This is a genomic window from Paenibacillus oryzisoli (assembly GCF_050467285.1).
GTDB lineage: Bacteria > Bacillota > Bacilli > Paenibacillales > NBRC-103111 > Paenibacillus_E > Paenibacillus_E oryzisoli_A.
The window spans coordinates 1-230686 of sequence record NZ_JBCMUN010000011.1 but is presented as its reverse complement, the minus strand read 5'-3'; the positions used below and the strand labels follow the sequence as shown (position 1 = coordinate 230686).

The window sequence follows — 230686 nt, the reverse complement described above, 5'->3', positions numbered from 1 at the left end:
CTGAAAATGTGGAACTGTATGCGAAGTGGCTCGCAGATTCGGTAGACGACTCGAGCGATGGAGGAGATTCTGATACGGAAACAGGCATCCCATCAGCAGATGAAAATACAGAGAAGTCGTTAGAAACTTACGCGGGACTGCGTGTGACCGTGGATGGTCAAGATCAGGACCTGATTCATGATGTTTCCATCTCACAGAATCAGGCTGAGATGACCGTGTACATGGATACCGATAAATGGCAGGAGCAGCTCGAAGAGAAGGACGAACGACCAGAAGTTGTCATTTCTGTTACGCAACAGGTTGACAAAGTGTCCTTGGTTCTGAACGGGAATGCTGCAGCAGATCTGGTGAACAAGCAGGGGATGCTTATTGTGCAAACGGTAAACGGCAATTATAAGCTCCCCATGGGAGAGATCATGCTTGATACATGGACGAAATCATTCGGAGAGCAGGCATCTCCAGCCGATATGGTCTTTCACCTCGATATTGCGAAAAGTAGATCTGCCCAGACCGGGAACGAGAACGTGACGGTAGTTGGCTCGCCTGTAGACTTTACGGTAGCAATTTCATATCACGGCAAGGAGATACAAATAAAGGCGTTCAACGCCTATGTGGAGAGAGAGCTTCCGCTTCCGGAAGGCGTGAGTTCAAGCGCGGTGACCACCGCTGTGAGAATTGAAGCAGACGGGACGATGGAACACGTTCCTACTCGTTTTACGACTCGGCAGGGCAAGTCAGTTGCCGTTGTGAGCAGTCGAACCAACAGTATGTATGCGCTCATTGCGAATTCGATCGGATTCGAGGATGTCGCGTCCCATTGGGCGAAGGACGTCGTGAACGATTTGGGGGCGCGAATGGTCGTGAGCGGTATGGATCAATATGATTTTCATCCAGATGCTTCTATCACCCGTTCAGAATTTACTGCGATTCTCGTTCGAGCCCTAGGGTTGGCGAATTCGATGAGCACAATTCCGGCGTTCACGGATGTGGAAGAGGATGCGTGGTACAGCGAGTCCATCGCAGCAGCTCTTTCGTTTGGGCTGATTGAAGGGGATGCCGACGGCACCTTCCACCCAAATCGTACCATCACACGTGAAGAAGCAATTGCAATGATCTACAGGGCGATGAAGCTTGCCGGACTGGATACGAACTTTAGCAGCTCCGACATACAAGCGACATTGTCTCCGTTTGTCGACGGCACCTCCGTTCATGCCTGGGCCGAACAAGCGGTTGTCGCCACCGTAACCAGTGGGCTCATCCAAGGCTCCCATGCGAAACTGATGCTGGGGCGGGAGATGACGAGGGCGGAGACAGCGGCTATCGTGTACAGGATGTTGGTTAAGGCGAACCTCATTGACACGATTCAACCTTGATTATTTCGTGGTTTACAATCTAAAAGGCTGACGACTCCTCATGCTTTGGCAAAGGAATCGTCAGCCTTTTATGCAGCTGCCCCTTGTCCGCCCTTCGTATTGGCCTGAGCACACTCCCTTTCAAGTGTCATTTACCCTGCCCGATAATCATTAGCTCAGAAATGGGCAATGTGAGCAAATGATTATTTCGGAACCCTCCCACCGACTGATAAGCTGAGGATGTTCTAAATTATGGAAGTTGTTGATGGGAGCTTTCATGAAGCGAGGGGGGATCACACGCAAATTCATAAGGAATTGTAAGCGAATTCATATGTGCAGCACCCAATCACACGCGGGAGGGATTCAATTGAACAAGAGTGTTACCAAGGTAACGAATTACGTTCTGTTATTTGCGCTTGTGCTGTCTTTAATCGCAAGCGGATTCGCCAGCAAGGCCGTACAGGCAGCCGGTCTTACGATCTCTGGCAGTGGCGGCTGGAATGAGACAGCTTACGTACAATGGTCGCCTGTCAGCAACGCGGAAGGCTATAACGTCTATGTAAAACCTGCGAGCGCATCGGATTCCCAGTATCAACAACTGGATACTGAGTTGATCCGCAAGTATCCATCCTATTGGAGAGCCGATGCGGTAGGGCTTGCAGCGGGCAATTACGTCATGAAAGTGGAAGCGAAGCTGTCCGGCGGCTCCACGGAAAGCGCCGTTTCATCTACGCTTTCTGTGGCAGCGCATGACAGATCCGGTTTTGCTTTTTCCAGCAGCTCGCAATATGGGTCAGGTTCAGGGGCTTATAACGACAATGGTACGCTAAAAAGCGGCGCTCAAGTGATTTATGTAACGTCGGAGACGGCGCAAACCGTTGCCCTTGATGTGAAAGTCAATAGTTCTGGCGGGAAACAAACGGGCGTTGGTCTAGCGGCCATTATGGCCCTTCGCCAAAAAGGCTATGACACCACACCGCTTGCCATCCGATTCATTGGCAAAGTAACCGATGACGATATGAGCGGACAACTGAACAGCAGCGGATATCTGCAAGTCAAAGGGAAGACCAACTACTCAGAAATGAACATCACATTGGAGGGAATTGGAAACGACGCTTATGCGTACGGATGGGGGATTTTGCTCCGATATACAGGAAATGTTGAAGTTAGAAACTTAGGCGTCATGTTATTCCCTGACGACGGGATTTCGCTGGATACAGGCAATGCGAATGTTTGGGTGCATAATAACGATATTTTCTATGGAACCGCAGGAGGAGATGCTGACCAGGCTAAAGGCGACGGCTCGACGGATATGAAAAAAGGTTCTACGTATCTGACCATTTCCTATAACCACTACTGGGATTCCGGAAAAGCGGCGCTGGTCGGTTTTGATGAGTCGGCGGAGTTTTTTGCGACGTTCCACCATAACTGGTTCGATCATTCCGACTCTCGTCACCCGCGTATCCGAACAGGGTCTATCCATATCTATAACAACTTCTTTGATGGCATCTCCAAATATGCCGTGGGCGTGACAACGGGAAGCTCGGCCTTTGTAGAGTCCAACTATTTTAGACACACCAAAAAGCCGATGATGAGTTCCTTGCAAGGTTCCGACGCTTTACAGGCTGAAGGGACGTTCTCCGGTGAAGACGGAGGCCTGATTAAGGCTTACAACAATACAGTTGTAGATGCGGAAAGCTTGATTTATGCAAATTCCAATGCGGGGACGGCTCCGGCCAATGCAACATCGTTTGATGCTTACTTGGCTTCGTCCAGAAGTGAAACGGTGCCAAGCTCCTATAAAGCATTAGTGGGCGGAACCTCTTATAACAACTTTGATACCCTCAAAGATACGGGCGTAAATGCCGCTAACATTGACAGCGTAAGCAGCGTTGAACAAGTTGTTACGGCAGAAGCCGGACGCCTGGGCGGGGGAGACTTTACTTGGGCATTTAATGATGCCGTGGATGATACATCGTACAGTCTGAATGCACCGTTGATGACGGCCATTCACAATTACACAACACAGCTTGTATCGGTGGGCGGCAATTCCACGCCATCCACGCCGACGCCAACACCTACACCACCAACATCGACACCTACGCCAACACCACCGACATCGACGCCTACGCCAACACCACCAACGTCGACACCCACACCGACACCTGGATCGACAATCGTCCATAACTTTACGACAGATGGCAAAACAAGCAGCTTCTTCAATATTCAAGGCAACCTTTCCACATCTAAAGGAACCGTGGTCTATAACGATTTAACGCTGACGCAATGTTTAAAAATGGAGAGTGCAACCAGCATCGCCTTCACCACCACAACGGCTAAGACATTAACTCTGGTGCTTAACACGGCAAACGGGACAAAAGTAAAAGTAGACGGCACGAGTTATGCGATGACAAACGGCATTATTACGGTATCGCTTGCACCTGGGGCACATACGATTACGAAAGATGATGTGACGAATCTGTATTACATGAAGCTGGAATAGCAAGTAAAAAGAAGCAAAGACCGGGCTCAAGCTGAATGCTTGCTCTCGGTCTTTTGCGTATCAAAGGCTCCCATGCCCTGCCACGGATCGAAAAGCCCGGAGGCCGATCAGCCCAACGCCCAGCGCCAGCAATGTAAGCCCGGACGCGAAGAGATACAGGTTCACGATGCCGAATCTTTCGGCAATGCCGGCCATGACCAGCAGCGAAATGCAGAATACAAGATGCAGCAAGGAAGCTTGGGCGGCTAACACATTCGGCAGCATCTCTTGCGCTACGCTTCGCTGAATCAAGGTACGTCGGTTGACGATGGACATCTCGGCGAACGGCCCCATCAACAGCACAAGAACAAGCGCGATATACGGGCTGGTCGTGAGCGCGTAAAAGGCCGTTAACACGCCGTATCCCGCCATACCCACCAGCATGGCGGCAAGGTAGCGGGTACCAATGACTCGAACAAGCGCGAGTACCAACAAGCCGCCGCCGACCGTTCCCGCAAAATACGCCGCATTAATGAATCCCCACCACTCTTCGCCTTGCCCGAGCGCAACTTGCACGAAAGCGAGTGTAAAAGCGCCGACCCATACCGATCCGCCCAGCATATCGATGATGTCCATAAACGTAAGCAGCCGTAGGCGCGGCATCCGCCAGACCAGTTTCCAACCTTCGGTCAGCGTGTGCCACTTGGAGGAGGGGGCAGATTCGCTTGTGGCAGCAGCGTTGCCTTCGGGCTGCACTCTTGTATGATGAGCCTTCACGGGCTCCTTAACGCCCAGCGTAAACGCGGCAGCCAGTCCGTAGACGACAGCTGTCACCAGCAGCGTATGACTTGCGCCTAACAGAGCAACGATCACGCCGCTGAGCCCCCAGCCGGCGAATTGCACGACCTGGTCGCTGACGCTGATCAGCCCGTTGGCCTTGAGCAGGCCCTGCTCCTGCGTGACAAGCCGCGGAACAAGCGCGTTGCGGGCAGGAACAGTCCACCCGTCGAGGAAGGACATCGCAAAAACAAGCAAAAACACAAGCAGAAATGAAGCTTCGTTACCATGAAGCTGGAGATAAACAGCCAACACCACGAATAACAGAAACTGGCCCGTCTGCGATAAGAGCAGCAGAGTAGGCAGTTTAAAGCGGTTAATGAGGATCGGCGCAATCAGGCCGCTCATCATCTGGGCGGCGCTACGCATGAGCGGCATGAACGCCGCGGAAACTAACGAATCGGTCTGGTTCAGCACTAGCACGGTAAGCGCCATAATGTATAGCACGTCTGCAGCGTTCGCCGCAGTCTGGGTCGTCCATAGGAAATAGAATGGCCGAGTTAAGAATGAGGATTTCATCATGGGAAGTCCGGACTCCGTTTCTTGGTGCATGACGCAAAGGATGTGCAACAAGAATAAGGATACCGCTCCCTGCAAAAATAGGCAAACCTCCACACCGTGGTTTACAATAGAAGAACTAACCCAAGGAGCAAGGAGGGACAGTCGCCTGATGAGCTTGTATAACTTTATCGCGGCGGATCAGCCGCTGACGGAAATCAATCTGACCGGAGCCGTTTGGAAAAAGGTTAAGGAGATCAAACGGATGGACACTCCGCCGACGGGGCCGGTTTCATGGGATGAGCTCGACGACGAGCTGGAGGTCATGGTCGTTGCGAGCCATGAGATGATGAACGCGCTTCAGATCGCGGTATGCAAACATCCGCCGTACGGGCTGGAACATTATATTAGCAAGCCGTATATTTACTGGCTCGGCGGACATACGGATGAGAAGTGGAAGACGCAGTTGTTGGGTTATATGGAGGAACACTGTTTGAATATAACTGGAGAGATCGAGCTCTGGTCGATCTGGTTTCACGAGGGCGTGCAGCCGATTGCTACAAAAACGCAGCGTTTGGCGGAATTGGACGCCCAGGATCTTGATTGGCTGTTGCACATGAACCGCTGTCTAACGCTTCGACCGGAGCGGCAGCTATGATAAAAGATTGGAGAGGAGAGAAGCGCGTATGTTGTTCTATGTAATTTCTCTGCTTGTCGTGCTCGTCGATCAACTGACCAAAATCATCGTTCGCCTCCACGTGGAGATGGACGAAACGCTGACCTTTTGGGGGCAGCCAATTACGCATATTGAGAACAGCGGCATGGCGGGCAGCTCGTTTCAGGGGTATGCCCGGCTATTTGGCGTCGTAGCGGTTATTTTTATCGCAGTCGTGCTCATCTACCGCAAGCATGGCAATCTGCGCGGCAGGATGAACGACATCTCTCTCGCTTTCTTGGTTGGCGGCGCAGCGGGGAACGGGATTGACCGGCTGCTGTTCGGGCAGGTGACGGACTTCCTGGTATCGCGCAATGGCAAAGGCGTGCTCAATATGGCCGACCATGCAATTGAGGCAGGCGTACTGCTTTTTCTGCTCGGCGCCCTCGTCCAGTATGTCAAAGACCGATTCTACCGCCGATGCTCCGCCTAATGTGAAAAAGGAGATACACAGCCTATGCTTATCCCTATGCGTACGGAACAGCAAATGATGTCCTTGATTCTGGACACCGCAGAGCAAGACGAGACCATTCGCGCCGTCATTCTGAACGGTTCCAGGGCAAACCCGAACGTGCCGAAGGATACGTTCCAAGACTTCGATATCGTCTACGCGGTAGCGAATCTCGCACCTTACCGCCGCAATCCCGCGTGGATCGATCGCTTCGGCGAACGCCTCATCCTGCAAATGCCGGATGAGACGCACATCGACCCGGCGGCAAGCCCGCCGGAGGAGCAGGAGCGCATCGTGTACCTGATGCAGTTCAAGGACGGCAACCGCATCGATCTCACGCTGATGCCGACGGCGAATGCGGCTTATTTTCAAAAGCTCGACAGCCTCAGCATCGTGCTGCTCGATAAGGATGGACGCCTAGGCGAGGTGCCGCCATCGAGCGACAGCGACTACCACATCCGCCGGCCATCCGAGAAAGTGTTCCGCGATAACTGCAACGAATTCTGGTGGATCTGCCTGAATATCGGCAAGGGTCTGCGACGCGAAGAGCTGTCATACGTCATGTTTTTGCTGGAGAGCATTAACCGCAAGGTGCTCATCCGGATGCTGGAGTGGCGGATCGGTGCGGAAGCGGGCTTCGTCTGCAGTGCGGGGAAGAGCGGCAAGTACTTGCAGCGCTTCCTGACCCCGGCAGACTGGACGCAGTTCCAGGCGACGTACGCGAACGCCGATTACGCGCAGATGTGGCAGGCACTTTTTCAGATGTGCGACCTATTTGGTCGTGCGGCGAAGGAAGTCGCGGAGAGGCTGGGTTTTACCTACCATCAACAAGAAGAGGTGAACGTCATGGCGTATCTGCATGAGGTTTGCGGGAGCAATAAACGAATTGTGTTCTGAAAACGAAATAACAATTCATGAGATTCAAAATCTAGAGTGGTTCACGTAAGAACACTTAACTGACTCCTAAATGTAACAGGAGTCAGTTTTTTTATATCAATAATTTTATGACTATCGAATTTGTGATACGGTTCACTTTGGTTCATGGTTAAAAGAAGACGCGGGGCATTTTACTTACAATTGTACTATGATATTATTAAACGGTCTTCACCGTAATTTGAACTTCAAGAATGGAGTGACTGTTCACAATGATCATCAAATTCATTCGTTTGCGTTAATGAGAGGTACAGATCATTAAGCCCAGCCTTTTTTTTGCATCAATTGGCTAGGTTTATTTGTCTGTGCCTTTTTCATTCTCCAATAACGAATGAATGAGGTGTCTTTGTGTTAAAAAAGGATAAAAAGACAATTGCAGCAGAGATCATGGATTCACACTCCAGTATTTTTAGATGTCCTATATGCGCCAGTCCTATGAATGTGTTTAATCTACAGAGCTTATTGTGTGAGAACAAGCATTGTTTTGATATTTCCAAGGTTGGATATGTGAATTTGCTCTCGCATCCTGTCACAACGAAATATGACAAACGACTCTTTGATTCACGTAAAATTATTAATCAAAGCGGCTTTTTTAAACCAGTGAGTGTGTATATTTCCCAGCAAATCTCTGAGACACTTGAAGAAAGTAATGAAGTAAAGGTTCTGGATGCGGGTTGTGGGGAAGGATCTCTTTTATCATGCATACGACAAATACTAAAACACGAAACCAAAAAAGATGTGCTCGGAGTGGGTCTTGATATTTCTAAGGAAGGTATCACCACCGCTTCGAAAAGTAATTGCAATTCAATTTGGTGCGTAGCCGATCTGGCAAGATGTCCATTAGCCGATAACCAATTCCATTCTATTATTAACATTCTAGCGCCTTCCAATTATTCTGAATTTCAAAGATTGCTTGCTAGTGACGGAAAGGTAATAAAGGTTGTCCCCGAACAAGGTTATCTTAAAGAATTACGCTCACTTTATGATAAAAGAACAGGACAACAAACCAATTCCAGCTGCGGTGCACGTGATGCATTTGGCAGGTATTTCAAAGTCCAAGAATCCCAACGCTTACAATATACAGTGACTTTGGATCATTCCCTCATTCAACACTTGGTCAACATGACCCCATTATCTTGGGGGGCAAAAGCAAAACATATACAAAAAGTTCTCGGTATGACTGCAATGGAAATTACGATCGATCTTACTATTTTAATTGGTAAAAAGCATTAAACCATATTTCTTTCTTCCATTCCATGTTAGATATAGGTAACGGACTAGGGAGCAACACAAGCAGACAAAGAAGCCCAAGCGACCTACGCTTGAGCTTCTTTTTAGCCTATCAGCAAGTATCCCCTCTAAAGGGCTCTATGCCATCAGAACAGGCTCCTACGACTTCCCATAATAAGCGGCTAGCGCGTGGAACGCTTGCTTCGGCTCCCAAGGGAGGCCGGGATAGGCGCGCCCGGTGCCCTCCGGCAGCGAGGCGACGACACTGTAGCTAGCGGTGTCGAGGTTGTAGGCGGATTCCTCCGCGTACGGGTACAGCGGCATGACGAAGGTGAACCAGAAGGCGCCGGCGACTTTTTCTTCGTTAAAAATGTCCAACAGCTCCGTCATGTACGTCACCTGCTCCTCTTCGTCGCGGACGATACCGCTCTTCAGCTGATGCGGCTCGCTCGATTGATCGATGACGGCCCAGCCGTATCCGCCTTTGTCCGAGGCGCCTTGGTAGGTGCAGCAGCCGAATTCCGTCACGATGACGGGCTTGCTCGCTCCGGCGACGATTTTGCGCAATTTGTCGCGGAAGAAGCGGCGGTTGATTTTATCCCGGTAGTAATCCAAACCGACAAAGTCAAACGGCGTCCAATCGACGTTCTCCCAAGTTCCCGAGGCGTAGGTAAGCGGGCCGTGAAAATACGTCCGAATCTCGGCCGCCGCCGCCTTCAGGAACGCGTTCAGCCGCTTGTGAAACGAGCCGTGTTTAATCGTGCTCATGATGAGCCGCCAAGGCTTGAACATCGTCTGGAGGCGGTCGAGAGCCGTTTCACCGGCAATCAGCCCTTTCATGAATAAAGTCAGCTCGCAGCCGACAATAAACACGATGTTCCCGTGATCGGCGCGCAGCTTTTCGGCGGCTTGGGCGCACTCGCGCAGGTAGGCGAGGTTCTCTGCCCCTGTCGCCTCGATGTTGGAAGGGGACAGCCACACTTCAAGGCCGGCCTCCAAAGCCAAAAGCGCCGCCGCGGTCAGCCGCTCTACAGACTGCCCGGATATGCGGATCGCGGTGCAGTGCAAATCGTGCCGAATCACGGCCATTTCCCGTTCTACGACGGCAAGATCCCAAGGTTCGCGGGAGGAAGGCTGGTGGGGCCCGCGGGTGAATGCGCCGACGTCGTAATTGATGCCTTTTCGCTGCATGGGGGGCACCTCCTTTTCCTCATCATACCTCTTTTTGGTTCCGAGTAAAAATGTGCCGAGCTCGCTTCCATAGGTAAGTGATCGGGAATCGGGTATAATAGAGGAAAAGTTAGGAAGCAGCTTCAAAAAAGGAGTTGGTCTACGATGAACACGTCCAAATACGATAAATATTTTTCGCCCGACGGCTTCTGGGCCAAGCTGGCGAAAGTCGCCAAAACCGCCGGCAGCAAAGTCATCTATACCGGGCTGCTGCTCTTCTACGCGCTGGACAGCCCCAAAACGCCGCTGCGCGCGAAAGTGCAAATCTACGGGGCGCTCGGATATTTGATCTTCCCGCTGGATGCGATTCCCGACCTGCTGCCACTTGTCGGCTATGTCGACGACCTTGGCGCGCTCGGTCTCGCCCTTGCCGCCGTCGCCAAAAACATCGACGACGATGTCCGCCGCAAAGCGAAAAACAAGCTGCGCGATTTGCTCGGCGAGGAAGCGGCCAGCTCTAAGGGCATTATCGACATTGACGGACAAGTCGTGACGGAGCAGGCAAAACCGGACGAGCCTGCGGCCGAAGGGCCGGGCAAGCGTTAAAGCGCTGTGAAATGAAAAGCCCTTTCTCTTGCCGCCTCCTTACGGGGAGCGGCAGGGGAAAGGGCTTTGTTGTTGGTATGAGCGGGAGCGTTGGAACGGGTTCCCGTGGGTATGCGATGTGCTCGGAATAAGAATAAGCACCTGCGGAAGTCTTATTTCGCCGCCGAGCGCCGGATTTCGGGAAATAAGCAATTGAAACGTGCTTATTTCTAGGAAATTGGCCTAACGGAGGGGGATTTGGGCTGAATAAGCACCTGCGGAAGTCTTATTTCCCCCTCCGGCGCCGGATTTTGCGAAATAAGCACTCGAAAGTTGCTTATTTGCCTGGCATCGGGGCGTGCTGCTGGCAGCGCTGTAATGGGAGGCACTTTTACTGAAGTTCCAGACGCTATCCGGAGGCAGAAAGCTAGTGCAAAGCCCCAATCCGCGACTGCTTACTCGCAGTAGGTCAGCCAGCCGAATTTATCCGGGCGCGTGCCTTCCTGAATGCCGGTAATCTCCTGGTACAAGCGCTCGACGAGCTCGCCGGTCTGCCCGCCATTGATTTCCATACGGTTGCCGTTCCAGAGCAGGCTGCCAATCGGGGACACGACTGCAGCTGTGCCCGTGCCGTACGCTTCCTCCAACGTGCCATCGGCGTGCGCCTGCACGATTTCGTCGATGGACACTTTGCGCTCGGTAACAGGGATGCCCCAATCGCGCAAAAGATGAATGATACTCGAACGCGTGATGCCGTCGAGGATCGAGCCGCTGAGGCTTGGCGTGACGACTTCGCCGCCAATCTTGAAGAAGACATTCATCGAGCCGACCTCTTCGAGATACTTTTTCTCGATGGCGTCGAGCCACAGCACCTGCGCACAGTCATGCTCCTTGGCGAGCGTCTGCGCTTTGAGGCTGCCGGCGTAGTTGCCGGCGACTTTGGCGTTGCCGGTGCCGCCGAGCACAGCGCGGGCGTAGTAGCTTTCGACCAGAATGTTCACCGGGTGCAAACCTTCTTCATAATAAGCGTCGACCGGCGACATAATGACGATGAACGAGTACTGCGCTGACGGACGAACGCCCAGCATCGCCTCGGTGGCGATGACGAACGGACGGATGTAGAGGGAGGAGCCTTTTTTGGCTGGTACCCAGTCCTTATCCAGGCTGACGAGGGTACGAATCGCTTCCACGACGAACGCTTCGTCGATGGTCGGGATGCTCAGGCGCTCGCTGGAGCGCTGGAGTCTTTTGGCATTTTGATCCGGACGGAATAACGCAATTTCCCCGGACACCGTGCGGAAAGCTTTCATGCCCTCGAACACGGCTTGCCCGTAGTGGAAAATCATCGCCGCAGGATCGTGCGAGATCGGACCGTAAGGAACAATGCGCGGATCGTGCCAACCGCGGCCTTCCGTATAGTCCATGATAAACATATGGTCGGTAAAATGGCGGCCAAAGCCGAGATTTTGCGTCAGATCGGGCATCGTTTTGCGCTGGGTTGTTTGTTCAATGGAGATGCTGCCGTACATGGGATAACCACCTTTTCGTCGTAATTTTCCGAAATTGATTTATCCTTAACTATAGAAAAAACGCATTCATTGATCAATTCCAATTTATCAATTATTATCATAGATAATAACTATGATCGGAGGGGGCGGCTTGGATTATCGGTTGTTAGTGTATTTTTTGGCGGTGTGCGATGAGCTGCACTTCACCAAAGCCGCGGAAAAGCTCGGCATCTCCCAGCCGACGCTCAGTCAGCAGATCCGCCTGTTGGAGGATCGGGTGGGCTCGCCACTTTTTCAGCGCATCGGCAAAAAGGTCTACCTCACCGAAGCAGGCGTGGTGCTGCAGAAGCACAGCCGGAATGTTTTTCATGAGCTGGAACAGGCACAGACGGCGATGAACGAGCTTCAAGGGATGCAGCGGGGGCGCCTGCGGATCGGATGCTCCGGCAATCATTTGCTGACGTCGACGATTATGTCGTTCCATGCGCAGTATCCGAATATCGAGCTGTCGGTGACGGAGCTGGCGACGGAAGAGACGAAGGAGCGGCTGCTGAACAACCGGCTCGATGTGGGTGTCGTGTTTTTGCCGGAGGAAGATGAGCAGCTTCATTGCATTCCGCTGTATACGGAGCGGTTGGTGCTGGCGGTGTCGGACAAGCATCCTTTTGCGGCACAAGGCGTGAAGGCGATCCGTCTCGAGGAGCTGGTCAAGCTGCCGATCGCCATGCTGCCCGCGAAGTTCTATGTGCGGCATATGATCGAAGATTGCTGTAAGCGCGCCGGACTGACATGCACGCCGATCGTCGAGATGTCGACGCTGGAATCGCTGCTGCAAATGGCGAGGCAGAACGTCTGCGGCGCGATTGTTCCGCAGTCGTATGTGACCCGGACGGACGTGAACAGCGGGGCTGAGCAGTGCTGGACGCTGGCAATTACGGAGCCTGTGCCGCAGAAGGACGTCGGCATCGTGTACCGGCGGGATTTATTTATCAGCCGCACGATGGATGCGTTTGTGCGACAGGTGACGCAGGATTTTCAGGATGCGATGAAGCGGTATGGCGAGAGTACGAATGAGAGGTAGCAAAATGAAGTATGTGTATGTATTTGCCTGCCACGAGGATGAGCAGGCGTTATGTGAAATGGAGCTGCGCGCCTTGCTGGGCGCAGACGCGGTGATCGGCGCGCGCTACGCGATCAGCGCGCGCAAGATCGAGCCGAGCCGCAGCCCGTTCCTGAAGCTGCGGCTGGCGGTGGAGCTGGAGGCCGGCAGCTTGGCGGAGCTGGCCGCTATGGTATCGTCGCACCCCGTGACGGGGGCGACGTTCAAGGTTATGTTCGCGCCGACGGGCGAGCCGGTCCTGTATGACCGGCAGCGCGAGATTGAGCGCGAGCTGGGGCGTCATCTCCGCGGGCAGGCGGAGATGCGGCGCCCGGCGCAGTGGTTCGCCGTGACCGCGCTGGACGGGCGCTGGCTGTTCGGCGACTGCGCCCACGGCGAAGCCGTCTGGCTTCAGCATCAGCAGAAGCCGCAGAACTACTCCACCGCCCTCCCTACGCGCATCGCGCGGGCGGTGGTGAATCTTGCCGTGCCCGACGCGGCGGGCACGCTGGTGGACCCGTGCTGCGGCATCGGCACGGTGCTGATTGAGGCGCTGTCGATGGGCATCGACAGCGTCGGGTTTGACCTTAACCCGCTGGCCGTGCGCGGCGCGCGGGTTAATTTGCGCCACTTCGGCTTGCCGGAAGTGGTGGGGGTGGCCGACATGCGGGCGCTTGCGCCGCATGGGGGTTCCGACGCGGGGGCGGAGCCCGCGTCTGTCTCGCCAGCGCCCTACGACGCGCTCGTCCTCGACATGCCGTACAACCTCTGCTCCAAGCTGCCGGAGGCTGAGGCTTTGGAGATGCTGGAGGCGGCACGGCGTCTGGCCCGCCGGGCGGTGATCCTGACGACGGAGGAGATCGATCCGCTTTTAGCGAAAGCCGGGCTTCGCATCGTGGATCGCTGCCTCGCGCATAAGGGCAGGTTCTCCCGCCAGGTCATCGTCTGCGAGCGGGCATAGATCGGTATAGGTGCAGGTGCAGGTGGAGGGGCTGCCGCCGGCACGGGTATTAAGTTCAACATGGTCAAGTTAGCCTAGGAAAGCTCAATTAACAGCCGCAGCTTGGGCAGTTTTCCCTAAAATAGCTAGATCTAAGAGGGTCCAGCCCCTTCTAACTTGCAAAAATTGGTCACTTTCGCTCAGCTAAGAGGGTCTGGCCACTCTTAACTATATCAAATGACCTTCTTAAGTGTGGCTTAATTAGGTCCCCTTGGCATACTAGCGTTCCCTCTAACCTCTAGCCTATCAGCAAAAGCCACCTGCCCCGCAGTCAGCCTATCGATACAAGCCCCAGCCTTACTCGCTATCAGCCCATCAGCATGAGACCCAGCGGACTATCTTCCGCGACAATATCCTGCAGCGCATAGGCGGAAATCGGAAAGTACAGGAACCCGTACACATAAGCCGCGATCTCGTACAGTTGAAAATAAATGACGATCGATTTATCGGCAATGTAGTAATCCTGGTCGGGGCGGATGGTTTTAAAGTCCACCAACAGCGGAATGTCCCTCCGTTTGATTTCCTCGGCGATAATCGCGCTGATGCGGCCGATATAGTCGCTGCCGGGCTTGAACTGCTCGGCGAGGGTGTAGCTTTTGCCTGTTTCCGTATTGAAGGTCAGCGAATTCTGCAGCGTCATTCCGTGCGCCCCGCCGGAGAATGCGTAATTGATCAGCGACAGGCTCAGCACAGAGCGTTGATTGGTCTTGAGCTCGTAATAGGCCGTGACGTCCGTCATCGGGTTTTGGCCGTAGCCTTGGTCGTGAAGCTGCTTGTTCACAGCATTCACAATCGCTTTGTTCATCGCTTCCTGCGCCGTGAGCGGCGTGTGGTGAATGACAGCGGGGTACAGCAGATTGAGCTTGTTGCGGAGCACTTTATAGGTCTGAATACTGACCGGTCGATCTAATTCTTTCATTTATCATCATCCCTGCGTTTTTGTTACAGGGTATTCGCGGCGTGGGCGATTGGTTACTTGCCTAGCGCAGAGTGAGTGAGGCCCCCTATACGTAGCGACCGAGAGAGAGTAACTTTAAATCTGTAAAAGCCTGCAGAGATGCAGGTTTTTTTCGTGCTTTAGGCACGATGCGGGAGGATTCCTGCGAATGTGCAGTTTTTTCGTTCGATGGCCTCCGAATTCAGCCGATTTGCCCAAAATTCCTGCCGAATCGCAGGCTTTGTCTGAAACTCGGGAGGATTGCGGGGAAATTCCTGCCTATTTGCAGGCTTCGGGCCACAACTGGCACGTGAATCATAGCTCAAGGCCTTGCTGCGGGTTGGCAGGAGCTTTGGGTTTTTGCCGATTTCCATGTTTTGGACAAAGAAGTCAAAAAAATGCGCAATCAGGTTAATTTCTTTCATTATTTTGAACGTTCTTTTGCGATATTGTGAAGAGGCATCCGTCAAGCGGAAAAAGGAATGGAGGTAGAGGTGTTGCAAGTTTTAGAAAGCGCTTTAAAAAATGAGGTAACAGATTCCAGAAAGGTGGGATAACGTGAACATTGTGCATCAGCTTAAACGTAAGGTATCGTTTTGCCTGGCTCTGCTCATGGTCGTGCCTTTATCTTCGTTTCCCGGATCCGTTGTGGCTTGGGCGGATGAGGCAGGTTCGTTAACCGGGAATACGGCCGTCCAAACGGCACAGTCAGATCCACCGCAGTCCACGGAAGACGCGGAAGATGTAAGCGTAAATTCGAATGTATATAAGGAAGAGGGAGCATTAGCCCAGCCGCACGCGCTCAACGTGATGTCGTTGCAGGCTGTTCCCTCGGATGTCATACCTACCGTCGTGAGCACGTATATTGCTGCGGACAAAACGCAAATCAGCAGCTACGGCGAGCAGGTTCAGCTCAAGGTCATGGCCAAGATGAGCAGCGGGCCGGATAAGGAACTCAAGACAGCGGCAGCCGCGAATTCCGCGGATCCACAACTGTACAGTGTGCATTACAGTTCGTCGACCCCTGGCGTTACGATTCAGGACAATACCGGTATTCTGACCTATGACGGCTCGAACGGGTCTGTTCCCGTCGATGTAACCGCAGAAGTGAAATATTTGGATGTTGTGTACTTCGAGGGTTTTGAGGACGGCAGCCTGGGCAGCTTCGCGATTGAACCCGGCGCGACGTATGCGACAACCGGCTCGGTGACGGCCAAGACAGGCGCAGGTGTGCCTGCGCACAGCGGCAGCTACAGCGCGCTCCGGAACAATGCCAATACGGGCAATACCGTTCGAGCCGATATGGGAGTGCCCATCAACGGTACGGTGACGGTATGGTTGTATAACGGACAGCCTGCCGGCAATTCAAGGAACAATATCTATGTCGGTACCAAAACAAACGGCACCGGCGGCATTGATGTCTCCAACGGGTTGCTGCTCGGCGAGCATTGGGATGGCAGCACGGGTTCCGGCACCTCTTTGGTATCCCGAATATTCTCCAGTTCGTTCAGCGCTACGTCTGTCAGTCGCGGTGCATCCCCGGCTTGGCACGAGCTCAAGTGGGATGTCGTCTCTGGCACGGATGCCAAAATGTATATTGACGGCGTGCAAGTAGCTTCGACGACGAAAGAAACGAAATACCAATACGTCGCCTTCGCCGGCAACTGGCTTGCCAGCAACAATGTGACGTATTATGACGATGTCAAGGCCACCAAAGCGGGCGCGAGCACATCGACGACGTTGCCGATTCCCGTTCAGGCGGATGACGTTCAGAGTCTGACCATCTCCGGGCAAGGCGGAGCAACGGCGATTACGGCCGACGCCGGAACCCTGCAAATGCAGGTGGCGGTCACGCCGGTCAGTGCGTCTTCAGCTGTGACGTGGAAGGTCGAGAACACCGATGGCTCGCCGACGAACCTAGCCTCCATATCCGGCACTGGCGAATTGAAAGCGCTTCGAAATGGTATGGTGAAGGTGACGGCTACCTCCATCTCCAATCCGGATAAGTCGAACAGCACGGTGGTCTCCATTTCAGGACAAACGGTGAAGGTAACAGGTATTGCGATTCGAACCGCATCCGGTGCGGTGAATTTCAGTACGCTCGATCCTATCCCGCTCCAGGCGACCATAGACCCGAGTGACGCAGGTCAGCCCGCGGTGAACTGGTCGATTATCCAGAGCGGTGACGTTGCCAATATTTCGGCTGCGGGCGTGGTGATACCTTCCCGGAGAGGGACGGTGCAAATCGTCGCTCAGGCAACCGACGGTACGCAGGTGCAGAGCAACACGTTGACGCTCACTTTTGACATTCGTAACACGGTCTATGTCAGCAGTACCGAAGGCAGTGATACGAACGACGGTCTCACGCCTGCAACGGCATGGAAGACCCTGGATAAAGTAAACGCGACGACATTCGGACCGGGGGATCAAATTCTGTTCAAAGCCGGCGACGTCTGGAACGGTCAGCTCCGCCTGAACGGCAGCGGCTCCGAGGGATCGCCGATTATCGTCGATCGGTACGGAAGCGATGATCCGGAGTTGTATCCGATTTTTAACGGGAACGGTACGCTTACCGATCAAGTGATGCCGCTCGGCTCGATTGCCGGTCAGCATTATGCGGCAACGGTAGAGGTGCGTAACCAAAGCTACTGGGAAATCAATCATCTGGAAGTGACGAACTACAATGCCACTGTGAAAAACATGCGGGCAGGGATTATCGCGCTCAATGAAAAAGGCACAACGGTGGCGGAATGGACGAACAATCAGCTGCGGCACATTTACATTAAGGATTGCTATGTCCATGATGTGAATTCGGATCCCGCTGCGAACAAATTCACAGGCGGCATCCTCGTGCTAGGCAACTATTCCGATGTGCTGGTGGAAGGGAACAAAGTGGTGAACGTCGCGATCGAGGGGGTTCGGAACGCCGGCATGGCGCCTTCCGGAGCGCCGAATGGCGGTGCGCCTACAGTCATGGACGACATTCGCTTCCGCAACAACTACGTGCAGGATGTGCAAGGCGACGGTCTTGTGATCAGCAACGTGGCGGATGACGGCAACCCGAATACGTACAACGGCATCGTCGAATACAATACGATCGTCCGTTTCGCCAACACCAATGTCGGCTCGCTCAACTATGCGGGCAACTGGGTGTACGGCAGTAACGATACGCTTTTTCAGTACAATGAAACGTTTGGCGGGGTGTACGGGTATAACGACGGGGAAGCGTGGGACGTCGACTTGTACTGCAAAAACATCGTCTACCAATACAACTACAGCCATGAAAATCGGGGCGGCTTCACGCTCGTCATGCCGGGATCGAAATACTCGTTCTACCGGTATAACCTCAGTTTGAACGACGGGAACGGCGATGCGCTGTTCGACTACTTCCCGGATAACAATACGGCTGGCGTGCCATGGGTGTACAACAATACGTTCTACATCGGCAAAGACATTACGACGAATGTGTTTGACATGAATGCGACCTCGTACATGAAGTTTGCCAACAATATCATTGTTGCTTTGGGAAAAGTCAACAACTTTGCAAGCGGCGGCAACGTCACCCAAGGTTATATTAAAAATAATATCATCTACCCGCAAATGAATATCGGCAGCTCCGGCGGTTCCTTGGAAGTCGCGAACAACCGGTTCGTGAATCCGCTGCTGGCGAGACCTGGAGAGATTCCATCCAGCATCATTTCGGCAAAAGATAACTTCGACGCTTCCAAACTGGACGCCTATAAGCTGCAGGCGAACTCGCCTGCGATCGGGGCTGGTTGGAATGTGGATATACCGGCTGGCTACACGGATGCGACGCATGACCTGTTCGGCAATCCGCTGGGCAGCACGCGTGACATCGGCGTTCATCAGTTTACCAATGATGCGCCGACGAGCGTTCTGAACGAAGTGATGCCGGAATCGATTACGCTGAATCAGCGCAATGTGTCGCTGCTGCTGAATGAAGGTGTGTTCCTGTCAGCGACAGTGGAGCCGGCAACGGCCTGGAACAAAGTCGTCAGCTGGGAAAGCGATAACCCTACAGTCGCCCAAGTCGATGCGAATGGCGCTGTGAAAGCTTTGTCGCTCGGTACAGCGACGATTACAGCCAAGAGTACGGCGAATCCGCTTTTGACCGCAACTGCTCGAATTACAGTCAAGCAGCCGATCACGCCGACTGGCGACATGAAGGTGCAAGCGGATTATCCATACCTGGATGCGTCGAGTCAGGACGTCAGACTCCAGGTCGCGAATGTGCTGAGCGATGGCTCTTCCAGAGAGCTGACGACGACCATCACGGATGCGAATCAGCCGAGACTGATCAGCGTCAATTACAGCACGGACAATCCGAACGTATCCATTGACGCTGATGGCGTGCTGCATGTAACTGGGGATCTGGGCAATACGTCCGAGATTCAAGTGACAGCGAACGTTACCTACGAGGATGTTGTGTATTCTGAAGGTTTTGAGAGCGGTACGACGGGCGATCTTACGCTGGAATCGGGGACGGACTACGTCGTTTCGATTCAGCCGTCCACCGAGCAGGCCCATGGTGGCGTGTACAGCGCCAAGCGGATCAATAGCGTGAAGGGCAGCATGAGCAAAATCTTCCCAACCGCCCTGAACGGCATCGCGTCCATGTGGATTTACGATGATGGCACCACGCGTTCCAACCGCGCTGTAGGCAGTGCGGGGCCGGTCTTGACAGATACAAGCAAGGCGCTGGGATTGGGGCTGTTCTATGACGGAACGTACGGTTCGCCGACGTATTTTGCGACGCGTTTGCAGACGGGGGCGACGGGGTGGACCGTTTCTACAGTACCTCGCAGCATCGGCTGGCATGAACTGAAGTGGGATTACACCGATCCATCCATGGTCAAAATGTACGCGGACGGCCAACTGGCTGCCACAGCGAATGTCTCCGGCCTCAAAGCCGTTTCGCTTGTGAACTGGTGGAACAGCTCGTCTGGGAACTTCTACTATGACGATGTTCGGGTAGCCGTGCCAAAGACGAGCGCAGCGATCCCGCTGACAGTCAAAGTGAACCCGACCCAAATCGATGGTATCGGCATTTGGGGCGCGGGCGGAGCAAATACAATCTCCGTTGACAAAGGCACCTTGCAAATGGAAGGCGGCTTGCTGCCTTACGATATTGCAGGTCAGGACTACCGTGTGAACTGGCGCGTAGAGGACGAAACCGGCAGTGCGACGATCTCGGACACAGGCCTCCTGACGGCGGTGAGAGACGGTCGCGTGAAGGTCATCGTCCAGTCCGTTGCTTATCCCGAGCAAACCGCGGAGATGTATGTCGCGATCACCAATCAGTACGTGCCGGTAACGGGCGTTAATGTTCGCGGCACGAATGATAAAACGAGCATCGATACCGCAGGCGGCTCGCTGCAATTGCTGGCCACGGTGTCCCCATCGAATGCAACGAACAAGAATGTAAGATGGGTGATTTTAAATACGGACGGCAGTTCCACGAACGTAGCCAGAGTGTCGGATACCGGCCTGCTCACAGCCGTCAAAAATGGCACCGCAAGGGTACACGCCATTACCGAAGACGGCAGCCTCGACGGCGCGTTGGATATTTCGGTTACGAACCAGCCTCAGGTTGTGGAGAGCATCGCGATTCAATCGCCTGATCAAGCGACTGCCTTGTACACTGGCAAAACGATAACCTTGACCGCGGTCGTCCAGCCGGACAATGCGGCGAATCCAGCCGTTGTGTGGTCGGTTGTCAACGCTGGCGGCGCAGCTGCCTCCATCACACCTGGTGGCGTGCTGACGACAGGCTCGACAGCAGGAGAAATCACCGTTGCGGCAACCGCGCAAGATGCCTTGGGCACGATCGGTCGTAAAATGTTCACGATCAGCCTCGCCCCTGACCGCGTGCTGCAAGCGAAGATCAGCGAAGCTGACACGGTATTAAACGCAGCGGTCATCGGCACTGCGCCGGGGCAATATCCGCAAAGCGCTGCGGACAGTCTGACCCAGGCGATTGCTGCGGCACAGCTGGTGCTGGACAACACAGCATCCACCGAGCAGCAGCTTGCAGATGCAGCTGGGGTTTTAACGGCGGCGATTACGGTCTTCCGGGGCGCTGTCATCGTTTCTACTCCAAGCGATGGCGACGATCCTGACAGATCAGGTTCGGTAACGGAACCGTCGACGACGCCGACAACGCCGAACAAGAATGAGATCTACGCGGTTACTGAAGATGGCAAAGTGTTCCCGCAGGAGAAAAATACCGACGCAGGCACGGTAACCTTCCGGGCTGACGACCGCGATCAGCTTGCGCTCACGTTCCAACTGAGCGAACTGCAGCCGGAGAGCACACAGCAGGCGGATAAAGTACTCATTGCCATGAAGGACTTTATCTATGAGCTGAAGCCGGATGTAGTCGAGAAGGTAACCGGTCTCGATGCGTTCCTGAAAGCGAGCGGGACGGAGCGAGACGAACTGAAGATGACGGTCAAGATCGGGCGAGCCAAGCTTACCGATAGTGAGAAGCAAGCGATGAGCAGAACGGTCAATGGCGATCCGGCAGCTGCCCTTGTCTCGGGCGTGTACGAGGTTCATCTCCTGCTAACGGCGCCTAACGGACAGTCGATGGATGTGCATGCTTTTGATAATCAAAGAACACTGTATATTGAGGTCGATCCTTCCTTCAAAAACAAGCCGACAGCCGCTATTTCTATCAGCGAAGCTGCGAGCGGCGAGCAGGAGGCGGGCGTTCGGACAGCCAAATACGTCGAGATGGACGGAAAAGCTTACATGCAAATCCGGACGGCCAGTCACAGCAAATATGCGCTGGTTCAGAACGAAGTGGCATTCCGCGATATGACGGACAGCCATTGGGCGAAGTCCATTGTCGAAGAGGCGGGAGCGCGCTTGCTTGTCAACGGCGTCCAAGAAGGCGTGTTCAGCCCGGATACGCAGATCAGTAGAGCTGAATTCATCACCCTGCTTGTGAATGGGCTTGGCTTGCCGAAAGCAGCTCCGTCAACAGCGCTGTACACGGATGTGCGGGCGAACGATTGGTTTGCCGACGAGGTGGATGCTGCGCACAAAGCCGGATTGCTCGATTGGACAGCGGGAAGCGTGCTGAACCCGAACGCACCGATCACTAGAGCGGAAATGGCGAGCACGGTGATGGCGGCTGCCCGATACATTGGGGGAGGTAAGCTGACGGCTACGTCACCAAGCATTTTGAATCGTTTCGGCGATGCCGATCAAGTTGCGGCAGCAGCCAAAGCTGCATTCGCCTGGAACGTCGAGCACGGCATTATGGATGGTACTGTGGATGGGGCAACAGGAGCGACGATTCTTGATCCGGACGCCACAGCTACGCGGGCACAGGCGGCAGCGATGCTGCTCAGAATGCTCAGAACCTTAAGCTTGATTTAAAAGAGGTTACCAACCAGCCTCCCTTCCAGTTATGGCATGCCATGACGGGTAAGGGGGCTTTTTATAGTAGAAGGGCCAACGCCCCGTAACATCAAAACGCCCCCGTTGCCGGGGGCGCACCTTACTTCATTTGGACGGCGTCGTAGACGGGGCCATTGATGTTGATGACGGCGTTGCTCAGCCGATCCGCGATCTGGCGCTGAAGATCCTCGTGGATATAGAGCTTGATGACATCGGAGCGCACGTCTTCAAAGCTTTTGTAACCGAGCGCTTGCTTAGCAGTCAGTTTAAAGCGGGCCTGCCCATTTTGGTAAGGGAAGGGGTCACTGAGTTCGTCCAGCTGCATCTTCGATGCCGTAGCGTACAAACCGCGCTTCAGATCATCCTCTTTGGAGATGGCCTGTAAGTCCAGCCGGATCTTCTCGGCGGAAATACCATTTTGAACAATGTCGCCTTCATAAATATACCCTTTATTGTAGTAGTTCTCTTTCTGTTTCTCGTAGTAGTCTTTGTACACCGTGTCGGAAAACCGATATTTCTTGCTGGAGGCGAGGCTGTTGATCAGATTCGTATAGTGGGTCGACTGCACATAATTGTAATATTGATAAGGACTGAATTGCGTCAAGCCGTATACTGTTTCTTTGTTGGCGATTTTATTGCGCCGCAGAGCATTCTCTTGCTCGAGGTCCTGCATGAATTCGTCGAAGCTGGCAGCACTCATTTCGCCGTTTTCTTTCATCAATTGCTGCTCGACTTTGAGCCTTTTCAGCTCGTCCACCGCTTTTTGCTTGGCATACACGATCGGGATTTCACCGTTAAAGGAGGTCGTCCAGAACTCGTTACTGTATTCTGCATGGTAGTTGGTTTGAAAATAGCTCGTGGTCAAAGCCTTCTGATTTTGTAAAAAGATGCCGAATTCCTCTTGAACCACCTTGCTCCCATTCACAGTGAAGGCTGTTTGCGGGTCCATTTCGTCGGCCTCATTGGGATGGTGGGTGCGCGAATAGGTGAGCGCTCCGGCAACAGCTACCAAAGCAACTGCAGCAGCGAGCATCCATTTGTGGGAACGTATCAATGCGAAGCACCTCGTCTTCCTAAAAAATAGCGCTTACATAACTACTATAAAGCGTTGTCCGCTTCGGGACATCCCAATTTTTTAACGTGTTGAGGCATTATTTTGACATCTATCGAAAACCACACAAAAAACCTGCAAAAAGCTCAGGCGGTTGGACCACCTTGCTGTTTTGCAGGCTTTTCCGTGCTGAAGCTTGATCAGGCTTCGAGCCAATTAATCTTGCGCAGAAGAGTCCTCTTGATCGTTGTCGTTTGCGACCGAGCTGTTAAGTGCGGAAGCAAGCTCCTGTACTTGTTGCTGAGCGGCTGCATTATCGGCATTTTCTTGTGCCGCATTGATGGCATGGTTGACCACATCGTCATTCGCGTTGTTAGCTGTCATATCGTTCACCTCCTCGAGATTTCAACTTCCAAAGTATGGCTCGAAACTGGGAGTTTTATGCAGAACGGTGCAGAATAATGTAGAATAACCCGCGGATCGCTTATAGGTTTTGGCTATAAGGTGTATCGCCTTTATGTATTTCCCCTTCGGCCTGCGGCGTAGGATAATAAAGGAAAAGGTGTGGAGGTGTCTGACATGGGCAAATCGTTTCCATCCATGCTGCCGGAGCATGAGGCGTTTATTGCGCGGCAGCATATGTTCTTTGTGGGCTCGGCCCCGTTATCGGGGGAGGGGCATGTCAATCTGTCACCTAAGGGGCACGACGTGCTGCGCATTTTGTCCCCGAATGGGGCCGCGTATCTGGATTTGACGGGGAGCGGCAACGAAACGAGCGCGCACCTGGAGGAAAACGGTCGCATCACGCTCATGTTCATGGCGGTTGAGGGACCGCCGATGATTCTCAGACTCTACGGCAAAGGACACGTGGTGTTGCCGGGAACCGAGGCGTGGGCGGAGCTGGCGCCGCGCTTCACGATGCTGCCAGGGGCACGGCAGATCGTCGTCATCGACGTCCACGAGGTGAAAACGTCGTGCGGCTTCAGCGTCCCTTTTTACAAGTACGAAGGGGAGCGGACGACGCTGCAGAAGTGGGCGGAGAAACAGGGCGAAGACGACCTGACGGCCTACCACCGGCAAAAAAATAGGATCAGCATGGACGGCCTCGTTACGACGATCGGCCAGAGGTTGGGGGCGGAGTAGGAGGACGACTGCCTGTCGTCGTATGAAAAATAGCCCATAGGTTTGTCTATGGGCTATCTGGGCTTTATAAATCGTCATACCCGCCGTTAGCCACGTTGCAGCGTCTCAATCGCTGGATGCCCTGGAAGATTCCTTTTACGACGCCGTATTTTTCAATGGCTTGAATCATGTAGGAGGAGCAGCTTGGTTCAAAGCGGCATTTGTTCCGAATGTTGATCGGAGCAAAACGCTGATAAACGTGGATGACCCAGATCGTCATGGCTTTTGCCCGCATCAGCATGTATAGGAAAATGCCAATAGACGGCAGTATGCAAGCCATCTTGAAGGCATAATTTGGAGCGATACGTGTCAAGCTAGCAAAGACGATAACCGCGAGGAATAGGCCGAGCAACAACAGAGCTACGATATGGTTCGCAGCCTGTCGCCAGTTGATTTCAGGAATAACGTGCACCCGCTTGTAATTGACACTTCGTGGATCATTTTCATCATAAGTTGAATGGAGAATGGCCAAGAAATCTTGCTCGTTTGGTAATGTGTAGAAGACCGGTTCTTTGGGTTTGGAATTTTCCATCGGTTGCCCGCGTGACTAAATGTCTTTGTAAAAAATCAACATATAATAGTGGGTTGTAACGGGCTGCTGCAAACAACCGGGCTTTTCCGTGACCGCGATGGACTCCATAGAATGATAGACCCATCCCGATTGGGTCTGGGCATTGATCATATCGGCGAACAATTTAACGGCTGACTGCGTATCTCCTTTATTGACGTGGACGTTTTTGGGACCCGGAATGGCCGTGTATTGTCTCATCGTGTATCATCCTTTTCCTTAGTTTTGTTCATTCCATTATTTTACTAGATTAGCAGACACACGTCGACTATATTCTACAAAAATGTATAGAAATCGAGGAAACCAAGCAATGAAATCATCACTGCCGATCGTAGTCCGCTCAACGGAAATTGACGTCAATGGTCATGTAAACAACGCGAAATATCTGGAATATTTTGAATGGGGGCGTGAAGAATGGTATGAACAGTGCGGGCTTGCCTATGAGGCTTTCGGAAGCATGGGGATTCAAACGGTTACGGTGAACATCAACGTGAATTACCGACGAGAGTGCAGGCAGAGTGAAGCTTTAATCGTCACCTGCGAACCTGAGAAAGTCGGTCGTTCCAGCTATGTGCTGAGGCAAGAAATCGTGGACGAGCACGGCGAAATACGGGCGGATGCACACGTGACAAGCGTAACCATGGATAGTTCAACTCGCAAAAGCCGCGAAGTGCCGAATGAGTTGCGGAAGTTTTTTTGAAACCAGCACACGCTCATAGGAGCCCAGCATTTGGGGATTCTATTGGCGTAGCGGTACAACGACTTTAGGAGGCGGATGTCATGACGCAGGAATACCGGATTGAACGAGATACGATGGGCGAGATAAGAGTCCCTGTGGATAAGTTATGGGGGGCACAGACGCAGCGGAGCTTTGAAAATTTTAAAATCGGAACGGAACGCATGCCCGCTAGGCTGATCAGCGCCTTCGCGCTGCTAAAGAAGGCGGCGGCCGAGGTCAATAGCGAGATCAACGGTCTGCCAGCAGCAAAAGCGCAAGCGATTTCGCAAGCGGCGGACGAAATCGTGCAGGGCCGCTGGGACGGCGAGTTCCCGCTCGTCGTGTGGCAGACGGGCAGCGGCACGCAGTCCAACATGAACGTGAACGAGGTGATCGCCCGCCGTGCGACCGACCTGCTGGGGGATGGCGGCGAGCGCATCCACCCGAACGACGACGTCAATCGTTCGCAGAGCTCGAACGATACGTTCCCGACGGCGATGCATGTCGCAGGCGTCATCGCCGTCGAAGAAGAGCTGCTGCCTGCGCTCGCGGAGCTGCAGGCGACGATGAAAGCCAAGATGGACGCCTACGCCTCCATCGTCAAAATCGGCCGCACCCACCTCCAGGATGCCACCCCGCTCACGCTGGGGCAGGAGGTCAGCGGGTGGCTGGCCATGCTGGAGCAGACGGAGCGCATGGTGCGCGTCTCCGTCGACACGATGCGCGAGCTGGCGATCGGCGGCACCGCCGTCGGCACCGGGCTGAACGCACATCCGGAGTTCGGCGCGCGCGTCGCCGCAGCGCTGTCCCGCGAGACGGGGACGGATTTCGTCTCCGCGGCGAACAAGTTTCATGCGCTGACCAGCCATGATCAGATCGTGTACGCCCACGGCGCGCTGAAAGCGCTCGCGGCGAATCTCATGAAAATCGCCAACGACGTCCGTTGGTTGGCGAGCGGTCCCCGCTGCGGGATCGGGGAAATCACGATCCCCGAGAACGAGCCGGGCAGCTCCATCATGCCCGGCAAGGTGAACCCGACGCAAAGCGAAGCGATGACGATGGTCGTGTGCCAGGTCATGGGCAACGATGCCGCCATCGGCTTTGCCGCGTCGCAGGGCAATTTCGAGCTGAACGTGTTCAAGCCCGTCATCATCCACAACTTCCTGCAGTCCGTGCGGCTGCTGGCGGACAGCATGCGCTCGTTTAATGACCACTGCCTCGCGGGCATGGAACCGAATCGCGCTGTGATTCAGCGCAATTTGGAGCAATCGCTCATGCTGGTCACCGCCCTCAACCCGTACATCGGGTATGAGAAGGCGGCCTCCATCGCGAAGCAAGCCCACAAAGAAGGGCTGACCCTGAAGGAGTCCGCCCTGCGCAGCGGCTATCTCACCGCAGAGCAGTTCGACAGCTACGTGCGGCCGGAGAACATGGTCTCGCCGAAGGCGGGCGAGTAGGGAAATACAGCGGCACCTCCCCAAATCTTCAAACCATCCGCCAAAGATTTGAAACTCTTTCACTCCTGAACCGATTTATACTGGTTGCAAGCCAAAAACCGCCAGGAGAGATGAAACTATGAATTTTCAAGAATTGCTGCAGCCCGTGCCTGTGGAGGCCAAGTTTGAGCTGGAAGGATGGCATGTCTGGTGCGGTTCAATGACACGTGATGCTGAGGGGAGATATTACTTGATCTACTCCCGATGGCCCGAAGCTGCCGGGTTTGAGGCGTGGGCCACCCATTCGGAGATGGCGTATGCGGTGGCGGACAGTCCGCTCGGACCTTTCCGTCATGTGGATGCGTTATGGGCGTGCCGGGAGGGAGAACCGCGCTGGGACCGGGACGTTGTGCATAATCCGGTAATTGTGCCTTATCGCGGCCGCTATTATCTGTACTACATGGGCACGCACGGCCCGGATTTCCCGCTGGACCGCCCTGTGGATGAAGAGACCTGGTGGGCGTACCGGAATAATCAGCGGATCGGTGTCGCGGTCGCCGACCATCCGTCAGGGCCATGGGAACGTCAGCCGACACCGCTTATCGACACGACGCCGGGCGCGTGGGACGGCCTGATGACGAGCAATCCGACGGTGTGCGAGATGCCGGACGGCCGTGTGCTCATGATGTACAAAGGCGTGGCCGAAGGCCCGCCGCCGAAAGGCGGCGCTGTCAACGCAGGCAGCGCGGTGGCGGATCACCCGCTCGGCCCGTTCCGCAAGGCGGCACAGCCGACGGTGACGAATCCGACGCACGATTGGGCGGTGGAGGACCCTTGCATCTGGTGGCAGGAAGATCGATTCTATGCGCTCATGAAAGACTTCCAAGGCTATTTCACGGGAGCGGGCCGGGGAAGTGTCGCGCTGTTTGCATCGCGTGACGGCTTCGACTGGCAGCCCGCGCCTCATGCACTGGCCTTCGAGCTTGCCATTCCGTGGGCGAACGGCTCGACGCAATCCGTACTGCGGCTGGAACGGCCGCAGGTGTGGCGGGATGCGGACGGCCAGCCTCGCGTACTGCTTTGCGCTGTGCTCGAACAGCACGGCAGCCGAGCGTATAATGTCCAAATTCCATTAGGGAGGCAGCGTGAATGAACGCGCTCCCCTATATGCTCCCTACATGGTTCTCTACGCGCTCCCCTATATGCTCCGCCGGTGATGCCGGCTGCCAGCCTGTGGTTCCCCCTGCTGTCTCAGCAGCGCCATCGACCACTTACGATCAGCCAATCGAGCCGACTCTCCCCGTGAGAGTCGGCTTTTTGCCGCCCTCTACAGATGTAGATGGGGAGAGGGGCGAGGCGGACAGGCTAATTCCTGCGAACAAGCAGGAATTTTCCGCAAAAATGGCGTGTTCAGCCAAATGCCTGCGATAAAGCAGTTTTTTTGAACCGATTCCGCTCAAAAAGAGGATTTACACTCGAAATACCTGCCAATCCGCAGGCATTCCACCAAATCAGAAAGGAAACGGGCAAGATTCCTGCTCATTTGCAGTTTTGGATGTCCTCCAATCCCCCTCGCTTCCGCATCTGGATGATCCTGTTCGTTCTTAGTTCACCCTATCCCGCTAACGGGCATCACGTTTCTTTGCACATTCGGGTACTTCAGCTGCTGCCGAAGATTTTAGACTTTCTGCCGAAGAATTTGGAGGGATGCCTCGCCCCGTCTCTCTATAATCGAAGTATAGAGATCAAGGAGGGAGGAGACAACAGGATGAGACGAAGCCTTCAACTGCTGCGAAGATACGGCGTGATGTACTTGCTTTTAATCCCTGGCTTGCTGTATTTCGCGGTATTCAAATATGTGCCGATGGTCTACATCGCAGCTGCCTTCAAAAACTACAACGTGCTGCAAGGCTTATGGGAAAGCCCCTGGGTGGGGATGCAAAATTTCGAGATGTTCTTCCACGGCGTCTATTTCAATCAGATCATCGGCAACACGATTCTGATTTCGCTTTACAAGCTGGTCTTCTCGTTCCCGGCTCCGATTATGCTGGCGCTCATGCTGAACGCGGTCACGTCGAACGGGTTCAAGCGAACGATTCAGACGCTCACGTATCTGCCGCACTTCCTGTCGTGGGTGATCATCTACGGCCTGTTGGTCGCCTTCATGGCTCCGGGCTCCGGACTGATTAACCAACTGCTGACCGCTTTCCATCTGGAACGGATTTCGCTCCTGACGGAGCCGGGGCTGATCCGCTCGCTGATCGTGACAACGGACATTTGGCAGTCGGTTGGCTGGGGTGCCATTATTTACCTCGCCGCTCTGACGGGCATTGACCCGAGCTTGTACGAAGCGGCAACGGTCGACGGCGCCTCGCGCACAAGGCAGCTCTGGCACGTCACGCTGCCGGGAATCCGCAACGTCATCGTGCTGATGCTGGTGCTCAGGCTCAGCTCGATTCTCGATGTCGGGTTCGATCAGATTTTCATGATGATCAACCCGCTGAACCAAGAGAAGGCTGACGTCATCGAAACGTGGGTGTACCGCGTGGGGATGCAAGAGGGGCGGATTGGCCTCGCAACAGCCGTCGGGTTGTTCAAGTCAATCATCGGGTTCATCCTCGTGCTCGGTGCGAATCGCATAGCCAAGAAGTTTGATGGACAAATTTGGTAAGAGGGGGTGACATCATGCATCAAACCGCCGGCGACAAAATCGCGCAAACGATCAACTACACGCTGCTTGCCCTGCTGGCCGCCTCCTGCGTCGTCCCGTTCCTTTACGTCATCAGCATCTCGCTGACCCCGATCTCCGAGGTGATCAAGCGCGACGGGCTGGTAATCATTCCGACGAACATCACGTGGACGGCTTACAAAGAAATTATGCAAGGCGGCCGCTTGCTGGACGCGTACCAGGTGACGCTGTTCCGCGTCATCGTCGGCACGCTGCTCAATCTGGCGTTTACGGTCCTCACGGCGCTGCCGCTTTCCCGCAAAGGGCTGCCCGGCCGCAGCGGCATCCTGCTTTTCATCGTCTTCACGATGCTGTTCAGCGGAGGCATCATTCCGAGCTACCTGCTCGTCAAGCAAGTCGGACTGTTGAACTCCAGCTGGTCGCTGGTCATTCCAGGATTGATCAACGCGTTCTATCTGATGATCGTCAAAAGCTTCTTCGAACAGCTGCCGGAAGCGATCGACGAGGCGGCGCGCATAGACGGTGCGGGGGAGTTTTCGATTTTATACAAAATCGTGCTCCCACTCTCGGTTCCGATTATCGCTACGATCGGTCTCTTCTACGCCGTGTGGCACTGGAACAGCTACTTTGATGCGCTGCTGTATATCAACGATGCTGCGAAGCAGCCCGTTCAGCTGTTCCTGAGGCAGATTCTGCTGGCCTCGGTCGCCATTAGCGGTGACGCTGCGGAAGCGGCGAACTCGGTCAACCCGATCTCGGTGCAAATGGCGTCCGTCGTCGTGACGACCCTGCCGATTCTGGTGGTGTACCCGTTCATCCAGAAGCATTTTACAAGAGGCGTTCTGTTAGGCTCCGTGAAGGGGTAATCCACTCGATATCTAAGAGGAAACTCTTGATATAGCATGTATAATAGAACATAGGGAGAGGGTTTCGATGAGACAAAAAAACGCTAGTATGGTCCTTGCTTTGACAGTACTTCTCGGCACGGTGGCGGCAGGCTGCAGCAAAGCGGACAACACCGCTTCCCCAAGCACAGCCGCATCAACGGCGGCAGCCGGTCAATCCCCGGCGGCAAGCGCGGCACAGGACGCGAAAAAGTATAAAATCAGCTTCTACAATACGATCGGGTACCGTTTGACGACGCCAATGCCTGCGAAAGATCAGGATCCGATTCGCCAAATGATTGAAAAAGACAACAATATCGATCTGGATATGGTGCTAGGCGGGGAAAGCTGGAAAGATAAGCTCAACCTGCTCATCTCCTCGAATCAAATTCCGGACGTCGTGTCGTTCCCGGACCGCGCTTCCGCGATCAAATATTACGACCAAGGCCTGGTGGCCGATCTGGATGATCTGCTGAAAGGCTTCCCGGATTTGCTGAAATCCTTCGATCCTTCCCGGCTCGAGCCGATGAAATATAAAGGCCATATGATCGGCATTCCGGCTTCGGAGGGGGTCGGCGGCGTCAACGGCTGGTGGATTAACAGTACGTGGCTGAAAAAGCTGAACCTGAGCGTGCCGACCAACCCGCAAGAGCTGCTCAATGTGATGAAGGCGTTTACGTTTAATGATCCGGACGGTAATGGGAAAAATGATACCTACGGCTTCGTCGGTATGCTGCCGAAGGACGGCTCGTTGGGATCCAACTCTGGCGGCAATGGCTTCCAGCAAATTTTCTGGATGTTCGGCGTCCAGCCCAACTTCGTCGACGTGAAAGACGGCAAGGTCGCGGTGTACAACACCGATCCGAAAATGAAGGAAGCGCTGCAGTTTATCAAAGATATGGTTGACGCGAAAGTGGTCGATCCGGACTGGGTGACCATTGATGACGGACTCAAACGCGACAACAAAATGTATCAAGGCAAAGTTGGCATTATGATCGAAGACTGGCGCCGCCTGGAGCCGGCGGATACGAAGAAGATGCAGGATACCGGCGGCAGCGTGCCGGATTGGAAGCAAATAGCGCCTCCTAAGGGGCCGTATGGCGACCAGATTTTAGATACGAAGCCGTTCCAGCAGTCGATCATCGGTCTTTCGAAGGAGGCGATGAAAGATCCGGGCAAAGCGAAGCGCGCTATGGAATTTATCCAATACTTGTATACGAACAAAGACGCTTACCCTTACCTCTCTTACGGTATTAAGGACAAAACGTTCACAGTGACCAACGGCCAGCCGAAACTGATCGACAAATCCACGTATAACGAAAAAGAAGTGGAATGGCGCTACAATTATGCATTCGTGCGTACCGCAAATGACGGGGTATATTTTGACTTCCAAAATCCTGACGTCACCAATGCGAACCAAAAAATCAACACCTCCTATCTGAAAGACAACAACGTTAACCCGCGTGTTTTCGATGATCCAAGCGACGTGATGGCGCAAGATCGCCTGAAATACGTAAATGAGATGATGCTGAAGTTCGTAACCGGCAAAGAGCCGCTCAGCAACTGGGATACGTATGTGAAAACGCTGCAGGACAAATTCAAGCTGAACGACGCGATCGCCAACTACACGAAACAACTGCAAAGCGACGGCGTGATGAAATAACCGGGTCCGGAAGAAGAGGGGGCAGTTCCTCTTTTTTCGAGCTTGCAGCCAAGGGACCGGGGAGGAGCTGAACCCATGCGCAATTGGATCAGGAAAAGTTTTACGCATATTTCATTTCGGCTGTTCATGGTCTGTTTTGTCTTCGTGCTCAGCTCCGAGGCGATCCTTAGCGCGCTTTCTTACCGGTATATTAAAAATGAAATTACGAGCAGTCAGCTGAATCAGGCCAAGCAGCTCCTCACGAAAGAAGAGGAATATATCGATCTGTACTTCCTGCTGGTGCAAAATACGCTCTCCCAGCTCTCGTCCTCCGCCGATTCCTGGCAAGGGGATCTGAACGCGGCCCAGGACAGTCTGGAGAAGGTCTATCGGGACAATTCCGTTATGCTGACGGATGTTTATATGATTCGCAAGGATTTGTCCATTCTGGGCGGCAATCCTGTCACCAAAGTGCTCAACGATACGCTGGCCGAGCGGGAACCGCTGTATAACCTCGCGTATAGCAATAAGTTGGGGACGGTGGGGGTAAGCGAGCCGTATGCGAGCTTTTTTTCCGGCTGGACGGTGACCTTTACGAAGCCTGTCCTGTTTGCGGGCGAGCCGATGGCGCTGGCGATCGATCTTAACCTGACCGCATTGCAGGAGCGGCTTCAGCACATGGGCGGGAGCAGCACGGATTTGTTGCTCAGCATTCTGGACGACAAGGGGCGCGTCATTCTGGAGCCGGTGGGCAGCAGGTTTTTTAACGTCGTTAATCATCGATTGCAATTCGACGAACGGGACGGTCTCGAGCTCGTCCAGAACAAAGACGATGTGTTCGCGGAGCGGATGAACGGCAATCCCGTGACCATTATGAAAAGCATCAATCCCCGCACCAAATGGATTGTGTTCGCTTTTTACAGCGGCAGCTCCTTGCAGGCGACGCTGAAGCGGATAGAGACGTATTTTATCGGCCTGCTGCTGCTGGGCTTTGTGCTGAGCGGCGTGACCGCGGGCTTCATCGCCCGGATGATCCGAACGCCGGTGTACTATTTGATTCGGAAAATCAGCCAGGTGAAGTACGGCGATTTGAACGTCAACATCCGCAGCACACGCCGGGACGAGTTCGGGGAGCTCGCGGAGACGTTCGACGATATGCTCGGACGTATCCGCACGCTCATTGAGCACGTGAACCAAGGGGAGCGGAAGAAAAAAGAGCTGGAAATCCAAGTCCTCCAGTCACAAATTAATCCGCATTTTCTGTACAACACGCTGGGCTCGATCTCCAATGTGGTCGCATTCGGGCGCTATCAGCAGGTCGATCCGATTATCGAGGCGCTCATCGCGATTCTGGAGTATGGCATCACGGACTTCTCGGACCGGGTGTCGCTGGAGCAGGAGCTGCGCAATGTGAGGGACTACATTTACATCCAAAGTGTCCGCTACGACTGTACATTTGAACTCCTGGAGGACATTTCGCCCGAATTGCTGCAGCAGCCCGTTCTGCGGATGGCGTTACAGCCGATTGTTGAAAATGCGATCTTCCACGGCTACGCGGGCGGCAGGAAGTCAGGCCCGATTCGGCTGTCAGCCGAAAGGCAGGAGGATATGCTCATCGTGGAGGTCGTGGACGAGGGAAGCGGCATGGCGCCGGAACAGGTGGAACGGCTGCTGGCGGCAGCGCCGGGAGACGTGCGGGCCGACCGGCGCAAGCGGATCGGATTGTACAATATTCATCAGCGGATCCGGCTGAATTATGGCGAACCGTATGGACTGAGTGTCTGGAGCGAGCCGGGAAAAGGGACACGGGTGACGCTAACCTTTCCTTATGATGCTTTGGATGCAGGGATCGCGATGGGGAGGAGTGAGGCATGATGAAGGAAGTTACCTGTCTGATCGTAGATGACGAGCCGCCGATGGTGCAGCGGCTGGAAAGCTATTTTCACCGGTGGGCGGAGCGCAAGCTGCCTTTTCGGCTGGTGGGTCGGGCGTATTCGGCCGACGAAGCGCTGGAGCTGGCGGATCAACTGCGGCCCGATCTGATCATTACGGACATTGTCATGCCCGGCAAAGACGGCATCGTGCTGATCCGCGAGGTGCGGGAGCGTCAGCCCCGCGTGGAGTTTCTGATCTTGAGCGCCTACTCGGATTTTGCTTATGCGAAGCAGGCGATTGCGATGGGCGTGTTCGAATATTTGGTCAAAGTGCCGCTGCGCGAAGAAGACGTGCTGGCTGCGCTGACAAAAGCGCGGGACAACATCCTCGCCCGCGAGCAGAAGGAGCAGCTCCTGCAATCGCTCAGCGGCTCGGCCAAAGAGAACTCGCATCGGCTGCGCAAGCAGCTGCTCGAGGAACTGCTGCGCGGGGAGGTATCTCCGTCCGCGATGGAGCGCCGCAGCGCGGATCTGGTGCGGAGCTTCGAGCCCCGGCACTACGGCTGCTTTGCTGTGCGTTTTGACGACTACGAGGCGTTCTGCCAGACCTACTCTCCGGCAGACCGCAACACGCTGAAGTACGCCATGCTGAACATCATGGAGGAAGTGCTGGGTGGCAGCGGCAGGGCATGCTACGCCTGTGAAATCCAGCCGAACGTGCTGGTGGGGCTGACCGTTTTTCGCAAAGGCAGCGAGGGGCAGACTGATCGGGACAACTATGAGCTTGGCGTTCGCATCCATGACGCCATCCAGACCTATCTGCGCCAATCTGTCTCGATTGGCGTCAGCCGGACGCACAGCGGCTGGGAGCAAGCCGCCGCCGCATATGGGGAAGCTGTCGCTGCGCTGTGCGACACCTTTTATGCGAGCTTTGGCATGGTAGTCACGCCAAACCGCAGGATTGCCTACGCCGAGCGCGACTGGCGCGAGCTGAAAGACAGCTTCGAGCAGCTGCTGGAGCGCGTCACCGCCGTCTCGGTTGGCGAGGAGCTGGCGCCGCTGCTGCAAGTGCTGCACAGCTGCCGGGTGCCGGCGGATAAGCTGCTCGGCTACATCGAGACGTGGTGCATTCGGCTGCGCGAGCGGCTGCTGCCTACCAGTCAGATGGCGGAGGCGGGGCCGGTCTCTTTTGCCGACTGTACACATCTGCATCAGCTTGTCGAGCGTCTGCGCACCGAGTGGGAGCGGCTCAGCCAGCGGGCGGAAAGCAGCGGGCTGCGCGCCGAAATGGTCAAGGCGATCCGCTTCGTGGACGATCACCTGACCGAATCGATTTCCCTTGCGCTTGTCGCCGAGCATATCCATTTGAACCCTTCCTATGTCAGCGAGCTGTTCAAAAAAGAACTGGGCATCAACTTCACCGACTACGTCTCGGGGCGCCGCATCGAGCGGGCGATTGAGCTGCTGCGCAAGCGCGAGTACTCCAATCTGGCGCTCGCGGAAGCGGTCGGCATTCAGAATGAGAAGTACTTCTGTACTCTGTTCAAAAAAATAACAGGCACCTCTCCGCAAAAATTTGTCGTCGCCGGTTGGAGGGGAAAACGCGAGGAAGGGTGAGCTTCGGGAGATGTTGGAGAGAGAGAAACGCAATAAGCTGGACGCTGCGGTGTTCGAACAGCCGCCTGCCGCGTATCGGAGCGCGCCGTTCTGGTCATGGAACGATAAACTGGAGCCGGAAGAGCTGCGCAGGCAAATTCGCGAAATGAAGCGGGCGGGCCTCGGCGGCTTCTTCATGCACGCCCGGCAGGGACTGAGCACGCCGTATATGGGCGAGGAATTTCTGCGCGCGGTGGAGGTTTCCGTCGAGGAAGCACAGGCGCAGGGGATGGAAGCGTGGTGCTACGACGAGAACGGCTGGCCGAGCGGTACGGCGGACGGCGTCGTGCCCGCGTTGGGGCCTGAGTATCAGCAGAAATGGCTGGAAGGCGTTCCGGTGGCGAAGGAAGGCCTAGATGAGGCGTTGCGGGAGCTGGGCGGGGATCCGGATTTTTTGTTTGGGCTTGTGCGTAGGGGGGCGAGGTGGGAGGTTTGGCGGGAGTCTGGGGTTGAAACCGAAACCGAAAATCCGAATGGGGACAGGGGGCAAGCACAGCGGCAAGCTCAAGCGGAAAACCAACGAAATGCCCGACACCTAGCAGAAGCTCCAGACCGGGGTCAAGGGGAGTCATGTACTGACCCTAATTCCCACGCGCAAGCAGCACAAGTTTGGGCCAAAGGCTACCCCGAAGCGGCGCCCGGCGTTGGGACGGTGTTCGCATTGGGCGACTCAGCAGGTGATGACGCTGCGCATGTGGACGAAGCACTGGCCGTCTACTGCCGGGTAAATCCTTATTATGTTGATATTTTATCGGCGGACGTCATGCAGGCGTTCCTGAACGCTTGTCACGAAGTGTATCGGGCGCGTTTGGGCGACCGTTTTGGACCGGACGGCATCCCGGGGATCTTCACGGACGAATTCAAGTTCTCCGGCCTTCCGTGGTCGGCGGATCTGGCAAAAGCTTATGCCGATGCGTATGGAGAGCCGATCGTGCAGGCTGTCGGCTGGCTGCTCGCCGAAGCCGTTCCGGCTGACGCGGATGCCGTCCTTGCGATGCACCAAGCGCGCTACCGTTACTGGCGCCTGGTCAGCGAACGCTTCCGCCGCTCGATGCGGAAGGTGGCTGACTGGTGCGATGAGCACGGCTGGCAGCTCACAGGCCATGTGATGGGCGAGGATAGCCTCCTCGACCAGATGCGGTACACAGCCGGCGTCATGCCGCTCTACGAGCGGATGCATATGCCCGGCATCGATCTGCTGGGCAGCAGCGCGCGCTCCGTCCTGCTGCCGAAGCAAGCTTCGTCGGTCGCGCGTCAGCTCGGCAAGCCGTTCGTGCTGACGGAGACGTTCGGCTGCTGCGGCTGGAACCTCAGCTTCCGCGAGATGAAGCGGATCGCGGAGTGGCAGTTCGTGCTCGGCGTCAATCGGATGAGCCAGCACTTGCAGGCGTACGCCATCCGTGGCGTACGGAAGCGGGACTACCCGCCTTCGCTGTACATTCAGCAGCCGTGGTGGGACGTCTACCGCACGTTTAACGATTACTTCGCGCGGCTGACGTATGTGCTCACACTGGGGCACGCGGTGCCGGGCGTTCTCGTGCTGCATCCGATGCGCACGGCATGGCTGCAGTACGGGCCGGGAGGCACGCAAGCGGTGGCGCGCCTGCAAGACAGCCTCGACGCCGTGGCGGAAGAGCTGCTGGCCTTGCAGCGCGACTTCGACTACGGCGACGAGGCGCTGCTCGCGCAGCACGGCGCCGTTACCGGCGGCGCGCTGCGGGTTGGCGAGATGACCTACGGCACGGTCATCCTCCCTGACGGCGCGCTGACGCTGGACGCGCCGACGCTGGAGCTGCTGCGGCAGTTCGCCGCAGCCGGCGGGCAGGTGCTGCTGCTGGGCGCAGCACCGCCGTATGTGGAAGGCGCGCCGAGCCCCGAGGCGGCCGCCTGGTTTGGCAGCGCAGCCGTCACGCGGGTGGCGGCTGCGGCGGATTTGCGCGCGCACGTCAGAGCGCGCGGCGACTGGCAGCCTGCGGGCGCCGAAGGCGCGCAGGCGGGGGATGCGGCGCAGGCGGAAGCCCTGCGCCGGCTGTATGTGCAGGAGCGCCGGGTGCCCGGCGCGACGCTGCTGTATGCGGTGCACACCGGCGAAGCCGGCACCGTGCGCCTGCGCATCCCGGCCGAGGATCGCCGCCTATGGCGGGAGCTCGACCTGGCGCAGGGGCACATCGGCGAAAGCGATGTGCGGCAAGCGTCCCCGCTGCTCGTGTTCGAGCCCGGCGATGCCAAATGCTTTGCGATTTGGGATGCGGGGGCAGATACGGAGGGCACCTCCGCTGCCGGCAAAGGTGCGCCTACATCAGCCGCTAGCGATCCGTCGGCCCAACGCGCAGCGCTTGTCTCCGTGCCTACTGGCGTCTCCACCGAGCCGCCGCCACAGTGCGCAGCGCCTATATCTGCCACTAGCGCACCATCAGCCCAGTGTTTAGCGCGTGTCCCCGTGCCTACTGGCGTCTCCACCGAGCCGTCGGAGCCGTTGTTGCATCCCATGGCGTCCATCCCTGCCTCCGCTGACCGACTCTCGCAGCCCGCCCCCCAAACAATCCCGCTCGACACCGAGCCGGATTGGCGTTACGAGCTATCGGCACCGAACGTGCTTACCTTGGACTACGCCGCCTATCGGATCGATTACGGTGAATGGACCGCGCCGACGTATGTCCTGAACATCCAAGAGCGCTGCATCGTGCTAGGCCGGCCAGTCCATGTGGAATTAGCCTACAGCTTCGAAACCGATGAAGCGCTGATAGCTCACACCGACCGCAGTACCTGGAAGCTGGCAGTGGAATTGCCGGCGGATTGGCAGCTTGCTGTGAACGGCAGCGTCCTCTCTGGCGATGCCGCCGATGGCTGGTTCGGCGGGGACAGGAGCTTCCCGACGTATCCCATCGGCGAAGCCGTGCAGACTGGCCGAAACGAAGTGCGGCTGTCGGGCATCTTTTTCGCCAACGAGGACGTGTACCGCTTCTTCGGCATCGCTGGGGCCAACTTGGCGCCGATCCGCAATAAATTGCTGTTCGATGTGGAAATCGAAAGCCTCTACATCCTTGGCCCGTTTGCCGTGCAGCCTGCCGCACTCGCTTGGGAGTCTGCGGAGCGCCATGCGCTCTGGACGGAGGGACCGTTCACGCTGACTCCGCTGCCGAAGCAGCTGCCGATGTGTGACATGACGCCGCATGGCTTCCCATTTTACAGCGGTACAGTCGCTCTGGAGCGGATCGTTCCGCTCGCCCCGGAGATGCTGGCCCGTTTGCAAGAAGGTACCGGCAGGCTGGTCCTTCAATGGGACCGCATGCTCACCCCGGCACTCCGCATCACCGTGAACAGGGGAGAAGCTCACACCGTGCTGTGGGGAGCGCCGGAGCTTGACCTCACGACAGCGGTTTGCGGATCGGAGACGCCTTCGGAATTATCGCTTTATATCGAACTGATAACAAGCGGTCGCAATACGTTTGGCCCTCATCATCATGTGAAGGGTGAAGTGACCTTCGTCGGACCGACCAGCTTCACCGACAAAGTCGGCTGGGTTGACGCCGGCGCCGACCACATTTGGACAGATCGCTATTGCGTGATCTCCTGCGGTTTGCTGGGACTGCGCCTAGCCATCTATTAATTTTCGGTCTCCTATGCGGGCCGCGAAGCTGGCGATCTTTATATCCATTCTGTTCCATAAATGTGGTATAGTGATAGCACGAAGACGGCAGCGTCGCCGCCCATCCGCTGGCGCGATCCAACGCGCCCTGAGGGTGAATATGAGAACGGGGTGAGAAAGGGTGGGGCTGAATCTTTGGGAAATCTACCCGCCAGAGCAGGAGAAGCTTCCTTATCAGGAGGAGCTTCAAAACATCGAGATCAACCTTCTGCTAGAAGGGATCTATCAGATTTGCGGTTTTGATTTTCGCCATTATGTTCGCTCCTCCTTGCAGAGGCGCATTCTCCACCGTTTGAAGCTGGAGAAACTGCCGAGCATTACGGCACTTTTGGAGAAAGTGCTTCACGAACCCGGCTTTATGGATGTTTTATTAAATGACATGTCGATTCGCGTGACGGAGATGTTCAGGGATCCTTGCTTTTTTGCAGCATTCCGGTATCAAGTTGTTCCGCATCTGAAGGCGCTTCCCGAAATTCGCATTTGGCATGCTGGCTGTGCGACGGGCGAAGAAGTTTACGCGATGGCGATCCTGATGAAGGAAGAGGGATTGCTGGAGCGGACGCGGATCTATGCCACCGATATGAACCGCAAAGCCATCGAAATTGCACAGCAAGGTGCCTATCCGCTCAAGCAAATGCAGGCGTATACTCGCAATTATTTGGAAGCGGGCGGCAAGCAAGCCTTTTCCGACTATTACACAGCGGACAGCCGGAACGCTTACTTTGGGGAGGGGCTCCGGGACAAGCTCATGTTCGCGCAGCACAATCTCGTGACGGACGGCTCTTTTAACGAGTTTCATGTCATCATTTGCCGCAACGTCCTGATCTATTTCGATCTTCATTTGCAAAAGCAAGTGCACCGCCTGTTCCACAGTAGCTTGACCCCGCAAGGCTTCCTTGGACTGGGGACAAAAGAAGTGATCCACGCCGCCTCGGCGGGCGTGAACTATCGAGAATTTGCGCCGCAGGAGCGGATTTACCGGAAGGTTTAGAACCTCTGTGACGCTGTGGCGCTGCTTTGCTCATCGGCTAACTGCTGCAGCATGACAAAATGTAGAAAATACATCAAATCCCCATGAAATCGGGGAAAACAACGAAATCCTGCAAAAACTACATCAAATTTGCACCGAATTCGACCAAATCGCTGGATTTGGCGGGTAATGGGCATTTTTTCATGTAGAAAATGCAGGCTTTCTTCGTATTTCTCCCCTAAAAGCTAGAATTACATGTAGGAAATGCAGGTTCTGGACTCTGGCCTCAGATCACGGCTCCGCGGTACACAGCTCCAGGGCCGCCAGGCTCCCCGCGTCCCGCGCCACAAAAATAAAAAAGAGGGATTTCTCCCTCTTTCTCCAAACGCTACATTATCGCCTGCTGCTTGTGTTCGTTAAGGTTGGGAGCATCTTTGATTCTTTGACCATCGCGGAATGGCAAATCGGACATACGGGACTTTCGTCGAATGAAAAATTATCTCTCATCCAGCAGGCGCACGTCTCTGTGCTGCAGGACCAGATGCTGGTTTCTTCTTCGGGTACCGGTTCCAATGATTTCTTTGAAAAGTACAATCGAACTCCTCCTTGTCATGACTAGACTTCAACCCAAGCAGTGGAGCAATATGTGGTGAAGGGACTACAGCTTGACTACATTTTCAGCTTGCGGTCCTCGGTTGCCTTGAACTACGTCGAATTGAACGCGTTGGCCCTCATCCAGCGACTTGAAGCCTTCGCCTGTAATCGCGCTGAAGTGAACAAAAACGTCATTGCCGTTCTCCACTTCGATAAAACCAAATCCTTTTTCTGCGTTAAACCATTTTACTGTACCTGTTTGCATGTTATCCAAAAACCTCCAAGCATAATTTACGCTGCGCCTGCCGAACGCCAGTCCGAAGACCGACAGCTTGTAAGCAAATTACGCAGCTTTGATAATATATCCAAAAACGCGGAAGCTTATTCCAATTTTTTTTTTGCGAAGAGGTTGGCGGCGGGGTGTCTCTTTCTATAGTGGGGCTTAATCGACGTTATGTCAAAAAAATTTATAGGTTCGTATAACTCTGATAATTCGGTTCGGGGGCTCTACCGGGAATTCACCAAGCAGGGTTATCGTGACGGTAGACGCGCGTGCGGGCGCGATGAGGCAGGTCGTGCTCATGCCGACGGTTCCGCCAACTGGCGAAGTGCCCATCTGCTCCAGCGCATATAGCCGCCTGCCAAGCCAACCAAAACAACCACCCACGACACTGACTCCGAAGGAGACAAGTGTCAGGGGTGGTTTTGATTTCTGCTGTTGCCCGCACTAGTTAGGCATACAGCAAAATCACCAACAGCTCAAACAACACCAGCGTCAAAATCTGAAACTGCGCCGGCGTGTAAATCGGTCTGCCATGGCCGTCATGCTGGCCGTGGTGATGACCATGCGAGCTGACTTGGAGGTACACGTGGTGGCCGTCCGCGTTGATCAGTACGCCTTCGTGCGTGTGCCCATCGATTGTGGTAACACGGATCGTGCGGCCCATATGCGGGTGGAGCGCATGCATAAGCTCTTCCCGTTTATGCTTGATCACCGATTGCCATTGCGGATCAGCCTGATACAGGACCTGAGGACCTTGGTGCCCGTGATGATGCGTAGGGTTATTGTACATGGGGGTTGTCGCTCCTTTGAGCGCGTCTGCGTCGCAACAGCTGCAGCGGGCAGCGGGCGGGCTTGCGCCTAGATATACTACTAGACTATTCAGCCGCGCCCAAAAAGGTGAATTCCCCAGTAGCAATCCCGCCCCCACAAATGCATTTAATCGCGCTTAATCGTCACGACATGCGTTGCATCGTCGAAGGAGATGTTGGCCTCCAACGCTTCTTCCACAATGAAACGAATCGGCACGTACGTGGAGCTGTTCGTTAAGGTAGCTGCGCTCTCAAGCTGCACTTCATGACCGTTCACCAGCGCTGTTGTGTTATCCAACGTAAGTACGATGGTTTTATCTGTTAATGGATCCGTGATCGTCACCTGACGCGTATCGCCATTCCAAGCGACGTCAGCGCCAAGCTGCTCGGAGACGAAACGTACAGGCACCATCGTATTCCAATTCGCATTAATGTAAGCCTGCGGCATATCCGCGGAAGCACCGCTGCCGTCTGTGGCCAGATGAATTTCCTTTTTCGTCACATTCAAATCGTTCTTCAGCAGCGCATACAGTACGGACTGCTTATCCAGATTGCCGAGCACCTTGTAAATGCTGGAAGAGCCAGTTCCGACTGTCAGTGCACCTTCCGCAGAGACCGGTACCGCGGTAATCGGCTTGTCGATGTTCCAAATTTCGCTGGACATTGTGATTTTTGCTGCCGAAGCGCCGATTTTGGAATCCGGCAGCGGCAGGTTGACGGCCAGACTTTGCTTGCGGATTTGCTTGTTCGCATCGAAGTAGATGTCGGCTTGGAGGCTTGCCGCAGGATTCAAGAGATCCCTCGACAGAGACGGCTCACCGGAGGCGTCTGCCGCAGTCAGGGAACCCGCCAGTTGCTCAAGCAGATCGTGAATCGGCGAGAATACGAGGCCGACGACCAACTGTTTATTTTTCAGCAAATTCAGGGTAAAATCGGCCGAACCGGCGTTAATCTGCTCATCAATGACCGGTTGAAGCGCATCGTACAGTTGGCTGATGACTTCTTTCAAGCCGTCTTCGTCAGCCAGCAGGTTTTGCAGCAAGCCTTGTAGTAAGGCAGAAGTTTCAGTGCCATTTAGCGCGATGTGCGCTTTTTGCAGGGCGAGCGATTCGCCATTCACGGTTTCCGCAGCCGGTGTCACGGTTACATTCGCAGGATTCGGCGAATTCGCGAGCAGCCAATCGACGATTGCGGGCTTAATTTCAGCCACAGCCCCGCCAAGCGGCGCTTGCAGTGCAGCCGGAATCAGCTGTAAGAAGGAGAGGTCGGAACCGCCCAGGACGTCGAGGACGACGGGCTTTTTCGCCCCTTCAATGGAAAGCGTCACTTTCAGACCGTCTGTGGACAGTTTAAAAGGCACGCTGCCTTTGCTGTACGTGAGCTTGCCTTCGGCAGAGAGATGCTGCGGATCCTGTTTAAGGACCGCCAGATCAATAGTGACGTTTTGCAAGGCGGTTAGCGCCGCTTTTTCCTCAGCCGTCAGCTTCGAGGTGTCGCCTGGGACAAGCTCCAACTTCAGGGAGGATTTGGATTGAGAGGATTTGACAGATGCGCTGGTATGTATCGCTTGTGCGAGATCGAGCCCTTGTACCGTTTGACAGCCGGTTAGCGCAAACATGAGGACGATCAGAACGGCGGACACCAGCCACGTCCATTTCTTAGTAAGCATGGAATGATCTACTCCTTTTATTTTTAATAGAATCGGGATAAGGCGTCGAATGATTATACGCGGGAAAAAGGAGAAGGATGCGCTGGCGGGAGGAAAATCTCTACGAAACCTTTTCCTGCCAAATGAGTATTAATTAGGGGGAGGTATTGCGGATGATCACATTTTTTCTGGTATGCTTCATTGCCGGCTTGCTCCTTACGGTCCTCATCACACTGTTCGGTGTGGATAGCTTGGATTTCGGAACAGATATGCATGCGGCGCATGGACATGGCGGGCATTGGGGTTTCAACCTGCCCACGCTGCTCGCGGGGATTACCGTGTTCGGCGGTGTTGGGTATTTGCTGGCGGCTTTCGGGCCGTGGAGTCTGATTCTTGTTATTGTGGTCGCGGCTGCAGCCGGGGTCGGCGTCGGATGGCTCTTCTTTCTGCTGTACGTCAAGGTGCTGTATAAACACGACGATACGATGCTGGAGAGCGAGTTCGATGTGAGCGGCCAACTGGGCGAGTTGACGGTACCGATTGCAGGCAGCGGGATGGGCGAGATGGTCTTCGTCCTTCACGGCACAAAGCGTTCGATCAGCGTTCGGTCGGAGCACGGCGAGTCGATCGCCAAAGGCGCCAAAGTCATGGTAATTCATATGAAGGACGGCGTCGCAACAGTGGCGCTGTGGCAGGAGTGATGGAGCTTTCCGAAAGACCGCCCACGCGCTTTTCGAATGTCTCCTGAGCCGGCCGCAGCCTGCTTCAAATTTTTTAATTAGGAGGGCAATTGCATCATGATACCTATACTTATTGTTGTCGCGGCGATTGTTGTTGTTGTTTTTATTTTACTGGCGAGCATTGTGAAGGCGTATAAAAAGGTACCCCCGAACGAAGCGATGATCGTGTACGGTCTCGGCGGCAAAAGGGTCGTGCAAGGCGGCGGCACTTTCGTCATTCCGGGCTTTCAAAGCTATAAAACGATCTCCATGATGCTCATGAGCTTCGATGTGAAGCCGGATCAGCCGATGTTCTCGCAGCAGGGGATCAGGCTAAAAATTGAAGCGGTCGCGCAGATCAAAATCCAAAGCGACCCCGTCGCCATTTCGACTGCGTCCGAGCAGTTCCTCGATCACTCCATGGTGGAGCGGGAAGCGATTATTTTGCACTCGGTCGAAGGTCACTTGCGTGGTCTCGTCGGCCAGCTGACGGTGGAATCGATCCTTAAGAATCCGGATGAGCTGAACAGCAAGATGCGGGAAACGTGCTCCGCAGACCTGGACAAAATGGGGCTGAGCCTCATCTCCTTCGTGCTCAAACGCGTCGCGGACGATCAGGGCTACATCGCCAACTTGGGCGTGCCGGAGGTGGAGCGCATCCGTAAGAGCGCCTCGATCGCCAAGGCCGAAGTCGAGCGTGACATTCAAATCCGCGCAGCGGATACGGAAAAAGAGGCGGCCATCCGCCGGGCGGAGGCGCATCAGCTCAAGATTGAGGCGGAGACCGCAGCCTCCGCGAAGGAAGCGCAGTACCGGAAGGAGCTCAGCCTGAAGGAAGCGGAATTTAAGCAGGAGACGACGAGCCGACAGGCGGAGGCGGACCTTGCGTATGAATTGAAGCAAAAGCAAATTCAGCAATCGCTCGTGACGGAGGAAGTCCGGATCCGTCAGATGGAAGCGGAGGCGAACAAGACGGTTCGCCAGATCGAAGTCGAGCTCAAGCAGAAGGAGCTTGAGGCGTCGGTCATTAAGCCTGCGGAAGCGGAGAAGCAGGCAGCGATTTTGCGCGCTGAGGTGAACAAGCAGCGGCAAATTCTTGAAGCGGAGGCCGAGGCGGAGTCCACGCGCAAACGCGGCGAAGCGACGGCGGAAGCCGAGTTCGCCAAAGGGAAGGCGAACGCTGAGGTCGTGCGCCTGGCGGGTCTTGCGGAAGCCGAGGCGCTGGAGAAAAAAGCCGAGGCCTACAAGCAGTACACGCAGGCCGCCGTCACGGTCGAGATCCTGCGGATTCTGCCGGAGCTGGCCGAGCGCGTTGCCGCTCCACTCAGCAACGTCGACAAGATCACGGTGATCTCGCAGGACGGCGCGACGTCCGGGGTCAACCGCATCACCGGCGACATCGCCAAAATGATCGCGCAGGTGCCCGAGATCACGCAAACGCTGACCGGCCAAAGCGTGACGGAGCTGGCGCGGGCGTTTTTAGGGAAAGATGCAGTCACTCCTGCCGCCAAACCGCAAGGGGAATAACACGAGGAACCATGCCACGGGCCGATGACGGCGGTGGCATGGTTCTTTTTTACAGGCGGAAACTGCCGGATTGCTATACAATAGAAGCAAAGCGTTTTTGCGGCATAACGGGGGGATGGCATGACGAGCAAGCAGGTTTACATGAAGTTTCTGCGAAATTTGATCCGTAACTATTTCTGGGGCTCCGGTCTTGCGGTGCTGATTGTCGGCGGCGTTATGATCTCAACGACGTTATCTATTTCGGGGGCGGAGCTGCTAAGGCTCTTTCTCATTCTGGCAAGTTCGCTTTGTATGATGGTGATCTCGGAAATCCTCGTGTTTCGCCGTCATGTGCAGCCCATTCGGGAACTGATCCGACAAGCTGAGCCGGACCTGGCTGCGATTCAGACGGCTTATGTGCAGACGCACCGTTTTCCAGCGCTGTCCGTACAGCGGATCATGGGACCGCACTTTCTGGGGTTATCGGTTCCTGCTGTTGTGCTCGCGTGCTTAGGGATCGGGCAGGGTTGGCTGACGCTGCCTTACTATTACGTTGGACTAGCCGGCATCGGAGCGGTGCTGGTTGCGGGCATGCATGCACTAATTGAGTTTTTTATGACGGCACGGGCAATCCGGCCGATGCTCATGCATATTCGGGTGCTTGGCCAGCGGCTTCATGGCGAAGACGTTTCCCTTGACGGACGGATCATCGTGTCGATTGGACGGAAGTTTCAGCTAAGCGCTTTTTTGATCGGGACAATGCCGCTCTTTCTGTTTAGCTTAGCGACGCAAATTCGGTTAGCCTCCAGCGATTCATCCGTGGACCTGACGGCGAGTTACTGGCGTTGGGCGGGGCTGATCCTGCTGCTGGGCATCGGCTTCTCCTCCTTGGGAGCGCGCATGCTGGCCCGGGACATTCGACAGCCGATCGAAGATCTGCACAGCAACATGCGCGAGGTGCATGAGGGTGATTTGCAGGTACGGGCCTCCGACTTGTATTCGGACGAGTTCTCGCGGTTGATCGCGGGCTTCAATCATATGGTGAAGGGCCTCGATGCCCGGGAAAAAATGAACAGGCAGCTCCTGCAAAGCTACTATGCTACGTTAGCGGCTGCGCTTGATGCCAGGGACACGTACACGGCGGGTCATTCTACGCGCGTTGCGCAGTACGCCCTGCTGATCGGGCGGGAAACCGGGCTCAGCGAGCCCGAACTCGACCTGTTGAACAAAACGGCACTGCTGCACGATATTGGCAAAATCGGCGTCCGTGATGCCGTCCTGCTCAAAGAGGGACGGCTCACGGACGAGGAGTTCGAGCAGATCAAGCTTCACCCGGTGCTGGGCGAAACGATCCTGAAGCAGATCGAGCCGGCCGAGGCCATGGCTCCGCTGCTGCCCGGCGTGCGCTCGCATCACGAGCGCTACGACGGTGCCGGCTATCCGGACGGCCTGCGCGGCCCGGATATTCCGGTGTTCGGCCGCATCATCGCGGTGGCCGACGCTTTTGACGCGATGACGTCCGACCGGCCGTATCGGAAGGGCATGCCGTTCGAGAAGGCATGGGCCATTCTCGAGGAGGGAAAGGGGAGCCAGTGGGATCCCCTATATGCCCAAAGCTTCATCGCCGCGCACAAGCGGTTGGCGGCAGCCGAGGCGGAAGCGGCGCTGGGCGGGAAGCAGGCCGCGGCCGGGGACGGCGAGCTATAGCGGTGCCGCAGTCGTAACTTGCTTCCCGCAGGAAGTAGTTGAGCGCCTGGAGATTTGCAAGGGAAGGAATCACAATCGCTGAACTGGAATTTCTCCTGTTTATTTAGCCGTATCGCGTGATATCAAGGAGCTGAACTGGAAAACCTCACGTTAAGTTCGCGGTTTTTAACTGTTAAGGGGGAATTATGCGTAAACGAGATGGAGGAATGCTCTTCTGTCAGAACTCCAGTTCAGCTGTCTACTTTCGCCGGCTTGCGCCAAATTAACGGGAGAAATTCCAGTTCATTTGGAAGATGTGCCTCTGAATAGGGGATCCGCCTTAACAGTATTAGCTTTGGAGCAATCACAGTCAGCTTTGATCATGTAGTATTTAAAATTGTAGGTTCCCTTGTGACGCTGCCAGGCGCTCTTTGCGTGATGGGCCGTTTCCTCCAACTCCCCCAAGAAATAGGTTATCTACAATAACCTATTTCCCCCGATTTCCTGCAGATTCCCAAGATAAGATAACGGTGTTATCTTATTCGCCATTTTTCATTGTGTTGCGCGTGCATTCGCAGCAAATAAGTTCGTTCACCTAACTTATCACCCTAAGAATCCCTCTAACCCCCCAAATAGGATATCGCCGTTATCTACTTTCTCGAAACATCTATTATCGTCTAACCAGTTTGGCTTCTCTGGCCTCACCAGCATCCTCGGCCCACACCAGTCTCCCTAGCCTCACCCCGTATTCCCCTTCCAATGATAAAATCCGTCAACAAATCGGATAAAATCCGATATGTACAAATCCTCAACCGACTCCTTATAATGAGATTGATAATTATTATCAATTAAAAAGGCCCGGCATTCGCATTTACATAAAGATGACTTGCTCATCGGCTGTGTGTGCCACGCTAAATAAGGAGAGGAAGAAACACAATGAGAGCCTTACAAGTCATGATTGTCTTCATGCTGACCCTCGCGCTGAGCGCGTGCGGTACTTCGTCGACGACAACCAACGGGAGCGCGAGCAGTCCGGCGGCTTCGACCGCAGTGGCGACGCCTGCAACGACCGGAACAGATACAGGGGAGAAAACCATCAAACACGCGATGGGCACAGTGACGCTTAAAAAGAAACCGGAGCGCGTTGTGGTGCTTTTTAACGGCATGACGGATATTACCACACACCTCGGCGTGAAGCCGGTGGGTTCAGTCGAGTCCTGGGAAGAGAAGCCGTGGTACAACTACCTGCGCGCCAAGATGGACGGCGTGAAGGATCTCGGGGAGGAAACGCAGCCGAACGTGGAAGCGATTATCGCACTTAAGCCGGATCTGATTATCGGCACGAAAGCTCGCCACGAGAAGCTGTACCCGCAGTTGAGCAGCATCGCGCCAACGATTATGACGGATGAAATTTTCGATTGGAAGTCGAACCTCAAGTATGCGGCTGATGCGCTTTATATGAAGGAAGCGGGCGACAAGATCCTTGCCGATTGGGACAAAAAGGTAGCCGAATTCAAGCAAAAGATCGGCGATAAGGCCGGCAAAACCGAAATCTCGATCGTCCGCTTCGAGCGTGACGGCAGTGCACGGTTCTATGCGACAGGCTTTGCCGGGACCATTTTCAAGGAGCTGGGCTTCGCGCGTCCGAAGGCGCAAATTCTGGAGCCGGGCAAAGCGGTGCTGAACCTGGCGACGAAGGAGATGATGTCACAGCTGGACGGCGACTATATTTTCGATATTACGAGACTCGACGCATCCGACAATTCTGTCGAGAAATCTCAGAACGACTGGACATCGCATGCGCTGTGGAAAAATCTAAAGGGCGTCAAGAACGGCAAGTATTTCAAAGTGGATACGATCACGTGGAATCTGGCTGGAGGCTCAATGGCGGCACAGGCGATGCTGGCGGATCTCTACAAATACTTCGACATCAAATAAGAGAAGTCGTAAAGGAATGAGCGATGCTCCCATCGTTCATTCCTTTATGAGCATAGGGAGAATTGATAATGAATGCTACAAGATCGAACCTTTGGCGAACCGGCTGGCTGCTTACGTTTGTGCTGGTTTTGCTGGGGTGCTTCGTCTCCAGTATTTTATTCGGTGCGACGCAGCAATACCATTGGTCGACGGCCTGGGCGTCGATGTTTCACTATGATGAAAGCATCAACGATCAGATTATTGTGCGCACGACCCGGGTGCCGAGAGCTTGCATTGCGGCTGCCGTCGGGGCGAGTCTGGCAATTGCCGGTGCGCTGATGCAGACGCTGACGCGCAATCCGCTCGCATCGCCAAGCGTCCTCGGGGTCAATGCCGGGGCGACGTTTTTTGTCGTCTTAGCGGCTGTGATGCTCTCCGTATCGTCGATGCAGGCCCTGACGTGGATCGCTTTTCTTGGCGCGGCCGTGGGGGCCGTCACGGTGTACGCGTTGGGCTCTCTCGGCAGAGACGGACTGACACCGCTCAAAATTGTACTTGCCGGCTCCGCCATGTCGGCGCTGTTCGCTTCGTTTACTCAAGCGGTGCTGGTGTTGAGGCAGCAGGGAATCGGCACGGTTCTCTTCTGGCTGACCGGTACGGTGGCGGGGCGTTCGCCGTCTTTTCTCATAACGGTAATCCCGTACTTGATCGTCGTCTGGATCGGCTCCTGGCTCCTCTCCAAGGAGATGAATTTACTCCAGATGGGCGAGGAAACAGCGAAGGGGCTCGGGCAAAAAACAATCCTCATTAAAGCGACGGCGGGCATTTTCATCGTCGTACTGGCTGGCTGCTCGGTTTCCGTTGCGGGTCCGATCGGCTTTATCGGCATTGTGATTCCGCATATTTCGCGGTTTTTCGGCGGGATGGATCACCGCTGGGTCATTCCGTATTGCGGCGTGCTCGGCGCTATCCTGCTGATTCTGGCCGATATCGGCGCGCGGTTCATCGCTATGCCCGAGGAAATGCCTGTCGGCGTCATGACGGCGGTCATTGGGGTTCCATTCTTCATCTATATTGCGCGGAAGGGGCTGGCGAAATCATGAAGCCGTATAAAACGGTTCGGCTCCGAGGCGGCGCCATCTCCCTGCTGATCCATCGCAAATCGGTTCGGATCACGCTCGGGCTGCTGCTCGCTTGCCTGGTTGTCGCGATCGTCAGCACGGGTCTCGGGGAGATGGTCATTTCGCCGATCAACGTCGTGCGAAGCCTGTTCGGTGCTGGGGCAGAGGAACATACGATGGTCATTCAAAAAATCCGCCTTCCCCGCATTATCGTCTCGCTGCTCGTGGGTGCTTCTCTGGCGGCAGCCGGGGCTATTCTGCAAGGGATTATCCGAAATCCACTGGCGTCCCCCGACATTATGGGCGTCACGGGCGGGGCTTCTGTCGGGGCGGTCACGTTTCTGACGTATTTTCTCGGCGTCTTCAGCATTCGCTGGCTGCCGGTGGCGGCGATGCTGGGCGCGTCAATCGTGTCGATCGTTCTGTATGCACTTGCTTGGAAAAAAGGGGTTACACCCGTTCGTCTGGTGCTCGTCGGGATTGGCCTCGCCGGCCTCATGTCGGCGGCAACGACGATGATGATCGTTTTCTCGCCGACCAATGACGCGAGGCAGGCCTACCTGTGGCTGACAGGCTCTGTGTACGCAGCGAACTGGGAGAACGTGCTGACGGTGCTGCCTTGGACCGTCATTCTGATCCCGGTTGCGTTCCTGCTGGCGCGGCACGTCAACATCGGGCAGCTCGGCGACGACATTGCGGCGAGCGCCGGCAGCGCCGTCGAGTGGAACCGGCTGATCCTGCTGTTCATCAGCGTGGCGCTGGCCGGGTCGGCTGTATCCGTCGCCGGCGGCATCGGCTTCATCGGCCTAATCGCACCGCATATGGCACGGAAGCTGGTCGGTTCCAGCTTCGAGAACGTGCTGCCCGTCGCCGTCCTGCTCGGCGGAACGGTCGTCATGCTGGCCGATCTGGTCGGCCGCACGCTGTTCCTTCCGTTGGATATACCGGTAGGGGTATTTACCTCAATGGTCGGCGCGCCGTTTTTTATTTATTTACTGTATACCAAACGGAATTCGTAAGAGGAAGGAGTGAGCGCTGTGCAAAGCTTGGAAGTGAAAGAGCTGAATTTGACATATGGGGAGAAAAGCATTATCGAAGGGCTGAACCTGTCCATTCCCAAGGGCAAAATTACGGTGTTCATCGGCGCCAACGGCTGCGGCAAATCCACGCTGCTGCGGTCCATGGCCCGCTTGCTGAAGCCCGCCCAGGGGGACATTATTCTGGACGGCAAGCAGATTGCGGGCATTCCGACCAAAGAGATCGCGAAGCGCCTCTCGATTCTGCCGCAGGGACCGATTGCGCCGGAAGGATTGACGGTGTTCCAACTGGTTAAGCAGGGACGGTATCCGTACCAGAACTGGCTGAAACAGTGGTCGGAGGACGACGAACGCCACGTGCAGGAAGCGCTGCGCGTGACCAAAACGGCGGAGCTCGCCGAAAGCGCCGTCGACGCCCTGTCGGGCGGCCAACGGCAGCGCGCCTGGATTGCGATGACGCTGGCGCAGGGGACGCAGACGATTTTGCTGGATGAGCCGACGACGTATTTGGATATGGCGCACCAAGTGGACATTCTGGATCTGCTGTTTGAACTGAATGAACGGGAACAACGCACGATTGTCATGGTGCTGCATGATTTGAACTTGGCTTGCCGATATGCGCATCACCTCGTAGCGGTCAAGGACAAAAACGTGTACGCCCAAGGCAAACCCGAAGATGTGATCAATGCGGAGCTGGTTCGGCATGTTTTCGGTATGGAATGTGAGATTTTATCTGACCCGTTCTTCGGTACGCCGCTGTGCATCCCAAAAGGAAAGGGACGGCGATCGGACCGAGCGGGTACTTCTATCAAGAATACCAGAGAGGAGCAACAACATGAGTTTATCCGTACCTAGATCGAATGAGGCCGGCGCCATTGCGCAGGCGATTGTAGCGCGCAGAACCGTGCGTACGTTCAAGAGCGACCCGGTCGCCGACGAACTGCTGCTGGAGCTGCTTAATGTGGCGGTCTGGGCGCCGAATCACGAGAATAGGCAGCCTTGGCGCTTTCTTTTATATAAAGGGGAGGGGCGGGCAGTACTGGCGGATGCGATGATCCAGACCTACGACGCCGAAGACCGGGAGAGATATGGCAAGCGCAAAAGAGAATATTTTCTTGAGGTGCCTGCCCATTTGGTCGTCGTGCTCCAGGAGGATGCGCACCAAAAGCAATGGGACGAAGATTATGCAGCGGCCTGCGCGCTGATTCAAAATTTCCAGTTGGCAGCGTGGGAGCGGGGACTGGGCGTCGTCTGGAAAACGAATCATTACAACTATGATCCGAAGTTTCGCGAGTCTATCGGCATTCAGCCTGGGGAGAAAATCGTGGCGGTCCTGCACATGGGCTACCCGTCCGTCATCCCGCCTGTGCAAAAACGGAAGCGTGCCGAGGAATTACTGACCATTATTGATAAATAGTGGAGGTACCACCTTTTCAAGAGGGGCGAAAGTCGTTATACTTCAAATTAGTGATAATGATTCTCACTCCGAACTTGCAAAGGGGGGCTGTGCATGCATCCGGTTTCAAGACCCGGGTATCCGTTCATCTATCTTTCTTCCATCCATAAACGCTGCTATCGTAAGCGAAATGTGTGGCAGCGGGCGAAGACAATTCCAGGGGATCTGCTTGTCGTTATGGAACAGGGTCAAGGCCGTCTCTACGCAGAGCGACAAACGATTCGGATGCAGCCGGGGCAGTGTGTATGGCTGAGTGCGGGGATGCAGGTCGATTTTCTGCAGGAGTCGGACAGTCTGGCGGTCTATGTGCTAGCGGTGCGGGAGCTAAGCGTGGCGAGGCGCAAGGGCGGCTGGAGCTGTGAGCAGCAGGTACTGGAACCATCCGATGCGCTAAAAGCCGTAATGAGGCCGGCGATGCTTGAGGGCGTGCAGCGTCTCTATAAGGAGAATCGCCATCGTGCGACGAGCGATGCCGACATGCAGCAGCGCTTCCAGCTTCTGCTTCATGAACTGCGCGAGCCGGAGCCGGATGCGGAGCAAGCTGTGCAGGGCATGCAAGAGGCGGAGAACGGCATCGAACGGACGATCCGCTACATGCACGAACACTACAGCGAAAAAATCAAGCTGGACACCTTGGCGGATCTCGCGGGTCTGACGCCAACCTCATATTCGCGGAGTTTCAAGAGGGCGAAGCAGGTGTCGCCGATCGAATATTTGAACCAGATTCGCATCGATTCCGCTAAACGGCTGCTTCAGCTTCCGGAGAGCTCGGTCAAATCCGCAGCCGGGGCCGTCGGCATGGGCAGCGAGTTTTATTTTAGCCGGATGTTCAAAAAGGCCGTTGGCCTGTCGCCGACGCTCTTCGTGAAACGAAGGCAGCTTCGGGTTGCTTCTGCGTCTTGTTTTCGGTACAAGGATTGTTTGTATTCCTTGGGCTTGGAAGACGCCTTTGAGCTGGACTCGTACTTGAGCATCGAGACGGAAGAAGATCGGCGGTTCATGGAGTGCCAGCTGGAGCAAATGCGCGAATACCGTCCGGACGTCATTGTGGCTGACTCCCGCCATTTGTCGCTCTACGAGCGGCTGCGACAGATTGCGCCGACGGTCATGCTGCGGTTTACGATGGACTGGCGGAGCACCTATATGCGGTTGGCCGAGCTGGTCGGTCGAGAATCTGAGGCGAGGTTGACCTGCCGTCAGCTGGAGCTTCGGGTGGAGGCGGCGCGGAAGCGGCTTGCGCAAACGATCGGCAGCCAAACGATTTCCCTGGTGCGGCTGCAGCACGGGCGGATTCGGGTGCAAGGGCGCATCGACCACCCGCTGAGTAATTTGCTGTATACGGAGCTGGGCTTGCAGCCGGGCAGCTTCGTGCCGCCGAACCAGCGGCTTAAGGATATGAGCCTGGAGAGTCTGGCGCCTTTTGACACCGATTATTTGCTCGTGTATCAGGATTCGGAGGAGGACAAGGACTTGCTGCCGAAAGCAGTCTGGCAGGGCAGTGCGGGAGAGGCGACTAGGGTGGGCCGTGTTGGCAAGGCTGATGGAAGTGACAGGACCGGCGCAGAAGCGTACAACCTGAACCAGACGCTGCTGATCCCGAACTGGGTGAGCATGAGCTGGGCGCCGACCGGGCAGCATCAGATTATTGACGAGCTGGAGCGGTGGGGGGAGCGGTAGCCCGACTGGAACAAACGCAGCCCGCCCAACACAAAAGAGCGTCCGCTCACAGCCCCCAGAAGGAGGCTGCAGCGGACGCTCTTTTTATTCCCCGGCGGCCATCGGGCGCTCCGGCAGGTAGCGGGCGACCTTGTCGACCCACTCCTGCACGTAGTGATCGGTCGCCCACTGGGCCATAACGAGCTGCTCGCCCGGCTGCAGGTCGATCGTGAGCTGCGGGGCGTTGCCCGGCGCCTGCCCGTAGGGGTAAAACTTGAGCTTGCCGCCTTCGAAGACGACAAGCATATCGTTCATCGGCGACGTCAAGGCATCCGTCGCGTCCGGCCAAGCTGCGTGGATGTCCGTCCACGTGCAGCAGAGATCGTCGTGATTCACGACTTTATCCGGAAGTTCCTTCGGGAAGTCGTGAATCACGTAGCGGTCGGGCGAGACGGCGCTGACGGGCAGCGTCTCGGCGACTTTGCCGACCCAGCGGCCGGGCTCGCGCTGGATCGCCCAGCTCTGCCCGGTGATCTCGCCGGGCACGGCTTGCATGGCGCGAGGAATACGCGCCAGCTCGCCGCCAAGACCGGCCCCGTAGAGATCGACGAGGGCCACGTGGTTTTTGTCCGCGGCCGCCGGCTTCTTGGCGAACGGCAGGACGCGGCCTTGGTTTTCCTTAAGCTGCGGCAGCGTGCGCACCCAGAGGCGATCGCCCTGGCGGGCAGACGTGCCGTCCCACGCGTTCTGGGACTCGGCGATGGACAAGTACTGGTTGCCGGCGAACAGCAGCGTTTCCACGTGGTTGAACGCGTCGGTTCCCGTTGCAGCGCCAGCTCCTGCGGCGTTATCCGCCGTCGGCCGCTCCGGCCCAGCCGGCTGATCCGCTAATCGCGCGGATAAATAGCGGATTTCGCCCATTTTGGTCGGTTGCGTGAGCGAATCGATTTTCCAGAAATTTTGCTTATACGGCATCAAAATACCGGAGCCTTCGGACGTCTTGCGCAGCTGCCCGCGAATCGGGGCAATCAGCATCGTGCGATACGTGCTGTAGCGCAGACCTTTCGGGCGTCCGTCCGTGCCGCCGGCTACTGCCGGCTCATGCTCCGTGCGGAGCCCGATGAGCAGCGCCGTGGAGATCGGCACCGGCGCGGGAAGCGAGCTGTACGACGCTTCAGCCGGCACCGGGCTGTTCAGCAGCGCAGCCGCATCGCTGCGAGTATGGAGGCTGCTCCATGGAAAAAGCACAGCAGCCAGAAGAAAAGTGCCAAACCCGGTTGCGATCAACAGGGGTTTTACCTTGATTTTTATACGCTCAGACCGCCGGATTCTGTCTTCGATCTTGTGCTGCAGCCGGGGTGTAAAGCCCTCCCGCCGCAGCGGTTCAGATTCCAGCTCTTGCTGGAAATCATCCTGCTCAGGAGGGTTCGTGCTCAAGCGTTTCACGCTCCTTCAAGCTAAGCGCTTTTAGCCTGGCGTGGTGGAGCCTCGATTTCACAGTGCCTTCGGAGATGCCGAGGACCGCTGCCATTTCCTTGGTGGTAAGGTGGTAATGCGCATGCAGAATGAGAATCTCGCGGTATTTGGGCGACAGCGTCAGCACCTTTTTCCAAATGTCACTGGCATAGAGCTGCTCCACGGCTTCATTTTCCGCCGATTGCGAAGTGCCGCCGGATTGAATGAATCCGACCAGCGTGACCTTGCGCCAGAACGCTTTGCGCAGGTAGTCGTAGGCGGTATTGCGCGTGATCGTCAGCAGCCACGTTTTGACAGCGGCATCGCCTCGAAAAGTCGTCAGATTGCGGTATACTTTCAGAAAAGTGTCCTGGGTAATATCGTCAGCGGTATCCCGGTTGCGGCAAATGCTGAAGGCATAATTCCAGACATCGTTCCCGTACGTTTCCATCAGATTGCGCAGGATCGTCTTTTGATCCGTCGTCTCGGATATGTATTTCAAATAGTCAAAAACATGAACACCCGTGGTTTCCAAATTTCTCACCTCTTTTAAATAGACGCAGGAGGGGCTAGAAAGGTTTACATTTTTCAAAATAAAAAAAATCCCTTTATACCATTCGCACCCCACCTTCAGTTTAAGCCCTATTCCCAGAAAACGGAAGTAAATTCTGTGCGGCGCTGGCTTGGATTATGGAGGATTTTGTCGATCCCCAGGCGAATACTATAAGCAAGAGAAACGGTAGGCGAGAGGAAGAGCAGCATGAATTTCGTTGAACATATTGCGGATCATATCCGGTCCGGTCATATCAGCAACTATCCGCAGCCGATCGCCCTGAATCAGGGCTTGGTTCACACGGTAAAGCTGGAGGATCACAAGACGAATCTGATCTGGCTTCCGTGGGAGTTCACCGGCCTGGCTTACGTGGAGAAAGGTTATCTCGTGGACGTGCATCCCTACTATCGCGGAGCGGTCATCGAGGAGATTGAGCTGTCGCGCGGGTCGGATCTGCACAAGCCGCAGACGGAAGAGGCGTTTACTAAGGCTCTGTACGTGAAAGCGTACGAGCTGCATCAGCTGCTTCAGGACGAGAAGTATGCGTATCTGCAAGGGAGTGGACCGGATTATTTGTCGAAAATGATATATTTTGTCGATTGGATGCGCTATTACAACTCGCAGCGAACCGTCGGCGCAGGCCGCAAACTCGGCAGTTAGCAGCGGAACCTTACTTTCTACCTAGGTGGAGGGTGAGGTTCTTTTTGTTTTCTCATGGCGCTGGTCCCAGGAAGCTTAGGGCCTCGCAGGGCGCAAGAGTTGGGCTTAAAGCCCGTTCTCAAAGGGATGCGGAAAGATTATCCTATAGGATGGTACCTACCGAAAATTAGACAGAAGCGGAGCAAATACGACAATGAAACGATGGCATACATGGGTTTCGACATTGGTTATCGCCGGGATGCTGACGGCAGGGGGGAGCTCAGCGGCTGCGGCCGGATTCACGGATACACGCGGACATTGGGCAGAGCCAACGATCTCTGTGATGGGGCAGCAGGGACTGCTGGACGGCTTTCCGGACGGGACGTTCCGGCCCGATGAGACGGTGACGGCGGATCAATTTGTAAAAATCGCGCTGCTCGCCTACACCGATCTGTACCCGAACGGGGAGCGGAAATGGAAGAGCTCCTTTCTGGGAGCGCTGAGCGCGAGCAATCAGAGCATTTTGCAGCAGGATTACCGGGACTTTACGTTCAAGCCGAGCACGGTCGGGTATTGGGCGAAGCCGTATCTGGACCTGGCGACGGATCTGCATTTTATCTCCAAGGGGCAATTTGCGGATTACAAGGCGGCGCTGAAGCGGGAGGATGTCGCGGAGATTTTGTACTATTTAATGAAGGAAACGGAGTATCTGGAAGATGAGACGTACAGCCTGCGGGCGGCTGCGCGGTTTGGGGATTTGCAGAGCGCCACGGCCAGACAGCAAAAATTCATCGGCGAAGCCCTGACCAAAGGCATCATGGAAGGGTATCCGAACGGATACTTCGGCGTTGGCCGGTATGTGACGCGCGCGGAGGCGCTGGAAATCATTGCCCGGCTGCAGGACAAGTCAAAGCGGCTGAACGTCGACAGTGTGGGCGAGGGCTACGTGAAGGTCGTGCCCACGAAGGATGGCAGCTATAAGAAGCTGATTTTTCCGGATGAGCGGATGCTGCAGGCGTATGAGGTCATGGAGGCGGCAGGCAAGCTGCGGGGTACGAACTATGATCTGGAGGAGACGACGCTGCGTCTGTTCGAGAATGCGGAGGCGAAAAATAAGGCGTTAAGCGGCGCGACCGCGGAAGCGCGAAACAGCAGCGAAGTCTCGCTGTGGCTGGACCCGCAGTTCGCCACCTACGGCGTGACCGTCCGCTTGCAGGACGGAGCACTCGCGCGCAATACGGAAAGCATCCGTAAATTTACGGATTTCCTGTTCGGGTATGACGCCGATATTTTTTATCGGCAGTTTACCGCGGCCTGCGCGGAAGCTTCGGCCAAAGGCAATCTGGAGACGACGACGAAGCAGATCGGCAGCTTCTCGGTCGAGACGCGGCTGGAAGCGGACGGGAAGACGATCGTGTTTTCGATTATTCATACGTAGTAGTGTAAAGTGGGAGGCGCCGTTCGTGTTGTTTTTGTACATACAAGATTGTTGTAGGTGCAGAAATCCCGGGAACATCTAGTCAACATGTACGTACAAGTGTATAATGAGTGTACGTACATTTGACGGAAGGTGTTGAGCGCTTGTGTTGGAAGCATTGAAGCAGGCGGTTTTGGAAGCGAACTTGGATTTGCCCAAGCATCGGCTGGTGACGTTTACTTGGGGCAATGTCAGCGGGATCGACCGCGAGCAGGGGCTTGTGGTGATCAAGCCGAGCGGTGTGCCGTATGAGGCGCTGCGGGCGGAGGATTTGGTCGTGCTGAGCTTGGCGGGCGAGGTGGTGGAAGGGCGGCTGAAGCCGTCATCGGATACGCCGACGCATCTGGCGCTGTACCGCGCGTTCCCGTCGCTGGGCGGCATCGTACACACGCATTCGCCGTGGGCGACGAGCTGGGCGCAGGCGGGGCGGGCGATTCCGGCGCTCGGGACGACGCACGCGGATTATTTCTACGGCGAGGTACCGTGTACGCGGGCGATGACGGAAGCGGAGATTAAAGGTGCGTACGAGCTGGAGACCGGGAATGTTATTATCGAGACGTTTCAGGATCTCGACCCCGCGATGGTGCCGGGCGTGCTGGTGTACTGCCATGCGCCGTTCTGTTGGGGAACGGACCCGCATAATGCCGTCCACAACGCCGTTGTGGTCGAAGAAGTGGCGAAAATTGCGTACCGCACGTATACGCTTAATCCTGACATTCAGCCGATGGACCAGACGCTGTTGGATCGTCATTTTCTTCGTAAGCACGGGGCGAACGCCTATTACGGGCAAAAATAAAGGGAAGGCAATCGGTTATTTGACCGGTTGTCTTTTTTTCTTTTATGATAGAGGTGCACAATGATGAAAAGGATGATGACTCGATGTTTGCACCAGTCCACTATGACGGTACGCGTGAGGAACAATATACATTGCTGCTGGGGCAGCTGGAAGCGCTGATTCATGACGAGACGAACCTGATCGCCAATCTGGCGAACGGGGCTGCGCTGCTCGGGCAATTTTTGCAGGACATTAACTGGGTGGGATTCTACCTGGTGGATGAGGCTCTGGCGGCTGCTGGTAAAGAAGAGCTTGTACTGGGGCCGTTCCAAGGCCTGCCGGCCTGCGTGCGAATCCCGTTCGGCCGCGGGGTCTGCGGGACGTCCGCAGCTCGCCGCGAAACGGTGCTTGTGCCTGACGTGCACGCGTTCCCCGGGCATATCGCCTGCGACGCGGCATCGCGATCGGAGATCGTCGTGCCCCTCGTGGCAGGAGATCGCTTGATCGGCGTGCTGGATATCGATAGCCCGCGGGTGGATCGGTTTGACGCGGTCGATCAGCAGTATCTGGAGCAGTTTGTTGCCAAGCTTGGCGCGGGGTTGTAAGTACAAGTTGTACGATTTGATACGAGAGGGAGAGGATCTTATCCATGTCGAGTTCTGTGCCAGTTGCAAAAGTGGAAATGATGTTTCGTAAACCGGTTGCCGAGGTGTTTCAAGCTTTTACTCAGCCTGAGCTGACGACGAAGTTCTGGTTCACGCGCAGCAGCGGCAGCTTGGCGCTGGGCCAGACCGTGCGCTGGGAGTGGGAAATGTACGGTGCCGCTGCGGATGTGAAGGTGCTCGAGCTTGAGGAAAACCGCAAGATCGTCGTCGACTTCGGTTCTCGCGTCGAATGGACGTTCACGCCGCGTTCGGTGTACGAGACGATCGTCACGATCACCAACTCCGGCTTCACCGGGGAGGATGCTGTGCAGCAAGCCCTCGATGCAACCGAGGGCTTCACGATTGTGCTCTGCGGGCTGAAAGCCTACCTGGAGCACGGCCTCGTGCTTGGCCTGGTCGGCGACAAGGCGCCGGACGCGCACGTGGCGCGGGGGTAGCCGGCTGCGCGGAGAGACCGGCCCGACGGCGCGGATCTGTCCGCGATTGCGACGGGGCCGCGGTGCATCTGCGGTACGCGCCTGTGTCTGCATCTGTGTTTACGTCTTGGCTGCCCGATAGCACAGGCCCTCGCTCCCTTGCGCTCATGTGAAAAAAAACTTGCCGAACCGCTCACGTTTGAGCGGCGGCAAGTTTTTTTGTGTTTGACTGGGTGGCGTGGTTCAACGCCGATCTTGCTCTTCGCACTGCGCTGCGCCGGGGCGGCGAGGTGCTGCTGCCACGCGTCTCTGTGAACCGCGCGTTGCAGCAATCCAATAAGAGGGGGAAACCACTCTTATTGGATAAGAATGCCGGCCCATTCGCCAAATAAGAGGGACTAGCCACCTCTATTTTAGTGAAAACGGGCGGCAATGGCGCTTGCAGCATGAAATAAGAGTGGTTCACCCCCTCTTATTTCATGGTAAGTCCGCCAAAATCACAAATTAAGAGTGGTTCACCCCTCTTAATGGTAGAAGCTCACACGGCTAGCCGCCGCCGTACCGGTAACTCCTGGCCCGCGCGCGCACTTATCACCAACTGCGCCAGACAAGTGCCTGCGTTTTCCACGTTCATCAGTCTCCCGTGCAACACTCACCACCTCCGCGCCACCCCTCGCCCCGCAGCTCCTTCAGCGCCCATTCCGCCCAGTCCAGCTCGGACTGGAAGCTGAACAGCGCGCGCCGCATCAGCAGCACGATACCGGGCGACGAGTCCATCCGCTCGTGGGCATACAGCTCCGACTTGGCGTGGAACCACACCAACTTCTCACGGCAGTATGCCACACGCTGCTCCAACAACCGCTGGATATCGGCGGGATCGCCCTCTTTCATGCAAAACAGCTTCAAGCTCAGCTCGTCGCGCGTCACCGGCGGACAAGCCGGCTGGGACAACCATTCCGCCAACGCCTGCCGGCCGCGATCGGTTAAGGAATGCACTTTCTTATCGGGCTTGTCGGGCTGAACGACAAGCTCGTGCTGGATGTAGCCGTCGCGCTCCAACTGGGCGAGGAGCGGATAAATTTGGCTGTGCTTCGCGGGCCAGAACGGCTGGATTTTTTGCATCAAATCATAACCGGAATAAGAAGCAAACGTAAGCATGCTCAGCAGTCCGTAGGATAGCGTATTCATGAAAAATCCTTTCCATATATCAATTTTGACATAGACATTATCTTGCATTTGGTGTACGATAGTTCACGGCATAATTATATGTAAATAAAGACATATCGTAAAGAGAAGAGAGAGGCGAAACCATCATGCAAGCAACTGAGCAACAACCGGCAGTCAAGTTTTGGCCGATTATGATTGCTATATTTGTCGGATCGTTCCTGTGCGTACTGGCATCGAGTACGATTAATATTGCGCTGCCGATTTTACAAGATCATTTTACCACAAGCCTGGGCACGATTCAGTGGACGCTAACCGGCTTCATGCTGGCGATGGGCACATTTGCACCGATTGTCGGCTACTTAGGCGAAAAATTCAGCTACAAGCGCCTATTCTTCGTCTCCATTATCGGCTTTACCGTCGCATCCTGCCTATGTGCGCTCGCTTGGGATCCGTATTCCCTGATCGCGTTCCGGATTTTGCAGGGGACGTTCAGCGGCTTGATTCTGCCGGCGTCCATGGCGATTGTCTACCAAGTCGTACCGCGTGAAAGGCAAGCAATGGCGATTGCACTTTGGTCGCTTGCCTCCATGCTGGCGCCGGCCATCGGGCCGACATTCAGCGGCTGGCTGCTGCAAAACTTCGCGTGGCAATGGCTGTTCCTGATGAACATTCCAATCGGCCTTATCGCAACCTTCTTAGTAGTACGTTACATTCCGTATTACCGTCTCAGTGTTCCCAAAAAATTTGACGGTTTCGGCTTTATCACCGTATTGGGAAGCTCTTCGACGCTGCTTCTTGCCCTGGGGCAAGGACATACGTGGGGGTGGACGTCCGGTAAAGTTCTGGCTCTGTTCGCCGTGGGCGTGGTCATGCTCATCGCCTTCATCTGGCGCCAGCTCACAACGGATACGCCACTGCTGAATTTACAAGTATTTAAATATAGCCGCTATACCCTTAATGTGATCATTACAGTGATCCTGACGATCAGCCTGTACTCCGGTACGCTGCTCACGCCGTTGTTCCTGCAGCGCATCCAGCAGGTATCCGCGATGGATACCGGGCTCATCCTGCTGCCAGCTTCCCTTGCGATGGCGCTTGTCATGCCGATTATCGGCAAGCTCTATACGTCCATTGGGCCGCGTTGGCTCATGGTCTGCGGCATCGTGCTGCTGGCGCTAGGCTCCTTCATGTTGAGCTGGGGCAGCATTGACATTCCGCACAGCTACATTGTCTGGTGGATGGTTGTACGTAACCTCGGGATCGGCATGGTGATGATGCCGGCGAGCAACGCGTCCATGGAAACAATCCCGCGGCATCTGTCCGGGCATGCTTCCTCGATCTCGAACTGGATCCGCAACGTGTTCGGATCTTTCGCGATTGCTATTTTTACAACTCTCCTGTCTTCCCGCTCTGTCGATCATGCCAAAACGCTGATGGCCGGCGGCGACACGAACCAGCAGCATGCAGGCGCGATGGCGTTCACCATGAGCGTCAACGACGTCTACACGATCGCGACGATCATCGTTCTGGTTGCACTACCGCTTGCCTTCTTCATCGGTAAACTCAAACCATCCGCGCCGAAGCCGGACACCTCCAAGCCATCCAAGCAAGCTGGGCTTCAGGAGCAAGTCGCGCAGGCGTAGCACAACATGTAAAAGCATCTCCCGACCGGGGAGATGCTTTTTTTTCCTATTTTCAGCCCTATAGAACGCCTCACGCCCCCGCCAGATAAAAAGTGCAAGGGGATAAAACGTGCAATCCCCTGCCAAAAGCGCAGGGAGAAATGTGTTATTGCCGGCAATTCAGCAGCCTCCTATGATGGGTCTAGGTTCAGCGCAACCGATTCATCAAGGGTAGGGAGGGACGTTAATGGCATATAGCCTCAAAAGAGACAAATATTTATACCTGTTGGCCGTGCCGGGCGTTTTGTTTTTTATCATCTTTAAGTATGTGCCGATGTGGGGCGTCGCGATTGCCTTCAAGGACTATTCGCCGTACCAAGGGTTCCTCGACAGTCCGTGGGTGGGCTTCGAGAACTTTCACCGGTTGTTTACGAATCCGGACTTTTTTCATCTGTTCCGCAACACGCTGGCGATCTCGCTGATGAGCTTGTTCCTGTATTTTCCGATTCCGATTATCTTGGCGATTCTGCTCAACGAGTTGAAGAACGAGATTTTCAAAAAGCTGATCCAGACGATTATCTACATGCCGCATTTTCTGTCCTGGGTCATTATTGTCGGCATCTCGTTCCTGCTGCTTTCGCAAGGATCCGGCATCATTAACAAGCTGCTCATCGCCGGCGGATTTCCGGCCTTTGATTTTCTGACGAGCCCCAAGCTGTTCTGGCTGCTGCTCACGGCACAAAACATTTGGAAGGACGCAGGCTGGGGCACGATTCTGTTCCTTGCCGCCATTGCGGGCATCGACCCGCAGCTCTATGAAGCGGCGAAAATGGACGGCGCAGGTCGATTCCGCCAAATGTGGCACATCACGTTACCGTCGATCCGCAACGTCATCGTCATCCTGCTGGTGCTGCGCATCGGGCATATGATGGACGTCGGCTTCGAGCAAGTGCTGCTCATGATGAACGGCGCCGTCTCCAACGTAGCGGACGTGTTCGACACGTACGTGTACCGCATCGGCATTCAGCAAGGTGAATTCAGCTACAGCACGGCTGTCGGCTTGTTCAAGTCCGTGACCGGCCTCATTCTGGTCGTGATCGCGAACAAAGTCGTCAAAAAGCTGGGCGAGGAAGGGGTGTACTGACCGCATGAAACCGACCAAAGCCGACCGCACCTTTACCATTGCGAACGTAACCCTGCTCTCACTAATCGGGATTGTGACCGTGTTTCCGCTGTACTACGTCTTCGCGGTATCGTTCACAGCGGCAGACGAGTATATTTCCAAAGGCTTTGTCCTTTTTCCGCAGCATTGGAGCATCGTGTCGTATCGCTATATTTTTTCGACAAAAGCATTCGTTAGTGCCATCGGCGTCAGCGGCTTTCTTGCGATTGTAGGAACGCTGATTTCCATCCTGCTCACGTCGAGCTTCTCGTACACCCTGTCCCGCAAAAGACTCAAAGGCCGCAGAGTGCTCATGCTGCTCGTCCTCTTGACCACCTTATTCCAGGCGGGCATCATCCCGGACTATTTGCTGGTGAAGCAGCTGGGCTTGATTAATAGCTTATGGTCGCTCATTATCCCGGTCATGACAAGCGGCTGGTACGTTCTCCTCATGAAAGGCTTCTACGACAGCATTCCGGATGCGCTCCAGGAAGCGGCGACGATCGATGGCTGCAACGAAATCGGCGTCTGGACGAGAATTATTCTTCCGCTGTCGATTCCGTCGATGGTGGCGTTTGGACTCTTTTTCGCGGTGGGGTACTGGAATACGTTCTTTAACGCGATGCTCTACATCAACGATTATCACAAATGGCCGCTTCAAATGCTTCTGCGTAACATGATCGTCGATTCCTCGACCGCTATGGGCGGTTCGATGTCGCAGGGCAGTGATCTGCAGCTGCCGAGCGAAACGATCAAAATGGCAGCCGTCGTCGTGGCGACAGTGCCGATTCTGCTGGTCTATCCATTCCTGCAAAAGCATTTTGCGAAAGGGGCCATGATCGGCTCCGTCAAGGAATGAGACATACTATAATAAGCCTATTAGGAGGGTTTGGTCGATGAAAAGAAAAACAAGCGCAGCCGCATTATCCTGTATCATCGGATTGACGGGGGTGCTGACCGCGTGCGGCAGCAACGACGAACAGCCTGCGGCAACTGGCAACGCAGCAGCGGATACCGGCAAGCCGACGGAAATCAGCATCATGTCCGACTATTTCTCCCCGGAGCCGCCGAGCGAGCAGGATCCGATTCGCCTCGAAATCGAGAAGCGCACCAACACCAAGCTGAAAATCGATTGGGTGTCCTCGAACAACTATACGGACAAAACGAACGTCACGCTTGCATCCGGCGATCTGCCTGAGCTGCTGCTGCTTCGCGACCCGTTCCAAGCACAGGTGCGGAAAATGGCCGATCAGGGCGCGTTCTGGGATTTGACACCGTACATCAAAGACTACAAGAACCTCAGCGCGTATCCGGCGGAAAGCTGGAAAAACACCAGTCTTAACGGTAAAAATTACGGAATACCGTTCGTTCGCCCCCTGTACGGCACCGAAGGCATGCCGATCGTCCGCAAAGACTGGCTTGACCAGCTCGGGCTCCAGCAGCCGAAGACGCTCGACGATATGTATAACGTGATGAAGGCTTTTACAGAGAAAGATCCAGACGGCAATGGCAAAAAGGACACCATCGGCCTGATCGCTTCTGTCGGTCAGTACAACATGGGGAATCTCGGCTGGGTCGAGTCGCTGCTCAACGGCAACTACGGTAAATGGAAGGAGCAGGACGGCAAGCTCATCGATACGACCTTTGAACCGGGCACGCGCGACGCGTTGCTTTGGCTCAAGAAAGTGTATAGTGAAGGGCTTCTCGCACCGGACTTTCCGACGCTGAAGTCGACGCAGGTGCGCGAGGGCATCACAACGAACAAAGCGGGCATTTTCACAGAGGCGATCAAGCCGACTTGGCTGCTGACAGGCCAGATGCGGGCGACGAATCCGAAGGCGGATCTGCTGGCGCTGCCGTATCTTGAAGGACCAGCCGGCAAATACGCGCCGAAGGGCAGCGGAGCTTACGGGTTCTGGGTCATTCCGAAGACGGTGAAGGAAGACAAGCTGAAGAAGATCCTGGCCTTTATGGACTACGGCGCTTCCGAAGAAGGCAGCGTGATGGCGAACTTCGGCTTCAAAGGTGAACATTACAATGTTCAAGACGGTATGTACTTGTTTACGGAGAAGGCGAAATCGTATACCGGCGTTATTTTCCCGATTTTCCAAAGCACGGACAAATACGCCTTCGCGTACCAAACAGGCATTCCGGCGGATTTCTTGAAACGCAATATGAGCATTATCGATGAGTTGTCCAAGGTTGCTAAAGGCGATCCGTCTGTTGGCCTGACTTCCGATACGCAAAACAAAGTCGGGATCGACTACGATAAGCGCACACAGGATTTGAAAATCAAAATCATTCTCGGACGCGAGCCGATCGAGGCATGGGATACGTACATCGCCGGGCTGAAATCGGATGCGCAGTACCAGAAAATCATCGCCGAATTCAATGACGATTATAAGAAAAGACAAGGCAAATAAGCCGTGATGCGGGGCCGGACACGATTCGACAAGCTTGGTGCCTTCCGTCCGAGATGATAAAATGGCCCTATTGTACTGAGCCACACCAATCATTTTTACAGGAAGGAGAGGGTCTTAGTTGATGAAGTGGAAGGCCTCTCTTCAGCATATGAGAAAGTTCTCATGGTTTAAACAGCGGATGTATCGAAAAAGCTTACTCATCATTCTGCTTGCCGTCTGTCTCCCGACCATTGTGATTGCCTCCGGGGTGAAGTGGATCGGGACCAAGCAGATGGAAAGCATGGTAGCAAGCTCTAGGGACCATCAAGTCGCTCTGTCGGCGCAGCGGATGGATGACGCTTTATCCTACCTTGAGAAAATCTCCACACAGTGGGCGTTCAACCGGGAGTTCGGGGTGAAGCTGAAAAGCTTGGAAACCTTTTACGACTATGAATTTATTCGTAATATTTACACGGATTTGCTGCTGATGAAAGAATCCAATCCGCTGATCGAGCAGGTGTACCTTTACTTGGATCGACCGGGCGTCGTCTATACGGACAATAGCGGCACCATCGAGCTGAAGGATGCGGATAAACCTCGTTTTCATCATTTGCTGAAGGCAGATAACTCGGCAGCTTGGCTGCCGGCGTTCAGCACGGTCGCATCGGCCGGCTCGCCGGAGAAGAACACGCTCAGCCTGGTCTATCAGCTGCCGGCGGATAGCATCGAGCCGTTCGGCGCGTTGGTCATCTATTTGAAGCCGAGCGGCGTCGCGCAAATGCTGAACGTATCCAGTCTGGATGAGAACGGGTGGACGTTCGTGATGGACGAGGCAGGAGAACCGCTGGGCAGCTCCGCCAAATCAGCAGTCATGGCTTACACGCAGCAAGAGGTGCTGGAGCTTGTGGAGAAAGCGGCGGCTGGGAAGGGTTCGTTCGTCTACAAAGGCGATCATGCCAACTATTCCGTATCTTACGCATCTTTTAAAAGGCTGGGCAAGCCATGGACCTTTGTCACGGTGGATTCCCTGGACAAGCTGAATTCCCCGGTCATTGCGGCTTCCACCTTCGTGTACGTGTTGGGGCTCATCGGATTGCTCATTGCCGTGGTGACGGCGGTCATCGTCTCGCGCAAGCTGTACCAACCGATTCAATCGTTGACCAAAATGTTCCGCACCGACGCCCCCGCAGAGTCGGAGGCGTTGGATGAAATTGCGTTCATTGCGGATGCGTGGAAGCGCGTCAATTTTGAAAGCCGTACGCTCGAGCAGCGGTTAGAGCAGCAGATGCCGGCGATGAAGGAAGGCTTCCTGCTGCAGTTGCTGCAGGGCCGGCTGCAATCGGCGAAGCCGGTGGAACTGGAGGAGCGGCTGCGCGTGTTTGGCTGGGAAACCGAGGGCGTCGGCTATGTGACACTGGGCATCCGGTTTCATGGCTTGTCCCAGGCGAGTGGTCGGTTTCAGCAACGGGATAGCGGGCTCATTTCTTTTGCCGCGGTGAACATTGCGCAGGATATTATGAGGATCAGCCCGTTTCCGTACGAGATCATCAACCTGCACGATCTCTCCATCTGTGTGCTGCTCGGCTGTCCGCAGTACGATCCGCTGGGCGAACGCGGGGACGAGCTGTACCGGATCGCTGAGGAGATGGCGGGCGTGCTGCACCGCTTTTTACAGACGTCGACGACGATTTGTATCAGTAAAATAGTGCTGGATGTCGCCGCGATTCCTGAGGCGTGGGAGGAAGTGAACCGGATCGTGCGCTACCGGGATCTCGATGCGCCGAAGCAAGTGCTGAACGCGGAGGACTTCGAAGCGCAGCCGGGCAGCGGTGTGCAGTATCCGTTCGCTGCAGAGCAGGAGCTGCTCCAGGCGATCCGGGATGTGCAGGAAGAGCAGGCGGTGCAGGCGCTCGAGCGGTTCAGCCGTGAGCTGAAGGAGCATACGACGAAGGAGTACTTGTTCCAGCAGGGGATGCTGCAGCTGTATGGCAACTTGCAGTTCGGTCTGCTCAAGAACGGCTACAATCCTTTCGAGGACGAGTCGTTCAGCATTCGGGAGGAGCTGGCGTCCTCGACGGAAATCGGCGAGATGATTGACGTGCTGCGGGAGCGGGTGATCGTTCCGTATGTGCAGCGTATTCGGCAGGATTTTGAAAAGCAGGACATCCGCCTGAAACAGGCGATCTCCAAGGTCGTAGACGAGATTCAGCGTAATTACGCGGCAGATTTGTCGCTCGATCAGTTTGCGGATGAGCATAACCTGACGCCGCTGACGCTGAGCAAAGCGTTTAAGAAAGCGACGGGAATCAATTTTATTAACTATTTGACCGATGTCCGCATTCATCGCTCGAAGGAGCTGCTCGCGGAAACGGATTACAAAATTAACGACATTGCGGAAGCCGTGGGGTATCAGCCGACGTATTTCAACCGGATTTTCAAAAAGCAGGAAGGCATCACGCCAAGCCAATACCGCGAGCTGACGATGGAGAAGGGAACGGATACAGAAGAGTAGAGGGGAGGGCCTGACTTATGAAAGCTGTCATGCTGATGTTCGATTCGCTGAACCGGCACATGCTGCCGCCCTATGGCTGCGATTGGGTGCATGCGCCGAATTTTGAGCGCTTGGCGGAGCGCACCGCCGTGTTTGACCGCTGCTATGCGGGCAGTCTGCCCTGCATGCCGGCGCGGCGGGACCTGCATACCGGCAGGTACAATTTCCTGCATCGCAGCTGGGGGCCACTAGAGCCGTTCGACGACTCGTTTGTGGATGAGTTGCGCAAAAATGGGGTGTACGCCCATCTGACGACGGATCACAATCATTATTTTGAAGATGGCGGCGCAGCGTACCATACGCGGTATAACTCGTGGGAGTTTGCCCGGGGGCAGGAAGGCGATCCGTGGAAGGGGAATGTGAAGGACCCGAATATTCCGGAGACGCTGAGCGGGCCGAAGCTAGGGGATTTGTGGCGGCAGGATTGGGTAAACCGCTCGTATCTCGATACGGAGGAGAAGCAGCCGCTCGCGGTCACAGTAAGGCGCGGGCTCGAGTTTATCGAGCGCAACTGGAACGAGGATCGGTGGTTCCTCCAGATCGAGGCGTTCGATCCACATGAGCCGTTTTTTACGCTGCCGAAGTATAAGGCGTTATACCCCCATACGTATACGGGGAAGCATTTTGACTGGCCGGACTACGCTAAAGTGAAGCAGCAGCCGGAGGAAGTGCAGCATCTCATCTACGAGTATGCGGCGCTCGTCTCCATGTGCGATGCGTATCTCGGGCAGGTGCTCGATGCGTTTGACCGCTACGACTTATGGAAGGATACGCTGCTGATCGTAAACACCGATCACGGCTTCCTGCTAGGCGAGCACGAATGGTGGGGCAAAAACATTCAACCGCTGTACAGCGAAATCGCGAACATTCCGCTGTTCATTTGGGATCCACGCTCGCAGGCGGTCGGGCGGCGTGAAGCGCTCGTGCAGACGGTCGATTTCGCGCCGACGCTGCTCGCGTACTTCGGCGTAGCGGTGCCGTCTGCGATGCAGGGGCGGGATTTAGCCGCTGCTGTGGCTAGTGATACAGCGGTCCGAGAAGCTGCGCTGTTCGGCATCTACGGCGGGCACGTCAACTGCACGGACGGGCGCTACGTGTACATGCGCGCGCCGTCCGGCGAAGACAATGGGCCGCTGTACGAGTACACGCTGATGCCGGCCCATATGCACAGGCTGTTCGATCCAGCGGAGTTCCACGGGATGGAGCTGGCCGGGCCTTTCGGCTTCACCAAAGGCGCGCCCGTGATGAAAATCCGCGGCCGCACGTACCTGAAGCCGAATCAATACGGCACGCTGTTGTTTGACCTCGCAACGGATCCGAAGCAGGAGCAGCCGCTGCAGGACCCGGCTGCGGAAGCGCGACTGCTGCAGCACATGGCGCAGCTCATGCAAGCGCATGAGGCGCCGCCGGAGCAGTACGCGCGGCTGGGCATTGCAAAAACACTCGTCCCTTGAGGGGGCGAGTGTTTTTATGTTGGCGTGGCAGGCGCGGCTAGTCCCTGCTCTGCACCACGAGCAGCAGGCCGCTGCGCAGCTCGATCAGGCCTTCGGGCGCCAGCAGCACGTTGCTGATGCCGAGGGACATGCCGATCTCGAGCGTGGCCTCGTGCAGCGGGTACTGGAAGCCGTGCAGCGTGATGCCCGTCACTTCGAGGCTCAGCGGCAGCAGGGAGAGGTGCGTATAATTGCCGCGTGTTACGCGCGTGTTGGCGTTGATGACGCGAATCTGATTATTCGCGTCGATAATGGTGCAGTCCGCGCCGTGCGCGAGCCCTTTACGCAGGAGATGGACGTTCGCCAGCGAGTGGTCGAACCGGGTGCCGAGCGCGCCGAGCAGCAGAATCTCGCGAGGCTTCCGCTCCAGCGCCCAATTGAACGCCATTTCCGTGTCAGTCCAATCCTTATTGATTGGGTCAACGTCGATGAATGCCTTGCTTTTCACACGAATCAGCGCAAGCTCGTCCTCCGTAACGGAATCGAAGTCGCCCATCGCAATATCCGGCTGAAAGCCGTGCTGGATGAGAAAAAGCGCGCCGCGATCCGAGCCGACCAACAGATCATCTGGCGTGATGATCTCCAGCGTCCAATCGCCGAGCGTTCCTCCGGTCACTATAATGATGCGTTGATCGTTCATGGATGGTCCCCCAAGTGGTTATCATCTTTTTAGTATAACACAGTCCGGGCAGGTGGGAGAAAGGGGGAAGGTGCTGTTGCTGGAGCATCATGATATGCAAGAGAGAGGGTTGGAGGAGTAGCTAGTCTTTGTGGGAGGAGAGAAGGGGCGGCGCTTGGACGATCGGAGTGAGCGGGTGTGGTGATTGTAAAAGTAGCTAGTTTTGTGGGACGGTGGGGGACGAAGGGGGTAAGTTAGCTAATATGGAAGGGCCCCCTCCGGCATCTCGTCGAACTCGCCTCTCCGCGATGAACTGGAAAACCTCCAGCTCATTTGCCGAAAAACACTTCTATTGTTGGATTAGCGTCAAATAGACAGGAGAAATTCCAGTTCAGTGACAAGATTTGCTCTTTTCGTCCAACATGAGCTGGAGAAATTCCATTTCAGCCTGCGTCGTGTCCCTCCGCACCTACCTCCGCATGCTGCTCCCGCCCTGGCCACGCCCAACGCCAACAAAGCCGCCCCCGAAAGGACGGGGGCGGCGCCAACTGACGCAAATGCGTCAGTTCTTATGTTCGCGCATCGACACGCTTGCGCATCGGATTAAGCTCTGATTGGTCGTGATCGACGACGGCATCGTCGGCGAAGCCTTGCAGCTTCCACGTCGTCTCTCCCAAAATCAGATCGGCGGGAAACTCATCGCCTCGCTTCAGGACGGCCTCTTGGCCGTTTTCGTTGGCGTAGATGCCGTCAGTTTCAACGGTTTCGCCGGTCATCGGGTCCATCTCTTTGTTATTTGACATGCCAGGTCCTCCTTTCCTGTTCCTTCTTCATACCATCCCCATCCCAGGTCGAAATTATGAGGGAACTAAGGCTAATGAACAAACCGTGATAGTTAACAGGGGACTGGAATTATGAGCGAAATACGAGCATTATCCTATGACGACATTAGGAGAAGAATGCGGTAGAATGATGAAGGCATTATACAGACGCACTCGGGAAAAGAGGAACGAATATGGCATTATGGGGAACGATCGTCAATAGCTTGGCGATCATCATCGGCGGATTGCTCGGGATGATGCTGCCCCGCATCTCCACATCAATCAAAAACACCGTCATGCAAGGCCTGGGCCTCGCGATAACGGTGTTGGGCATTACAATGGCGCTCAAAACGACGCAAATTCTCATCGTGATTGTGAGCCTTGTGCTCGGCGGCATCATTGGCGAGCTGCTGCGCATTGAGTACCGGCTGGCACAGCTGGGCGACTGGCTGCAGGACAAGCTGACGAGCGCATCCGGCGGTGGCCGGGCCGCAACTTCGGTCTCGGAAGGCTTCGTTACCTGCACGCTTGTCTACTGCATCGGCGCGATGGCCGTTCTGGGTCCGCTGGACGGCGGGCTGCGGCATAATCACGATATTTTATATACAAAAGCGCTGTTGGACGGCTTCCTATCGATCATCTTCGCCTCGACGCTGGGGATCGGCGTGGTGTTCTCCGCAGCCTCGGTGTTCCTCATGCAGGGCACGATTGCGCTGCTCGCGACGTTCATCGCGATGGCGTTCAGCCAGCCCACGCTGGATGCGATGATTATCCAAACGACAGCGGTCGGCGGCTTGCTGGTCATTGGTGTAGGAATTAACTTACTCCAAATTCTAAAAATCAATGTCGCCAACATGCTGCCGGCCATTCTCATCGCCGCGGCAGCCGAGCCGTTTCTCCATGCGGTACAGTCCTGGCTCCATCCCTAAACGGCGGAACCGTTAAATTTATACCCGACGCCTCGCACGGTAATGATGTAGCGGGGCTCAGCCGGGTTGAGCTCGATTTTTTTACGCAAGTTGCTAATATGTACGATCAGCGTCCGCGGGTCCCCCATGCTGTCGAGGCTCCAGATGAGCTCGAACAGATGCTCGATTTTATACACGCGGTTCGGTGTTTTGGCCATCAGGGAAAGCAGGTCGAATTCCTTCGCGGACAGCGAGATGGTTCGCCCGTTCACACGTACGATATGACTGACAAGGTCGATCTCAAGTCCTGGGAACTTGACAATTTGCGGATCGTCCTGATGCTGCTCCCGAATGGAGTTGCGACGCAGATGCGCCTTGACCCTGGCCACCAGTTGGCTTGGCGAGAAAGGCTTGGTCATGTAATCGTCGCCTCCCATACTGAGGCCGAGAATAATATCAATATCTTCGCTTTTGCAAGAGATGAACAGAATTGGCGTGTTGCACGTTTTGCGAAGCTGGCGGCATACCTCGATGCCATCCAGGCCAGGCAGTAAAATATCCAAAATGATCAAGTCGGGCTTATGCTCCGTGACCATATCAAAAACGTCGGGTCCATTATTGCAATTGACTACATTATAACCTTCGCGCGCAAGGTAAAGTTGAATTAATTGGACAATTTCTTGCTCGTCATCCACAATTAAAATCGTTTCTCCCGCCATGCAGAAATCCTCCTCAGTAAAGAACAGTTACCTTAAGTAAAGAGCGGTGCCCCGGTCTTCTATGTATTACCTATATTATAGAACGATTGTCCTGCTAATTTCTATCCTTTTATTGACAAAATGTGGCCATCCTTCACCTCTTTACCTGACAATAGGTGCTAAAGTCTTACGAAAACTAACAACTTACCTCTTAAATGGTGAATAACCGCCATGTTTCGACAAAGCTTGATATAAATTTAAGAGAAGCTTTATCATATTTTTATGTTGACGTGCTAAGCTACCACTGACTCTATGTTGTAACATAAGAGGGGGCGACGAAAGTCATGAGTCAGAAGGCTGATTCGAAGTTACAGGGCCATGCCTGGATACAGGAAGATTCATTCGCACGCCAGATCATTGAGCGGTCTTGGGACCTCTATTGTCAATTCGATATACATGCCAACTTAACATATGCCTCCGATCGGTTTCTCGATTGGGTCGGATTTATACCGGAAGAGTTCCAGCAAATTGCTAGATTCATTGATTCGGAGTACCGTGTCGATGTGCAGAAGCTGTTCATTCATACCCTGCAGACGCAGGTCAGCAGCAAAATCGAATTTCGGGCGCGGTCCTTGGTGGACAACGTGATCTGGTTTGAGTGCCTGGCGATTCCGATATGCGATAGCGAGGGCGATCTGGTGCAGATCTGCGTGGGTCTTACGGACATTACACAGCGCAAAAACCAAGAGAGCCGCCTTGTCGCCATGGCGTACCACGACCCGCTTACAGGCCTGCCGAACCGACGGCTGTTCAAAGAGCATTTGCAGCAGTCTTTGCTTCAGGCGAAGCGGACGCTGCGGCCTTTTGCCTTGATGATCGTAGACATTGACGATTTCAAAATCATTAACGACACGATGGGCCACGATGTGGGAGATGCTTTCTTGCAAGCTTTTGTCCGGCGCATTCAAGGATGCCTTCGGGAAGAGGACATGTTCGCTCGGATTGGCGGCGATGAGTTTATGATTTTGCTGCCCGCGGTAGATTGCGATGAGAATGTGAAGGGCGTCGCACAGCGCATTATTCAAAGCGTGGATCAGATTTGGGATGTGCTCGGCTATCAGTTTCACGCTACAGTCAGCATGGGCATTACGATGTTCAGAGCCGATCTGATGGAAGCGTCGCAAATGATGAAAGAAGTCGATATTGCCTTATATCAAGTCAAAGGGAAGGGTAGGAATCATTATCGATTTTACCATCCAGTACCGTAATTAGGAAGTTTCGGCAGAACCGTTATGAAGTGGACAAGCGTTCACGTTCAGGAACGGTTTTTTGATGTGTGTGTCGGGAACGACCAATATTTACTCGTAGCCCATTTGCTAGATTTCTAGGATGATAGAAGGTAGGAAAATGCGTGAAGGGGAGAGCGATAATTGCCTATCAAACATCAGCTAAGAAAACTTATCGTTGTCCTGGCCGCAGCCGGTCTCATGTGGAGCGGGGCGAATGTGAATCGGCACGAGGTAAGGGCGGAAACGGGCGAGGCGTCCGGGGTTTTTAATATGTCCTACTTATTTGCGGGCGGTCCGAGTACGTATACGACGCAGGTGGATCGCAGCGGGGAGACGCTGGATGTGGTGTCGCCGAGCTATTTGGTGCTGAATGCGGACGGCAGTTTGAAAATTGACGATAGCCTGCAAACGTCGTTTATTACGGCGATGCATCAGGAGGGGAAGCGGGTCGTTCCTTTTTTGAGCAATGAATTTGATCCCGCGATTGGTGCCAAAGCGTTAGAAAACAGCGATACACTTGTGAACCAGCTAGCTGCCGCTGTGAGCACGTATAATTTGGACGGCGTTCAGTTCGACATTGAAAATGTAGACAGCGCATACCGCGATAAATTCACGGCCCTGGTGAAAAAGCTGCGCGAACGGCTCCCGAGCTCGAAGGAAGTCTCGGTGGCTGTGGCGGCGAATCCGACGGGTTCGACCAAAGGCTGGGTCGGCGTATTCGATTACAAGGCACTTGCCGCGGTCTCCGACTATTTGATGGTCATGACCTATGACGAGAGCTATCCGGGCGATCCGACGCCGGGGCCTGTGGCTAGTATGTCATTTGTGGAAAAATCGATTCAATACGCGGTTTCGCAGGCGCCGGCGAGTAAAATTGTGCTCGGTGTGCCGTTTTACGGCCGCTATTGGAACGGGAACGCAACAGATAACGGAGCCGGCATTCCTGCCAAAACGGTGCCTACCCTGGTCAGCCGATACAGCGGCACGGTGCGCTACGATACGGCGAGTCAGTCGCCGGTGGCGACGTTTACGATCAAGGACACGGACACGCCGACGACCTTGAATGGCAAGCGATTGCCTGCGGGAAGCTATACCGTATGGTACGAGAACGAGCAGTCGCTCAAGGCGAAGCTGCAGCTCGTCAGCAAGTATAAGCTCAAAGGCACGGGCAGCTGGAGCCTCAATCAGGAGTTGCCGGACACGTGGAATTATTTTAACCTGTGGGCGGATGGGTTTTATTTTACGGATATGCAGACCCACTGGGCGCAAAAAGAGGTCCTCGCCGCCGCCAACTTGGGCTGGATGCTCGGCGTGGCGACGAACCGCTTCGCGCCGGAGGCGAAGCTGACCCGGGCCGAGGCCGCGACGATCATCGTGCGCGCGCTCGGCCTCGACAAGGAGAAGGCGAGCAGCGCCGCCTTCCTGGACGTTTCTGTGACGCACTGGGCGTCACAGGCGATCGGGATCGCGAAGCAGCACGGGCTGATGCAGGGCATCAGCGATAACGTTTTCGCGCCCGATCAAACCATCACGCGCGAGGAGATGAGCATGCTGCTCACTCGCGCGCTGAAGCTGAGCTCGCCGGGCATCGCCGCGGCGAGCAAGTTCAAGGACGTGCCGGCTGGAAGCTGGTCGACCGAGGCCATTGCTGCGATGAGCAGCAAGGGGCTTGTCGACGGCTTCGCCGACGGCACGTTCCGCCCGGGCGCGCCGCTGACGCGCGCCGAGATGGCCGCGCTGCTGAGCCGCGCGCAGGCGTTGTTCGCCGCCGCGAAGTGAGGCGGCGCGGGTGTGACTGTGAGGCCCTTCCTTCGGGGAGGGCCTTTTGGTGTTGCGCCGCAGTGGCGTGCGCCGACTGAGGCATCTGTCGGGGCAGCCAAATGTGTAGATAGCGAGAAACAGCTGGTCTGGGAGGGAGCCGCATGATGGAAATTAGCTAGTTTGATGAGAGAGAGCCGGGGGTGAGAAGTAGCTAGTTTGTCAGAAGGGTGCGAGTTAGTGAAGAGTAGCTGGTTTTGCGGAAAGTGGCAAGTAGTGAAGAGTAGCTAGTTTGTTAAGAGAGTGGCAGGTGTGGAGAAGCGATTAGTTCGGCGGAATAGTGGCAGGCATGTGAAGAAAAACAGCTAGTTTCTGGTGAGAGAAGCAGCTGCGGCGGTGAGAGGAGCCTTCAGAGGAAATGTAAGCGTATGCAACTCCTCTTTATTTTGTGTGCAGGCCAAGAAATTTCTAAATTAAGGTGGTAACCCCTCTTAACTGTTCTGCTTGGCCCCAAAATGGGGGGGGTGGTCAGAAAATAAGAGGGGTTAGCCACTTCTATTGTGCTCAAACCGGCCCAAAAGTCAGAAATAGAAGGGTTTTACCCCGCTTATTTCACAGCGCGAGCCAAGCAGGCCGCGTCATCTGCCGCTCCCAAGTTGCCCCACGCCGCCCTCCCACGCGCGCCGCTCACTTCTCGCTCTTCTGCTTCACATGCACCATCGCCAGCGGGTTTGGCCCGATGAGGTCGGGCTGGCCGACTTGGACGAAGGTTTGCTGGTCTTGCGGGCCGGGTTTGTCGATGACGAATTGCCGGGTGTTTTTGATCCGGGATTCGGAGGTGCTGAGCCGGTTGGAGCCGATTTGGAGCACGGAGGAGGCTGCAAGGCCAATGACCCGCATGTTGCGAACGCGGATGCAGCTTCCCCAGTTATCCACACACATGGCGACAGGTTCGGGCGGCTGCGGGATGGGAAAAGGCCGTTGGAAGAACGGATAAGCGGCAAAGCTGCCTTCATTTTCATGAAAATACGGTACTTCGCGCTGCACGGCAAATACGGTATTGCTTAGTGTCGTATTGACGTTATCCCCGATATGCACGGTGCTGGAAGAGCTGACGGTGCTCATATACAAATTAGTAACGATGGATAGGCGCGCCATCTGGCTTAATCCTCGGTTGGCAGCGGCACGAACGGCGCAATGATGACGGATTCCGGCGGCGTATCGAACATAGAGGAGAGGGAGACGACTTCGGTGTCGCCGATTAGGAAAATCGAGGCACTGGATACCCCGACGATGCGAATATCCCCGACGCAAAGCTCTTTGTTGACCACGTTAAGTGTTAACATGATAAATTACCCCTCTTTCTTCGGTAGACTCGATATGTACGTTTCAATCGCGGTGAAGATGTCCTGTCGCGTTTTTTCCACAATGCTGCTCGTTACCGCCTCTATCGGCTCGTTAAAGCCTACGCCGCGGTACTGGTTAATGTAGTGCTGGATGCGCATGTCGAGCTGCTTGCGGATGTCGCCGATAATGAGTTCGCGGTAGTCTTCGTCAATGGGAAACTGGTACTTGGCTTCGAGATTATCCATATCGGCCTGAACGCCGTATTTCAAATACTGATCCACGCCCATCGCCACGTCGTTCCGGATGCCCTGAGCCTGAGCCTTAGCCTGAGCTTTAGCCTGCGTCCCCGCCGCACCGCCAGCGCCACTCTCACCGCGAATGTCAGGCATGCCGCCTGGAATAACCGTCGGCCCCAGATTTCCGGTCTCCGAGTTCCCTTGATATTGGCCTGCCTGGTAGAACGGGTTCTGATCCATCCCGGCGTTCATCGGATTGGAACCGTTCACGGCAAAATCGTCGATCTGATCCAGCGTGCCCGGCGAAATGCCGATGGTGAGCGTGCCATCCAGCTTCTCGACCTTGAGCTGGTCGAAATTGTACTCGATTTTATCGATATGGAATCGCTTCTCTTCCTTCAGTGCTTTCAAGTCTTCCTGCTGCTTGTCGACGGTCTGTTTTAGGCTGCTTACGGTTTGCGTCAGCGTTTGAACGGTCTGATCAAGCCTGCTCACCGTTTGCTCCAATTGATCAATGCGCTGTTTTTGCAATTCGACGTAGGCGCACAGGTGCTGGGCCCATTGCTGCCAAGAGATCGGCGTCGTCATGTGGAAATCGCACCTCCTTTCGAAGCGGTGCTGGCCTTCTCGTTTTTGCTTCCTAAGCTTACGTTGGTGGCGGCAGCGGAACCAGTGTCACGGGATTGACCTCCGTGGTCCCCAGCTCGGGGGCAGGCTCTACAAAGCCACCGGTATTATACAAATTGGACAGAGATCGGATGGAGCCCGCTGTGCCGATCTGCAGGACGGATGAGTTGGCGACGGAATTCACTTTTAACTGCTGGATCATAATCGTCTGGTGGATCGTGCAGTGCATAAGGGGACACCTCGTTTCCAGCCGGCATGCGAGGGTTACAGAATGTTGCCGCTCGCGTTCGCCTCAATCAGGTCGGAATCGTTCGTGACGGTCGTGCTGTACGCATTATAAACGCGCGGGAAATCCCCAGTATTGAAGGAACCTGCGCCGGCAAAAGTTTTGGAGGTGCTCACTGGCGCGATGATAAAAGAATCGCCAAAATGGACGACAGAGCTGGAGCCTACGCTGATGATTTTGACGTTTCCGACGATAGCTGGCATAGTTAGGCCCTCCCTAGCGAATCTCTCATGTACAGTATATGAGGCATTCGCCTAGAGGTGCGGCTGTTTTTTGGCAGGGTGTCACTTGCCCGGGTAGGCACATATACTGGTAGCATAATGAGGTGATGAGCATGAGCGGATTCAATCGGCATCCGTGGCTGAAGTGGGAACAAGTTGAAAAGTTCCTCGGGCAGAAGCTGCCGTTTGCCGAAAAAGGGCAGACCTTTCTAGATAATATGATGCTGGCGGAAGGATATGTACAGGACGTGCTGAAAAAAGCGATGCCGGGCCTGGAAGCGACGCTTTCCACGGCAGCGATCCAGAATGAAGTGTTCGAAACGCATGAGCACGTCATCATCAAGGTGAAAATACCGAAAGACGAGGACCCCAGAAATCTTCAAGTGTTCGTCAAGTCGACGCATATCAAAATAACGGGATTTGCGAATGGCAATAAAAGTCGCATCATCAAGCTTTCTACGCTGGTGCTGCCGCGAACGGCCCGTGTCCGTTACAGGCAGCGGCTGCTCGAGATCAAGCTGCGCAAGCGGGGACTCAAGGAGCTGTATCATGAGGCATACATCCGGTATTAACGCACAACACCCCCTCAAGACCGAGAAGGTCCGAGGGGGTGGCTGTTTCTAAAAGCCGATTAATGAATCACACGGCGAGCCGTCATATAACGGGAAGACCAGGTGCCGCTGTGGATGTCCGTAATGCGAACGCCGCCGGCGCCGTACGTCTGCAGCAATTTGTTATTGCCCATGTAGATCGCTACGTGGTGAATGACGTGCGGTTTGCCCGGGATGGAGAAGAAGACCAGATCGCCTGCACGCAGGTTGCTGCGGGATACATACGTACCGACGCGAGCTTGCTGCTGCGAGGTGCGCGGCAGGTTGATGCCGATTTTTTTATAGACATATTGGGTAAAAGAAGAGCAGTCAAAGTTACGCGTTTGCCCAGCTTTCGCACCGAATTTGTAAGGTGTGCCAAGATAGCGTTTACCGATGGAAATCACCTGACTCGCACGGGACGATGCGGATGTAGCGGACGCAGTAAGCGCTGTCGCGTTCACTTGCGCACCATCAGCTGTCGCGGCGCTGGCTTGTCCAGGCACGAAAGAAGCGGCGGATAATCCGATCGTAGCCGCGATTGCGGTCACGACTAATTTTTTGTACCAAGTCGTTGTAAGGTTGTTTGTCTTGTTCATCTGGGTTGCCTCCTTAGAGTTGTATTGCAAGCCTTATATAAGGAAAGCGTGCGTACGACGCTTGTGTGCTTGCAGGTAGGCTCATTCGTTGAGCTCCCTTGTTGGTGTGTGTCTCGTTCACCTGTACCCAGTATAGCAGATGAAAAATGGCCTATTATTTACCACGACACGCCCCAAGAAGCGCTACCCTAAGGAGGAGGTCCGATTCTGAGAAAACGCTGAGAATCTTCTGATAATGTTTTTATTGACACGACTTTGAAAGCGTTACACTGGCCGTCGTGCCTAGGCCGAGCGTGCTTCGGAGCTGGATGTCGCCATGGTGTTTATCCACGATATGCTTGGCAATGGCGAGGCCCAGACCTGCGCCTCCTTGCTTGCGATTGCGGGCTTTATCGGTGCGATAGAAGCGATCGAAGACGTGAGGAAGCTCCTCTTCAGCAATGCCGATGCCATGATCAATGACCTCAATCTTAACGCTTTGCTCCGCCTCCTCATATCGGATTTCGACAGGAGCTTGGCTGTACTTGAGCGCATTGTCTATGAGGATAACAAGCAGCTGCTTAATCTGATAAGGGTCGGCCGTTATGATCAGCTTGGTGTTCTCGGCATGCGCCTGCACGTGAATGTCGCGCGAGGACGTGACACGCAGCGAAGCCGCGGTTTGCTCCAGAATCGGCAGCAGATCGAAAGCGATTTTCTGATCGCAGTCGTTGCGGGCGGAGCCGGTGAGCGAGAGCAGGTTTTGCGTCAGCAGCTTCAACTGTCCCGCCTCCGATATGATGGCGCCAAGCGCCTCCTCGCGCAGCTGATCGTTCTGCAAAGCCCATCTGCGCAGCAGGCTGGCATAGCTTTCGATAATCGTGAGCGGCGTTCTCAGCTCGTGGGAAGCGTCGGCGAGGAACTGTTCCTGCTTGCGGAACATCTCCTGCAGCCGGTCGATCATCCGGTTAAACGTCGTGCCCAGCTTGGTGAGTTCATCGTTCGCATGGTTGGCGGGCAAGGGGATATGGCGAAATGAGCCGCTTTCCTCGATATTTTGCATCGTCTTGATGAACTGCTGAAGGGGGCGGAAGAGGACATTGGTATAAAAATAAGCCCCAAACAGCGTCACCCCTAGCGCCCCGACCGCCGTCAAAATAAGAATCGAAATGAGCATATCCGCATAATCGCCGAGTTTGCGTAGACTGCGTCCGATTTCGAGCAGCGCGACTTGTTTGCCGTCTTTGTAGACAGGGGTTCTTACAAAAACCAGGATACCGTTATCGTCTTTGATCAGCGAATTGGACGCCTCGGCGCGGTAGACGGCTGGATAGCGGACTAGATTGCTGTCCGAATAAATCTGATGCTCCACAGACGAATCAGGCAAAATGTAGCGCAGCATCTCCTGCGGAATGAGCATTTCGTCCATCTGCGTGCCGGTTTTCCAAAACTCCGGATGGTGAGGCAGATCGTTCAGCAGCAGCGTGCGTGCTTTTTCCTTTAACAGTTCAATCTCGCCATTGGTGGAGACGCGCAGGAACATGTAGTAGACGAAGGTGAAGCTGACAAAAAGCACAACCATCAAGCCAACGTTCACCCACAGGGTCAGTTTCAGCTTGAGGCTCATGGCGCCTCCTCATCAGGCTCCGTTTTGTCGTCTGCCACGGCGTCGCCTGATTTGAGCAAGTAGCCGATGCCGCGGATCGTCTGGATCAGCTTAACGGCAAAAGGCTTGTCCACCTTCTGCCTGAGATAGCGGATATACACGTCCACGACATTGGTGTCTCCGATGAAATCATAGCCCCACACCTCGGAAATGATCTGCTCCCGCGACATGACCTCATCCTGGTGCTGAATGAGAAAACGGAGCAGCTCGAACTCCGTCGGCGTCAGCTCGATGGCTGTGCCTTCCCGGGTGACGGCGCGGCTTTTGAGATCCATCGTGAGGTCGTCGACCTTGAGCACATGCGGCTGCTCGGGAGGCTGCTCTTGCAGGCTCTTCGTTCTTAAAAGACTGCGGATCCGTGCCAGCAGTTCCTCCGTGGCAAACGGCTTCGTCACGTAGTCGTTCGCGCCTTGATCCAACCCGCTGACGCGGTCGGGGATCGCATCGCGCGCCGTCAGCAAAATAATCGGCAGCGCCGCGTCCACTTGCCTTATTTTTCGCAGCACCTCCAGACCGTTCATCTCAGGCAGCATCACATCGAGCAGCACGATGCCCCATTCGCCCTCATTTAGCGCCGCCTCAAGCCCCGACCTTCCGTCAGTGCGCACATGCACGTCATAGCCCTCATGCTCCAGCTCCAGCTGCAGCACCCGGGCGATGCGCTCTTCATCCTCAATCAGCAGTACTCGGCTCATGCGCCGTTCACCTCACTACGTTTTGTGCCTGATTAGCCTCTGGCTGCTTCTATTGCTTAGTCTCTCAACCCCGCCGATAACCATACATCCCCGCCCCGGGACGGCGCCATCAGCCTAGTCCGCATGGACGTTTTCCACATAAGCTATAAGCAAAGACCTATGACCCACAAAGGAGCGAAGGCGATGAGTATATCGGAGGAGAAAGAGGAGCAGCAACTGGAACCTGTGAAGACGAAGCTGAATAAAGTCGCAATCATGCTGAGAAGCTATGATGCCAGCACGGTCGTCTATATCGAGATTTACGGTAAGCTCAAGAAACGGGAAGTCATGGTGGAGGCGCTCAAACGGCTGGAGGACGGCCTGATCTACACGGATGAGGCATGCACGAATCTGGCCGACAACGAATTTATTGAAGTGTATCGCAAGAAGAGTGTGGCACGGCGGGATGACGATTTTGTTTTTCTGATTGACCGTGCATATGCGGAGAATTATGTGGTGGGTGCGAAAATAATGAAGGTGTAGGTGAAGGCGTGGACACGCCATCTACCGAAAAAGAACCCCTGCACATCCGCCTGGAGGAAGCTCCATAGGCCGAATGTGAGGGGTTCTTGCTGTGTTATTTTACGCCGGAAGCCGTTTCGACGGAAGTCAGGCGGTCATAGAAGTCGACGAAGTTGTTGCGCTCTGCGGAATTCAAAAGCGCCATCGCCGTACGCGGATGCTCGTCCAATGCACCAACGATCATGTACGGAACGAGGTAGCCCCAGTCCCATTTGTCGCGCATCGTAATCATGTGCTTCTCGATAATTTCCAACACCGGACGGATGTCGTAGCGAGCGCCTTTCAGGTGGCTCAGCAGCAGCTCCGTCGTGCAGTTGCCTGCCGCGCGGCCCATGCCGTACACGGAGGAATCGAGGAATGTCACGCCTTTGGCAGCGCCTGTGATCGTGTTCGCGAAGGCGAGCTGCATGTTGTTGTGCATATGAAGGCCAAGCTCCTTCTCAGGCAGCAGGCGTTGGAACTTCGTAACCAGGTAGTCAATGTCTTTCATCGTCATGCTGCCGTACGAGTCTACGATGTACACGACATCGACAGGGCTTTTATTAATTTCTTCAAAAGCTTCCGTCAGCTCATTCTCCATGACATGAGAAAGCGCCATGATGTTCAGGGACGTTTCGTAGCCCATGCTGTTGAATTTCTCAACGAGCTCGAGGCCCTTGTCCACATCTTTGATATAGCAAGCAACACGAATCAGATCCAGCAAGCTGTCTTCGCGCGGCAAAATATCGTTCTCATCCACGCGGCCGATATCCACAAGCGCGGAAAGCTTGGTGTCGGTCTTTTTGGTAATCACATCACGCAGGAAGGACTCGTTCAGGAAACGCCAAGGACCGGCAGCGCCGCCTTTGAGCAGTTTCTCGGAGTTTTTGTACCCGATTTCCATATATTCAACGCCAGCTGCGCTTAACCCGCGATACATATCTTGAACAAATTCAACACTGAAATCCCAATCGTTGACCAAACCGCCATCGCGAATCGTACAATCCAAAATTTTATGCTGGTGATGCTTTACCATACTCGTCTTGCTCCTTTCGACAGCTTTTGTCGTCTGATTTTGCTATATTATCACAGATTGAAAGGCCGATTGTCAATGTAATGAAGTCGCATCCTCGCAACTTTTCAGGCAATTCATGGTAAACTATGTACAATACATGACAAGTCCAGATAAGGGGATGAAGCAAATGGAGCGGAGCACGTGGACATTAGCGAGAGAAGTGGCGGAACGAGCGGCCAAGAAAGCCGGGGAACTGGCGCGGAGCCGTTTTGGAAGTCAACTTGGCACCCAGATGAAGGACGAGCGGGGAGACTTGGTGACGGAGGTGGATGTGCTCGCGGATCGGCTGATCGTCGATGAGATTATGAGCGTATTTCCTACGCACCGCATTTATAGTGAAGAAGCAGGGGAAGGGGGCGCGGCCAGCGAGTGGGTCTGGCATGTCGATCCCTTGGACGGTACAAACAATTATGCGATTGGACTGCCTCTATACGGCGTCTGTATTTCGCTAAGTTATCAAGGTCAGATTATTCTGGGCGTGGTGTACGATTCGCATTTGGGCGTGACCTATTCGGCGGTGCATGGGGGAGGCGCGTGGCAGGAGGATGTGAAGCTTGTGCCGCATCCGCAGGGAGCGCTTGCGAAGTCGTCGATTTCATGGATTCAGGGCCATGTGGTGAAAAAGGACAACCTGCGGGCGCTGCAGCTTCGTCATCATCTGGAGTTTGCGACGAAAAGAGTGCTGCGCCTCTGGGCGCCCTCCATCGCTTGGGCGATGCTCGCTCTCGGCGATCTTTACGGCATCGTGGTGTACGATTCCGAGGGCGAGGATCTCTACGCTGGACTGCTGCTGGCGCAGGAAGCGGGCGTGAAGGTGACGGACTTCGCGGGTGTGCCGCTGAGCCTGTTGAACGGCGGGAACGAGGGCAAGCCGGCGGGTGCGCAATTCGTCGTCGCCGCGGTGCCGGCATATCATGATGAGCTGCTGCGGATGGTGCAGGCGGGGCTGGCGGAATAGGCGGATAGAATTGCTGTGCTGGGTGTGCGAATCCTGGCGCAGCTTTGCAGGCATATGACGGCGGTCGAATTTCGTCCGAGAACCGACTCACCGCCCCCACCGGAATTCGGGAAAGAAGAGGAATAGAGTGGGAGCAAGTGGTGCACGCTAAGAGCAGACTTTCCATTTGAAGGAAGAAAGGAGGCTGGGTGATGAAGGACTTCGTTCCTATCTTTTTTGAATTTGGGCAGAAGCGCGATGCGCTGCTGGCGCTGGATACGCTGGAAGAGCTCGGCTACAAGCCGGAGCTGCTGGAGAGCGAGCCGCGGCCGACGCTGCACATCCATCTCGATGCGCAGGAGATTACCTCCGCGATCGAGATCGCGCAGGCGCACGGCGGCCGCATGGTCGAGAAGCAGGCCCAGTCGGAGCAGGCCGCGTACGCCATGGCGTACGACCTGGAGGGCTCCATCCGTATTCCGGCGCATACCGTGAATGAGGATTGGTCCGACAGCTACGCCGCCGCGGCGGACGCGGTGCCGAGCGACGACGAGGCGGCGTTCGATCCTTCCGCGGATGATTACAACCATTTCTCCGCGGGCATTCGCATTTGAGGCCTCGCGCGGCCGGGAAGCTGGGTGGCGCAGACGCCTCGGTCGAGCCGCGGTCACTTCAGCGGCTGCGCGCTGATGCGAGAAGCTGCTCGCCCCTTTGGTGGCGGGCAGCTTGTTTGTGTTGGGGGTGGGCCAAGCGGGCCCGTCCGAGGCCGCTGCCACTCCAGACCTGGAGTGGCGGCGTTTGTTCGCCGCGCTTGTCAGGTTAAGGCAGCAGGCTGAGAGTGAGATGTCGGTTTTCTCATGTGAAAGCCGGCGGCTCTTCGAAATAGGTTACTTTCAATAACCTATTTTCACGGATTGCCCTTGATTTCCGCAAATAAGATAACGGTCTTATCTTATTTGCGGGTTTCATCGTGTTTCCGGCTCATTTGCAGCAAATAAGTTCGCTCACCTAACTTATTTCCTTACCAAATCGCTTTAAACTTCCCAATGAGATACATCCGTTATCCTATTGGTCTAGCGAAGTGTATGGATTGAGGGGACGGAGAGGGAATCCGGAAGTACGACCAAACATGGGAAGCTGGCATGCAGTCGTAAGCAAACGAATTCAAAACGAACCTGGTTGCTGCAAATATGGCTTGAGGTTGGTGAAATAGAAATAAGCACTTGTCGAGTGCTTAACGAACGGAAGCCGGCGTTTCGCGGTTCAATAAGCATCCCGCGAGTGCTTATTGAACCCATTACTCGGCGTAACGGGCCGATTTGGAGGGAATAAGCACTTGTCGAGTGCCTATTGGCCGAAATCCAGGGTTTCGCGGCTGAATATGCACTCCGTGAGAGCTTATTCAGCTCAGCGCAGCCTAACCAAGGATGAGCTGGAATTCCTCCAGTTCATCGAGGGGATTTGCGCGGAATTTGGCGTGTGAGCTGGAATTTCTCCAGCTCAGTATCGCGATTCCGCGTGGTTTGGGCAAAACCTCCAATATAAGCTGGAGGTTTTCCAGTTGAGCTGCGCTCATAGGGCAAATCGGCCGCAATGAGCTGGAGATTTTCCAGTTGAGCCTATGCGCACAACGGATTTTTTTCTCGTTCCGGCTGCTTCGCATGTAACTTTTCCTCTTGACTTGCGTCTGTTAGGGTAGAAGCAACCCACGTGAAGGAGGGGTTTTCATTGCGCGACATAGTAAGGAAGGGAATCGTGCTCGCGGGCATGTTGACCACGCTTTCGGCAGCGGCCGGTTGCAGCTCGGGAGACGCCCCATCAACACCCATCGCTCAGCAGTCGCCGGGAAATGAGTCGACGTCCAGCGTCTCGCCATCGGCGGCACCGGGCGCGACTTCATCGGCATCACCGGGAGCGGGATCGACGCCGGTCGCTTCCGTGAACCCAGCGTCGGCATCACCTGCGCCGCCCAAAGGCAGCACGCTGCCTGCATCGGCAATGCCGACTTCGCCCGCAGCATCGCCGACCAAGCCGCCATCCAGCCCGGCCTCTTCGCTGGGGTCATCTGCCACGCCTTCCTTCTCCACACCGGAGGAAGCCAAATCTTTGATCGCAAGCCGTGCAAAGGAGACGATTGCGGCCATTCAGAACAAAGACTTCACCAAGCTCGCGGCTCTCGTTCATCCGCAAAAAGGTGTCCAGTTCTCTCCGTATTCCTACATCCAGCCGTCAACCGACGTGATTGTTCCGGCCAGCGGGCTGGCAGCTTTATGGTCGAATTCCTCGCCGACCCATTGGGGCGTGTATGACGGCTCGGGCGACAATATCGACTTGACGTTTCCGAATTATTGGGCCAAATTCGTATATAATGCCAACTTCGCCGCGGCCCCGCAAATCAGCTATAACACGCTGCTGGGCAAGGGCAACATGACCAACAACGTATTCAGCATCTATCCGACTTCTTCCTATATAACAGTTGAATATCATTTCCCGGGGATCGACCCGCAATTTCAAGGGATGGATTGGACCAGCTTGCGGCTTGTGTTCGCCTATACGGCCGGAGCGTGGTATCTTGTTGCGATTGTGCACGATCAGCATACGATGTAAGTGACTGGGACAAATTTATGGAAAACAGTGCTAAAACCGAATTTCTCCTCATAAAATTTAGGGGAATGTTCGGTTTTATTTTTTTGCCAGTGTAAAAAAGCATTGACATCTAGTGTTAGTTGTCATATTATATTCACAATTAAACCGAGTAAACGAATGGGAATTGGGGGATCGCTTCAATGGAAAACAACCTTGTCACCGCCTTTCAAACCAACTGGGTCAGCTTACTTGTCTCCATCGTGGTTATCGGCTTCATTGGCTTCTTAGGCAGAAAGAAAGTAAGTTTTGGTAATCGTGTTTTCATCGGTCTAGGCTTGGGTCTTATCGCGGGTATTATTTTTAATCAGGCTGGCCTGCAGTACAAAAGCGTCAGCACGATCGGGACGATCTACGTCAACCTGATCAAAATGCTTGTTATGCCGCTCGTCCTTATTCTCGTTATTAACAGTATTTCGTCGCTATCGAATTTAACGCAGCTTCGTAAGCTAGGCCTCAAAACCGTCGGCTGGTTCCTGCTGACAACGGGGATCGCGTCGATCATCGGCCTTCTGGTTGCCTTGGCGTTCGATCCAGGCAACGGCATCGCCCAGGCGGTTCCGAAAGATTTTAAAGCCAAAGACATTCCGACATTCTCGCAAGTTATTCTGGATCTTGTGCCATCCAATCCGATTGGCGATATGGCAAGTGGCAAAGTCGTGCCTGTTCTGATCTTCGCGATTTTCGTCGCGGTAGCGATCGTGCATGTCGGCTCCAAGAAACCGGAAGTCGTTGAGCCTGTCAAAAACTTCGTGACCTCCGCAACGGCAATCGTGCACCAAGTTGTAAAATACGTTATCCGTTTGACTCCGTACGGCGTTTACGCGTTGATCGGCGCAATGGCTGCGAAGTATGGTCTTGATACACTTGCACCGCTTGCGAAAATTATTTTAACATCGTACGTTGCCCTGATCATTCACTTTGTTCTAATTTTCGGCGGTCTTGTACTGCTGGTTGCGAAAGTGAACCCGATTAAGTTCTTTAAAAAGGCGTACCCGACTGTGGCCGTTGCTTTCACAACGCGAAGCAGCTACGCAACACTGCCTGTGAACCTGGAAGTGCTAACTAAACGTCTGCGCGTATCTCCGCGTATCGCGAGCTTCGTGGCTCCGCTGGGCGCAACGATGAACTTCAACGGTTGCGGTGGCGTATGGCCGGCAGTTGTCGCCGTGTTCGTTGCCAAAGTCTACAACCTGCCGATGAGCGGTGCCGACTACCTGATCCTGATCTTGGTCAGCGTCATTTCCTCCATCGGGGTTGCTGGCGTACCGGGTCCTGCGGCGATCTCCACGACCGTCGTACTGACTGCGCTGGGTCTGCCGCTGGAAGGTATGGGTCTTGTCCTTGGCGTAGAAGCGCTGATCGACATGGGTCGTACAGCAGTAAATGCAACAGGTACTACCGTTACAGCGCTGCTCGTAGCGAACTCCGAAGGCGAGTTTGACCGCGAAGCGTTCAACAACAACGAAGAAGACGATCTGGAAGTGGCTTCCGCGTAAGCGAAGCCTCAGTGAAGATCAAAAAGACGAACGTCCCCTTGGGATGTTCGTCTTTTTTTTTGCGATGTGTGCCCCGTAGGCGGCCGACCTCCCGAAGATCTAGCCGCGTCTACCTCGCCGCCGCGCTCGTCCCCGCTAAATGGCCGGTCGAAAACGCCGCAGTAATGTTATACCCACCGGTGTATCCGTGAATGTCGAGCACTTCGCCGCAAAAATATAACCCTTCGACCAGCTTAGACGCCATCGTGCTCGGGTCGATTTCTTTGAGATGTACGCCGCCGCCGGTGACGAACGCCTCTTCCAGCGAGAGCGTGCCTTTCACCGTGATAGGAAAAGCCTTCATTAGCCGACAAAGCTCCGTCCAATTCTGCTTCGGGATGTTGTCGTACGTGAGCAGCTCGTCCAGTCCGGCCTTCTCCAGCAGGGGGGGAAGGAGCCGCTCGGGCACGAGGGTTTTGAGCACGTTCTTGATCGCCTTTTTGGCGTCAGCTTTGGCAAGCGCCATGCTCTGGTTGTACAGCTCGTCCACACTGCTTTCCGGCAAAAGATCAACCGTGACGAGCACTTCCATATGCTCGGATTTGTTCAGTTCCTTGACGACGAACTGGCTGCACCGAAGCGCAATCGGCCCGGAGAGGCCGAAATGTGTGAACAGCATGTCCCCGCGGTGCGAGATGATCGCCTTCCCCTTGGCGTTCAGCACGCTCAGCGTGACGTCGCGCAGGGACAGCCCTTGCAGTTCCTTGCTGCGGATGAACGCTTCCTTCGAGGTGAGCGGCACCTCGGTCGGGAAAAGCGGCGTGATCGTATGCCCGCCCGCCTCGGCCCAGGCGTAGCCGTCGCCTGTGGAGCCGGTGTGCGGGACGGAGCACCCGCCGGAAGCAACGATGACGGCGCGGCTGTGCAGCGTCTCGCCGGACTGCAGCAGGACGCCGCTCACGCGGTCGCCGTCGTACAGCACTCTTTTGACCGGACTGTGTGTCCGAATCTCCACGCCTTGGCTGCGCACCTGGCCGATCAGCGCGTCGACGACCGTCTTCGCTTTGTCGCTGACGGGAAACATCCGGCCGTTGTCTTCCTCTTTCAGTCGAATGCCCAGGCCCTCGAAAAAGGCGATAATATCCTGATTGCTGAACTGGGAGAGCGCACTATAGAGGAAGCGGCCGTTGCCGGGAATGTGCTTGATCAGCTCGTCCATGTCTTTGTTATTCGTGACGTTGCACCGGCCGCCGCCAGAGATGCCCAGCTTGCGACCGAGCTTGTCGCCTTTATCTGCGAGCAGCACGCTCGCTCCGTTCTTGCTTGCCGCAATGGCAGCCATCAGGCCGGCCGAACCGCCGCCAATGATGATGACGTCATAAATCATTTATGAAGCTCCTTGCTCTTTTTTACAAATTGTATCATTAAAAGGGACGGTAATCCAAAGGGCATCTCCGACAGCCAAGGTTAGTCACAACATCCACACAAAACGTGCACAACTTGTGAATAACCCTGTGATTTTCGTGGATAACCTAGGCAGTGTTTGTGTATATGTCGATTACTTCTGTGGATAACAACGGAATTTTCCGTATTCATCCACAGCCTCCTATCTGGTGCCGCTACTGCCAAGGCTTTTGAAAATGCGCATGATCGAGCGACAAGTCGAACCATTTGGTATTTAATGAAGCTTCTTGGCCGTAGTAGTGAAGCTCCTTGTCTTTGGTCACGATGAGGGCTTCGCAGTCGGAGCTCCGCTTGGCGAACAGCGAGAGACCTGCTTGCGGATCCAAAGCGCACAGCAGCCGCGCCCACACCTGACATTCCACAATATCCGGGCCAGAGACGGTACACTGGAGGATCGGGTGTGAACCGGCGCTTCCCCGCAGCTCCAATGGGCTGCACGTGGATAGAGCACCTTCGGTCATTGAGATGAAGCCAAGCTGCCGGTGATCGTCCCACGAATTGTGCAAGCCGATGACCCAAGGCTGCGCATCCTGCGCAGGGCCGCCCCAGACGGTGAGCTCGCCGCGAGTCGCAAGCCGTCCTTTGTCAAAGGCCAGCGATTTTCGGATATAGGCAGCGAGCCGTTTAATGGCCCAACTGATCTCAAGCCCCTGCAGATCGATGTTGGTATGCAGCGGCAAGGTGACTGTTTTGTGCGCGGGATCGACGACCCACTCGCGACCTGGCGGCACGAACTGTGGAGACTGTACATGCAGAGGTGAATAATTGCCGTCAGTGACCGCATGATACATTTCAGCGAGAAAAAGCACCTCCAGCATATGGCTGGAAACAAGACAACTTTCGCCCGCAAGTGTATTCAGCAGATTGATTTCGCTGTCGGCCAGTTCGCTGTTAAAGCGTTGATCAACGCGCCGGAACCAATCTGTCCCAGCATGATGAATACGGGATTGATCTTCTTCCGAACAATAAAGCAGCAATTCTATATCAGAGGCCATCGTATGAAAATGAAAAGGCAAATAAGCATGTGGAGAGGCCATCAGGGATTCCTCATTTCTGTCATCAAGTGTGCTGCTTTCAGTATAGCGGCGTTACCTGAGACAGAATTGATAGCGGGCTGAAAGAATGCTGAAGATTGCGCCTAATTTATTGGGGAGAACGGGCAGGCGCCTAGGGCGTGTCTGAATGCTCCGAGGGCCGCAGATTTTGCCGAATTTTCGTTCCATGCAAGGAACTTTTGTGAAGGCGTACCGGGGGTACGTCAAGCGAAAGTGACGCAGCAGGGGGCGAAAAGGTGGTGAAAGATGCCCCTGAGCGGGTTTTCAGACACGTCCTAACTTTCAGCAAGCTTTCAGCGAGCGCTCAGATTGCTTTTAGGCAGGATATGGGATACTGATCGTAGAACTTGTGTAGCGAAATGGATATTAGGGGGACGGCACGCATGCGTCAATTAAAAGGAATTAAAGTACTCCTCGTCGATGACGAGCCGCATATTTTGGAATTTCTCGAGCTGGGCCTGGTGAACGAAGGCTTTGAAGTGATGACCGCTCAGGACGGGATCAGCGCGATTACGATTTGCAGTAAGTTTCAGCCGCATATTGCGATTCTCGATGTGATGATGCCGGGGATGGACGGCTTTGAAGTATGTCGGATGATCAAAAAGCAGGACAACATCGCCGTCATCATGCTTACAGCGAAAGATGAAATCGACGATCGCGTAAAAGGTTTAACGCTCGGCGCGGACGATTATATGGTGAAGCCGTTCTCTTTTGAGGAGCTGCTGGCCCGCATTTATGCGCGAATTCGCAATCATTTTCCGAATCTGTTCGGCGAAGTGATTGTAGGTCCGCTGCGGATCGACGATCGGCGCAAGGAAATCAGCATGAACGATCGCGTGTTGGAGCTGTCGCCGACCGAGTATGAGCTGCTCAAATTTATGGCGATTAATCACGGTCTTGTGCTCAGCAAAACGATGATCCTCGATAAAGTATGGGGCTACGATTTTGGCGGCGAGGAAAACATCGTGGAAGTGTATATTCGATCTCTGCGGGACAAACTCGGCGATAAGGAACATAAGCTGATCCGGACGATTCGCGGCGCAGGCTACCGGATGGATTTGACATGAAACGGCTTCGGCGGTTTACGTCATTTTTTGAGACGAATTCGTTGAAGGTTCAGCTTCTTGCGAGAACGCTGCTGGTCATGTCCGCGCTGCTGCTGCTCATCGGTGTGTTTCAATATGTGTTTATGCAGCAGTTTATGTACCAGAACAAAGCTGAGACCATTCGCAATCAAATCTCGGCATTGCCGCCCAATGTATGGATGCGTGCCGGTGAGGGGCAGGATCGAGCCTCGAGTCCTTTTCTGCCGCGGCAGGACTTCTCTCGGAGCAACCGTCAGGAGGTGCCGGGGGGCGAAGTTCCTCGTATTTTCGTGCCGGATCTTGCTATTGCCATTATCGATGATCAGGGAACCTATAAGCTGGTTTCGTCGCAAGATGAGAATTCAGCTGTCCAATTAAAGAGCGAAGATTATATGGAGCTTCTTCAAAAAACATCGAAGAAAATCGAGTACCGCGTTGTCAAAAACGATAAAGGCGTCGAGCAGCTTGTTGTTTTCCATAAAGTGGGTGGGGACAACCCTGACCGGAACCGCGGTTTTCAAGGGCTGATCCAAGCGAGTACGACCACTTCGCAAATTAAGGACGTGCTGCTGCGGCAGTTGCTTACGTTCTTGTTTCTATCCATGCTGGCCATGATAATGGGCTTATTGGGTTTCCTGCCTGTGCTGCGGCGCACCTTGGTGCCGCTGTCCAATATGGTCGATACGGTCAAACGGATCGATGCCGGAAGTCTCAGCGAGCGGTTTCCTGCGCATCAGGGACAGGTGGAAATCGACCGGTTAGCGACGTCATTCAACGGGATGCTGGAGCGGCTTGAAATTTCTTTCGAAGCGGAAAAAGAAGCCAAAGAGCAAATGCGCCGCTTCGCCGCGGATGCGTCGCATGAACTGCGTACGCCGCTGACGTCGATACACGGCTTTCTGGAAGTGCTGCTCCGCGGCGCGTATCAGCAGCCGGAGCAGCTGCAGAAAGCTTTGCGCAGCATGCATGGCGAGTCAATCCGCATCAACAAGCTGGTCGAGGATCTGCTTTTGCTCGCGCGTTTGGATCGGAAGCCGACGTTTCAAATGTCGGAGGGCCTTCTGGATGAAATGCTTCATGATATGGAGCATCAGCTTCGGCTGCTGGCCGGAGAACGCGAGGTCACATTCCTGCTGGAGCCCGAGACACACAGCGTATACGATGCGGATAAAATCAAGCAGGTGGTTCTGAATTTGTTCCACAACGCTGTGCAGCATACGCATCCCGAAACGGGACGTCTGCGCATCGTATTGTCGAAGGTCGGCGAAGCGGTCGAAATCGCCGTGCAGGACAACGGGCCGGGCATCGCGCCGGAACATCTGCCGCATCTGTTCGACCGGTTTTACCGCATTGACACATCGCGCGGCAGACGCAGCGGAGGTGCAGGATTGGGGCTATCCATCACGCGTTCCATCGTCGAACTGCATGGCGGTACCTTATATGTTGAAAGCGTGGTCGGCGAAGGCAGCACATTTATTGTGCAATTGCCTGGATTGCCGCTCATGCTGGAAGGAGGGGAGTCGCGCTGAGGCGCGGCTCTTTTTTGCCGTTGCAGAAAGGATATCCTCGAAGTCTCGCTCTAGGCTAGAAGTAAACGCTCCCGTCTGTGATAGGATGGAGGGGCGCTGAGTGGGCGAGACGCTGCTAGGAGTCTGGTTTTCGGCGTTTTGCTCTCTTGTACAGCCAATTGGGGGTGATTGGGGCAAGTAGAGAGAGCGAACGGCAGCACTACCTGCAAAACCTGCAGGTATTTTCGCGAAAATAGGGAAAATGGCCATGGAACATGTAAAAGCTACAGCCAAATTTAGCCATTCCCCTCGATTTCCCGGAAAATGGGGGGGAAGGCGACGAATTAACTGCATGAAATGCAGGATTGTTCGAGAAATCATCCGATTTTTCTGGATTTGCTGTAGGAAATACATGTTCTTTGATGGGAGGGACGTCAGGGGGCTGTCCATACTTGTTCGCTGGATATTACAGCGTACACATAGTCATCGTAAATTCAGAGTTCAATCGAATGTCACGTAACTGCTTAAGCACCTGTCGAGGAGCTCGGACAAGTTCCTGCGAATAGGCAGGAATCTTCCGCGAAAATGGAGGTTTCCACAGAATGCCTGCGATAAAGCAGGTTTCCGGACTGAGAGCTTTCAAAAAGCAGATTTTCACCCAAAATTCCTGCTGAATCGCAGGCATTTCATCGAATCTGGAGAGGAATGATGAAAATTCCTGCGTATTTGCAGCTTTGGATGCTCGATCCGAATATGCCCTCTTCCTCTGCATCACCTAATTAATCCAAGGAGGCAGAAATAGAAATCGTTTCACATCCATTGCCTGTCGAATACATCTGTTACAGTACCGAACGAGATGAATTGTTTCGCAGCCTCTCAGATAGGGAGGGGGCCGTTTTACCCCGCCAACCTCCGGCTCGGCGGACGCAGCGCCCAGGAGGCCATGACAAGCACGAGGAAGCCGATTGGCTGCGCGGCAACGGCGAAGCCGTCTCCAGCGAACAGGTGTGAAGCTGCGGCGCCGCTCAGTTCAAAGAAGAAGCCGGCGTAAGCCCATTCTTTTAACCTTGGGAAACGAGGCACGAGTATGGCGATAACCGCAAGAAGCTTCCAAATGCCGAGGATGGTCAGGACATACTCGGGATAGCCGAGCTTGGTCAGCGTCTCGACCTGCTGGTCGCCGTGCGTCATGAACAGGAAGCCGCCGATGACAAAGCTGGCCGGGCCGAGAATGGTCGTTACCCAGAAGGCGATGAGCTTGATTTTACGATTGCTATTCATTATGAAACAAGTCCCCCTTGCATAGCGTTTTCCTTATTTTAGCACACACTCATTAGAAAGGGAATGTTTGTTCGTATTATTTTTTCCTAATTCAGCCAATTCTCAGAAACTTCTCAACCAATGCTCAGTTTGTACTCAGATGGAATTCAGGTTGGGGGCCTATACTTGGTTATGTAAGGAAAACAAATACGAAAGCAAAGGTGGATACACGATATGAAAAAAATCAGCAGAAAAATTCTTGCAGGATCTTTGGTGGCATCTTTTGTCGTAGGAGTCGGGCTCGTAGGCGCTTTACATAATCAAGCATTTGCAGATACGGCGGTAGGGACATCGACATCGACACCGAATGCGCAGATGGGGCACGGCGGCAAAGGCTTCGGGGACAGAGGGTTTGGCGCTCGCGGCGGCTTCGGCGGCGGCAACATCGTGAAGGAAACAGCGACGATCCTGGGCGTCGAGGAAAGCGCGGTGCAGGAAGCGCTGAAAGCGGACAAAACGCTCGCAGCGTTCGCAGAGGAAAAAGGTGTAGCGAAGGCGGACTTTCTGGCGAAGCTGATCGCGGCTGAAACGGCTGCGGTGCAGGAGCAAGTAACCGCAGGCAAATTGACGCAAACGCAAGCGGATGAGATCGTGAAAAACCTCTCCGACCGTCTGACCAAGCAAATTGACGCGCAAGGCTTTGGCGGTGGCAAAGGCGGCCCTGGCGGTCAAGGTGCCCCTGGTGGGTTTGGAGGTCGCGGAGGCTTTCAAGGCGGCGGGAACGTTGTGAAAGAAACGGCGACGATTCTTGGCGTAGAAGAAAGCGCCGTGCAAGAAGCGCTCAAAGCGGACAAAACGCTGGCAGCGTTCGCGGAGGAAAAGGGCGTGGCGAAAGCGGACTTCCTGGCGAAACTGATTGCGGCTGAAACGGCAGCGGTGCAGGAGCAAGTGACAGCGGGCAAGCTGACGCAAACGCAAGCGGATGAGCTTGTGAAAAACCTCTCCGACCGCTTGACGAAGCAGATTGATGCGCAAGGCATTGGCAAAGGCGGTCAAGGGTTCCCAGGCGGCTTCGGCGGCGGTCGCGGCGGCAAAGGAGGCCCAGGCGGGTTTGGCGGGCCATTCGGCAATTCCGAAGTGCTGACGCAGGTGCTTGGCCTTACTCAGGATGAGCTGAAAACCGAACTGAGCGCAGGCAAATCCCTCGCGGACATCGCGGCGGCGAAAGGGATTAGCGAAGACGATTTGATCAGCAAAATCAAAGAGGGCATGACGGACTCCATCAAGAAATTTGTGGAGGAAAAAGGCACGGACCACAAGCGCCCTGCGGACCGTTCAGGCGATCAAACATCGGATAGCGCAACCTCTGCGCAATAATTGAAAACAGGCTGCTCGCTTTTACGCGGGCAGCTTTTTTTCTTTTCCAAATCCCCCAAAGTATTCAGCAAACGCTCAGCTTGCGTTCAACTTACTTTCAGCCTACACTCAGACAGGTTTCAGTCACCCCAAGTAGACTTAGGCTTGTGAAGATTTGTACGGCCTGGGACACGGAATGCCCGGGCAATTCGGGAGAGGGGTATGACGATGAAAGTAGGCAGAAAAAAACGATGGCTCATTGTGGCCTTGGCTGCCATTTTATGTGGAGCCGGCACTTACTATTATGTGACCAAAAACACGAAACCGGCCGCAACGACAACACAGCAAGCAACGATGAAGGTAAGCAAAGGAGCGATAACGTCTACCGTTTCCGGAACCTCTCAGTTGGACGCCAAGGACAAGCAAAATATCGTCATCCCGATGGATGGCATCATCAAAACGATGAATCTCACCCAGAACCAGGCCGTGAAAAAGGGCGATGTGCTCGTCGAGTTGTCCGTGCCTTCCACGGAGACGAATCTCAAGGAAGCGCAGGTTAGCCTGACGCAGATGCAAGCCGACTTGACCGAGCTGCAAAACGAGCAGGGGCACATGACGGTGTCTGCGCCAATTTCCGGCAAGCTGACGCTCTCCAGCAACCTTGATGTCGGCAGCCAAGTGAACAAAACAACGAAAATCGGTACGGTTTCCGATACCTCTCAATTTAAAGTGAAGCTGCCGTTTGCCTTGCAGGAGGCGGTTCAGCTAAAGAGCGGCGATCCAGTCGAGCTTAGCGTAGATAGCTACTTGCTCTCCAAGGTCGGTAACGTGCAGTCGATCGGCCGTGAAATTACAGCGGACGCGAACGGCAACAAAGTCGTCATGGTCGACGTGCTGGTTGAGAACGACGGAACCTTGTCGGCAGGGCTGAAAGTGAAAGGCGCTGTCGGCAGCGGTGCAAGCAAGGTTGAGTCCTCTGATCAAGGGGCGCTGGATTATGTGAAGACGTCGCCGGTTTTTGCGGATGCGAGCGGCACAGTCAAAAGCATGAAGTTCAAAGACGGCGACACTGTCAAGGCCGGCGATCTGATCGCATCCTTGTTCAACGATGATCTTCAGACGAATATAAACGCCAAGCAGGCGCAAATCGACTCCCAAAAAATCAAAGTCGACGATGCCCAGCAAAAGGTCGATCAACTAACGATCAAGGCTCCGTTTGACGGCGTGTTCTCGGCGGATTTTGCCAATAGTAAAAACAACGTGCTGCGGAACTATCCCGTTGGCGCGCAAATTGATGCGAGCACGACGCTTGGCGCGGTCGCAAGCCTGAGCACGATGCAGCTCGCTATTGCGATCGATGAGCTCGATCTGACGAGCATTAAAGTTGGACAAAAAGCGACAGTGAAAGTCGATGCGATTTCCGGAAAATCGTTCACGGGCGAAGTGACGTCCGTATCCAACGTGGGTACGACTTCCAACGGCGTTACGACCTACGATGCGGTGGTTGCGATCCCGAATACGGCGGATAACGAATTGAAATATGCGATGACGGCAACGGCCGAAATCTACATTCAGGATAAAAAGGATATTCTCACGCTTCCGATCCAGGTTGTGACGACATCGAAAGGCAAGACAACCGTGACGGTGAAAAAAGCGGACGGTACGACCGAGGAGCGTGAAATCAAGGTCGGTATTCGCAGCAAAACGCTGGTCGAAGTCGTTAGCGGCTTGACGGAAGGCGAAGAAGTCGTGACGCCTCAGCGCCGGACGACCACGACGAACGGGCAGCAGCAAGGCTTCCCGGGCGGCGGCTTCTCAGGGGGCGAAGGCGGCTTCCCGGCTGGCGGTTTCCAAGGCGGCGGGGGCAACTTCGGCGGCGGTGGCGGCAATGCGGGCGGCGGAGCAGCGACGCGCAGACAATAGGCGGCGGCAGCGCAGCTTGAAGCGGCGCAGAACGGGCGGCAAGCAGCCTCGCTCGGAAAGGAGCTAATGCGATGAGAAACATTATTGAACTCACGGACATCACGAAGAGCTATGCGCGTGGTGCGGAGGAATTGCAGATTTTGCGCGGAATTACGCTGCACATTGCGGAGGGTGATTTTGTGGCGATTATCGGGCCTAGCGGCTCCGGCAAATCGACCTTGATGAATACGATCGGCCTGCTCGACAATCCGACGTCTGGCAGTTATGTACTGGACGGCGTAGCGACGGAAAAAATGTCGGACAACGGTCTCGCGGAGCTCAGAAATCGGAAGATCGGCTTTATTTTTCAGCAGTTTAACCTGCTGCCAAGGCTTACCGCTATGGAGAATGTGGAGCTGCCGATGATTTATGCGGGCATCCCGGCGAAGCAGCGCAGAGAGCGCGGACAACTCATGCTTGAGAAGCTAGGGATGGGCCAGCGCGGCCATCACAAGCCGAGCGAGCTGTCCGGGGGCCAGCAGCAGCGCGTCGCGATTGCGCGGGCGCTGGCGATCTCGCCGTCGCTGATTTTGGCGGATGAGCCGACGGGAGCGCTCGATTCCAAAACCGGCATCGAGGTGCTGGAATTGATTAAAGAATTGAATCAACAAGGCAATACGATTGTGCTGATTACGCACGACCATCATATCGCCGATAACGCCAAACGGGTCGTCACCTTGCGGGACGGACAGATCATCAGCGATATTCGCAACGACGGTCAGGCGGCGCCTGCAAGCTTACCAGAGGAGGCGCATGTATGAGAATTTGGGAACTTTTCCAAATGGCGATCTCCACGGTGCGTGCGAATCCGATGCGAACCATTTTGACCATGCTGGGGGTTATCATCGGTGTGGCTTCCGTGATCACGCTCGTGTCGATCGGACAGGGGACGTCGAAAGCGATTGAGAAGCAGTACGAAGGACTGGGGACGAACCTTCTAACCGTCAGTTTACGCGGAGTAGGCAGGGCAACGCAGCTGAACTACGACGATCTGATGTCGCTTGAGGGAACGGCTGGCATTTCCTCTATCGCGCCGACGATGACCAGCAATACCTCCATTAAGTACGATCGCACGACGGAGTCTTACAACGTAATCGGCACGAACGACCGGTACCTGGAGCTGCAAAAAGGCAGCATCGGCAGCGGACGCTTTCTCGCAGAGGCGGATCTGGATTTCCGCAATCACGTGGCGGTAATCGGCAGCGAGGTCGCGACGACGTTCTTTGGCAAGAACGACCCGCTGGATGAAGAGATTAACATTAACGGCTATATTTATACGATTATCGGCGTGCTTAATTCGAAAGGTTCGAATACCTCTGGAACGTCGCTCGACGGCTCGGTGCTCGTGCCGCTGCCGACCATGAGTCGGGATTTCAAGCTCGGCACGATCCGGAACGCCTATGTGGAGGCGGGGTCCGCCGATCAAATTTCCCGTGCGCAAACCGTTCTGGAAGCGTACTTATACAACAAATTTAAAAGTACATCCGGTTACACGATTCTGAACTCGGCCGAGCTGATCAGCGCTCGTCAGACGGCGTCCAGCACGCTGACGAACCAACTGGTTGCCGTCGCAGCGATCTCGCTGCTCGTCGGCGGCATCGGCATCATGAACATCATGCTCGTCACCGTCAGCGAACGGACCCGAGAGATCGGAATTCGGAAGTCGATCGGGGCGAAGCGGAGAAATATTTTGCTGCAGTTCCTCGTCGAAGCTACGCTCATCAGCGGCATGGGCGGCTTGATCGGGCTGCTGGCCGGGGTGGGGCTGTCGCTCGCATGGCCGTATATCAATCCAAGCCAGGAGACGAGTCTCTCCCTCAATGTCGGATTGTATGCGTTCCTGTTCTCCGCACTTGTCGGCGTTATTTTCGGACTGTATCCAGCGAATAAAGCATCCAAACTCAAACCGATCGACGCGCTCCGCTTCGATTAGGCAACAGGAGGTTAGAAACATGAAAGCCATCAAAACCCTTTCCATCAAACAAACAGGCCTCGCGTTGCTGCTGACCGGCAGCATGGCGGCTGCTTCGTGGGCGGCTCCTGCGCCTAGCGCGTATGCGGCGAACGAGGGCGTTTTTATCTCGAACTCATCCTATTTCATGCTGGGGAAGGCGGCGCTGTCGTCTTCGTCCCTGCAATTCTCCGTATTGTTCCACAATGGGGAGAATGAATCGCTTGATTTTAACAAATACGGCGTTCGGGTGACGGACGGCAGCGGGCACAGCTATACGGCCAATCTGAGTGAGAAAAAGAGCGGCATGGTCGCGCCGGGCTCAGAAGAAAGCTTCCGCTTCTACGCGAATTTGCCGGCCGGAGAATCGGCGGATAGTCTGAAGGTGGATATTTTCCGCTGGAATATGAATAAAGCAAACTTCATGGACGATCTAGGCATGCTGCCGGTCGCTTCCGTCATTGGGGAGGGGCAGCTGGAGGCGCCGGAAGAAATCATCAACCTGCGCACGCTGGACAGCACGCAGTCGATCGATGCGGCTCTCTCCTTCCAGTTGGGGCAGAGCGTACGCGTGACGGAGAACGGCAAATGGTACATGTACACGCAAGTGTCGGCCAAAAACCTGGGCAACAGCTCGGTGAAGCTGCCTTCCAATCTGGCGGTTCGCCTCGTTGATGCGAGCGGCATGAAATATACGTCGACCGTAGCCAGCGGCTCGGATACGACGTTCCTGCCGGGGCAGAAGGATACGCTGACGCTCAAAACGCTTATCACCAAAGGCGTGGCGGATAGCGGTCTGAATCTGGAATACTACTACCTGAATCAAACGGAAGAAGTGTCGCTCGGCACGCTGGGCATGAACAGCTCGCTGAATACGACGACGCTGGGTGCGGAACAAAGCTACGCCGGCCAGCAGGATGGTGAGAACGTCGTGGTGAAAGCCACGTCTTCACAATACTCGAAACAAGCGGACGGCGTTCACGTGCAATCGGTCGTCACGGTGAGCAATAACGGCGACGCGGTGGCGGCGGTGCCAAGCTTTGCCGGCACGTATCAGTTCGGCGACTCGGGCACGTCGGTGTCCACGACGGACAGCAGCGAGCGCAGCGGCTTCCTGGCGCCAGGCGAGACGACAACGTACTATTTGAACGCGACGCTGCCGGTTGGTGTTGATCCGGAAGCTGCGCAGCTTGTCCTGTGGCAGAAGACATCGTCCGGCACAGGTACGGGCAGTACGGGGACAGCGAGCGGTTCGGGTTCGACGACGTCGGGCTCCGGCACAACAAGCACGGGCACGGGTACGGGCACTGTGGGAAGCGGAACCTCAACGGGCAGCGGCTCGACCACAGGCTCAGGGGTAACGACCGGGCAAATGCCTGTGGCTGTTTTCGTGCTCAAAGGCGCAAGCGAAGCGAAGAACGGCTTCACGACCGCTGCGAACTACAAGTTGGGCGACAAGCTAGTGTTTGCGAACACTTCCGTTGTCAATGCGAACCTCGACGTCTCGCTTGTCGAGCTGCATGAGCATGAGAACGACGATCTCGGCTACAAAACGGCGATTGCCAAATTCAAGATTACGAATAACGGCACGAACACGCTCGCGCTTCCAGAACTGGAGAACGCGCTTGTCGACAATAAAGGCAACACGTACACAGGCACGCGCCAAAGCGGCGTGAGCACACAAATTACGCCTGGCAGCTCCTATGTCATTACCTACTCCTACTTGCTGCCGAACAAAACAGCGTCTGATGATCAATCGTTTGCTCTGAACGTCTACGACAACAAAACGGTGTCCGAAGGCAGCGTCTCCGCCGGCACGTACAAAGTGGCGATGCAGACGGAAGATGAGGGCGATACGATTTCGGTGTATCCGTTCTCGTTGAAAATTAAGGACTACTCTATCAGTTGGTTGTACAATAACAACTATTCTTACCAGCTCACGCTCGATATGGACATCACGCACGAGGATCAAGTTATTATCGATTCGAGTTTCTCTGGCATCGAATTTGAAATGGTTGACTCGCTGGGCCGCATCGTCGGCACGCAGAGCGCGACATTGACCGGCACCGCCAAGCTGACCAGCGGCGTGCAAAAAGTCGTCGTCTCCGGCCTCAAAAACGAGCAGGTCGACAATGGCGTCGTCGTCAACATGTATGAGGTCATCACGACACCGAACGGCACGGCGAAACGCCTGTTGAAGCAGTTCCACTAAAGGCGCTTTCCGAAATTATCGCCCATCGTGCAGACAAAGCCTCCATGGTCCCACGGTGATTTGTCTGAAACTTAGCGGTACTTTATTTCGGAAAGTCGCCTAGACGGAGCACGTGGGTAAGCAGCCCCGTTATACAGGTTCGGAAACAAACGCTCCGACCAGAAAACACCCGATTCCGGCTTAACGGCCTGGATCGGGTGTTTTTGCGTGTCGGGAGGGTGGTTGCGGTGCGAAAGTCAGGGAGCAAGCGACTTCGAGAAATGCCTGCAAAATGGCAGTAATTTGATAAAAAAGCGAGCGAATTGAGGAAATGCCTGCGATTATGCAGGCATTTTGGGCGAGAAGCTTCGTTTTGAGCAAAAATGGCTCAAAAACCTGCCTTATCGCAGGCATTTTGCCGAAGCTGCGCTTGCCGCAGGAAATTCCTGCTTGATTGCAGGAAAAGGCCGGTTTCTTGTCGGCGGGGCGCCCACAAGGCGAGGCGCCCATGAAGCGATGGATTCAGTCGACGACGCTGTCCGGCTGAATCCATCGCTTGCTGGTATGCTCGCGGCGCTTGATGACGACGCGGCCCGGGTACACATCGACGATCAGGCTCTGGCTGATCGTTTTGGTCTCGGGCTTGTTCTCCGCGCTCCACACCTGCCGGATGGAGGCGCTCGACGCGGCGGTGAACTTCAGCCGCTTCACTTGGCTGGTCGTGGCCAGGTTCCAGTGGGTGTGACCACTGAACAAAATCACGTTCGGGTGCTCCTCCAGGAGCGCTCGGAGCTGCTCGTGCTGAACGACGCCGCGTTCAGCGTCCGTGCCATCCAGCGTGTGCGGCAGCGGCTGGTGCAGGAACACGAACACGGGCTTGCGGCGCTCCGCCGCCGGCAGGCCCGTGTTGTCCAGGCGCTCGCGCAGCCAGTCGAGCTGCGCGGGCGAGAGGTACGCATCCTCCCCGATGGAGGCGTCCACGTCCCGGTACGCTTCCCCGCTCAGGAAGAGGAAGCGGTAGCCGTCCACGACAAGCTTGCGGTACGGCTTGTCGTAGCCCATCATGCGGTCGAACAACGCGACCGCTTGCTGGCTGGACCACGCCGGATTCAGCTGCGTGGTGTCCATGCCCCCCGACGGTGTGTGCCACACGCCGTAGTAGTCGTGGTTGCCCATGGTCGCCTGCACAGGGGCATGGGGCACATCGCCGAGCAGCTTCAGCAGGCTCGTGTAGTCGCGTTCGGTGCCGTCCGTGAGGTCACCGTTCAAGACAAGCAGCTTGCTGCCCGGCCGCAGCGCGCGATGATCGGCCAGCGCGGCACGGAGAAGCCGCTGCGAAACCGGATCCGACGCCATGACATGGACGTCGCTGAGCACGGAGAAGGAGAAGAGCGGCGCTTCGCTCGCTTTCTCCTTCTTAACAGCCGCCGCGGCTGCGCTGCGCGGCAGGTCGACCGCTGCTACCCTCTCGGCCGTCTCCACGCCATCCCCCACGGAGCCCGTACTCACCACGCCTTTTCCAAGCCGCAGCCTATTCACAATCGCATCGTGCGCCACAGCTCCGCCCCAGGCAACCGCCACCGCACAAGCGCCTGCGATCACCCATCTCGCATAACCTCGCATTGTCCCGTCATCCTTTCCGCTCATTGTGCCCTTGGTTTGCCCAATTCGTTAGGCAATTATCCCAATTCGCGAAAGGAGTGTTGACTTTTAACTCCATTGGTTGTATGGTTAATTACATGAGTAACTAACCAATGTAGCAACGAAAGTGGTGGTTAAAGCGATGGCATTTCAAATGGATGACAGCCGCCCGATTTTTGTGCAGATTGCGGAACGGATTGAGGATGACATTATCGAGTCCCGCATGCCGGAGGAATCGCAGGTGCCTTCTACGAATCAGTTTGCCTCTTTTTATCAAATCAATCCGGCGACTGCCGCTAAAGGGGTTAACCTTCTGGTAGACGAAGGCATTTTGTACAAGAAACGCGGAATTGGCATGTTTGTAGCGGAAGGAGCGCGACGGAAGCTGATGGAGAAGCGAAAAGAGCAATTCTACGAACAATATATCGTGACGATGGTGAAAGAGGCCCAGAAGCTGGGCATTACGGTGGAGCAGCTAACAGAAATGGTGCGGAGAGGGGAGAACGGACAATGACGAACGTGGTAGAGGTACACAACCTGACCAAATCTTACGGCAGCGTGACGGCGGTTGATCAGATCAGCTTTACGATCGAAGCGGATAAAATTTACGGCCTGCTCGGGCGCAACGGCGCGGGCAAAACGACAGTCATGCACATGCTGTGCGCGCAGCAGTTTGCGACCAGCGGGGAGTTGAAGGTATTCGGGGAGCATCCCTACGAAAACAACAAGGTGCTGAGCCAGATCTGTTTTATTAAAGAGAGCCAGAAGTATCCCGACCATTTCCGTATCATCGACGTGTTGGAAGTGGCCAAATCGCTCTATGCGAATTGGGATGAGGCGTATGCGTATGCGCTGATTGAAGATTTTCGGCTGCCGATTAAAAGAAAAGTGAAAAAGCTCTCCCGCGGCATGCTCTCTTCCGTCGGCATTGTGGTGGGGCTGGCGAGCCGGGCGCCGCTGACGATTTTCGACGAGCCTTATCTGGGATTGGACGCCGTTGCCAGATCGCTGTTCTACGATCGTCTGTTGGAAGACTACTCGGAGCACCCGCGCACGGTGATTCTGTCGACGCACTTGATTGATGAAGTCAGCCGTCTGCTGGAAGGCGTCATCGTGATCGACAACGGCAAACTGCTGCTGAACGAAGACGCGGATGCGCTTCGGGGGCGCGCGTGCACGGTATCCGGGCTCAAATCGGCAGTCGACGCCTTTGTTCGAGGCCGGCATGTATTGGAGCAGAGTGCGATTGGCGCAGCGGCCACAGCAACGATTATGGGCAAGCTCAGCGCCGAGGATCGCAAGTATGCGGAGGAGTTAGGTCTGGAGTTTTCGCCGGTGTCCATGCAGCAGATGATTATTCATTTGACACGTACGCAGGCAGTAGGAAAGGGGACAGGAGAAAAATGAATCGAATCCAATCGGTAGTCAAAATGCATATGCGCAACCCCTTGACGTGGTTCGTGGTACCCTGGGCGATCATTGTAGTCAGTTTCGCGGTCAACTTTATCATTGCCGCATCTTTAAACGATGGCGAAGAGATTCATACCGGGTCGATTGCCTCAATTTTTGTCTATTCGTTCGTTGCCGGAACGTTGACGCTGAAAGATACGTTTTCTTTTGCCTTAGGGTTTAGCGTACGGAGAAAAGATTATTGGCTGGGCACGGCGATGACGGCCATCTATGCGTATGTTGCCGCGGGCCTGCTGCTGACGCTGCTGACCTTTATCGAGGAAGGGACGAACGGTTGGGGCGTACGGCTGCACTTCTTTAAGGTGGAATTTTTGGGCGATCTGTCGTTCCTCAGTATGCTGGGTATTAACGTGATTTTGATGATCCACTCCTACTTCCTGGGACTCGCCATCTCCAGTCTGCACCGCCGTGCGGGGGCGATTGGCATGTATGGTTTCTTTACCGCCCTTCTGTTAATCGGAAGTATCGGGTCGTACATCATGACGCATTATCAATTATGGAGGGATTTCGGGCTCTGGGTTGCACATCATTACATGAGCTTCTTCTGGTGGATGATTCCGCTGGCCCTGATCTATTCGGCCATTTCCTACGGTCTGCTCCGACGGGCCGCCGCATAAAGCACAAAACGAGCCTCAGCTTCATTGCTGAGCGCTCGTTTTTTGTTTTTATTGCACCTTGGCGAGGTAGGCATCCAATTGATCGAACGTTCCTCCAAAGCCTTGGTTCATGGAGCCATTCATGGATGCGAAGAACTGTTTTTCTTCCTCACTGGCATGAATCGGGTAGCTGCGCAGGGTGAGAATCGTTTTGCCGTCTTCTTCTGCAAAAGAAATATCATTCACAATTTCCAGCGGGAATACCGGCGAAAAAGGCGGACGAATGATACTGCCTTCCGCATCGGCAAAAGAGCTTACGTACACAAGCGTATCCGGCGCCTTCACTTCGCGATAGACGAATTTGGCCCACATGTCATGGCCGTCCGGGGAACTCATTCGGAAGTGGAAAAAGCCGCCGGGCCGTACGTCGCACGCCAGGACAGACAGTGCCATGCCAGTTGGACCCCACCAGTTCGCCAAGTGCTCTGGCTGTGTCCACAATTGAAAAACAAGCTCGCGCGGCGCGTTAAAAATACGCGTAACGACGAATTCTGCTTCTTGTTCGTTCCGTTCCTCTTCATGGGTATGTTGGTTTTGTGTCATGTTCAACCTCCAAAATGGGATGAGTATTGTGTTTCCTTCGGTTTCCTCATGTTTGTCAGAACTTGCCGCCCTCCGGCGATTCTTTGGCCTGCATGTCCTCCAGATAGGCATCCAGCCGGTCGAACCGCGACTCCCACAGGCGCCGGAACGCCCCCAGCCAATGATCAATGGCCTGAAGGGATTGCGGCCGCAGCTTGTAGAGACGGCGATTGGCGATCGGCTGCACGTCCACGAGCCCGGCTTCGCTGAGGATGCGCAGGTGCTTGGAGGCCAGAGGCTGGCTCATGTGCAGCTTCTCTGCAATATCCCCGACAGAGAGAGGGCCGTCTCGCAGCAGCTCTACGATGTGTAGGCGATTGGGCTCGCCTAGAGCACTGAATATGGTGTTCATGGTTTAAATATAACTGAATAGTAATATTCCAGTCAAGTTATATTTGATTCATAGAACGGCATTACTAGATTTGTAGACGATGTTCCGCCTATTTTTGCCCGGACCATGTATAGAAAGCCAAGATTTGGACGAATCTAGTAGCTATAACTCTACTAATTTCTAAGGAGGAGCTATGATGTTTCGAAAGTTAAGCTTGTCGATCTTATCCCTTGGCTTGCTGCTAGGTTTGTGGTTGATGCAATCTACAGCGTATTCGTATCCTAGCAGTGACGATGAGGGGGATATGCCCCCTGCCTATACGTATATCGGAAGCGATGTTCCAGATGTACCTGCTCCAGATGAACAGCCGGCGGCTGCCGTTCCTGCAACAACCGCGTATACCGTGAGTCAAGGTGATACCCTATTCAAAATTGCGCGTAACTTTGATGTCAGTGTGGACGATCTGATCGCAGCCAATCCGATGGCGAATCCGAACCGGCTTGCTATCGGCCAAAGCTTGACGATACCGTTAGTAGGCTCCAGCGTGCAGTTAGCAGACGGCCAGTCTAAAATTATCAAAAAAGTGCTGAACACCACCCTGACCGCCTACACAGCAGGTGTGGAATCTACAGGCAAGACCGCGTCCCATCCGATGTACGGCATCACGTACAGTGGCCTAAAGGCCAAAGAAGGACGAACCATCGCCGTCGATCCGAACATTATTCCGCTCGGCTCCACTGTGTTTATCGAGGGGATCGGGCTGCGCAAAGCGGAAGACATCGGCTCGGCGATCCGCGGCACGCGCATCGATGTGTTCATGAATGATTTGGGACAGGCGAGGGAGTTTGGCGTGAAAAAGAATGTCAAAGTGTATCTGCTGGATCGGGATAATGCGTGAAGCATGCTCGGTTGAAGAAAGGCTGCTCGGGGTCCTAGGGACCTTTGAGCAGCCTTTCATGCTTCCTCTACTTCTCCTGCTGCTTGATCACCTGCTCAATGCCCAGCAGAATCAACTTCAAGCCAAACTCAAACGATCCGTCACTTCCCATCAGCTCGAACAGACCGCCCTTGAACATGTTTCGAAAAAGCCCCGCATCCGTCTCGCTCATGGCGTCCAGCAGGCGGCTCATCTCCCCGCTCGGCTCGGCACCCTGCTCCTCCACAATAGCGGAAAAATTACGCTGATGCTGGTAATCGTCCAGCACGAAGTAGAAAACAAAATTCACTAGCGTCAGAACCGCTTGCAATTTCTGCTCTTGCGCAAGTGAGGTCGACTCCACGCAGAGGAGAAGCCGGTTGGTGAACCGGATGAGATCCGGTTCGTGGGGCAGCGTCAGCATCATAAGCTGAGTGGAACAGGGGTACCGGCGGAGCACATCCCGTGTCGTTACGGCTAGCCCAGACAGCTGCTCCTTCCAGTCTCCTTCGGCGTGGAATTCCTCCAGGATGATTTTCGCGATCTGGTTGGCCAGACGCTGATAGAGCTGCTGCTTGCTCTTGAAGTACCAGTACAGAGAGGGAGCCTGAATGCCCAGCCGTTCCGCCAATCGCCGCATGCTGAATTTCTCGATGCCGTCCTCGCCTAGAAGCGCCCACGAGGCTTCCAAAATTTTATCCTCCGAAATCTGAGGCTGCTGTTTCTTCATCAGTATCCGCCCTTTATCTAACAGTGTAAGATTATGCTTTACAGGTTCATAAATTCATGATAACATCTAACACTGTAAGGCACAAACTAACACTGTTAGATAGGATTTAAAATATAGTAAAGAAAGAAGTGATCCGTATGGACGCAGAAAACCTTCATTACTTTGAAAAAGCACCGATCGCCAAAGCCGTCGCTCACTTCGCTGTCCCCATGATGCTGGGCACATCCATGAGCGTCATTTATTCCATCTTGAATGCTTACTTCCTGGGGACGCTGAACAATACGGCTATGCTAACCGCGCTTGCGCTGACCTTGCCGTTATTTGCGGTCATTATGGCACTTGGCAACCTGATTGGCATGGGCAGCGGCACCTTCATCTCTCGTCTGCTAGGAGAGAAGAAATATGAGGATGTCAAACACGTGTCTGCCTTCGCCTTTTACAGCAGTCTCGTTCTCGGTCTAATCGTGCTGGCCGTCGGGCTCCCGCTGATCGATTCCATCGTCCACAGCCTCGGGGCTTCGCCGGAATCCTTTGGATTTACCAAGGACTACGTCACGGTGATGCTGATTGGCTCCCCGATCGTCATCTTATTCTTTACGCTGGAAAATATCGTGCGCTCGGAGGGCGCCGCGATCACGTCGATGACCGGTATGATTCTCAGTGTTGTCGTGAATACGATTCTTGATGCGTTAGTCATTTTCGTCTTCCATTGGGGCGTGATCGGCGTTGCGTCAGCGACGGTTATTTCCAACTTGGCTGCATGCATATTCTACGCCTTCCATATGGGAACGAAGAGCCAGTTCTTAACCGTCTCGGCCAAATGGTTCAAGGTCACCAAGGACATTCTGAGCAATGTATTCAAAATCGGCGTTCCCGTTTTTATCATGAGTGTCTTCTTGGGGGCGATGTCGCTCATTTTCAATCGGTTTCTGGTCGAATATGGAGATCAGGCTGTAGCGGCTTACGGTATTTCATCCCGTTTATTGCAATTTCCTGAGTTTATTCTGATGGGGTTATGCGAGGGCGTCGTACCGCTTATTGCATTCTCTTTTACCGCGAATAAATTGCGCATGAAACATACGATTGGGTTCACGATCAAAACAATCGTGGCGTTAGCGGTGGTGTTCGGTATCGTTGTCTATCTAATTTCCGGCCACTTAATTGGGCTCTTTACGGATGACCCGCAATTAATTGAAATGGGCAGCTATATCCTGCACGTGACGTTTTTGTCTTTGTTCATCACAGGAATGACTGTCTTGTTCACGGGGATCTTCCAAGCAACAGCGCAAGGCACCGCGGCGTTTGTTATGTCCGTTATTCAAGGCATTACGCTCATTCCTGTGCTCTTTATCGCCGAGCGGACGAACGGCTTTCACGGGGTGGTCTGGTCGCTCGTCATCGCGGATACCGTCGCGTTCCTTGTTGGAGCCGCGATGCTGTATATCCTGCGGAACAAGCTGCAGCCGGATTTGGACGCTTTAGGCGCGAATTGATGCGTGCCATGAACATTCGAGGCACGAAAAACACGCACTCAACCTGTTGTTGAGGCGTGTTTTTGTTTAGCTGTAAGCAAGGTTCCATCGCTAAGAGGGGTTGGCCCTAGTTAAGAGAGCGGAATAGAGCAATTTTGCGGAATTAAGAGGAGCCAAACCCTCTTAAAGCTCGCCGAACGCGACAAGATGGGCAAATTTCGCCTTCTAAGGCGAAGAGAAAGTGATATTTTGCCGGGCTAAGAGGGTCTATCCCCTGCTAGCTTGCGGAGGTCTAGTCCCTCTGAACCCGTGTGCACCGCCGATTCTCCGTATCACAAGCTACTTGCTAAAACTGTCATCACCGCAAGTCATTATACCGCCGCACTTTCGGAAAATGAATCGTCACCGTCGTCCCCTCGCCAGGCGTGGAGGCAATCGACAAATCGTGGCCCAGCTTCAGCGCCATCTGCTTGGCGAGGTAGAGGCCGAGCCCGGTCGACTTGTGGTGCGTGCGGCCAGCCGAGCCGGTGAAGCCCTTGTCGAAGACGCGGCCGAGCTCCTCGGGCGGAATGCCGATGCCCGTATCCTGGATGAGCAGGCGCTTCTCCGCGTCCGACTCTTCCGAGCGGAACGTAATCGTTCCGCCGCTGCTCGTGTAGGTGAGCGCATTCGCGACCACCTGATTGACGATATACGCGAGCCATTTGCTGTCGCTGCTCACCGTATGTGTGACAGCCTCCAGCTGAGGACGGATGCGCTTGTGGATGAACAGCTTCGCGACTTTCTTGACGCTTTCTTTGGCGATGACCGGCAGGGCGACTTCCGTGATGAAGTAGTCCTGCGAGAACGCGTCAATGCGGGAGTAATACAGCGCTTGCTCGACGTAGCTGTCGATTTTGCCAAGCTCGTCCTCGAGCTTGTCGATGAGCACCTCGGCCGGCTTGCCCGCGCCGTTCTCCATAATGAGCCGGGAGCCGGCAATCGGCACTTTCACATCATGAATCCAGGACAGGATGTAGTCCTGATGATCCTTCCGTTCCTCTTGCAGCTGCGCGATGCCCTTGGCCTGCTCCGTGTACACCTGCATCAGCAGCTTCAGGTACAGCGCCTGCTCGTTCGTCTGCGGCTCCGGCAGCGACGTGATGTACCAGTCCTCCTGCGCATGGCGCTCGGACAGCTCGCGGAGCTCATCGTAAGAGCTTTTGCGATAAATATACCCCGTCACGATGTACCCAGCCGCCATTATGAGGCAGCCTGCATTCACATACAGCACATTGCTGCGCGCACCGCTTGTCCCGGTGCCGGTCAGCATAATGAGCGACACGAACGCCATCATGAGCACATAGACGAGGAGGAAATATTTTTTATCTCTGACGTATTGGGCAAAGGTCATGGGATGAGGTAGCCCTGTCCTTTCTTCGTCGTAATAAAATCCGGCTTGCCCAGCTCAGCGAGCTTCTTGCGCAGGCGCGTGATGTTGACGGTCAGCGTGTTGTCGTCGACAAAGCTTTCGTCCTCCCAGAGCCCCCGCATTAACTGATCACGCGAGATGATCGCCCCGGGATTCGTCATGAGCATGGAGAGGATTTTGAATTCATTCCGCGTCAGCTCCGCCTTGCGTTCACCGCAGGCCACGTCGCCGTCCTTGAGGTTGAGCACGATGCCGTCACGCTCCATCACGCTTGCGCCCGTCTCCATATAAGAGTAGGTTCTGCGCAGCAGGGCGTGGACTTTGGCGACGAGGACGTCGGTGTAGAACGGCTTTTGAATAAAATCGTCCCCGCCCATATTCATCGACATGACCATATCCATCGGCGTATTCCGCGAGGAGAGGAACAGGATCGGCACGTTGGACACTTCCCGGATTTGCCTGCACCAGTAAAACCCGTCAAAGGCGGGCAAATTAATATCCATCAGAATGAGCTGCGGAGCTTCTTGAATAAAGAGACTCAGCACGTTATCAAACGTCTCGGCTGCATACGTGTTATAGCCCCAGCGGTGAAGCGCTTCCGCTACCTCGTCGCGTATCGTGCGATCGTCTTCCACCAGCATAATTTTCATCGGCGTCCTCCTTGCGAATTGAGCGCTAATACCTGACATGGTAGCATAAGCATGACAAAATTGTAAGGTTCAGCTTGCGGACTGTAAGCTAAGTCAATGGTTCCGGCAGGGAAATTCCAGTAAAGTTAGGGTAGAAGGAAATTGAACCGCTTGGGAGGAGATACGTATGAAAACGATCGTGGAAGCGACGAAAATAAAAAAGATATACGGCGCCAAAGGCAACGTGTTCACGGCCTTGAAGGAGATTACCCTCACCGTCCGTGAGGGAGAGTTTGTCGGCATCATGGGGCCGTCCGGCTCAGGCAAAACGACGCTGCTCAACCTGCTGGCGACGATCGATAAGCCGACGTCGGGGGAGATCCTCGTCGACGGGACGAACATCGGCACGATGAAGGAAGCGCAGCTGTCGGCGTTCCGGCGGGATAAGCTCGGCTTTATTTTTCAAGATTTCAACCTGTTGGATACGCTCACGGTGAAGGAGAACATCGTCCTGCCGCTCGTGCTGGCCCGCATGAACCGCGCCGAGCTGGAGCGCCGCGCCGACGACCTTGTTCGCAGGTTCGGCATCGCCGGCCTCGTGGACAAATATCCGTACCAGCTGTCCGGCGGTCAAAAACAGCGGACAGCCGCCTGCCGCGCGATCGTCTCCGCGCCGAGCCTGGTGCTCGCGGACGAGCCGACGGGCTCGCTCGACTCCAAGTCCGCGACGGAGCTGCTGGAGAGCCTGCAGGAGTTGAATGTCCAGGATCGGACGACGATCCTGATGGTGACGCACGACGCATTCGCGGCGAGCTATTGTTCGCGCATTCTTTTTATCAAAGACGGCGAAATTTTCACGGAGCTTGTGAAGGGCGGGATGACACGCAAGGAGTTTTTCAATAAGGTGATGGACGTCCTGTCGGTGCTCGGAGGTGGCGCAAGTGACCTTATTTAGTCTGGCGAAGCGCAATGTCGGCGGCAATCTGAAGAACTATCTGCTGTACTTTCTATCGATGATTTTCAGCGTCGTCATTTACTACACGTTCGTCTCGCTGCGGTACAGCGAAGAGATTGCGGCTAATATGGCTAAATGGGAAGGGATGCGCTCGGTGTTCTTGCAGGCATCTTACATGCTGATCCTGTTTGCCGGGGCGTTTATCTGGTATTCGAACTCGTTTTTCACGCGGAAGCGCAAGAAGGAAGTCGGCTTGTACGCCTTGCTGGGCGTGCGAAAGCGGACGATCGGGAAGATGCTCTTTTACGAAAATATGTTCATGGGAGCGGGCGCCGTCGCCATTGGGATCGTACTTGGCGCGCTGCTGTCCAAGCTGTTCACGATGATGTTCCTCAAGCTGCTGGATTCTGCGGTGGAGGTCAGCTTCCGCATCTCGCCCGAGGCGATCGTGCAGACGCTTCTGGTCTTTGCCGTCATTATTGTGGTGACTTCGCTGCATAACTTCTGGCTGATCTACCGCTTTCAACTGGCGGAGCTGTTTCGGGCTGACCGGGAAGGGGAGGAGATGCCGCGGCCTTCTATCTATACAGCGTTTATTGGCGTACTGCTGCTTGGGTTTGCCTACTGGCTTGTCTACCAGCCGATGAACACGTCCGCGCAGATGGGCAGGAATCTGTTGATGCTCTTGATCGCGATGATCGCGGGGACGTATATGCTGTTTCGGTTTGGGATCATCTATGTGCTGAAGCTGGCACAAAAGATGAAGTCCCGCTATTACGCCGGCATGAACATGTTCAGCGTCTCTCAGCTGCTGTACCGCATTCAGGGGAATACCCGCATGTTTACAATGATCGCTTTATTGAGCGCATTTACGCTATGTGCCGTCACGGTCGGCTCCGATTCCTATTACACCCTGGAGCGAAATGCTTCAACCGAAGCGCCGTTCAGTTTCATGTATGTCAAGGGCGATCCGGTTGTAGAAGGGAAGGTGACAGAGACGCTGGCCGCGGACACCACGCATCCGATTACAGCGCAAATCGATATTTCTGTGCTGAAGCTGCATGCGGATTTAAGCGGGTTTTACTATCATCCTTCGGGCTTCAATAAAACAGACGTGCCGATTAAATTGATGGCTCTTTCCACTTATAACGCAACTGCCGAAGTGCTGAACAGGTCGGCGCAGCCTGCTATTTCGGATGATGGGGCTGTGCTGCTTCGGCCCATGTACAGCAGCTTTACAGACAAAGAAGTGCTAGGGAATACGATCTCAATCGGGACACAATCGCGAGCAGATCTGCACATCGACCGCCTTGTGGACGGCAGAGTGCTGCCGTGGGGCTTTCCGGATCTGTGTCTGGTTGTCAGTGACAGCCGGTTCGCATCACTGGTGCAGGCAGTCAATGCAGAAGTGGTCGTATACAAGGCTTATACAGTAAAGAATCAAGGCTCGACCAAGGCGAGCACAGAAACGCTAATGGGACTGAAAACGAACGAGAACGATTTCTCGAGCTACTACTATCAGTATCGCATGAATCTGGAATCGGCGGGGCTGAATGTGTTCACACTGGGCTTCCTGGGACTCGTCTTTCTTGCAGCTACCGGCTGTGTCGTGTACTTTAAGCAGTTGACCGATGCGCATGCGGATCGGGAGAGGTACGCGATTCTGCGCAAAATCGGGGTGAACCGGCGCGAGATTCGCGCTTCCATTGCGATGCAGACAGCCTTTGTGTTCGTGCTGCCGCTGCTGCTGGGCATCACTCACAGTCTGATGATTCTGCGGGCTTTGACGGAAATTCAATTGATTGGCGGCGAGTCGCTGATGCCGATTACGATCTCGATCGTGGCGTATGTAGCGATCTACATTGGCTACTACGTGCTCTGCGTCAATTCGTATGAGCGGATTGTGAAGTCGGCTGTGTAGTTGGCAGACCATCGTTAATCACCCCAGGGACCTTCGCGTTGAAAAAATGAATAGATGCGGAGTGAAGCTGCCAGTTATGTTCTGGCAGCTTCACTCCGTTACACCATCGAAATTGCTCGCGTTTATTGCTCCTTTGGAGAAAGACGCCTTGGTTTCACCTGTCCGGCGGCGCGTTGCGCTCTATCCGCCGGTAGCAATAAGATCAAGACCACAATAAGTGAAGCCGTCAGGAAAATGACCGAACCCCCGATCGAGACGGAGATGGCATGGGCAAAAGAGATATCGGAAGCAGCTCCCTGCCGGTTTACCGCCTCGAAGACGGCGATAAGTACGGCAAGCCCGAGTGACGCTCCCATCTGATGAGCGACGTTGACGAGTCCTGACGCCGCTCCTGCATCCTTGGCCTCCACACCGGACAGCCCTAACGTCGTGAATGGTTGGAAGATCATTCCAGAACCGCATCCCATGACAATCAACGGGAAGAACAAATGAGGGAAGAAGCTTGAATCTGCCGAAATGAGACTGAGCCAGCTTGTTCCGGCGATTGCGGTGACCAATCCAAAAATCAATACTTTCACGTTGCCGAATCGGACTACGAGTGAAGGCATGGCATACATCATCCCGAACTGGACGGCTGTGAACGGCATAATCGCCAGTCCGGCCTCCAATGAACCAAAATGAAGGACGTTCTGCAGAAATTGCGGGACGAAGAAAAAGATCGGATAATTTCCACACACAAGCAGCAGCCTCCCTAAGTAAGCTCCTGATCGCGCTCGGCTCGCGAACAACCGAAGAGGGGTAATCGGTTCTTTCGCCCGTGCTTCGGTCTGCACGAAAGCTGCTAGCGAAACTCCTCCGAGAGTAAGTGAGCCCCATACTTCCGGTGCTCCCCATCCGGCAGACGCGGCTTGCACGAACCCGAATGCCAGCGCCGTCATTCCGATTACGGATGTCAATGCGCCCACGATATCCAGATGCCCCTTCTTCCTATCGGTCTCCCGCATATATCGGGGCACCATAAGGAGAAGAGCAATACCGATCGGTACGTTGAGGAACATCCCGGCACGCCAAGAAATCACGTCCGTCAGCAATCCGCCAACGATCAGACCGACGCTTCCTCCAGCTCCGGATACAGCGCTGTAAACAGCGATTGCCTTTGTCCGTTCTTGAGCCTCCGCGAAGGTAACAGACAACAAGGCGAGCGCCGACGGCGTCGCCAACGCTGCCGCCAATCCTTGCAAAGTGCGAGCGGCAAGCAGAAGCGAAGCGGACGGAGCCAAGCCTGCCAGTATCGATGCCAGCGAGAATAGGGCGATTCCCGCGCTGAAGGTTCTTCTCCTTCCAAAGATATCTCCCGCGCGAGCTCCTAATAACAAGAAGCCGCCGAACGCCAAAATATAAGTGTTCTGCACCCAGGTCAATACAGCCGTCGAAAGCTGGAGTGTACGGCCGATTTCAGGTAATGCCGTAATTAAGATGGAAGCATCAAGCACCATCATCAGTTGACTAGCGACGATCATTACCAAAATGATTCGTTTTGAATGTCCATTCAAGAGGGTAACCTCCCTTTCCTGTTATAACGACATTATGGCACCAATCATCTTCGCGAAATAGCTCCTTTCTGCTAGAAATTTGCTCGATTCTGCAAATCGATAGTTTATATGATCGGATACACTGGTTGGCGCTTATCGAGGTACGGTGTATACTAGGAGGATATGAAGAAGAACGGGGGGACGCTCCTATGCAGACGAACTTGGAAAAATTGCTGGATTTGGTGGATTTTCTTCATCTTTCGGAGGGGAGAACCGATACGGTCATCCCCTTCGTTACGCTGGTCCGGCGCAATCGTCCAACGGCGATGATGCCGGGTGTTATTACACCATCATTTTGCTTGATTCTACAGGGTTCCAAGAAGCTTCATCTCGGTCAAGACATGATCTATTATGGTGAGGGCGACTATTTAGTCTCGTTGTTTGACATGCCGGCCTCCGGTCAAGTTGTCGATGCTACACCTCAATCGCCATATATCGGCGTACGCATCGATATAACCGCGGAAGAGATTGCCTTAGTCATGACAGAAGCTGAGATCCATGTGAAACCGCTCAACAGAAAGACAGGTCCCGGAGCCTATGTAGGCAAGTCCGATGAGCACTTGCAGCTCTTGTTGATCCGCCTGTTAGCGTTACGAGGCAAACCCGAGGCGGAGATCCGATTTCTGTCTTCGTTGATCAAACGCGAGATGATTTTCCGCTTGCTTACGGGAGATTATGGGCATTTGTTTGTCCAACGAGTCTTCATGGACCGGCAGAATGAGGGGATTGGCAGAGCCATTGAATGGATCAAGGAGAATTACAACAGGTCCTTTACGATCGAAGAGGTTGCGAGATCGACCAATATGAGCGTTTCTGGACTTCATCACAAATTCAAAGCAATCACGACCATGGCTCCTCTGCAATACCAGAAGCAGCTCCGTCTTCAGGAAGCGAGACGCCTCATGCTGAACGGCACCGCGAACGCGACGGCCGCCGCGCTGGAGGTCGGATACGAGAGCCAGTCCCAATTCAACCGGGAATACCGCCGGCATTTCGGGCTTCCCCCGCTTCAGGATATTAAAGCTTTGAACAGATTGCCAGTACCGGAAGCTTTCGAGACGAGCTAATAACCTTCATAATAGGCAATGAAAAGGTCGCCGGTTTCCAGTACTGGCGATCTTATTTGCGTTGCATCACGGACGGTTCTGTGCGGTTCCGAGGGCATTGTCGCAATGTAGTTCTTTGTTTCCGACTTCATCAATAGCGATGCTTTTGTTACGCTCACCACAGGTCTTAGACCCTCCCCGACTTAGGTCTAGGTCGAAATACCGTCCCCGGTCCGTTTTGGGAAAGCCCCATTTTACCTAAAATAAAACTATAAACAAGACACCACAACAACAAACGAAAGGCGGTGATGAAGAGTGAAAAGAAATACAGGCTTAGCGATCGTGTTGATCGCATTCGGCGCCCTGATTTTGTTCCACAATCTCGGTATTCATACCGGTTCGCTGTTTGGCTCCATCATGGGGTACGTGATTCCGGCGGCGATGGTTGCACTTGGCTATGTGGGCATTAAGAACGGCAGCAAATTGGCTTGGGTGATCGCCGGACTTGGCGTCATCATTCTGGTTGGCAAGCTGGCAGGCTGGATCATTATTGTTCTGGCGATTGGCTTGATCGCTTATGGGTTTTCCATGTTGAAACGCAGAACGGTGTAAGGGAGTTCCAATACAGAGAGTGAAAAAGGTGGAATGAGATAATGAGCATTTTTCGGCGAGTGAGAGACATAACCGTTGCTTCGTTAAATGAGCAGCTGGAGCGAGCGGAAGACCCAGTTCGCTTTATCGATCAATACTTAGTCTCGCAGCGCGAGCAAATTCAGCAGTCGGAACGGCTGTATCAGCAATGTGTCAGCCACGCGGCTTCGCTGAGAGCGCAGTACTTATCGGCGCTGGAAACGAAAGAAAAGCGCGAGCATCAAGCGATGCTGGCTTTGAAAGCCGGCGAAGAGCATATGGCCCGCATCGTGCTGCAAGAGAAGCTGCAAGCGGAAGAGAAGAGCGCGCAGTACCACGAGCTTTATGAGCAAGCGAAGCAATCCATCCTAGAGTTGGATGAAGAGCTGCAGCAGCTCAAAAGCGACTACAAAGAAGTGGCAGATAAACGCAGCTACTACCTGGCCCGAATGGAATCCGCCCGCCTGCAGCAGCGGCTGCATGCAAGAAGCAGCGTGATGCAGGACGGCACGCCGCGGATGTTCGGACGCCTCGAAGAGCGCGTATCCGATATGGAGCTTCATGCGAAAACGCTGCGCGATGTTCGGCGCATGGGCCGCGAAGGCTACTACGGCGGGGGCAACCCGGCGGTAGATGCCGAGATGGAAGCACTCCGCAATAGACTGAAACAGGAGGGAGCAGGAACATGAGCAAATTATACCGCTCACGCAGAGACAAGAAAGTGACCGGCTTATGCGGCGGCTTGGCGGAAGCAATGAACGTCGATGCGACACTGCTGCGCTTGCTCGTTGTCATCACAACGTTCTTCACGGGCGGCACCGTCATTTTCATCTACTTTATTGCAGCGATCGTTATTCCGAAAGAACCCGGCTATGATCAGCCTCCCTACGATCCATATATGAATTCGTATGGCCGTCAGCCGTACCAAGGCGGATGGCAGTCGCACAAGCCGTATCCTCCGCAGCATGCACCGCACCACGGTGGCGGTCACAACGCTTTTGAATCGGCGAAGCCGGCCAACAACATTGATGAAATGATGAAAGATATTGAAAAGAAAGCTTTGCAACGCGAAGTGGAAGAACTTAGAGCCAAAGTCGCTCGTTTTGAAAAACAATCTAACGATTCTAAAGGAGACGTGTAAACCATGGGTGTATTTACAAGAATGAAAGATATGACGAAAGCTTCGATTCACGAAATGCTGGACAAAATTGAAGATCCAATTGTGATGCTGAACCAATACCTCCGCGACATGGAGCAAGAAATTGCGCAAGCCGAAGTTACCGTAGCGCGCCAAATCGCCAGCGAGCGCAAGCTGAAGCAGCGCCTGGAAGAGTCCGTACGTCTTGTCGCTGACCGCGAAGCTAAAGCGGCTGCAGCGATCAAGAACGGCCAAGAAGCCATCGCCCGTCAAGCGCTTGAGGAAAAATTGTACCACGAAGAAAAAATCGCGGAATACAATGATCTGCACGCTGCGGCTAAAGCGCACGCTGATGAGCTGACGATGCAGCTTCACGAAATGAAAGATGAATTCTACAAAATGCGCAACAAACGCAACGAGCTGGTATCCCGCGCTCAACTGGCCAAAGCGAAGAAGCAAATGGCGCAAGTGACCTACAACGGCGCCATCGAGAGCGGCAACGCGGCACGCGGCTTCCACCGCATGGAAGAAAAAATCATGCAAATGGAAGTCGAAGCGGAAATCGCCCGCAAGCCATACGTACCAGCTGGCTCCGTGAGCAGCTACGTGCCTGTGGATGCAGCGAAGCAAGCGCGTGTGGATGAGCAGTTGAACCTGCTCAAAGAGAAATTGAACAGCACTGCGGCGGCTGAGTAAGCTGCTGGTCTGGTGAAGATGAGCCCCTCGCGAGAGGGGCTCTTTGGTTTTTTAGCGGCGCCAAGTACCTCCTAACTCCCCCATTCCGTCATCTGCTTCCCGAGACAATCTGCAAATCAAGTCGCATGCTCCCCTCTTATCATTTTCTACTTTCTCATCCGGCCCCGATCCTCGATCCCCAGGCACCTGCAAAAAGTACATCAAATTCCGCCAATCCGCTCCCATTCCTAGGATTAGCTGCAAAAACTACATCAAAATTCGGCCTACACCTAATTGCAAGCGGTTTCGAAAAAGAGAAATTGAATTTTTGCTGCACAAAATGCAGGTTCTCCATGCGATTTCTCACTTTTCATCCGGATTAGCTGTAGTTTTTGCAGGTAGTCGTCGAAAGAGCGAGGCATGCATGATCGATCCTCTAGATCCGCCACATAGCTAAACCGACAGCGTGAGCAGCCCCATCATAGGAAAACATAAATTTTTCAACGTTTTCCAGAGATTCCTCCACTCTTTTTCCAGCCTCGCCCCGCTACAATGAGGTCATAAGCAGGCCGACAACAGACAGGAGCAAGAGGTGAGCGAACGTATGAGTGAAGATTTACTGCGGATGGAAGGGATCGAGAAGTATTTTCCAGGCGTGCACGCGCTGCAGCAGTGCAAGCTGTCACTCGCCCCAGGCGAGGTGCTTGCGCTGGTCGGGGAGAATGGCGCAGGCAAATCGACGTTGATGAAAATTGCCACAGGGGTCTACCAGAAAGATGAAGGAACCATCCGCGTCAACGGACGGGAGGTGGACATCCCCAACACTCGCGCGGCGCAGCAGCTTGGCATCTCCATGATTCATCAGGAGCTGAATCTGATGGGGGATCTGACGATCGCGCAGAACATCTTCATCGGACGCGAGCCGCGGCGCGGCATCAAGCTGTGGGTGGATGAACGCAAGCTGAACGAACAGGCGCAGCGGCTGCTGGAGGAGATGAACCTGCCGCTCGATCCGCGCACGAAGGTGTCCGACTTGACCGTCGCCAAGCAGCAGATGGTGGAGATCGCCAAAGCGCTCTCCTTCCAATCGCAGGTGCTGATCATGGATGAGCCGACGGCGGCGCTGACGAACGCCGAGATTGAGGAGCTGTTCCGCATCATCCACCGGCTGAAAAGCAAAGGCGTCGGCATCGTGTACATCTCGCACCGCATGGAAGAGCTGAAGCGGATCTCCGACCGCATCACGGTGATGCGCGACGGCCGCTACATTGACACGGTGCCGACAGCGTCCACGACGATCGACCAGATCATCGCGATGATGGTCGGCCGCGAGCTGTACGTGAGCCCGCAGCAGGCGAACGCGCAGCATACAACCGCACCGCCTCCAAAGGTGCTGGAAGTCAGCAATCTCACGCGCGGCACCGCCGTGAAGGATGTTTCCTTTCACCTCGCCAAAGGTGAAATTCTCGGCTTCGCCGGCCTGATGGGCGCGGGGCGTACGGAGGTGGCGCGAGCGATTTTCGGCGCCGACCCGATCGACGCCGGCGACATCCGCATCCATGGCCGCGCCGTCACCATCCGCGGCCCGCACGACGCCGTGAGGCACGGCATCGGCTATTTGTCCGAAGACCGCAAGCGGTACGGGCTTATGGTCGAGATGGACGTGAAAACAAACATCGCTGTTGCTTCCTACCGCAGCGTAAGGCGGCTGTTCGGCTGGATGCAGGACGGCCGAATCGCCCAACACGCGCAGCACTATGTGGAAGCGCTTCAAATCAAAACGCCGACGATCCACCAACCGGTCAAATTCCTGTCCGGCGGCAACCAGCAAAAGGTCGTCATCGGCAAATGGCTGCTGCGCGACTGCGACATTCTCATCTTCGACGAGCCGACGCGGGGCATCGATGTCGGCGCGAAGACCGAGATCTACAAACTGCTGGATGATCTCGCGGCGCAGGGCAAGTCAATTATTATGATCTCCTCCGAACTGCCGGAGATTTTGCGCATGAGCCATCGCATCATGGTGATGTGCGAAGGGCGCATTACAGGAGAGCTCACGCAGCAGGAAGCGACCCAGGAAGCCATTATGCGATTCGCGACGATGCGAATCAGTTAGGAGAGGAACCCCATGTCAACTAGGCTCGCGCAAGCTTACAAGAAAACACTCCCTGCCTTGTCCGGGCAAAGTGGAGCCGCGCAAAAGCTGCTGGCCTTCGCCAGCTTGATCGTACTTGTTCTGATTTTCTCAGTCTCATCGAGCAACTTTTTCCAGTTCGATAATCTCGTCGCCATCATGCTGTCCACCGCCGTCATCGGCGTGCTGGCGCTGGGCTCCACATTTGTCATCATCACCTCGGGCATTGACCTCGCCGTCGGCACCGTGATGACGTTCGCCTCCGTCATGGCCGGCGTCATCATCACAACGTGGGGGCTGCCGCTGCCACTCGGCATTGTCGGCGGCATTCTCACCGGCGCCGTCTGCGGACTTATCAGCGGACTGCTCGTCGCCAAGATGCGGATCCCGCCGTTCATCGCGACCCTCGCCATGATGATGGTGACCAAGGGCTTATCGCTGGTCATTTCGGGGACGAAGCCGATTTATTTTAACGATACGCCGGCGTTCACCCAAATTTCGATGGGCTCGCTGGTCAGCGACATCATCCCGGGCGTGGAGATCCCGAACGCCGTCTTAATCTTCTTCGGGGCGGCGATCATCGCCGGTCTCATCCTCACGAAGACGATTATCGGCCGCTACAATTTTGCGCTGGGGAGCAACGAAGAGGCGACAAGGCTGTCCGGCGTTAACGTAGACTACTGGAAAATCGTCATCTACACGCTCACCGGCGTGTTCAGCGGCATCGCGGGCATTATGATGGCGTCGCGCCTAAATTCTGCGCAGCCTGCGCTGGGCTCCGGCTATGAGCTGGAAGCGATCGCAGCGGTCGTCATCGGCGGCACATCGCTTAGCGGGGGCAAAGGCTCCATCCTCGGAACTGTTATCGGCGCCTTAATCATGAGCGTGCTGACGAATGGGCTGCGGATTCTGTCGGTCAAGCAGGAGTGGCAGACGGTCATCGTCGGCATTGTGATCGTGCTGGCCGTTTACGCCGACATGATGCGGCGCCGCAAGAAGTAACGGTATCCACTCCGCAAGGAGCTGATATACACAAATTGAATCAAGGGGCGATGAACAGTGCGTTCGATTACAAAGAAAATAGCGACAGGAGCTTCTCTAGTTTTACTTTCCTCAATTCTGCTAACCGCATGCGGTTCCAGCACGACGACGACAACAAGTTCCACTTCAGGCGGGACGACAACCACAGTGAAATCTGACAAGATTTACATTCCAGTTATCTCCAAGGGGTTCCAGCATCAGTTCTGGCAAGCCGTCAAGCAGGGCGCGGAAAAAGCGGCGAAAGAATTCAACGTCGAGATTACGTTTGAAGGGCCGGAGACCGAGACGCAGGTCGATAAGCAAATTGAAATGCTGCAAGCTGCACTGGGCAAAAAGCCGCAGGCCATCGCCTTCGCAGCCCTGGACAGCAAGGCGGCGACGCCGCTGCTCGAGAAGGCCAAAGCGAGCAAAATCCCGGTCATCGGCTTCGACTCCGGCGTCGACAGCGACATTCCGGTGACGACGGCCGCCACCGATAACAAAGCGGCAGCGGCGCTGGCCGCCGACAAGATGGCGGCGCTCATCGGCAATGAAGGCGAGATTGCCTTGGTTGTGCACGACCAAACGAGCCGCACGGGCGTCGACCGCCGGGACGGTTTTACGAATCGGATTAAAGAAAAATATCCGAACATCAAGATCGTCGACACGCAATACGGCGGCGGCGACCAGCTCAAATCGACGGACTTGGCGAAAGCCATTATTCAAGCGCATCCGAATATTAAAGGCTTTTTCGGCGCCAATGAAGGCTCCGCAATCGGTGTGCTCAACGCGGTGACCGAGCTCAAAAAGGATAAAATCGTCGTCATCGGCTACGACTCCGGCAAACAGCAATTGGATGCCATCCGCAGCGGCAAAATGGCCGGCGCCATCACACAGGATCCGATCGGCATCGGCTATTGGTCGGTGAAAGCGGCGGTGCAAGCCATTAAAGGTGAAACCGTGCCGAAAAACATCGATACCGGCTTCCACTGGTATGACAAAACGAACATCGACTCACCGGACATTAAGGCGTTGCTATACGAATAAAAGAGAGGGGCTGCCCGATTTTGGGCGGCCTCTATTGCCAGTTCCTAGGGGGCTGTATACAATACAGCTAATGAGGCCTGTCCCGATTTCACCGGAGGTGAGCGCGCATGTACACCATCATGTTAATTGACGATGAAGATGAAGTCAGAGAAGGCATCAAGCGGAAAACAAATTGGGAAGACTGCGGCTTCCAGTTGGTCGGCGATTACGATAATGGCCGTGATGCGCTGGATGCGATCGAGCGCAGGCAGCCTGACGTCGTGATTACGGATATTTGCATGCCGTTTATGGACGGCTTGCAGTTGACAGAGCGGGTGGCGACGCAATACCGCACGACCAAGGTTGTCATTGTAACGGGCTATGAAGATTTCGACTACGCGAAGCAAGCGATCCGGCTCAAGGTCAAGGATTACTTGCTCAAACCGATTAACAGCGCGGAATTCACTGAGTTTCTGTTGAAGCTTCGTCAAGAGCTGGACGAGGAGCGCGCGCAGCGGGAGAATATCACCTTTTTGCGTCATCAATTCCAGGAAAACCTGCCTCATCTGCGCGAGAGGTTTCTGGAACGTCTGGTCACCACCGGCATGCGGCGGGAAGAAATCGCCAGCAAGCTGCCGATGCTTGGGCTGGAGTTTGGCGAAGAGGGCGCAGGCGGCACGCAAGCGCACGTCCTGCTGGCGCTCGAAATCGACGCGTTTGGCCGTGGGAGCTACCAGGATCAAGTGGCGGAAGAAGAGCTGCTGCGATTTGCGGCCTACAACATTTGGCATGAAATTGTGGAAGGGGAGCAAGGGGGCGTTGTGTTCCGGACACGCGACGATAAGCTGATCGGACTCGTCTCGGGTGACCCCGCGAAGGTCGAGGTCATCGGTCAGATGCTGGCGGAGCAGGTATTATCGAGCATCGAGAAATATTTGGGGATGAAGGTGTCCATCGGGATCAGTCGAGCTTACGCATCTCTGCAGGAACTTCCTAAAGCTTACCAGGAAGCGCTTACATCTTTGGACTACCGTTTTCTGCTCGGGCAGCATCGGATCATCGCCATCGGCGATATGGAATTCGGCCGGAGCCTCGACAATTCGGCCTATGTGCAGGTCGAGAAGCGGCTGATTGCGGCGATCAAAACCGGCGAAAAAGACGTCATCCCCCTGACGCTGCGCGACTGGATGGAAGGCATGAAGACGGCTGGCTGCTCCGTAGAAGCCTGCTACGGCAAGCTGCATAAGCTACTTGTCGCTTTGATGCAAGCCGGCGTGGAGACGGGGCTGGCCGAAGATGCTGTGCTGAGCGATCACGCATTCACCGAACTGTACAGCCGCAAGACGCTGGATGACGTCAGGGCGTGGCTGGAGGCCGTCTGCCTCGCTTTTGTGGAGCGCATCGCAGAGAATCGGATGCATGCCTCCAACGCGCAACTGCAAGCAGCCATTGCTTACATCCACGAGCACTATGCCGACGAGGAGCTGTCGCTGCAGCAGGTGTGCAACCACATCTACATGAGTATGAGCTACTTCAGTGCGCTGTTTAAGCCGCATACCGGGGAAACGTTCATTGAATACGTGACGCGGTACCGCTTGGATCGGGCGAAAGAGCTGCTGATGACCACGACGCTCAAAACATACGAACTGGCCGCTCAAGTCGGGTACGGGGATCCGCAATATTTTAGCGTCATCTTCAAGCGACACACCGGTATGACTCCCAAAGAATTCAGAGCGGGCGGCAAGGTCGGTCAGCGCTTATGAGAGGAAGCTTAGGGTCGCTGCAATTCAAAAGGATTCACACCAAGTTCGCCCTGGCGTTCTCTCTGTTGATTCTGTGTACGACGGTCATTCTCAGCTACAGTGCGTATCGGCTTTCGACCGTTGCCGTCACGGACGCTTCGCTGACCTATACGACCCAGTTGATCGAACAGGTGAACAAAAATATTCAGACGTACATCGGGAATATGGAAAGCATATCTGCGCTCTCGTTAAGCAGTGCGGATCTTAAAGCGTTCCTGTCGCTGAGGGATCCGCAAGGTGCAGACGGTGAACGGCTTGGGCAAGAAATCAGCTCCTACTTTTCCGCTATTGTCGCCTCGCGCAATGACATTGCTTCTATTGTACTGGCCTCCTCAAACGGAGCGGTGGTGTCGGATCGCGTAGCTCCGCGGCTAAAGCCTTACGCCGAGCTTGTGACGCAGGACTGGTATGCCAAGGCGAGCCACAGCAAGGGGGATATCGTGATCTCTTCTTCCCATGTTCAGCGCGTCTTCCAGGATGAGTACAAGTGGGTGGTGTCCATCTCGAAGCAGATGCCAAGCCCGGAGATGGGGGCGGCCAACGGGGTGCTGCTGGTCGATTTGAATTTTAACGTTATTAACGATCTTTGCAACCAGATCCAACTCGGCCAGCGCGGCTACGTGTTCATTCTCGATGAAACCGGCGATCTGATCTATCATCCGCAGCAGCAGCTTTTGTACTCCGGGCTCAAAACCGAAGACATCCGCGCGCTCATGCAAGCGAAGGACAGCTCATTTGAAGCGGGGCTGACCGATGAAAATAAAATATACACCGTCCGCACGACCAGCTTCGGTTGGAAAATCGTCGGTGTCACCTACGCCGGGGATCTCAGCGGCAACAAGCGGGAGATGCAGCTGACGTCCGCCATCTGGGGCGGTATTGCCCTCTTGATTGCCGTGGCGATTTCCGTCCTGCTGTCGATCACACTAACCCGGCCGATCAAGCAGCTTGAGGGGCATATGAAGCAGGTGGAAAAGGGCAACTTTGACATCCGCGTCGAGGTGGAGGGCTTGAATGAGATCAGCAAGCTGTCGCGCACCTTCAATCTCATGATCGGCAAGATCAAGGAGCTGATGAACCAGACCGTGCAGGATCAGGAAGTGAAACGGGTTTCGGAGCTGAAAGCGCTGCAGGCGCAGATTCAGCCGCATTTTTTGTATAATACGCTCGACTCTATCATTTGGATGGCGGAACTCGGCAAGGTGGAGGATGTCGTCACGATGACCTCGGCGCTCTCCAAGCTGCTGCGCTCCAGCATTTCTAAAGGGGAGGAACTGATTCCACTTCGCGTGGAGCTTGCGCAAATCGAGAACTACTTAACGATCCAACATATCCGTTACCGCAATAAATTTACGTATGCGATTGACGTGGAGGAGGAGCTGCTGAACTGCCGGATTCTCAAAATCGTGCTGCAGCCGCTCGTGGAAAACGCGATCTATCACGGGATGAAGCACCTGCCGGAAACCGGGCATATTCAGATTACGGGTCGGAAGCGGGACGACGTGATTGAGCTCACGGTGAGCGATAACGGCGTTGGCATGAGCGAGGAGCAGCTGAAAGCATTGAAACTGAAAGCGCATAGTCCTTCGGACGGCAAGGGCTTCGGCCTGCACAATGTGAATCATCGCATTCAGCTGTATTTTGGCGAGAAGTATGGGCTGCAATTTGAAAGCGAGCTGGAGGAAGGCACGACGATTACGATGACCATCCCGGCGCTGCCCGGCGAAGGCTAAGGAGGGACAGACGCTGTGAAAATAAAAGCTGTAGCTGCCGCACTTGCGGCGGTCGTCGTGTTGGGGGCGGGCGGCTGGCTGCTCTCCCGAAGCCTGGCGCCGAGCAATGAGACCATCGTGCTCATTCCCAAAACGATCGATCCTCGCGTGGAATTTTGGCAGGTGCTGAATCAAGGCGTGATGGCCGCGGCGAAAGAGTATAAGGCGGACATTCAAATCAAAGGCGCCTCCGCCGAATCGCAGATTGACGAGCAGATCAAGATCGTGGAAGAGACGATTGCGGAGAAGCCGAAGGCGATCATTCTAGCTGCGTCCGATTATAATCGGCTTGTGCCGACAGCGAAAAAAGTGATCGACGCCGGCATCACGCTGATCACCGTCGATTCCGGGTTGGAGGGCGGCGTATCGGCGAGCCTGATCGCGACGGACAACTATGCGGCGGGACGCAAGTTGGTGGAAACGATGCGCGGGTATGTGCAAGGGCCGGCGACGTATGCCATCGTCAGCTTCGTCAAGACGTCGAACACGCAGATCGATCGGGAGAACGGGGTGAGAGACACGTTGAAGGGCGACCCGTCGGCGGCTGTCATCGAGACGCAGTACAGCAACAATTCGGAAGACAAGGCGTACGAGCTGACGAAGCAGCTGCTGCGGGAGCGCTCCGACATCCGGGGGATTTTTGGCCTGAACGAGGTGTCTACCGTCGGCGCGGCGCGGGCACTCAAAGAAATGGACCCGGGCAGGGCCATCAAGCTCGTCGGCTTCGACAGCTCGATGAACGAGGTGTCGTTTCTGGAAGCGGGCATCCTGCAGGCGACCGTGGTGCAGAAGCCTTTTAACATGGGCTACTTGGCTGTAAAAACGGCGCTGCAAGCGCATCGGGGCGACAAGGTCAGCCCTATGATCGATACGGGTTCCGAGTTAATCACCAAAGAGAATATGTACTCGAACGAGAATCAGAAATTGCTGTTCCCTTTTGTCGGCAAGTAGGCGGCGCGTTTCGTCAATTTCCCAGGAAATAGCGGGCAGCTTGTCGAAACGGCGCGGCAGAGCAGGGGGAAGATGGGAATGATCCGGCTCACTTTGTCGCATACTACGTGCAGAAGGGAGCTGAATGACATGAGCAGCAATGATTCCAAAACGCAAATCCAGCAAGAAGAGCAAAATAAACAGCGCGGCCAATCCACCTCTGGTAAAGAAGGGTTCGTCGATAAGAAATTGGACGGCCCGAACCGCCCATCGACATGAGTCAGGATAAGAAGAAGCCCCAGGCTGGGCAGAATCAGAGCCAGAGCCAGAGTCAGAGTCAGAGCGATCTCGATCCGTATGAAATCGATTTTTTGCCACAGTTCGAGCAGGGGCGTGGGCCGCGGACACCATTCGTCAATGAGTACGGCGTGACCATCGGCGATCATGATTACGAATCCGACAACTCGCCGCTGGAGCAGTGGACGGACGACACCGATCCCTCTGTGATGGCAGGCGATCAGTGGGTACATCCCTATAAGGACGTAGGCTTTCAGACGGCGGAGAACCGGGATATTTTCGAAAAAGGCATTGCGCCGCAGAGCGGCATTTTCACGCACCCGGATAAGAATGTGGCCTTCGATCCCGGGGATACCACGACGCAGAAGCAAAACGGGGAAGCGGAAGCCTAGGGGCTTTCGCTTTTCTTTCTTTTCTCCTATGCTGCATCGACAAACACCACCGCTCCTGAAAGGACGGTGGTGTCGGTTAGCTGCTATTCCAAGTTCGCATGCCGGTTCATCATAGCCGTTGCTTCAATACCTTGCCTGCGCATCATTTTGAGCACAACGGCGTCCAGCACGATTAAGAGGCTCTGCTCAAACAACGAACCCATCGGCTGCACCGTGGCGTCAGTGGCTTCTGTTTTGACCGCCGCCGGAATGGGCACGGCGAGCTGTGCCAGTCGTCTCAGGCTAGAGTCGGGCGCAACCGTGATCAGCGCGATTGCAGCCTGTAAGCTGCTTGCTTTCTCAGCTATGCTGACGAGACTCCTTGTCTCCCCGGATCCGGACCCAAGGATAAGCAGGTCCCCTGCTTCAAGTGCAGGTGTAACGGTTTCTCCCACCACATAGGTTTCAAAGCCGAGGTGGACAAGCCGCATCGCGAAGGCGCGCATCATGAGACCGGAGCGGCCGGCTCCCGCCACGAAAAGGCGACGGGAGGCCATAATCAGCTCAGCCAGTTCATCCAAACGCTGTTCAGGGATGCGACGCATGATACCGAGGAGCTCCTCCGCGATGGTTTGGGATGGGGCAGCCGTCGTCATCCGCTCACCCCATCTTCACAAGCTGCTGCATGCGGGAGGCAGCGGACTTTTTATCCGGATGACTGGTAATCCCGCCGCCGACAATGACGAGATCCGGCTTCGCCTCGATGACCTCAGGCAGCGTATCCAGCTTGATGCCGCCAGCGATTGCCGTTTTTGCGCGCTTCACGACTCGTTTAATGGCATGAAGCTCTTCAAACGAGTTTTTGCCTTCTGCTTGATGGTCGTATCCGGAGTGCACGCAAATGTAGTCCACCTCGAGCGCATCAACCTCAGCAGCACGCTGCTCTATGTTCTTTACGTTAATCATATCGACCATAATCTGTTTGTTCTGTTTACGGGCTTCTGCAACCGCACCGCGAATCGTAGCGTCATCGGAAACGCCGAGCACAGTAATAATGTCTGCCCCGGCCTCGGATGCTTTCATAACCTCGTAGCCACCGGCGTCCATAATTTTAAGATCAGCCAGAACCTGTAGATGAGGGAACGCCTGTTTAATTTCCTTCACAGCACGAAGTCCTTCGTTGATGACGACCGGCGTACCGATCTCCACTATATCAACGTAAGCTCCGACTTCTGCAATAACCTCCTTGGCTCCCGTAATATCAACTAAATCTAAGGCTAATTGTAATTGCATCTCTTGACCTCCTAGTCGGATTTGGGTTGAACCCGATATTGACTTGCTTTATTATAAAAGGGTACCCCCCAATGCGTAAGTACGCACTTCAAAGTGGTGTAGTTACTTGCAGGATACTATTGGGCTCCGTAAGGGAGGAGAGATGAAGATTGGCTAGTGAAGTGAAGGATCGGATTAATTTACAAGAAATCAATTGTGAGAAAGAACTGACGCTCGCTGTCATCGGCGGCAAGTGGAAGTTAATTATTTTGTGGCATCTTGGGCTGGAAGGCACGAAACGGTTCAGCGAGCTTAAGAAACTGATCCCGTCCATTACACAGAAGATGCTGACCAACCAGCTCCGCGAACTGGAGGAAGATCTGCTGGTGGAGCGGAAAGTATATGCCGAGGTGCCGCCGCGGGTGGAGTATTCAATGACGGCGTATGGAGAGAGCCTCATGCCGATTTTGAAATTGATGTATGATTGGGGCAAAGACTACGGCGAGAAGGTCGTATGGAAATAGAGAGACGAACCTCCGGCAAGGGAAGAGGCGTTTATTAACGTCTGTGCCGACGGTTAGACAGCGGGGGACTTTGCTTTAAGCGTCAACGGATGTATAATCAGGGTAATGACGTTTTGAAAGCAACTATTATATCCTAAGGGGTGGCACATATGGCAATGTCATTTGATTCTTACATGAAAGACATGGTTAGACCGATGAGAGAGGATTTGACTCGTCTCGGGATCACGGAGCTTTTGACGCCGGAGCAGGTTGAAGAAGCAATGGAAAAATCGAAAGATGGCACGATGCTGCTGGTCATCAACTCCGTATGCGGATGCGCAGCCGGCCAATGCCGTCCGGGCGTAGCGAAAGCCCTGCAAAACGAGAAGCTGCCGACTTACACGTACACGGTGTTCGCCGGTCAAGAGAAGGATGCGACAGCGAAAGCGCGTGAGTACCTGGCACCGTATCCGCCGTCCTCGCCATCCATCGCCTTGTTCAAAAACGGCGAACTGGCGCATTTCATTCAGCGTCACCAAATCGAGGATCGCTCCGCAGACATGATCGCCGGCGACCTTACCGGTGCGTTCAACCAATACTGCTAAAATCAAAAACCCGCCCTGCACTCATGCATCGCGGGTTTTTCTCCAAATGAAACCATTTACAAATATTAGATAAAAGGTGGAGAGTTCCATGACGTTGCAGCAAGACATTATTGCAAGGCTCGGCGTAAAGCCGACGATCAATGTTGATGAGGAAATCCGGAAGCGCGTGGACTTCCTGAAGGAATACGTGCTGGGCGCGAAGGCTAATGGGTTGCTCATCGCGATCAGCGGCGGGATCGACAGTGCGGTAGCGACAGGCCTCTGCAAGAAAGCGACGGACGAGTTAACCGCGGAAACCGGCAAAGAGTACAAAACGGTTGGCGTGTTTCAGCCCTACGGCGCGCAGGTGGACATTGAGGACAGCTACGCGGTGGCGCGGGCGTTCGATTTGAAACATCAAATCGAGAACAACATCCAGGAAGCCGTCGATGAAATATCGATCGAAGCAGAGTACGGCCTCAAGCAGATCGGCGTGCACCAGCACCTGAGCCGCGGCGGCAAAGGCAACATCAAGGCGCGTACGCGCATGGTGATGCAGTATGCGATTGCGTTTGAGCTGGGCCTCCTTGTTGTGGGCACAGACCATGCGTCCGAAGCGATCACCGGCTTCTACACGAAGTACGGCGACGGCGCAGTCGATATTACGCCGCTGAGCTCGCTGAACAAGCGCCAAGTGCGCTCGCTCGCGGCAACGCTGGGCGTGCCGCAAAGCGTACTGGATAAAGCGCCGACAGCCGGCCTCTGGGATGGCCAGACGGACGAAGGCGAGCTGGGCATTACATACGGCGACAACAGCGACTATTTGGAAGGCAAGCAAATTTCGCCAGAAGCGCAGGCGAAGCTGGAGTCGCAATATGTGAAAACGGAGCACAAGCGCAGCCCGATCCCGGGGATTTAGGGTTTGTGCAGGTGGAAGGGGCTGTCTCTTAGGAGGCGGCCCTTTTTGCGCATATCAGTAAGTATTTCCTCGAAGTGGCTCTATGCCATCAGTAAACGCTGCCGTCCTCGAAAGGACGACGAAGCCGTTTATCTTTGTGTTCAAGAAGGGAAAGGTGCCGATGAAGAAGGGCATCGCTTTGCTGTTGCTTTTAGCGGTGTGTTTATTGAACTATGTTCAAAATGATGTCCCCGATCAAGACCCGTTTGCTTTCGCGGACTACAGCCGTCTACACCCCGTGAAGGTGGAACGTGTGGTGCAGGGGCAAGAGGAGCGCCAACTGGTTGCGCTAATTCAAGAGGCAAAGCAGAAGCATCTGACCGTCTCCATCGCCGGCAAACGGCACAGCCAGGGCGGCCATACTTACTACAAAGACGGCATCGTGGTCGATATGACGAGCTTCAATCGTATTTTATCGTTGGATCCGGTGGCTAAGACGATTCGCGTTCAGGCGGGAGCAACGTGGGAGGATATCCAGAACGCGGTAAATCCCTACGGGTTGTCGGTGCGCACGATGCAATCCCAAAATATTTTTACCGTTGGCGGCTCGATCAGCATTAATGCGCATGGCCGTGACATCCGAAATGGCTCGCTCATCCAAAGTGTGCAGTCTTTCCGATTGCTGAACGCGGACGGGGAAATGATCGAAGTGAGCCGAAGCGAACACGCGGAGCTGTTTCCTCTTGTGCTTGGCGGGTATGGGTTATTCGGGATTATTTTAGATGTTACGCTGAACTTGACGGACAATGAGATGTACACGATAACGAGCGATGCGATGAGCGTGGAGGAGTACAGCACTTATTTTAACAATCATGTTCTAGCCAACCCCGCTATTCGGCTGCATATCGCACGGCTTTCGGTTGCGCCGGATACGTTCTTATCGGAGATGTACAGCATTAATTATCAGGCCGACCCGACCGTCCCGCTGCAGGGCAACGACCGATTGAAGAAGAGGGAAAGTTGGGTCATCCCCAGCAAGCTGCTGTTCAATCTCAACCGTTCCTTCACGTGGGGGAGAGACGCTTTCTGGTCGTGGCAGAAGCGGTATTTTGCCGGGCAGCAAGGCCGCTCGATCTCTCGGAATAATGCGATGCGTTCGGAATCCGAGTTCATGGAAGATCGGCAGGCCGGGGAAAATGATGTGCTGCAGGAGTATTTTATTCCGGTTGGGAAGTTTGCTGCATTTGTCGAGGCGTTTAGGAGTGTCCTGCGCGAAGAGGATTTGAATTTGCTAAACATTACCGTGCGGTATGTCAATCGGGATGAGGAAGCGGCGCTCTCGTATGCGCAAGCGGACATGTTCGCGCTCGTGTGTTTGTATCACGTGCCGCTTGCCGCAGGGGATCAAACCCGGATTAAGGCGGCGATGCAGCGCATTCTGGATGCCGTTCTCAAGCAGGACGGAACCTATTATTTGCCCTATGCGCCTTATCCGACGCTGGAGCAGTTTCAAGCGGCGTATCCGGGGCAGGCGGCATTTTTCCAGATGAAGGACCGCTATGATCCGGGTCATGTGTTCATGAACTATTTTTATGAAGATTATAAAGGAGAGTAGCCCCCGCATGGATATGAAATGGCTGATTCGCTCCCAAAGCATCGTCACGCTGGCGGCAGGGATGATCTACCCGTACTACTTGCTTTTCCTGAAAAACCTCGGCAACAGCTACTCCAAATATGGACTGGCGTTTGCCGTGTTCACCGTGAGCTCTGCCGCTGTCTCTGGGTGGCTCGCCCCGAAGGTCGATCGGTACAGTGTGCACATGCTCGTTGCGAGCTCATTTGGGATGATGGCGGCCATGCTGCTATTCCCTTGGGTGTTGTCCTACACGTGGGTGCTGATCCTTCAGCTCTTGATGGGGGTCTGCAATGCGATGCAAAAAATGAGCGAACGCGTCGTGCTGGCGGATTACACGGAACAGGGGGCGCGGGGGCCGGTTATCGGTTCGTACCATTTTTGGACATCGGTCGCGTCCGGATTCGCCGTCATTCTGGGCGGGTATGTGATCGATTGGCTGACGATGAATGCCCTTTTCTACTTGAGTGCGCTTTTGTATGGTGTGAGCGGGTGGGGGATTGCGAGGCATAGCAGGCGGCAAATAAAAAACATGCATGACCCTCGGAGTCACAGGCTATGATGACTGATGGCTTACTCAAATAGAGGTGGTAAACCACGTTTATTTCTGGATTTACCCGTGATTGGGCAAAAATAGAATAGGTAAACCACTTCTATTTGCCTGAAATGTGGCGAAAATCGCGGATAGCAAAGAACTAGAAGCGGTGGACCGCTTCTAGTTCTCTCGTTGCATGCTATTCTTGCCAAATAAGGGTGGTTTGCCACACCTATTATGATTCGTCTCGGCGAAATCGGCTTCGCGACGACTGCTAAGAGGGGACAGACCCTTCTAACACCGCGAAATTAGGCGATTTCGCCGAATTAGAAGGGTCCAGGCCCCCTTAGCTATCGCGATTCGAGGCGAAATCCGCAAGACGACGAGCCTTAAGAGGGGACAGACCCTTCTAACACCGCGAAATTAGGCGATTTCGCCGAATTAGAAGGGTCCAGGCCCCCTTAGCTATCGCGATTCGAGGCGAAATCCGCAAGACGACGAGCCTTAAGAGGGTCCAGACCTTGCTAACTCCGCGAAATTAGGCTATTTCGCCGAATTAGAAGGGGCTAGGCCCTCTTAGCTATCGCGATGCGAGGTAAGCTGAGCCTTCCATTGCCTCAGCCATAGCATATGGGTGGATTTCACCGATGGGAGCCGTAACCTTGTTGTGCGGCTGCGCGAAGCAGCCGCCTAAGGAACGCGCACGCCGCGAGAGCTCTCGAGCAGCGCGTACCACGTCTCGCGGGTCATCGCGTCCGCGACCCGCACGGCGTCCCGGCAAGCGAGCACGCGCTTGTCGGAGGTGGTGCCGATCACCGGCTGGATGCGCGCCGGGTGCTTCATGAGCCAGCCGAGCACGACGGCTTCCGGCTCGGCTTCGTACTGCGCCGCGAGCTGGGCGACGAGCGCGGCGGTGTTCTTCACCGTCTCCGGGCTGTCGGCTTTCGCCGCGCCGGAGAAAAGCCCCTTCGCAAGCGGGCCCCACGCTTGGATCTGCACGTCCGACATCTGGCAGTACTCGAGGATGCCATCGGCGAAGTTCGTGTTCAGCCCGGCTTTCTGGTTCACCAGAATGCCTTGCTCGATCCAGTCGAGCCGCGCGAGGCTAAGCTCAAGCTGATTCACGACCAGCGGCTCCGGCAGCGAGTTCTGGATGAAGCGCATTTGCGCCGACGTCATGTTCGACACACCGAAGTGGCGCACCTTGCCGGCCGAGCGCAGCGTATTGAACGCGGCGGCGATGTCTTCCGGCTCCATGAGCGCATCGGGACGATGCAAGAGCAGCACGTCGAGGTGCTCGATGCCAAGGCGCGACAGAATGCCGTCGACCGATGCAAGGATATGGTCTTTGCTAAAATCAAACCGGTGTACGCCGGACTCATCAGGGAACCGGATGCCGCATTTGGACTGCAGGATGATTTGATCGCGCAGGTCCGGGCGGTTTTTCAGCACTTCGCCGAAGACGGTTTCGGCTTTGCCTTTTTTATAAATGTCCGCATGATCGAACATGGTAATGCCAATTTCATTGGCGGCTTCGATGGCTTTTTCCGCCGTGATGTAGTCTTCCTTGGTGAGCGGGCTGCCCGCCCAATCTCCACCTAAACCCATGCAGCCATAGACTAGCCGGCTGTTCGATATTCCTCGTCGTTCTAGGGGCATGCTTTTCACGTTAACGTCCTCCCAGCTTCATAGTCTCCCCTAGTATAAACCCAGTCGCGCGGAGAGGTAAGAGCTGAAATTCCTGTTACTTACTTACCTCGACGTAAGCGATGGCTTGACCTTATGCGCGAAATCGGGTACAGTGGACGCACCATTACCACAACGGATACGAAAAGGAGCAAGCAAACGATGATTATCGGCGTCGGCATGGATTTGGTCGAAATTGCGCGGCTGGCGCGCATGCTTGAGGGAACGTCAGGGGAGCGGTTCCTGGAGCGCATCCTGACGCCCGCGGAGCGGGAGCTGGCGGCGCAGCGGCGCGGCCGGCTCGCGGAGTTTGCGGCGGGCCGCTTCGCTGCGAAGGAAGCGGTCGTGAAAGCGATCGGCTGCGGCATCGGCAAGCAGATCGGCTTTCAGGATATTGAGGTGCTGCCGGATGAGCTCGGCAAGCCGGTTGTTACCGTGACGCCCGCGGCGATGCAGCGGGCGGGGCTGGCGGCAGGCGGGGGATACCGCCTGCATTTGAGCATTACGCATACGGGCGCGATGGCGGCGGCGTATGCGATTGTGGAGGAGAGAGAATCAACGTTAACTTGATGGTCAATCCTTTGAGAGAACCAGCCCGATCTTTTGATCGGGCTGGTTCTTTTTACAATTACGCAGTAGAAGCGCATTTAATTTGGAGATCGTATCGTCATCACTTGATGGGATATTAATCGTGACGGTCAGGTGGGGCGCGTCAGCTACTAGAAATGAAATTTGATGAAAGGTGAGCAATCCAACCGTCGGGTGATAGTTGATTTTTACTCCTTCAGGCCCGTTGAGCACATCGTGCTCCGGCCACCATGCCCTGAATTCCTCGCTTACTTGATTCAATTCCTCAATAAACGCCATCCACCATGGATCGCCCGCAAATTTCCCGTAGTTCGCGCGAAATTGAGCTAGTCTGTGCCGCGCATGCGTTTCCCATGTTTCCTGGAGCAACTGCCGAATATACGGGGAAGTGAATGTCCGCCAGACGGAGTTGCGCTCACGCGCCGGCATCTCCTCATAATCTCCGTAAATCAGGCTTGCGACCCGGTTCCACGCCACGACATTCAGCCGCTGATCCATCACCATGGCCGGACTCGTGCCTTGCAGATCAAGGAAGCGCTGCAAGTCCGGGCTGATCGCGCTTTCGGCCGGTGCCAGATCGGCAGGCAGCTGCTGGAGCGCCAGCAAAAATAGATGCTTGCGCTCATTCGAATCCAGTTGGAGCGCCCGCGCAATACTCTCCAGCACTTGTGCGGACACCTGTATGTTTCGCGCTTGCTCCAGCCACGTATACCAGTCCACACTGATGCCCGAGAGCAGCGCGACTTCCCCGCGCCGAAGTCCTGGCGTCCGCCGCCGGCCCCGATTAGGCAAGCCCGCCTGTTCGGGTGAAATCCGGGCACGCCGCGTCTGCAAAAACTGAGCCAACTCATACAGTCGTTCATTGGATGATTGTTCCATGGGTTGCCACCCGCCCTCCTTCCAATTCTTAAGATAGGAGAAAAACTCCTAGGATAAACGATCATCTCGTTCTAGTATAGGATCTATTTTACACTAAGAAAGGAATTGGTGGATAAATGATTCTTGGCATGGAAGGAGAAATGCAATTTGGAACAAATGATGCAAATACAAGCGGGTCGTACCCGTAAAATGGCCCAAGCGCTGCTGCTTCTGGGACTTTCTCTAGGTTACTTTATGGTGCTGCTGGATATGACAGTGGTCAGTGTCGCATTGCCGGCTATTCGCGTCGATTTGGGCGGAGGGATAACAGGCCTGCAATGGGTGGTTAACGCCTACACAATAGTTTTCGCGGGTTTGCTGCTATCGATGGGGGCGATTGCCGACAAGTTGGGGGCCAAACGCGTCTATATCGGCGGCTTGATACTATTTCTCGCCGCATCCGCCGTGTCAGCCGCTGCTCCGTCGCTTGGTTTACTTATCGGCTTGCGGGCCATACTCGGTGTGGGAGGTGCTGCCCTGCTGCCGGCCTCGCTCTCACTCTTTGCCCATACGTTTCCTGACCCGGCCCAGCGTGCTCGGGCTCTCGGCATATGGGCAGCGGTTACGGGCATCGCGATGGCCTCAGGACCTGTCATCGGCGGACTGTTGGTCGACACGCTCGGTTGGCGGAGTATTTTTCTTCTCAATGTACCGCTCGCTGTCATCAGTCTGATCATGACGGTGCAGTTTGTAGGCGAAACCGACCGTCATCCGCAGCGCAGCTTTGACCTGGCGGGCCAAATCTCGGCGATTGCCGCTATCGTTGCTTTGTCCTTCGCGCTCATGGAAGGAGAATCATGGGGATGGCGCTCTCCGGTTATTATGGGAGCATTCGCGCTGGCCCTGCTATGTGCCATCGCCTTCTTAAGAGTGGAAGCCAGAGGCAAGACACCGCTGCTTCCGCTGCAGCTATTCCGAAATTCCACGGTATCGGCGGGAATGATGGCCGGACTGGCGATTAACATCGGCATCTCGGGGATTTTGTTCATCCTGCCCTTGTACTGGGGGCAGGTTCGCGGATTATCTGCCCATATGGCGGGACTCGCGCTCCTGCCGATGATGGTTCCCATGGCATTCAATCCAATTTTCACCGGTCGAATCGTGGCTCGTATCGGAGCAAGGATACCCATGACAATTGGATTTGGCCTGGGAGCTGTGGGGACGATTTTGCAAGTCGGCGTGGAGAGGGTCGGGGGTTATACGCTTACTCTGGTGGGTTTGCTGCTGATCGGCTTCGGCGTGTCTTTGACGGTTCCGGCGTTAATGGCAGCCGTGATCTCCGCTGTCCCGAAGGAACAGACCGGCGCTGCTTCAGGCGCACTGAATTCAAGCCGACAGCTTGGCGCGACACTGGGCGTTGCCATTCTCGGCGCGATGCTGAGTGGCAGTGAATCGTTTATGGCTGGCATGCAGGTGTCGTTCGTTGTGACAGCAGTTATTTTGCTGGGCGGCAGCATTCTTTCGTTCGTATATATAGGGCGCAATAAGGGATGAGACCGGGATGAAGCAGGTCTGAGCGGAGAGGCAACATCAATCGACTACAGGAGGCGTAGGAGTAACCTTGCGCTGATAACGTGTTTCCAAGACATGCACAAGACACACGCATACACAGCCTACTACCTGCATTTAGTACATCTATATTCGGGATCTACGAGCGATTTGTTGGGTTCACCTGTATTTTGTACATCTAAAATACGCCCTCGCCCCCCAGAATGCCCTGAAACCGGGGAATCCGCAAGAATTAGCTGCAGTTTTGCAGGTAAATGTTCCAAATTGCCTGGTTCGGACGCATTTATCTGTAGTTTTTGCAGGTTCGAAGGGGGCTCCCGAGAGGGTATCAAACCAAATAGCCAATGCACGGGATCACATATCCCATGCATTGGCTATTTTCCACTTTCGGCCTGCTTGTCGAGCCACGTGCCAGGCCGTCAAGCCTTGCCGCTTCGCAGCATCAACCCGCTCACGACCAACGCGATCCCGCCCATCCCTTCCAGGATGACGGCGGAGTAGCCTAAGTACCACAGCCCCATCACGACCGTCAGCGCGAAAAGCCAAAGGCCGACGTAGATCAGGCCTCGGCCGAGCATAAGGCCGGCCTGGACGAAGCCGACGGCGAGCAGGAACGCGCGCAGGAGCGGCGCGAACAAGGGGCTGACCGCCTCGATGGCCTCGAGAAAGACGACGGCTGCGATCAGCAGCAGTCCCGGCACGATGAGCAGCAGCGGATGCGCAGTCTCATCACCAATCTCCGCTGCGCCAGCCGACTTGCGCAGCGACCAGACCTGCACGAAGCTGGCGATTAGCGCCGTGATGAACGCGGCCGTTTTCAGCCAGTCCAGATCGCGCCAATAGATGGCAAAATCTATAACGGCGTTAAATATCCACTCCGCTCCCCAAATAAACAGCAGGGGCAGAAAACGCTGCGCGCCCTGCAAAGCGGCTTGTTTTTTATCGAGCAGCGATGCCTTCCGGCTATCCCGATTGGACGATTGCATACTTTCACCTCTAGTTTTCTGTTCCATTCTTCTCGTATAATGATACCATGTTCATGGATTCATCCATCCATTATAACGTGAACAGGCCCGATAGAGAAGGAGAGCGCATGTACAGCACTGAACAAAAATTGTATTTTTCCACGAACCTGCTGGAGTGGTATGGCAGACATAAACGCGATTTGCCTTGGCGCCGAAGCAAAAACCCTTACTATATATGGATTTCCGAAGTGATGCTCCAACAAACCCGGGTCGATACGGTGATTCCGTATTTTCACCGGTTTGTCGATCAGTTCCCGACAGTGGAGGCGCTCGCAACCGCGCCGGAAGAGCAGGTGCTGAAAGCTTGGGAAGGCCTCGGCTACTACTCCCGCGTCCGCAATCTGCAAAGCGCCGTACGCGAAGTGCACGAGCGCTATGACGGCATCGTGCCGCAGACGAAGGAGGAGGTCTCCTCGCTCAAGGGTGTCGGCCCTTACACGTCGGGCGCGATTCTCAGCATTGCGTACAACAAGCCGGAGCCGGCAGTTGACGGGAATGTCATGCGCGTGTTGTCGCGCTATTTTCTCATTGAAGAAGACATCATGAAGCCATCGACCCGGACGGTCATGGAAAAGCTGGCGCGCGAACTGATTCTCGAAGGCACGGCCAGCGACTTCAATCAGGCGCTCATGGAGCTGGGCGCGATGGTGTGCACGCCGCGTTCGCCGCACTGCCTCACATGCCCGGTCATGGCGCACTGCTCAGGCCGGGAAGCCGGGATGGAAGAAGCGCTGCCCATCAAAAAGAAAGCCAAGCCGCCCCGCCCGGAACTGCGCGCCGTCGCTTTGATTGAGGGCACGGGGGAGAACGCGGGCAAGTGGCTCATCCGCCAGCGCCCGCAGGAGGGGCTCCTCGCCAAAATGTGGGAGCTGCCGCACGTCGCCTGGAATTCGGACGCTTGGCAGTCCGACGAGGAGAATCAGACCGAGCTGCGCAGCCTGCTCGCCGAGCAAGAGCAGATCGTCATCCAGCCGGAGGGCTGGTTCATGGACACAGAGCATATTTTCAGCCATATCGTCTGGAAAATGAAAGTGTACCGGGCCAAGCTGCTCCCCGCTAGTGGACAAGGACCACGGGCTGGGACTAGCGCGAGCCAATCCGCCGGCGACGGCTGGGTGCCGTTTCACTACCGCTGGGTCGGACCGGAAGATCTAGGCGACTATGCCTTCCCGAACGTGTTCGTCCGCATTATGCGGGAATGGCAGGAGCAGGGGGAGTAGGCGAGCTGCCGGAAAAACTTATGTACCGCCCTGTTTGCCGAGGCGAAGGGGCTGATTCCTGCAAAAAGGCAGGAATTTATCTCAAAAAATGCCGCTTTCAGCCAAATGCCTGCGATAAAGCAGTTTTTCAAGCCAAACTCGCCCGAAAATAGAGGCCTCGCCCCAGATTCCTGCCTTTTTGCAGGCATTCATCGAATCAGGAAGGGAACAGAGGGGAATTCCTGCACTTTTGCAGGTTTGGGTGTTCGGAGAGCCCCTGCCCAAGGTTCAGGAGCTGTGCCGTTCGGAGAGCCCCCGGCCAAGGTTCAGGAGCTGTGCCGTTCGGAGCGGCCCCGCCCAAGGTTCAGGAGCTGTGCCGTTCGGAAAGCCTCATCCCGAGGTTCGGAGCTGTGCCGCTCGGAGCGCCCATGCCCAAGGTCAAGAGCAGTGTTGCCCGGAGCATCCTGCCCAACGTCTTGGCAACTTTCCTACCGCAATTCTGCCCGCAAAGCCTCCGGATCTTTTAACGTGATTAACTTTTTATCAATGTGGATCAGGCCATCGTCGAGCAGCTCCTGCAGCACTTTCGTGACGGACTCGCGCACGGTGCCGACCATATTGGCGAGCTCTTGGTGCGTGAGCTTCACGTTGATCAGCAGCCCTTCGGGCGTGCGGGTGCCGTGCTGCTCGGAGAGCCGCAGCATCATTTTCAGGATGCGCGAGCGTACGCCAAGGAACGTCAAATCGTAGATTTGATCGTTGGCATGACGCAGCCGCTGCATCGTCGTTTCCAAGAGCTTCAGGCACAGCCTGGGGCTCTTTTCCATGAAGCCGGTGAACGCCATGCGGTTCAGCACGTACAGCGTGCTGGCCTCCATCGTCTCCGCCGTCGCGGAGCGGGTCTGGCCTGTGCTGATCAGCGACATTTCGCCGAAAAAGTCGCCCTCGCGGAACAACGCCAAGGTCACTTCCTTGTCGTTGTCGACGCGGTAGATTTTGGCCACGCCGGATGCCATGAGGAACAATTCCTCGCCGACGTCGCCTTCCACGAACAAAATCTTGCCTTTCTTCACATGCTTCTCTGTAAATAACGGGGCGATCCCGAATAAGTCGTCTTGAGCCAACTCTTGGAAGAGGGGAACGTGCTGCAATAACGAAACGATGGTTCTCAAGCGGTTCAGCTCCTCGATTTGGAAGATCATTCAGCTTTATGGTACATGTTTACAGAAACGGCGTAAAGGAGAAATGTGGGAGCAGTCTGACGTGCGTGCTGCAAGAAATGACCGCGTGTCCGGGGGCTGGAGTGCGGCTGGGAGTGGCTGGCGGACCTTCGAGCGAATGCCTCCCGCAACGCAAAAAAAGGCCCCGATCCCGCAGGATCAGAGCCTCTTCAAGCGAATTACTTCGCTGCGTCGTAACGTTTGCCAACTTCCGCCCAGTTCACAACGTTCCAGAACGCTGCGATGTAGTCAGGGCGTTTGTTTTGGTAGTTCAGGTAGTAAGCGTGCTCCCAAACGTCCAGACCAAGGATTGGCGTTTCGCCTTCCATGATTGGGCTGTCTTGGTTCGGCAAGCTGTACACTTTCAGTTTGCCTGCTTTGTCAACAGCCAGGAACGCCCAGCCGGAACCAAAGCGTGTTGTAGCTGCTGCGGAGAAGTCAGCTTTGAATTTCTCGAAGCCGCCAAGCTCGCTTTCGATCGCTGCTGCCAGTGCGCCAGTTGGTGCGCCGCCGCCGTTAGGGCCGATAACTTCCCAGAACAGGGAGTGGTTAGCGTGGCCGCCGCCGTTGTTGCGAACCGCTGTGCGGATATCTTCAGGAACGCTGTTCAGGTCAGCGATCAGGTCGTTCAAGGATTTTTCGTGCAGAGCTGGATGTTTGTCCAAAGCTGCGTTGAGGTTTGTTACGTAAGCGTTATGGTGACGGTCGTGATGGATTTCCATCGTTTTTGCGTCGATGTGCGGCTCAAGCGCGTCGTTTGCATAAGGAAGAGCTGGTAATTGGTGTGCCATTCGAATAAAACCTCCTAAATAGTATGTATGTTCCTCCTCATTATGAAGGAATTCAGCTAATAAAGCAACATCTGTGTTTACTAAGTCGGCCGTCCTCCGGGCTATCCTTGTCAGATACCGCGTCGTTCCATCTCCCGGGTGATCTGATTGTGCATCGCCGTGTCCTGCTCATGCAAGTAGGGGGACAAATCGCTCATCGTGCGATGCAGCTGGAGCAGCTCGATTTCGGTCCATTCCTCCGGTTTTTTTGTGCTCAGAAACTGAAAATCCGGAATTTTTCGGGGATATTCGTGTGCGTCCAACTTGCCATCCAGTTTCTCGTCCGTCATAGGGGTCACCTCGCTTTCCCGTCAACAAGCATATCCTCCTATAAACTCCGAAATTTTCCCGGATTTTATTCATCGTTAGATCGTCTCTCCCATATTTTTAATGCTAGCTTGCACATGCACCGTGATTTCCGCCTGCGCGAAGGCGTGTCCCCAATCGTCCTTTACCTTCTCCCATTCATGGAAGGCATGGCCGCGCGCATAAAGGCCCAACCCGATCGGATCGAGTTCGTGCTTCTGCAGGTTCGCGATCAGCGCACTGATGTCTTTGGTCATCTCGGCGTTAATCTGAGCCTCCAGCTTAGGCGCATGCTGGAACACATCAAATTCAAATAACTTCTCCGTCAGTTGAATCGGCATGGCAAGCGTGATGTCAAAATGAAACCGGCCGTCCGCATAGCGCGTGTGGAGGCTGCGTTTCAATTCCAGCACGTAGAAGCTGACGGCGCCCGTGTTAAACAAGGACTCGCCGTCTTGCTCCGGCAGAGGAAGGGTGAGACTCAGCGGGCCTTCCTTTTCATCCTGAAGCATTTGCAAGTATTGGTTTTCCTTATGGCTTAACGTATAAGCGAACGTGCCTTTCTTCGTCAGCAGCGCTGTTCCTGCAGCCACCAGCTCGTCTTTCTTGGTGATAAAGCTGAGGTAGGGCGTCATCCCTTTTTCATACATTTGGCGATGAAGCTCAAAAAGGGTTGTCAGCTGCACCAGGTTGCGGTCATGCGCGGTGTCGACCAGCTTGGCGAGATGGAGGGGCATCCTGCGCTTATCGCGCGGCGCGAAGTAGATCATATCCTTGACAGCGCCGTCAAAGGCGATGACTCTGGCCGTCACGGTCGTTTTCGGATCGCGGTAGACCATATCCAGGAGGCGGAACCAACCGGGATGGGAGAGCACGCGCTTGCCCACGACAATATTCTGGATTTTCCCTGAGCTGATGAGTGCTGACACTCGCCCTTCCAGTTCATTCCGCGCATCCTTCAGTGTCAGGGCGCTCACGGTAGAGACCTCGTTCTTCTCCTTCGCTTCCTTGTTAAAGACAGGGCTGGAGGCGTAAAAGACGAGATCATTGTTGCTGTCCAGATCGATGCCGAGCGTGAGCACGAGCGTAATATTTTCCAAAGCCAGGCGGTCTTGGCAGCCTGGGAGGAGCGCAAGCAGGGCGCACAGCAGCAAGAGTCCCGGCGTGCGTCGGCACAGGTGGCACAGGCGGGGCAGCATCACGTCAGCCTCCTCACGAACAGCCGGCGACCGGACAGCAGCGCCCATAGGAGGAGCGGCAGCCCCAAGGCGACCGCTGAGCCGGCATAGAGCAGCCAGTTGTCCAGGCGCGTGCTGAAATTCCAGCTGGGATTGTACAGCCACGTTGCCATTACCATGCCGGCAAGCAAGATGCCGATATGCAGCCCGGAGGAGCCTTTAATCCCAAGCTGTTTCGTACAGATGGCAACAGCGATCATCATGGGCAGCCAAGTACGCATAATGAGCAGCAGATAGACGGACAGAATCAGAATGTCGTAGCGTTCGACGAAGCGGAATTCCACCATTTTAAACAGGGAAATGAGCGTATTGTGATAAATCGTGAGCTCGTCGGGGCTGAAAATCACGTAGCTCAGCAGCGTGAAAAAGAGATAGACGCAAAGCGTAATCGTATTGGCTAGCACGATGCCGAGGGAAGCCGCTTTTTGCTTTTCCAAGTAAGGATAGAGGAAAAAGGCCATTTCAAAGCCGAAAAACGTAACGAGCGTAGAGCGAAGCGTTCGAAAAATCGGCATCCAGCCATTCTGCACAATAGGCAGCAAATGAATCCAATGCGCATGCTTAAGCAGAAAAAGCAGTGCTAACGGGATGAACAGGCTGAGGATGAACGTGATTTCGGCATACCGGCTGAAAATGCGGAAACCGCCTTTCGTGATGACATAAGCGGGCGGCAGAAAAAGCAGCATGAGCAGGTAGAGGCTGGTTTGCTGCATAATCCAGTTTTGAACGAGCAGGGCCATCCGATGATAAATAAAGTACATAAACGGAATCAAGTAGCAGATAAAAACGATCATTAAGCCTTTCGCGGCCCATCGACCGAAATAATGGGCAACCAGATCCGTAATCGTGCCTTGCGGATGATGTTTCATGACCTGAACGATGATCAGGCTGGCCGCTGTGGAGACGATATAGCCCAGGATCAAGGCAATCCAGCCGTCGGTGCCGCAGCCTTTGGCCAGTTCGCCGGGCAGCGGGATCAGCCCTGCGCCGACCTGCACGCTGTGGATGGTCAGTACGTATTGCAGCAAGGTAATTTGGGCGCCTTTCCCTGGCATCATGCGGAATCGTCTCCTTTCTTCACAGGCGGTGTGCCGTAACGCTTCTTTTGCAGCGACCGGATACTTATGGGGCGTGCGCCCATTCGCTTGATCGGAAGCCGAACAAAGACGTCTTTCCAGTCCTTAACTCGCATCGGGGCAAAAGGGGAGGTGTATGCTTCGCCAAGCGATTGCAGCGAAATCAATCGGCCGATGATGAACATCATCCCTGACACGATCCCGATAATGCCGAACAGAGAGGCAAGTGTCATCATCGGAAAGCGGATGAGCCGGACAGCCGCCGCCATGTCATAGTTCGGCAGGATGAAGGAGGCAACGGCAGTGGACGCGACGACGACAACCATGAGGTTGCTGACGATACCCGCTTGAACGGCCGCCTGTCCGATGACGATCCCGCCGACGATCCCGACGGTTTGGCCGATCGGAGCGGGGAGCCGAACGCCAGCCTCCCGCAGCATTTCCAGCATGATCTCCATAATCAGCGCTTCAATGAAGGGGGGGAACGGCACGGCGGAGCGGAATTCGCCGATCGACAAAATGAGATCCAGCGGGATCAGCTCATGGTTGAAAGAAATACAGGCAATATAGAAAGCCGGCAGAAAAGCAGCGATCAGGCAAGCAAAAAAGCGCAGCAGCCGAAAGAACGTGGCGATGGGCCAGCGGGTGCTGTAATCGTCGATGCCTTGAAAAAAAGCCGCCAGATTGACAGGCGTGATCAGCACGCTGGAGGAGCGGTCGACGACGACGCAGAGCCGCCCCTGCAGCAGCTGCGATGCGGCGGAATCCGGACGCTCCGTGGTAATCATTTGCGGAAAGAAGGTAAACGGGTTGTCCTCGATGAGTTCCGCCAGCTCGCCCGTGTTCAGAATGCAATCCACCTGCAGACTGCGGATACGTTGTTCAAGCTCTTCCACCAGCTCAGGCAGGGCGACATCCTCCAGATAGAGAATGGAAATCTGGTTTTTGGTCCTCTCGCCGACCAGAAGTTCTTTGATTTTCAGCTCGCGTGTGGAGATATAACGCCGGATTAGCGCAATATTGTGGCTGCCGGTTTCAATGAAGCCTTGATGGGCTCCTTTTAAAGAAGCCTCGATCTGGGAATCCGAGATGGCGCGCTGCGGCCAGCCCTGTGTCTCCAAGGCGTAGGACGGGAACTGGCCGTCAATGAATAAAATGCTATACCCATGCAGCAGCGTATGCTCCACATCGCCCCAGTCGGCAAGGCTGTGCATTTCACCGACGGCGACCGGAAGCTCGGCAGCCTCTCCAGGAGAGTTGTCTATCGTCTGAAACATCAATTGGCGAAGCACATGGTTATTGATGGCGTTTTTGTCGACGAGCCCTTCCAAATAGACCAACGCTGCCTTGGCGCCAGTTTGCTTATAAGTGAAGGTGCGCACGATCAAATCGGGCGTATGGCTGAATTCGGCAGACAGCCTCGCCAAATTGTCCGAAAGTTCTGAAGCCAGCGTGCCGCGGTCGGATGGAAGCGAGGATGCAGACTCAGAACGCATATGAATTTTCTTTTTGAGAGAAGCGGTTCGAAACATACGGCGGAGGAATTCCATTTCAGTTTCTCTCCTAACCTGCATACTAGGCTAATCTTTCCTTACTTTCCCATGGGATTTGCCATTTTATACGTCGGAGAGGAGGAATTTGGAACTAGGACTAAGGTTAGAAAACAGAAAAACGATGAAAACGCTTGCAATAAAGCGTTTTCAGGAGATATTACAAAAAAAACGTAGATTTTTGTGAAATTTAACACAATTTCAGCAGGAATTCGTAATTTTTTGTCGTAATTATTAATTTACGATTAAATTTAGATAAAGTGATGGCGGCTTTAAGGTCCTACCCGGACACTAAATATATAAGGAATTGGGAGAGAAACCGTATGCATGTTCGTTCATTTCAGCTTGGAGATATCTCTTCAGTCAAAGAACTTCTGGAAGATGTTCTGTCGGAAACTTGCTACGAAGAAACAATGGAAGCTTTTGCACGTCAGCTATCTTGGGATACGGAACTGGTCCTAATCGCGGAGGAAGATGATCAGGTTGTCGGCTTGATTATCGGGACGATCGATAACAACAACGGCTATTATTACCGAATTGCCGTCGCACCGGACTACCAGCGCAAGGGAATTGGCAAAGCCTTAATCGAGGCGATGAAGCAGCGTTTCCTTCAACGCAATGTGAAGAAGATCATGGTGACTGTCGACGTCCATAATGAAATTGTACTGCCTGTTTACGAGTCAGCTGGCTACGGCGCCGCTGATTTTTCCCGTGCCGCCCACCGTTTAAGCATTGTGAAAAAGGTGAGTGTGTAAGCCAAGGACATGCTCCTGCACGCCATCCTTATCCTACGGACGAGAAGCATATCTGCACCGCCATTGCATTTGGGGGTCAGATATGCTTTTCTATATAATAAGGTAACGTATCGGCAGCAATTCAGGCAGAGGAGCTTCGGACATGGAACAATTCACGCCTTATGTGATCAAAAGCTTCAAACATGATGGGCATCTGCACCGGATGTGGCTGACGAATTGGCGGGTCCCGCAGCATATCCTCACGGAAGAGCATCGGCGGCAGGGCATGATCGTGTTCATCAACAGCCAGACGAAAATTCAGGAGGCTGACGGCAAGGAATGGGTGAGCCGGATTCCGGGCGTATCTTTTTTTATTCCGAAAATGTGGTTCAACATCGTCGCGCTGATGGAGGAATCCGGCGTCCGTTATTATTGCAATGTGGCGTCGCCGCTATATTTGTCGCAGAACGTTCTGACTTACATTGATTACGATTTGGATGTCATTCGTCTGCCGGATCGTTCTGTGCATATTGTCGATCAGGACGAGTATGAGCGGCACAAGCAAATTTATCATTACTCGCCCATTGTAGAAGCGAAAGTGCGGGATGGGCTCGCTGCACTTCTTGCGCTCGTGAACGCGGACAAGCCGCCGTTTCACGACGAGACGGTCGTATCTTACTTCGAGCAGTGGGAAGCGTATAAGAACGGGGAGAATGAAGAATGAACAGGCAGGTGTCTACCCCCGGACAGGCGCAAGAAGCGAAGGGCTACCTGCATGAGCTGTGGGATTGGACGAAGTCCATTCTTGTAGCTCTTCTTGTTGTTTTCGTGCTTCATGCCTACGGTTTCAATATCGCGGCAGTTCGCGGACATTCCATGCAGCCTACCCTGCAGGACGGAGAGTGGTTGTTCGTGAACAAAGCCATTACCCATCTACGCGCGCCCAAGCGCGGGGAAGTGATTATCTTAGAGGAGCCGCTGCCAGAGGAGGCGGAGAATCGGCCATTCCTGGTGAAGCGCGTCGTCGCGGTCGCCGGTGACGAAGTCATGGTGCGCACAGGCTTCCTGTATGTGAATGGCGAACGTTTGGCCGAGCCATATTCGGATACCCTGATTGAAGACGGGGATTACGGACCGACCGTTGTCGGCGCTGACGAAGTGTTCGTCATGGGCGACAACCGGCACGCGCTGGCGAGCGCGGACAGCCGCTCGTTCGGTGTCGTATCGACTTCGCTCGTCGAAGGGCGAGCGGATTATATTATGTGGCCGCTGCGGGAAGCGCAGCGGCTGTAAGGAGGGGAGCGGGTGGCGGAATCCACCATCGCTAAGCGAACAAGGGCCGACTGGGTGGCGCTGCAGCAGGAGATCGTGGATGCCGCGCCCGCCCTCGGTATTGACAAGATCGGTTTCGCTTCCGCTGCGCCGTTCACGGAGCTGCGGGACATCCTTCTCCGCCACCGGGAGAAGGGGCACGAGTCCGGCTTCGAGGAGCCGGACATCGAGAAGCGGGTGCGGCCGGAGCTGACGTTCGACGCGCCGCAGTCCATCATTGCCATCGCCGTGGCGTACCCGGCGAAGCTGCAAGACCCGCCCCGCTCGGCGCCGGGGGCGTACAGGGGCATGATATCCCGCACCTCGTGGGGGCGGGATTATCATGAGGTGCTTCGCGACCGGCTCGCGAAGCTTGAGGCGTTCATCGCCGCGCGCGTGCCGGACGCGCGGCTGATGAGCATGGTCGACACCGGCGTGCTGGTCGACCGGGCTGTGGCCGAGCGCGCCGGCATCGGCTGGAGCGCGAAGAACTGCGCCGTGATCACGCCGGAGCGGGGATCATGGGTGTTCCTGGGGGAAATGATCACGAACCTTCCATTTCCCCCGGATGCCCCTATGCTCGATCAGTGCGGCGACTGCACGATCTGCATCGACGCTTGCCCGACGGGCGCACTCGTCGGGCCCGGGCAGCTTAATGCGCAGCGCTGCATCTCGTTCATCACGCAGACGAAGGGCTACGTCGACGACGAATTCAAGCGGAAGATCGGCAACCGCTTGTATGGCTGCGACACGTGTCAGGTCGTCTGCCCGAAGAACAAAGGGATGAACTGGACGCAGCATCCCGAATTCGAGCCTGACCCAGAGAAGGTCAAGCCGCTCCTGAAGCCCTTGCTCCTGATGACGAACAAGGAGTTCAAAGCGCAGTTCGGCATGATTTCCGCCTCCTGGCGGGGCCGAAAGCCGATCCAGCGCAACGCGATCATCGCGCTGGGCAACTTCAAGGACAGCTCGGCGGTGCCCGAGCTGAGCGAAGTGCTGCGCAGCGACCCGCGGCCTGAGCTGCGGGAGACCGCCGCCTGGGCGCTCGGGCGCATCGGCGGCGCGGACGCGCTCGCTGCGCTCGAGCGCGCGCAGGCGGCGGAGGCCGTGCCCGAGGTGCTGCACGGCATCGCGAAGGCGCTGCATGCGCTGGGGGCGCCCGCGACGGGCGGGGCTGCGCCGGAGCAGCCTGCGCCTGGCGAAGCTGAGGCGGCGCAAGAGAAGGAGGAACGCGCATGACGAAGAAACAAGCGGCAGGCGGCGCTGTGCAGACGCCAGTCATGCTCGACTATCTGGAGCTCGCCTCACCGATCGGTCCATTGACGCTGGTCGCGTCGCCGCAAGGGCTGTGCCGTATGGAATTCGGTACAAAAGCGGAGAATGACGCTTCGCGCTCGAAGTGGGCCGAACGTTACTACGGCGCGCATGAGCTGGCGCCGAACCCCGAGCGACTGGGGCAGGTTGCAGCGCGGTTAGCGCAGTATTTTAACGGGGAACGCGAGCACTTTGAGGAAGAGATGGACCTCCAAGGCACAGAGTTTCAGAAGAAGGTATGGACGGCGCTGCTGACCGTTCCTTACGGAGAAACAGCTTCCTACAAGCACATTGCGGAAGCGATCGGCTCGCCGAAAGCGGTGCGTGCGGTTGGCGGTGCGAACAATCAGAACCCGATCCCGGTCATCATCCCGTGTCATCGAATTATCGGCGCAAGCGGCGAACTGGTGGGCTACGGCGGCGGGCTGCCGACCAAAATCAAGCTGCTGGAGCTCGAGCTGAACAATCATTTGTACACGCGGAAGCAATAGTGATATGATGAAGGTTGCAATCTATTCTACTTGATACAAGCAGGGGGCTTTCGTGATGTGGTACAACTATGTGATTCCGATTGTGACGTTGATCGCGGGATTGGTTGGCGGATTTTTTATCGGGGTATTCTATCTGAAGAAGCAGCTGGAGCAAATGCAGAGCAACCCTGACATGCTGGCCAAAATGGCGAAGCAAATGGGTTACAACATGAATAAGCAGCAACTGGGTAAAGCACAGCAAATGATGAAGCAGCAAAATCAAAAGTTAGGCAAAAAAAGATAAGCAAGAGGTTAGGCGGTGAGAGAAGATGGCATCCACTGAATATAAAAACACGCTGGTCGCGGAGAACCGCGCTCAGATCGAAGAGCACGTCAGAGCGATTCTGCGGCTCATCGGCGAGGATGCGGATCGCGAGGGCTTGCTGGATACACCGGCTCGCGTGACGCGGATGTATGAGGAAATTTTCGCAGGCTACGCAGCGGATCCCCGCGATGTGCTGGGCGTGACGTTTGATGAGCAGCATGAGGAGCTTGTCATTATTAAAGACATTGTCTACTTCAGTCAATGCGAGCATCACATGGCGCCGTTCTTCGGTAAAGTACATGTGGGCTACATCCCGAGCGGCAAAGTGGCGGGGCTGAGCAAATTCGCCCGTCTGGTTGACGTCGTAACACGCAAGCTGCAAGTGCAGGAGCGCATTACGTCGCAGATCGCCGACATTCTCGAGGAAGTGCTGAAGCCGCACGGCGTGATGGTCGTGGTCGACGGTGAGCATATGTGCATGTGTTCGCGCGGCGTGAAGAAGTACGGCAGCAAGACGGTGACGTCGGCGGTACGCGGCATTTTCCATACCGACGCGTCGCTGCGTTCGGAGTTCCTGTCTTTGCTTAAGCAATAATAAGCGCAAGGGAATGTGTGCATCAAGACAATGGTCTTGTGCCGCGTTCCCTTTTTTCATGCCGATTAGGCGGAATGACTTGTTGACGAAGGCGGAATATAGTATTCTTTTACCCAAATGAACGTGTTGACCGTGCTTTCAGGTTATCGCCTGGTGGGGGATGTAGCGCTCGTACGAGCTGGCGCATACACTTAATCAGAAGTAGGTTAAATGGGGATTACGGGAGAGACAGCACGAGAGGAGGCCAGCTTATGAACAACATTCGGAAATTTCGGCCCGGCGAAGCGGCTACCTCTAAATGGAGCGAGGAACGAGACGAATTTGAGCGGGATTACGCCAGGTTGATTCAATCGCCGACATTTCGGCGGCTGCAAGGGAAATCGCAGGTGTTCGGCGCGGGCTCAGGGGACTATTACCGGACGCGGCTGACGCACTCGCTGGAAGTTGCGCAAATTGCGCGGGAGGTGGCGAAGCGGCTAGAGCGGACGAATCCTTTTCTGCAAAAAAGGGAGCACCCCGGCTTGATCATCGACCCGACGGTGGTGGAATGCGCTTCGATTGCGCACGATTTCGGGCATCCGCCTTTTGGCCATAAAGGGGAAGAAGTGCTGAACCACATCCTGATGCGGGATCATGGGCTCAAATATGAAGGCAATGCACAGAATTTCCGGATTTTGATGTTTCTCGAAAAGCGGGCAGGCAGCGAGAGCGGGCTGGATCTGACGGCAGCGGTGCTGCTCGGCATCAACAAGTACCCGTTCCTGATCGAGGAGGAAGGCCGGCTGAAGGGCGTCTACGGCCAGGAGTGGGAAGTGATCCGCGAGCTTCGCGACATTTGGAAAATGCCGGCGGGCTGCTCCACGCTGGAGGCTCAGCTCATGGACTTGTGCGACGACATTGCCTACTCCACGCATGATATTGAGGACGGCATTCGCGCGGGGAAAATTCAGATGAACCGGTCGTTTTTTGAAAATCAGCGGCTTATCCGCCACGTGGTCATGGAGATTTTGAACGACCCGAATCAGCACAAATTCGGCTGGGAGCAGGTTGATATTGAGCAGATGGTTATGAAAGTTCTCACTGACTATCTGGAACAGTGGGAACTGATTTACAACGAGTGCAAAGGGGAGGAATCCCGCACCCGACGTGAGATGAAAGCCCGCTGGGTGAGCTCGTTTGCCAGCCGTCTGGACATTCTGGACGATGCAGACCGAGGCTGGAAAAAGGTCGCGCTCGTCCGGGACGGCGCGGAGGACATGGATCTGCTGCGCACGATGGAAATCTTGAAGAAGCTTGCGTGGGTGACGCTGATCAAGGATTTCCGAGTACTGCGGTTGCAGAAGCGGAGTGAGATCATCGTCGAGCGGCTGTGGGACAGCTTCATCGACAAGGAGAAGGGGCAGTGGATCATCCCGCCGGACTGGATCGACAGCTATGAGCGGCGGGGCACGGCTTGGAGCTGGCCGCGGTTCGTCGCGGACTACATCTCCGGCATGACCGACGCGTATGCGGAGAAGGTGTATGCCGAGCTGTTCGCGAGTAAATCGGGGTCGATTTACGAGATGGATTAAGGGAGCTTTCCGAAATCGGTACTTTATTTCGGAAAGTCTCCTAAGGGGAACGCCGCAGGGCTGCCGTTGGGTGGCAGGTGCGGCGTTTTTTTGCGTGCGTGCTTGCGACTGGATCGCCGAAGTAAACGCTGCCTTCCTCGAAAGGTTGGAGAAGTTGCGTTTCTGCGCTCCTCTACGAGTTGTGCGATTTGCGTAACGGTTGCCAGCGCGCCTATTTCGCTGAAAAGCCGGAATTCGTGCGCGTAACGGTTACAGATGAGCTTATTTAAGCAAAATCGGCGGGATTTCCCTTGATTTTAGGGAGATAAGCGCTGTGGCAACCGTTGGAGTTTCAAATGGCGGATCTTGAGCCAAATAGGCGCTGGTGCAACCGTTAGAATGGCTGAGGCACCCTCATCCGCCATTCTCAATGCGCTCGAAGCTCTGACGCTCGTACATCCCGATGGAAAGATGCAGTCGCCCCTCGCTCCCAGAGCAAAAAAATACCGACCTCAGAGAGGTCGATTTTATAGGGAGGAGGGAATACCGGAAGCCGTGTGCACGTTGGTCGGCGCATGGCCGAGGCTGTTCAGGAACGACAACGTGCGGTTCACATACGTGCGGGGTTCCGCGCGATACAGGAGTTCGTGCTCGGCTTGAGGCAAAATCCAAATCTCAGAGCTCGCATTGTGCTGCTGCTTGTAAAGGGACTCGACCAGATCGTAAGGCGCTTTCTTGTCAGCTGTGCCGTGAATGAAGAAAATCGGCATATTGTAGGACGTCGATGCGACCTTCTGGTAAGGCACTTCGTGCAAGCTGACACCGTTCAGGATCGGAAAGAAGAAACGGATCAGCGACAGAGAAGGGTATCTCGGAATTTGCGCGATTTGCACAATGTTATGGTAGAGGGTGTCCGGGTTCAGCAGAAAGGTGCTGTCCAGGATCATCCCGGCAATATCGGTGTTGTTCTGGAGGGCCGACTGCAGCGCCGTACCTGCGCCCATCGAGAAGCCCCAGATATAGATGGCTCCGCCGGTTGTCTTTTTGACATAATCGACAGCGCCCAGCAGTTCTTGCGACTCTTGAATGCCGCCGGTCATGAGCCGGTTATTGTAAGGCTGCACATAGCCGTAATCGAACATGAGAACGTTGTACTTCTGCTCATGCAGCTTGCTGGCCAGCTTATAAAGCGGAACCCAGATCTCCTCGCGATTGCCGCCGTAGCCGTGTGAGAAGATGACGGTTTTAGTGGCGTCCGCTGCAGGAATGAACCAACCTTCCAGTTCGGAATTTCCGTTCAGGCTGGGGAACGTCACGTTCGTGTAAGCCAGTTTGGAGGCTTTCATCGGATTGGACGTCAATTGATCGATATGCGGCCGAGCGAGCGTCCAGGCGACGTAGGCGTAGAAGCTGAGAATTATGCTGGATACGATGAGCAGCAAGGCCAGCAGCACGGAGAGAATCATTTTTTTTCTGCGCAGCAAGGGGCGTATAATGGCTTGCGGTAAGGTAGGCTGCAAGGTGCCGGCCCCGGGAGTGGGAGTGTAGCTTGTAGTTGACATCGGTTCGTGCCTCCCTCCATATCAATGTATGCGTAATAGCTTCTGTAAGATGCGACGGGAATCCGGGAGAGAGATAAAATTGTTAAAATATTCTGATAAGTAGCTCGAGATACTTTAATAGTAGTCTGAATGCGCTTACAAGTCAATGTGAGTGGGCGATTTGTAAGGCAGTTGTAACGGTCCTGTAATAATGGTAGAAACAGGGGATTTGCCTTTACGCCAGGCGTTACTTTGGGTATACTGGAGGTAGGAGGGGTTTCATGGAATGAAACTTCAAACCAGAGTCTGAAATGGCTTCGCTTCACCTCAAAATTCGCTATATGGCAAATAAATGATTTCGTTTCTTCGGAGCGCGACGCTGTTTATTTCGATGAAAGTGGTGTTGACCGATGGAAGAAGGCAAGCTGACTGTGCGTGCCGTTGAGCGCGCTTTAGATATTTTGCTGTGTTTTACCAGTGCTTCCGAGATGACGCTGACGGAGATTTCCGCGGGGGCGGGTCTGCATAAAAGCACGGTGCACCGGCTGCTGGCCTCGCTTGAAGGCAAAGGCTTCGTCATGCGTGTGGAAAATACGGACAAATACCGATTGGGCTACCGGCTCTGGGAGCTTTCGGCGAATTTGTCCAAAGAGGGCGACCCCGGCACCATCCTGCTGCCGGAGATGGAGCGGCTGCGCGATCACCTCGGCGAGACGATCTCGCTCTACGTGCAGGACGGCCTGGCGCGCGTGCGCATCCAAGCCGTGCAGAGCAACCACGCCATTCGCCGGGTTGCCCCGGTAGGCGCGCGCATGCCACTGTATGTCGGCGCCTCGAGCAAGGTGCTCGTCGCCTTTGCCGAGCCTGCGCTGCAGGAGCGGCTGCTCGCCTCGCCCGACTGGCCGGTCGTGCTCGATAAAGCTGCGTTCCTGCAGCAGCTGGATGAAACCCGGCGCGCGGGCTACGCCACGAGCGTCGAAGAGCGCGAACCGGGCGCTGCCGCGGTGAGCACCCCGATTTTGGACCGCGGCGGGCGGCTGGTGGCCGCGCTTGCGGTGTCCGGTCCAGCGAACCGGCTGACGCTGGACGAAATGCTCAAGCAGGCGCCGGCCATCGTGGAGGCCGCCCGGCGTATGGGCACGATGCTGCGCTAGGGGCAGCATCGGTTTTGTCTAGCCCGCCGGCTGTGCGCGGCGGGCTGGGGTGGACCGGCCCAGCCGCGAGCCGCGGTGGGCTTGGCAGAGCGCCCGGCTTGCGTAGAGCGCCGGCGATCAGTGCATGAACACGCCTGAACATCGAAATCCTGCAAAACATACAGTAAAATTCCCATTTCCGGTCCGGATTTATGTGATTTCCTGTAAAATGTACAGCAAAATTCTGCTCTTCCCATTATGAAAGGGCCTACATATGTCATTTGCCGATATTTTGCTGTAGGAAATGCAGGATATCTTGATTATTCGGCGATTTCCTGTAAATTTGCTGTAGTTTTTGCAGGTTGTGTGCAACCAGGAGGTGGCCGGGAAGAACTGTACGTAACAAAAGTCATGTCAGTCCAGTCCCTAGCACAAGCACGTCCCAGCGTCATATTAGCCCCCACAGAAGCACGTCACCGCGCCATATTAGCCCCCACAGAAGCACGTCACCGCGCCATATTCGCGCTCCCAAGCACTCCCTGTACCATGAATACGTTCTCCCACACAAACCTACCGCCGCACCCAGACGCACCTTCATACAAGCTCGCCCACACGCTATCATACTCTCTCCACATTAAACTCGCCGCGTGCCACCATCCTATCCCCCACACATGCTTTCCCTCCCCCTGGTCATACTAGAAACAGGGAAAGGAGTGGGCGTGCCATGAAGAATTCCGCCTCCATGCTGGCGATCTGGATTAGTCTGGCCAGCAATGTTGTCCTGACGGCGGTCAAAATCCTCGTCGGCCTGCTGTTTGGCAGTCAGGTGCTGCTCGCCGACGGCATACATAACGCCGGGGATGTGATCGCGACGGCCACGGCTTACAGCTCGATGCGCGTGTCGTCCAAGCCGGCGGATGAGGACCATCCGTATGGCCACGGCAAGGCCGAAGTGCTGGGCGCATTTATCGTGGCCATTATTTTAGGCGGAGCCGCGATCTATATGGGCTACCATGCGATACACGCGCTGTTTGAACCTGCGGGGGAGGCCCACTTCATTGCGCTGATCGCGGCCATCGTCTCGCTGGCCTGGAAGCAAATCCTCTACGTATACACGATGCGCGTGGGCAAAAAGCTGAACAGCAAAGGTCTGATCGCCACAGCCTATGATCATCTTGCGGATGTCTATGCCTCGGCAGCGGCGACTGTGGGGATCGGCGCGGCTTTGATCGGCGACTGGCAGGGGCTCCACTTCCTCGCGTACGGCGACCCCGTTGCCGGAATCATAGTATCCATCCTCGTGCTGAAGCTGGCTTACGGCATGGGGAGAGAATCGTTCGGCATCCTTATGGAGCAAAGCGTCAGCAGCGAGTATATTTCGCAGTTTGAGAAGTTGATCCGTTCGGTACCGGAGATCAAGCGGGTAGATCGGCTGCGGGCGCGCGAGCATGGGCACTATATTTTAGTCGATGCACGGCTAGGCGTATCCGGTTCGATGACGATTCAGGAAGGACACGACATCATTCGCCGCATCAAAGAGAAAATCAAAACCAACTATACCGACGTGGACGAAGTGCTCGTTCATTTAAACCCGTGGTATGAGGATTCCAAATAAACGGTCTTGGCATGCGGCTTACATTCATTTACAATTCTCTCCTTCTACGTTAGAGTTAAGCTAACCAATCCGCAGAGGAGAGAGTTGCGTTGACAGACAGAGCAAAAGCGATCTGGCTCGGTATCATAACCGCAAATGGTTTCACGGCGGCCGTCATGCTGGTTACGAAGTACGCCGTGGAGGCCACATCGGACATGAAAGGCGTCCTCATTCTATCCGATTTTGTCCTGCTGCCGATGTTAATGGGGTTAATTAACACGTTCTTTTGGCGCAAGATTAAGGTTACCGCAGGTCCTTGTTTTGGCTATGGGGCTCTGAACCTCTTGGTCGGTCTCAGCTACAGCTATTTCTTCATGGGCGAGGGGTACATCTGCCTGATCATCGTGGCACCGCTGATTTATCTATTTATTATGCTTGGCATCGCGGTGGGCAAGGTCCTCTTCAAGCGTCGTCAGACCTCCCTGCAAATCAGTGTTGTCGCAGCCCTAGCTTCACTAATCGCCATTAATGCGATCACCGCTCAACCCGGAGAAAACCAGGTCACAGACCGCATCCTCATCCAAGCGCCTCCAGAGGTCGTCTGGCAGAACGTCACCGCATTTCCAGCCATCGACACGAAGCCTGACTACTGGCTGTTCCGCATCGGTCTCCCAAGCCCTGTGCAGTCTACGGCAGAGGGGAGTTATGTAGGCGCAGCCCGGCAGTGCATTTTCAGCAATGGCATCGTGTTCGAAGAGAAAATCGTCGAGTATGAGCCGAACCGCAAGTTGACGTTCGATATTACGCAAATGCCGAATGATCCCGAAATTCTCGGGCATCTCGAGCTCAAACGAGGCCAGTTCATCCTCGAAGACAACGGCGACGGAACAACGACGCTGGTCGGCACGAGCTGGTATGATTTGAAGGTGAAGCCGGCGCTTTATTTTGACTGGTGGACCCAAGACATTATCCGCAATGTCCATCTGGAAGTGATGGATCATATGAAACAGCTCGCCGAGCAAGCGTGAGCGCAGCAAAAAAGGAGCCGCGAGGCTCCTTTTCCTTTTTCCATCTTATTTCGCAAAAATATGATTCCCGATCTGTACCGTCTGCGGACGTGACCAGATCCAGTTGCTCGTTGCCGTTCTCGGGTTAAAATAGTACAGCGCCCCGCCTGTCGGATCCCAGCCCTTCACAGCTTCAAGCGCCGCTTTGTAGGCTGTGGAATCCGGCGTCAGGTTGTACTGGCCGTCGCTCACCGCGGTGAACGCGCCCTGCTCAAAAACGATGCCTTGAATCGTGTTCGGGAACTGGCTTGATTTTAACCGATTCATGATCACCGCGCCTACCGCAACTTGCCCTTCAAAGGACTCCCCGCGAGCCTCGCTGTAAATCACCTTCGCCAAAATGTCCATCTCGTACTGGTTCACGCTGAATTTTTTCAGTGCTTCCCACGTGTTCGTTCCAACGATGCCGTCTACAGCCAAACCATAGTTCGTTTGAAAATTACGCACAGCCGCGGCTGTGATCGGACCGTAGTTGCCATCTATGGAAGGCTCGTAATAGCCTAATGTTCGCAGTCGGTATTGCACATCCCATACGTCGCCGCTCGCTGCACCTTGCTGTAAAACAACCGCTGCCGATGCGGACGGAACTGAGTACACGGCATTCGCACTTACACCAGCGGAAGCTACGAGCGCGACTAGGATTAGTTTTTTAATCAACGTCATCATAATCTCCCCTTTCGCTTTCCACAAGTATAGGGGCGTTCAGGGGCTGTCTCAACCCGCAGTTTTTGGAAAACGTGTCCAATCCCTTGCGGCTGTAAGGCAAATTTAATGCCGTTAACTAGCTAAAATGACGTTTGCATGGGGGCGCAAGCCTCCCAATTTTGACATAAAAAAAGAGCCGCTGCATCAGCGACTCCGAATTGAATGTGTGTTTTGCAAAGAAGAAAATTAGTTTTTCTCAGCCAGGATTTGGCGAAGAACCGTTTGAAGAATACCGCCGTTACGGTAGTAGTCCACGTCAACCAAGCTGTCCAGACGCACCAGGGCGCTGAATTCGAAGCTTGTGCCGTCTTCGCGAGTCGCTGTTACTTTCACAGTCGAACCTGGTTGAACGTCGTTGCTCAGGCCTGTGATTTCGAATGTCTCGCGGCCTGTAATGCCGAGGGACTTCCAGCTCTCGCTGTTCACGAATTGCAGAGGCAGTACGCCCATGCCCACCAAGTTGGAGCGGTGGATACGCTCGAAGCTTTCTGCGATAACGGCTTTCACGCCGAGCAGGAATGTACCTTTTGCTGCCCAGTCACGGGAGCTGCCAGTACCGTATTCTTTACCTGCGATAACGACGAGGTTTTGGCCGTTTTCTTGATATTTCATGGATGCATCATAGATGGATTCCACTTCGCCAGTTGGCAGGTAAGTGGTTACGCCGCCTTCTGTGCCAGGTGCCACTTGGTTACGAATCCGGATGTTCGCGAAAGTACCGCGCATCATCACTTCATGGTTACCACGACGGGAACCGTAGGAGTTGAAGTCTTCTCTTTTCACGCCATGCTCGATCAGGTATTTACCAGCCGGGCTGTCAACTTTGATGTTACCGGCAGGGGAGATGTGGTCCGTTGTAACGGAATCGCCCATGAGTGCAAGTGTTTTCGCAGCTTTGATATCTGCGATGTCATCAAGCACAGTACCGAGGTCTGTGAAGAACGGAGGCTCTTGGATGTACGTGGAGTTCGTGTCGAACTCGTACAGGTCGCCTTCCGGAATTGCGATTTGGTTGAAACGCTCGTTCGCGCGGAATACGTTGCTGTATTTGTCGCGGAACATGTCTGCGCTCATCGCAGAGTTCAGAGCATCTTGAATTTCTTTGTTTGTAGGCCAGATGTCTTTCAGGTAGACAGGTTGGTTGTTTTGGTCGTAGCCAACTGGCTCTGTCGCCAAATCAATGTTCACTGTTCCTGCAAGCGCATATGCCACAACAAGTGGAGGGGAACCTAGGTAGTTCGCTTTAACTTGTGCGTGTACACGGCCTTCAAAGTTACGGTTACCGGAGATCACAGCCGCAACCGTCATGTCGTTGTCTGAGATCGCTTTGCTCACTTCGTCAGGAAGCGGACCGGAGTTACCGATACAAGTTGCACAGCCGTAACCTGCTACGTAGAAGCCAAGCGCTTCAAGCGAAGGCAGAAGACCTGCTTTTTCCAGGTACTCGGTAACAACCAGGGAACCTGGTGTCAGGGAGCTTTTCACGTAAGCCGGTTTTTTCAAGCCGCGCTCAACCGCTTTTTTCGCTACCAGACCGGCACCGATCATAACGCTAGGGTTGGATGTGTTGGTACAGGACGTGATTGCCGCGATAACGACAGCGCCAGTACCCATTTTAACCGTCTCGTTTGGATAAACCACATCAACAACTTCCGCCACTTTCTCTTCGGAGAGGCCGTAACCACCTTTGTCGATCGGTTGGCGAATGATGTTGTTGAAGGATTCTTTCATGTTCGTAAGCTCTACGCGGTCTTGTGGACGTTTAGGACCAGCCAAGCTTGGTACGACGGAGCTCAGATCCAGCTCGATTACGTCTGTGAATACAGGATCCGGCGTGCTGTCCGTACGGAACATGCCTTGTGCTTTATAGTAAGCTTCAACCAGCGCGATTTGCTCTTCTTCGCGGCCAGTGGAACGCAGGTAGTTCAATGTTTCGCTGTCGACTGGGAAGAAGCCGATCGTTGCGCCGTACTCAGGAGCCATGTTGGCAACAGTCGCACGGTCAGCCAGGGAGATGTTGCTCAGACCAGGGCCGAAGAACTCGACGAATTTGCCGACAACGCCTTTTTTACGAAGCATTTGGGTAACGGTCAGGGCAAGGTCAGTCGCTGTCGCGCCTTCTGCCAATTGACCTGTCAATTTGAAACCGATAACGTCTGGTGCAACGAAGTAAAGCGGTTGGCCAAGCATACCAGCTTCCGCTTCGATACCGCCAACGCCCCAACCAACAACGCCAAGACCGTTGATCATCGTTGTATGGGAGTCTGTACCTACGAGGGAGTCGGGATATACAACCGTTTCGCCGTCAACTGTTCTGGTAGCGGCAACGGAAGCCAGGTACTCCAGGTTAACTTGGTGAACGATACCTGTTGAAGGAGGAACAGCACGGAAGTTGTCGAATGCTGTTTGCGCCCAACGCAGGAAGCGGTAACGCTCTTCGTTTCTTTCGAATTCCAGGTCAATGTTCATTTCGAGCGCGTCCGGGGAGCCGAAAGCGTCAACCATGACAGAGTGGTCGATAACAAGGTCTACAGGAACGAGCGGGTTGATCCGTTTAGGGTCTCCGCCTTCACGAGCCATAGTCGCGCGCATTGCTGCGAGGTCAACGACAACCGGTACGCCGGTGAAGTCTTGCAGAACGATACGAGCTGGAATGAAAGGAATTTCTTTGTTGTCGTCGCGGCCTTCCGCCCAGCCCGCGATTTGTTTCACGTGATCGCTCGTGATCGCGCGGCCGTCAAATTGACGAATCGCAGCTTCAAGCAAGACGCGAATGGAAACCGGAAGATTGGAGATGGTGCCGTGACCTTGGCTTTCAAAGTCAGGCAAGCTGTAGTATTGGAAAGACTGGCTTCCCACAGTTAACTGCTTGCGCACAGAAAAAGAGTCCTTGTTGGACATGGGGTTTTCCTCCTCAATATAGTAGTCCATTGAGCCTCATCTATATTGTTTCATCTAGTGAAACTCAATTTCATAATTCCCTCTACACCAAGTATACCGTTTCAGGGAGATTGAGTAAAGATGATTTTCAATCATTTTTACCGTCAAAATGTCATATATTGAATCAATTCAATGTAAATCGGGCTTGTCCGCGCAAGGTTCGGTTATCCGACGTTCAAGGTTTAGATTTTCTCTAAAGGAGGGTGTTTGCGATGTCCTGGAAAACGGCGCTATATAACTACATCCACGCCAAAAATCAGGCGGAGCTCGAAGGCTCGGCTGCCCCGCTGGAAGCTTATGTTTCCGATCGTGATTTCGTACGAAAACAGGATCTTCGGATGCGCAGGCTTCGCGACAGCTTCCTTGAACGGGATGCCCGGCTGCTGCGCGGCGAAACGAAGCTGCGTCTGCAAGGCGTGAAGGAATCCCCATGGGGGATTGTGGCGGACATCAGGCTGCATCGCTTCCTTGATTACCGCATCGGCGCTGCCGAGGGGCGGGAGGAGCGGATCGAAACAGAGCGTGTTCTGATCGAACGGAGGGGCGGCGGCTGGCTCGTCCAAAATGCCGAAGGACTGCAAGGCGAGCGAGGCAGGCCCGGGCGAGCAGACGGCATCCAGATCCCCGTATACGATGCCTTCGGCTCTCCGCAGCGGACCGCACCTTCCATCCCCTATATCCATCCTAGTATACGCAATAGCAGGCCTCAGGAATCCGCACCGCGGAAAACCATTTATAACCGCCCGAGAGCCGTCCAATATGCGGAAACGTGGTGGCAGACGCCCAATCCGAGATATGAATATTTTGAGGTGGACTGTACGAATTTTGTGTCGCAATGCCTCTTTGCAGGCGGGGCCCCAATGGACTATACTGGGAAAAGGGATTCTGGGTGGTGGTACGCCGGCAAGAACGGCGGCCAGGAGCAATGGAGCTACAGCTGGGCGGTTGCGAACAGTTTGCATGCTTTTTTTGTCCGTAGCGCCCATAAGAATCACGGCCTGCGCGGCACAGAGGTTGAAGATCCGAGAGAGCTTCAGCCCGGCGACACCATCAGCTACGACTGGGATGGGGACGGTCGTTTTCAGCACAACACGTTTGTCATAGGAAAAGACGCGAACGGCATGCCGCTCGTCAATGCGCATACGTTTAATAGCCGCAATCGTTACTGGGCGTATAAAGATTCACCGGCTTGGACGGAACGGACGAAATATGTTTTCATTCACGTTGCCGATGAGATGTGACGGAAAGTCAAGAAATTGTAAATACTAGACGGAGGTACGGAATGAGCCGCAAAATTCAAATTGGATTAATCTATGGAGGGAAATCGGGCGAGCATGATGTGTCCTTGCAGACTGCGCTTGCGGTGATGAAGGCAGTGGATTTCCAGAAGTATGCGATTACACCGTTTTACATATCGAAAAAAGGAGAATGGCAAAGCGGTCCTGCGCTTGGCGCACCGGCGGCTTCGGTCGAAGAGCTGACGTTCCAAGCGGGCAAAGCGCTGGATGCGCCTTCGGGAAGCGCGTTGGCGCCGCTTTTTAGCGCGGTGCAGCCGAAAGGCGACGTCTCGATCTCCGCGGCGGACGAGGCCGTAGAAGCGCCGGGCATCGACGTCGTCGTTCCGCTGCTGCACGGCACATTCGGCGAAGACGGCACGATTCAGGGCTTGCTCGAAATGGCGAACATTCCTTACGTCGGCGCGGGCGTTCTGGCTTCCGCCGTCGGCATGGATAAAGTCATGATGAAGAAGGTATTCGCGCAGGAGGGCCTCCCGCAGTGCGTGTTCCGCCATTTTACGCGGCATGAGTGGGAGAAGAACCGCGCGTATCACTTGATGGAGCTGGAGACGGCAGTGGGCTACCCTTGCTTCGTCAAGCCGGCGAACTTGGGCTCCTCCGTGGGCATCTCCAAGGCGCGCAATCAGGAGGAGCTGATTGCGGCTGTGCAGTTTGCGTTCCAATACGACCGCAAAGTCATTATCGAGGAGAACATCGACGCGCGCGAGATCGAAGTCGCGGTGCTCGGCAACGACGAGCCGCTTGCTTCGGTGGCAGGCGAGATCGTGTCTTCCAATGAATTTTACGATTATAAAGCAAAATACAAGGACGGCAAATCCGTCATGGTCATTCCGGCGGAAATTCCGACGGAAGCGGCGGAGGAGATTCGGAACCTCGCGATTCGCGCGTTCCTGGCGCTGGACGGCAGCGGCTTATCCCGCGTCGATTTCTTCTACGGCAAGACTGACGGCAAAATCTACATCAACGAAATCAACACGATGCCTGGCTTTACACCGTTTAGCATGTACCCGCTGTTGTGGCAGGAAACCGGCAAGCCCTACAAAGAGCTGCTGGACGATCTGATCCGCTTAGCGCTGGAACGTCATGCGGCTAAGCAGCAAATCCAATATTCTTTTGATGCGGAGTAGATAACGATGGGTTTTCAAACGGAATTTAACTCAGTGTGCAAGTTCAAATCGGAGCAAGAATTATATGAACTGCTTGAATACGGCCGCGGCAAAATGGTCAAAAGCGGCTTCCGCGTCTTCCCGACGGGGCAGAAGGTGATTGCGTATACGCCTGGCAACGTGGCGATTGCGATTGTCCGCATCGTTGCTTCGATCGCGGAGATCAATTTCCAAGGCGAAGAAGTGACGCAGGTGGAGATGGAGCTCATCCGCCGCTTGACGGAGGAAGAGTCCCGGATTCAGACGGCACTCGCGGATGAGATGTTTTTTGGTGAGCAAGCGAATAAGTAGAGGTATTGAAATGATCGTCCTTCCTTGTGGGGGGACGGTCTTTTTGCGTAGAAATTGGCGATTGTAGCTATATCATTCGTCCCTTTCAAAGGTACTGCTAGCTTCATATAATGCAATATCCTACTAGAAGGGAAGTGGACACACAGTGAAAAAAACAATTATTGCTACAAACGCCAGCTGGGTGAATGCATTGGAAATCGCACCAAATGGTGCATGGGTACAACCGGGACCAGGAGAGCACTACGTTTGGGGGGCAAATGATCCAACTGGACCTGCTGCCGTGGTTGCCAAACGGTTCGAGGTTAAATCGAAAAAAGTTGAAAAGGCGACCTTGTTCTTATCCGTTGACAACTATGCGATCGTGCTCATCAACGGTTTGCCTGTAGTCATCGACGCGCCGCAAGACAATCGCGATTTCTACAACCCTGGAAGAATGTTCAACATCTCTCAATTCCTTCATTACGGAGAGAATGATATCGTGATTGCGGGCTTCAACTACCCGCAAACTTCCAGCCGCAGCGATCGCAATCCTGCAGGTATTCTTGCACGCATCGAGATTAAACACGACGACCACAAACACGACGACCACAAACACTACTAATCGCATGTAAAGGAAAGCACTGTCCGAAGAGGACAGTGCTTATTTATTGCCGGAACCTTCGGACAGCTTAAAAATTTATAAGGATACAGCTATCCGCGTATGTCCAGTCGCGGGCGTAATCACAACGCCAAGCGCAGTTCGCTCCCAAACGGCGCCTTCGACCGCCTGTACGTCGTCGATGCCCCTGAGCACGATCGTGTAGGGCTTCGCGGCGCCCTGACTATCAAAGCGAATGCCGCTGCCGCTTCGTTCAGCGTGGACCTGCAGCTGCAGCTGGGCCTCTGTATCATACACAAGAGCGGACGCGCTTGCGCCGTCCTGCAGCTCGAACAAATGCAAGGCTGCGCCATCGGCATAGTCGTAGTCCGGTTTGAGCTCGTTCGCGCCGATCGGCAGGAGCGAGTTCGGTTTTACAAGCAGGGGCAGCGACATGTAGTCATACACCGCTTGCTGCCACGCGCGGCCTTCAATCACGCGGCCGGTAAAGAAGTCAGTCCAACGGCCTTCCGGCACATAATATGTCGCCTCGCCGCGGTCATTAAAAATCGGCGCCACAAGCAGATTGTCGCCGAGCATGTACTGCGTATCCAAAAAATGACTGGTTGGATCCTCCGGGAAATCGAGCACCATGGCACGCATCATAGGAATCCCCATGGAGGCGGACTGTATGGCGCTGCCAAATAGATACGGCATCAATGCGCATTTGAGCTTTGTAAAATGACGGAGAACATCCACGGCCTCTTCGTCGAACAGCCAAGGCACGCGATACGATTCGTTACCGTGCAAGCGGCTGTGCGAGGAGAGCAGGCCGAAGGCGACCCAGCGCTTGTAGATGTCGGGCGGTGCGGTACGTTCAAATCCGCTGATGTCATGGCTCCAGAAGCCGAAGCCGGATAAGCCGAGGGACAGACCGCCCCGCAGCGACTCCGCCATAGAATCGTAGTTGGCCGAACAATCGCCGCCCCAGTGGACGGGGAACTGCTGTCCGCCTGCGGTTGCTGAACGCGCAAAGAGCATGGCTTCATTTTTACCGAGCTTTTCCTCCAGTACTTCAAATACAGCTTTGTTGTACAGGAAGGTGTAATAGTTGTGCATTTTGTTCGGGTCGGAGCCGTCATAGTACTGAACATCCGTCGGGATGCGCTCGCCGAAGTCTGTTTTGAAGCAGTCGACGCCCATGTCGATCAGCCGGCTCAGATGGCCTTTGTACCAAGTCACAGCTGCCGGATTCGTAAAGTCAACGAGCCCCATGCCGGCCTGCCAGAGATCCCACTGCCAGACGTCGCCTTCCGACGTTTTGACCAAATATCCCTTGTCCATGCCTTCCTGAAAGAGCGGCGACTTCTGACCGATGTACGAATTGATCCATACGCAGATTTTAAGCCCTTTCTCCTTCAAGCGCTTCAACATGCCTACGGGATCGGGGAAGAGATCGGCGTCCCACTCAAAATTGGTCCACTGATACTCCTTCATCCAGAAGCAGTCAAAATGGAAAACATGCAAGGGAAGCTCCCGCTCAATCATCCCGTCAATAAAGCGATTGACAGTCGCCTCATCGTAATCGGTCGTGAAAGAGGTAGTCAGCCAGAGGCCAAAAGACCAAGCCGGCGGCAGCGCAGGCTTACCTGTCAGTGTCGTGTAATTGTTCAGCACATCCTTTAATGTGCGGCCGCCGATGATGTAATACTCCAAACTCTCGCCGGGCACGCTGAACTGCACCTTGGACACCACTTCCGAGCCGACCTCGAAGGAGACCCGCTCAGGATGGTTGACGAACACGCCATAGCCCTTGCTCGACAAGTAAAATGGGACGTTTTTATAGGCTTGCTCGCTGCTGGTGCCGCCGTCTTCGTTCCAGATGTCAACGGTTTGCCCGTTCTTTACAAAAGGTGTAAAGCGCTCCCCGAGCCCGTAGACATGCTCGCCGACCCCAAGATCGAGTTGTTCTCTGACGTATACGTCTTTATTGGCCGTTGTGATATGCCCTGGGCCTTTAAAGTTAGAGCCTGTGATCCGCTTCCCTTCATAGAAAAATTGCGTTCCCCATACTCCGCTTTTCGGGATGGAGACTTGGAGGCTGCCGGTAGTCATCGTCACCTCGCTGCCACTCTCGGCGATCTCGACTTTATGAACGCCTCGTTCAGGCGGATACAATTCAAAATTCGGCCCTTTCGGCTGTTTCCCGGCATGATGCATCCAACATACCCGGATAACGTCCGCCATAGGCGAGCTTAGCTCACAGGTCAGCATAGCGCCGTTAAGTGTATCGCCTTTTCGTGTGATTTTACGGGCGGCAGCGAAGACCTTCACTCCGTCGTCTTTCTGCTGTACCTCGCGAACATCGTGCGGGTTAAGCACGGTATAGCCTTCCTTCGCCATCCAATAGCCATTGGAAAATTTCATTGCCAACATCCCTTCTATATATTTTAATATAAGTATATTGATTTCTTCGTATCATTCCTTTCGTGATTTTGTTTGAATGTATCAGAATTTTGACATCGAAGAGTAGTGGGGGTAAAAGGAGGAGGACGCGATGCAGCAAGCGCAGCTCAAAGAGGACCGCATTCATGGCGATCCATTGTATCCGATTCGTGTGTATGAAATTGATTGTCAACCCGGTGAAGAGCTCCTGGACCTTCATTGGCATGAAGAGCTGGAGTTTTTGATGCTGACAAAAGGAAGCGCTGTCTTTCGTGTGTCGATGGACGAATATCTACTAACGGCGGGGGAAGCCATCTTCGTAAATGCCGGGCAGCTGCATGCTGGCTCAATCGCCTCGGATGGACCGTGCAGCTTCAAGGCAGTGGTGTTTCATGCCAACCTGCTAAGCGGAGAACGATTTGATCTTGTCTGGGAGAAATACATCCATCCGCTCCTTCTACAGAAATATGTGACACCTGTTCACATAAGCCCTGGCGGTGCGAAAGAGGAGAAGGAGCTGCTGGAGCTGCTCGAGCTCGTTTTTCAAGATAATCTCAATGCATCACCGCTCTATGAATTAACGACGAAGGCCAATTTGCAAATGATGATTGCCAAGCTCATTTCGTTGGGAGGACCGTCATATCGGGAGGTGCTGCTGGCAAGTCAGCCCTCACAGATCGATCGAATTAAGCGAATCATTGAATATATTCAACAAAATTACAGTCTCCCTATACGACTGGAGGACTTAGCAGCACTTGTGTCGTTCAGTGAATCCTATTTTTGCAGATATTTTAAAAGCATGACAGGCAAAAGTCCGCTCGTGTATTTGAACCAAGTCAGAGCTCAGCGGGCCGCTTGTTTGCTCAAAGATACGGATAAGAAAATCATGGAAATATCGCTCGATGTCGGGTTCAACACGCTCAGCTATTTTATCGGCGTATTCAAAGCGCACTTTGGTTATACGCCCTCTGAATATCGCAAACGAGAACGGGTATAGGGAGGGAATCTTGATGTTTGGCAAGCTGAGGGAGAATTTGAGGGCCTTTACTTATGATTATTTAACGTTAAAACGGCGAATTTTTATTATTTTTCTCGGCAGCACCCTCATTCCTTTTATTTGTATCGTACTCATTTCGTACTACACGATCTATTCCATCCTGACAAATAAAATTCAAAATGGGATCCTTAGCAATCTTAAGCAAGTAGAGCTTTCTATGGAGAATACGATTTCCAACCTCAACCATGTGTCTCAGCAGTTGGCTTTTGCAGGGAGCGTCGGCAAGAAGTTGGATCAAATGCTGTCACTTCCTTCAGAGCAATCGTTCGAGCGTTCCAAAATGCTCAGTGACTTGAAGGATGAGCTAAGCTTGGTCACCTTTACCAATCCCAATATTGGGCTCACCTTTTACTATTTTCAAAAGGATCGTACGTATGATCTTGAGAACATGGGGGTGAAAGACACGTTTGCACCGGAAAAGCTGCCATTGCTCGCGGCCTACTCGGGTATTTCTTACTACGGTCCGCATATCAGCAACAATCGCTTTGATAATAATTTTGTGCTGTCAGCATTGCGGAAGGTGGATCTACCGACACGCGACGATGTCTATGTGTATATTGAAACGGGATTTCATCTTACCCAGAACATCTTAAATAATGGACAGTTCGGCGGTGGGAATTATCATGTTTTTCTGGACAATAACGGTCGAGTGGCGTATACGGAGCTTCCTCAGACTTTTGCCAAGGATATGATCTTCCCGAAATTTTCTCAGAATCAGACGTATGGAACGCAAAATGAATTTTATTGGTTCAGGCAGGTGAGCAATCAGGGCTGGAGCATCGTATCCATTATCCCGAAAGCCGACTACAACAAGGAAATCAATCAATGGTTCGTTCAAATCGGTTTATTTGCCCTTCTTTTCCTGGTGATTAGCATTGGAATGGCGTGGGTGTTGTGGAAAATGGTCTATGTGCCCCTGAATGGATTTAATCGCGAGATTAAGCTCATGGCTCAGAATCGAGTGCAAAATGCGACGGTCAAAACGAAAATACCGGAGTTCGATTTCTTGCTGCATCAATTCAGGCAAATGAAAGAGCAAATTTGGAGCCTGTTTGCTGAGGTGGAGCGCAAGGAGAAGAGCAGGGTCGATTTGGAAGTCGAGAAGCTTCTTTATCAGATTAACCCACATTTTCTTATGAACACATTGGATACCGTCCATTGGTTGGCGCTTATGAACGGGCAGACGGAAATTGATAAGCTCGTATCGTCGCTAAATAAGCTGCTGCATTACAATTTAGGCAAGCTAAGGGCAGCTTCAACTGTCCAAGAGGAAGTTGAGGCTTTGAAGCAGTATTTGACCCTCCAGCAAATTCGGTACGATTTTCAGTTCGATGTTCAGATGCAAGTGGATGAAAAAGTATGGCGATTGCCGATTCCGCGATTTATTTTGCAGCCCTTGGTGGAAAATTCGCTCTATCACGGGCTCAGTGATGATGGGTATATCCAGGTCGAAGTGTGTCTGACGGACAAGCTGCAAATTGCTATTCGTGATAACGGAGCGGGCATGTCTGAGGAAACCATTCATCAATTACTGCATCGGTCAGACAGCGAGAATAAGAAGGTTGGTATGGGAATTGGATTGAATTACGTCAAACGCATGTTGGAATCGCAATACGGCGATCAGGCGCAGATCCGTATTCAGAGCCGAATCGGCAATGGCACGACAATTCAAGTTACTATTCCCGTAATGGAGGTTCGATCCCAGACATGATTAAAGTGATGATTGTTGATGACGATAAGTTGGTTCGTAAAGGCTTAATGTCGGCTATGCCATGGGGCGAGTTTGATATGGAAGTCGTCGGTGAGGCGAGCAACGGGGAGAAAGCGTTAGAATTTTTGGCTGTCAACAGCGTAGAGTTATTGCTGACAGATCTGGCGATGCCGGTGATGTCGGGGATTGAGCTCTTAAAAGTTGTGCGCAAGCAATATCCGAGCATGTATACCGTCGTGCTTACGTTTCATCAGGATTTCGAATACATTCAAGAGGCGCTTAGGCTGGGCGCAATCGATTATATTGCCAAAGTCCAGTTGGAAAAAGAGCGTTTTGAAGAAGTGCTGGGCCGAATCCATAAGCGCATTCTTGAGGATGCCAAGCCTGTCCAGCCGACCTCGGAGGATTTCTATGCGGCGAATCATCGCCCGCAGGCGGATAGTGAGGTTCAGCCGGCAATGGGGCGAGATGCCGATCACTTGAAGGATATGTGGGCAGGGCTTGAATGGATTCATCATGAGGAGCCGTTTGCCGCTCAGCTTCGGCAGCTGAAAGAACTTCGGCTCCCGCCAACCAAGCTTTTCGGCCATCTCTATGCGCTTTCGGATAAATGGAATCAATACTTCCTCACCCTTGGAGGGACAGCCATTAAAATGCCGGACGCTTTTGACAGCTGGCAGGAGGTGGAAGTATGGCTTACCGAGATACGTGATCTCATTCGGAAGGCGATGGAGAAGCCGGCCTACTCGCAGGAAGTGGTGGACAGCGTCATGAAGGCTGTCCGCATTATGAAAGAAGAGCTGCAGGAGCCAGTTACGTCAGCGATGATCGCGAAGCGGGTGAATATGAGCAGAAGCTATTTCAGCCAATGTTTTAAAGATATTGTTGGCGCGAATTTCAGTGAGTATCTGCGGAATCATCGCATCGAGAAAGCGAAGGAATACTTGCTCTACTCGAATAAAACGATTCTCTGGATCGCCGAGCAGGTCGGTTATATGGACGAGAAATATTTTAGTCGTACGTTTCGCGAGTTAACGGGCTGTCTCCCCAGCGAATTTCGCTCTCAGAACGGAACAGGTAGAGAAATGTCCAATCCTAGGGGGGACGTTTGATGGAAGTGACTGGGAATCATGGCTGTATGGCCAACATTCTCGGTCAATCTCCCGACTAAACATGTAACCGTTTTCCATCCTAGCTGCGCGCATGCCTGTGTTACTTTTAGAGAGTAGATAAATTCTTGAAGGAAAGAAGGGGCTACGATGAGAAAATCACGAAAGAGGCTAATGCTACTCCTTGCGGGCATGATGGTGGTCATGTCAGCTTGCTCGGAAGCGAATAACGCGAAGGAGTCACCGAAAGCGTCCAATGCGCCGGCGCAGACGAGTACAGCACAAACCGCAGGGCAAACGGAAGCGGGGCCTTTTACAAAATCCGCGAATCCAATCACGATCCGAATCGGTAAGGATGTCGATGCAGCAGATAAGAGCTTGCCGGCTGGCGATTCCCCGGAGAGCAATCAGTACACGCGGTACATCAAAGAGAATCTCAACATTGATACCAAAATCGTCTGGCAGGCTGCGAGCGGAAAAGATTACGACCAGAAGGTTAATCTATCCATCGCCAGCAATGATTTGCCGGATGCGCTAGTGGTCAAAGATACGCAGTTCAGGCAAATGGTAAAAAGCGGTCAATTGGCTGATCTGACGGAAGTGTACCAGAAATACGCCTCACCGGCACTTAAGCATATTATCGATACAACGCAAGGGCTGGCTTTAAAATCCGTAACAGTCGATGGCAAAATGTATGCCCTGCCGAACGTTACAACAGAATCCGATATGGTGCATATGATGTGGATTCGGAAAGATTGGCTGGATAAATTGGGGCTGGAGCCGCCAAAAACGATGGACGATCTGGAGAAAGTAGCCAAAGCGTTCGTGGAGCAGGATCCGGACGGCAACGGCAAAGCGGATACGATCGGGATTACAGGACCGCAATTAGGCGGCTTGCTGAATGCGGACTTTATTAACCCGAACAATAATAACTATGGTTTTGATCCGATTTTTGCTTCCTATCATTCGTATCCGGGCTTCTGGGTCAAAGGCGCTGACGGCAAAACAACGTACGGCTCCCTTCAACCCGAAACGAAGCAAGCGCTGTCCAAACTGCGCGATCTTTATGCCAAAGGGCTGATCGACAAAGAAATGACGATCCGCAAGGATGCACAAGAGCTCATCAAAAACGGAACGTCCGGCATCTATTTCGGCCTATGGTGGGCAGGCGGTTATGGTCCATTGGCTGATGCGATCAAGAACAACCCGAAAGCGAACTGGCAAGCCTACACAGCACCGCTGGATGTGAACGGCGAATTTACGCCGCATATGGGAAATCCGACGAATCAATATCTCGTTGTTCGCAAAGGCTACGAGCATCCAGAAGCGGCGATTCAGATGGAAAACCTGCTGCTGCGTGATGAATCCAAATTTGATGTGAAAGTCGCAATCGGCAACTATCCGCTGCGTATCGTATTCGCGCCAATGGATGAAATGGACGTTACGTACAAAATGATGAAAGAAGTGCTGGCCGGCACCAAAAAGCCGGAGGATCTCGATTTACCAGGCTATAAATTGCTTAAATCGGATGCGGAGAAAGTGAAAAAAGTGAAGCTGGAGCCGTACGATAAGTACGATATTCAGTATTGGGATCCCAACGCGGATCTGGGTGCATGGAAACGGATGTACTCCACGTTAGTCGGGATTTCGCCGCTGCAGAAGCCGTATAAGAAGACTTACAGCGTTACGTATTCGCAAACGAAAACGATGGAGAGCCGTTGGGCTTCCCTCGATAAATTAGAGAAGGAAACGTTCCTCAAAATTATTATGGGAGCAGCTCCGCTTGATACGTTCGATAAGTTTGTACAAGATTGGAAAAAGCAAGGCGGCGATCAGATTATCGCTGAAATTGAGGAAAGCTTGAAGTAAATGCAGGCACAGGCGTCAGAGCATTCTGACGCCCCTCCTTCAACAACGAAGAATGGAAGTGATGGACTGGATGGTTACCAAAGGATTTGCCAAGCATTACTATCTCATGCTTCTTCCTGGCTTCATCTGGTTGACGCTGTTTAGTATCGTGCCGATGTTCGGCATTGTCATTGCTTTTCAAAATTTTAATCCGGGTCAAGGGATTTTTCATTCGGAATGGATCGGTTTGGAAAATTTCAAGTACATGTTTTCATTGAACGACAGCAAAACGGTGTTCTTCAATACACTCATTATCGCCGTTATGAAAATTATCGCGAATTTGATTGTGCCACTCATTTTCGCGTTACTGTTAAATGAATTGCGCCTGGCAATTCTAAAAAGATGGGTGCAAACGCTCGTGTACTTACCGCATTTCTTGTCATGGGTCATCCTGTCCGGGATTCTGCTCGATATTCTGTCCTATAAAGGGCCGGTTAACAATTTCCTAGGCATTTTCGGGATCGAGCCAACGTTGTTTTTTGGGAAAGCGGAGTTGTTTCCTTTCATAATTGTGGGAAGTGATGTGTGGAAGGAATTTGGCTTTAACACGATTATTTTTCTGGCAGCTTTGACGGGCATTAACCCCGCCTTATATGAAGCGGCTGCGATTGATGGCGCTACACGCTGGCAGCGGCTGCTGCATGTTACGCTTCCAGGCTTGATGACGACCGTCGTATTGCTTGCGGTGCTTTCTCTTGGAAACGTATTGAACGCTGGCTTCGATCAAATTTTCAACTTGTACAATCCACTGGTCTATTCGAGTGGGGATATTATCGATACCTGGGTATACAGAACAGGGTTGCTGAACCTGCAGTATGGACTGGCAACTGCGATGGGCTTGTTGAAATCCGTGATCTCGTTTTTACTCATTACGACCTCGTATTTCTTGGCTGCCAAATTTGCAAACTATCGTATTTTTTAACATAAAGGAGTAGGGCTATGGTTAAAGAAACGACATTGAGCTCAAGAGCATTCGATCTTCTCCTGATCGTCGTGTTGGTCGGTATTGCGCTGCTTTGTGTGCTGCCTTTGTGGTACACATTGGCCGTTTCGTTAAGCGACAATGCGGCAGCTTCCTCGGGCCGAGTCAGTTTCTGGCCGGTCGGATTGAATTTCAAATCGTACCAAGAAATTATGGGCGACGGTAAGTTTTTCAACTCATTCTGGATCTCGATCCAACGCGTCGTGCTGGGGTCAAGCCTTAACTTTGTTATCATTTTGCTGTTAGGCTACCCTTTATCGAAGAGCTCCAAAGATTTGCCGTACCGAAATGTGTTCATGTGGATTCTCGTGTTCACCATGCTGTTCAACGGGGGGTTAATCCCTTGGTATCAGACGGTAAAATCGCTGGGGCTCATCAACAACATCTGGGCGCTCGTGCTTGGGAACAGCGTTCCTGTGTTTAGCGTCATCCTGGTTATCAACTACTTCCGCAATTTGCCGAAAGAGTTGGAGGAAGCGGCACTGGTTGACGGAGCAGGCCCTTGGTACATGCTGGTGAAGCTGTTCGTCCCGTTATCAGTACCGGTTCTGGCTACCGTTACATTGTTCAGTATCGTCTATCACTGGAACGAGTTTTTTAACGGACTTGTGCTCATGTCGAATGCAGATCATTATCCTCTGCAAACGTACATTCAACAGCTCGTCGTCATTGTGGATGCCAATACGATGACAGCCGAGCAGATCCAGAAGATGAGCGAGCTCTCGAATCAGACATTGAACGCGGCAAAAATCTTTATTGCAATGCTGCCGGTTCTCGTAATTTATCCGTTCCTGCAGCGGTTCTTTATCCATGGAATTACATTAGGATCTGTGAAGGAGTAGCGTGTTCTGCTGGGCGGCTGTTAATCGTTTACAAAGCGGCACATTCCAATCGGAATGTGCCGCTTTGTGCGCAGAAAACCGCCCGAATACTCGATCTATCCGCTGATGACCTAGATGCGCCAACAGCTAAAAGTTGAGATTTCGATGATCACTTTAGATTTTGATGATGTATTGTTGACGTTTGTTTTCGTATGATGGAAGGACGGATACAGGGTATCTCACATATCCTGTGATTTCATAATAAAGGGGCTGTTCGCATGGAGAACAACGACAATGCCAAGACAAACTGGGAGACAGCGCGGCAACTGATCGATGTGGAGGCCATTATGCGGGAGGCGGAGGTCTATTTGACGGCGCCAACCATTCAGATTACGGATGCAATCTCGCTGCACAGCCCTGGGAATGCTCATGATTATTACTCCAATGGCGACTACTGGTGGCCCAACCCCGATACGAAGGACGGGCTGCCCTACATCCGCCGCGACGGTCAAAGCAACCCGAATAACTTCAACGCACACCGGGAATCGCTGAGGCGGATGCGGACGCGGACAGCGTGTCTGACATCGGCCTTCCGGCTATCGGGCGAGCGAAGGTTCGGCGAGAAGGCGATCGAACTGCTGGCCGCTTTCTTTATAGATGAAGCAACTCGAATGAATCCCCATCTGCGCTATGCGCAAGCGATCCCGGGCGTCTGCGAAGGCAGGGGCATCGGCATCATCGATACGCTGCATCTGATCGATGCGGCGGCGGCTGTGCAGGTGCTGCAAATCAGTGGAGAGTTTGATCAAGGGGTACTCCAGAACGTGACTGGGTGGTTCGCCGCGTATTTGAATTGGATGAATACGCATCCGCAGGGAATCGAAGAGCGCAGCGAGCCGAATAACCACGGCGTGTGCTGGTTCGTTCAGGCGGCAGCTTTTGCCAGGCTCACGGACGATGCCCGCATGCTGGCTTGGTGCAGAGAACAATTCAAAACGCGCCTCCTCCCCGAGCAGATGGATCTCAGCGGGGGATTCCCGAGAGAGCTGGCACGGACGAAGCCGTATGCCTACTCGCTTTTTACGCTGGACAATTTCGTGACGCTCGCGCAACTGCTATCCGTTCCGGGTGATAACCTATGGACTTACGAATTACCGGACGGACGAGGCATCCGGCAAGGCATGTCTTTCTTACTGCCCTACATCGAGAATAAATCCGAGTGGCCTTACGGTCCGGATATTGAATATGAAGACGACTGGCCTGTCGGGATGTCGTTCATGCTCTTCGCCGGCCTTGCCTACGGGTCTGAACGCCTGTTACACTTATGGCGAACGTTGGACAAGAACCCCAGACAAGCGGAAGTTCGTCGAAATATGGCGATTCGTCAGCCTCTGCTCTGGTTATTATGAGATTAAAAGAAATCCTGTAAGCAGTTACATCCAGAGAGGTGAGCCACGGATATGAAGAAAAGTCCTGTCCGATTTAATAAACGCAGCGTGTGGATGACATGGCTGATCTCGTATATTTCGGTGCTGTTGGTTCCCATACTGATTAGCGGCATTTTGTACACCGCGTCCTGGCATGTCGTCGAATCGGAAGTAAACCGAGCGAACAACTACGCACTGGAGCAGATGGAACAGGCCATTGATAACAGTCTGGGCGGCATTGAGCGGTTAAGTATGGAAATTTCATTGAATACACGTGTGAACGCGTTTATAGCGACCAATCAGCCCCTTACGGACAGCGACTACTATGACTTGGTCTCAATTGCCAGCGATTTGCGGGTCTATCAGACGGCGAACGACTTTATCGAGCAAATCTATATCTATTTCCGCAACAGCGACACCGTCATCTCCTCACGCAACCGTACGGAAAGCCGCACGCTGTTTGGACAGATTGAGGGGGATGAGAGGAAAGGCGCCGACAGCTGGCGGGAATTTTTTGATAAACAGTACGTGCAGACGTATTTGCCGGTGACGATCCAAGACGATGCCGGGCCGTACAAAGCGATTCTTTATGCCAAATCGGTGTCCTTGACGAACCGGGATCAGCCGGGAGCTGTCCTGCTCTTCGTGATCAAGGATACCAAGATGCTGGACAATATTCCGTCCTCGGAGGCCGCGGGAATTGCGGTGTTGGATGCGGACAATCGCTTGGTCGCTTCAAGCGGGCTCAAGGAGAGTCCGGCATTCCTGCAATATGATAAGCTCTCGGGCAAAAGCGGTCTGTTCTACGGCAATGTCGCCGGGGAAGAGGCAGCGGTGTCCTATACGACTTCAGAGCGAACCGGCTGGAAGTACATTTCCATGATTCCGGCGGAGCTGTTTGACGATAAAATGCGAGTCATGAAAACGTTGGTCTACGCCAGCATCGGGCTGAGTCTTCTGCTTGGCGGCATCATGACCTTCGTGTTTCTTCGGAAAAACTATTATCCGATGAATCTTCTGATCCGGAGCTTCTCGCTCAAGGCAGGGATTTCGTTTGCCGAGGGCACGAACGAGTACGGCTTCCTGCAGGACGCCTTGAACAACACGTTTGCCGAAAAAGAGCAGGTCGACCGCCGGCTGCACCAGCATCGCGACGCGATTCGCTCGCACTTTTTGCAGGGGCTGCTCAAGGGCCGGCTGGACAAGGATGTGCCTGTCCACGAATCGCTGTCAGCGCATGAGATTCAGCTGATTTCGCCGCATTTTGCCGTGCTGCTGTTCCATATTGACGACTTTGGCAAGCTGCAGCCGGATATCGCCGCGGATCCTCAGAAAATGAAATTGCTGCAATTTATCGTCATGAACGTCGTAGAAGAGGTGATTGGCAGTGGGAATCAGGGCTTTACGACCGAGATCGACGACATGCAGGCGTGCATTCTCAATTTTGGCGAGGAGCGGGATCCCGAGGAGCTGCAGCGCATCGCGGAGCAAGTTCAATCGTTCCTGTTGGAGCATTTCCATGTTGATCTGACCGTCGCGATCAGCGGTATTCATGAGGATTTATTCGGGATTGCGCATGCGTATCAGGAAGCGCTCTCGGCGATGGCGTACCGGCTGGTGATGGGGAGCGGAAAGATCATTCCGTTTGCGGAGCTGCCGAGCTCGGAATCCGCCCGTCAAGCAGGCAGCTACGACTACCCGCTGCATGTTGAGCAGCAGCTTATTAATTTTGTGAAAATTGGCGATTATGACAATGCGCAGCGCATTATTCATCTCATTATCGACAACAATGTCTCGGACTCTGCCCTGTCCGTGCCGCTCGGCAAGTGCCTGATGTTCGATCTAGCCGGCACGCTGCTCAAAACGATGGACGACATCGGCGCGCAAGGCGACAAGAAGACGTTGTTCGTCCAGATGGACGCGGTCGAGCGGCTCACAAGCTGTGAGACGATCCGGGAGATGAAACAGGAGATTCTCGCTATTTTGGAGCAGGTGTGCCACGGTATTCAAATGGATCGCAAGCCGGAGCAGAATCCGCTCGGCGAGCAGGTCATGGCTTTCGTCAGACAAAATTACGCCGATGAAAGCTTGAATATTTCCATGATCGGTGAGAAATTTGGCCTGACACCATCCTATCTATCAAAGCAGTTCAAAACGCAAACCGGCGACTCCCTGCTGGACTTCATCTCCAAAACGAGGCTCCAAGAGGCGAAGCGGCTGCTTGCCGAGCAGACGCTTCCCGTGGCGGAAGTGGCGAGACGGGTCGGCTATACAGATATCAATACGTTCAACCGGGCTTTTAAAAAATTCGAAGGCATTACGCCTGGCAAATATAAAGGCATCCAAGGCTAGACGCCTCCTGTCCGAAGCCGTTCAAGCTTGCTTGGACGGCTTTTTGCTTTTTTGAAGGTGTGACAGCTAATAATGATGATGTCGGTTTTCATATTTTAATGATGCCTTTTCGGCTTTTGAGGCTATTCGCGGAAGGGTCGGAGCCTGCATAATAAGGCCATGGCGCCAAACCAAACCAAATCAGAACAAATCAGAGTGAAAAGCGATTCGCATACCAGGAGGGGTTTACCTAATGAAGAAAAAACTACTTCAACGCAAGTCCATCGGCGTAGCACTAAGCGTAGCCGTAGCATCCAGCATGTTCGTTGCCTGCTCGAAAGACCAAACCTCAAGCCCGAGCAGCACCAACGCACCTAAAGCGACGAATCAACCAACCGCCGCGGCAGGCATCACCTATCCGCTGCAAACGCAAGACACGTTAACGTCATGGGAGCAGATTAATCCGAATCTTCCGGCCTTCTTCCCGAATTTGGCGGATTCGCCATTTGGAAAACAATTGGAAAAAGAAACAGGCGTAAAGGTGAAATACACGCATCCGGCGGACGGCCAGTCCAAAGATCAATTCAATCTGCTGATTGCCTCGAACAACTTGCCGGATGTGATCGAATATAGCTGGGGCGGCACGGGAACAGCAGCTGCTTATCCGGGAGGACCGGAGAAAGCGATCGCGGATAAAGTGATCCTGCCATTGAATGATTTGATTGACAAAAATGCCCCGAACTTGAAGAAGCTGCTTCAACAAGATAAAGAACTGGACAAGATGATTAAAACGGATAGCGGCACGTATTACGCGTTCCCGATGATCCGGCCTGACAACGGTCTCGTGTTCCGCGGTCCGATGCTTCGCAAAGATTGGCTGGACGAACTGAACCTGCCTGTGCCGACGACCATTGACGAGTGGTACACCGTGTTGAAAGCGTTCAAAGAGAAGAAGGGCGCAACAGCACCGTTAACGGCGCAATACAGCGGCGAGCTGAACATTCAGGATGCATTCATCGGTGCTTACAAAACAGCTAACCGCTTCTATGTAGACGATCAAGGCAAAGTCAAATACGGACCGATCGACCCGCAATTCAAAGATGCGCTGACTTTGCTGCGCAAATGGTATGCGGAGGGACTGATCGATAAAGATTTTGCGTTGAATACCGACTCGAAAACGCTGGATAACCGAATGGTGAGCGATTCATCAGGCGCGACCGTCTATCTGCTCAGCGCTGTGGGCAAGTGGATGGACACAGGCAAGAAGAAGGATCCGAAATACCAACTGGTGGCTGCACCATACCCTACTGTGAATAAAGGTGAGCGCGCTTTCATCGGACAGCGGGATTTCAAATATAACCCTGCCGTCAGCAAAGCGGTATCCGCTTCGAGCAAGCATCCTGACCTGGCTGTTCAATGGATGGATTACGCGTATGGCGAAAAAGGGGCTATGCTCTTTAACTTCGGTATTGAAGGCGAGAGCTACACCGTGAATAACGGCGTGCCGACATTCTCGGACAAAATGACGAAAGATCCGAAGTACAACTTGCAGCAGCTGGTCTCGCAATATACGAAACCGAACGGACCGTTCCTGGGCGACAGCCGCAAAAGCTTCAATACGTACAAAGAGCAAGATGACGCAGTGAAAGTTTGGGAGCAAACCGATGCGGCGAAACACGTCCTTCCAGGTTTCCTGACACCGACTGTTGAGGAAAGCAAGGAACTGGCTAAATTGACAACCGCTATTTCCAGCTACAAAGAAGAAATGTTTGTGAAATTCGTGATGGGCAAAGAGCCGATCGATAAGTTCGACGACTACGTGAAACGCATTAAAGAAATGGGTATCGACAACGTTGTTAAAATTTACCAAGATTCCCTAGATCGCTATAACAAGCGTTAAAAGAGAAGTCTCAGGAAGGAGAGGGTGAGAACGGATGAACACCATGCTGACCAAGTCAATCCAACCCTCAACACGCATAAAAAAAAGCAGAATAGGACTGCTGCGCGACATTCGGTCGAATAAGCTGCTGTACGTGATGCTCGTGCCGGTTCTGCTGTACTACGTCGTCTTTCACTATGTGCCGATGTACGGCGCGATCATCGCCTTTAAAGATTTTTCCCCCAGACTCGGCATCTGGGGGAGCGACTGGGTAGGGTTTGAACACTTCCAGGCGTTTTTCACAGGGCCTTATTTCTGGCGAACCATGAAGAATACGGTGCTGATATCCTTCTATCAGCTCCTGTTCGGGTTCCCCGCACCGATTGTGCTGGCGCTGCTGCTGAATGAAGTGAAGCACGCGCTGTTTAAGCGCACCGTGCAGACCGTGACCTACATGCCGCATTTTATCTCACTGATCGTCATTTGCGGCATTCTGAAAGATTTTACCTCCAGCGAAGGGGTTATCAACGACATTGTCGCCTTCTTCGGCGGCACGCGGGAGACGTTCCTGCTGGATCCCAGCTTTTTCCGTACGATCTACGTATCCTCGGGCATCTGGCAAAATATCGGCTGGGGCACGATCATCTTCCTGGCGGCCTTGACAGGCATTGATCAGGAGCAGTATGAGGCGGCGAGGATCGACGGCGCAGGCAGATGGAAGCAGATGCTGAACGTCACCTTGCCAGGACTCATGCCCATGATTATCATTTTGCTCATTCTGGATATTGGGCGCATGATGAACGTCGGTTTTGAAAAAATTATTTTGCTCTACAACCCCGGCACCTACGAGACAGCGGATGTCATCTCCTCTTATGTGTATCGTGTCGGCTTGCAGGATTTCAACTACAGCTTCAGTTCGGCGGTCGGCTTGTTCAATGCAGCGATTAACTTTGCCCTGCTCATTTCATCGAACTGGCTAAGCCGTAAATTCAATGAAACGAGCCTATGGTAAAGGAGGAAGAAGACGATGCTGAATCGGCCGAGCTTTGGAGAACGGTGCTTTGACCTTGTAAACATGTTGTTTCTGGTGCTGCTCATGCTAGTCACCGTCTATCCAATTATTTACGTCGCGCTGGCGTCGATCTCCGATGCGAGCTCCCTGATGGCGCACAAGGGAATGCTGTGGCATCCCCTCGGTTTCACACTGGATGCGTACTCGTACGTCTTTCAGAACCCGATGCTGTTAAAAGGGTACGGCAATACGCTGTTCGTCGTCGTGGTCAGCCTGGTGCTGAACATCGTGCTGACCGCCTTCGGCGCGTACGCGCTGTCCCGCAAGAGCGTGCAGTATCGGAAACCGCTGATGTTGTTCATCGTCTTTACGATGTTCTTCAGCGGAGGTTTAATTCCGCTCTACCTGACGGTTAAAGGCGTCGGCCTGCTGGATTCGCTGTGGGCGCTCATTATTCCGCAGGCGATCAACACGTTTAATCTCATTTTGATGAAAACAGGTTTCGAGGCCATTCCGGATGCCCTGGAGGAGTCGGCGAAGATCGACGGCGCCAATGACTTTGTCATTTTGTTCCGGATTGTCCTGCCGCTGTCGATGCCTGTGATTGCTGTCATGCTGCTGTACTATGGCGTAGCCCATTGGAACTCCTGGTTTAATGCGATGATCTTCTTGCAGGAGCGAACCCTGTATCCGCTGCAGCTCGTGCTGCGGGAGATTTTGCTGCAAGGGGAAGCTAACGCGAACTCAGGCGCGTCCGACGGCGACGCTGCGGCCTTGGCCGCTTCGATGAAATACGCGACGATTATGGTGGCAACGGTACCGATCCTCTTTATTTATCCGTTCCTTCAGAAGTATTTTGTGAAAGGCGCATTGATTGGCGCGATTAAGGGGTAGCAGGGCAGGCCAGCTCAAGTATGGCGTGCATGCTCCAAGGGTAATCTAACCAAGGTAAAAGGAGCAAAATCTTTCATTTTGCCGATAACCGGAGGTTGCTTACCCATGATCATACGCCTCGGCTACGTCGCCATGTCGACGGTCGTCAAGAACGCATCCCCGTCCAAAACGATGACGGCGACCAACTTTAGCAAGCTCACCGATCGGGAAGCGGCGATTCGCAAGCTGGAGCGCATTGCTGCCGAGAATCTGCAGAATACGCTGCGCCTGCTCAAACATAACCGGGCCCATGACATCATGGTGTTCCGGTTTTCGTCGCGCTTTATTCCGCTCATCGGTCATGAGCTGTTGGGGGACTGGAATCCGATTCCAGCCCTCGCAGCGGAGTTCGAAGAGCTGGGCAGCTACGCCAAGCAGTACGCGATGCGCGTCAGCTTCCACCCCGATCACTTTAACGTGCTCAGCACGCCTCGGAAGGATGTCCTCCAGAAATCCGTGGAGGATCTGGAGCGCCATACCGCCATGCTGAATGCGATGGGACTCGGTATGGAGGCGATGTGCAACATCCACGTCGGCGGCGCTTACGGTGATAAAGCGAAGGCGGCTGGGCGCTTCGTGACGAACTTCCAGGCGCTGCGCCCGCCGATTCAAGCGCGCATCACGCTCGAGAACGACGACAAGACGTTCAACGCCCTTGAGACGCTGGAGATCGCCGAGCAGGTCGGCGCGCCGATGGTGCTCGACGTGCACCACCACGCCGTCAACAACGAAGGCGAGGATGCTGTGCAGCTCTGGCCGCGCATTCAGGAGACGTGGCTGCAGCGGGCGCGCCGCTACAGCGCAGAGGAGCCGGCGGCCAATCTGCCGCCGAAGATCCACGTCTCGAGCCCCAAGAGCGACACCGACCCACGCAGCCATGCGGACTACGTGGAGGTGGGGCCGCTTTGGGCTTTTTTGCAGGGGATTGCCCCCATTACCCCGCAGCTCGACATCATGATCGAGGCCAAAATGAAGGACGACGCCCTGTTCCGGCTCATGGACGAGTTGAAGCGGATGGAGGGCGTGACGGTGGTGAATCAGGCTTCTGTCATGATCTAGCCGCTTTGTGCAGAAACCCGCTCGAATACTCAGAATTGTCTTGAATTGTTGGACAAAATCGGGTACGTTGATGAATGGGAAGTTATGACGCACAATCCAATGGGAGAGGGGCAACAAATCCACCATGAGTCAATTATTAACAGGCAAAAATATACTCGTTATGGGCGTCGCCAATGACCGCAGCATCGCTTGGGCAATCGCGCAATCGTTAGCTGCGCAGGGGGCGAACCTTGTATTTACTTTTGAAAATGAACGCGTCGAGGAACGCGTACGCAAGCTTGCGGACACGATTCCAGGTTCGGCGCTGCTGCCTTGCAACGTCACCGTCGACAGTGAGATCGATGCGTTGGCCGAGGCGCTCAAAGAGCGTTTTGGCGTCGTACATGGCCTTGTACATAGTATTGCTTTCGCGAAAACCGAAGAGCTGGACGGCCAATTCGTGGACACGTCCCGCGACGGCTTCGCGCTTGCGCACGACATCAGCGCGTACTCGCTGGTGGCGGTGTCCCAGCGGATCTACCCGCTGATGACCGAAGGCGGCTCCATCATGACGATGACGTACCTCGGCGCCGAGCGCGCGATGAAGAACTACAACGTCATGGGCGTTGCCAAAGCTGCGCTGGAAGCGAGCGTTCGCTACCTGGCCGCAGACCTCGGCCAATACGGCATCCGCGTGAACGGCATCTCCGCCGGTCCGATCCGTACGCTGGCGGCGAAAGGGATCAAAGACTTCAACTCGATCCTCCGCCAAGTGGAAGAAAAAGCGCCGCTGCGCAAAACGACCGAGACCGCCGAAGTCGGCGACACGGCGATGTTCCTCATGAGTCATCTGTCCCGCGGTATCACGGGCGAAGTGATTTACGTCGACGGCGGCTACAACATCGTAGGCGTTTAAAATTGGACAAACCGTACGGCCCTATCTGGCTGTGCGGTTTTTTTTATCGCATGTTAATTGACAGATTGCCGCCATATGTAAAAATGTACGAATAAATTAGGATGAAACGCTCTAGTATTTAAAACGTATATTTTACTATACTTAGCTTGTTATCTAAAATATGAAAAGAAAGAGTTGAACATATATGACAGGTGGCGTTTCGGAATCTTTCGTAGTTGGCAGCAAGAGCTTCACGGCGGTTGCGATCAATACGGCGGCGAAGGCCGGAGAATGGATCAAGAGCAAGCTCGGGGACATTAACTGGGTGGACACGAAGTTTTCTGCGCAGGATCTGGTGACCGAAGTCGATAAAGGGTCGGAGAAGCTGATCCGCAATCTGATTCTGACGCATTTCCCGGACCATTCGATTCTGGGAGAAGAAGGGGTAGAACCGGGCCCGGAGGCTTCCAAAAAGGCCCTGCAGGCCATGAGCGACGAAGAATACCTCTGGATCGTCGATCCGATCGACGGCACGACGAATTTCGTGCACGGGTTTCCTTTTTACTCCGTGTCCATCGCGTTGGCGCACAAGGGTGAAGTGATCGTCGGCGTCGTGTATGACCCTTCACGTGACGAGCTGTTCGTTGCCGAGAAAGGCAAGGGCGCCTACCGCCACGGGAAAAAGACGGAAGTGTCCGCGGAAGATACGCTGCTGCGCAGCTTGATCGCGACAGGCTTCCCGGCCGACCGCGACGGGGCGCTGCCCGTCAATCTCAAAGGCATGCAGGCGATCGCGCCGAAGGTACGCAACCTGCGCATCGCCGGTTCGGCGGCGCTGCACATGGCATATGTGGCGACAGGGCGTCTGAGCGGGTTCTGGGAGATCGGCCTGAACCCGTGGGACATCGCGGCGGGCGCGCTGCTGATCCAGGAGTCCGGCGGCCGGGTGAGCGACTCGGATGGTACGCCGTACCATCTGGGCGTGCGTAACGTGATCGCGACGAACGGACATATCCACGATGAGCTGATTCAAGAACTGGCGAACGCCGGAGCTTCGCGAATCGAATAGAAGGTAGGGCAGCGTGCACCGGAGGGGATCTGGTGCGCGCTGTTTTTTTTGCGTGGGCAGGGGATCGCCGGAGCGATAAGGAAGCGCGGACGATTCGCTGCGCGGAGTGCTGGATTCCACGATGCACCTTCGACGGGAAGCGGTGAGGAAGGGCGCCGCCCCCACCCACTATGACAGTAAGTGTGACTGACGTGGATAAAATAGAATAAGCGCTTCGCGAGTGCTTATTCTTCGAATATCGGTGCTCAGCGGTGCAATAAGCACTCTGTGAGTGCTTATTGCATGAACCAAACGGCGGAACGGGCGAATTTGACAGAAATAAGCGCTTTGCAAGTGCTTATTGTCTATCATTCGGCGTTCAGCGGTGCAATAAGCACTCTGCGAGTGCTTATTGCACTTCGTACGCGTAACCTGACAATAGTGCCTCCACTCCTCCGTAACGGTTACAAGAGCGCGTATTCAGCCGAAAAGGAGGCCTTTCAAGCTGTAACGGTTGCGGTAGAGGCTATTTCGCTTAATCCGGGTGATTTCACGGGAGTTTAGGCAAAATAAGCTCGCTGACAACCGTTAGACGTGGGAGCTGCCGCATTTTGAGGCAAATAAGCGCTATGGCGACCGTTAGGTTCGCGCTAACTTTTTCTAGCCGGGTCATCCCCGGTTTTCACACTGGTGCAATCGCTTTATATCCACTATAATAAGATAGAAGTCATAATTTAAACGTTTCAATTACTTGGACACGCACCTCGCGTGATCGAACATAAGATAGGAGTGCTTCTATGTCGGCTAATACTCAAACACAGCAAGGGACGTCCCCGGATATCCTGACGTTCGGCGAAACGATGGCGCTGCTTATGCCTTCCGGCGGCAAAGGCTTGGAATACTCGGCTGACTTGCACAGCCTGTTCGGCGGGGCGGAGAGCAACGTGGCGATCGGCATTTCGCGCCTTGGCGGCAGCGTGGGCTGGTTCGGCAGACTGGGCAAGGATCCGCTGGGCCGGATGATTTTCAAGAAGATTCGCGGCGAAGGCGTTGATGTGTCGCGAGCGGAGCTGACAGCGGAAGCGCCGACCGGACTCATGATGCGCGAAGTGCTCATGGGCAAAACGTCCGTCTACTACTACCGCAAAAACTCGGCCGCAAGCCGAATGGGCGCGCAGCATCTGGACGAGTCCTACATCGCAGGAGCGAAGCTGCTGCATCTGACCGGCATTACGCCGGCGCTCAGCGAGTCCTGCCGTGAGGCGGCTTTCGAAGCGGTGCATCTGGCGCGCAAACACGGCGTCAAGGTGAGCTTCGACCCGAACCTGCGCCTCAAACTGTGGAGCATCGAGGAAGCGCGTCCGGTGCTGCTGGAGCTGGCGAAGCTGGCGGATATTTTTCTGCCAGGTCTCGATGAGCTGAAGCTGATGTACCAAACAGAGGACTGGGATGCAATCGTGGCCGAGCTGCGCAAGCTGCCGGGCGTCTCCATCGTCAAAGGCGGCGACAACGAGACGTACGTCGTAACGCAGGACGAGATCGTAGCTGTGCCTTATTTTAAAGCGGAACATGTTGTCGATACTGTAGGGGCTGGGGATGGCTTTTGTGCAGGCTTTTTGGTTGGTGTGCAAAAAGGGCTCTCGTACCCGGAAGCGGTCCGAATCGGCAACCTCGTCGGCTCGATGATCGTGCAGACGGAAGGCGACTGGGAAGGCGCGCCGACGTGGGAGCAGGTCGATGCGGTGCTTAACGACGTTAAACATATTGAACGGTAATCCCAGGCAAGCTGGGGAACCGATAAGGAGACAACCAACATGAAAAAAATCAAATTGCTGCAGCAAATTTCCAATGAAGGCGTCGTCGCCGTTCTTCGCGGCGAAACGCCGGAAGAAGTCGTCGAAATGGCCGAGCAGGCCATTGAAGGCGGCATCAAAGTCATCGAAGTGACGATGACCGTGCCGTTCGCGCTGCGCGCGATCGAGGACTTGGCGAAGCGCTATTCCTCCACATCGCAGGATGCGTCCAAGTACGCGATTATCGGGGTGGGCACAGCCCTCGACCCCGAGACAGCGCGTGCCGCCATCCTGAGCGGGGCCGAGTTCGTCGTCGGCCCGTCTCTTAACCCGGCAACGGTTACGCTGTGTAACCGGTACCGTGTGCCCGTCATGCCCGGCTGCATGACGATCGCCGACATCCAAGCCGCGCTTGAGCTTGGCGTGGACATTGTAAAGCTGTTCCCCGGCAATCTCTACTCGCCGGCGATGATTAAGGCCATTAAAGGTCCTCTGCCGCAGGCGAACATTATGCCAACCGGCGGGGTGTCGCTGAGCAACCTCGGCGAATGGATCAAAGCCGGCGCCGTAGCCGTCGGCATTGGTTCCGATCTGACCTCCGACGCGGTCAAAACCGGTGATTACAGCCTTGTCGCGAAGAAGGCTGCGCAATATATCGAAGCTTACCGCGCAGCGAAGCAGTAGGCTTGAGAAAGCGCCCATCTTGCAGGGGCGCGCTGACAATACGCGAGGGTGCGCAGCCCTCCGAATGCATCACAATGAACCCTTGTTGATCAAGGGTTTTTTGTTATGTTCAGCATAATGCAGGTATCAGGTGCAATACACACGTCAGTATGTCCAAGTCACTCAGGCACGATCTTAGGATGGACTCCAGTAGGAGAAGAAGGGCAACGTAGGTATGGATTACATGAAGAGATGTAGACAGAAGGAAAATAATTCAATATGATATTTTATGAGATACTTATTTTTACAAATTTAAAATACTATGGAAACAACGGATTGCCAAGATATAGTTCCATTAGAATACGAGGAAATTTCAGATGAACCTAAAAACAAAACTAATTGCTATTACAGCTACGTGTTTAGTTACGGCAAGTGTATTTTCTTTTTCCGTACTAGCCGATAAAGATGTAGCTTCTCTGAAAGCTCTAGCTAAGGCAGCTAGGGATAAGGAAACTTCTGAACACAATGTATTGGACGCGATGCCTGATCAAACAAGAGAGGACAAAGATGCAAAAAATAAACAAGGTATCAAAGTCAAGAGTCTCGGTAATGAAACAAGAAGGCTCGAACTAGAAGCGGATCCTGACGATACTGAGAATTTTGCTAAGCAATTAGAGGAGTCCATTGGTAACTTGACAATTATTGTTATTGAATTTAAACAAGATGCTGTAAGAAATAACGATGATACGTATCTCAAAAAGGCAGAAGAAGTAGAAAAACGAATCGAGAAATTGAAAAAAGGGCAAGAGGAATATAAAAACAACGAAAAGACCGTAAAGCAACTGCGTAATGAGCTTGATCTTCCTGTACTGTAATATTGTCGGCTCTTTTTCGCGCCTCAGCCATCCCGCCGTGAGGCGCCCCGCTACACGTACCGCGCCGGCGAGGTGCCGGTGCTTTTTTTAAAAGCTTTGTAGAAGTTCGAGTAGTCCTCGAACCCGGTCATCCGGCACACCTCGGACGGCGGCACGGACATTTTTAGCAGCTCAATGGCTTTCGTAATCCGTTTATGGATGATGTATTGCTTGAAGCTGAAGCCGGTCGTTTTTTTGAACAGATGGGAGAAGTAGTGGCGGTTGATAAAAAACAGATCTTCAATCGTCTGCAGCGTCAGCGGCCGGTACATGTTGGTATGCATGTAGTCGAGGATCTGCTCGATCTTGGCGTTGTAGTCCATCTCCAGCTCGAACGTGTGGATGTTGGCGGATACAATCTCGTTCAAGTGGATGAGCAGGCGGATGAACGTCATTTCGATGAGCAGATTGCGTGCGGGATGGTGGCTGCGTTGCAGCTCCTCCATATCACTGAAATAGCCGGCTAGCTGCTCGACCATTTTGCCTGGGAGGCGGTTGAAGCTGCCGGCTTTTTTACGTTCGAAGTATTGCAAAATCGCATACGTCTCCTGATTGTAATGACTGCAAAACTCCGGCGAGAAAAAAATAAGAATCCGCTCATAACTGGCTTCCGACGTGAAATAAGGGCGGTGCGATTCCTTGTTGTTAATGATGAGCAAGTCGCCGGGACTGAGCGAGTAGGTCTGATCTTCGACTTGATAGTCGACGCTTCCGGAGATCAAGTAGTAGATTTCGTAGCGCTGTCTGTGCGTATGGATATTGAAGCGGCTGTCATTGGGACTCTCCATCACGGCATGCGTATAGGAAAACGTGTCGTTGCGGAGCTTGATTTCTGTAAGAACACGATTCAAAGAGATCGCCTCCTGTTCATAGCTTGTACGCTAAGTGTATCATATAAGGCAAATTGAAATAGCAACTTTTGCAATGTAATTCGCAATTCCTACTATATGGTGAAACCGAATCGCTTACTATACTACAAGTAACAGCACGGAAATTAAGCGCTAACACTAGTCTCTTGAGCAAACCGGATCACACATGGGAGGAATTATCCAATGCAGGCTGTATTGAAAAACAACGAAGCATTTATTAAGGAAACCTGGAACCGCATTGCCGACAAAATTGCCGTTACCTCGGAACGCATCAAAGACAGTATGCCTTACACAACCAAAAACGGTGTTTATGACGATTGTCAGACCGACGACGCGTCCTGGTGGACGAATACGTTCTGGACAGGCATTCTCTGGCACATGTACAAAGCGACGGGGCAGGAATCCTACAAACAATATGCGCAAAGCATTGAGGCCAAAATGGACGCCGTCCTGCATGGCTACGATGAGCTGCATCATGATGTGGGCTTCATGTGGCTGCTGTCGAGCGTTATGAACTATGAGCTTACCGGTGACGACCAGTCGCGCAAACGCGCGATGCTCGCTGCCAACACATTGTCGGCGCGCGCCAACATTGCCGGCGGATTCATCCGCGCCTGGAACGGCGATAACAATGCCGGCTGGGCGATTATCGACTGCATGATGAACATTCCGCTGCTCTTCTGGGCGAGTGAACAAGCCAAAGACGATCGCTTTAAACATATCGGCGTGATGCATGCGGATAAAACTTTGAAGCACTTCCTGCGGGAAGACGGCTCGTTGAATCATATCGTCATCTTCGATCCGAACACGGGCGAGATGCTGGACAATCCGGGCGGTCAAGGGGTAAAAAGCGGCTCCTCTTGGTCCCGCGGCCAAGGTTGGGCGCTGTACGGTTTTTCTCAGGCGTATAACTGGACGAAGAAGCCTGAATACCTCCAGGCGGTCAAACGTATCGCCCATTATGTGTTATCTTGCCTGGCCGTGAACAACTACGTGCCGCTCTGCGATTACAGACAGCCTGCCGACTCACAGCTGCTCGACTCCAGCGCCGGAGCGCTTGCCGCTTGTGGGCTGATCGAGATCGCCAAGGCGGTTCCGGAAGATGAGCAGGCGCTGTATCTGGAGTCAGCCGTCCGTATCCTCAAAGCGCTCTCCGAGCATTGCGCCGTGTGGGATCTGTCGGATGAGTGCCTCCTGACGGACGGTACCTCCGCTTACCATTCGGATCCGGAGGGCCGCTATCATGTGCACAATGGTGCGCTGATCTACGGAGACTTTTATTTCGTAGAAGCGGTGGCCAAACTGAAGGAATTGCTCTAAGGTCATATTGCAAGCGTCTCTGAGCCTGCCACGATGGGAGGTTCAGGGGCGTTTTTGTTTTGAAAGTTTCTATTGTCACAATTTGCAGTCTGCATGAAAATTTTGTAAACTACTAGGAGAAAAAGGAGGAGGAAGTAGAATGAAAGTTTTCAAGAAAGCGGCGGCTTTGCTAGGCTCGGCGCTGCTGCTCACAACGCTGTTCGCGGCCACGGCTTCCGCGGCGGAAGAGAAACGTTTTGATTTCAAAGACGGCAATTATGTTACGATTTCTAATGTGGTGTCTACGAAGAAAGTGGAAGATGTAGGCTACGGGGATACGGAGTATGTGGTTCAGGCGCCGGCTACGGTTACGTTCCATGGCAAGCTGTCTGAGGAAACGCAAGTTGCGAGATGGGACGATCTGGAGAGCGTTGGCTTGGTTGATATTAAAGATGGCAAAGCTCTCTTAACAGAGGCAGCTGAATATGGTTATGGTGTGTTTCCTGTTTTTGAAGGGCAGGCTCGGGGAGACAACAACCCAATTCTGCTGGACGTGGTAGAGGGCGGCGCGGCGGCTCCGGCTGAAGAAGTGAAGGCGCCGGAATCGGAAGCGCCTGCTGTCAGCCAAGCAGGGCCTGTGGCCGCAGCGCCTACAGCGGCTAAAGTCATCGTCGACGGTAAAGCAGTTGCGTTCGAGGCTTACAATATCGACGGCAACAACTACTTCAAGCTGCGCGATCTGGCGATGGCTGTGAACGGGACGGGCAAAACCTTTGCCGTCGGCTGGGACGCTGCCAAAAATGCGATTAGCGTTACAGCTGGACAAGCCTATACGGCAGAAGGCGGGGAACTGACCGCATCCGCTGAGCTGGCGGCTAGACAGGCGACACCTACATCCGCTAAAGTATACGTAGGCGGCAAAGAAGCGGCATTTACCGCTTATAATATTGGAGGCAACAATTACTTCAAGCTGAGAGATGTGGCGAAGGCGATTGATTTCGGCGTGACGTGGAATGCCGAAGCGAACGCTATCGGTATGGATACGAAGGCTGGCTATACCGAGTAATCCAAAGGCTGCGAAGCCGTTATCGCGAGATAGCGGCGGCAGCCTTTTATCTTTGTGGCAGGAGGTGGCGGTGGTGAAGCAGGCAAGATTGCTGTTACAGGCGGAGGAGCTAGAGGCTTCGATTGCTTTTTATCGCGACCTGTTGGGGTGGCGAGTGAATCGGCAGGAAGGCGGCATAGCGGCATGGATGGCGGTCGATGAACAAAACAGTGCTGTACTGCTTGCTGCAGATCAGGTAGAACTGCCAGAGCCCCTGAGAGGGGAGTGGATGCTGCCGCACTACAGCGCTCCGCAGAGGGGGAATCTGGTGTATCAGATGACGTCGTCTGTCGATGAGACGGAGAAACATTTCCGAGGCAGCGGCTTGCGCATGACGCGCCACGAGGAGCCCGGACATACGCGGGCGCTGCATGTGTCGGCCATTGACGGGTACACGCTGGTGTACTGGGAGGAGCTGCATCCTGCCGACGAAGAAATCGTCAGGATGTATGAAGATGGGATCGAGGCGCTGGAGAAGGCGGTGGCCGGCTTGAGCGAGGAGCAGCTTGACCTGAGTGAAATGCAGGGCAAATGGTCGATTCGGGAGCAGGTACTGCACGTCATTGACCTCGAGCTGGTGACACTGCATAAGGTCAAGTTTGCGCTTGCCGAGCCTGGGCGGTTCTATCAGGGGAATGCCTTTCAGGCGGACAGCTGGCATGCGGGATTAGCGTATGCGCGGCGGTCGATTGCGAATGAGCTGGGACTATTTCGAGCGGCGAGACAGCATCTGTTGGGACTCTGCAGAGAGCTCCCCGATGCGTTGGCGCGCACCATTTGGACGGAACGCCGGGAAGAACGTGTCGCCGGGCTCCTCAAAATGATGGCCGGTCACGCCAATCACCACATCCGCGCCGTACAGCGCATCCGAGATAGGCATGGGGTATGAACATCGAATTTGAAAATCAGGAAATTACATTTCACGTTAGTTACGGGAACAGTGCCAAGCTCTCCATCCACATGGACGGGACCGGGTTTATCACAGTGAAGGCTCCGAAGGGAACGAGCGAAGCGGCGGTAAAAGAAGCGGTGAGACAGCACGGCCGAGTCATCCTTCAGCGACTGCAGCGCCTTGGCGCACTCCGGGAGGCGTTCCAGCCGAAGGCCTACGACGAGGAGGGCAAGTTTCTTCATCTCGGCAAAAGCTATCTCCTCCACGAGCTGATCGATACGGAAGGGCTGGACGAGGAAGCGTTAAAGCTGCGGCTGAAGAAATTTTATTTTGCCAGCTGTAAAAAAGTGATCGCCGAGCGCCTGCCCATCTATCAAGATCAGCTGAAGGTGAGGCCGAAGTCGTTTGAAATCGAGGAATCCGCCACGAAATGGGGAACCTGCTCCTCGGACAAAAAGCTGACCTTCAACTACCGCCTCGCCATGGCGCCGATTGAGGTCATCGACTACGTCGTCGTACATGAGCTGTGCCATCTGCTGCACATGAATCATGACCGCTCCTTCTGGCGCCGCGTCGGCGGGATTATGCCGGATTACAAGGAGAAAGAGGCGTATCTGGCGCGGTATGGCGGGGCGATGACGTTGTGAGGGAGGCATGGGAATCCTCACGGAGACAGCGGGACCAGGCAGCTCCCGACAACAAAAAAACAGCCACACCCCGCAAAGGGTGTGGCTGTTCTATTTCAAAGACTACTCCGTCGCGACGGATTGGTCAGCTTGCATGTTGACTGGGGAGATTCGAATGAAGTTCGACTCCAGGTCGCCAAGCAAAGCTTCGATTTTCGCTGCTGCGTCGGCTTGACCGGATGCAGCCAGCTCTGCGTGGTACGCTGTGAGCAGCTCGGTCAGGTCTTTTTTGGATTGAACGCCGATCGTTTCGATCTTCACTTTCGCGCCTTTCGCGATACGACGCTCGATCGCTGCTTGGTCGAGACCCATTTCAGGAACGAGACGTTGGTAAATCACGCCGCCTGTCATACCAGCACAGATCCATGGGCCTGGATCGCCCATCACGACTGCACGGCCGTTGGTCATGTACTCGAACGCGAAGCCTTTCAGGTTCGCACGAGCCGCCAGACCGCCGAGGTCATCTTGCAGAGGCGTTGTAATCTCGCCGCCGAAGACAACGTCTGCGCCGGAGAAACGGATACATGCACGCGTATCTGCGCCGCCCTGGATCAGGAACAAGCCTTTTTGCGCGCCGTAACCGAACGATTTACCTACGCTGCCGTTGATAAACGTGTTGTTCTTGCCAACGGCTTTGATGATCGCAACTTTACCGCCGAAAGCCATTTTACCAAGACCGTCTTCTGCGCCGCCGTGAACCGTGATGTCGAGGCCGCGAGCATTGAAAGCGCCCAGACCGTTACCAGGAACGGAACCGTCGATCAGGTTCAAGGAAATGCTAGGCAGTTGATCGTAGCTGCCATCGAAACGGTCTCTTACGCGGTGGCTCGCATAACGAGTTCCGAGAATACGGGACTCTGCGTCCACTTTGGACCAGTTGCGAACGACCGGAGCGTCGAAGGAAACGGACTCTGGGAAGAAGTCCAGACCTTCTGCACCTGCTGCGATACGAATATCGGAGGAAACAGCCGCTTCTTCAAGCGCTCTTTCCGCCTCGGAAATGTGGTGCATTGGAACGAAACGCAGGATGTCGGACAGATCGATGCGATCGTTGTGCGAAATTTGCTCCAACAGGTCGGAACGGCCAACCAGCTCTTGCAGGCTCGAGAAGCCGAGGGAAGCGACAACTTCGCGCACTTCTTCGCCGATGCCGCCGAACAGGCGAACCAGGCTGTCTACTGCTGTGTCATAGACACGCGGAACGAAACGGCGAAGACCTTTTTCTTCCGCTTCTTCCATGGAGTCGATTTGCGTTGCGATACCGACGTGGCAAGTGTCCAAGTGACAGCCGCGGCATGTCGTACAACCGATGGACTGCATCGCGATGGAACCGAAGCCTGCACGGTTTGCGCCGAGCATAACCATTTTAACAACGTCGGAACCGGATTTCAGACCGCCGTCCGACCACAGCTCAACGCGGTGACGAAGACCAGCTTCGATCAGAGCAACGTGAGCAAGTTTTGTACCGATTTCCGTTGGCAGACCAACGTGCGTCAAGGAGTGAATACGAGCCGCACCTGTACCACCGTCGAAACCGGACAGGGTGATCACGTCAGCGCCAGCTTTCGCTACGCCGACCGCAATTGTACCGATACCAGGTACAACCGGGATTTTAACGATGATTTTCGCTTTGCGTCCGCTTGCTTCTTTCAGCTCGGAAATGATTTGTGCCAAGTCCTCGATGGAGTAGATATCGTGGTTGTTGGATGGCGAGATCAGGTCGGAACCGATCGTTGCGTTGCGAGCCGCAGCGATTTTCGCTGTAACTTTGGAGCCTGGCAAGTGACCGCCTTCGCCCGGTTTTGCCCCTTGACCGATTTTGATCTCAAGGAAAGCAACCGCGTTAGCGAGTTCAACGTTCACGCCGAAACGTCCGGATGCGACTTGCGCACCACGCGTTGTTTTGTAACGGCCGAGCATATCTTTGATCTCTCCGCCCTCGCCGTTCATGGTAACCATGTTCAGGCGATCGCCGGCTTCAGCGTAAGCGCGGAAAGCTGTTTCGTTCTGAGAACCGAAGGACATGGAGGAAATCAGCATCGGCAAGGAATGCCCGCCAATGGAGATGTCAACCTGCGATGGATCGAGCGGCTTGCGGCCTTCGCCGAGCGCTTTCTCCACGTTGAATCCTGCGATATGACGAATGGAAATCGGGTTCTTTTTCTCTTCTTCGCGCAGTTTGTCGCGGTAGTCGCCGTAGGACGCCGCACCGGAAGCTGCGTCGCCGAGCGCTTTCCACATCCGTTGGAAGAAGCGGAAGTTTTTCGCCGCTTTCGCTTTGGCGTTGGTGAAATCCTCATAACGCGCAGCAGAGTCTGCTTCCAGATGTGTGAAGCTTGTGCCCGCTTTTTCGCTGCCCAGGTAGTTCACGATGTCCAGCACCTCAGCTACCTCCGGATGGAAGCCGATGGAGGAGAAGAAACGTGTATAGCCGCGAAGCTCGTGCGTACCGATGGTAGAGATAACTTTCTCAAGCCCTTTGGAAAGAGCTGCGTATACTTTGCGTGCTGCTGCCGCATTGCCTTCTTTGTCGGAAGCCGTTGCGAAAAGCAGGTAAGGCGAGATGACATCGGCGCCAAGACCGCAAGCGACTGCGATGTCATGTAAGCTGCGAATCGAAGCGGAACGCAGGATCAGCGTCACGTGGCGGCGCAAGTTGTCGCCGAAGCCCAATTTTTCCGCGCGCAGCGCGATGTCGATTTTGGAAACCGCAAGATGCGGGTCAAGCCACAAGCGATCGTTCTGGTGAGCAGCGGAATCGTCGATGACGAGCAGCGCTGCGCCGCCGTGAACAGCCGCAATAGCGTCAGACGCCAGCTGATTCAGGCCATCTTTTAGCGTCGAGCCCTTAGCAAAAGTAGCGTCGAGGACAACCACTTTCTCCGGGCCAAACTGTGCCAGCAATTGCTCGTAGGACGGCTGAGACAAATGCTCATCGCTGCCTACACCGTTCGTGCCTTCAAGCACCAGCGGCGTCAACAGCTCAACGCGAAGCTGATCATCCAATTGGCTGTACACCGGAATACGGGAACCGACGATCACGCGTGTGGAGAAGTGCTCCATTTCACGGTCGCGGTCAATCGCAGGGTTCGTTACAACCGCTACGCTTTCTTTAATGAAGTCAGGCACGTTCTGACGTTCCCAAGCGAGCGCCGCGTGCGGAGAGTCATGACCCAAGGAACGGATCGGTTCTGCGCCTGTTTCGGACATCGTCTCGATGTGGGAAATGCCGTCGCGATCCCAGCCAAATGCGCTGTACATTTGATCGGAAGGCGTAACGTTCTCGTTAATTGCTGCGTTAATGTCGGATGGGGCAGGGTTCAAATATTTGCGCAGACCGCTGAATGCAATACGTTTGCTGGCGCGATCGTACACGAGGTTTTGCACTTCGTGATACGGAATCACTTGGATGTGCTCGCCTGGTGTCAGCACGACGCCGACTTTTTCGCCTGGTGCGATCGGTTTTGGATCGGCAACCATGTCGCCAACCGTAATAACGCCTTGTTCGGAGGAGAAATACAGGGAAGTTTCGCTTTCAACCATCCAGACGGGACGAAGACCCAGGGCATCTACGCTGAAAATACACTCGTTGCCGTAACGGGATACGATACCGGCAGGACCTTGTGCGAAGTGGCCCCACACCTGACGGAAGTAAACGTACAAGTCCTGAAGCTCAGGACGGAATTGTTTCATTTCATTAATAATAGGAGGGAATACCAGCTCCATAGCTTCGAACAGGGACAGACCGTGACGGTGAATGAACGTTTCAATCGTTCTGTTCATGTCCTGGGAGTCCGACCCGCCGCTTACGAGCGGAACGCCAACCATGTCAGCTTCGAGGCGAAGCTTTTTCACTGTGTTGATCTCACCGTTGTGACCAAGCAGCGAAAACGGTTGTACACGGAAGAAGCTCGACAGCGTGTTCGTGGAATAACGGTTGTGGCCGATCGTTACTTGGGATGCAAATAACGGATCGCGCGTATCGTTAAAATATTTTGGCAAAATGCTTGCAGCGCCTAACACTTTGTACGCGGCAGTCACATTGCTCAGTGTCGCAACGTGGACGTTGTAACGATCTTCGATCGCAATATGCAATTCAAAAAGGTGATCGGCAACTTGCCCTTCGGTTTTGTTGCTGATCGCGGCGATTTGCCAGAACGTTGGCTCATCTTGCAAGCCATTTGGACCCAGAACGGAGCTGTCCACTTGATTTTCCTGCTCAAGAATGATGGAAACATCGTGGGCTGCAAACAGTTCGCGGATGCCGCTTTGAATTTGAGAGGCGGTCAGGTCGAGCTTGCGCGGAACAAAGATATGAGCAACCGAGAAACGGTTGTCATAAGCCAGCTTGCCGTCGAGTCCGGCTTCTGTCAGCTTTTTTTCCCAGAGCGCACGTGGAATGTCAGTTAAAATACCGCAACCATCGCCTTCACCATTGATAAATCCGGAACGGTGTTCCATCTTAACGAGGGAATCAATCGTTTTTTGGATGTTATCGCGGGAAGGGTGGCCATTTTTTTCAATAATACAAATAATACCGCAGCTGTCGTGTTCGGTCCCAAGTAGATCTTGAAAACGGCCTTCATTACGCATCAATTCATTCATTGCTCAGGTCAGTTGCCTGACCGTCACCTCCCATACATATTTAAACTCCTCTTGCTTACACTTTTTCATCCTCGGTAGGGCAGAAACCCGCAAGCCTTTGGCATTTACGGCTTTAACACTAAAAAGTGGAAAAGCCGAAATATGCGCCGAAGTGAATAAAAATGCAATATAACTGAATAGCATGCCAATTTACGGGGGGATTTTCCGGTGTAATACGGCACGAATCGACACGTATCGAAGTAGGGCATCAACCACAAAAACCGAATGAGTATTTGTAAATCATGCCCTAACTTTCTAGGAAAATACTGTACAAACAAGCCATTTCGCCAAAAGGGTAAAAGTAATCTTAGAATAGCACGAAAAAGGTCATCCGACAATAGTTGCGGAACGAATTCGCGAATGTAAGCGCTACCGTTTTTGTATATTGGTGAATAAAACCAATGTTCTTACTAGTTGTTACCTGTTAGAAAGACGAACGAACTACAATCCTGAGAGGATCATAGTTCGCTTTCTGGGACAAGATTAAGTTTTTGCTTCTTGTTGGAAATCCCAATATCCCCGTGCACGATGCCTGACTCGGCGATTTATGGATAAATAAAAGACCGCATGCACGGTTATGAATTTTTCATACGCCCCAAAGCATGATCCGCGGCTTCGAGCGTATACGCGATATCGGCTTCCGTGTGGGCGATGGTCAAGAACCACGCTTCATATTTGGATGGGGCGAGGTTTACGCCCATATCTAACATGTGATGGAAGAATTGTGCAAAGCGCTCGCCGTCCGTATCTTGTGCTTCGTCATAGTTGGTGACAGGATGATCGCAAAAGTGGGTCGAGAACGCGCCGCCAATGCGATTGAGCGTCAAGGCGATGCCATGGCGGGCGGCGGATTCCGCGATACCGCCCGCGAGCGTTGCACCAAGCTGATCGAGCTTGGTGTACACATCCGCCTGCTGCAGCACCTGCAAGCAGGCGATGCCGGCCGAGATGGAGGCGGGGTTGCCCGCCATCGTGCCGGCCTGATACGCAGGTCCGAGCGGCGCGACCTGCTCCATCACTGCTTTGCGGCCCCCGTAGGCGCCGATCGGCAGCCCGCCGCCGATCACTTTGCCGAGGGCCGTCAGGTCCGGCTCGACGGCGGCGAAGCGCGCCGCCGCCGTGGCCGTACTGGCCTCCTCCGCGAGCGGGAGGCCTGGGTACGTCTGTGCCGCGCCGTAATGGAAGCGGAACGCCGTGATCACCTCGTCGTAGATGACGAGGGCGCCGTGACGGCGAGCCGCTGCGCAGAGCTGCTCGAGGTAGCCGGCATGGGGCATGACCATGCCGAAGTTGCCGACGATGGGCTCCACCATGACGGCGGCCACGTCTTCACCCCAACGCGCAAGCGCGGCTTCGAGTGCCGGAATGTCGTTGAACGGCACGGTGATGACCTCTTGCGCGATGCTCGCCGGCACGCCGGCGCTGTCCGGCGTGCCCAGCGTGGACGGGCCGGAGCCCGCGGCCACGAGCACAAGATCGGAGTGGCCGTGGTAGCACCCGGCGAACTTAATGATTTTGGTGCGCTTCGTATACGCGCGCGCCACGCGGATCGTCGTCATCACGGCCTCGGTGCCGGAGTTGACGAAGCGCACTTTGTCCAGCGATGGGATCGCGGACTTGAGCATCTTGGCGAACTCGATCTCGAGTTCGGTCGGGGTGCCGTACAGCGTGCCGTTCTGTGCGGCGCGCGTGATGGCTTCCGTCACGTGCGGATGCGCGTGACCGGTGATGATCGGGCCGTAGGCGGCAAGATAATCGATGAAGCGATTGCCGTCGACGTCCCAGAAGTAAGCGCCTTGCGCGCGCTGCATGAACACCGGCGCGCCGCCGCCCACCGCTTTGAACGAGCGGGAAGGGGAGTTGACGCCGCCGACGATGTGCTGCAGCGCTTCTTGATACAAGCGTTCGGATTGTTTGCGTTCCATGAATGTGTACCTGCCTTATATGGAAGAATGGTTTAATTGCTGAATACAGGGTGTCGTTGCAGTCGCTGGAAGTGTAATTTTGTGCAGTCTCCTGCCGCTACGTTGCCGCACAGCCACAGTCATCGTCACCGCCACAGTCACCACCGCTGACATGCCCTTTCCATCGCTTACCTGCAAAATCTACATCTAAATTGCCTCGAAACACGGAAAACGGAGAGGGAACCTGCAAAATGTACATCTAAATTTCAATGAAACAGCCGCTTTTGGGCTTTTTCCATCGTAGCGATGTGATTTACATGTACGTTTTACAAGTAAATGTGTAATTTCGGCACCTCGCATGCAAATTTACTGCACAAAATGCAGGCTCGCGGTAAGCGTGAGATGGAGTGAGGGCAGGCGGGACGAACTTTCCTAGCCTTCCTAGCGTTCCCAGCTAGCCAAGCGCTTCAGTGGGAAGCAAACCGCAATCCCTTGGCTCTCTCCCCACAACAGATGGTTCCCATGAAAATAAGAGTGGTTGCCCACTCTTATTTATAAAACACCGTTGGTTCCTCGAGCTACCGTCACGACATCGGCTCGTTCCCGGAGCTATCTCCGCTGGTTCCTTTGCCTGGCATGCCATCGCGCCCTACTTCGCTGTCTTCACCGACGTCTTCGGTGTCGGCGTTGGCGACGGCTTTGTCGGACCCGTATCCGCCTCGGCGGTGCCGGCGAACAAGTCCCTCACGTACTTCTGCATCTGCGTTTTGTCCGCGGTGATGACAGAAGCGCCGTGAATGTTTTTCTCGACAAGGAGGTCCGACGGAGGGAGCTGCGACGTGATGATGCCGTCCGCTTTTGCATCATATGCAAGGCTGCCCAGCTTCAGCATGTCGGTTACGCTGAGATTCGTTTCAATATAAGGATCGATCGAGCTCAGAATACGAGGGAGCTTAATCAGTGACATCGTCGACTGCATTTTATGAGCGACCGCCGTCAGGAATTTGCGCTGCCGCTCGGTACGGGTGAAATCGGAAAGCGCGTCGTGGCGGAATCGCACGTATTGCAGAGCGGTTTTGCCGTCGAGATGCTGCATGCCTTTTTTCAAATTAATGTCGTAGATATGATCGTCTTCCGCGTCGGAATATTTCATATCCTTCTCGACGTCGATGTCGATGCCGCCAATGGCGTCTACCAGCGCGATAAAGCCTTTGAAATCCGTGTACAAATAATACTGTACCGGAATGCCGAGGTAATCGCTAACCGTCTTCATCGCGAGATTGGGGCCGCCCGTTGTAATGGCCGTGTTGATACGGTCTTCGCCTTCGCCAGGAATTTTGACGTACGTATCGCGGAGAATGGAGAACAGGTACGCCTTCTTCGTCGTGGGATCGATAGAGGCGAGCATAATACTGTCAGAGCGGGGCAGCTCGTTCTTGGCAATGCCGCGGGAGTCGCCGCCGAGCAGTAAGATGTTCACCCGCTGTTTGCCTTCCCATTTAGGCGGTTGGTACTTGTCGCCATTTTGCTTGACGTTGCTTGGAATCATGCCGGCGCTGCCGGTCGTTGTACCTTCTACGCCGTCTTGTTTATCCGAAATGTTTTTCGCAAAGCTATAGAAGGAATACGTATAATAACCTGCAACAACAAAGAGCAGCAGACCGATCAGGAGCAAGGTCCGTTTAATAATTTTCACGTGATAACGCTCCTTTCCAGGGTGTTTACGTAATCTGTACTTTTTTTTTGTACAGAAGTAGAGTATCATGGATAAGATATGGCGTTGTAGGATTCGTCTTTCTGAACCATATTATAGATGCTGTCAATCTTCGATAGCAAGTTTTGGCGAATCATGCGGCAATTTGTAAGTAAATCTCGGACTACAGGGGGAACTCATGTTAGCGATAGATGTCAACATGCTTCGCAAAGAATTCCAGGTGCAGCAAAGCCGGGGCGGCCTCAAGGGCGCGGTCCAGGATTTGTTCAAGCGGGAATACAAGCAGGTCACGGCCGTGAAGGATATTTCTTTTCAAATTCCGAAGGGCGAGATCTGCGGTTACATCGGCGAAAACGGCGCCGGCAAGTCCACCACCATCAAAATGCTCACCGGCATCCTCGTCCCGACCTCGGGCGATATTCGGGTGAACGGCTATATTCCTTTTAAGGAGCGCGAAAAATTCGTAGCCGGCATCGGCGTCGTATTCGGTCAGCGCAGCCAATTGTGGTGGGACATCGGGGTCGTCGAGTCGTTCCAATTATTGAAGAAAGTGTATCGCGTCTCGGACGCCGACTACAAACAGAGGCTCGATGAGCTCGTCGATCGCCTTCAATTATCGGAGCTGCTCTCGCGGCCTGTCCGGAAACTGAGCTTGGGGCAGCGGATGCGCTGCGAGCTTGCGGCTTCGCTCATCCACAATCCTTCGATTCTATTCCTCGATGAGCCGACGATCGGGCTCGACATTGTTGTCAAAACCGAAATCCGCGAGTTCCTGAAGTCGCTCAACCAACGCTACGAAACGACGATCCTGCTGACGACACACGATTTGCAGGACATCGAGGCGCTGTGCTCTCGTGTTATTATGCTGGATGACGGCCGAATTATTTATGACGGCGGTCTCGAAGAGCTGAAAGCGAAGTGGGGCAAAGGCAAAGAAGTCGTGCTGCAGTTCGAACAGCCGGTGACTTTGGCGCGCCTGCAAGAGCTGACCGCGGGTCTGGACGTCGCTTGGGAGCTGGAAAACGAGCTCATGGGCAAAGTGTTCATTCCGTATGAACGCGCCAACGTTTCCGAAGTGCTCGGTCGCGTGGTCGGCGTCCTGCAAATTCAGGACATCAAAATCAACGAAACGAACACCGACGACATCGTTCGTGAAATTTATAAATCCGGCTCTGCGGATGTGAAGCGTCCGGCAGTCCTTGCAGAGAAGCAGGCGGAGGGAGTCACCACGCATGCTTAGTGCTTATCTGGAGGTCATCCGCATGCGCTTCCTCATGATGCTCGCGTACCGCGTTAACTACTACAGCGGCATCCTGATTTATGCGCTCAACATCGGCTCTTATTATTTTGTCTATAAAGCGATTTACGGCGACACCGCGATGATCGGAGGGCTTACCCTCGGTCAAATGACCACCTACGTGGCAGTCTCCTGGATGGGGCGCGCCTTTTACTTCAACAATCTGGACCGGGAGATTGCGAACGAGATTCGCGACGGCTCCGTAGCGATCCAGTTCATCCGTCCGTACAACTATGTTTTCGTCAAAATGATGCAAGGTCTCGGCGAAGGCGTCTTCCGTCTGCTGTTGTTTACAACACCGGGCATGATCTTCATCTGGCTTCTGCTGCCGATTCAGCTGCCGACCGATCCGGCGTTATGGGTATGTTATTTTATCATGCTGTTCTTCAGCTTCCTGATTAATACCCAGCTTAACATCATTACGGGCTTGTTCGCCTTTTTCCTGGAAAACAACGAAGGGCTTATGCGCATGAAGCGCGTCGCCGTCGATCTGTTCTCCGGACTGATCATCCCGATCTCATTCTTCCCAGGGTGGTCGAAGTCTGTGCTGGAGTGGCTGCCGTTCCAGGCCATTACGTACTTGCCGAGCGCCGTGTTCACGGGCAAAGTGACCGGCTCTGCGATTTTCCAAAGCTTCGGCGTGCAAGTGCTGTGGTTCGTGCTGCTGATCATTCCGATTTACGCCCTCTGGGTCAAATCCAAAACGCGTCTTTTCGTACAAGGAGGGTAAACGCACGTGTTCTATATCACCCTCATCTATGACTATTTTAAAAATTACATGAAAACCCGGCTCACCTACCGATCCGATTTCTGGATTGAGGTTCTCTCCGATCTCCTGTTCAACGGGCTGAATCTGTTCTTTATTCTCGTCGTTTTTCTGCAAACGCAATCGATGGGCGGCTGGAATCAGGAACAAATTTTGTTCATCTACGGTTATTTTATGATTCCGTACGGGATATTTATTTCATTTTTTAATCTGTGGAACTTCAGCGAGCGCTACATTATCAAAGGCGAAATGGACCGCATCCTGACCCGGCCGGCTTACAACCTGTGGCAGCTGATGCTCGAAAATCTCGACCCGGCGTCGCTGTTCAGCGCCTTGGCGGGGCTCGTCGTCATGATCTACTCGTGGGTGAAGCTGGACCTGCCGTTCCATTGGTCGGACCCGTTCATCTTCCTGCTGATGGTCGTGGGCTCCATCCTGATCTATGCAGGGGTCTACATCTCTTTGACCGCGCTATCCTTCTTCTCGGATGCGCCTACCGGCATACTGCCGCTGATCTGGAACATTCAGAACTACGGGCGCTACCCGGCGACGATCTACAACAAGCTGCTCAAAAGCGTGCTGACGTGGATCCTGCCTTTTGCCTTCGTCGGCTTCTATCCGGCGGCGTATTTCATCGATCCGGACAATTGGAAAACGTTCGCGCTGCTCACCCCGGCAATGGGCGTGCTGTTCAGCATTATCGGTATTACCATTTGGAATACTGGGGTGAAACGGTACCGCGGCGCGGGATCGTAGGGGGGCCAAGGAACCCCCGTCATCCCACCCACCGCAACCGCAGGCCGATGGCCGTCTTGGAAGTTATGAAAATGGCTTCTAAGGCGGTCCTTTTTTCTTCTTGACCCTCCTCTTAGGGGAGGCTTTACACTGTGATCAGAAAGGAGGAGCAAGGTGCTTTATACCGTAAAAGAAGTGTCGGAACTGGCCCATGTCACCATCAAAACGCTGCACCACTACCACAAAATCGGGCTGCTGCTTCCCCGCGAGGTGAGCGAGGCCGGGTATCGGATGTATGGGCAGCGGGAGTTGGAGCGCCTGCAGGAGATTTTGTTTTACAAAGAGCTGGACTTCTCTCTGGAACAAATCGGAGGGCTGCTGGCGGAAAACGTAGACCGCACCGCGATTTTGGCGGAGCAGCATCGTTTGATGCAAGGTCGGCAGGAACGATTAACGCAGTTAATCATTACACTTGAAGCGTCGCTGGCAGCGGCGAAGAATGGAGGAACCATGAATCAGGCAGACATGTTCAAAGGATTTGGCAGCGAAGCAGAGTGGAGAGAGGCGCTGGAGGCGCAGAACCAGCATTTAAAAGAGAATTACGGCTACGACTTGGCCGAACAGCCAATCGACGTGCCAGAGATGAACGAGCAGGCCGCGGAAGCGGTGCGGTTCATGACGGGAGCGGCGACCTGCCTGCGGGAAGGACGCCGGCACGATGCGCCGGAGATGACGCAGCTGATCGCGGAGCATCTGGCGTTCCTTCGGGCGCACGGGCATGCGATCCAGCCGGCGGATTACGCCGCGCAGTCGCGCTTCTTCCTCGGCGACGATTTCCACCGCGCCATGCTGGAGGCGCAGCAGGTTGGGCTGGCGTATTACCTATGCCTCGCGGCGGAGGCGTATGCGGCGGGGGGCGGTTCTAATTAACGGGCTTGGCTCGCGCTCCAAAGTTTCCCACACGCACGGGGCCGGGGAGCTAGAAGGGCCTAGCACTAGTTAACGGGGCTAACATTGCCGAGAATAGGGCAGCTAAGAGGGCCTAGCCCTGCTTAGCAGGCGTGAATTTCGCGCAAAAGGCCCCCGCGGCAGGAATTAGAAGGGGCTAGCCCTAGTTAATTGCACAAAAAAGTGCGATTTAGCCGATTTAAGAGGGGGCAGCCCCTCTTAACACTTGTTCGAACGAGCCTATACTCCCTTTTCAGCAGTACATTCCTAGATTCCGTCTTCGTACGCTCGTTGGTTTAAACTAGCTACCCCTCAAAGGCAGATGGCGTGCCGGATGCCTGGCGGTTCGGTCATTCCAATAAAATAAGCGTGGAAAACCACGCTTATTTCCCGTGTTTAGCTTGTTTCAAAACAAATAGAGGTGGCAAACCGCGTTTATTCAGTCGGGCTAGATTGGAAAGTTGCAGCGAGCGAGCCGATAAGCGTGGTTTGCCGCTCTTATTTTGAAATGAAGAAGACGATTTCTCCGAATAAGCGCGGTTTACCGCGCTTATTTGGCGTGTCCGACCTCGATTCTGGCCGAGTTTCAGCTAAGTTCAGCCTAAGCTTTGCTGGCTTTGGGACTGGTCCTGGTTAACCGGGCTCCCAACGCACGCGAATCCTGGGCTCGCGTTGGGAGCATGCGCATGGTGGTCGGTCAAAGAATTTGCCCGAAAACAGGTTAGCTAAGGACGGTCTCGCCTTAGTTAACTTGCGCTCGCCCACGCCGCTCCACGCCGCCTTGCTCGCCCCTACCGCGGCGCCCGCCGCGCCTTCGCGCACGTCAAATCATACTTGCGCCCGTAATCCCTGGCGTACGCCACGATGTTGCGAATGCTCGTCGGATCGGCGAGCTTGGTGAACGGACACGGGTCCGGCCGCGTGTTGACCTCGAGGATCCACGGCTTCAGCCGGCGATCGACGGCGAGGTCCAGGCCGAGCTCGTTCATCGCCGGATAGCTGCGGCCGAACTGCGCGGCCGTCAGCCGGCCGATGCGCGCCATCCGCGCGAGCAGCGCCTCCGCGGCCTCCGCGCCGAACCTCGGCGCGATCAGATCCTCCGGCGCGTAAATCGTGCCGCCCTGCGAGCCGTTGGTCACGGCTTTCTGTGGGTGCGCGACGCGCGCGGCGATGCCGGAGCAGACCCACTTGCCGGACGGGCGTTTTTGCATCATCACCCGAAAATCAAACGGCCGCCTCTCATGGCGCAGCACGTGGATGCCTTTTTGGATGAGATAGCGGCGGTCGCCGCAGCTCCTCCGCAGCGCTTCGTACATCCCCTCGAATGTGGTGAACGCATGCTTTTTCAGACCTGCCTGATAGCGATAGCCGCTGTCAATACGCTCGACCCGCATAACGCCGACGCCGAGCGATCCCGTATCCGGTTTCACATAAACCATGCCGTACCGAGCCATCATCGCGGACAGCTGCTTGCGGCTGAAAGGCCGCGTCGCGGGGACGTGACGGAGCAGCTTGCGCTCCTGCAGGGTGACCCTCGTTTTAATCAGCTTGCTGGAAACGGCTTTGATTCTATTTTTCAAAGGATGGCCTCCTTTCTCCGCGATTGTCAGTCTGATACAGCGTATGAGAAATCCAGGCGGCGGGTGATTCGTCGGCATCAGGGCGGAAATAGGGACGGGGCTCAGGCGTCTTTCGAAAAGGAGGACGAACAATAGGCGAATGCCGTGCATACAATAGGGAGTCGGCTGGTATGGAAATATGTACCAAGTCATGCTGTAGAAAGTGGGGAGAGGCATGCCGCCATCCTGGATTGATACGGTTCCGAGCATCAAAAAGCATTTTCCATGGTATCCGCTGAATGCGTCGGAGATTGAGACGTTGCAGGATACGGAGGAGCCCGGGCTGGCGCTTCTGCCATTGATGTCCGCTAAGCTGTTGGAGAACCATTACTACACAGACGACAATCCTCTCCTGGCGCGGGCTGATCTGAATCGCTACCGCACGTCGGGCACGAGCTCGAAGCGGCGGAAGACAATTGTGTACTCGCAGGCAGATGAAGAGGCGTATTTGCGCATTAAGTTGGATGTTTTTAAAAGAGTGCTGGGCCCAGGCAACTATCGCACGGCGCTGGCAGATATGGGGACCGGCCATGCGGAGGCGACGGCGGTGGAAGTATTTCGCGAGCTGGGCATGGACGTAGAATCCGTGTCATTTCAGCTGCCGATTGAAGCCCATCTGGAACGGCTCTTGAGGATGAAGCCGGAGGTGCTGTACACGATGCCGTCGATTTTGGACCGTATTCTTGCGGCAGCGGACGATCCCAAAGCGTTCGGCATCCGGCACGTGCTGCTCGTCGGCGAGATCGCCTCCCGGGGCTGGCGGCATCGCGCAGCTGAACGGCTCGGCCTGAGCGAGCGGGAGATGACCGATACGTACGGGTCGATTGAGATCGGGACGATCGCTTATTTTTCGCATGAGCATGGCCGGTATGTGTTTGCCGATGGCATCGTGGCGGAAGGCATTCCAGCCGAGGAGTTGGAGGGTGACTTGGAAACGCTGCCGGAGGGTGAGCAAGTGCTGGTGCTGACCTCGATGGTACGGGAGGCGTTCCCTGCTCTGCGCTACGTGACCTACGATGTGGTAAGGGATCTGAGGCCGATCGAGGTGGACGGCGAGCTCCGGCAAAGCTTTGCGAGCATCGTCAAACGGATTGGTCCGGACCTCAAGCACGGGGAAAAAATCAGCATCTACGACATCGAGGATGTCGTCTGCCGTCATCTCGGCGATGCGAGCGTTCGCGTGCAGGTCGCCGGAAATGGACTGAAGGTGCACGTATATAGCTCGCAGGCGACACCGGATGTGCTGGGGACGATCCGCAGCGACATCGAGAATCACATTCCGGCCATCGGCATGATGATTCGTTCTCGTATTTTGGATGGTATCGAAGTGCTTGGAGGTACACTGGACGATGCGCAAACCCGCGCTTCCGTCAAAAACAAAAAAATCTTTTACACCTAACTCAACATCTAAATGGAGGGATCCCGGATGGAGCTTGGCGGCGGCATCGTGGATGCGATCGGAAAAACCCCGCTCATTCGTTTGGACCGGTTGTTTGAAGGACTTCCTTTTTCCGTGCATGGGAAGTTGGAGTGGATGAATCCCGGGGGGAGCAGCAAGGATCGGCCTGCACTATACATGCTGCGAGAGGGGATTCGGCGTGGGGATGTGACCAAGCACAGCGTCATTGTCGAGTCGAGCTCGGGGAATTTGGCGATCTCTCTTGCACAGCTGTGCTGTTACCTCGGGCTTCGGTTTATTTGCGTGGTGGATCCCCGGACGACCGAGCAGCATAAAGCCATCATCCGCAGCTTTCAGGGCGAGATTGATCTGGTGACGGAGCCGGATGCCGAGACGGGCGAGTTCCTGCCTGCGCGTATCCGCCGGGTTGGTGAGCTGGTGCGGCAAATTCCGCATGCATATTGGACGAATCAGTACGGAAGTCCGGACAATGCACTGGCCCATCAAGCGACGACGATGCGGGAGATCGGCGAGGCCCTGGGCCGGGTCGATTATTTGTTCTGCGGGGTGAGCTCGTGCGGCACGATCCGAGGCTGTGCGGACTACATCCGCAGTCAGGGCTGGCCAACAACGATTGTGGCGGTGGATGCGGAAGGAAGCGTTATTTTCGGCGGGCAAAAAGGTTCGCGCAAATTCCCCGGCCTCGGCGCGGGGATTACGCCGGGCCTGTATCGGCACGATGTGGCCGATCTCGTCTTGTACGTCTCCGGCGCAGACTGTGTCGAGGGCTGCCGGGCATTGGTGAAACGCGAGGGGATTCTGGCCGGGGCTTCCTCCGGCGGTGTCATCTCGGCCATCCGGCGAATGAGTGACGAGATTCCTGCGGGGGCCGTGTGTGCGGCGATTTTGCCGGATCGGGGGGAGCGGTATTTGACCACTGTCTACAATGACGAGTGGGTGCGCAAGGAAATCGGGATCTAGCGGCAAGCTGAGGCCAGCAAGAAATTGGCATGGAAGATAGGCAGCGGAGCCGAGGATAAGAACTAGGCCGTGTCTGAATACTCTGAGGGATGCAGATTTGGCCGAATTTTCGTTCCATGCAAGGAACTTTTGGGAAGGTGTACCGGGGGTACGTCAAGCAAAAGTGACGATGCAGGGGGCGAAAAGGCGGTGAAAGATGCCCCTGAGTGGGTTTTCAGACACGGCCTAGCATGGGAGACTGGCAGCATGAGGTATTTGCACGATGACCATATTAGGCAAATCGGCATCGACTGGGCGAAGCTGTGCGGCATCGTCCGGGATGTGCTGGCGATTAAAGATCAAGGAGACAGTGCGCATCCGCTGAAGCCGTACCTGCGGTTCAGGGATTTGAGCAACCGCATCATTGCCATGCCGGCGTATGTTGGCGGAAATATTGATATGGCCGGCATCAAATGGATTGCAAGCTTCCCGGCGAATCCCGAGCGAGGGCTGCCGAGAGCGAACAATACGATCATTTTAAATGATCCGGGGAGCGGCGAGCCGCTCGCTTTTATCCACAGCGGCCTGCTGAATGGGCTGCGCACGGCGGCGGTCAGCGGCGTTATGCTGACCGAGTACATGAACGCGCGAGAGCTGGAGGCGGTCCGATTGGGCGTGATCGGCTGGGGGCCGATCGCACGGCTGCACCTCGCCATGTGCATCGCGCTGCTCGGCGAGCGGCTAGAACGCGTCTGCCTCTACGACGTGCGCGGCATCGATCCGGCGACGATTCCCGCCGAGGTGCGGGGCATCACGGACATCGCCGCGGACTGGCGCTACGCGTACCGCGGTGCGAACGTGGTCGCCACGTGCACCGTGTCGCCGGAGCGCTACATCGACGAGGCGCCATCTGAAGGGGCGCTTCTACTGAATGTGTCGCTGCGGGACTATCTGCCCGCCAGCGTCGTTGGTGTCACCGCCGTCGTCGTCGACGACTGGCGGGAAGTGTGCCGCGAGAACACGGACATCGAGCTCCTGCACCGCGCAAGCGGGCTGCAGGAGCAGGACGTGTCCACGCTCGCGGACGTGGCTTTGCGGGGCCGGATGCGGGAGCTGGCCGGCCCGGTGTTTTTTAACCCGATGGGGCTGGGTGTCTTCGACATCGCCATCGCGGGGTTTTACTTCAGGGAAGCGGAGCGCCTGAAGGTGGGGGTACCGCTGCCGCGCAGCGAGCGGTAGTGGGTGTTGCGGCCGCCGGGAGGGATTCCGGCGGTCTTTTTGCGCTGCGTTGGGGGGACTGTCAGCGCAATGAGGCACGCGCTTCAAATGCTATCCGGATAGGTGGCAAGGTGTGAGCAGATATCTAATTCCTCGTGTGGAAGCTGATGGCCCTTCGAAATAGGTTACTTTCAATAACTTATTTCGGTAGATTGCTCTCGATTTCCCAAAATAAGATAACGGTCTTGTCTTATTGCTGGTTTATTCGTGTTTCGGGCCCATTTGCAGTAATTTAAGTTCGATCACCTAACTTATCTCGTTGCCAAACGGTTTAAGTTTCAAAATAAGATACCTCCGTTATCTTATTTGTTTAAGCATCACTGGGCGTAACCTGACAACATTGCTGCACTATCCCCCTGGCTGACGACGGGTAGGCGTTGGCGAAGCTGGACTGGAATTCTTCCAGTTCAATCAGAGGTTTTTGGCGAAATGAGAGGGCTCAACTGGAATTTCTCCAGTCTATCCATGCCATGTGGCTTCAAATTCATCGGAATGGTCGAAATGAGCAGGAGGTTTTCCAGTCCAGAAAGAGGAAGCGCCCGTTTTGGGTGAAATGAAATGGAGAAATTCCAGTTGAATAGGGACAGAAGCAGATACCTCCCACCTCCCTGATCGAAGGGGATAGTGGCCGAAGCGAGGTTGGCGGAAGGAGAAGTCGTTCCCACTCCCTGACCGAAGGGGATAATGATCGAAGCGAAGCTAGCGGAAGGAGAAGTCGTCCCCAACCCCTGACCGAAGGGGATAGTGGCCGAAGCGAGGTTAGTGGAAGGAGAAGTGGTCTCCAACTCCCCAATCGAAGGGGATAATGGTCGAAGCGAAGCTAGTGGAAGAAGAGGCGCCCCGACTTCCTGACCGAAGGGGATAATGGCCGAAGCGAAGCTAGTGGAAAGAGAAGTCGCCCCCCGACCCCCTGACCGATGGGGATAGTGGCCGAAGCGAAGTTAGCGAGGAGTGCCCCGACCAGACATCTGCCCTTTGCCCCGGCAGGAGATGGTTCACTGGAAAGCGAAGCATATGCGAGATGCGCAGGGTACATGTTGAAAGGGGAGTTTACTTTGAGCGACACCGCAGCCCTAGCCGGGTGGGCCGAGGAGATAGCGGCACAAGCCAGCAAGCAGCTAGGACGTACAATAGATAACATGGTTCCAATCGACAAAGGTTGGATGAACGCCAAGTGGAAGATGGAGACGCAGGAAGGGCCGCTTTTCGTCAAGCTGTACCATCCTGACCGGTATAAGCTGCATCTGCATGCCGACCGTCTGTCGGCTATGGAGCGGACGCTTCATCTGCAGCATGGTCTGCATACTGCAGGCGTTCCGTGTCCGGCCGTATACGGTAGCCAAGCCAGTTATCTGCATCGACTCCCTTCCGGCCTCTATTATGCCCTCCTTGATTGGTCGGAGGGGGACAATGTACCGGCCGGGCACTTCAGCGAGGCGCAGATGAGCAGTCTAGGCGAGGCGACCGGGCGGATGCATGCGTGGCTGCGTCAGGTGCCGCCGCTACCCAAGCTGGCATGGAAGCCGGACCGAGAGGCTTATCTCACCGCATTGGAGCACAATCGGGAGAAGGCGAAGGAAGCGAACGACACGGTTGTATTGACATGGCAGAGCAAGTCGCAGCGGGTGGTCAAGTCGATGGATTTTGGCATGTTCGAGGGAGCTGTGCCGGGCTGGCTGCACTGGGATTTGTGGGTGGATAATATTTTGGTGCACGGTCGGGATGTGTCGGCGATTGTGGATTTTGACCGCATGACGATGGCTTATCAGGACATTGATGTTGCACGTGCACTGCTTTCGGGAGCTCTGCGTAACGGGGAACTGGACACAGCGAAAGCACGATCCTTCATGGAGGGCTACCGAGCGCATGCCCAAGTGACAGACAACATGCTGCTTCGCGCGTTTAGTATGCTTTTTTTGATCGAATCGATCTGGTGGCAGCGCACGGAAATTCGCAAACAAAGCGAGCTGCGCGGACTGCTCGCCCGATTTGTCGAGGAGATGAATTGGATTGGGGATAACTGGGACAGGCTGCCTGAACAATTGCGCGAATTGTGAATAACCTCTGATAAACAGCTTCCCTTTGGGAGAAAGTAGAGTCAATCAGGATCCCAAAGGGAGTTGTTATGCACATGAAAAAAACGATTCTAACCGTGATATGCAGCATGCTGCTGTTCGCTGGAGCGAACGCGTCTTCCGTCTCATCGGCAGCATCCATTGACAATCCGCACGAGGACTCCAGGGCGCTTCAGTTGCAAGATATGTTGGTATTGTTTCTGCTGCCTGCAATGCAGGAGAAGCTGACCCAAGTGTACGCCCGGTATTTAAAAGAAACCCCAGGAATTTACCCCTATTTCGTTCAAGTGACGGACATTCAACGCCCCCACGGATTTCGCAGCTTTGAGTTCCTTATAACCCTGGACGTAGTACCGACGGTAGGCCCGCATATTTCGGTCGGCGAGGATCGATTTACCTACAAAATCTCCTCAGGCCCCAGCATCAAGCTTGTAAATTATCAACATCTGAAAAGCCCCGATCCCCAAGCGTTCCCGCCCAATTATCTCAATCTGCTTAAATAAGGCGGAGGGACCGTCGCACAGGCGAACTATTCCCCCTGGTTTCCCACACTATCCACAAACTTACCCACATTGCCCACAGCTCCGAAACCCTTGATGTGTATAACTAAACCTCATTTACTAACATATCCACAGATGTGTTTTATCCACAGTGTGGATTGAAATTTCTTTTACAAATTTTAAATTCCCTGTCACAAAAACATCCCCCGCCCCGCCTTATGAAATGAAAGATCAAAGGGAGGATGATATTTATGAACAATCATTTCGATACAGCTGTGATCGGCGGCGGTTTGGCAGGGCTCATTGCAGCCACAAAGCTTGCGCAGGCGGGGCAAAAGGTCGTAGTGCTGGAAAAAGCCGGACGATTGGGCGGCCGGGCGATGACGAATAAAAAGAATGGCGCCTTTTTTAATCTGGGCGGTCATGCGATTTATTTGGCTGGAGAAGCCTACGCCGTCCTTCAGGAGATGGGGATTGCGATGGAAGGCGCGCCGCCATCCGCGAAGGTGCACGCGCTGTGGAACAGCGAGGTGGAGCTCATGCCGGCGACGCCGCTGACGATGATGACGACGAAGCTTCTTTCGTGGTCAGGCAAAATAGGACTCGTCCGCTTATTCGCTAAGCTGAACAGTGCGAATCCCGACGCGCTAGGGCGGATGTCGCTGCGCGCGTGGGCGGAAGCCGAGATCGAAGACCCGATGGTGCGCCATATGCTGTATGCCTTGTGCCGCACGGCCACCTACGCGCATGACCCGGACTGCCAGTTGGCAGGGTCGGTCCTGAGGCAAGTGAAGCGCTCCCTCAAAGGGGTGCGCTACCTCCACGGCGGCTGGCAGACGATCGTCGACCAGCTTGAGCAGCATGCCCGCGCCGCAGGGGCGGTAATCCGCTCCGGCGGCGATGTTAAAGCCATCGTGCACCATGAAGGTGCGGTGCAGAAGCTGCTTTTGGCCGACGGGGCGGAGATCGGCGTTTCCCACGTGGTCAGCACGGCGCCGCCGTCCGAGCTGGCCAAACTGGTGCAAGGTGCGGAGCACACCACCCTGCACAGATGGAAAGAGGAGGCGCGGCCATCCATCGCCTCTTGCCTTGATCTAAACCTGCGCAAACTGCCTGCGCCGGGGAGCAATGTCGTGCTGGGGCTCGATCAGCCGTACTTTTTTTCGCACCATACACTGAATGCCAAGCTGACGGAAGACGGTACCTATCTGGTGCATCTGGTGAGGTACCTGAGCGAATCGGAGCGGGCGCAAGGCATCGAGGAAAGCTCTCTCGCCCAAGTGATGTCCATCCTCCAGCCGGGTTGGGAGAAGGAAGTGATTGCGAAGCAGTATTTGCCTCGCATCGCGGTTGTGCACGATACGCTGCATACCGGACGTTCCGAGCTGCATACCGGACCCGGCGTCCCGGAAATTCGCGGCCTGTACGTGGCCGGCGACTGGGTTACGCATGGTGAAATGCTGGCCGATGCTTCAGCAGCGAGCGCAGTGCGTGCCGTGAATGCTATACTACAAACAGGAGTTTCACAGCGGCCGCGCGTCGTGCACGTATCATAACGAAAGGGAGAGATGTAGGTGGCACCGAACGGGGAAGGATCGGCGCAGTCAGGCGCGGCGGGGGCGCTGCAAGAGCTGTATGACAAGTACAAACCGCTTGTATTTTCCTTGGCATACCGGATGCTGGGGAGTGTGATGGATGCGGAGGATGTGGTGCAGGAGACTTTTCTGTACATCAATCAGCAGATGCAGACGGGGACGGACATTCGCACTCCCAAAGCGTACCTTTGCAAAATCGCGACGAACAAATGCATCGACAAGCTGCGAGCGGCCAGCGCCAAGCGGGAGACGTATGTCGGCCCCTGGCTGCCGGAACCGCTTCTGACGGAAGCGGCGACGCCGGACGGCGCGTTCAGTCACAAGGAGTCGCTCGGCACCGCATATCTTTTGCTTTTGCAGCAGCTTTCCTGGGGGGAGCGGGCGGTTTTTGTCCTCCGGGAAGTGCTGCAGTACGAGTACGACGAGATCGCCGACATTGTGGGCAAAAGCCCGGCGAACACCCGGCAAATTTTTCACCGGGCGAAGAAGGCGATCAGCGGTCAGGCCGCAAGCGGGGAAGCTGGTGAGGGGGCGGAGCGGCAAGCTCCCCCGCCCTCCCAAACGACCGCCCAGGTCGTGGAACAATTCGTGCAGGCGCTTGCCTCCGGCAACGTTGGGCGGCTGCTCAGCATGATGAAGCAGGATGCCGTGCTGTACTCGGACGGCGGAGGCAAGGTTCAGGCGGCGGTTCGGCCAATTCTGGGGGCGGAGCGCATTCTTGCTTTTATGAACGGTGTGCTCGCGAAGGTGCCGGAGGGCTATCGCTTTTTGCTGGAAATGGTGAACGGACAGCTTGGCATTACCGGCTACATCCATGAGGTGCCTTACCATGTGGTCACGTTCCACATTGAACAAGATCGGATTGAGGAGATCTATCTGGTCGTCAATCCTGATAAGCTGCGGCACCTTGCGGGCCGCGGGCAAGTATAGAACGACGGCACACAGCCGGATGGGCAGGGGAGGACGTGACAGCGTCCTCTTTTTCATGTACAATGGGGGCCTTGATACGTGCGGATGATAGATGGAGGGATGGAGTATGACAGGGAAGACTGCAAAAGCAGCCAAAGCGACCAAGGTGACCAAGGCGATCAAGGCGGAGACTGCAGCGAAGCGGAAAGCGCCTGATTTTACATTGCCGGCGTCGGACGGTACGCAAGTTTCCTTGAAGGATTACCGGGGGAAGAAGCTAGTCATCTACTTTTATCCGCAGGATAATACCCCGACGTGTACGCAGCAGGCGTGCGATTTTCGGGACTATAACGGCAAGTTCGCGAAGCTGGATGTTGCGGTGATCGGCATTAGCCCGGATGAGCTGAAGTCGCACGATAAATTCATCGAGAAGCATGAGTTGCCATTTTTGCTGCTATCGGATACGAATCACGAAGTCGCCGAAACGTATGGCGTGTGGGCGCTGAAAAAATTGTACGGCCGGGAATACATGGGCATCGTCCGCTCAACCTTTTTGATTGACGAAGAAGGGGTTATCGTGAAGGAGTGGACGAAGGTGCGGATCAAAAACCATGTGCAGTCCGTGCTGGACGCGATTGAAGAGTTAACACAATAACAGACAGAAATCCCCTTGGTCGACGGCGGCTAGGCGGGATTTTTTTGTGCTGGAAAATGTGGGGGGAGGCATACTCCCGCTCACTCTCCCATATACTCTATCAGATAGCCAAATTGATAGAATATGCGGAGGGATCACCGGATGCGCCACCACGTACAAGCGGCAAAAAACAGACTCTATCTCGTTTCTCTTAGCTTGGCCTTGCTTATTGTAGTTTCACTTTTACTAGGATCGGTGCCGGCGTATGCGGCAGGGGACGATGAGGCGGCGCTAGCGGAGCAAAGCAAGGAGGCTTTCCTCCAGCTCCAGACGGGGAAACGGATGGCCGGTGAAGAGCGAAGCTATGAAACGCCGGAGCAGCCAACCGTGTATTTGACCTTTGATGATGGTCCCAGCAAGCTGACGGATCAGGTGCTGGATATTTTAGATGAAAAGGGCGTGAAGGCCACATTCTTTGCCCTTGGTGTGCAGGCGAAGGAGTATCCGAAGCAGCTCAAACGAATCGTGGACAGCGGCCATGCCTTAGGCAATCATACCTATAATCATGTTTATAACGAGCTGTACAGCGATTTTCAGACGTTCTGGGATCAGGTGCAGAAGACGGAAAATATTTTCGACGAGCTTGTCGGCGTGCGGCCGCAGCTGGTGAGGGCGCCGGGCGGGACGGCGACGAATTTTGACGGATATTACTACTATTTGATGGATCAGGCGGGCTACACGATGGAGGACTGGAACGTGGACAGCGGCGACTCCAAACGGGCGGGTGTACCGGTGAGTGAAATCTGGCAAACCGTGAAAGTGTCTCCGCTCTCGCATGAGATTAATATTTTGTTCCACGACGGGACGGGGCACGACAATACGGTGAAGGTGCTGCCGCAGGTCATCGACTATTATCAAAATCTCGGTTACTCGTTTGCGACATTAACGACCAAGGTGAAGCCCAAGCAGTTCGGGCTAAGCAAAATCAAATGGAACCGGGGCATGAGCTTGACGCATTTTACGAAGCTGTACGGGGAAACGAAGGCGTACGCAGCGGAGCATAGCCAGTCCGGGCCCGTGGAAGAAACCCCTGCGCCGCCGAAAGAAGAACCGATCAAAGTCATTGCGATGCAGCCGGAGGAAGAATCCACGGTTCCACTGGATATTCAGCTGCCCGGCCAAGAGGGCTTTGCTATTGACCCTTCTCTTTACCGCATGCACGCGAACCGGATCGAGCTTCCGCTGCGAGCGCTTGTCGAGAAGATCGGCGGACAGGTTGCCTGGCAGTCCGATACGAAGACGGCGACAGCGCACTATGGCATCTACGACATTACGTATCATTTGCAGACGCGCAGCATGGAATTGTTCAAGCTGGGTCAACCTGTAGGGACGTACGCGATGGCGGATATGGATATGCGCAACAATCAGATCATTGTGCCGCTGCGCAAAACGATCGACAGCCTCGGCGGCCGCGTCATGTCGGCCCGGATCGAGAGTGATAAGCGTGAGGTGGCGCTCTCGCTGCGCCCGTATTATTTTTACAATGAGCCTGCTGATTCAATTCTCCAAAACTCTCTATTTGCTCTAGCAATCTAACGTCTAAAAGAGTAGAAAGCTGGAGAAACTAGAAGCATACCCTTTATTTAAGAGGAGGCTTCTAGTCTATGTCGTCGAAAACGCGGATCTTCGATCAGCCCCAGCCTCTCGTTGAACGGATGATCATGAACGTCGAGAAGGTGATGGTGGGCAAGCGGGATACGATTGAGAGAGCTTTTATCACGCTGTTAAGCGGCGGTCATTTGCTGCTGGAGGATGTGCCGGGTGTCGGCAAAACGATGCTGGTGCGCGCCTTGGCCCGAACGATCGGCTGCGAGTTTAAACGGATTCAGTGTACACCGGATTTATTGCCGTCGGATGTGACGGGGGTTTCTGTATTTAATGTCAAAACGAATGAATTTGAGTTTCGTCCGGGGCCGCTGATGACGTCGATTGTCCTCGCGGACGAGTGCAATCGGACATCGCCGAAGACGCAGTCGGCTTTCCTGGAAGCGATGGAGGAGAAACGAATGACGGTGGATGGCGTCAGCTATGAGCTGCCGAAGCCGTTCATGGTGATCGCCACGCAAAATCCGATGGAGTTCGAAGGGACGTACGCCTTGCCGGAGGCGCAGATGGATCGTTTTATGATGAAGCTATCGCTCGGCTACCCGACCCCGGATCAGGAAGTGCTGATGCTGGATCGGCTGCAGGACCGTCATCCAGTCGAGCAGTTGAAGCCAGTAATTGTGCAGGATGAACTGGTGCACTTGCAAAAAGAAGCGTCGATGATCCATGTGGACAACACGCTCAAGGATTATATTGTCCGCTTGGCGCTGGCGACGCGGGATCATGCGGATGTCGTGGTGGGCGCGAGCCCGCGGGCCTCTTACGCGCTGATGCGCGCTGCACAGACGTCGGCCTACGTGAAGGGCAGAACCTTCGTCGTACCCGACGATATTCAGGATTTGGCCCTCCCGGTGTGGTCGCATCGCCTGATGCTCACGTCGGAGGCTGTCATGACCGGTAAATCTTCCGAACAGGTGCTATCCGCTATTCTTTCGACAGTCCAGACACCGGTGCTTCGCTATGTTGCGGCGAAGTAGGAGGGCTGAGAGATGAAAAGTTGGGGAAAAACGCTGCTGCTCTTTGCCGCATGTGTCGGCATGGCGGGTTTAGCTTACCTGCAAGGCGGAGCCGCCGCCTGGTATTTGAGTGTATGCTTTGCACTGATCTGGGTGCAGGCGGGATTGTTTTATGTGTTTGCGCTGCGTGGACTTCGTGTGCAGCGGAAGCTGTCCGGCGACGTCTTCCTTGCCGGAGATACGGTGACAGCGCAACTGGACATTCGTCATCATACGCCGGTGCCGATGCCATGGCTGCTGGTGAGGGAGACTTGGATCCATGAAGGCAGCGGGACTCAGCTGATTTACAGCAAGCTGCTGTTTCCATGGTGGAAGACGAACTTGTGTTTGCCTTATAAAATAACGGGATTGATGCGCGGCGCGTACCGTTTCTCGCATTTCGAAGCGGCAGCCGGCGATTTGTTCGGCTTTGCTGTCCGCAGGGTGACGCGTGACGATCTGCACCGGCTGATTGTCTATCCGAAACCGCTGGAAGTCGGCTTGACGGCGATGAGCCTGCAGGCGGATGACGCCGGCGCCCGCTCGGTGAAGCGGGTGCGACGCGACACGCCGAGCATCGCCAGCGTGCGCGATTATGTCAGCGGTGATCCGTATCACCGCATTCACTGGAAATCCACAGCCCGTCTCGGCCGGCTGATGACGAAAGACCCCGAGCAGGCTGCCTCCGTGAAACGGATGCTGCTGCTCGATACCGCGCCTGCGGCGGCTCCAGCCGGAGCGGCACAGCCGCTGCTGGAGAAGGGCATCGCCCTCGCGGCGGGCTTCTTCGAAGCCGCGGCGGGCGCGGGCGGGAGCTGCGGCTTCGCTTGCAGCTCCTCGGATGCGAAGCGAATCGCGCTGACGATTCGCCCGGACCTGACGCTCGCGTACGACGTACTCGCGAGCGTGGGCGGCAAGCCCGCCCTGCCCTTTCCTGACCTCGTCAGGAAAGAGGCGGCGGCCTTGCCGCCGGACACGTCGATGCTGTGCATCACATCGACGCTCGATGTAGCGCTGGTGCGCGCGATCCGCGAAGCGCGCACCCGGCGCCGGGACGTGCACGTGATCTACGTGCACGCCAGGCCTTCCCTCTCGGTCGCAGAACGAGAGGTGGCGGCCGCGCTGCAGGCCGCGGGCAGCAGCTTTACCGAGGTGCCGCATCCGCCGAGGGAGTGGCCGTTGCAAGGAGGTGTCGCGGATGCCACCGCTTGAACCCCGCCGCAGCCAGCCTCGGGGCTGGCCGGCCATCTCTAGCGGCGCTGCGAAGCGCCGCGCCGTGAACCCGGGACTGCCGCCGCAGGCGCAGTCCGCAGTTGTGCAAGCCGGCGAGCCGAAGGCCGCCGGCGGGCACGAGGTGCCGGGCCGCGCAGCCGGCACCACACCCGAGCCGCGGCCGGCGCACGCGGCTCGCGCCAAAGCCGACGCGCCGTCGGGGCTCCCGGCGCGGGGCCAACAGGCCGACGTGCCGCAGCCGCCCGGTCTAATCTTCCGCGCCGGCGAAGGCGGCGCGAATACAACTGCAGCCGCGCAAAGCTCCCTGCTGCGCGACGGTCTCGTGTCGCTGCTGCTCTTTCTTTTGCTGGCCGAGTGGCTCCGGCCGCTCGCCTGGCTCGCCGACGATTCGTTTCAAGTTGGCCCGATTCTGGCCGTGTTCGGCATTTGCCTGCTGATCGACTGCTTCCGTATCTCTTATAGTTGGGGCTGGTTGATTAAAGGTCTCACCATTATCCTGTTCATCGGCTATATGTTCCACCGCGAAACGTTCGCCACGGGGGTGTGGATCGGCGATCTCATCCAGACCATCGCCGAAGACTTCATTTATTTGGCGCAAGCGCACTTCGATATGATTTCCGGTGAAATGCGGACGCTGCTGTTCCTCATCGGCTGGACGCTGCTCATCTCCGTTTCCCAGGCACTCATGCTGCAAAGGCAGCACAGCCTTTGGTTCATAGGAGCCACGCTGTTCTATCTGATCGGCATCCAGCTGCTGGTCGGCGCAGATACCCTTATGGGTATCGTGCGTACGCTTGGCTATGGATTGGTCCTGCTCGCGCTGCTGAACTTGTCACGCATTGAGACGAAGTACCACGTGCCTGCGGTTCGCAGCGGCGGCTTCGGCGCCTGGCTGCTGGTCAGCCTGATCGTTGTCGGCCTCGTATCCGGTCTCGGCTGGTACACCGCCAAGGGAGCGGGCGCCGAGCCGCTGATGAAACCGCTCAGCTGGGACCGGGTATCCGACCGCCTCTTTGAACTTTATGGCGGTGGGGACCATCCGGCCATCGGCGTCGCGGCAGCCGCCAAAACCGGCTACAGCGACAACGACGCCGTGCTCGGCGGGCCGCTGCAAGTCGATGCGACGCCGGTGTTCACGGCGCGGACGACCGAGCTCACCTATTGGCGTGGCGAGTCCAAAAGCTTCTACGACGGCAAAGGCTGGTCCCAGCCTTCCCCGATCCTGGAGCCGTTGACCGGGCTCAGCCCAGCGGCAGTGAACGCCGAGCAGCCTGCCGTCACGCAGGAGGTGCTGCTCCAGTCGAACGCGCCTAACAAGCAGCTTTTTAGCGGCGGCAAGCTGCTCGGCGTTGATACGCTTTTGAATGGACAAGGCAAGCCAATGTCCGCCGATCTGCTGCTCACCGCGAGAGAAAGCGGTAAAGTCGTGCTGCCCGACATCTCTGATGCGCTGGCCTACTATAAAATCACCGTTCAGCCGGTCCGTGAGGACCCGACATTGCTGAACACCGACACGGGCGCCTATCCGGAGGCTATCAAGCAGCAGTATTTGCAGCTGCCAGACGGATTGCCTCGAACCGTGCGCAGCTTGGCAGAGCAGGTGACGGCGGGGCGTGCAACGCCGTACGCCAAAACCATTGCGGTCGAACAATACCTGCGGCAGACGTACACGTACAGTCTGGACCATGTGACGCACCCGAGCCGCAGCGAAGATTTTGTCAGCCATTTTCTGTTCATGGATCAGGCCGGGTATTGTGACCAGTTCTCGACGGCCATGGCGGTGATGCTTCGTTCGGTCGGTGTGCCAACCCGCTGGGTCAAAGGTTTTGCGCCGGGAACGCTGCAAGCGACCGGAGAGAACGGGCTGCAGGAAGTTATCGTCAGCAATCAGGATGCGCATGCCTGGGTCGAAGTTTACTTCCCGTCGATGGGTTGGGTGCCGTTCGAGCCGACCCCGAGTTTCTCCGGGATTTCGCCGGATCAGCCGCGGGAAACGCTCACGACCGCCGATATGAAAGCCGCGTCCATGACCGCTTCCTTGACGGGGGCCTCGTTTGGCCATCCGTATCTAGATCAAGCTTCCGATTGGCTCCATACCGTGAAGAATAATCTGGTTGATTTTGCAAAGGCTTATAGAAGTATGCTGATGATTGTTCTTGGCTTGCTTCTGGCGCTGCTCAGCGTGTTCGCGCTGTTAAAGCGCAAGGGTTATCTGCTGGCCATGGGCCATAAGCTTCCTGCCTTCGCCGATGCCGCTCTCCCTCAGGGGCCGCCGCATCCGCTGACGCCTTATATGGACCGCTTGTGGCGGCAGTTGTTCCGCAAATACGGCGCGAAGCCGGCGGGACAGACGGTCCGCGAATATGTGCTGAGCCTGGAGCTCAAGCAGCCGGGGCAGAAGCAGGCGCTTTTAACATTCGCTCAAATCTATGAAAGCGTCCGTTACGACCCGGCTTGCGCCACCCCTTACGCCCGAAGAGACATTACGGCCATCTGGAACGCCATCCAAAAGACACAATAACCCCTTTACATCCTAGGTGCCTAATGTTTAAAATTAGTACCTAGAAATAGCGGTATGCTCGTCCAAAGCATGACCGCTATCAATCTAGGAGGTCGGAACATGAGTAAACCGAGTGAAATGATCGTCGTTTTAGATTTTGGGGGCCAGTACAACCAGTTGATCGCCAGACGTATCCGCGATTTGGGCGTATACAGTGAATTGCTGCCTTTCAATACAACTGTGGAAAAAATTCGCGAACTGAACCCGAAAGGGATCGTGTTCTCCGGTGGTCCTGCCAGTGTATATGGCGAAGGCGCGCCTTCGGTCGATGCCCGCATTTACGATTTGGGCCTGCCGATTTTGGGGATTTGCTACGGCATGCAGCTCATCGCCCACCAACTGAACGGCAAAGTAGAACGTGCGCACACGCGCGAGTACGGTAAAGCAGATCTCGAGTTTACGAACGGAAGCCCACTGGTGAAAGGTTTGGAAACGAAGCAAACGGTATGGATGAGCCACGGCGACCATGTCTCCGAACTGCCTGAAGGCTTCGTGCTGGAAGCAAGCACCGATTCCTTGCCGATTGCGGCGATGAGCAACCGCGACCGCAACATTCATGCGGTACAGTTCCATCCGGAAGTTCGTCACTCCGTGCAAGGGAACGAAATGATTTCCAACTTCATCTATGAAGTGTGCGGCTGTCACGGCGACTGGACGATGTCCTCTTTTGTGGAAGAGAAGATCAAAGAACTGCGTGAAGAAGTCGGCGATAAAAAAGTGCTGTGCGCCCTGAGCGGCGGCGTAGATTCCTCCGTTGTAGCGATCCTGCTGCATAAAGCGATTGGTCCTCAGCTTACGTGCATGTTCATCGACCACGGCTTGCTGCGCAAAGGCGAAGGCGAAAGCGTTATGGAAACTTTCGTCGGCAAATTCGACATGAAAGTTGTTAAAATCGATGCGAAAGATCGCTTCCTCGGCAAACTGGCCGGCGTTGACGATCCGGAGCAAAAACGCAAAATCATCGGCACGGAATTCATCCGTGTATTTGAGGAAGAGTCCAGCAAGTTCGATGACTTTACTTTCCTGGCGCAAGGCACGCTGTATACGGACATTGTAGAAAGCGGCACGGCGACGGCGCATACGATCAAATCGCACCATAACGTAGGCGGCCTGCCGAAAGATATGAAATTCAAGCTCGTTGAGCCTTTGAAAACCCTGTTCAAAGACGAAGTTCGCAAAGTCGGTGAAGAGTGCGGCCTGCCTGCAGCCATCGTCTGGAGACAACCGTTCCCAGGTCCGGGTCTGGCGATCCGTGTGCTTGGCGAAGTGACCGAAGAGAAGCTGCACATCGTGCGTGAATCTGACGCCATCCTGCGCGACGAAATCGCTAAAGCGGGTCTGGATCGCGAGATCTGGCAGTACTTTACGGCGCTTCCTGGCATGAAGAGCGTAGGCGTCATGGGCGATGCCCGTACGTACTCCTACACCGTCGGCATCCGTGCGGTAACGTCGATCGACGGCATGACCGCAGACTGGGCGCGCATCCCTTGGGACGTGCTTGAGAAGATCTCCGTTCGCATCGTGAACGAAGTCGAGAACGTGAACCGGATCGTGTACGACGTGACGTCGAAGCCGCCGGCTACCATTGAATGGGAATAGGCATAAAATCATGTATAAAGACGAACAATATGGGAGAAATTACCCTTGTATTGTTCGTCTTTTTTATTGACAGGTGTGCTAATTCGACATAAAATATGAAACTGGATAACAGTTTTTCGTATAATCTTGGGAATTGGCCCGAGAGTTTCTACGAGATCACCGCAAATGATCTGGCTACGAAAAAAAGGAACGTAATCCGTATGAAGGAATCTATCCATTTTTCAAGTGGAAGGAGTTTCCTCATCGGGAGGCTCCTTTTTCGTACCCGGGATCAGCACTTTGATTCCGGGTTTTTGCTGTTCCCCAACATACCATTAGGAGGAGTAGGAAAAATGGATCGTTTTTTTAAGCTGAAACAAAACGGTACGACCGTCAGAACGGAAATTATGGCGGGTATCACCACGTTCATGACGATGGCTTACATTTTGGCTGTCAATCCGGACGTACTCAGCGCATTCAAATCGGGGGCAACCGGCGGTGACTGGACGGCGATTTTCTTGGCGACTGCGATTGCAGCGGGCGTCATGACAATTGCAATGGGGCTGTTCGTAAATTTCCCAGTGGCGCTTGCGCCGGGGATGGGGCTTAACGCTTACTTCGCAACGATCATTTTGACTTCGCAAGGCAAGTTTACCTTTTCAATGGCGTTAACCGCCGTCTTTATTTCGGGGATCATCTTCATCATTCTGACTGTTACAAAAATTCGCCAAATGCTTCTCGTTGCCGTACCTGACGGTTTGAAGCATGCGATTACGGTCGGTATCGGTTTGTTTATCGCGATGATCGGCTTCAAAAACAGCGGCATTCTGACCGTAGCGGTCGAAGCTGGCAATGATATTAAAGCACATCAGTTCACGGATGTACTTTCGTTCGAAACGGTGTTCCACATGGGCTCGTTGGAAGACAAAGGCGTGATCCTGACGATCGTCGGCATTCTGCTGATCTCGATCCTCATGGTCATGCGCGTGCGCGGCGCGATTCTTTTCGGCATTCTAGCTACAACGGTTGTTGGCTATTTCATGGGTATGGTCGATCTGGGCACGCTGACAAGCGACCAAACCACTTGGGTACCGGATATGACGAAGCTGCGTTTTGCCGATTTTGACTTCCCAGGCATTATGACAACAGGGATTATTTCCGTTATCGCGACGTTTACGTTCGTAGAGCTTTTCGATACATTCGGTACAATGGTTGGTACAGCTAGCCGTGCCGGCATTATGAAAAACAAAGAAGAAGGCAACAAACGCGTTGGTAAAGCGATGTTCGTGGACGCGGTCGGCGTTAGCGGCGGCGCTTTGGTAGGCACAAGTACGGTGACAGCGTTCGTTGAGAGTGCTGCGGGTGTTGCTGAGGGCGGACGTACAGGTCTGACAGCGGTGACGACTGGCGTGTGCTTCTTGCTTGCTCTGTTCTTAGCTCCAATTGCCATGCTGATCCCAGGCTCCGCAACAGCGGCTGCTTTGATCGTGGTCGGCGTGCTGATGGTGCAGTCCATCCGTGAAATCGACTTCAGTGACTTCGTGTACGCAATTCCAGCGTTCCTGACGATCGTCCTGATGCCTTTCACTTATAACATTGCTAACGGTATTTCCTTCGGTATTTTCACTTACGTCGTTCTGGCGGCAGTAGCCAACCTGAGTGGCAAAGGGGAGAAGAAGTACTCGATTCACTGGTTGATGTGGGTGCTTGCGGTTCTGATTGTCCTGCGTTACGTGTTTATTGGAAGCCAAGGTTAAAAAGAGTGTAGGGCCCCGGCGCTGGTTGCGCTGGGGCTTTTATATTATTTAAACTGGCTCGGCCAATCAGACAAGACGGGAAATAGCCAATGAAACCACTTGTTATTTCTAGGTGTACAGCAGATTGATGCAGAATAGCCAATAGGGCCATTAGCTATTTTGCCAAAATCGATGTCTTCGAGCTGATTCCTCAAGTTAGGCAGTAGTAACATAGCGTATTTAAAAAGATGAGCGCGATTTTGTTCATTTAGGCCATGAAATCATTAGTTATTTAATTATACTAGGAAGCATGCTTCATTAATGAACATCATCCATATTTTTCAAGTGAACAAAAGGTTGCATTCTGTTTCAGGATTTGTTATATTACTCCTTGTCGCTTCGGCGGCTCGGTCGAAAGAAGTCGAAACTTGAAAAAAAGTGCTTGCCTTTGAACGAACGACATGATATATTATTACTCGCTGCTTCGGAAACGCGGCAGTGCACGAAAGACATTGATCTTTGAAAACTGAACAACGAGTGAGTAAGCAAAGTCGAGTAATCGACATTTAATGAGATGTAACAATCTCGCTAGCAAGTCAA

General features: G+C 54.6%; 197 protein-coding genes and 1 riboswitch (1 of these 198 cut by a window edge). Of the genes, 139 read left to right on the top strand and 58 right to left on the bottom strand.

Annotated features, from left to right (window positions below; translation table 11 throughout):
- A protein-coding gene (locus tag ABE504_RS20260) for an InlB B-repeat-containing protein (protein ID WP_430091998.1) crosses the window boundary here: on the top strand, positions 1–1373 show its final stretch. The gene continues 2170 nt to the left of window position 1, outside the view; the window shows 1373 of its 3543 coding nt (coding positions 2171–3543); its start codon lies off the left edge, out of view; it ends in the stop codon at positions 1371–1373.
- A gap of 346 nt (positions 1374–1719) precedes the next feature.
- On the top strand, positions 1720–3855 hold the full coding sequence (locus ABE504_RS20255) for a pectate lyase (protein ID WP_430091996.1): 2136 nt from the start codon (positions 1720–1722) through the stop codon (positions 3853–3855).
- Positions 3856–3915: 60 nt separating this feature from the next.
- On the opposite strand, the gene ABE504_RS20250 is transcribed toward ABE504_RS20255, so the two are convergent.
- Positions 3916–5190 carry an MFS transporter gene (locus ABE504_RS20250; protein WP_430092118.1) on the bottom strand — a complete coding sequence of 425 codons (1275 nt, stop codon included), beginning with the start codon at positions 5188–5190 and terminating at the stop codon, positions 3916–3918.
- 151 nt (positions 5191–5341) lie between these two features.
- On the opposite strand from ABE504_RS20250, the gene ABE504_RS20245 reads away from it, so the two are divergent.
- From ABE504_RS20245 to ABE504_RS20230, 4 genes are all read left to right on the top strand, one after another.
- Positions 5342–5827 carry a hypothetical protein gene (locus tag ABE504_RS20245; protein ID WP_430091994.1) on the top strand — a complete coding sequence of 162 codons (486 nt, stop codon included), beginning with the start codon at positions 5342–5344 and terminating at the stop codon, positions 5825–5827.
- A 28-nt stretch (positions 5828–5855) separates the two neighbouring features.
- Complete coding sequence (gene lspA / locus ABE504_RS20240) at positions 5856–6317, top strand: signal peptidase II (protein ID WP_430091992.1); 462 nt, start codon at positions 5856–5858, stop codon at positions 6315–6317.
- Positions 6318–6353: 36 nt separating this feature from the next.
- Positions 6354–7232, top strand: a complete 879-nt coding sequence (locus ABE504_RS20235; RefSeq protein ID WP_430092116.1) for an aminoglycoside 6-adenylyltransferase — start codon at positions 6354–6356, stop codon at positions 7230–7232.
- 384 nt (positions 7233–7616) lie between these two features.
- Complete coding sequence (locus tag ABE504_RS20230; RefSeq protein ID WP_430091990.1) at positions 7617–8501, top strand: putative RNA methyltransferase; 885 nt, start codon at positions 7617–7619, stop codon at positions 8499–8501.
- A 156-nt stretch (positions 8502–8657) separates the two neighbouring features.
- Here the strand turns inward: ABE504_RS20230 and ABE504_RS20225 are convergent, their stop codons facing one another.
- Positions 8658–9689, bottom strand: a complete 1032-nt coding sequence (locus ABE504_RS20225) for a hypothetical protein (RefSeq protein WP_430091988.1) — start codon at positions 9687–9689, stop codon at positions 8658–8660.
- Between the two features lie 144 nt (positions 9690–9833).
- Between ABE504_RS20225 and ABE504_RS20220 the strand changes: the two genes are divergently transcribed.
- Complete coding sequence (locus tag ABE504_RS20220; RefSeq protein ID WP_430091986.1) at positions 9834–10274, top strand: YkvA family protein; 441 nt, start codon at positions 9834–9836, stop codon at positions 10272–10274.
- Between the two features lie 434 nt (positions 10275–10708).
- Here the strand turns inward: ABE504_RS20220 and ABE504_RS20215 are convergent, their stop codons facing one another.
- The gene (locus ABE504_RS20215) at positions 10709–11782 is read right to left on the bottom strand and encodes a branched-chain amino acid aminotransferase (RefSeq protein ID WP_430091984.1); all 1074 of its coding nucleotides are present in this window, start codon (positions 11780–11782) and stop codon (positions 10709–10711) included.
- Positions 11783–11912: 130 nt separating this feature from the next.
- Between ABE504_RS20215 and ABE504_RS20210 the strand changes: the two genes are divergently transcribed.
- Complete coding sequence (locus ABE504_RS20210; protein ID WP_430091982.1) at positions 11913–12842, top strand: LysR family transcriptional regulator; 930 nt, start codon at positions 11913–11915, stop codon at positions 12840–12842.
- Between the two features lie 4 nt (positions 12843–12846).
- A complete protein-coding gene (locus tag ABE504_RS20205) occupies positions 12847–13821 on the top strand; it encodes a TRM11 family SAM-dependent methyltransferase (protein WP_430091980.1) in 975 nt (324 codons plus the stop codon).
- A 346-nt stretch (positions 13822–14167) separates the two neighbouring features.
- Here ABE504_RS20205 and ABE504_RS20200 read toward each other — a convergent pair whose 3' ends face one another.
- Complete coding sequence (locus tag ABE504_RS20200) at positions 14168–14779, bottom strand: DUF3298 domain-containing protein (protein WP_430091978.1); 612 nt, start codon at positions 14777–14779, stop codon at positions 14168–14170.
- Positions 14780–14937: 158 nt separating this feature from the next.
- The gene (locus ABE504_RS20195) at positions 14938–15222 is read right to left on the bottom strand and encodes a hypothetical protein (RefSeq protein WP_430091977.1); all 285 of its coding nucleotides are present in this window, start codon (positions 15220–15222) and stop codon (positions 14938–14940) included.
- Between the two features lie 133 nt (positions 15223–15355).
- Here ABE504_RS20195 and ABE504_RS20190 point away from each other — a divergent pair, with 133 nt between their 5' ends.
- A complete protein-coding gene (locus tag ABE504_RS20190; protein ID WP_430091975.1) occupies positions 15356–22204 on the top strand; it encodes an Ig-like domain-containing protein in 6849 nt (2282 codons plus the stop codon).
- A gap of 121 nt (positions 22205–22325) precedes the next feature.
- Here the strand turns inward: ABE504_RS20190 and ABE504_RS20185 are convergent, their stop codons facing one another.
- Both ABE504_RS20185 and ABE504_RS20180 read right to left on the bottom strand, forming a co-directional pair.
- A complete protein-coding gene (locus ABE504_RS20185; protein ID WP_430091974.1) occupies positions 22326–23279 on the bottom strand; it encodes a hypothetical protein in 954 nt (317 codons plus the stop codon).
- Positions 23280–23492: 213 nt separating this feature from the next.
- Positions 23493–23660, bottom strand: coding sequence for a hypothetical protein (locus ABE504_RS20180; RefSeq protein WP_430091972.1), 168 nt, complete (start codon positions 23658–23660; stop codon positions 23493–23495).
- Between the two features lie 195 nt (positions 23661–23855).
- Between ABE504_RS20180 and ABE504_RS20175 the strand changes: the two genes are divergently transcribed.
- The gene (locus tag ABE504_RS20175) at positions 23856–24419 is read left to right on the top strand and encodes a pyridoxamine 5'-phosphate oxidase family protein (RefSeq protein WP_430091971.1); all 564 of its coding nucleotides are present in this window, start codon (positions 23856–23858) and stop codon (positions 24417–24419) included.
- 64 nt (positions 24420–24483) lie between these two features.
- On the opposite strand, the gene yidD is transcribed toward ABE504_RS20175, so the two are convergent.
- Both yidD and ABE504_RS20165 read right to left on the bottom strand, forming a co-directional pair.
- Positions 24484–24990, bottom strand: coding sequence for a membrane protein insertion efficiency factor YidD (gene yidD / locus ABE504_RS20170; RefSeq protein ID WP_430091969.1), 507 nt, complete (start codon positions 24988–24990; stop codon positions 24484–24486).
- Between the two features lie 15 nt (positions 24991–25005).
- Positions 25006–25227, bottom strand: coding sequence for a hypothetical protein (locus tag ABE504_RS20165; protein ID WP_430091967.1), 222 nt, complete (start codon positions 25225–25227; stop codon positions 25006–25008).
- A gap of 109 nt (positions 25228–25336) precedes the next feature.
- Between ABE504_RS20165 and ABE504_RS20160 the strand changes: the two genes are divergently transcribed.
- The 10 genes from ABE504_RS20160 to ABE504_RS20115 all read left to right on the top strand — a co-directional run bounded on the left by ABE504_RS20160 (position 25337) and on the right by ABE504_RS20115 (position 40565).
- Positions 25337–25726: an acyl-CoA thioesterase gene (locus tag ABE504_RS20160; RefSeq protein ID WP_430091965.1), complete on the top strand. Its 390-nt coding sequence runs from the start codon at positions 25337–25339 to the stop codon at positions 25724–25726.
- Positions 25727–25806: 80 nt separating this feature from the next.
- On the top strand, positions 25807–27201 hold the full coding sequence (gene fumC, locus ABE504_RS20155) for a class II fumarate hydratase (protein ID WP_430091963.1): 1395 nt from the start codon (positions 25807–25809) through the stop codon (positions 27199–27201).
- A gap of 118 nt (positions 27202–27319) precedes the next feature.
- A complete protein-coding gene (locus tag ABE504_RS20150; protein WP_430091961.1) occupies positions 27320–28333 on the top strand; it encodes a glycoside hydrolase family protein in 1014 nt (337 codons plus the stop codon).
- A 615-nt stretch (positions 28334–28948) separates the two neighbouring features.
- Positions 28949–29851, top strand: coding sequence for an ABC transporter permease (locus tag ABE504_RS20145; RefSeq protein ID WP_430091960.1), 903 nt, complete (start codon positions 28949–28951; stop codon positions 29849–29851).
- 14 nt (positions 29852–29865) lie between these two features.
- Entirely contained in the window at positions 29866–30735 is an 870-nt protein-coding gene (locus ABE504_RS20140; protein WP_430091958.1) for a carbohydrate ABC transporter permease, read from the top strand.
- 67 nt (positions 30736–30802) lie between these two features.
- On the top strand, positions 30803–32416 hold the full coding sequence (locus ABE504_RS20135) for an extracellular solute-binding protein (protein ID WP_430091956.1): 1614 nt from the start codon (positions 30803–30805) through the stop codon (positions 32414–32416).
- 75 nt (positions 32417–32491) lie between these two features.
- Positions 32492–34270: a cache domain-containing sensor histidine kinase gene (locus ABE504_RS20130; protein ID WP_430091954.1), complete on the top strand. Its 1779-nt coding sequence runs from the start codon at positions 32492–32494 to the stop codon at positions 34268–34270.
- Positions 34267–35886 (top strand): response regulator transcription factor, encoded by a 1620-nt coding sequence (locus tag ABE504_RS20125; RefSeq protein ID WP_430091952.1) that lies wholly within the window; start codon positions 34267–34269, stop codon positions 35884–35886. Before ABE504_RS20130 ends, ABE504_RS20125 begins: the two co-directional genes overlap by 4 nt.
- Before the next feature lie 10 nt (positions 35887–35896).
- Positions 35897–39535 (top strand): glycosyl hydrolase, encoded by a 3639-nt coding sequence (locus ABE504_RS20120; protein ID WP_430091950.1) that lies wholly within the window; start codon positions 35897–35899, stop codon positions 39533–39535.
- 166 nt (positions 39536–39701) lie between these two features.
- A complete protein-coding gene (locus tag ABE504_RS20115) occupies positions 39702–40565 on the top strand; it encodes a CheR family methyltransferase (protein WP_430092114.1) in 864 nt (287 codons plus the stop codon).
- A gap of 372 nt (positions 40566–40937) precedes the next feature.
- On the opposite strand, the gene ABE504_RS20110 is transcribed toward ABE504_RS20115, so the two are convergent.
- The 4 genes from ABE504_RS20110 to ABE504_RS20095 form a co-directional block, all read right to left on the bottom strand.
- Positions 40938–41138 (bottom strand): cold-shock protein, encoded by a 201-nt coding sequence (locus tag ABE504_RS20110; RefSeq protein WP_126139161.1) that lies wholly within the window; start codon positions 41136–41138, stop codon positions 40938–40940.
- A 64-nt stretch (positions 41139–41202) separates the two neighbouring features.
- A complete protein-coding gene (locus ABE504_RS20105) occupies positions 41203–41403 on the bottom strand; it encodes a cold-shock protein (protein WP_126139162.1) in 201 nt (66 codons plus the stop codon).
- A gap of 466 nt (positions 41404–41869) precedes the next feature.
- Positions 41870–42211: a hypothetical protein gene (locus ABE504_RS20100; protein ID WP_430091948.1), complete on the bottom strand. Its 342-nt coding sequence runs from the start codon at positions 42209–42211 to the stop codon at positions 41870–41872.
- Between the two features lie 146 nt (positions 42212–42357).
- Positions 42358–43899, bottom strand: coding sequence for a copper amine oxidase N-terminal domain-containing protein (locus ABE504_RS20095; protein ID WP_430091946.1), 1542 nt, complete (start codon positions 43897–43899; stop codon positions 42358–42360).
- Positions 43900–44051: 152 nt separating this feature from the next.
- On the opposite strand from ABE504_RS20095, the gene ABE504_RS20090 reads away from it, so the two are divergent.
- From ABE504_RS20090 to ABE504_RS20050, 9 genes are all read left to right on the top strand, one after another.
- Positions 44052–44579, top strand: coding sequence for a hypothetical protein (locus ABE504_RS20090; protein WP_430091944.1), 528 nt, complete (start codon positions 44052–44054; stop codon positions 44577–44579).
- 96 nt (positions 44580–44675) lie between these two features.
- The gene (locus tag ABE504_RS20085; protein ID WP_430091942.1) at positions 44676–46124 is read left to right on the top strand and encodes a flotillin family protein; all 1449 of its coding nucleotides are present in this window, start codon (positions 44676–44678) and stop codon (positions 46122–46124) included.
- 120 nt (positions 46125–46244) lie between these two features.
- Positions 46245–47810: an HD-GYP domain-containing protein gene (locus ABE504_RS20080; protein ID WP_430091940.1), complete on the top strand. Its 1566-nt coding sequence runs from the start codon at positions 46245–46247 to the stop codon at positions 47808–47810.
- A gap of 915 nt (positions 47811–48725) precedes the next feature.
- Positions 48726–49727 (top strand): ABC transporter substrate-binding protein, encoded by a 1002-nt coding sequence (locus ABE504_RS20075; protein WP_430091938.1) that lies wholly within the window; start codon positions 48726–48728, stop codon positions 49725–49727.
- 68 nt (positions 49728–49795) lie between these two features.
- Entirely contained in the window at positions 49796–50809 is a 1014-nt protein-coding gene (locus ABE504_RS20070; protein WP_430091936.1) for a FecCD family ABC transporter permease, read from the top strand.
- Positions 50806–51846, top strand: coding sequence for a FecCD family ABC transporter permease (locus tag ABE504_RS20065; RefSeq protein WP_430091935.1), 1041 nt, complete (start codon positions 50806–50808; stop codon positions 51844–51846). The genes ABE504_RS20070 and ABE504_RS20065 overlap by 4 nt, the downstream gene beginning before the upstream one ends.
- A gap of 18 nt (positions 51847–51864) precedes the next feature.
- Positions 51865–52719: an ABC transporter ATP-binding protein gene (locus ABE504_RS20060; protein WP_430091933.1), complete on the top strand. Its 855-nt coding sequence runs from the start codon at positions 51865–51867 to the stop codon at positions 52717–52719.
- The gene (locus ABE504_RS20055; RefSeq protein WP_430091931.1) at positions 52700–53281 is read left to right on the top strand and encodes a nitroreductase family protein; all 582 of its coding nucleotides are present in this window, start codon (positions 52700–52702) and stop codon (positions 53279–53281) included. Before ABE504_RS20060 ends, ABE504_RS20055 begins: the two co-directional genes overlap by 20 nt.
- A 93-nt stretch (positions 53282–53374) precedes the next feature.
- Positions 53375–54997, top strand: coding sequence for a helix-turn-helix domain-containing protein (locus ABE504_RS20050; RefSeq protein ID WP_430091929.1), 1623 nt, complete (start codon positions 53375–53377; stop codon positions 54995–54997).
- 84 nt (positions 54998–55081) lie between these two features.
- Here ABE504_RS20050 and ABE504_RS20045 read toward each other — a convergent pair whose 3' ends face one another.
- Both ABE504_RS20045 and ABE504_RS20040 read right to left on the bottom strand, forming a co-directional pair.
- Positions 55082–56413, bottom strand: coding sequence for a hypothetical protein (locus tag ABE504_RS20045; RefSeq protein WP_430091928.1), 1332 nt, complete (start codon positions 56411–56413; stop codon positions 55082–55084).
- Positions 56394–56966, bottom strand: a complete 573-nt coding sequence (locus ABE504_RS20040) for an RNA polymerase sigma factor (RefSeq protein ID WP_430091926.1) — start codon at positions 56964–56966, stop codon at positions 56394–56396. The genes ABE504_RS20045 and ABE504_RS20040 overlap by 20 nt, the downstream gene beginning before the upstream one ends.
- 225 nt (positions 56967–57191) lie before the next feature.
- On the opposite strand from ABE504_RS20040, the gene ABE504_RS20035 reads away from it, so the two are divergent.
- The 5 genes from ABE504_RS20035 to ABE504_RS20015 all read left to right on the top strand — a co-directional run bounded on the left by ABE504_RS20035 (position 57192) and on the right by ABE504_RS20015 (position 60977).
- The gene (locus ABE504_RS20035; protein WP_430091924.1) at positions 57192–57644 is read left to right on the top strand and encodes a hypothetical protein; all 453 of its coding nucleotides are present in this window, start codon (positions 57192–57194) and stop codon (positions 57642–57644) included.
- A gap of 193 nt (positions 57645–57837) precedes the next feature.
- Entirely contained in the window at positions 57838–59061 is a 1224-nt protein-coding gene (locus tag ABE504_RS20030; protein WP_430091923.1) for an S-layer homology domain-containing protein, read from the top strand.
- Between the two features lie 145 nt (positions 59062–59206).
- Complete coding sequence (gene araD / locus ABE504_RS20025; protein WP_430091921.1) at positions 59207–59896, top strand: L-ribulose-5-phosphate 4-epimerase; 690 nt, start codon at positions 59207–59209, stop codon at positions 59894–59896.
- 83 nt (positions 59897–59979) lie between these two features.
- Positions 59980–60480, top strand: a complete 501-nt coding sequence (locus tag ABE504_RS20020; RefSeq protein WP_430091919.1) for a GAF domain-containing protein — start codon at positions 59980–59982, stop codon at positions 60478–60480.
- 44 nt (positions 60481–60524) lie between these two features.
- Positions 60525–60977, top strand: coding sequence for an SRPBCC family protein (locus tag ABE504_RS20015; protein ID WP_430091917.1), 453 nt, complete (start codon positions 60525–60527; stop codon positions 60975–60977).
- 612 nt (positions 60978–61589) lie between these two features.
- Here ABE504_RS20015 and ABE504_RS20010 read toward each other — a convergent pair.
- Entirely contained in the window at positions 61590–62144 is a 555-nt protein-coding gene (locus ABE504_RS20010; RefSeq protein WP_430091915.1) for a PadR family transcriptional regulator, read from the bottom strand.
- A gap of 125 nt (positions 62145–62269) precedes the next feature.
- Here ABE504_RS20010 and ABE504_RS20005 point away from each other — a divergent pair, with 125 nt between their 5' ends.
- The 6 genes from ABE504_RS20005 (at position 62270) to ABE504_RS19980 (ending at position 71314) form a co-directional block, all read left to right on the top strand.
- On the top strand, positions 62270–63766 hold the full coding sequence (locus tag ABE504_RS20005) for a DHA2 family efflux MFS transporter permease subunit (protein ID WP_430091914.1): 1497 nt from the start codon (positions 62270–62272) through the stop codon (positions 63764–63766).
- 226 nt (positions 63767–63992) lie between these two features.
- On the top strand, positions 63993–64889 hold the full coding sequence (locus tag ABE504_RS20000; RefSeq protein ID WP_430091912.1) for an ABC transporter permease: 897 nt from the start codon (positions 63993–63995) through the stop codon (positions 64887–64889).
- A gap of 4 nt (positions 64890–64893) precedes the next feature.
- A complete protein-coding gene (locus tag ABE504_RS19995; protein WP_430091911.1) occupies positions 64894–65766 on the top strand; it encodes a carbohydrate ABC transporter permease in 873 nt (290 codons plus the stop codon).
- A 37-nt stretch (positions 65767–65803) separates the two neighbouring features.
- Entirely contained in the window at positions 65804–67330 is a 1527-nt protein-coding gene (locus ABE504_RS19990) for an extracellular solute-binding protein (RefSeq protein WP_430091909.1), read from the top strand.
- Positions 67331–67451: 121 nt separating this feature from the next.
- Positions 67452–69821: an AraC family transcriptional regulator gene (locus ABE504_RS19985; protein ID WP_430092112.1), complete on the top strand. Its 2370-nt coding sequence runs from the start codon at positions 67452–67454 to the stop codon at positions 69819–69821.
- A 17-nt stretch (positions 69822–69838) separates the two neighbouring features.
- The gene (locus ABE504_RS19980; protein ID WP_430091907.1) at positions 69839–71314 is read left to right on the top strand and encodes a sulfatase; all 1476 of its coding nucleotides are present in this window, start codon (positions 69839–69841) and stop codon (positions 71312–71314) included.
- Positions 71315–71351: 37 nt separating this feature from the next.
- On the opposite strand, the gene ABE504_RS19975 is transcribed toward ABE504_RS19980, so the two are convergent.
- Entirely contained in the window at positions 71352–71993 is a 642-nt protein-coding gene (locus tag ABE504_RS19975; protein ID WP_430091905.1) for a thiamine diphosphokinase, read from the bottom strand.
- Between the two features lie 548 nt (positions 71994–72541).
- The gene (locus ABE504_RS19970) at positions 72542–72775 is read right to left on the bottom strand and encodes a hypothetical protein (RefSeq protein WP_430091903.1); all 234 of its coding nucleotides are present in this window, start codon (positions 72773–72775) and stop codon (positions 72542–72544) included.
- Between the two features lie 212 nt (positions 72776–72987).
- Between ABE504_RS19970 and ABE504_RS19965 the strand changes: the two genes are divergently transcribed.
- The gene (locus tag ABE504_RS19965) at positions 72988–73722 is read left to right on the top strand and encodes a DUF554 domain-containing protein (protein ID WP_430091901.1); all 735 of its coding nucleotides are present in this window, start codon (positions 72988–72990) and stop codon (positions 73720–73722) included.
- Here ABE504_RS19965 and ABE504_RS19960 read toward each other — a convergent pair.
- A complete protein-coding gene (locus ABE504_RS19960) occupies positions 73719–74420 on the bottom strand; it encodes a response regulator (RefSeq protein WP_430091899.1) in 702 nt (233 codons plus the stop codon). The genes ABE504_RS19965 and ABE504_RS19960 overlap by 4 nt on opposite strands.
- Before the next feature lie 323 nt (positions 74421–74743).
- Between ABE504_RS19960 and ABE504_RS19955 the strand changes: the two genes are divergently transcribed.
- Both ABE504_RS19955 and ABE504_RS19950 read left to right on the top strand, forming a co-directional pair.
- A complete protein-coding gene (locus tag ABE504_RS19955; RefSeq protein ID WP_430091897.1) occupies positions 74744–75667 on the top strand; it encodes a diguanylate cyclase domain-containing protein in 924 nt (307 codons plus the stop codon).
- Between the two features lie 162 nt (positions 75668–75829).
- Positions 75830–77467: an S-layer homology domain-containing protein gene (locus ABE504_RS19950; protein ID WP_430091895.1), complete on the top strand. Its 1638-nt coding sequence runs from the start codon at positions 75830–75832 to the stop codon at positions 77465–77467.
- 666 nt (positions 77468–78133) lie between these two features.
- Here the strand turns inward: ABE504_RS19950 and ABE504_RS19945 are convergent.
- The 5 genes from ABE504_RS19945 to ABE504_RS19925 are packed head-to-tail and all read right to left on the bottom strand — an operon-like array spanning position 78134 to position 80145.
- A complete protein-coding gene (locus ABE504_RS19945; protein WP_430091893.1) occupies positions 78134–78604 on the bottom strand; it encodes a spore germination protein GerPE in 471 nt (156 codons plus the stop codon).
- 5 nt (positions 78605–78609) lie between these two features.
- Positions 78610–78792, bottom strand: a complete 183-nt coding sequence (locus ABE504_RS19940) for a spore gernimation protein GerPD (RefSeq protein WP_430091891.1) — start codon at positions 78790–78792, stop codon at positions 78610–78612.
- A gap of 6 nt (positions 78793–78798) precedes the next feature.
- Positions 78799–79617 (bottom strand): spore germination protein GerPC, encoded by an 819-nt coding sequence (gerPC, locus tag ABE504_RS19935; protein WP_430091890.1) that lies wholly within the window; start codon positions 79615–79617, stop codon positions 78799–78801.
- A 58-nt stretch (positions 79618–79675) separates the two neighbouring features.
- Positions 79676–79885: a spore germination protein GerPB gene (locus ABE504_RS19930; RefSeq protein ID WP_430091888.1), complete on the bottom strand. Its 210-nt coding sequence runs from the start codon at positions 79883–79885 to the stop codon at positions 79676–79678.
- Between the two features lie 35 nt (positions 79886–79920).
- Positions 79921–80145: a spore germination protein gene (locus tag ABE504_RS19925; RefSeq protein WP_126143059.1), complete on the bottom strand. Its 225-nt coding sequence runs from the start codon at positions 80143–80145 to the stop codon at positions 79921–79923.
- Positions 80146–80276: 131 nt separating this feature from the next.
- Here ABE504_RS19925 and ABE504_RS19920 point away from each other — a divergent pair, with 131 nt between their 5' ends.
- Positions 80277–80735, top strand: coding sequence for an Hsp20/alpha crystallin family protein (locus ABE504_RS19920; RefSeq protein ID WP_430091886.1), 459 nt, complete (start codon positions 80277–80279; stop codon positions 80733–80735).
- Between the two features lie 59 nt (positions 80736–80794).
- On the opposite strand, the gene ABE504_RS19915 is transcribed toward ABE504_RS19920, so the two are convergent.
- The 3 genes from ABE504_RS19915 to ABE504_RS19905 all read right to left on the bottom strand — a co-directional run bounded on the left by ABE504_RS19915 (position 80795) and on the right by ABE504_RS19905 (position 83692).
- Positions 80795–81352: a C40 family peptidase gene (locus ABE504_RS19915; protein ID WP_430091884.1), complete on the bottom strand. Its 558-nt coding sequence runs from the start codon at positions 81350–81352 to the stop codon at positions 80795–80797.
- A gap of 241 nt (positions 81353–81593) precedes the next feature.
- Positions 81594–82958, bottom strand: coding sequence for a sensor histidine kinase (locus tag ABE504_RS19910; RefSeq protein ID WP_430091882.1), 1365 nt, complete (start codon positions 82956–82958; stop codon positions 81594–81596).
- Complete coding sequence (locus ABE504_RS19905) at positions 82955–83692, bottom strand: response regulator transcription factor (RefSeq protein WP_430091880.1); 738 nt, start codon at positions 83690–83692, stop codon at positions 82955–82957. Before ABE504_RS19905 ends, ABE504_RS19910 begins: the two co-directional genes overlap by 4 nt.
- 183 nt (positions 83693–83875) lie before the next feature.
- On the opposite strand from ABE504_RS19905, the gene ABE504_RS19900 reads away from it, so the two are divergent.
- Entirely contained in the window at positions 83876–84214 is a 339-nt protein-coding gene (locus tag ABE504_RS19900) for a hypothetical protein (RefSeq protein ID WP_430091878.1), read from the top strand.
- Between the two features lie 94 nt (positions 84215–84308).
- Here the strand turns inward: ABE504_RS19900 and ABE504_RS19895 are convergent, their stop codons facing one another.
- Complete coding sequence (locus tag ABE504_RS19895) at positions 84309–85268, bottom strand: aldolase catalytic domain-containing protein (protein WP_430091876.1); 960 nt, start codon at positions 85266–85268, stop codon at positions 84309–84311.
- A gap of 166 nt (positions 85269–85434) precedes the next feature.
- On the opposite strand from ABE504_RS19895, the gene ABE504_RS19890 reads away from it, so the two are divergent.
- The 4 genes from ABE504_RS19890 (at position 85435) to ABE504_RS19875 (ending at position 90386) form a co-directional block, all read left to right on the top strand.
- Complete coding sequence (locus tag ABE504_RS19890) at positions 85435–86265, top strand: inositol monophosphatase family protein (protein WP_430091874.1); 831 nt, start codon at positions 85435–85437, stop codon at positions 86263–86265.
- A gap of 191 nt (positions 86266–86456) precedes the next feature.
- Positions 86457–86858: a hypothetical protein gene (locus tag ABE504_RS19885; protein ID WP_430091872.1), complete on the top strand. Its 402-nt coding sequence runs from the start codon at positions 86457–86459 to the stop codon at positions 86856–86858.
- Positions 86859–87972: 1114 nt separating this feature from the next.
- The gene (locus ABE504_RS19880) at positions 87973–88851 is read left to right on the top strand and encodes a hypothetical protein (RefSeq protein ID WP_430091871.1); all 879 of its coding nucleotides are present in this window, start codon (positions 87973–87975) and stop codon (positions 88849–88851) included.
- Positions 88852–89030: 179 nt separating this feature from the next.
- Positions 89031–90386 carry a dicarboxylate/amino acid:cation symporter gene (locus ABE504_RS19875; RefSeq protein WP_430091869.1) on the top strand — a complete coding sequence of 452 codons (1356 nt, stop codon included), beginning with the start codon at positions 89031–89033 and terminating at the stop codon, positions 90384–90386.
- Positions 90387–90495: 109 nt separating this feature from the next.
- Here the strand turns inward: ABE504_RS19875 and ABE504_RS19870 are convergent, their stop codons facing one another.
- Together ABE504_RS19870 and ABE504_RS19865 are read right to left on the bottom strand one after the other, a co-directional pair.
- Positions 90496–91752 (bottom strand): NAD(P)/FAD-dependent oxidoreductase, encoded by a 1257-nt coding sequence (locus ABE504_RS19870; RefSeq protein WP_430091867.1) that lies wholly within the window; start codon positions 91750–91752, stop codon positions 90496–90498.
- Between the two features lie 232 nt (positions 91753–91984).
- Positions 91985–92866: an FAD:protein FMN transferase gene (locus tag ABE504_RS19865; RefSeq protein WP_430091865.1), complete on the bottom strand. Its 882-nt coding sequence runs from the start codon at positions 92864–92866 to the stop codon at positions 91985–91987.
- A 401-nt stretch (positions 92867–93267) separates the two neighbouring features.
- On the opposite strand from ABE504_RS19865, the gene ABE504_RS19860 reads away from it, so the two are divergent.
- Together ABE504_RS19860 and ABE504_RS19855 are read left to right on the top strand one after the other, a co-directional pair.
- Entirely contained in the window at positions 93268–93951 is a 684-nt protein-coding gene (locus tag ABE504_RS19860) for a response regulator transcription factor (RefSeq protein WP_430091863.1), read from the top strand.
- On the top strand, positions 93948–95498 hold the full coding sequence (locus ABE504_RS19855; protein ID WP_430091862.1) for an ATP-binding protein: 1551 nt from the start codon (positions 93948–93950) through the stop codon (positions 95496–95498). The genes ABE504_RS19860 and ABE504_RS19855 overlap by 4 nt, the downstream gene beginning before the upstream one ends.
- Positions 95499–96374: 876 nt before the next feature.
- Here ABE504_RS19855 and ABE504_RS19850 read toward each other — a convergent pair.
- Positions 96375–96758: a DoxX family protein gene (locus tag ABE504_RS19850; protein WP_430091860.1), complete on the bottom strand. Its 384-nt coding sequence runs from the start codon at positions 96756–96758 to the stop codon at positions 96375–96377.
- 213 nt (positions 96759–96971) lie between these two features.
- Between ABE504_RS19850 and ABE504_RS19845 the strand changes: the two genes are divergently transcribed.
- The 5 genes from ABE504_RS19845 to ABE504_RS19825 all read left to right on the top strand — a co-directional run bounded on the left by ABE504_RS19845 (position 96972) and on the right by ABE504_RS19825 (position 104218).
- Entirely contained in the window at positions 96972–98114 is a 1143-nt protein-coding gene (locus ABE504_RS19845; protein ID WP_430091858.1) for a hypothetical protein, read from the top strand.
- A 201-nt stretch (positions 98115–98315) separates the two neighbouring features.
- Positions 98316–100016, top strand: a complete 1701-nt coding sequence (locus ABE504_RS19840; RefSeq protein WP_430091856.1) for an efflux RND transporter periplasmic adaptor subunit — start codon at positions 98316–98318, stop codon at positions 100014–100016.
- Positions 100017–100087: 71 nt separating this feature from the next.
- Positions 100088–100816, top strand: coding sequence for an ABC transporter ATP-binding protein (locus tag ABE504_RS19835; RefSeq protein WP_430091854.1), 729 nt, complete (start codon positions 100088–100090; stop codon positions 100814–100816).
- Positions 100813–101988 carry an ABC transporter permease gene (locus ABE504_RS19830; protein WP_430091853.1) on the top strand — a complete coding sequence of 392 codons (1176 nt, stop codon included), beginning with the start codon at positions 100813–100815 and terminating at the stop codon, positions 101986–101988. Before ABE504_RS19835 ends, ABE504_RS19830 begins: the two co-directional genes overlap by 4 nt.
- A 19-nt stretch (positions 101989–102007) precedes the next feature.
- A complete protein-coding gene (locus ABE504_RS19825) occupies positions 102008–104218 on the top strand; it encodes a hypothetical protein (RefSeq protein WP_430091851.1) in 2211 nt (736 codons plus the stop codon).
- A gap of 501 nt (positions 104219–104719) precedes the next feature.
- Here the strand turns inward: ABE504_RS19825 and ABE504_RS19820 are convergent.
- A complete protein-coding gene (locus ABE504_RS19820) occupies positions 104720–105679 on the bottom strand; it encodes a metallophosphoesterase family protein (RefSeq protein WP_430091849.1) in 960 nt (319 codons plus the stop codon).
- Positions 105680–105980: 301 nt separating this feature from the next.
- On the opposite strand from ABE504_RS19820, the gene ABE504_RS19815 reads away from it, so the two are divergent.
- The 3 genes from ABE504_RS19815 to ABE504_RS19805 are packed head-to-tail and all read left to right on the top strand — an operon-like array spanning position 105981 to position 107925.
- A complete protein-coding gene (locus ABE504_RS19815; RefSeq protein WP_430091848.1) occupies positions 105981–106352 on the top strand; it encodes a GntR family transcriptional regulator in 372 nt (123 codons plus the stop codon).
- Positions 106349–107245 carry an ABC transporter ATP-binding protein gene (locus tag ABE504_RS19810; protein ID WP_430091846.1) on the top strand — a complete coding sequence of 299 codons (897 nt, stop codon included), beginning with the start codon at positions 106349–106351 and terminating at the stop codon, positions 107243–107245. Before ABE504_RS19815 ends, ABE504_RS19810 begins: the two co-directional genes overlap by 4 nt.
- Positions 107242–107925 carry a hypothetical protein gene (locus ABE504_RS19805; protein WP_430091844.1) on the top strand — a complete coding sequence of 228 codons (684 nt, stop codon included), beginning with the start codon at positions 107242–107244 and terminating at the stop codon, positions 107923–107925. The genes ABE504_RS19810 and ABE504_RS19805 overlap by 4 nt, the downstream gene beginning before the upstream one ends.
- 48 nt (positions 107926–107973) lie before the next feature.
- Here ABE504_RS19805 and ABE504_RS19800 read toward each other — a convergent pair whose 3' ends face one another.
- Together ABE504_RS19800 and ABE504_RS19795 are read right to left on the bottom strand one after the other, a co-directional pair.
- Entirely contained in the window at positions 107974–108507 is a 534-nt protein-coding gene (locus ABE504_RS19800; RefSeq protein WP_430091842.1) for an SRPBCC family protein, read from the bottom strand.
- Positions 108508–108562: 55 nt separating this feature from the next.
- Entirely contained in the window at positions 108563–108898 is a 336-nt protein-coding gene (locus tag ABE504_RS19795) for an ArsR/SmtB family transcription factor (protein ID WP_430091840.1), read from the bottom strand.
- Between the two features lie 175 nt (positions 108899–109073).
- On the opposite strand from ABE504_RS19795, the gene ABE504_RS19790 reads away from it, so the two are divergent.
- Positions 109074–109775, top strand: a complete 702-nt coding sequence (locus tag ABE504_RS19790) for a 3D domain-containing protein (RefSeq protein WP_430091839.1) — start codon at positions 109074–109076, stop codon at positions 109773–109775.
- A gap of 67 nt (positions 109776–109842) precedes the next feature.
- On the opposite strand, the gene ABE504_RS19785 is transcribed toward ABE504_RS19790, so the two are convergent.
- The gene (locus tag ABE504_RS19785) at positions 109843–110523 is read right to left on the bottom strand and encodes a TetR/AcrR family transcriptional regulator (protein ID WP_430091837.1); all 681 of its coding nucleotides are present in this window, start codon (positions 110521–110523) and stop codon (positions 109843–109845) included.
- A gap of 137 nt (positions 110524–110660) precedes the next feature.
- On the opposite strand from ABE504_RS19785, the gene ABE504_RS19780 reads away from it, so the two are divergent.
- On the top strand, positions 110661–112016 hold the full coding sequence (locus tag ABE504_RS19780) for an MATE family efflux transporter (protein WP_430091835.1): 1356 nt from the start codon (positions 110661–110663) through the stop codon (positions 112014–112016).
- A gap of 337 nt (positions 112017–112353) precedes the next feature.
- Here ABE504_RS19780 and ABE504_RS19775 read toward each other — a convergent pair whose 3' ends face one another.
- Positions 112354–113388: a sensor histidine kinase gene (locus ABE504_RS19775; protein ID WP_430091833.1), complete on the bottom strand. Its 1035-nt coding sequence runs from the start codon at positions 113386–113388 to the stop codon at positions 112354–112356.
- Entirely contained in the window at positions 113385–114056 is a 672-nt protein-coding gene (locus ABE504_RS19770) for a response regulator transcription factor (protein ID WP_430091831.1), read from the bottom strand. Before ABE504_RS19770 ends, ABE504_RS19775 begins: the two co-directional genes overlap by 4 nt.
- Before the next feature lie 166 nt (positions 114057–114222).
- Between ABE504_RS19770 and ABE504_RS19765 the strand changes: the two genes are divergently transcribed.
- Positions 114223–114990, top strand: coding sequence for an ABC transporter ATP-binding protein (locus ABE504_RS19765; RefSeq protein ID WP_430091830.1), 768 nt, complete (start codon positions 114223–114225; stop codon positions 114988–114990).
- The gene (locus ABE504_RS19760; protein WP_430091829.1) at positions 114977–116911 is read left to right on the top strand and encodes an ABC transporter permease; all 1935 of its coding nucleotides are present in this window, start codon (positions 114977–114979) and stop codon (positions 116909–116911) included. The genes ABE504_RS19765 and ABE504_RS19760 overlap by 14 nt, the downstream gene beginning before the upstream one ends.
- A 122-nt stretch (positions 116912–117033) precedes the next feature.
- Here the strand turns inward: ABE504_RS19760 and ABE504_RS19755 are convergent, their stop codons facing one another.
- The gene (locus ABE504_RS19755; protein ID WP_430091828.1) at positions 117034–118464 is read right to left on the bottom strand and encodes an MFS transporter; all 1431 of its coding nucleotides are present in this window, start codon (positions 118462–118464) and stop codon (positions 117034–117036) included.
- 188 nt (positions 118465–118652) lie between these two features.
- On the opposite strand from ABE504_RS19755, the gene ABE504_RS19750 reads away from it, so the two are divergent.
- From ABE504_RS19750 to ABE504_RS19690, 13 genes are all read left to right on the top strand, one after another.
- Complete coding sequence (locus tag ABE504_RS19750; RefSeq protein WP_430091827.1) at positions 118653–119570, top strand: AraC family transcriptional regulator; 918 nt, start codon at positions 118653–118655, stop codon at positions 119568–119570.
- 294 nt (positions 119571–119864) lie between these two features.
- Positions 119865–120161 carry a hypothetical protein gene (locus ABE504_RS19745; RefSeq protein WP_430091826.1) on the top strand — a complete coding sequence of 99 codons (297 nt, stop codon included), beginning with the start codon at positions 119865–119867 and terminating at the stop codon, positions 120159–120161.
- Between the two features lie 41 nt (positions 120162–120202).
- Entirely contained in the window at positions 120203–120868 is a 666-nt protein-coding gene (locus ABE504_RS19740) for a PspA/IM30 family protein (RefSeq protein ID WP_430091825.1), read from the top strand.
- On the top strand, positions 120865–121320 hold the full coding sequence (locus ABE504_RS19735; protein WP_430091824.1) for a PspC domain-containing protein: 456 nt from the start codon (positions 120865–120867) through the stop codon (positions 121318–121320). The genes ABE504_RS19740 and ABE504_RS19735 overlap by 4 nt, the downstream gene beginning before the upstream one ends.
- A gap of 3 nt (positions 121321–121323) precedes the next feature.
- Positions 121324–122013, top strand: a complete 690-nt coding sequence (locus tag ABE504_RS19730) for a PspA/IM30 family protein (protein ID WP_430091823.1) — start codon at positions 121324–121326, stop codon at positions 122011–122013.
- A 583-nt stretch (positions 122014–122596) separates the two neighbouring features.
- Positions 122597–124108 carry a sugar ABC transporter ATP-binding protein gene (locus ABE504_RS19725; protein ID WP_430091822.1) on the top strand — a complete coding sequence of 504 codons (1512 nt, stop codon included), beginning with the start codon at positions 122597–122599 and terminating at the stop codon, positions 124106–124108.
- 12 nt (positions 124109–124120) lie between these two features.
- Positions 124121–125128: an ABC transporter permease gene (locus tag ABE504_RS19720; protein ID WP_430091821.1), complete on the top strand. Its 1008-nt coding sequence runs from the start codon at positions 124121–124123 to the stop codon at positions 125126–125128.
- Between the two features lie 66 nt (positions 125129–125194).
- Positions 125195–126193, top strand: a complete 999-nt coding sequence (locus tag ABE504_RS19715) for an ABC transporter substrate-binding protein (RefSeq protein ID WP_430092110.1) — start codon at positions 125195–125197, stop codon at positions 126191–126193.
- Between the two features lie 107 nt (positions 126194–126300).
- Positions 126301–127935: a response regulator gene (locus ABE504_RS19710; protein WP_430091820.1), complete on the top strand. Its 1635-nt coding sequence runs from the start codon at positions 126301–126303 to the stop codon at positions 127933–127935.
- The gene (locus tag ABE504_RS19705) at positions 127932–129707 is read left to right on the top strand and encodes a cache domain-containing sensor histidine kinase (protein ID WP_430091818.1); all 1776 of its coding nucleotides are present in this window, start codon (positions 127932–127934) and stop codon (positions 129705–129707) included. Before ABE504_RS19710 ends, ABE504_RS19705 begins: the two co-directional genes overlap by 4 nt.
- A gap of 15 nt (positions 129708–129722) precedes the next feature.
- Entirely contained in the window at positions 129723–130697 is a 975-nt protein-coding gene (locus ABE504_RS19700) for a substrate-binding domain-containing protein (protein WP_430091816.1), read from the top strand.
- A gap of 129 nt (positions 130698–130826) precedes the next feature.
- Positions 130827–130955, top strand: coding sequence for a hypothetical protein (locus tag ABE504_RS19695; RefSeq protein ID WP_277600990.1), 129 nt, complete (start codon positions 130827–130829; stop codon positions 130953–130955).
- Positions 130952–131365: a DUF3905 domain-containing protein gene (locus ABE504_RS19690; RefSeq protein ID WP_430091814.1), complete on the top strand. Its 414-nt coding sequence runs from the start codon at positions 130952–130954 to the stop codon at positions 131363–131365. The genes ABE504_RS19695 and ABE504_RS19690 overlap by 4 nt, the downstream gene beginning before the upstream one ends.
- A gap of 83 nt (positions 131366–131448) precedes the next feature.
- On the opposite strand, the gene hxlB is transcribed toward ABE504_RS19690, so the two are convergent.
- The gene (hxlB, locus tag ABE504_RS19685; RefSeq protein WP_430091812.1) at positions 131449–132000 is read right to left on the bottom strand and encodes a 6-phospho-3-hexuloisomerase; all 552 of its coding nucleotides are present in this window, start codon (positions 131998–132000) and stop codon (positions 131449–131451) included.
- A gap of 4 nt (positions 132001–132004) precedes the next feature.
- Complete coding sequence (gene hxlA / locus ABE504_RS19680; RefSeq protein WP_430091810.1) at positions 132005–132637, bottom strand: 3-hexulose-6-phosphate synthase; 633 nt, start codon at positions 132635–132637, stop codon at positions 132005–132007.
- 149 nt (positions 132638–132786) lie between these two features.
- Here hxlA and ABE504_RS19675 point away from each other — a divergent pair, with 149 nt between their 5' ends.
- The 5 genes from ABE504_RS19675 to ABE504_RS19655 all read left to right on the top strand — a co-directional run bounded on the left by ABE504_RS19675 (position 132787) and on the right by ABE504_RS19655 (position 136796).
- On the top strand, positions 132787–133140 hold the full coding sequence (locus tag ABE504_RS19675) for a winged helix-turn-helix transcriptional regulator (protein ID WP_430091808.1): 354 nt from the start codon (positions 132787–132789) through the stop codon (positions 133138–133140).
- 149 nt (positions 133141–133289) lie between these two features.
- Entirely contained in the window at positions 133290–133724 is a 435-nt protein-coding gene (locus ABE504_RS19670; RefSeq protein WP_430091807.1) for a BrxA/BrxB family bacilliredoxin, read from the top strand.
- Positions 133725–133812: 88 nt separating this feature from the next.
- Entirely contained in the window at positions 133813–134622 is an 810-nt protein-coding gene (gene nadE, locus ABE504_RS19665) for an ammonia-dependent NAD(+) synthetase (RefSeq protein ID WP_430091805.1), read from the top strand.
- Between the two features lie 160 nt (positions 134623–134782).
- Complete coding sequence (locus tag ABE504_RS19660; protein ID WP_430092108.1) at positions 134783–136216, top strand: FAD-binding oxidoreductase; 1434 nt, start codon at positions 134783–134785, stop codon at positions 136214–136216.
- A 7-nt stretch (positions 136217–136223) separates the two neighbouring features.
- The gene (locus tag ABE504_RS19655; RefSeq protein WP_430091803.1) at positions 136224–136796 is read left to right on the top strand and encodes an MFS transporter; all 573 of its coding nucleotides are present in this window, start codon (positions 136224–136226) and stop codon (positions 136794–136796) included.
- Positions 136797–137459: 663 nt separating this feature from the next.
- On the opposite strand, the gene ABE504_RS19650 is transcribed toward ABE504_RS19655, so the two are convergent.
- Positions 137460–138437, bottom strand: a complete 978-nt coding sequence (locus tag ABE504_RS19650) for an aldo/keto reductase (protein WP_430091801.1) — start codon at positions 138435–138437, stop codon at positions 137460–137462.
- Positions 138438–138617: 180 nt separating this feature from the next.
- Between ABE504_RS19650 and acpS the strand changes: the two genes are divergently transcribed.
- Positions 138618–139025, top strand: coding sequence for a holo-ACP synthase (gene acpS / locus ABE504_RS19645; protein WP_430092106.1), 408 nt, complete (start codon positions 138618–138620; stop codon positions 139023–139025).
- Between the two features lie 3 nt (positions 139026–139028).
- Here acpS and ABE504_RS19640 read toward each other — a convergent pair whose 3' ends face one another.
- Positions 139029–139922, bottom strand: coding sequence for a helix-turn-helix transcriptional regulator (locus tag ABE504_RS19640; RefSeq protein WP_430091800.1), 894 nt, complete (start codon positions 139920–139922; stop codon positions 139029–139031).
- Between the two features lie 156 nt (positions 139923–140078).
- Between ABE504_RS19640 and ABE504_RS19635 the strand changes: the two genes are divergently transcribed.
- Complete coding sequence (locus tag ABE504_RS19635) at positions 140079–141455, top strand: MFS transporter (RefSeq protein ID WP_430092104.1); 1377 nt, start codon at positions 140079–140081, stop codon at positions 141453–141455.
- Positions 141456–141889: 434 nt separating this feature from the next.
- Here the strand turns inward: ABE504_RS19635 and ABE504_RS19630 are convergent, their stop codons facing one another.
- Positions 141890–142456, bottom strand: coding sequence for a hypothetical protein (locus tag ABE504_RS19630; RefSeq protein WP_430091799.1), 567 nt, complete (start codon positions 142454–142456; stop codon positions 141890–141892).
- Positions 142457–142563: 107 nt separating this feature from the next.
- Here ABE504_RS19630 and mutY point away from each other — a divergent pair, with 107 nt between their 5' ends.
- Positions 142564–143715, top strand: a complete 1152-nt coding sequence (gene mutY / locus ABE504_RS19625) for an A/G-specific adenine glycosylase (protein ID WP_430091797.1) — start codon at positions 142564–142566, stop codon at positions 143713–143715.
- Positions 143716–144182: 467 nt separating this feature from the next.
- Here mutY and ABE504_RS19620 read toward each other — a convergent pair whose 3' ends face one another.
- From ABE504_RS19620 to ABE504_RS19595, 6 genes are all read right to left on the bottom strand, one after another.
- Positions 144183–144866 carry a Crp/Fnr family transcriptional regulator gene (locus ABE504_RS19620; RefSeq protein ID WP_430091795.1) on the bottom strand — a complete coding sequence of 228 codons (684 nt, stop codon included), beginning with the start codon at positions 144864–144866 and terminating at the stop codon, positions 144183–144185.
- Between the two features lie 227 nt (positions 144867–145093).
- Entirely contained in the window at positions 145094–145705 is a 612-nt protein-coding gene (locus ABE504_RS19615; RefSeq protein WP_430079479.1) for a superoxide dismutase, read from the bottom strand.
- 110 nt (positions 145706–145815) lie between these two features.
- Positions 145816–146034 carry a hypothetical protein gene (locus ABE504_RS19610; RefSeq protein ID WP_430091793.1) on the bottom strand — a complete coding sequence of 73 codons (219 nt, stop codon included), beginning with the start codon at positions 146032–146034 and terminating at the stop codon, positions 145816–145818.
- 75 nt (positions 146035–146109) lie between these two features.
- Entirely contained in the window at positions 146110–147249 is a 1140-nt protein-coding gene (locus ABE504_RS19605) for a Ger(x)C family spore germination protein (protein ID WP_430091792.1), read from the bottom strand.
- The gene (locus ABE504_RS19600; RefSeq protein WP_430091790.1) at positions 147249–148346 is read right to left on the bottom strand and encodes a GerAB/ArcD/ProY family transporter; all 1098 of its coding nucleotides are present in this window, start codon (positions 148344–148346) and stop codon (positions 147249–147251) included. The genes ABE504_RS19605 and ABE504_RS19600 overlap by 1 nt, the downstream gene beginning before the upstream one ends.
- Complete coding sequence (locus tag ABE504_RS19595; RefSeq protein ID WP_430091789.1) at positions 148343–149914, bottom strand: spore germination protein; 1572 nt, start codon at positions 149912–149914, stop codon at positions 148343–148345. The genes ABE504_RS19600 and ABE504_RS19595 overlap by 4 nt, the downstream gene beginning before the upstream one ends.
- Before the next feature lie 323 nt (positions 149915–150237).
- On the opposite strand from ABE504_RS19595, the gene ABE504_RS19590 reads away from it, so the two are divergent.
- The 8 genes from ABE504_RS19590 (at position 150238) to ABE504_RS19555 (ending at position 156234) form a co-directional block, all read left to right on the top strand.
- Positions 150238–150669 carry a GNAT family N-acetyltransferase gene (locus ABE504_RS19590; protein WP_430091787.1) on the top strand — a complete coding sequence of 144 codons (432 nt, stop codon included), beginning with the start codon at positions 150238–150240 and terminating at the stop codon, positions 150667–150669.
- 142 nt (positions 150670–150811) lie between these two features.
- Positions 150812–151372, top strand: a complete 561-nt coding sequence (locus ABE504_RS19585; protein ID WP_430091785.1) for a DUF402 domain-containing protein — start codon at positions 150812–150814, stop codon at positions 151370–151372.
- Positions 151369–151941, top strand: a complete 573-nt coding sequence (lepB, locus tag ABE504_RS19580; RefSeq protein WP_430091783.1) for a signal peptidase I — start codon at positions 151369–151371, stop codon at positions 151939–151941. Before ABE504_RS19585 ends, lepB begins: the two co-directional genes overlap by 4 nt.
- 12 nt (positions 151942–151953) lie before the next feature.
- Positions 151954–153198 carry a tRNA epoxyqueuosine(34) reductase QueG gene (queG, locus tag ABE504_RS19575; RefSeq protein WP_430091781.1) on the top strand — a complete coding sequence of 415 codons (1245 nt, stop codon included), beginning with the start codon at positions 151954–151956 and terminating at the stop codon, positions 153196–153198.
- On the top strand, positions 153195–153764 hold the full coding sequence (locus ABE504_RS19570; protein ID WP_430091780.1) for a methylated-DNA--[protein]-cysteine S-methyltransferase: 570 nt from the start codon (positions 153195–153197) through the stop codon (positions 153762–153764). Before queG ends, ABE504_RS19570 begins: the two co-directional genes overlap by 4 nt.
- Positions 153765–153819: 55 nt before the next feature.
- On the top strand, positions 153820–154047 hold the full coding sequence (locus ABE504_RS19565) for a YneF family protein (RefSeq protein WP_430091778.1): 228 nt from the start codon (positions 153820–153822) through the stop codon (positions 154045–154047).
- Positions 154048–154072: 25 nt separating this feature from the next.
- Entirely contained in the window at positions 154073–154663 is a 591-nt protein-coding gene (folE, locus tag ABE504_RS19560) for a GTP cyclohydrolase I FolE (protein ID WP_430079464.1), read from the top strand.
- A 251-nt stretch (positions 154664–154914) separates the two neighbouring features.
- The gene (locus ABE504_RS19555; RefSeq protein ID WP_430091776.1) at positions 154915–156234 is read left to right on the top strand and encodes a deoxyguanosinetriphosphate triphosphohydrolase family protein; all 1320 of its coding nucleotides are present in this window, start codon (positions 154915–154917) and stop codon (positions 156232–156234) included.
- Between the two features lie 506 nt (positions 156235–156740).
- Here ABE504_RS19555 and ABE504_RS19550 read toward each other — a convergent pair.
- Positions 156741–157775 carry an alpha/beta hydrolase gene (locus tag ABE504_RS19550; protein ID WP_430091774.1) on the bottom strand — a complete coding sequence of 345 codons (1035 nt, stop codon included), beginning with the start codon at positions 157773–157775 and terminating at the stop codon, positions 156741–156743.
- 389 nt (positions 157776–158164) lie between these two features.
- On the opposite strand from ABE504_RS19550, the gene ABE504_RS19545 reads away from it, so the two are divergent.
- From ABE504_RS19545 to ABE504_RS19535, 3 genes are all read left to right on the top strand, one after another.
- The gene (locus ABE504_RS19545; protein ID WP_430091772.1) at positions 158165–158908 is read left to right on the top strand and encodes an IclR family transcriptional regulator; all 744 of its coding nucleotides are present in this window, start codon (positions 158165–158167) and stop codon (positions 158906–158908) included.
- A 703-nt stretch (positions 158909–159611) separates the two neighbouring features.
- Positions 159612–160502, top strand: coding sequence for a cation diffusion facilitator family transporter (locus ABE504_RS19540; protein ID WP_430091770.1), 891 nt, complete (start codon positions 159612–159614; stop codon positions 160500–160502).
- 89 nt (positions 160503–160591) lie between these two features.
- Positions 160592–161509, top strand: coding sequence for an SRPBCC family protein (locus ABE504_RS19535; RefSeq protein ID WP_430091768.1), 918 nt, complete (start codon positions 160592–160594; stop codon positions 161507–161509).
- A 45-nt stretch (positions 161510–161554) separates the two neighbouring features.
- Here ABE504_RS19535 and sleB read toward each other — a convergent pair whose 3' ends face one another.
- Both sleB and acnA read right to left on the bottom strand, forming a co-directional pair.
- Positions 161555–162211 carry a spore cortex-lytic enzyme gene (gene sleB, locus ABE504_RS19530; RefSeq protein ID WP_430091766.1) on the bottom strand — a complete coding sequence of 219 codons (657 nt, stop codon included), beginning with the start codon at positions 162209–162211 and terminating at the stop codon, positions 161555–161557.
- A 228-nt stretch (positions 162212–162439) separates the two neighbouring features.
- Positions 162440–165154 (bottom strand): aconitate hydratase AcnA, encoded by a 2715-nt coding sequence (acnA, locus tag ABE504_RS19525; RefSeq protein WP_430091764.1) that lies wholly within the window; start codon positions 165152–165154, stop codon positions 162440–162442.
- 251 nt (positions 165155–165405) lie between these two features.
- On the opposite strand from acnA, the gene ABE504_RS19520 reads away from it, so the two are divergent.
- From ABE504_RS19520 to ABE504_RS19505, 4 genes are all read left to right on the top strand, one after another.
- Positions 165406–166434: an amidase domain-containing protein gene (locus tag ABE504_RS19520; protein ID WP_430091763.1), complete on the top strand. Its 1029-nt coding sequence runs from the start codon at positions 165406–165408 to the stop codon at positions 166432–166434.
- A gap of 41 nt (positions 166435–166475) precedes the next feature.
- Positions 166476–167618, top strand: coding sequence for a D-alanine--D-alanine ligase (locus tag ABE504_RS19515; RefSeq protein ID WP_430091762.1), 1143 nt, complete (start codon positions 166476–166478; stop codon positions 167616–167618).
- 6 nt (positions 167619–167624) lie between these two features.
- Positions 167625–167948 carry a hypothetical protein gene (locus ABE504_RS19510; RefSeq protein WP_126143819.1) on the top strand — a complete coding sequence of 108 codons (324 nt, stop codon included), beginning with the start codon at positions 167625–167627 and terminating at the stop codon, positions 167946–167948.
- Between the two features lie 145 nt (positions 167949–168093).
- Positions 168094–168549 (top strand): hypothetical protein, encoded by a 456-nt coding sequence (locus ABE504_RS19505; protein WP_430091761.1) that lies wholly within the window; start codon positions 168094–168096, stop codon positions 168547–168549.
- Positions 168550–168624: 75 nt separating this feature from the next.
- Here the strand turns inward: ABE504_RS19505 and yicI are convergent, their stop codons facing one another.
- Positions 168625–170952, bottom strand: coding sequence for an alpha-xylosidase (yicI, locus tag ABE504_RS19500; RefSeq protein ID WP_430091759.1), 2328 nt, complete (start codon positions 170950–170952; stop codon positions 168625–168627).
- 130 nt (positions 170953–171082) lie between these two features.
- On the opposite strand from yicI, the gene ABE504_RS19495 reads away from it, so the two are divergent.
- The 17 genes from ABE504_RS19495 to ABE504_RS19415 all read left to right on the top strand — a co-directional run bounded on the left by ABE504_RS19495 (position 171083) and on the right by ABE504_RS19415 (position 192452).
- Entirely contained in the window at positions 171083–171967 is an 885-nt protein-coding gene (locus ABE504_RS19495; RefSeq protein ID WP_430091757.1) for an AraC family transcriptional regulator, read from the top strand.
- 13 nt (positions 171968–171980) lie between these two features.
- Positions 171981–173738 carry a sensor histidine kinase gene (locus ABE504_RS19490; protein WP_430091755.1) on the top strand — a complete coding sequence of 586 codons (1758 nt, stop codon included), beginning with the start codon at positions 171981–171983 and terminating at the stop codon, positions 173736–173738.
- Positions 173735–174850, top strand: coding sequence for a response regulator transcription factor (locus ABE504_RS19485; protein ID WP_430091753.1), 1116 nt, complete (start codon positions 173735–173737; stop codon positions 174848–174850). The genes ABE504_RS19490 and ABE504_RS19485 overlap by 4 nt, the downstream gene beginning before the upstream one ends.
- A 147-nt stretch (positions 174851–174997) precedes the next feature.
- Positions 174998–176716, top strand: coding sequence for an extracellular solute-binding protein (locus ABE504_RS19480; RefSeq protein WP_430091751.1), 1719 nt, complete (start codon positions 174998–175000; stop codon positions 176714–176716).
- Between the two features lie 70 nt (positions 176717–176786).
- Entirely contained in the window at positions 176787–177677 is an 891-nt protein-coding gene (locus ABE504_RS19475) for an ABC transporter permease (RefSeq protein WP_430092102.1), read from the top strand.
- Positions 177678–177694: 17 nt separating this feature from the next.
- Entirely contained in the window at positions 177695–178579 is an 885-nt protein-coding gene (locus ABE504_RS19470) for a carbohydrate ABC transporter permease (RefSeq protein ID WP_430091749.1), read from the top strand.
- 257 nt (positions 178580–178836) lie between these two features.
- Positions 178837–179967: an alginate lyase family protein gene (locus ABE504_RS19465; protein ID WP_430091747.1), complete on the top strand. Its 1131-nt coding sequence runs from the start codon at positions 178837–178839 to the stop codon at positions 179965–179967.
- A 51-nt stretch (positions 179968–180018) separates the two neighbouring features.
- On the top strand, positions 180019–182337 hold the full coding sequence (locus tag ABE504_RS19460) for a helix-turn-helix domain-containing protein (RefSeq protein WP_430091745.1): 2319 nt from the start codon (positions 180019–180021) through the stop codon (positions 182335–182337).
- A 232-nt stretch (positions 182338–182569) separates the two neighbouring features.
- Complete coding sequence (locus ABE504_RS19455; RefSeq protein ID WP_430091743.1) at positions 182570–184216, top strand: extracellular solute-binding protein; 1647 nt, start codon at positions 182570–182572, stop codon at positions 184214–184216.
- A gap of 43 nt (positions 184217–184259) precedes the next feature.
- A complete protein-coding gene (locus ABE504_RS19450) occupies positions 184260–185207 on the top strand; it encodes an ABC transporter permease (RefSeq protein ID WP_430092100.1) in 948 nt (315 codons plus the stop codon).
- Between the two features lie 15 nt (positions 185208–185222).
- The gene (locus ABE504_RS19445) at positions 185223–186101 is read left to right on the top strand and encodes a carbohydrate ABC transporter permease (RefSeq protein WP_430091741.1); all 879 of its coding nucleotides are present in this window, start codon (positions 185223–185225) and stop codon (positions 186099–186101) included.
- Positions 186102–186206: 105 nt separating this feature from the next.
- Entirely contained in the window at positions 186207–187199 is a 993-nt protein-coding gene (uvsE, locus tag ABE504_RS19440; RefSeq protein ID WP_430091739.1) for a UV DNA damage repair endonuclease UvsE, read from the top strand.
- A gap of 124 nt (positions 187200–187323) precedes the next feature.
- Positions 187324–188094: an enoyl-ACP reductase FabI gene (gene fabI / locus ABE504_RS19435; protein ID WP_430091737.1), complete on the top strand. Its 771-nt coding sequence runs from the start codon at positions 187324–187326 to the stop codon at positions 188092–188094.
- A 184-nt stretch (positions 188095–188278) separates the two neighbouring features.
- Positions 188279–189142, top strand: a complete 864-nt coding sequence (locus ABE504_RS19430) for an inositol monophosphatase family protein (protein ID WP_430091735.1) — start codon at positions 188279–188281, stop codon at positions 189140–189142.
- A 776-nt stretch (positions 189143–189918) separates the two neighbouring features.
- On the top strand, positions 189919–190896 hold the full coding sequence (locus tag ABE504_RS19425) for a sugar kinase (RefSeq protein WP_430091733.1): 978 nt from the start codon (positions 189919–189921) through the stop codon (positions 190894–190896).
- Positions 190897–190935: 39 nt separating this feature from the next.
- The gene (locus tag ABE504_RS19420) at positions 190936–191598 is read left to right on the top strand and encodes a bifunctional 2-keto-4-hydroxyglutarate aldolase/2-keto-3-deoxy-6-phosphogluconate aldolase (protein WP_430091731.1); all 663 of its coding nucleotides are present in this window, start codon (positions 190936–190938) and stop codon (positions 191596–191598) included.
- 356 nt (positions 191599–191954) lie between these two features.
- Complete coding sequence (locus tag ABE504_RS19415) at positions 191955–192452, top strand: hypothetical protein (protein ID WP_430091729.1); 498 nt, start codon at positions 191955–191957, stop codon at positions 192450–192452.
- 50 nt (positions 192453–192502) lie between these two features.
- Here ABE504_RS19415 and ABE504_RS19410 read toward each other — a convergent pair whose 3' ends face one another.
- Positions 192503–193342 (bottom strand): helix-turn-helix domain-containing protein, encoded by an 840-nt coding sequence (locus tag ABE504_RS19410; RefSeq protein WP_430091728.1) that lies wholly within the window; start codon positions 193340–193342, stop codon positions 192503–192505.
- Positions 193343–193543: 201 nt separating this feature from the next.
- Between ABE504_RS19410 and ABE504_RS19405 the strand changes: the two genes are divergently transcribed.
- The 4 genes from ABE504_RS19405 (at position 193544) to ABE504_RS19390 (ending at position 197303) form a co-directional block, all read left to right on the top strand.
- Positions 193544–194680: a glycoside hydrolase family 88 protein gene (locus ABE504_RS19405; RefSeq protein ID WP_430091726.1), complete on the top strand. Its 1137-nt coding sequence runs from the start codon at positions 193544–193546 to the stop codon at positions 194678–194680.
- A gap of 139 nt (positions 194681–194819) precedes the next feature.
- A complete protein-coding gene (locus ABE504_RS19400) occupies positions 194820–195725 on the top strand; it encodes a hypothetical protein (protein ID WP_430091725.1) in 906 nt (301 codons plus the stop codon).
- Between the two features lie 73 nt (positions 195726–195798).
- The gene (locus ABE504_RS19395) at positions 195799–196653 is read left to right on the top strand and encodes a DinB family protein (RefSeq protein ID WP_430091724.1); all 855 of its coding nucleotides are present in this window, start codon (positions 195799–195801) and stop codon (positions 196651–196653) included.
- Positions 196650–197303: a M48 family metallopeptidase gene (locus ABE504_RS19390; RefSeq protein ID WP_430091722.1), complete on the top strand. Its 654-nt coding sequence runs from the start codon at positions 196650–196652 to the stop codon at positions 197301–197303. Before ABE504_RS19395 ends, ABE504_RS19390 begins: the two co-directional genes overlap by 4 nt.
- 102 nt (positions 197304–197405) lie before the next feature.
- On the opposite strand, the gene ABE504_RS19385 is transcribed toward ABE504_RS19390, so the two are convergent.
- From ABE504_RS19385 to ABE504_RS19375, 3 genes are all read right to left on the bottom strand, one after another.
- Positions 197406–201947 carry a glutamate synthase-related protein gene (locus ABE504_RS19385; RefSeq protein ID WP_430091720.1) on the bottom strand — a complete coding sequence of 1514 codons (4542 nt, stop codon included), beginning with the start codon at positions 201945–201947 and terminating at the stop codon, positions 197406–197408.
- Positions 201948–202561: 614 nt separating this feature from the next.
- Positions 202562–203911 (bottom strand): glutamate-1-semialdehyde 2,1-aminomutase, encoded by a 1350-nt coding sequence (locus ABE504_RS19380; RefSeq protein WP_430091718.1) that lies wholly within the window; start codon positions 203909–203911, stop codon positions 202562–202564.
- Positions 203912–204539: 628 nt separating this feature from the next.
- Positions 204540–205586, bottom strand: a complete 1047-nt coding sequence (locus ABE504_RS19375) for an LCP family protein (RefSeq protein ID WP_430091716.1) — start codon at positions 205584–205586, stop codon at positions 204540–204542.
- Between the two features lie 196 nt (positions 205587–205782).
- On the opposite strand from ABE504_RS19375, the gene ABE504_RS19370 reads away from it, so the two are divergent.
- The 4 genes from ABE504_RS19370 (at position 205783) to ABE504_RS19355 (ending at position 209332) form a co-directional block, all read left to right on the top strand.
- Positions 205783–206844, top strand: coding sequence for an ABC transporter ATP-binding protein (locus tag ABE504_RS19370; protein WP_430091714.1), 1062 nt, complete (start codon positions 205783–205785; stop codon positions 206842–206844).
- Positions 206837–207631, top strand: coding sequence for an ABC transporter permease (locus ABE504_RS19365; protein ID WP_430091712.1), 795 nt, complete (start codon positions 206837–206839; stop codon positions 207629–207631). The genes ABE504_RS19370 and ABE504_RS19365 overlap by 8 nt, the downstream gene beginning before the upstream one ends.
- Positions 207632–207637: 6 nt before the next feature.
- Positions 207638–208423, top strand: a complete 786-nt coding sequence (locus ABE504_RS19360) for an ABC transporter permease (RefSeq protein ID WP_430091710.1) — start codon at positions 207638–207640, stop codon at positions 208421–208423.
- Positions 208424–208576: 153 nt separating this feature from the next.
- Complete coding sequence (locus ABE504_RS19355) at positions 208577–209332, top strand: MerR family transcriptional regulator (RefSeq protein ID WP_430091708.1); 756 nt, start codon at positions 208577–208579, stop codon at positions 209330–209332.
- Positions 209333–210141: 809 nt separating this feature from the next.
- On the opposite strand, the gene ABE504_RS19350 is transcribed toward ABE504_RS19355, so the two are convergent.
- On the bottom strand, positions 210142–210930 hold the full coding sequence (locus ABE504_RS19350) for a YheC/YheD family protein (RefSeq protein WP_430091706.1): 789 nt from the start codon (positions 210928–210930) through the stop codon (positions 210142–210144).
- Between the two features lie 214 nt (positions 210931–211144).
- Here ABE504_RS19350 and ABE504_RS19345 point away from each other — a divergent pair, with 214 nt between their 5' ends.
- From ABE504_RS19345 to ABE504_RS19280, 14 genes are all read left to right on the top strand, one after another.
- Positions 211145–212368, top strand: a complete 1224-nt coding sequence (locus ABE504_RS19345; protein WP_430091705.1) for an AMP-binding protein — start codon at positions 211145–211147, stop codon at positions 212366–212368.
- A gap of 27 nt (positions 212369–212395) precedes the next feature.
- A complete protein-coding gene (gene sbnA / locus ABE504_RS19340; protein WP_430091704.1) occupies positions 212396–213349 on the top strand; it encodes a 2,3-diaminopropionate biosynthesis protein SbnA in 954 nt (317 codons plus the stop codon).
- Between the two features lie 246 nt (positions 213350–213595).
- Positions 213596–214567, top strand: a complete 972-nt coding sequence (locus ABE504_RS19335) for a 2,3-diaminopropionate biosynthesis protein SbnB (RefSeq protein WP_430091702.1) — start codon at positions 213596–213598, stop codon at positions 214565–214567.
- A 1094-nt stretch (positions 214568–215661) separates the two neighbouring features.
- On the top strand, positions 215662–216663 hold the full coding sequence (locus ABE504_RS19330; protein WP_430091701.1) for a phosphotransferase enzyme family protein: 1002 nt from the start codon (positions 215662–215664) through the stop codon (positions 216661–216663).
- 74 nt (positions 216664–216737) lie between these two features.
- A complete protein-coding gene (locus tag ABE504_RS19325) occupies positions 216738–217184 on the top strand; it encodes a DUF3888 domain-containing protein (protein ID WP_430091699.1) in 447 nt (148 codons plus the stop codon).
- Between the two features lie 248 nt (positions 217185–217432).
- On the top strand, positions 217433–218737 hold the full coding sequence (locus tag ABE504_RS19320) for a phytoene desaturase family protein (protein ID WP_430091697.1): 1305 nt from the start codon (positions 217433–217435) through the stop codon (positions 218735–218737).
- 18 nt (positions 218738–218755) lie between these two features.
- Positions 218756–219706 (top strand): RNA polymerase sigma-70 factor, encoded by a 951-nt coding sequence (locus tag ABE504_RS19315; protein ID WP_430091695.1) that lies wholly within the window; start codon positions 218756–218758, stop codon positions 219704–219706.
- Positions 219707–219812: 106 nt separating this feature from the next.
- Entirely contained in the window at positions 219813–220340 is a 528-nt protein-coding gene (bcp, locus tag ABE504_RS19310; RefSeq protein ID WP_430091693.1) for a thioredoxin-dependent thiol peroxidase, read from the top strand.
- A gap of 141 nt (positions 220341–220481) precedes the next feature.
- Positions 220482–221915 (top strand): polysaccharide deacetylase family protein, encoded by a 1434-nt coding sequence (locus tag ABE504_RS19305; RefSeq protein ID WP_430091691.1) that lies wholly within the window; start codon positions 220482–220484, stop codon positions 221913–221915.
- 68 nt (positions 221916–221983) lie between these two features.
- Complete coding sequence (locus tag ABE504_RS19300) at positions 221984–222961, top strand: AAA family ATPase (protein ID WP_430091689.1); 978 nt, start codon at positions 221984–221986, stop codon at positions 222959–222961.
- 12 nt (positions 222962–222973) lie between these two features.
- The gene (locus ABE504_RS19295) at positions 222974–224191 is read left to right on the top strand and encodes a DUF58 domain-containing protein (RefSeq protein WP_430091687.1); all 1218 of its coding nucleotides are present in this window, start codon (positions 222974–222976) and stop codon (positions 224189–224191) included.
- Entirely contained in the window at positions 224178–226733 is a 2556-nt protein-coding gene (locus tag ABE504_RS19290) for a transglutaminase TgpA family protein (RefSeq protein WP_430091685.1), read from the top strand. The genes ABE504_RS19295 and ABE504_RS19290 overlap by 14 nt, the downstream gene beginning before the upstream one ends.
- A gap of 99 nt (positions 226734–226832) precedes the next feature.
- Complete coding sequence (guaA, locus tag ABE504_RS19285; RefSeq protein WP_126142941.1) at positions 226833–228371, top strand: glutamine-hydrolyzing GMP synthase; 1539 nt, start codon at positions 226833–226835, stop codon at positions 228369–228371.
- Positions 228372–228467: 96 nt separating this feature from the next.
- Positions 228468–228568, top strand: a riboswitch (purine riboswitch).
- Positions 228569–228703: 135 nt separating this feature from the next.
- Positions 228704–230107, top strand: coding sequence for an NCS2 family permease (locus tag ABE504_RS19280; protein ID WP_430091684.1), 1404 nt, complete (start codon positions 228704–228706; stop codon positions 230105–230107).
- Positions 230108–230686: the final 579 nt, after the last annotated feature.

What these genes read in the sequence shown, in the direction of transcription:
- ABE504_RS19805 (WP_430091844.1), top strand. Translation starts at nt 107,242, where the DNA reads ATGAATCGAATCCAATCGGTAGTCAAAATGCATATGCGCAACCCCTTG.
- ABE504_RS20120 (WP_430091950.1), top strand. Translation starts at nt 35,897, where the DNA reads ATGTTGGAGAGAGAGAAACGCAATAAGCTGGACGCTGCGGTGTTCGAA.
- ABE504_RS20215 (WP_430091984.1), bottom strand. Translation starts at nt 11,782, where the DNA reads ATGTACGGCAGCATCTCCATTGAACAAACAACCCAGCGCAAAACGATG.
- uvsE (WP_430091739.1), top strand. Translation starts at nt 186,207, where the DNA reads ATGATCATACGCCTCGGCTACGTCGCCATGTCGACGGTCGTCAAGAAC.
- ABE504_RS19735 (WP_430091824.1), top strand. Translation starts at nt 120,865, where the DNA reads ATGAGCAAATTATACCGCTCACGCAGAGACAAGAAAGTGACCGGCTTA.
- ABE504_RS19770 (WP_430091831.1), bottom strand. Translation starts at nt 114,056, where the DNA reads ATGAAAATTATGCTGGTGGAAGACGATCGCACGATACGCGACGAGGTA.
- ABE504_RS19430 (WP_430091735.1), top strand. Translation starts at nt 188,279, where the DNA reads ATGACAGGTGGCGTTTCGGAATCTTTCGTAGTTGGCAGCAAGAGCTTC.
- ABE504_RS19895 (WP_430091876.1), bottom strand. Translation starts at nt 85,268, where the DNA reads ATGGTAAAGCATCACCAGCATAAAATTTTGGATTGTACGATTCGCGAT.
- ABE504_RS19965 (WP_430091901.1), top strand. Translation starts at nt 72,988, where the DNA reads ATGGCATTATGGGGAACGATCGTCAATAGCTTGGCGATCATCATCGGC.
- ABE504_RS19875 (WP_430091869.1), top strand. Translation starts at nt 89,031, where the DNA reads ATGGAAAACAACCTTGTCACCGCCTTTCAAACCAACTGGGTCAGCTTA.
- ABE504_RS19925 (WP_126143059.1), bottom strand. Translation starts at nt 80,145, where the DNA reads ATGCCAGCTATCGTCGGAAACGTCAAAATCATCAGCGTAGGCTCCAGC.
- ABE504_RS19610 (WP_430091793.1), bottom strand. Translation starts at nt 146,034, where the DNA reads ATGACGGACGAGAAACTGGATGGCAAGTTGGACGCACACGAATATCCC.
- ABE504_RS19565 (WP_430091778.1), top strand. Translation starts at nt 153,820, where the DNA reads ATGTGGTACAACTATGTGATTCCGATTGTGACGTTGATCGCGGGATTG.
- ABE504_RS20150 (WP_430091961.1), top strand. Translation starts at nt 27,320, where the DNA reads ATGAATTTTCAAGAATTGCTGCAGCCCGTGCCTGTGGAGGCCAAGTTT.
- ABE504_RS20165 (WP_430091967.1), bottom strand. Translation starts at nt 25,227, where the DNA reads ATGAGACAATACACGGCCATTCCGGGTCCCAAAAACGTCCACGTCAAT.
- ABE504_RS19955 (WP_430091897.1), top strand. Translation starts at nt 74,744, where the DNA reads ATGAGTCAGAAGGCTGATTCGAAGTTACAGGGCCATGCCTGGATACAG.
- ABE504_RS20140 (WP_430091958.1), top strand. Translation starts at nt 29,866, where the DNA reads ATGCATCAAACCGCCGGCGACAAAATCGCGCAAACGATCAACTACACG.
- ABE504_RS20245 (WP_430091994.1), top strand. Translation starts at nt 5,342, where the DNA reads ATGAGCTTGTATAACTTTATCGCGGCGGATCAGCCGCTGACGGAAATC.
- ABE504_RS20235 (WP_430092116.1), top strand. Translation starts at nt 6,354, where the DNA reads ATGCGTACGGAACAGCAAATGATGTCCTTGATTCTGGACACCGCAGAG.
- ABE504_RS20175 (WP_430091971.1), top strand. Translation starts at nt 23,856, where the DNA reads ATGGGCAAATCGTTTCCATCCATGCTGCCGGAGCATGAGGCGTTTATT.
- ABE504_RS19635 (WP_430092104.1), top strand. Translation starts at nt 140,079, where the DNA reads ATGATGCAAATACAAGCGGGTCGTACCCGTAAAATGGCCCAAGCGCTG.
- ABE504_RS19785 (WP_430091837.1), bottom strand. Translation starts at nt 110,523, where the DNA reads ATGAAGAAACAGCAGCCTCAGATTTCGGAGGATAAAATTTTGGAAGCC.
- ABE504_RS19295 (WP_430091687.1), top strand. Translation starts at nt 222,974, where the DNA reads ATGAAAAGTTGGGGAAAAACGCTGCTGCTCTTTGCCGCATGTGTCGGC.
- ABE504_RS19420 (WP_430091731.1), top strand. Translation starts at nt 190,936, where the DNA reads ATGAAAAAAATCAAATTGCTGCAGCAAATTTCCAATGAAGGCGTCGTC.
- ABE504_RS19495 (WP_430091757.1), top strand. Translation starts at nt 171,083, where the DNA reads ATGCAGCAAGCGCAGCTCAAAGAGGACCGCATTCATGGCGATCCATTG.
- ABE504_RS19305 (WP_430091691.1), top strand. Translation starts at nt 220,482, where the DNA reads ATGCGCCACCACGTACAAGCGGCAAAAAACAGACTCTATCTCGTTTCT.
- ABE504_RS20225 (WP_430091988.1), bottom strand. Translation starts at nt 9,689, where the DNA reads ATGCAGCGAAAAGGCATCAATTACGACGTCGGCGCATTCACCCGCGGG.
- ABE504_RS19815 (WP_430091848.1), top strand. Translation starts at nt 105,981, where the DNA reads ATGGCATTTCAAATGGATGACAGCCGCCCGATTTTTGTGCAGATTGCG.
- ABE504_RS19910 (WP_430091882.1), bottom strand. Translation starts at nt 82,958, where the DNA reads ATGAGCCTCAAGCTGAAACTGACCCTGTGGGTGAACGTTGGCTTGATG.
- lspA (WP_430091992.1), top strand. Translation starts at nt 5,856, where the DNA reads ATGTTGTTCTATGTAATTTCTCTGCTTGTCGTGCTCGTCGATCAACTG.
- ABE504_RS19600 (WP_430091790.1), bottom strand. Translation starts at nt 148,346, where the DNA reads ATGATGCCAGGGAAAGGCGCCCAAATTACCTTGCTGCAATACGTACTG.
- ABE504_RS19800 (WP_430091842.1), bottom strand. Translation starts at nt 108,507, where the DNA reads ATGACACAAAACCAACATACCCATGAAGAGGAACGGAACGAACAAGAA.
- ABE504_RS19695 (WP_277600990.1), top strand. Translation starts at nt 130,827, where the DNA reads ATGAGCAGCAATGATTCCAAAACGCAAATCCAGCAAGAAGAGCAAAAT.
- ABE504_RS20070 (WP_430091936.1), top strand. Translation starts at nt 49,796, where the DNA reads ATGAATGCTACAAGATCGAACCTTTGGCGAACCGGCTGGCTGCTTACG.
- sleB (WP_430091766.1), bottom strand. Translation starts at nt 162,211, where the DNA reads ATGACGTTGATTAAAAAACTAATCCTAGTCGCGCTCGTAGCTTCCGCT.
- ABE504_RS19320 (WP_430091697.1), top strand. Translation starts at nt 217,433, where the DNA reads ATGAACAATCATTTCGATACAGCTGTGATCGGCGGCGGTTTGGCAGGG.
- ABE504_RS20130 (WP_430091954.1), top strand. Translation starts at nt 32,492, where the DNA reads ATGCGCAATTGGATCAGGAAAAGTTTTACGCATATTTCATTTCGGCTG.
- ABE504_RS19415 (WP_430091729.1), top strand. Translation starts at nt 191,955, where the DNA reads ATGAACCTAAAAACAAAACTAATTGCTATTACAGCTACGTGTTTAGTT.
- ABE504_RS20090 (WP_430091944.1), top strand. Translation starts at nt 44,052, where the DNA reads ATGATCACATTTTTTCTGGTATGCTTCATTGCCGGCTTGCTCCTTACG.
- ABE504_RS19980 (WP_430091907.1), top strand. Translation starts at nt 69,839, where the DNA reads ATGAAAGCTGTCATGCTGATGTTCGATTCGCTGAACCGGCACATGCTG.
- ABE504_RS20065 (WP_430091935.1), top strand. Translation starts at nt 50,806, where the DNA reads ATGAAGCCGTATAAAACGGTTCGGCTCCGAGGCGGCGCCATCTCCCTG.
- ABE504_RS20005 (WP_430091914.1), top strand. Translation starts at nt 62,270, where the DNA reads ATGCAAGCAACTGAGCAACAACCGGCAGTCAAGTTTTGGCCGATTATG.
- ABE504_RS19860 (WP_430091863.1), top strand. Translation starts at nt 93,268, where the DNA reads ATGCGTCAATTAAAAGGAATTAAAGTACTCCTCGTCGATGACGAGCCG.
- ABE504_RS19960 (WP_430091899.1), bottom strand. Translation starts at nt 74,420, where the DNA reads ATGGCGGGAGAAACGATTTTAATTGTGGATGACGAGCAAGAAATTGTC.
- ABE504_RS20220 (WP_430091986.1), top strand. Translation starts at nt 9,834, where the DNA reads ATGAACACGTCCAAATACGATAAATATTTTTCGCCCGACGGCTTCTGG.
- ABE504_RS19865 (WP_430091865.1), bottom strand. Translation starts at nt 92,866, where the DNA reads ATGGCCTCTCCACATGCTTATTTGCCTTTTCATTTTCATACGATGGCC.
- ABE504_RS19970 (WP_430091903.1), bottom strand. Translation starts at nt 72,775, where the DNA reads ATGTCAAATAACAAAGAGATGGACCCGATGACCGGCGAAACCGTTGAA.
- ABE504_RS20055 (WP_430091931.1), top strand. Translation starts at nt 52,700, where the DNA reads ATGAGTTTATCCGTACCTAGATCGAATGAGGCCGGCGCCATTGCGCAG.
- ABE504_RS19570 (WP_430091780.1), top strand. Translation starts at nt 153,195, where the DNA reads ATGACGAAGAAACAAGCGGCAGGCGGCGCTGTGCAGACGCCAGTCATG.
- ABE504_RS19515 (WP_430091762.1), top strand. Translation starts at nt 166,476, where the DNA reads ATGAGCCGCAAAATTCAAATTGGATTAATCTATGGAGGGAAATCGGGC.
- ABE504_RS20080 (WP_430091940.1), top strand. Translation starts at nt 46,245, where the DNA reads ATGACGAGCAAGCAGGTTTACATGAAGTTTCTGCGAAATTTGATCCGT.
- ABE504_RS20145 (WP_430091960.1), top strand. Translation starts at nt 28,949, where the DNA reads ATGAGACGAAGCCTTCAACTGCTGCGAAGATACGGCGTGATGTACTTG.
- ABE504_RS19490 (WP_430091755.1), top strand. Translation starts at nt 171,981, where the DNA reads ATGTTTGGCAAGCTGAGGGAGAATTTGAGGGCCTTTACTTATGATTAT.
- ABE504_RS19470 (WP_430091749.1), top strand. Translation starts at nt 177,695, where the DNA reads ATGGTTAAAGAAACGACATTGAGCTCAAGAGCATTCGATCTTCTCCTG.
- ABE504_RS19775 (WP_430091833.1), bottom strand. Translation starts at nt 113,388, where the DNA reads ATGACCTTTGCCCAATACGTCAGAGATAAAAAATATTTCCTCCTCGTC.
- ABE504_RS19855 (WP_430091862.1), top strand. Translation starts at nt 93,948, where the DNA reads ATGAAACGGCTTCGGCGGTTTACGTCATTTTTTGAGACGAATTCGTTG.
- ABE504_RS19640 (WP_430091800.1), bottom strand. Translation starts at nt 139,922, where the DNA reads ATGGAACAATCATCCAATGAACGACTGTATGAGTTGGCTCAGTTTTTG.
- ABE504_RS19545 (WP_430091772.1), top strand. Translation starts at nt 158,165, where the DNA reads ATGGAAGAAGGCAAGCTGACTGTGCGTGCCGTTGAGCGCGCTTTAGAT.
- ABE504_RS19660 (WP_430092108.1), top strand. Translation starts at nt 134,783, where the DNA reads ATGAAGAAGGGCATCGCTTTGCTGTTGCTTTTAGCGGTGTGTTTATTG.
- ABE504_RS19905 (WP_430091880.1), bottom strand. Translation starts at nt 83,692, where the DNA reads ATGAGCCGAGTACTGCTGATTGAGGATGAAGAGCGCATCGCCCGGGTG.
- ABE504_RS19720 (WP_430091821.1), top strand. Translation starts at nt 124,121, where the DNA reads ATGTCAACTAGGCTCGCGCAAGCTTACAAGAAAACACTCCCTGCCTTG.
- ABE504_RS19400 (WP_430091725.1), top strand. Translation starts at nt 194,820, where the DNA reads ATGAAAGTTTTCAAGAAAGCGGCGGCTTTGCTAGGCTCGGCGCTGCTG.
- ABE504_RS19445 (WP_430091741.1), top strand. Translation starts at nt 185,223, where the DNA reads ATGCTGAATCGGCCGAGCTTTGGAGAACGGTGCTTTGACCTTGTAAAC.
- ABE504_RS19370 (WP_430091714.1), top strand. Translation starts at nt 205,783, where the DNA reads ATGTTAGCGATAGATGTCAACATGCTTCGCAAAGAATTCCAGGTGCAG.
- ABE504_RS20105 (WP_126139162.1), bottom strand. Translation starts at nt 41,403, where the DNA reads ATGCAAACAGGTACAGTAAAATGGTTTAACGCAGAAAAAGGATTTGGT.
- ABE504_RS19835 (WP_430091854.1), top strand. Translation starts at nt 100,088, where the DNA reads ATGAGAAACATTATTGAACTCACGGACATCACGAAGAGCTATGCGCGT.
- ABE504_RS19455 (WP_430091743.1), top strand. Translation starts at nt 182,570, where the DNA reads ATGAAGAAAAAACTACTTCAACGCAAGTCCATCGGCGTAGCACTAAGC.
- ABE504_RS20200 (WP_430091978.1), bottom strand. Translation starts at nt 14,779, where the DNA reads ATGAAAGAATTAGATCGACCGGTCAGTATTCAGACCTATAAAGTGCTC.
- ABE504_RS19280 (WP_430091684.1), top strand. Translation starts at nt 228,704, where the DNA reads ATGGATCGTTTTTTTAAGCTGAAACAAAACGGTACGACCGTCAGAACG.
- ABE504_RS20095 (WP_430091946.1), bottom strand. Translation starts at nt 43,899, where the DNA reads ATGCTTACTAAGAAATGGACGTGGCTGGTGTCCGCCGTTCTGATCGTC.
- ABE504_RS19585 (WP_430091785.1), top strand. Translation starts at nt 150,812, where the DNA reads ATGGAACAATTCACGCCTTATGTGATCAAAAGCTTCAAACATGATGGG.
- ABE504_RS19810 (WP_430091846.1), top strand. Translation starts at nt 106,349, where the DNA reads ATGACGAACGTGGTAGAGGTACACAACCTGACCAAATCTTACGGCAGC.
- ABE504_RS19520 (WP_430091763.1), top strand. Translation starts at nt 165,406, where the DNA reads ATGTCCTGGAAAACGGCGCTATATAACTACATCCACGCCAAAAATCAG.
- ABE504_RS19705 (WP_430091818.1), top strand. Translation starts at nt 127,932, where the DNA reads ATGAGAGGAAGCTTAGGGTCGCTGCAATTCAAAAGGATTCACACCAAG.
- ABE504_RS20050 (WP_430091929.1), top strand. Translation starts at nt 53,375, where the DNA reads ATGCATCCGGTTTCAAGACCCGGGTATCCGTTCATCTATCTTTCTTCC.
- ABE504_RS19710 (WP_430091820.1), top strand. Translation starts at nt 126,301, where the DNA reads ATGTACACCATCATGTTAATTGACGATGAAGATGAAGTCAGAGAAGGC.
- ABE504_RS20020 (WP_430091919.1), top strand. Translation starts at nt 59,980, where the DNA reads ATGTTTGCACCAGTCCACTATGACGGTACGCGTGAGGAACAATATACA.
- ABE504_RS19630 (WP_430091799.1), bottom strand. Translation starts at nt 142,456, where the DNA reads ATGCAATCGTCCAATCGGGATAGCCGGAAGGCATCGCTGCTCGATAAA.
- ABE504_RS19465 (WP_430091747.1), top strand. Translation starts at nt 178,837, where the DNA reads ATGGAGAACAACGACAATGCCAAGACAAACTGGGAGACAGCGCGGCAA.
- ABE504_RS19605 (WP_430091792.1), bottom strand. Translation starts at nt 147,249, where the DNA reads ATGCTGCCCCGCCTGTGCCACCTGTGCCGACGCACGCCGGGACTCTTG.
- yicI (WP_430091759.1), bottom strand. Translation starts at nt 170,952, where the DNA reads ATGAAATTTTCCAATGGCTATTGGATGGCGAAGGAAGGCTATACCGTG.
- ABE504_RS19380 (WP_430091718.1), bottom strand. Translation starts at nt 203,911, where the DNA reads ATGGAACGCAAACAATCCGAACGCTTGTATCAAGAAGCGCTGCAGCAC.
- ABE504_RS19985 (WP_430092112.1), top strand. Translation starts at nt 67,452, where the DNA reads ATGAAGTGGAAGGCCTCTCTTCAGCATATGAGAAAGTTCTCATGGTTT.
- folE (WP_430079464.1), top strand. Translation starts at nt 154,073, where the DNA reads ATGGCATCCACTGAATATAAAAACACGCTGGTCGCGGAGAACCGCGCT.
- lepB (WP_430091783.1), top strand. Translation starts at nt 151,369, where the DNA reads ATGAACAGGCAGGTGTCTACCCCCGGACAGGCGCAAGAAGCGAAGGGC.
- ABE504_RS19405 (WP_430091726.1), top strand. Translation starts at nt 193,544, where the DNA reads ATGCAGGCTGTATTGAAAAACAACGAAGCATTTATTAAGGAAACCTGG.
- ABE504_RS19385 (WP_430091720.1), bottom strand. Translation starts at nt 201,947, where the DNA reads ATGAATGAATTGATGCGTAATGAAGGCCGTTTTCAAGATCTACTTGGG.
- ABE504_RS19335 (WP_430091702.1), top strand. Translation starts at nt 213,596, where the DNA reads ATGAGGTATTTGCACGATGACCATATTAGGCAAATCGGCATCGACTGG.
- ABE504_RS19615 (WP_430079479.1), bottom strand. Translation starts at nt 145,705, where the DNA reads ATGGCACACCAATTACCAGCTCTTCCTTATGCAAACGACGCGCTTGAG.
- ABE504_RS19900 (WP_430091878.1), top strand. Translation starts at nt 83,876, where the DNA reads ATGAGTATATCGGAGGAGAAAGAGGAGCAGCAACTGGAACCTGTGAAG.
- ABE504_RS19655 (WP_430091803.1), top strand. Translation starts at nt 136,224, where the DNA reads ATGGATATGAAATGGCTGATTCGCTCCCAAAGCATCGTCACGCTGGCG.
- ABE504_RS19915 (WP_430091884.1), bottom strand. Translation starts at nt 81,352, where the DNA reads ATGAACAAGACAAACAACCTTACAACGACTTGGTACAAAAAATTAGTC.
- ABE504_RS19590 (WP_430091787.1), top strand. Translation starts at nt 150,238, where the DNA reads ATGCATGTTCGTTCATTTCAGCTTGGAGATATCTCTTCAGTCAAAGAA.
- nadE (WP_430091805.1), top strand. Translation starts at nt 133,813, where the DNA reads ATGACGTTGCAGCAAGACATTATTGCAAGGCTCGGCGTAAAGCCGACG.
- ABE504_RS19670 (WP_430091807.1), top strand. Translation starts at nt 133,290, where the DNA reads ATGGCAATGTCATTTGATTCTTACATGAAAGACATGGTTAGACCGATG.
- ABE504_RS19930 (WP_430091888.1), bottom strand. Translation starts at nt 79,885, where the DNA reads ATGCACTGCACGATCCACCAGACGATTATGATCCAGCAGTTAAAAGTG.
- fabI (WP_430091737.1), top strand. Translation starts at nt 187,324, where the DNA reads ATGAGTCAATTATTAACAGGCAAAAATATACTCGTTATGGGCGTCGCC.
- hxlB (WP_430091812.1), bottom strand. Translation starts at nt 132,000, where the DNA reads ATGACGACGGCTGCCCCATCCCAAACCATCGCGGAGGAGCTCCTCGGT.
- ABE504_RS19460 (WP_430091745.1), top strand. Translation starts at nt 180,019, where the DNA reads ATGAAGAAAAGTCCTGTCCGATTTAATAAACGCAGCGTGTGGATGACA.
- ABE504_RS19485 (WP_430091753.1), top strand. Translation starts at nt 173,735, where the DNA reads ATGATTAAAGTGATGATTGTTGATGACGATAAGTTGGTTCGTAAAGGC.
- ABE504_RS19995 (WP_430091911.1), top strand. Translation starts at nt 64,894, where the DNA reads ATGAAACCGACCAAAGCCGACCGCACCTTTACCATTGCGAACGTAACC.
- ABE504_RS19780 (WP_430091835.1), top strand. Translation starts at nt 110,661, where the DNA reads ATGGACGCAGAAAACCTTCATTACTTTGAAAAAGCACCGATCGCCAAA.
- ABE504_RS19850 (WP_430091860.1), bottom strand. Translation starts at nt 96,758, where the DNA reads ATGAATAGCAATCGTAAAATCAAGCTCATCGCCTTCTGGGTAACGACC.
- ABE504_RS19940 (WP_430091891.1), bottom strand. Translation starts at nt 78,792, where the DNA reads ATGTTAACACTTAACGTGGTCAACAAAGAGCTTTGCGTCGGGGATATT.
- ABE504_RS20015 (WP_430091917.1), top strand. Translation starts at nt 60,525, where the DNA reads ATGTCGAGTTCTGTGCCAGTTGCAAAAGTGGAAATGATGTTTCGTAAA.
- ABE504_RS20075 (WP_430091938.1), top strand. Translation starts at nt 48,726, where the DNA reads ATGAGAGCCTTACAAGTCATGATTGTCTTCATGCTGACCCTCGCGCTG.
- ABE504_RS19825 (WP_430091851.1), top strand. Translation starts at nt 102,008, where the DNA reads ATGAAAGCCATCAAAACCCTTTCCATCAAACAAACAGGCCTCGCGTTG.
- ABE504_RS19480 (WP_430091751.1), top strand. Translation starts at nt 174,998, where the DNA reads ATGAGAAAATCACGAAAGAGGCTAATGCTACTCCTTGCGGGCATGATG.
- ABE504_RS19845 (WP_430091858.1), top strand. Translation starts at nt 96,972, where the DNA reads ATGAAAAAAATCAGCAGAAAAATTCTTGCAGGATCTTTGGTGGCATCT.
- ABE504_RS19325 (WP_430091699.1), top strand. Translation starts at nt 216,738, where the DNA reads ATGAAAAAAACGATTCTAACCGTGATATGCAGCATGCTGCTGTTCGCT.
- ABE504_RS19450 (WP_430092100.1), top strand. Translation starts at nt 184,260, where the DNA reads ATGCTGACCAAGTCAATCCAACCCTCAACACGCATAAAAAAAAGCAGA.
- ABE504_RS20205 (WP_430091980.1), top strand. Translation starts at nt 12,847, where the DNA reads ATGAAGTATGTGTATGTATTTGCCTGCCACGAGGATGAGCAGGCGTTA.
- ABE504_RS19475 (WP_430092102.1), top strand. Translation starts at nt 176,787, where the DNA reads ATGGTTACCAAAGGATTTGCCAAGCATTACTATCTCATGCTTCTTCCT.
- ABE504_RS19830 (WP_430091853.1), top strand. Translation starts at nt 100,813, where the DNA reads ATGAGAATTTGGGAACTTTTCCAAATGGCGATCTCCACGGTGCGTGCG.
- ABE504_RS19290 (WP_430091685.1), top strand. Translation starts at nt 224,178, where the DNA reads ATGCCACCGCTTGAACCCCGCCGCAGCCAGCCTCGGGGCTGGCCGGCC.
- ABE504_RS19945 (WP_430091893.1), bottom strand. Translation starts at nt 78,604, where the DNA reads ATGGCGCGCCTATCCATCGTTACTAATTTGTATATGAGCACCGTCAGC.
- guaA (WP_126142941.1), top strand. Translation starts at nt 226,833, where the DNA reads ATGAGTAAACCGAGTGAAATGATCGTCGTTTTAGATTTTGGGGGCCAG.
- ABE504_RS19365 (WP_430091712.1), top strand. Translation starts at nt 206,837, where the DNA reads ATGCTTAGTGCTTATCTGGAGGTCATCCGCATGCGCTTCCTCATGATG.
- hxlA (WP_430091810.1), bottom strand. Translation starts at nt 132,637, where the DNA reads ATGCAATTACAATTAGCCTTAGATTTAGTTGATATTACGGGAGCCAAG.
- ABE504_RS19765 (WP_430091830.1), top strand. Translation starts at nt 114,223, where the DNA reads ATGAAAACGATCGTGGAAGCGACGAAAATAAAAAAGATATACGGCGCC.
- ABE504_RS19990 (WP_430091909.1), top strand. Translation starts at nt 65,804, where the DNA reads ATGAAAAGAAAAACAAGCGCAGCCGCATTATCCTGTATCATCGGATTG.
- sbnA (WP_430091704.1), top strand. Translation starts at nt 212,396, where the DNA reads ATGGAGCTTGGCGGCGGCATCGTGGATGCGATCGGAAAAACCCCGCTC.
- yidD (WP_430091969.1), bottom strand. Translation starts at nt 24,990, where the DNA reads ATGGAAAATTCCAAACCCAAAGAACCGGTCTTCTACACATTACCAAAC.
- ABE504_RS19690 (WP_430091814.1), top strand. Translation starts at nt 130,952, where the DNA reads ATGAGTCAGGATAAGAAGAAGCCCCAGGCTGGGCAGAATCAGAGCCAG.
- ABE504_RS19730 (WP_430091823.1), top strand. Translation starts at nt 121,324, where the DNA reads ATGGGTGTATTTACAAGAATGAAAGATATGACGAAAGCTTCGATTCAC.
- ABE504_RS19555 (WP_430091776.1), top strand. Translation starts at nt 154,915, where the DNA reads ATGAACAACATTCGGAAATTTCGGCCCGGCGAAGCGGCTACCTCTAAA.
- ABE504_RS19595 (WP_430091789.1), bottom strand. Translation starts at nt 149,914, where the DNA reads ATGGAATTCCTCCGCCGTATGTTTCGAACCGCTTCTCTCAAAAAGAAA.
- acpS (WP_430092106.1), top strand. Translation starts at nt 138,618, where the DNA reads ATGATTATCGGCGTCGGCATGGATTTGGTCGAAATTGCGCGGCTGGCG.
- ABE504_RS19540 (WP_430091770.1), top strand. Translation starts at nt 159,612, where the DNA reads ATGAAGAATTCCGCCTCCATGCTGGCGATCTGGATTAGTCTGGCCAGC.
- ABE504_RS19870 (WP_430091867.1), bottom strand. Translation starts at nt 91,752, where the DNA reads ATGATTTATGACGTCATCATCATTGGCGGCGGTTCGGCCGGCCTGATG.
- ABE504_RS20135 (WP_430091956.1), top strand. Translation starts at nt 30,803, where the DNA reads ATGAGACAAAAAAACGCTAGTATGGTCCTTGCTTTGACAGTACTTCTC.
- ABE504_RS20030 (WP_430091923.1), top strand. Translation starts at nt 57,838, where the DNA reads ATGAAACGATGGCATACATGGGTTTCGACATTGGTTATCGCCGGGATG.
- ABE504_RS20035 (WP_430091924.1), top strand. Translation starts at nt 57,192, where the DNA reads ATGAATTTCGTTGAACATATTGCGGATCATATCCGGTCCGGTCATATC.
- ABE504_RS19840 (WP_430091856.1), top strand. Translation starts at nt 98,316, where the DNA reads ATGACGATGAAAGTAGGCAGAAAAAAACGATGGCTCATTGTGGCCTTG.
- ABE504_RS20100 (WP_430091948.1), bottom strand. Translation starts at nt 42,211, where the DNA reads ATGTACAATAACCCTACGCATCATCACGGGCACCAAGGTCCTCAGGTC.
- ABE504_RS19550 (WP_430091774.1), bottom strand. Translation starts at nt 157,775, where the DNA reads ATGTCAACTACAAGCTACACTCCCACTCCCGGGGCCGGCACCTTGCAG.
- bcp (WP_430091693.1), top strand. Translation starts at nt 219,813, where the DNA reads ATGACAGGGAAGACTGCAAAAGCAGCCAAAGCGACCAAGGTGACCAAG.
- ABE504_RS19425 (WP_430091733.1), top strand. Translation starts at nt 189,919, where the DNA reads ATGTCGGCTAATACTCAAACACAGCAAGGGACGTCCCCGGATATCCTG.
- ABE504_RS19725 (WP_430091822.1), top strand. Translation starts at nt 122,597, where the DNA reads ATGAGTGAAGATTTACTGCGGATGGAAGGGATCGAGAAGTATTTTCCA.
- ABE504_RS19300 (WP_430091689.1), top strand. Translation starts at nt 221,984, where the DNA reads ATGTCGTCGAAAACGCGGATCTTCGATCAGCCCCAGCCTCTCGTTGAA.
- ABE504_RS20250 (WP_430092118.1), bottom strand. Translation starts at nt 5,190, where the DNA reads ATGAAATCCTCATTCTTAACTCGGCCATTCTATTTCCTATGGACGACC.
- ABE504_RS19510 (WP_126143819.1), top strand. Translation starts at nt 167,625, where the DNA reads ATGGGTTTTCAAACGGAATTTAACTCAGTGTGCAAGTTCAAATCGGAG.
- acnA (WP_430091764.1), bottom strand. Translation starts at nt 165,154, where the DNA reads ATGTCCAACAAGGACTCTTTTTCTGTGCGCAAGCAGTTAACTGTGGGA.
- ABE504_RS19885 (WP_430091872.1), top strand. Translation starts at nt 86,457, where the DNA reads ATGAAGGACTTCGTTCCTATCTTTTTTGAATTTGGGCAGAAGCGCGAT.
- ABE504_RS20010 (WP_430091915.1), bottom strand. Translation starts at nt 62,144, where the DNA reads ATGAATACGCTATCCTACGGACTGCTGAGCATGCTTACGTTTGCTTCT.
- ABE504_RS19890 (WP_430091874.1), top strand. Translation starts at nt 85,435, where the DNA reads ATGGAGCGGAGCACGTGGACATTAGCGAGAGAAGTGGCGGAACGAGCG.
- fumC (WP_430091963.1), top strand. Translation starts at nt 25,807, where the DNA reads ATGACGCAGGAATACCGGATTGAACGAGATACGATGGGCGAGATAAGA.
- ABE504_RS19790 (WP_430091839.1), top strand. Translation starts at nt 109,074, where the DNA reads ATGTTTCGAAAGTTAAGCTTGTCGATCTTATCCCTTGGCTTGCTGCTA.
- ABE504_RS19795 (WP_430091840.1), bottom strand. Translation starts at nt 108,898, where the DNA reads ATGAACACCATATTCAGTGCTCTAGGCGAGCCCAATCGCCTACACATC.
- ABE504_RS19740 (WP_430091825.1), top strand. Translation starts at nt 120,203, where the DNA reads ATGAGCATTTTTCGGCGAGTGAGAGACATAACCGTTGCTTCGTTAAAT.
- ABE504_RS20000 (WP_430091912.1), top strand. Translation starts at nt 63,993, where the DNA reads ATGGCATATAGCCTCAAAAGAGACAAATATTTATACCTGTTGGCCGTG.
- ABE504_RS20180 (WP_430091972.1), bottom strand. Translation starts at nt 23,660, where the DNA reads ATGACAGCTAACAACGCGAATGACGATGTGGTCAACCATGCCATCAAT.
- ABE504_RS20085 (WP_430091942.1), top strand. Translation starts at nt 44,676, where the DNA reads ATGATACCTATACTTATTGTTGTCGCGGCGATTGTTGTTGTTGTTTTT.
- ABE504_RS19390 (WP_430091722.1), top strand. Translation starts at nt 196,650, where the DNA reads ATGAACATCGAATTTGAAAATCAGGAAATTACATTTCACGTTAGTTAC.
- ABE504_RS20195 (WP_430091977.1), bottom strand. Translation starts at nt 15,222, where the DNA reads ATGAAAGAAATTAACCTGATTGCGCATTTTTTTGACTTCTTTGTCCAA.
- ABE504_RS19975 (WP_430091905.1), bottom strand. Translation starts at nt 71,993, where the DNA reads ATGAACGATCAACGCATCATTATAGTGACCGGAGGAACGCTCGGCGAT.
- mutY (WP_430091797.1), top strand. Translation starts at nt 142,564, where the DNA reads ATGTACAGCACTGAACAAAAATTGTATTTTTCCACGAACCTGCTGGAG.
- ABE504_RS19920 (WP_430091886.1), top strand. Translation starts at nt 80,277, where the DNA reads ATGAGCGGATTCAATCGGCATCCGTGGCTGAAGTGGGAACAAGTTGAA.
- ABE504_RS19345 (WP_430091705.1), top strand. Translation starts at nt 211,145, where the DNA reads ATGCCGCCATCCTGGATTGATACGGTTCCGAGCATCAAAAAGCATTTT.
- gerPC (WP_430091890.1), bottom strand. Translation starts at nt 79,617, where the DNA reads ATGACGACGCCGATCTCTTGGCAGCAATGGGCCCAGCACCTGTGCGCC.
- ABE504_RS19750 (WP_430091827.1), top strand. Translation starts at nt 118,653, where the DNA reads ATGCAGACGAACTTGGAAAAATTGCTGGATTTGGTGGATTTTCTTCAT.
- ABE504_RS20160 (WP_430091965.1), top strand. Translation starts at nt 25,337, where the DNA reads ATGAAATCATCACTGCCGATCGTAGTCCGCTCAACGGAAATTGACGTC.
- ABE504_RS20125 (WP_430091952.1), top strand. Translation starts at nt 34,267, where the DNA reads ATGATGAAGGAAGTTACCTGTCTGATCGTAGATGACGAGCCGCCGATG.